Origin of the sequence: Endozoicomonas sp., from assembly GCF_965196975.1 — a bacterium.
Classification (GTDB): Bacteria; Pseudomonadota; Gammaproteobacteria; order Pseudomonadales; family Endozoicomonadaceae; genus Endozoicomonas.
The window spans coordinates 865,068-1,095,753 of record NZ_OZ239981.1 but is presented as its reverse complement, the minus strand read 5'-3'; the positions used below and the strand labels follow the sequence as shown (position 1 = coordinate 1,095,753).

General features: G+C 48.0%; 214 protein-coding genes, 2 tRNA genes and 2 pseudogenes (2 of these 218 only partly in view). 79 read left to right on the top strand and 139 right to left on the bottom strand.

Features of this window, described 5'->3' with window-relative positions; translation table 11 throughout:
• Positions 1-452: the 3' portion of an outer membrane protein gene (locus tag ACOCLE_RS04935; protein WP_419535757.1), read on the top strand. The gene continues 292 nt to the left of window position 1, outside the view; 452 of the gene's 744 nt are visible here — the last part of the coding sequence; its start codon lies beyond the left edge, outside the window; the stop codon is at positions 450-452.
• Positions 453-855: 403 nt separating this feature from the next.
• Positions 856-3,744: an RNA polymerase-associated protein RapA gene (gene rapA, locus ACOCLE_RS04930; RefSeq protein ID WP_419535756.1), complete on the top strand. Its 2,889-nt coding sequence runs from the start codon at positions 856-858 to the stop codon at positions 3,742-3,744.
• 422 nt (positions 3,745-4,166) lie between these two features.
• Here rapA and ACOCLE_RS04925 read toward each other — a convergent pair whose 3' ends face one another.
• Together ACOCLE_RS04925 and lpxL are read right to left on the bottom strand one after the other, a co-directional pair.
• The gene (locus ACOCLE_RS04925; RefSeq protein WP_419535755.1) at positions 4,167-6,116 is read right to left on the bottom strand and encodes a BCCT family transporter; all 1,950 of its coding nucleotides are present in this window, start codon (positions 6,114-6,116) and stop codon (positions 4,167-4,169) included.
• A 353-nt stretch (positions 6,117-6,469) separates the two neighbouring features.
• On the bottom strand, positions 6,470-7,408 hold the full coding sequence (gene lpxL, locus ACOCLE_RS04920) for an LpxL/LpxP family Kdo(2)-lipid IV(A) lauroyl/palmitoleoyl acyltransferase (RefSeq protein WP_419535754.1): 939 nt from the start codon (positions 7,406-7,408) through the stop codon (positions 6,470-6,472).
• A 104-nt stretch (positions 7,409-7,512) separates the two neighbouring features.
• On the opposite strand from lpxL, the gene minC reads away from it, so the two are divergent.
• Genes minC through minE form a run of 3 tightly spaced genes read left to right on the top strand, consistent with a single transcriptional unit; the run spans position 7,513 to position 9,419 of the window.
• Positions 7,513-8,304 (top strand): septum site-determining protein MinC, encoded by a 792-nt coding sequence (minC, locus tag ACOCLE_RS04915; RefSeq protein WP_419535753.1) that lies wholly within the window; start codon positions 7,513-7,515, stop codon positions 8,302-8,304.
• Positions 8,305-8,352: 48 nt separating this feature from the next.
• Entirely contained in the window at positions 8,353-9,168 is an 816-nt protein-coding gene (gene minD, locus ACOCLE_RS04910) for a septum site-determining protein MinD (RefSeq protein WP_419535752.1), read from the top strand.
• Positions 9,165-9,419, top strand: coding sequence for a cell division topological specificity factor MinE (minE, locus tag ACOCLE_RS04905; protein WP_066015437.1), 255 nt, complete (start codon positions 9,165-9,167; stop codon positions 9,417-9,419). The genes minD and minE overlap by 4 nt, the downstream gene beginning before the upstream one ends.
• A 16-nt stretch (positions 9,420-9,435) precedes the next feature.
• Here minE and ACOCLE_RS04900 read toward each other — a convergent pair whose 3' ends face one another.
• A complete protein-coding gene (locus ACOCLE_RS04900; RefSeq protein WP_419535751.1) occupies positions 9,436-10,533 on the bottom strand; it encodes a tRNA-queuosine alpha-mannosyltransferase domain-containing protein in 1,098 nt (365 codons plus the stop codon).
• Between the two features lie 100 nt (positions 10,534-10,633).
• Here ACOCLE_RS04900 and ACOCLE_RS04895 point away from each other — a divergent pair, with 100 nt between their 5' ends.
• Positions 10,634-11,932: a M18 family aminopeptidase gene (locus ACOCLE_RS04895; protein WP_419535750.1), complete on the top strand. Its 1,299-nt coding sequence runs from the start codon at positions 10,634-10,636 to the stop codon at positions 11,930-11,932.
• A 186-nt stretch (positions 11,933-12,118) separates the two neighbouring features.
• Here ACOCLE_RS04895 and ACOCLE_RS04890 read toward each other — a convergent pair whose 3' ends face one another.
• On the bottom strand, positions 12,119-14,512 hold the full coding sequence (locus ACOCLE_RS04890) for a hypothetical protein (RefSeq protein WP_419535749.1): 2,394 nt from the start codon (positions 14,510-14,512) through the stop codon (positions 12,119-12,121).
• A 570-nt stretch (positions 14,513-15,082) separates the two neighbouring features.
• Here ACOCLE_RS04890 and ACOCLE_RS04885 point away from each other — a divergent pair.
• Positions 15,083-15,373 (top strand): hypothetical protein, encoded by a 291-nt coding sequence (locus ACOCLE_RS04885; protein ID WP_419535748.1) that lies wholly within the window; start codon positions 15,083-15,085, stop codon positions 15,371-15,373.
• 393 nt (positions 15,374-15,766) lie between these two features.
• The gene (locus tag ACOCLE_RS04880; protein ID WP_419535747.1) at positions 15,767-17,890 is read left to right on the top strand and encodes a carboxy terminal-processing peptidase; all 2,124 of its coding nucleotides are present in this window, start codon (positions 15,767-15,769) and stop codon (positions 17,888-17,890) included.
• Between the two features lie 392 nt (positions 17,891-18,282).
• Here the strand turns inward: ACOCLE_RS04880 and ACOCLE_RS04875 are convergent.
• Positions 18,283-19,626, bottom strand: a pseudogene (locus ACOCLE_RS04875) (IS1182 family transposase); the annotation flags it as partial.
• Here ACOCLE_RS04875 and ACOCLE_RS04870 point away from each other — a divergent pair.
• Together ACOCLE_RS04870 and ACOCLE_RS04865 are read left to right on the top strand one after the other, a co-directional pair.
• Positions 19,568-19,885, top strand: coding sequence for a DUF2789 family protein (locus ACOCLE_RS04870; RefSeq protein WP_419537151.1), 318 nt, complete (start codon positions 19,568-19,570; stop codon positions 19,883-19,885). The pseudogene ACOCLE_RS04875 and the gene ACOCLE_RS04870 sit on opposite strands and share 59 nt — an antisense overlap.
• Positions 19,886-19,984: 99 nt before the next feature.
• Positions 19,985-20,875 carry an IS982 family transposase gene (locus ACOCLE_RS04865; protein ID WP_419533099.1) on the top strand — a complete coding sequence of 297 codons (891 nt, stop codon included), beginning with the start codon at positions 19,985-19,987 and terminating at the stop codon, positions 20,873-20,875.
• Positions 20,876-21,297: 422 nt separating this feature from the next.
• Here ACOCLE_RS04865 and ACOCLE_RS04860 read toward each other — a convergent pair whose 3' ends face one another.
• The 4 genes from ACOCLE_RS04860 to ACOCLE_RS04845 all read right to left on the bottom strand — a co-directional run bounded on the left by ACOCLE_RS04860 (position 21,298) and on the right by ACOCLE_RS04845 (position 25,298).
• On the bottom strand, positions 21,298-22,506 hold the full coding sequence (locus ACOCLE_RS04860; protein ID WP_419537150.1) for a quaternary amine ABC transporter ATP-binding protein: 1,209 nt from the start codon (positions 22,504-22,506) through the stop codon (positions 21,298-21,300).
• On the bottom strand, positions 22,499-23,398 hold the full coding sequence (locus ACOCLE_RS04855; RefSeq protein ID WP_419535746.1) for an ABC transporter permease: 900 nt from the start codon (positions 23,396-23,398) through the stop codon (positions 22,499-22,501). The genes ACOCLE_RS04860 and ACOCLE_RS04855 overlap by 8 nt, the downstream gene beginning before the upstream one ends.
• 125 nt (positions 23,399-23,523) lie before the next feature.
• Positions 23,524-24,534, bottom strand: a complete 1,011-nt coding sequence (locus ACOCLE_RS04850; RefSeq protein ID WP_419535745.1) for an ABC transporter substrate-binding protein — start codon at positions 24,532-24,534, stop codon at positions 23,524-23,526.
• Between the two features lie 284 nt (positions 24,535-24,818).
• Positions 24,819-25,298, bottom strand: a complete 480-nt coding sequence (locus ACOCLE_RS04845; RefSeq protein WP_066014247.1) for a MarR family winged helix-turn-helix transcriptional regulator — start codon at positions 25,296-25,298, stop codon at positions 24,819-24,821.
• A 265-nt stretch (positions 25,299-25,563) separates the two neighbouring features.
• On the opposite strand from ACOCLE_RS04845, the gene ACOCLE_RS04840 reads away from it, so the two are divergent.
• Positions 25,564-27,519 carry a BCCT family transporter gene (locus ACOCLE_RS04840; protein WP_419535744.1) on the top strand — a complete coding sequence of 652 codons (1,956 nt, stop codon included), beginning with the start codon at positions 25,564-25,566 and terminating at the stop codon, positions 27,517-27,519.
• Positions 27,520-27,606: 87 nt separating this feature from the next.
• Positions 27,607-27,984 carry a DUF2237 family protein gene (locus ACOCLE_RS04835; RefSeq protein WP_419535743.1) on the top strand — a complete coding sequence of 126 codons (378 nt, stop codon included), beginning with the start codon at positions 27,607-27,609 and terminating at the stop codon, positions 27,982-27,984.
• 76 nt (positions 27,985-28,060) lie between these two features.
• On the opposite strand, the gene ACOCLE_RS04830 is transcribed toward ACOCLE_RS04835, so the two are convergent.
• The 3 genes from ACOCLE_RS04830 to ACOCLE_RS04820 form a co-directional block, all read right to left on the bottom strand.
• Positions 28,061-28,666: a hypothetical protein gene (locus ACOCLE_RS04830; protein WP_419535742.1), complete on the bottom strand. Its 606-nt coding sequence runs from the start codon at positions 28,664-28,666 to the stop codon at positions 28,061-28,063.
• A gap of 256 nt (positions 28,667-28,922) precedes the next feature.
• Entirely contained in the window at positions 28,923-29,795 is an 873-nt protein-coding gene (gene yghU / locus ACOCLE_RS04825; protein ID WP_419535741.1) for a glutathione-dependent disulfide-bond oxidoreductase, read from the bottom strand.
• Between the two features lie 92 nt (positions 29,796-29,887).
• Positions 29,888-30,340, bottom strand: a complete 453-nt coding sequence (locus ACOCLE_RS04820) for a DUF2269 family protein (RefSeq protein ID WP_419535740.1) — start codon at positions 30,338-30,340, stop codon at positions 29,888-29,890.
• Between ACOCLE_RS04820 and ACOCLE_RS04815 the strand changes: the two genes are divergently transcribed.
• Entirely contained in the window at positions 30,339-31,619 is a 1,281-nt protein-coding gene (locus tag ACOCLE_RS04815) for an ISKra4 family transposase (protein WP_419532972.1), read from the top strand. The two genes, ACOCLE_RS04820 and ACOCLE_RS04815, sit on opposite strands and share 2 nt — an antisense overlap.
• A 296-nt stretch (positions 31,620-31,915) precedes the next feature.
• Here ACOCLE_RS04815 and ACOCLE_RS04810 read toward each other — a convergent pair whose 3' ends face one another.
• From ACOCLE_RS04810 to ACOCLE_RS04770, 9 genes are all read right to left on the bottom strand, one after another.
• Complete coding sequence (locus ACOCLE_RS04810; RefSeq protein ID WP_419535739.1) at positions 31,916-32,038, bottom strand: hypothetical protein; 123 nt, start codon at positions 32,036-32,038, stop codon at positions 31,916-31,918.
• 116 nt (positions 32,039-32,154) lie between these two features.
• Positions 32,155-32,364: a cold-shock protein gene (locus tag ACOCLE_RS04805; protein WP_066017351.1), complete on the bottom strand. Its 210-nt coding sequence runs from the start codon at positions 32,362-32,364 to the stop codon at positions 32,155-32,157.
• Positions 32,365-32,599: 235 nt separating this feature from the next.
• Positions 32,600-34,456 (bottom strand): hypothetical protein, encoded by a 1,857-nt coding sequence (locus ACOCLE_RS04800; protein WP_419535738.1) that lies wholly within the window; start codon positions 34,454-34,456, stop codon positions 32,600-32,602.
• 5 nt (positions 34,457-34,461) lie between these two features.
• Entirely contained in the window at positions 34,462-35,397 is a 936-nt protein-coding gene (locus ACOCLE_RS04795; RefSeq protein ID WP_419535737.1) for a hypothetical protein, read from the bottom strand.
• Between the two features lie 143 nt (positions 35,398-35,540).
• A complete protein-coding gene (locus ACOCLE_RS04790) occupies positions 35,541-36,584 on the bottom strand; it encodes a transposase (protein WP_419533005.1) in 1,044 nt (347 codons plus the stop codon).
• A 63-nt stretch (positions 36,585-36,647) separates the two neighbouring features.
• Positions 36,648-36,821 carry a hypothetical protein gene (locus ACOCLE_RS04785; RefSeq protein ID WP_419534728.1) on the bottom strand — a complete coding sequence of 58 codons (174 nt, stop codon included), beginning with the start codon at positions 36,819-36,821 and terminating at the stop codon, positions 36,648-36,650.
• Entirely contained in the window at positions 36,821-40,207 is a 3,387-nt protein-coding gene (locus ACOCLE_RS04780) for a hypothetical protein (protein WP_419535736.1), read from the bottom strand. The genes ACOCLE_RS04785 and ACOCLE_RS04780 overlap by 1 nt, the downstream gene beginning before the upstream one ends.
• Positions 40,191-41,471 (bottom strand): ISKra4 family transposase, encoded by a 1,281-nt coding sequence (locus tag ACOCLE_RS04775; RefSeq protein ID WP_419532972.1) that lies wholly within the window; start codon positions 41,469-41,471, stop codon positions 40,191-40,193. Before ACOCLE_RS04775 ends, ACOCLE_RS04780 begins: the two co-directional genes overlap by 17 nt.
• A gap of 60 nt (positions 41,472-41,531) precedes the next feature.
• Positions 41,532-41,744, bottom strand: coding sequence for a hypothetical protein (locus tag ACOCLE_RS04770; RefSeq protein WP_419535735.1), 213 nt, complete (start codon positions 41,742-41,744; stop codon positions 41,532-41,534).
• A gap of 121 nt (positions 41,745-41,865) precedes the next feature.
• Here ACOCLE_RS04770 and ACOCLE_RS04765 point away from each other — a divergent pair, with 121 nt between their 5' ends.
• A complete protein-coding gene (locus ACOCLE_RS04765; RefSeq protein WP_419535734.1) occupies positions 41,866-42,483 on the top strand; it encodes a C2H2-type zinc finger protein in 618 nt (205 codons plus the stop codon).
• A 6-nt stretch (positions 42,484-42,489) separates the two neighbouring features.
• On the opposite strand, the gene ACOCLE_RS04760 is transcribed toward ACOCLE_RS04765, so the two are convergent.
• From ACOCLE_RS04760 to ACOCLE_RS04715, 10 genes are all read right to left on the bottom strand, one after another.
• On the bottom strand, positions 42,490-42,879 hold the full coding sequence (locus ACOCLE_RS04760; RefSeq protein WP_066016823.1) for a hypothetical protein: 390 nt from the start codon (positions 42,877-42,879) through the stop codon (positions 42,490-42,492).
• Positions 42,879-45,848, bottom strand: coding sequence for a tape measure protein (locus ACOCLE_RS04755; RefSeq protein WP_419535733.1), 2,970 nt, complete (start codon positions 45,846-45,848; stop codon positions 42,879-42,881). Before ACOCLE_RS04755 ends, ACOCLE_RS04760 begins: the two co-directional genes overlap by 1 nt.
• 15 nt (positions 45,849-45,863) lie before the next feature.
• Complete coding sequence (locus ACOCLE_RS04750) at positions 45,864-46,607, bottom strand: hypothetical protein (RefSeq protein ID WP_419535732.1); 744 nt, start codon at positions 46,605-46,607, stop codon at positions 45,864-45,866.
• A gap of 167 nt (positions 46,608-46,774) precedes the next feature.
• On the bottom strand, positions 46,775-47,185 hold the full coding sequence (locus ACOCLE_RS04745) for a hypothetical protein (RefSeq protein WP_419535731.1): 411 nt from the start codon (positions 47,183-47,185) through the stop codon (positions 46,775-46,777).
• Positions 47,163-47,759 (bottom strand): hypothetical protein, encoded by a 597-nt coding sequence (locus ACOCLE_RS04740; RefSeq protein WP_419535730.1) that lies wholly within the window; start codon positions 47,757-47,759, stop codon positions 47,163-47,165. The genes ACOCLE_RS04745 and ACOCLE_RS04740 overlap by 23 nt, the downstream gene beginning before the upstream one ends.
• A complete protein-coding gene (locus ACOCLE_RS04735) occupies positions 47,749-48,042 on the bottom strand; it encodes a hypothetical protein (protein WP_419535729.1) in 294 nt (97 codons plus the stop codon). The genes ACOCLE_RS04740 and ACOCLE_RS04735 overlap by 11 nt, the downstream gene beginning before the upstream one ends.
• The gene (locus ACOCLE_RS04730; protein WP_419535728.1) at positions 48,027-49,022 is read right to left on the bottom strand and encodes a major capsid protein; all 996 of its coding nucleotides are present in this window, start codon (positions 49,020-49,022) and stop codon (positions 48,027-48,029) included. The genes ACOCLE_RS04735 and ACOCLE_RS04730 overlap by 16 nt, the downstream gene beginning before the upstream one ends.
• Complete coding sequence (locus ACOCLE_RS04725) at positions 49,019-49,399, bottom strand: head decoration protein (RefSeq protein WP_419535727.1); 381 nt, start codon at positions 49,397-49,399, stop codon at positions 49,019-49,021. The genes ACOCLE_RS04730 and ACOCLE_RS04725 overlap by 4 nt, the downstream gene beginning before the upstream one ends.
• Before the next feature lie 446 nt (positions 49,400-49,845).
• Complete coding sequence (locus ACOCLE_RS04720; RefSeq protein WP_419535726.1) at positions 49,846-50,826, bottom strand: head maturation protease, ClpP-related; 981 nt, start codon at positions 50,824-50,826, stop codon at positions 49,846-49,848.
• A gap of 13 nt (positions 50,827-50,839) precedes the next feature.
• Complete coding sequence (locus ACOCLE_RS04715; protein ID WP_419535725.1) at positions 50,840-52,333, bottom strand: phage portal protein; 1,494 nt, start codon at positions 52,331-52,333, stop codon at positions 50,840-50,842.
• 59 nt (positions 52,334-52,392) lie between these two features.
• On the opposite strand from ACOCLE_RS04715, the gene ACOCLE_RS04710 reads away from it, so the two are divergent.
• A complete protein-coding gene (locus ACOCLE_RS04710; RefSeq protein WP_419535724.1) occupies positions 52,393-52,596 on the top strand; it encodes a BrnT family toxin in 204 nt (67 codons plus the stop codon).
• Between the two features lies 1 nt (position 52,597).
• On the opposite strand, the gene ACOCLE_RS04705 is transcribed toward ACOCLE_RS04710, so the two are convergent.
• Entirely contained in the window at positions 52,598-53,878 is a 1,281-nt protein-coding gene (locus ACOCLE_RS04705; RefSeq protein ID WP_419532972.1) for an ISKra4 family transposase, read from the bottom strand.
• Positions 53,879-54,048: 170 nt separating this feature from the next.
• On the opposite strand from ACOCLE_RS04705, the gene ACOCLE_RS04700 reads away from it, so the two are divergent.
• Positions 54,049-54,300 (top strand): BrnA antitoxin family protein, encoded by a 252-nt coding sequence (locus tag ACOCLE_RS04700; protein ID WP_066018747.1) that lies wholly within the window; start codon positions 54,049-54,051, stop codon positions 54,298-54,300.
• Here ACOCLE_RS04700 and ACOCLE_RS04695 read toward each other — a convergent pair.
• The 3 genes from ACOCLE_RS04695 to ACOCLE_RS04685 form a co-directional block, all read right to left on the bottom strand.
• Positions 54,297-54,509, bottom strand: coding sequence for a phage head-tail joining protein (locus tag ACOCLE_RS04695; protein ID WP_419535723.1), 213 nt, complete (start codon positions 54,507-54,509; stop codon positions 54,297-54,299). The genes ACOCLE_RS04700 and ACOCLE_RS04695 overlap by 4 nt on opposite strands.
• Positions 54,502-56,349 carry a phage terminase large subunit family protein gene (locus ACOCLE_RS04690; protein ID WP_419535722.1) on the bottom strand — a complete coding sequence of 616 codons (1,848 nt, stop codon included), beginning with the start codon at positions 56,347-56,349 and terminating at the stop codon, positions 54,502-54,504. The genes ACOCLE_RS04695 and ACOCLE_RS04690 overlap by 8 nt, the downstream gene beginning before the upstream one ends.
• Positions 56,350-56,614: 265 nt before the next feature.
• Positions 56,615-57,109 (bottom strand): hypothetical protein, encoded by a 495-nt coding sequence (locus ACOCLE_RS04685; RefSeq protein WP_066018782.1) that lies wholly within the window; start codon positions 57,107-57,109, stop codon positions 56,615-56,617.
• 142 nt (positions 57,110-57,251) lie between these two features.
• Here ACOCLE_RS04685 and ACOCLE_RS04680 point away from each other — a divergent pair, with 142 nt between their 5' ends.
• From ACOCLE_RS04680 to ACOCLE_RS04665, 4 genes are all read left to right on the top strand, one after another.
• Entirely contained in the window at positions 57,252-57,449 is a 198-nt protein-coding gene (locus ACOCLE_RS04680; protein ID WP_066018696.1) for a DUF6900 domain-containing protein, read from the top strand.
• Positions 57,446-57,910, top strand: coding sequence for a DUF3489 domain-containing protein (locus ACOCLE_RS04675; RefSeq protein ID WP_419535721.1), 465 nt, complete (start codon positions 57,446-57,448; stop codon positions 57,908-57,910). Before ACOCLE_RS04680 ends, ACOCLE_RS04675 begins: the two co-directional genes overlap by 4 nt.
• Positions 57,907-58,245: a hypothetical protein gene (locus ACOCLE_RS04670; protein WP_419535720.1), complete on the top strand. Its 339-nt coding sequence runs from the start codon at positions 57,907-57,909 to the stop codon at positions 58,243-58,245. The genes ACOCLE_RS04675 and ACOCLE_RS04670 overlap by 4 nt, the downstream gene beginning before the upstream one ends.
• Before the next feature lie 159 nt (positions 58,246-58,404).
• Positions 58,405-58,695, top strand: a complete 291-nt coding sequence (locus tag ACOCLE_RS04665) for a putative quinol monooxygenase (RefSeq protein ID WP_419535719.1) — start codon at positions 58,405-58,407, stop codon at positions 58,693-58,695.
• 1,112 nt (positions 58,696-59,807) lie between these two features.
• Here the strand turns inward: ACOCLE_RS04665 and ACOCLE_RS04660 are convergent.
• The 5 genes from ACOCLE_RS04660 to ACOCLE_RS04640 form a co-directional block, all read right to left on the bottom strand.
• A complete protein-coding gene (locus tag ACOCLE_RS04660; protein ID WP_419535718.1) occupies positions 59,808-60,182 on the bottom strand; it encodes a 3TM-type holin in 375 nt (124 codons plus the stop codon).
• Positions 60,179-60,622: an N-acetylmuramoyl-L-alanine amidase gene (locus tag ACOCLE_RS04655; protein ID WP_419535717.1), complete on the bottom strand. Its 444-nt coding sequence runs from the start codon at positions 60,620-60,622 to the stop codon at positions 60,179-60,181. The genes ACOCLE_RS04660 and ACOCLE_RS04655 overlap by 4 nt, the downstream gene beginning before the upstream one ends.
• 2 nt (positions 60,623-60,624) lie before the next feature.
• Positions 60,625-60,900 (bottom strand): hypothetical protein, encoded by a 276-nt coding sequence (locus ACOCLE_RS04650; protein ID WP_419535716.1) that lies wholly within the window; start codon positions 60,898-60,900, stop codon positions 60,625-60,627.
• Complete coding sequence (locus tag ACOCLE_RS04645; RefSeq protein ID WP_419535715.1) at positions 60,866-62,194, bottom strand: site-specific DNA-methyltransferase; 1,329 nt, start codon at positions 62,192-62,194, stop codon at positions 60,866-60,868. The genes ACOCLE_RS04650 and ACOCLE_RS04645 overlap by 35 nt, the downstream gene beginning before the upstream one ends.
• Before the next feature lie 191 nt (positions 62,195-62,385).
• Entirely contained in the window at positions 62,386-62,769 is a 384-nt protein-coding gene (locus tag ACOCLE_RS04640) for a response regulator transcription factor (RefSeq protein ID WP_066017908.1), read from the bottom strand.
• A 171-nt stretch (positions 62,770-62,940) separates the two neighbouring features.
• On the opposite strand from ACOCLE_RS04640, the gene ACOCLE_RS04635 reads away from it, so the two are divergent.
• The gene (locus ACOCLE_RS04635; protein WP_419533099.1) at positions 62,941-63,831 is read left to right on the top strand and encodes an IS982 family transposase; all 891 of its coding nucleotides are present in this window, start codon (positions 62,941-62,943) and stop codon (positions 63,829-63,831) included.
• Positions 63,832-64,318: 487 nt separating this feature from the next.
• On the opposite strand, the gene ACOCLE_RS04630 is transcribed toward ACOCLE_RS04635, so the two are convergent.
• The 7 genes from ACOCLE_RS04630 to ACOCLE_RS04600 all read right to left on the bottom strand — a co-directional run bounded on the left by ACOCLE_RS04630 (position 64,319) and on the right by ACOCLE_RS04600 (position 71,018).
• Positions 64,319-66,436: an AAA family ATPase gene (locus tag ACOCLE_RS04630; RefSeq protein ID WP_419535714.1), complete on the bottom strand. Its 2,118-nt coding sequence runs from the start codon at positions 66,434-66,436 to the stop codon at positions 64,319-64,321.
• Between the two features lie 63 nt (positions 66,437-66,499).
• Positions 66,500-67,129, bottom strand: coding sequence for a hypothetical protein (locus tag ACOCLE_RS04625; protein ID WP_419535713.1), 630 nt, complete (start codon positions 67,127-67,129; stop codon positions 66,500-66,502).
• A 2-nt stretch (positions 67,130-67,131) separates the two neighbouring features.
• The gene (locus ACOCLE_RS04620) at positions 67,132-67,974 is read right to left on the bottom strand and encodes an ATP-binding protein (RefSeq protein ID WP_419535712.1); all 843 of its coding nucleotides are present in this window, start codon (positions 67,972-67,974) and stop codon (positions 67,132-67,134) included.
• Positions 67,971-68,444: a hypothetical protein gene (locus ACOCLE_RS04615; RefSeq protein ID WP_419535711.1), complete on the bottom strand. Its 474-nt coding sequence runs from the start codon at positions 68,442-68,444 to the stop codon at positions 67,971-67,973. The genes ACOCLE_RS04620 and ACOCLE_RS04615 overlap by 4 nt, the downstream gene beginning before the upstream one ends.
• Positions 68,441-68,662 carry a DNA-binding protein gene (locus tag ACOCLE_RS04610; RefSeq protein WP_419535710.1) on the bottom strand — a complete coding sequence of 74 codons (222 nt, stop codon included), beginning with the start codon at positions 68,660-68,662 and terminating at the stop codon, positions 68,441-68,443. Before ACOCLE_RS04610 ends, ACOCLE_RS04615 begins: the two co-directional genes overlap by 4 nt.
• 171 nt (positions 68,663-68,833) lie before the next feature.
• On the bottom strand, positions 68,834-69,829 hold the full coding sequence (locus tag ACOCLE_RS04605) for a hypothetical protein (protein WP_419535709.1): 996 nt from the start codon (positions 69,827-69,829) through the stop codon (positions 68,834-68,836).
• Positions 69,798-71,018 carry a hypothetical protein gene (locus tag ACOCLE_RS04600; RefSeq protein ID WP_419535708.1) on the bottom strand — a complete coding sequence of 407 codons (1,221 nt, stop codon included), beginning with the start codon at positions 71,016-71,018 and terminating at the stop codon, positions 69,798-69,800. The genes ACOCLE_RS04605 and ACOCLE_RS04600 overlap by 32 nt, the downstream gene beginning before the upstream one ends.
• A 112-nt stretch (positions 71,019-71,130) precedes the next feature.
• Here ACOCLE_RS04600 and ACOCLE_RS04595 point away from each other — a divergent pair, with 112 nt between their 5' ends.
• From ACOCLE_RS04595 to ACOCLE_RS04580, 4 genes are read left to right on the top strand one after another with little or no spacing between them, the layout of a single operon-like run.
• On the top strand, positions 71,131-71,376 hold the full coding sequence (locus tag ACOCLE_RS04595; protein ID WP_419535707.1) for a hypothetical protein: 246 nt from the start codon (positions 71,131-71,133) through the stop codon (positions 71,374-71,376).
• Positions 71,377-71,384: 8 nt separating this feature from the next.
• Positions 71,385-71,846: a DUF2924 domain-containing protein gene (locus ACOCLE_RS04590; protein WP_419535706.1), complete on the top strand. Its 462-nt coding sequence runs from the start codon at positions 71,385-71,387 to the stop codon at positions 71,844-71,846.
• Positions 71,833-73,161 carry a recombinase family protein gene (locus ACOCLE_RS04585; RefSeq protein ID WP_419535705.1) on the top strand — a complete coding sequence of 443 codons (1,329 nt, stop codon included), beginning with the start codon at positions 71,833-71,835 and terminating at the stop codon, positions 73,159-73,161. Before ACOCLE_RS04590 ends, ACOCLE_RS04585 begins: the two co-directional genes overlap by 14 nt.
• A 16-nt stretch (positions 73,162-73,177) precedes the next feature.
• The gene (locus ACOCLE_RS04580) at positions 73,178-73,615 is read left to right on the top strand and encodes a hypothetical protein (protein WP_419535704.1); all 438 of its coding nucleotides are present in this window, start codon (positions 73,178-73,180) and stop codon (positions 73,613-73,615) included.
• Between the two features lie 105 nt (positions 73,616-73,720).
• On the opposite strand, the gene tnpC (ACOCLE_RS04575) is transcribed toward ACOCLE_RS04580, so the two are convergent.
• From tnpC (ACOCLE_RS04575) to ACOCLE_RS04560, 4 genes are all read right to left on the bottom strand, one after another.
• A complete protein-coding gene (tnpC, locus tag ACOCLE_RS04575) occupies positions 73,721-75,226 on the bottom strand; it encodes an IS66 family transposase (RefSeq protein ID WP_419535703.1) in 1,506 nt (501 codons plus the stop codon).
• An 85-nt stretch (positions 75,227-75,311) separates the two neighbouring features.
• Complete coding sequence (locus tag ACOCLE_RS04570; RefSeq protein ID WP_419535702.1) at positions 75,312-76,208, bottom strand: hypothetical protein; 897 nt, start codon at positions 76,206-76,208, stop codon at positions 75,312-75,314.
• Between the two features lie 468 nt (positions 76,209-76,676).
• Entirely contained in the window at positions 76,677-76,967 is a 291-nt protein-coding gene (nadS, locus tag ACOCLE_RS04565; protein ID WP_419535701.1) for a NadS family protein, read from the bottom strand.
• Positions 76,960-77,232, bottom strand: a complete 273-nt coding sequence (locus ACOCLE_RS04560) for a type II toxin-antitoxin system RelE/ParE family toxin (protein WP_419535700.1) — start codon at positions 77,230-77,232, stop codon at positions 76,960-76,962. The genes nadS and ACOCLE_RS04560 overlap by 8 nt, the downstream gene beginning before the upstream one ends.
• A gap of 198 nt (positions 77,233-77,430) precedes the next feature.
• On the opposite strand from ACOCLE_RS04560, the gene ACOCLE_RS04555 reads away from it, so the two are divergent.
• The gene (locus ACOCLE_RS04555) at positions 77,431-77,970 is read left to right on the top strand and encodes a DUF6155 family protein (RefSeq protein ID WP_419535699.1); all 540 of its coding nucleotides are present in this window, start codon (positions 77,431-77,433) and stop codon (positions 77,968-77,970) included.
• On the opposite strand, the gene ACOCLE_RS04550 is transcribed toward ACOCLE_RS04555, so the two are convergent.
• A complete protein-coding gene (locus tag ACOCLE_RS04550; protein ID WP_419535698.1) occupies positions 77,949-80,186 on the bottom strand; it encodes an ATP-dependent RecD-like DNA helicase in 2,238 nt (745 codons plus the stop codon). The genes ACOCLE_RS04555 and ACOCLE_RS04550 overlap by 22 nt on opposite strands.
• A 399-nt stretch (positions 80,187-80,585) precedes the next feature.
• Here ACOCLE_RS04550 and ACOCLE_RS04545 point away from each other — a divergent pair, with 399 nt between their 5' ends.
• The 6 genes from ACOCLE_RS04545 (at position 80,586) to ACOCLE_RS04520 (ending at position 88,932) form a co-directional block, all read left to right on the top strand.
• Complete coding sequence (locus ACOCLE_RS04545; RefSeq protein WP_419535697.1) at positions 80,586-82,394, top strand: type I restriction-modification system subunit M; 1,809 nt, start codon at positions 80,586-80,588, stop codon at positions 82,392-82,394.
• Complete coding sequence (locus ACOCLE_RS04540) at positions 82,381-82,932, top strand: hypothetical protein (RefSeq protein WP_419535696.1); 552 nt, start codon at positions 82,381-82,383, stop codon at positions 82,930-82,932. The genes ACOCLE_RS04545 and ACOCLE_RS04540 overlap by 14 nt, the downstream gene beginning before the upstream one ends.
• A complete protein-coding gene (locus ACOCLE_RS04535; RefSeq protein WP_419535695.1) occupies positions 82,929-84,281 on the top strand; it encodes a restriction endonuclease subunit S in 1,353 nt (450 codons plus the stop codon). The genes ACOCLE_RS04540 and ACOCLE_RS04535 overlap by 4 nt, the downstream gene beginning before the upstream one ends.
• Positions 84,282-84,294: 13 nt before the next feature.
• Positions 84,295-87,327: a type I restriction endonuclease subunit R gene (locus ACOCLE_RS04530; RefSeq protein ID WP_419535694.1), complete on the top strand. Its 3,033-nt coding sequence runs from the start codon at positions 84,295-84,297 to the stop codon at positions 87,325-87,327.
• A gap of 95 nt (positions 87,328-87,422) precedes the next feature.
• A complete protein-coding gene (locus ACOCLE_RS04525; RefSeq protein ID WP_419535693.1) occupies positions 87,423-87,707 on the top strand; it encodes a type II toxin-antitoxin system HigB family toxin in 285 nt (94 codons plus the stop codon).
• 10 nt (positions 87,708-87,717) lie between these two features.
• On the top strand, positions 87,718-88,932 hold the full coding sequence (locus tag ACOCLE_RS04520; RefSeq protein WP_419535692.1) for an ImmA/IrrE family metallo-endopeptidase: 1,215 nt from the start codon (positions 87,718-87,720) through the stop codon (positions 88,930-88,932).
• Between the two features lie 3 nt (positions 88,933-88,935).
• Here ACOCLE_RS04520 and ACOCLE_RS04515 read toward each other — a convergent pair whose 3' ends face one another.
• From ACOCLE_RS04515 to ACOCLE_RS04485, 7 genes are all read right to left on the bottom strand, one after another.
• A complete protein-coding gene (locus ACOCLE_RS04515; protein WP_419535691.1) occupies positions 88,936-89,169 on the bottom strand; it encodes a hypothetical protein in 234 nt (77 codons plus the stop codon).
• Positions 89,170-89,255: 86 nt separating this feature from the next.
• Positions 89,256-90,578, bottom strand: coding sequence for a hypothetical protein (locus ACOCLE_RS04510; RefSeq protein WP_419535690.1), 1,323 nt, complete (start codon positions 90,576-90,578; stop codon positions 89,256-89,258).
• A 5-nt stretch (positions 90,579-90,583) separates the two neighbouring features.
• Positions 90,584-92,089 (bottom strand): IS66 family transposase, encoded by a 1,506-nt coding sequence (gene tnpC / locus ACOCLE_RS04505; RefSeq protein ID WP_419532963.1) that lies wholly within the window; start codon positions 92,087-92,089, stop codon positions 90,584-90,586.
• A 113-nt stretch (positions 92,090-92,202) separates the two neighbouring features.
• Positions 92,203-92,721, bottom strand: a complete 519-nt coding sequence (locus ACOCLE_RS04500; protein ID WP_419535689.1) for a hypothetical protein — start codon at positions 92,719-92,721, stop codon at positions 92,203-92,205.
• Positions 92,722-92,726: 5 nt separating this feature from the next.
• A complete protein-coding gene (locus ACOCLE_RS04495; RefSeq protein ID WP_419535688.1) occupies positions 92,727-93,965 on the bottom strand; it encodes a hypothetical protein in 1,239 nt (412 codons plus the stop codon).
• A complete protein-coding gene (locus ACOCLE_RS04490) occupies positions 93,965-95,344 on the bottom strand; it encodes a hypothetical protein (RefSeq protein ID WP_419535687.1) in 1,380 nt (459 codons plus the stop codon). Before ACOCLE_RS04490 ends, ACOCLE_RS04495 begins: the two co-directional genes overlap by 1 nt.
• Positions 95,345-95,536: 192 nt before the next feature.
• Entirely contained in the window at positions 95,537-97,489 is a 1,953-nt protein-coding gene (locus ACOCLE_RS04485) for a hypothetical protein (RefSeq protein ID WP_419535686.1), read from the bottom strand.
• Positions 97,490-97,736: 247 nt separating this feature from the next.
• On the opposite strand from ACOCLE_RS04485, the gene ACOCLE_RS04480 reads away from it, so the two are divergent.
• Positions 97,737-99,095, top strand: coding sequence for a hypothetical protein (locus ACOCLE_RS04480; protein ID WP_419535685.1), 1,359 nt, complete (start codon positions 97,737-97,739; stop codon positions 99,093-99,095).
• Here the strand turns inward: ACOCLE_RS04480 and ACOCLE_RS04475 are convergent.
• Positions 99,083-99,472 carry a hypothetical protein gene (locus ACOCLE_RS04475; protein WP_419535679.1) on the bottom strand — a complete coding sequence of 130 codons (390 nt, stop codon included), beginning with the start codon at positions 99,470-99,472 and terminating at the stop codon, positions 99,083-99,085. The genes ACOCLE_RS04480 and ACOCLE_RS04475 overlap by 13 nt on opposite strands.
• Entirely contained in the window at positions 99,472-101,493 is a 2,022-nt protein-coding gene (locus tag ACOCLE_RS04470) for a hypothetical protein (protein WP_419535684.1), read from the bottom strand. Before ACOCLE_RS04470 ends, ACOCLE_RS04475 begins: the two co-directional genes overlap by 1 nt.
• A 210-nt stretch (positions 101,494-101,703) precedes the next feature.
• Here ACOCLE_RS04470 and tnpC (ACOCLE_RS04465) point away from each other — a divergent pair, with 210 nt between their 5' ends.
• Positions 101,704-103,209 carry an IS66 family transposase gene (gene tnpC / locus ACOCLE_RS04465; protein WP_419532963.1) on the top strand — a complete coding sequence of 502 codons (1,506 nt, stop codon included), beginning with the start codon at positions 101,704-101,706 and terminating at the stop codon, positions 103,207-103,209.
• Here tnpC (ACOCLE_RS04465) and ACOCLE_RS04460 read toward each other — a convergent pair.
• Positions 103,176-103,817 carry a hypothetical protein gene (locus ACOCLE_RS04460; RefSeq protein WP_419535683.1) on the bottom strand — a complete coding sequence of 214 codons (642 nt, stop codon included), beginning with the start codon at positions 103,815-103,817 and terminating at the stop codon, positions 103,176-103,178. The genes tnpC (ACOCLE_RS04465) and ACOCLE_RS04460 overlap by 34 nt on opposite strands.
• A gap of 163 nt (positions 103,818-103,980) precedes the next feature.
• Between ACOCLE_RS04460 and ACOCLE_RS04455 the strand changes: the two genes are divergently transcribed.
• Positions 103,981-105,282: a hypothetical protein gene (locus tag ACOCLE_RS04455; RefSeq protein ID WP_419535682.1), complete on the top strand. Its 1,302-nt coding sequence runs from the start codon at positions 103,981-103,983 to the stop codon at positions 105,280-105,282.
• A gap of 34 nt (positions 105,283-105,316) precedes the next feature.
• Here ACOCLE_RS04455 and ACOCLE_RS04450 read toward each other — a convergent pair whose 3' ends face one another.
• The gene (locus ACOCLE_RS04450; RefSeq protein WP_419535679.1) at positions 105,317-105,706 is read right to left on the bottom strand and encodes a hypothetical protein; all 390 of its coding nucleotides are present in this window, start codon (positions 105,704-105,706) and stop codon (positions 105,317-105,319) included.
• Positions 105,706-108,444 carry a hypothetical protein gene (locus tag ACOCLE_RS04445; RefSeq protein ID WP_419535681.1) on the bottom strand — a complete coding sequence of 913 codons (2,739 nt, stop codon included), beginning with the start codon at positions 108,442-108,444 and terminating at the stop codon, positions 105,706-105,708. Before ACOCLE_RS04445 ends, ACOCLE_RS04450 begins: the two co-directional genes overlap by 1 nt.
• Before the next feature lie 231 nt (positions 108,445-108,675).
• Between ACOCLE_RS04445 and ACOCLE_RS04440 the strand changes: the two genes are divergently transcribed.
• Positions 108,676-109,920 (top strand): hypothetical protein, encoded by a 1,245-nt coding sequence (locus ACOCLE_RS04440; protein ID WP_419535680.1) that lies wholly within the window; start codon positions 108,676-108,678, stop codon positions 109,918-109,920.
• Positions 109,921-109,954: 34 nt separating this feature from the next.
• On the opposite strand, the gene ACOCLE_RS04435 is transcribed toward ACOCLE_RS04440, so the two are convergent.
• The 10 genes from ACOCLE_RS04435 to ACOCLE_RS04390 are packed head-to-tail and all read right to left on the bottom strand — an operon-like array spanning position 109,955 to position 119,225.
• Positions 109,955-110,344 carry a hypothetical protein gene (locus tag ACOCLE_RS04435; protein WP_419535679.1) on the bottom strand — a complete coding sequence of 130 codons (390 nt, stop codon included), beginning with the start codon at positions 110,342-110,344 and terminating at the stop codon, positions 109,955-109,957.
• Positions 110,344-113,313, bottom strand: a complete 2,970-nt coding sequence (locus ACOCLE_RS04430; RefSeq protein WP_419535678.1) for a tape measure protein — start codon at positions 113,311-113,313, stop codon at positions 110,344-110,346. Before ACOCLE_RS04430 ends, ACOCLE_RS04435 begins: the two co-directional genes overlap by 1 nt.
• Positions 113,314-113,328: 15 nt before the next feature.
• Positions 113,329-114,087: a hypothetical protein gene (locus ACOCLE_RS04425; protein ID WP_419535677.1), complete on the bottom strand. Its 759-nt coding sequence runs from the start codon at positions 114,085-114,087 to the stop codon at positions 113,329-113,331.
• Between the two features lie 23 nt (positions 114,088-114,110).
• Entirely contained in the window at positions 114,111-114,521 is a 411-nt protein-coding gene (locus tag ACOCLE_RS04420) for a hypothetical protein (RefSeq protein ID WP_419535676.1), read from the bottom strand.
• Positions 114,499-115,095, bottom strand: coding sequence for a hypothetical protein (locus ACOCLE_RS04415; protein WP_419535675.1), 597 nt, complete (start codon positions 115,093-115,095; stop codon positions 114,499-114,501). Before ACOCLE_RS04415 ends, ACOCLE_RS04420 begins: the two co-directional genes overlap by 23 nt.
• Positions 115,085-115,378, bottom strand: a complete 294-nt coding sequence (locus ACOCLE_RS04410) for a hypothetical protein (RefSeq protein WP_419535674.1) — start codon at positions 115,376-115,378, stop codon at positions 115,085-115,087. Before ACOCLE_RS04410 ends, ACOCLE_RS04415 begins: the two co-directional genes overlap by 11 nt.
• A complete protein-coding gene (locus tag ACOCLE_RS04405) occupies positions 115,363-116,358 on the bottom strand; it encodes a major capsid protein (RefSeq protein WP_419535673.1) in 996 nt (331 codons plus the stop codon). Before ACOCLE_RS04405 ends, ACOCLE_RS04410 begins: the two co-directional genes overlap by 16 nt.
• Positions 116,355-116,735 carry a head decoration protein gene (locus ACOCLE_RS04400; RefSeq protein WP_419535672.1) on the bottom strand — a complete coding sequence of 127 codons (381 nt, stop codon included), beginning with the start codon at positions 116,733-116,735 and terminating at the stop codon, positions 116,355-116,357. The genes ACOCLE_RS04405 and ACOCLE_RS04400 overlap by 4 nt, the downstream gene beginning before the upstream one ends.
• A gap of 35 nt (positions 116,736-116,770) precedes the next feature.
• Positions 116,771-117,775: a head maturation protease, ClpP-related gene (locus tag ACOCLE_RS04395; protein ID WP_419535671.1), complete on the bottom strand. Its 1,005-nt coding sequence runs from the start codon at positions 117,773-117,775 to the stop codon at positions 116,771-116,773.
• The gene (locus tag ACOCLE_RS04390) at positions 117,750-119,225 is read right to left on the bottom strand and encodes a phage portal protein (protein ID WP_419535670.1); all 1,476 of its coding nucleotides are present in this window, start codon (positions 119,223-119,225) and stop codon (positions 117,750-117,752) included. Before ACOCLE_RS04390 ends, ACOCLE_RS04395 begins: the two co-directional genes overlap by 26 nt.
• A gap of 60 nt (positions 119,226-119,285) precedes the next feature.
• Here ACOCLE_RS04390 and ACOCLE_RS04385 point away from each other — a divergent pair, with 60 nt between their 5' ends.
• Positions 119,286-119,492 carry a hypothetical protein gene (locus tag ACOCLE_RS04385; RefSeq protein ID WP_419535669.1) on the top strand — a complete coding sequence of 69 codons (207 nt, stop codon included), beginning with the start codon at positions 119,286-119,288 and terminating at the stop codon, positions 119,490-119,492.
• A gap of 2 nt (positions 119,493-119,494) precedes the next feature.
• Here ACOCLE_RS04385 and ACOCLE_RS04380 read toward each other — a convergent pair whose 3' ends face one another.
• From ACOCLE_RS04380 to ACOCLE_RS04370, 3 genes are all read right to left on the bottom strand, one after another.
• On the bottom strand, positions 119,495-119,695 hold the full coding sequence (locus ACOCLE_RS04380; RefSeq protein ID WP_139117722.1) for a phage head-tail joining protein: 201 nt from the start codon (positions 119,693-119,695) through the stop codon (positions 119,495-119,497).
• Positions 119,696-119,699: 4 nt separating this feature from the next.
• Entirely contained in the window at positions 119,700-122,552 is a 2,853-nt protein-coding gene (locus tag ACOCLE_RS04375; protein WP_419535668.1) for a terminase gpA endonuclease subunit, read from the bottom strand.
• A 170-nt stretch (positions 122,553-122,722) separates the two neighbouring features.
• On the bottom strand, positions 122,723-123,214 hold the full coding sequence (locus ACOCLE_RS04370) for a hypothetical protein (protein WP_419535667.1): 492 nt from the start codon (positions 123,212-123,214) through the stop codon (positions 122,723-122,725).
• A 142-nt stretch (positions 123,215-123,356) separates the two neighbouring features.
• Between ACOCLE_RS04370 and ACOCLE_RS04365 the strand changes: the two genes are divergently transcribed.
• From ACOCLE_RS04365 to ACOCLE_RS04340, 6 genes are all read left to right on the top strand, one after another.
• The gene (locus ACOCLE_RS04365) at positions 123,357-123,530 is read left to right on the top strand and encodes a DUF6900 domain-containing protein (RefSeq protein WP_419535666.1); all 174 of its coding nucleotides are present in this window, start codon (positions 123,357-123,359) and stop codon (positions 123,528-123,530) included.
• Between the two features lie 19 nt (positions 123,531-123,549).
• On the top strand, positions 123,550-124,014 hold the full coding sequence (locus tag ACOCLE_RS04360) for a DUF3489 domain-containing protein (protein ID WP_419535665.1): 465 nt from the start codon (positions 123,550-123,552) through the stop codon (positions 124,012-124,014).
• The gene (locus ACOCLE_RS04355) at positions 124,011-124,163 is read left to right on the top strand and encodes a hypothetical protein (RefSeq protein ID WP_419535664.1); all 153 of its coding nucleotides are present in this window, start codon (positions 124,011-124,013) and stop codon (positions 124,161-124,163) included. Before ACOCLE_RS04360 ends, ACOCLE_RS04355 begins: the two co-directional genes overlap by 4 nt.
• An 85-nt stretch (positions 124,164-124,248) precedes the next feature.
• On the top strand, positions 124,249-125,754 hold the full coding sequence (gene tnpC / locus ACOCLE_RS04350; protein WP_419532963.1) for an IS66 family transposase: 1,506 nt from the start codon (positions 124,249-124,251) through the stop codon (positions 125,752-125,754).
• A complete protein-coding gene (locus ACOCLE_RS04345; RefSeq protein ID WP_419535663.1) occupies positions 125,744-125,956 on the top strand; it encodes a hypothetical protein in 213 nt (70 codons plus the stop codon). The genes tnpC (ACOCLE_RS04350) and ACOCLE_RS04345 overlap by 11 nt, the downstream gene beginning before the upstream one ends.
• The gene (locus tag ACOCLE_RS04340; protein ID WP_419535662.1) at positions 125,956-126,285 is read left to right on the top strand and encodes a hypothetical protein; all 330 of its coding nucleotides are present in this window, start codon (positions 125,956-125,958) and stop codon (positions 126,283-126,285) included. Before ACOCLE_RS04345 ends, ACOCLE_RS04340 begins: the two co-directional genes overlap by 1 nt.
• A 259-nt stretch (positions 126,286-126,544) precedes the next feature.
• Here the strand turns inward: ACOCLE_RS04340 and ACOCLE_RS04335 are convergent, their stop codons facing one another.
• Both ACOCLE_RS04335 and ACOCLE_RS04330 read right to left on the bottom strand, forming a co-directional pair.
• Complete coding sequence (locus tag ACOCLE_RS04335; RefSeq protein WP_419535661.1) at positions 126,545-126,919, bottom strand: 3TM-type holin; 375 nt, start codon at positions 126,917-126,919, stop codon at positions 126,545-126,547.
• Positions 126,916-127,359: an N-acetylmuramoyl-L-alanine amidase gene (locus ACOCLE_RS04330; RefSeq protein ID WP_419535660.1), complete on the bottom strand. Its 444-nt coding sequence runs from the start codon at positions 127,357-127,359 to the stop codon at positions 126,916-126,918. Before ACOCLE_RS04330 ends, ACOCLE_RS04335 begins: the two co-directional genes overlap by 4 nt.
• Before the next feature lie 84 nt (positions 127,360-127,443).
• Between ACOCLE_RS04330 and ACOCLE_RS04325 the strand changes: the two genes are divergently transcribed.
• A complete protein-coding gene (locus ACOCLE_RS04325) occupies positions 127,444-127,836 on the top strand; it encodes a hypothetical protein (RefSeq protein WP_419535659.1) in 393 nt (130 codons plus the stop codon).
• A 1-nt stretch (position 127,837) separates the two neighbouring features.
• Here ACOCLE_RS04325 and ACOCLE_RS04320 read toward each other — a convergent pair whose 3' ends face one another.
• The 11 genes from ACOCLE_RS04320 to ACOCLE_RS04270 form a co-directional block, all read right to left on the bottom strand.
• The gene (locus ACOCLE_RS04320; protein ID WP_419535658.1) at positions 127,838-128,113 is read right to left on the bottom strand and encodes a hypothetical protein; all 276 of its coding nucleotides are present in this window, start codon (positions 128,111-128,113) and stop codon (positions 127,838-127,840) included.
• Position 128,114: 1 nt separating this feature from the next.
• Complete coding sequence (locus ACOCLE_RS04315; RefSeq protein WP_419535657.1) at positions 128,115-129,407, bottom strand: site-specific DNA-methyltransferase; 1,293 nt, start codon at positions 129,405-129,407, stop codon at positions 128,115-128,117.
• 191 nt (positions 129,408-129,598) lie between these two features.
• Positions 129,599-129,979: a DUF6362 family protein gene (locus ACOCLE_RS04310; RefSeq protein ID WP_419535656.1), complete on the bottom strand. Its 381-nt coding sequence runs from the start codon at positions 129,977-129,979 to the stop codon at positions 129,599-129,601.
• Between the two features lie 387 nt (positions 129,980-130,366).
• Positions 130,367-130,873 (bottom strand): hypothetical protein, encoded by a 507-nt coding sequence (locus ACOCLE_RS04305; RefSeq protein WP_419535655.1) that lies wholly within the window; start codon positions 130,871-130,873, stop codon positions 130,367-130,369.
• A 71-nt stretch (positions 130,874-130,944) separates the two neighbouring features.
• Entirely contained in the window at positions 130,945-132,468 is a 1,524-nt protein-coding gene (locus tag ACOCLE_RS04300) for an AAA family ATPase (protein ID WP_419535654.1), read from the bottom strand.
• Positions 132,469-132,531: 63 nt separating this feature from the next.
• A complete protein-coding gene (locus ACOCLE_RS04295) occupies positions 132,532-133,161 on the bottom strand; it encodes a hypothetical protein (protein WP_419535653.1) in 630 nt (209 codons plus the stop codon).
• Between the two features lie 2 nt (positions 133,162-133,163).
• Complete coding sequence (locus ACOCLE_RS04290) at positions 133,164-134,027, bottom strand: ATP-binding protein (RefSeq protein ID WP_419535652.1); 864 nt, start codon at positions 134,025-134,027, stop codon at positions 133,164-133,166.
• The gene (locus tag ACOCLE_RS04285; RefSeq protein WP_419535651.1) at positions 134,024-134,503 is read right to left on the bottom strand and encodes a hypothetical protein; all 480 of its coding nucleotides are present in this window, start codon (positions 134,501-134,503) and stop codon (positions 134,024-134,026) included. The genes ACOCLE_RS04290 and ACOCLE_RS04285 overlap by 4 nt, the downstream gene beginning before the upstream one ends.
• On the bottom strand, positions 134,500-134,715 hold the full coding sequence (locus ACOCLE_RS04280) for a helix-turn-helix transcriptional regulator (protein WP_419535650.1): 216 nt from the start codon (positions 134,713-134,715) through the stop codon (positions 134,500-134,502). The genes ACOCLE_RS04285 and ACOCLE_RS04280 overlap by 4 nt, the downstream gene beginning before the upstream one ends.
• 166 nt (positions 134,716-134,881) lie before the next feature.
• The gene (locus tag ACOCLE_RS04275; RefSeq protein WP_419535649.1) at positions 134,882-135,856 is read right to left on the bottom strand and encodes a hypothetical protein; all 975 of its coding nucleotides are present in this window, start codon (positions 135,854-135,856) and stop codon (positions 134,882-134,884) included.
• Positions 135,849-137,003: a hypothetical protein gene (locus tag ACOCLE_RS04270; RefSeq protein WP_419535648.1), complete on the bottom strand. Its 1,155-nt coding sequence runs from the start codon at positions 137,001-137,003 to the stop codon at positions 135,849-135,851. Before ACOCLE_RS04270 ends, ACOCLE_RS04275 begins: the two co-directional genes overlap by 8 nt.
• A 212-nt stretch (positions 137,004-137,215) precedes the next feature.
• Here ACOCLE_RS04270 and ACOCLE_RS04265 point away from each other — a divergent pair, with 212 nt between their 5' ends.
• The 7 genes and pseudogenes from ACOCLE_RS04265 to ACOCLE_RS04235 form a co-directional block, all read left to right on the top strand.
• Positions 137,216-137,407 (top strand): hypothetical protein, encoded by a 192-nt coding sequence (locus ACOCLE_RS04265; RefSeq protein ID WP_419535647.1) that lies wholly within the window; start codon positions 137,216-137,218, stop codon positions 137,405-137,407.
• Positions 137,400-137,861, top strand: a complete 462-nt coding sequence (locus ACOCLE_RS04260; RefSeq protein ID WP_419535646.1) for a DUF2924 domain-containing protein — start codon at positions 137,400-137,402, stop codon at positions 137,859-137,861. Before ACOCLE_RS04265 ends, ACOCLE_RS04260 begins: the two co-directional genes overlap by 8 nt.
• A complete protein-coding gene (locus tag ACOCLE_RS04255) occupies positions 137,848-139,176 on the top strand; it encodes a recombinase family protein (protein ID WP_419535645.1) in 1,329 nt (442 codons plus the stop codon). The genes ACOCLE_RS04260 and ACOCLE_RS04255 overlap by 14 nt, the downstream gene beginning before the upstream one ends.
• Before the next feature lie 17 nt (positions 139,177-139,193).
• Positions 139,194-139,646 carry a hypothetical protein gene (locus ACOCLE_RS04250; protein ID WP_419535644.1) on the top strand — a complete coding sequence of 151 codons (453 nt, stop codon included), beginning with the start codon at positions 139,194-139,196 and terminating at the stop codon, positions 139,644-139,646.
• A 146-nt stretch (positions 139,647-139,792) separates the two neighbouring features.
• Positions 139,793-140,308 (top strand): DUF6398 domain-containing protein, encoded by a 516-nt coding sequence (locus ACOCLE_RS04245; RefSeq protein ID WP_419535643.1) that lies wholly within the window; start codon positions 139,793-139,795, stop codon positions 140,306-140,308.
• Between the two features lie 149 nt (positions 140,309-140,457).
• Positions 140,458-141,027, top strand: a complete 570-nt coding sequence (locus ACOCLE_RS04240) for a hypothetical protein (RefSeq protein WP_066017869.1) — start codon at positions 140,458-140,460, stop codon at positions 141,025-141,027.
• Between the two features lie 104 nt (positions 141,028-141,131).
• Positions 141,132-142,475, top strand: a pseudogene (locus ACOCLE_RS04235) (IS1182 family transposase); the annotation flags it as partial.
• 499 nt (positions 142,476-142,974) lie between these two features.
• Here the strand turns inward: ACOCLE_RS04235 and ACOCLE_RS04230 are convergent.
• From ACOCLE_RS04230 to gspE, 11 genes are all read right to left on the bottom strand, one after another.
• Positions 142,975-143,051, bottom strand: a tRNA-Asp gene (locus tag ACOCLE_RS04230).
• 36 nt (positions 143,052-143,087) lie between these two features.
• Positions 143,088-143,163, bottom strand: a tRNA-Val gene (locus ACOCLE_RS04225).
• A gap of 118 nt (positions 143,164-143,281) precedes the next feature.
• A complete protein-coding gene (gene gspM, locus ACOCLE_RS04220) occupies positions 143,282-143,728 on the bottom strand; it encodes a type II secretion system protein GspM (protein ID WP_419535642.1) in 447 nt (148 codons plus the stop codon).
• 77 nt (positions 143,729-143,805) lie between these two features.
• Positions 143,806-145,197: a type II secretion system protein GspL gene (gene gspL / locus ACOCLE_RS04215; protein WP_419535641.1), complete on the bottom strand. Its 1,392-nt coding sequence runs from the start codon at positions 145,195-145,197 to the stop codon at positions 143,806-143,808.
• Positions 145,198-145,199: 2 nt separating this feature from the next.
• The gene (gene gspK, locus ACOCLE_RS04210; protein WP_419535640.1) at positions 145,200-146,291 is read right to left on the bottom strand and encodes a type II secretion system minor pseudopilin GspK; all 1,092 of its coding nucleotides are present in this window, start codon (positions 146,289-146,291) and stop codon (positions 145,200-145,202) included.
• Positions 146,281-147,015 carry a type II secretion system minor pseudopilin GspJ gene (gene gspJ / locus ACOCLE_RS04205; RefSeq protein ID WP_419535639.1) on the bottom strand — a complete coding sequence of 245 codons (735 nt, stop codon included), beginning with the start codon at positions 147,013-147,015 and terminating at the stop codon, positions 146,281-146,283. Before gspJ ends, gspK begins: the two co-directional genes overlap by 11 nt.
• Entirely contained in the window at positions 147,015-147,446 is a 432-nt protein-coding gene (gene gspI, locus ACOCLE_RS04200; protein ID WP_419535638.1) for a type II secretion system minor pseudopilin GspI, read from the bottom strand. The genes gspJ and gspI overlap by 1 nt, the downstream gene beginning before the upstream one ends.
• The gene (locus ACOCLE_RS04195) at positions 147,443-147,946 is read right to left on the bottom strand and encodes a prepilin-type N-terminal cleavage/methylation domain-containing protein (protein WP_419535637.1); all 504 of its coding nucleotides are present in this window, start codon (positions 147,944-147,946) and stop codon (positions 147,443-147,445) included. The genes gspI and ACOCLE_RS04195 overlap by 4 nt, the downstream gene beginning before the upstream one ends.
• A gap of 41 nt (positions 147,947-147,987) precedes the next feature.
• A complete protein-coding gene (gene gspG / locus ACOCLE_RS04190) occupies positions 147,988-148,449 on the bottom strand; it encodes a type II secretion system major pseudopilin GspG (RefSeq protein WP_419537149.1) in 462 nt (153 codons plus the stop codon).
• 103 nt (positions 148,450-148,552) lie between these two features.
• Complete coding sequence (gene gspF / locus ACOCLE_RS04185) at positions 148,553-149,773, bottom strand: type II secretion system inner membrane protein GspF (protein ID WP_419535636.1); 1,221 nt, start codon at positions 149,771-149,773, stop codon at positions 148,553-148,555.
• 29 nt (positions 149,774-149,802) lie between these two features.
• Positions 149,803-151,284 (bottom strand): type II secretion system ATPase GspE, encoded by a 1,482-nt coding sequence (gene gspE, locus ACOCLE_RS04180; protein WP_419537148.1) that lies wholly within the window; start codon positions 151,282-151,284, stop codon positions 149,803-149,805.
• A gap of 330 nt (positions 151,285-151,614) precedes the next feature.
• Between gspE and ACOCLE_RS04175 the strand changes: the two genes are divergently transcribed.
• Positions 151,615-152,265 (top strand): type II secretion system protein N, encoded by a 651-nt coding sequence (locus tag ACOCLE_RS04175; protein WP_419535635.1) that lies wholly within the window; start codon positions 151,615-151,617, stop codon positions 152,263-152,265.
• 173 nt (positions 152,266-152,438) lie between these two features.
• Positions 152,439-154,382: a type II secretion system secretin GspD gene (gene gspD, locus ACOCLE_RS04170; RefSeq protein ID WP_419535634.1), complete on the top strand. Its 1,944-nt coding sequence runs from the start codon at positions 152,439-152,441 to the stop codon at positions 154,380-154,382.
• A 75-nt stretch (positions 154,383-154,457) separates the two neighbouring features.
• Here gspD and ACOCLE_RS04165 read toward each other — a convergent pair whose 3' ends face one another.
• Positions 154,458-155,333, bottom strand: coding sequence for a prenyltransferase (locus ACOCLE_RS04165; RefSeq protein WP_419535633.1), 876 nt, complete (start codon positions 155,331-155,333; stop codon positions 154,458-154,460).
• 401 nt (positions 155,334-155,734) lie between these two features.
• Here ACOCLE_RS04165 and ACOCLE_RS04160 point away from each other — a divergent pair, with 401 nt between their 5' ends.
• Positions 155,735-157,489 (top strand): PPC domain-containing protein, encoded by a 1,755-nt coding sequence (locus ACOCLE_RS04160; protein WP_419535632.1) that lies wholly within the window; start codon positions 155,735-155,737, stop codon positions 157,487-157,489.
• 86 nt (positions 157,490-157,575) lie between these two features.
• Here the strand turns inward: ACOCLE_RS04160 and sucD are convergent, their stop codons facing one another.
• The 9 genes from sucD to sdhC form a co-directional block, all read right to left on the bottom strand.
• A complete protein-coding gene (gene sucD / locus ACOCLE_RS04155; protein ID WP_419535631.1) occupies positions 157,576-158,448 on the bottom strand; it encodes a succinate--CoA ligase subunit alpha in 873 nt (290 codons plus the stop codon).
• Positions 158,448-159,614: an ADP-forming succinate--CoA ligase subunit beta gene (sucC, locus tag ACOCLE_RS04150; protein WP_419535630.1), complete on the bottom strand. Its 1,167-nt coding sequence runs from the start codon at positions 159,612-159,614 to the stop codon at positions 158,448-158,450. The genes sucD and sucC overlap by 1 nt, the downstream gene beginning before the upstream one ends.
• Before the next feature lie 121 nt (positions 159,615-159,735).
• Positions 159,736-161,175, bottom strand: coding sequence for a dihydrolipoyl dehydrogenase (gene lpdA, locus ACOCLE_RS04145; protein ID WP_419535629.1), 1,440 nt, complete (start codon positions 161,173-161,175; stop codon positions 159,736-159,738).
• 113 nt (positions 161,176-161,288) lie between these two features.
• A complete protein-coding gene (gene odhB, locus ACOCLE_RS04140; protein WP_419535628.1) occupies positions 161,289-162,524 on the bottom strand; it encodes a 2-oxoglutarate dehydrogenase complex dihydrolipoyllysine-residue succinyltransferase in 1,236 nt (411 codons plus the stop codon).
• 138 nt (positions 162,525-162,662) lie between these two features.
• A complete protein-coding gene (locus ACOCLE_RS04135) occupies positions 162,663-165,497 on the bottom strand; it encodes a 2-oxoglutarate dehydrogenase E1 component (RefSeq protein ID WP_419535627.1) in 2,835 nt (944 codons plus the stop codon).
• A 382-nt stretch (positions 165,498-165,879) separates the two neighbouring features.
• Entirely contained in the window at positions 165,880-166,584 is a 705-nt protein-coding gene (locus ACOCLE_RS04130; protein WP_419535626.1) for a succinate dehydrogenase iron-sulfur subunit, read from the bottom strand.
• A 13-nt stretch (positions 166,585-166,597) separates the two neighbouring features.
• Complete coding sequence (gene sdhA, locus ACOCLE_RS04125; RefSeq protein WP_419535625.1) at positions 166,598-168,370, bottom strand: succinate dehydrogenase flavoprotein subunit; 1,773 nt, start codon at positions 168,368-168,370, stop codon at positions 166,598-166,600.
• Between the two features lie 3 nt (positions 168,371-168,373).
• Complete coding sequence (sdhD, locus tag ACOCLE_RS04120; protein ID WP_419535624.1) at positions 168,374-168,742, bottom strand: succinate dehydrogenase, hydrophobic membrane anchor protein; 369 nt, start codon at positions 168,740-168,742, stop codon at positions 168,374-168,376.
• The gene (sdhC, locus tag ACOCLE_RS04115; RefSeq protein ID WP_419537147.1) at positions 168,736-169,110 is read right to left on the bottom strand and encodes a succinate dehydrogenase, cytochrome b556 subunit; all 375 of its coding nucleotides are present in this window, start codon (positions 169,108-169,110) and stop codon (positions 168,736-168,738) included. Before sdhC ends, sdhD begins: the two co-directional genes overlap by 7 nt.
• 463 nt (positions 169,111-169,573) lie before the next feature.
• Between sdhC and gltA the strand changes: the two genes are divergently transcribed.
• From gltA to ACOCLE_RS04075, 8 genes are all read left to right on the top strand, one after another.
• Positions 169,574-170,866, top strand: a complete 1,293-nt coding sequence (gene gltA, locus ACOCLE_RS04110) for a citrate synthase (protein WP_419535623.1) — start codon at positions 169,574-169,576, stop codon at positions 170,864-170,866.
• Positions 170,867-171,007: 141 nt separating this feature from the next.
• Positions 171,008-171,733: a TerC family protein gene (locus ACOCLE_RS04105; RefSeq protein ID WP_419535622.1), complete on the top strand. Its 726-nt coding sequence runs from the start codon at positions 171,008-171,010 to the stop codon at positions 171,731-171,733.
• Positions 171,730-172,350 (top strand): HAD family hydrolase, encoded by a 621-nt coding sequence (locus ACOCLE_RS04100; protein ID WP_419535621.1) that lies wholly within the window; start codon positions 171,730-171,732, stop codon positions 172,348-172,350. The genes ACOCLE_RS04105 and ACOCLE_RS04100 overlap by 4 nt, the downstream gene beginning before the upstream one ends.
• A 57-nt stretch (positions 172,351-172,407) precedes the next feature.
• Positions 172,408-172,968, top strand: a complete 561-nt coding sequence (gene ddpX, locus ACOCLE_RS04095; protein ID WP_419535620.1) for a D-alanyl-D-alanine dipeptidase — start codon at positions 172,408-172,410, stop codon at positions 172,966-172,968.
• Positions 172,969-173,538: 570 nt separating this feature from the next.
• Positions 173,539-174,819: an ISKra4 family transposase gene (locus ACOCLE_RS04090; protein WP_419532972.1), complete on the top strand. Its 1,281-nt coding sequence runs from the start codon at positions 173,539-173,541 to the stop codon at positions 174,817-174,819.
• Positions 174,820-175,088: 269 nt separating this feature from the next.
• On the top strand, positions 175,089-175,841 hold the full coding sequence (locus ACOCLE_RS04085) for a serine/threonine-protein kinase (RefSeq protein WP_419535619.1): 753 nt from the start codon (positions 175,089-175,091) through the stop codon (positions 175,839-175,841).
• A gap of 150 nt (positions 175,842-175,991) precedes the next feature.
• The gene (gene ddpX, locus ACOCLE_RS04080; RefSeq protein WP_419535618.1) at positions 175,992-176,564 is read left to right on the top strand and encodes a D-alanyl-D-alanine dipeptidase; all 573 of its coding nucleotides are present in this window, start codon (positions 175,992-175,994) and stop codon (positions 176,562-176,564) included.
• Positions 176,565-176,728: 164 nt separating this feature from the next.
• Positions 176,729-177,619 (top strand): IS982 family transposase, encoded by an 891-nt coding sequence (locus ACOCLE_RS04075; RefSeq protein WP_419533099.1) that lies wholly within the window; start codon positions 176,729-176,731, stop codon positions 177,617-177,619.
• Between the two features lie 585 nt (positions 177,620-178,204).
• Here the strand turns inward: ACOCLE_RS04075 and ACOCLE_RS04070 are convergent.
• Positions 178,205-179,485 (bottom strand): ISKra4 family transposase, encoded by a 1,281-nt coding sequence (locus ACOCLE_RS04070; protein ID WP_419532972.1) that lies wholly within the window; start codon positions 179,483-179,485, stop codon positions 178,205-178,207.
• Positions 179,486-179,828: 343 nt separating this feature from the next.
• Between ACOCLE_RS04070 and ACOCLE_RS04065 the strand changes: the two genes are divergently transcribed.
• The 3 genes from ACOCLE_RS04065 to speE all read left to right on the top strand — a co-directional run bounded on the left by ACOCLE_RS04065 (position 179,829) and on the right by speE (position 182,149).
• Positions 179,829-180,731: a cation transporter gene (locus ACOCLE_RS04065; protein ID WP_419535617.1), complete on the top strand. Its 903-nt coding sequence runs from the start codon at positions 179,829-179,831 to the stop codon at positions 180,729-180,731.
• Between the two features lie 115 nt (positions 180,732-180,846).
• A complete protein-coding gene (gene speD, locus ACOCLE_RS04060) occupies positions 180,847-181,314 on the top strand; it encodes an adenosylmethionine decarboxylase (RefSeq protein ID WP_419535616.1) in 468 nt (155 codons plus the stop codon).
• Entirely contained in the window at positions 181,301-182,149 is an 849-nt protein-coding gene (gene speE / locus ACOCLE_RS04055; protein WP_419535615.1) for a polyamine aminopropyltransferase, read from the top strand. Before speD ends, speE begins: the two co-directional genes overlap by 14 nt.
• A 75-nt stretch (positions 182,150-182,224) precedes the next feature.
• On the opposite strand, the gene ACOCLE_RS04050 is transcribed toward speE, so the two are convergent.
• The 5 genes from ACOCLE_RS04050 to nirB form a co-directional block, all read right to left on the bottom strand.
• Complete coding sequence (locus tag ACOCLE_RS04050; protein ID WP_419535614.1) at positions 182,225-182,947, bottom strand: hypothetical protein; 723 nt, start codon at positions 182,945-182,947, stop codon at positions 182,225-182,227.
• 366 nt (positions 182,948-183,313) lie between these two features.
• Positions 183,314-186,028, bottom strand: coding sequence for a molybdopterin-dependent oxidoreductase (locus ACOCLE_RS04045; protein WP_419535613.1), 2,715 nt, complete (start codon positions 186,026-186,028; stop codon positions 183,314-183,316).
• Between the two features lie 29 nt (positions 186,029-186,057).
• A complete protein-coding gene (locus ACOCLE_RS04040; RefSeq protein WP_419535612.1) occupies positions 186,058-187,353 on the bottom strand; it encodes an NAD(P)/FAD-dependent oxidoreductase in 1,296 nt (431 codons plus the stop codon).
• Positions 187,353-187,709: a nitrite reductase small subunit NirD gene (gene nirD / locus ACOCLE_RS04035; protein ID WP_419535611.1), complete on the bottom strand. Its 357-nt coding sequence runs from the start codon at positions 187,707-187,709 to the stop codon at positions 187,353-187,355. The genes ACOCLE_RS04040 and nirD overlap by 1 nt, the downstream gene beginning before the upstream one ends.
• On the bottom strand, positions 187,709-190,246 hold the full coding sequence (gene nirB / locus ACOCLE_RS04030; RefSeq protein ID WP_419535610.1) for a nitrite reductase large subunit NirB: 2,538 nt from the start codon (positions 190,244-190,246) through the stop codon (positions 187,709-187,711). The genes nirD and nirB overlap by 1 nt, the downstream gene beginning before the upstream one ends.
• A gap of 648 nt (positions 190,247-190,894) precedes the next feature.
• Between nirB and ACOCLE_RS04025 the strand changes: the two genes are divergently transcribed.
• Positions 190,895-191,260 (top strand): YacL family protein, encoded by a 366-nt coding sequence (locus ACOCLE_RS04025; protein WP_419535609.1) that lies wholly within the window; start codon positions 190,895-190,897, stop codon positions 191,258-191,260.
• A 176-nt stretch (positions 191,261-191,436) separates the two neighbouring features.
• Here the strand turns inward: ACOCLE_RS04025 and ACOCLE_RS04020 are convergent, their stop codons facing one another.
• The gene (locus tag ACOCLE_RS04020; protein WP_419535608.1) at positions 191,437-192,771 is read right to left on the bottom strand and encodes a hypothetical protein; all 1,335 of its coding nucleotides are present in this window, start codon (positions 192,769-192,771) and stop codon (positions 191,437-191,439) included.
• Here ACOCLE_RS04020 and ACOCLE_RS04015 point away from each other — a divergent pair.
• Entirely contained in the window at positions 192,770-194,050 is a 1,281-nt protein-coding gene (locus tag ACOCLE_RS04015) for an ISKra4 family transposase (protein WP_419532972.1), read from the top strand. The genes ACOCLE_RS04020 and ACOCLE_RS04015 overlap by 2 nt on opposite strands.
• On the opposite strand, the gene ACOCLE_RS04010 is transcribed toward ACOCLE_RS04015, so the two are convergent.
• From ACOCLE_RS04010 to ACOCLE_RS03990, 5 genes are all read right to left on the bottom strand, one after another.
• Positions 194,045-194,233 carry a hypothetical protein gene (locus ACOCLE_RS04010; protein ID WP_419535607.1) on the bottom strand — a complete coding sequence of 63 codons (189 nt, stop codon included), beginning with the start codon at positions 194,231-194,233 and terminating at the stop codon, positions 194,045-194,047. The two genes, ACOCLE_RS04015 and ACOCLE_RS04010, sit on opposite strands and share 6 nt — an antisense overlap.
• Before the next feature lie 136 nt (positions 194,234-194,369).
• Positions 194,370-195,536 carry a 4-phosphoerythronate dehydrogenase PdxB gene (gene pdxB / locus ACOCLE_RS04005; protein WP_419535606.1) on the bottom strand — a complete coding sequence of 389 codons (1,167 nt, stop codon included), beginning with the start codon at positions 195,534-195,536 and terminating at the stop codon, positions 194,370-194,372.
• Between the two features lie 473 nt (positions 195,537-196,009).
• Complete coding sequence (locus tag ACOCLE_RS04000; RefSeq protein WP_419535605.1) at positions 196,010-196,435, bottom strand: hypothetical protein; 426 nt, start codon at positions 196,433-196,435, stop codon at positions 196,010-196,012.
• Positions 196,436-196,541: 106 nt separating this feature from the next.
• Positions 196,542-197,219 (bottom strand): SAM-dependent methyltransferase, encoded by a 678-nt coding sequence (locus tag ACOCLE_RS03995; protein WP_419535604.1) that lies wholly within the window; start codon positions 197,217-197,219, stop codon positions 196,542-196,544.
• A gap of 109 nt (positions 197,220-197,328) precedes the next feature.
• Positions 197,329-198,036 (bottom strand): DUF5677 domain-containing protein, encoded by a 708-nt coding sequence (locus ACOCLE_RS03990; RefSeq protein ID WP_419535603.1) that lies wholly within the window; start codon positions 198,034-198,036, stop codon positions 197,329-197,331.
• A gap of 93 nt (positions 198,037-198,129) precedes the next feature.
• Between ACOCLE_RS03990 and ACOCLE_RS03985 the strand changes: the two genes are divergently transcribed.
• The gene (locus ACOCLE_RS03985) at positions 198,130-199,410 is read left to right on the top strand and encodes an ISKra4 family transposase (protein WP_419532972.1); all 1,281 of its coding nucleotides are present in this window, start codon (positions 198,130-198,132) and stop codon (positions 199,408-199,410) included.
• 134 nt (positions 199,411-199,544) lie between these two features.
• On the opposite strand, the gene ACOCLE_RS03980 is transcribed toward ACOCLE_RS03985, so the two are convergent.
• Positions 199,545-200,132 carry a hypothetical protein gene (locus ACOCLE_RS03980; RefSeq protein ID WP_419535602.1) on the bottom strand — a complete coding sequence of 196 codons (588 nt, stop codon included), beginning with the start codon at positions 200,130-200,132 and terminating at the stop codon, positions 199,545-199,547.
• Between the two features lie 90 nt (positions 200,133-200,222).
• Entirely contained in the window at positions 200,223-200,927 is a 705-nt protein-coding gene (locus tag ACOCLE_RS03975; protein WP_419535601.1) for a hypothetical protein, read from the bottom strand.
• Positions 200,928-200,994: 67 nt separating this feature from the next.
• Between ACOCLE_RS03975 and ACOCLE_RS03970 the strand changes: the two genes are divergently transcribed.
• On the top strand, positions 200,995-202,038 hold the full coding sequence (locus tag ACOCLE_RS03970; protein WP_419533005.1) for a transposase: 1,044 nt from the start codon (positions 200,995-200,997) through the stop codon (positions 202,036-202,038).
• Here ACOCLE_RS03970 and ACOCLE_RS03965 read toward each other — a convergent pair.
• From ACOCLE_RS03965 to tnpC (ACOCLE_RS03940), 6 genes are all read right to left on the bottom strand, one after another.
• On the bottom strand, positions 202,028-202,633 hold the full coding sequence (locus ACOCLE_RS03965) for a hypothetical protein (protein WP_419535600.1): 606 nt from the start codon (positions 202,631-202,633) through the stop codon (positions 202,028-202,030). The two genes, ACOCLE_RS03970 and ACOCLE_RS03965, sit on opposite strands and share 11 nt — an antisense overlap.
• A gap of 601 nt (positions 202,634-203,234) precedes the next feature.
• Positions 203,235-203,519 carry a hypothetical protein gene (locus tag ACOCLE_RS03960; RefSeq protein WP_419535599.1) on the bottom strand — a complete coding sequence of 95 codons (285 nt, stop codon included), beginning with the start codon at positions 203,517-203,519 and terminating at the stop codon, positions 203,235-203,237.
• Positions 203,520-203,693: 174 nt separating this feature from the next.
• Entirely contained in the window at positions 203,694-204,554 is an 861-nt protein-coding gene (locus tag ACOCLE_RS03955) for an IS3 family transposase (protein WP_419533453.1), read from the bottom strand.
• The gene (locus ACOCLE_RS03950; RefSeq protein WP_419533454.1) at positions 204,551-204,859 is read right to left on the bottom strand and encodes a transposase; all 309 of its coding nucleotides are present in this window, start codon (positions 204,857-204,859) and stop codon (positions 204,551-204,553) included. The genes ACOCLE_RS03955 and ACOCLE_RS03950 overlap by 4 nt, the downstream gene beginning before the upstream one ends.
• A 147-nt stretch (positions 204,860-205,006) precedes the next feature.
• A complete protein-coding gene (locus tag ACOCLE_RS03945; RefSeq protein WP_419535598.1) occupies positions 205,007-205,483 on the bottom strand; it encodes a hypothetical protein in 477 nt (158 codons plus the stop codon).
• A gap of 73 nt (positions 205,484-205,556) precedes the next feature.
• Positions 205,557-207,062 carry an IS66 family transposase gene (gene tnpC / locus ACOCLE_RS03940; protein ID WP_419532963.1) on the bottom strand — a complete coding sequence of 502 codons (1,506 nt, stop codon included), beginning with the start codon at positions 207,060-207,062 and terminating at the stop codon, positions 205,557-205,559.
• Between the two features lie 804 nt (positions 207,063-207,866).
• On the opposite strand from tnpC (ACOCLE_RS03940), the gene ACOCLE_RS03935 reads away from it, so the two are divergent.
• Complete coding sequence (locus tag ACOCLE_RS03935) at positions 207,867-209,012, top strand: DUF3080 family protein (RefSeq protein WP_419535597.1); 1,146 nt, start codon at positions 207,867-207,869, stop codon at positions 209,010-209,012.
• 94 nt (positions 209,013-209,106) lie between these two features.
• Positions 209,107-210,231: a hypothetical protein gene (locus ACOCLE_RS03930; protein ID WP_419535596.1), complete on the top strand. Its 1,125-nt coding sequence runs from the start codon at positions 209,107-209,109 to the stop codon at positions 210,229-210,231.
• Positions 210,232-210,660: 429 nt separating this feature from the next.
• Here ACOCLE_RS03930 and ACOCLE_RS03925 read toward each other — a convergent pair whose 3' ends face one another.
• Complete coding sequence (locus tag ACOCLE_RS03925; protein ID WP_419532972.1) at positions 210,661-211,941, bottom strand: ISKra4 family transposase; 1,281 nt, start codon at positions 211,939-211,941, stop codon at positions 210,661-210,663.
• A 130-nt stretch (positions 211,942-212,071) separates the two neighbouring features.
• Between ACOCLE_RS03925 and ACOCLE_RS03920 the strand changes: the two genes are divergently transcribed.
• Positions 212,072-213,664 carry a hypothetical protein gene (locus ACOCLE_RS03920; protein ID WP_419535595.1) on the top strand — a complete coding sequence of 531 codons (1,593 nt, stop codon included), beginning with the start codon at positions 212,072-212,074 and terminating at the stop codon, positions 213,662-213,664.
• 25 nt (positions 213,665-213,689) lie between these two features.
• Here ACOCLE_RS03920 and ACOCLE_RS03915 read toward each other — a convergent pair whose 3' ends face one another.
• Complete coding sequence (locus ACOCLE_RS03915; protein ID WP_419535594.1) at positions 213,690-215,171, bottom strand: cryptochrome/photolyase family protein; 1,482 nt, start codon at positions 215,169-215,171, stop codon at positions 213,690-213,692.
• A gap of 1 nt (position 215,172) precedes the next feature.
• Positions 215,173-216,372 carry a multidrug effflux MFS transporter gene (locus ACOCLE_RS03910; protein WP_419535593.1) on the bottom strand — a complete coding sequence of 400 codons (1,200 nt, stop codon included), beginning with the start codon at positions 216,370-216,372 and terminating at the stop codon, positions 215,173-215,175.
• A gap of 108 nt (positions 216,373-216,480) precedes the next feature.
• Between ACOCLE_RS03910 and ACOCLE_RS03905 the strand changes: the two genes are divergently transcribed.
• Positions 216,481-217,251 carry an AraC family transcriptional regulator gene (locus tag ACOCLE_RS03905; protein WP_419535592.1) on the top strand — a complete coding sequence of 257 codons (771 nt, stop codon included), beginning with the start codon at positions 216,481-216,483 and terminating at the stop codon, positions 217,249-217,251.
• A gap of 3 nt (positions 217,252-217,254) precedes the next feature.
• On the opposite strand, the gene ACOCLE_RS03900 is transcribed toward ACOCLE_RS03905, so the two are convergent.
• Together ACOCLE_RS03900 and ACOCLE_RS03895 are read right to left on the bottom strand one after the other, a co-directional pair.
• Positions 217,255-218,007: an SDR family NAD(P)-dependent oxidoreductase gene (locus ACOCLE_RS03900; protein ID WP_419535591.1), complete on the bottom strand. Its 753-nt coding sequence runs from the start codon at positions 218,005-218,007 to the stop codon at positions 217,255-217,257.
• Between the two features lie 321 nt (positions 218,008-218,328).
• Complete coding sequence (locus ACOCLE_RS03895) at positions 218,329-219,351, bottom strand: hypothetical protein (protein WP_419535590.1); 1,023 nt, start codon at positions 219,349-219,351, stop codon at positions 218,329-218,331.
• A gap of 546 nt (positions 219,352-219,897) precedes the next feature.
• Between ACOCLE_RS03895 and ACOCLE_RS03890 the strand changes: the two genes are divergently transcribed.
• Positions 219,898-220,941 (top strand): transposase, encoded by a 1,044-nt coding sequence (locus ACOCLE_RS03890; protein ID WP_419533005.1) that lies wholly within the window; start codon positions 219,898-219,900, stop codon positions 220,939-220,941.
• A gap of 20 nt (positions 220,942-220,961) precedes the next feature.
• On the opposite strand, the gene ACOCLE_RS03885 is transcribed toward ACOCLE_RS03890, so the two are convergent.
• Together ACOCLE_RS03885 and ACOCLE_RS03880 are read right to left on the bottom strand one after the other, a co-directional pair.
• Positions 220,962-221,753 (bottom strand): hypothetical protein, encoded by a 792-nt coding sequence (locus ACOCLE_RS03885; protein WP_419535589.1) that lies wholly within the window; start codon positions 221,751-221,753, stop codon positions 220,962-220,964.
• A gap of 452 nt (positions 221,754-222,205) precedes the next feature.
• Complete coding sequence (locus tag ACOCLE_RS03880) at positions 222,206-223,096, bottom strand: IS982 family transposase (RefSeq protein ID WP_419533099.1); 891 nt, start codon at positions 223,094-223,096, stop codon at positions 222,206-222,208.
• A gap of 322 nt (positions 223,097-223,418) precedes the next feature.
• On the opposite strand from ACOCLE_RS03880, the gene ACOCLE_RS03875 reads away from it, so the two are divergent.
• The 5 genes from ACOCLE_RS03875 to ACOCLE_RS03855 all read left to right on the top strand — a co-directional run bounded on the left by ACOCLE_RS03875 (position 223,419) and on the right by ACOCLE_RS03855 (position 230,253).
• Entirely contained in the window at positions 223,419-224,540 is a 1,122-nt protein-coding gene (locus tag ACOCLE_RS03875) for a CdaR family transcriptional regulator (RefSeq protein ID WP_419535588.1), read from the top strand.
• 123 nt (positions 224,541-224,663) lie between these two features.
• Positions 224,664-225,926 (top strand): GntP family permease, encoded by a 1,263-nt coding sequence (locus ACOCLE_RS03870; RefSeq protein ID WP_419535587.1) that lies wholly within the window; start codon positions 224,664-224,666, stop codon positions 225,924-225,926.
• A gap of 11 nt (positions 225,927-225,937) precedes the next feature.
• Positions 225,938-227,071 (top strand): glycerate kinase, encoded by a 1,134-nt coding sequence (locus ACOCLE_RS03865; protein ID WP_419535586.1) that lies wholly within the window; start codon positions 225,938-225,940, stop codon positions 227,069-227,071.
• A gap of 212 nt (positions 227,072-227,283) precedes the next feature.
• Positions 227,284-227,994, top strand: coding sequence for a hypothetical protein (locus ACOCLE_RS03860; protein ID WP_419535585.1), 711 nt, complete (start codon positions 227,284-227,286; stop codon positions 227,992-227,994).
• Positions 227,995-228,627: 633 nt separating this feature from the next.
• Positions 228,628-230,253, top strand: a complete 1,626-nt coding sequence (locus ACOCLE_RS03855) for a hypothetical protein (protein ID WP_419535584.1) — start codon at positions 228,628-228,630, stop codon at positions 230,251-230,253.
• Between the two features lie 57 nt (positions 230,254-230,310).
• Here the strand turns inward: ACOCLE_RS03855 and ACOCLE_RS03850 are convergent, their stop codons facing one another.
• On the bottom strand, positions 230,311-230,686 hold the end of the coding sequence (locus tag ACOCLE_RS03850; RefSeq protein WP_419535583.1) for a MetQ/NlpA family ABC transporter substrate-binding protein. 449 nt of this gene lie beyond the right edge of the window; only the last 376 of its 825 coding nucleotides appear in the window; its start codon lies off the right edge, out of view — the gene reads right to left on this strand; the stop codon is at positions 230,311-230,313.

The following is a 230,686-nucleotide window of genomic DNA, read 5'->3' as shown; positions in this document are numbered from 1 at the left end:
AGCGAAAAAACGATTTTCAGATTGATCTAACCATTGGCACCAACACCTTTACAGGTGATGTTGTTGCTGGTACGGGCTTTAACAACATTTCCATACAATCAGAAGCCTATCTACTTAAAGCCTATTATGATATGCCGATCAACAAAGCTGTTTCCCCTTATTTCATGGCAGGCCTTGGTTACACCCGTAACAAAGCATCCGGCGTCCAGACCTTCTCAGCAAACCCTAACTGGAATGAGAAGTGGGATGACAACACGAATAACGAAATGGCATGGACTGTCGGTATAGGCCTCTCTTATAGTTTCAGCAAACATCTTGCCTTGGATCTTGGTGTAGAGCATAGAAACCTTGGGAACTGGGAGTTGAAGAACCTTCCAGCTACCGGTGATGAGTCCTTCAAAGGTAAACTTGAGTCCTCCAATGTATTGATGGGACTTCGCTACCATTTCTGAAGCTCATTCAGTATGGTTTCTGCAAGGGCTATATGCAGTACCCGGGCAGAACTTCAACCAGAAAGCCTTATTATCCAAAAGCTAAGCAAATACAAGGCAAACTCCCGTCTATAATCATCGTGGCACTCTGCATTTCGGTCATCCCCGTAGTGCAATTTAAGAAGATTCCGCTAATATAGCGCGCTTTTTGGCACATCGGTCATAATCTTCAGGCAAAACACTGCAGGGAAGCGTATGATTGAGATGGCCCGAGTAGCCTGAGAACCTTCTGTTTGATAACAGAGGTGTCCTCACCGTAAACCATTTTCAAAATACAGCCTGCCGGTCCATCTCCGACCTACGCACCGCTCTGACGGTATCGTATAATAGCAGGCTGTCAGTCAGGCAAGGTTAGTAGTCAAATATGACGAGTTTCGTTTCTGGACAACGCTGGATTAGTGATACTGAGACCGAGCAGGGACTGGGCACAGTGCTCACCTTTGACAGTCGCATGGTCACCCTGCTGTTTCCTGCAACCGGGGAAACCCGGCTTTACTCCATAAACAACTGCCCTCTGACCCGTGTTGAGTTCAACCCCGGAGATCGTGTCGAAAGCCACGAGGGCTGGACCATACTGGTCACCGAGGTGGTTGAGAAAAATGGCCTGCTGACCTACTGCGGAACCCTGCCTGACGGGGAGACACGTCAGCTGCCGGAAGCGGAGCTGGGCAACCATATTCGCTTTAATAAGCCACAGGATCGTTTACTGGCGGGCCAGATTGACCAGAACAGCAACTTTACCCTGCGCTACAAAACGCTCCAGTATAACTACGGCCTGCGCAAGTCACCCATGCGCGGCCTGATTGGCCCTCGCACCAGCCTGATTCCTCATCAGCTGCATATTGCCCGAGAGGTTTCCCAGCGCCATGCACCGCGAGTCATGCTGGCTGATGAAGTTGGCATGGGTAAGACCATTGAAGCAGGTCTGATCCTGCATCAACAGTTGATTACCGGCCGCGCCAGCCGGGTACTTATTCTGTTGCCGGAAAGCCTGGTCCATCAATGGCTGGTCGAGATGCTGCGCCGTTTCAACTTGCGTTTCAGTGTCTTTGACGAAGAGCGCTGCCGTCAGTCTCCGGATGAAAATCCGTTTAATACCGAGCAGCTGATTATCTGCAGCATCGGCTTTCTCTGCCAGGACGAAGGGCGTCGTAAACAGGCTCTGGAAGCGGACTTTGACTTGCTGATTGTGGATGAAGCCCACCACCTGATCTGGTCTGAAGAAGAAACCAATACTGAATACCAGTGTGTTGAAGCGCTGTCCCAACAGATTCCGGGACTACTGCTGCTGACCGCAACACCTGAACAGATGGGTGCCAAGAGCCACTTTGCCCATTTACGCCTGCTGGACCCAGACCGCTTTCATGATCTTGCCGCCTTTGAAGCGGAAGAGAGCCGTTATGAGCCAGTCGCCGAAGCCGTGCAGGAACTGCTTGGCAATGAAAATCAGGCGCTTCCGGCCCAGGCAAGGGATCACCTGATCAGCTTCCTGGGAGAAGACAGCAAGCCCCTGATTGATGCCCTGGATAAAGAGCCTGATCAGGACGACGAAGAGGCACGAAGCACAGCCCGTACACAGCTGCTGCGCCGCCTGCTGGATCGTCATGGCACCGGCCGCGTCATGTTTCGAAATACCCGGGCTGCTGTTGGTGGATTCTCAGGTCGTGCTGTTCAGGGCTACCCTCAGGTGCTTCCTGAACTCTACGAAATCGCCCTGGAAGAAGAATCCAACTACCGACATAACCTCTATCCGGAACTGGCCTATCAGGCACAGATCCGTGTGGACGATATGGATCCATGGTGGAAAGTCGACCCCCGGGTAGACTGGTTGATGAACCTGCTCAAGCTACTTAAGAAAGAGAAAGTACTGGTTATCTGTGCCAATGCAAATACTGCACTGGATCTGGAAAATGCCCTGCGCATACTTTCCGGCATCCCGGCAGCCGTTTTCCACGAAAACATGAGCATTATTGAGCGGGATCGTGCTGCTGCCTATTTCGCCGAAGAGGAGCATGGCGCTCAGGTTCTGGTTTGTTCTGAAATTGGCAGTGAAGGTCGTAACTTCCAGTTTGCTCATCATCTTGTGCTTTTCGACCTGCCTGAACATCCCGACCTGCTGGAACAACGTATTGGACGACTGGATCGTATCGGCCAGACTGAAGCCATCAAGATTCACGTCCCCTATCTGCTTGGCACAGGCCAGGAGGCTCTGTTCCACTGGTATGATCAGGGACTGAACGCCTTTGCCGATACCTGCCCTGCTGGCAGTATGGTTCAAATGCAACTGGGTGAAGAGCTGGTGCCTTATCTGCAACCCGGCTGTCAAACCTCCACAGAAGCCATGGACACCTTGTTGAACCAGGCTTCTCAGCTGAACCAGCAACAGATGGAACATCTGCATAAAGGCAGGGACCGACTGCTGGAGCTGAACTCCCGTGGCCTGATCTCCAATGAAGATATGATCAACGACATTGAAGAGCAGGAACAGCCAAGACAGCTCAAGCGGTTTATGGAGAAGCTGTTCGAAGGCTTTGGTGTTGAAGCGGAAGACTATTCCAAACATTGCCTGGTTATTCGCCCAGGCAGCCATATGATCACGACCTTTCCTGGCCTTCCTGATGATGGCATGACCGTCACGTTTGACCGGGACATGGCGCTATCCAGAGAAGATATGCACTTCCTGACCTGGGAGCATCCGATTGTCTCCGAAGGTATGGATATGGTGCTGACCAGCGAACTGGGTAATACTTCCGTTGCTTTGTTGAAAAACAAAGCTCTGAAGCCTGGCACTATGTTACTGGAAGCGATTTATGTGGTGGAAACCAGTGCAGACCGCACCCTGCAGCTGGATCGTTACCTGCCAGCCACACCGATTCGATGTCTGATTGACCCGGGATTCAACGATCTGTCTGAAAAAGTTGCGTTTGATACTCTGAATGCCCAGCTTCAGCCGTTGAAACGTGGTGTTGCCAAAAAACTGGTTAACGCCCAGCGTGCACCATTCCTGACAATGCTGGATAAAGCGGAAGGCTACGCAAAAGATCGGGTACAGCCCATCGTTAATCAGGCCTGTCAGAATCTGCTGACGGATGTCACGGAAGAAATCAAACGACTGGCGGCTCTTAAGGTCGTTAACCCGAACGTCCGCGGTGAAGAGATTGAATACCTGAAGAACCGCGCTGCACTGGGTCATCAGGCACTGCAAAAAGCAGTGCTTCGACTGGATGCTCTGCGGATTATGATTGCCGGTTAAAACTTTCCTTCTCAAAAAAGACCGTTTCCAGAAACTGGCAACGGTCTTTTTTTTATCCCCTAAATGGGAACAATCGCTCTTTCGAAACCTCTTTCGAACAGGCTATCTGATACTTAATACCAATTCCGCCTTCTAAATATGATGTCGAGCAAGCCATTTTGGACGGCGGGGCAAGGCGGAATGACGAGTAATAGCGGGGCTATTGCGAGGAGTTCCAACGAAGAGCCGGCTGTGCAAAATGGCTGCGCAGTTTATGTTTAGAAGGTGGACTTGGTATAAGCTCACAATAAAACTCCTGCCAGTTCTAATAGGCTGATAACGATTGACAGGTCTTACACCTCTGCAACAGATAAAAAAAACGCCCTCAATAACAACGTAATGAGGGCGTCTTGAAATCAGCAGGTTACTCTATTTTGTCTTAATCAGGCTTTACCCATACGCATCAGAATTTCTTCCTTCGCCTGAAGGCGTTCCAGCTCACGCTGCCCCTCCTCTTTCTGACGCATCAGCTCATTGAACTCCATACGGGCCTGCTGAGCCAACTCAGAAGCGGCCTGTCTCTTCTCATTGGCCTCGATAGCAACCTGGGTCAGTCGCTCAACTTCCTCTAGCATATGCGCAGGTGCATCTCCCAGGTCAGAACCCGTTGCACCACGCGCCATGGCTTCCATACGAATCTGCTTCTTCAGTGCTGCCAGCTCTTCATGCGCCTGACGCTCTGCACTTACCGCTTCTGTCGCCTGATCCTTCAGCTGTTCAAAGCGCGCCAGTGCAGAACCTTCCAGACTCCATGGGTCCACTTCCGGCAGCTCTTCAATATTGATGGTCGGCTCTTCATAGCCTTCCTGGCGGGAGATATCCAGCATGGTGGCCTTCACAGCAGAAATCATCAGCATTACTGCAATCACCAGCAGCGGTAGACCACCGACAATAGCCGCAGTCTGCAATGTGGCCAGACCACCCATAAACATCAGCACAGACGGCATCAGTGACAATGTGAACGCCCAGAAAAGGCGATTCCAGCGCATAGGATCTTCAGTCACATTGTTCTGCACAACTGACGCCAGAATAAAGGAGATGGAGTCAAACGTGGTTGCAGTAAAAATAATACAGAGCACGGTAAACAGCGAGATAATCAGATAACTGAATGGCAGTTGTTCCAGAACACTGAAGATCGCCGTTGTAGCGCCTTGCTCATTCAAAATACTGACAACATCCAGCTGGCCAGAAAGCTGCAGTGATAAGCCAAAGTTACCCAGAACCATGAAATAAACGGCACAGCCAAAGGATCCGCAGAATATAGCTCCAGCTACCATCTGCTTAATGGTACGACCTTTGGAGATACGAGCAACAAAAAGCCCCATACTGGGCGCAAACACCAGCCACCAAGCCCAGTAGAAAATAGTCCAGTCCTGAGGGAAATGAGTATCTTCAAATGTGCCATAGCCGCCAAAAGGCTCTGCCCAGGTTGCCATGACAAAGAAGTTGGACATCATCCGGCCAATGGAATCCAGTCCAGTTTCCACCATAAACAGGGTTGGGCCACAGACAAAGATAAAGGCCAGCAGACCAATAGCTCCCCAGAAGTTGATATTACTTAACAGCTTGATGCCACCATCCATTCCCTTATATGACGAATAAGCGAACAGAGCCGTACACACCATCAGCACACCAATCTGTGTTGCATTAGTGGATGGAATACCGGTCAGATAGGTTAATCCTTCGTTAATCAGAGGTGCAGCAAGCCCCAGGGTTGTTGCCGCTCCGCCCAGCAGACCGAAGATAAACAATACATCAATCACTTTACCAATCGGGCCATTGCTGCGTGCTTCGCCAAGCACCGGCATCAGTGCTGCTGATACTTTCAGTACCGGGTTCTTACGTACATGAAAGAAATAAGCAATAGGCAACGCTGGTATCATGTAGATACACCAAGCGATGGGTCCCCAGTGGAAGATACCGTAGGTTGCCGCCCAACGAACAGCTTCTTCACTGCCTGGTTCCAGCTGGAAGGGTGGCGCCTGATAGTAGTATGCCCACTCAATACTTCCCCAGTAAAGAATACTGGCACCAATACCACCGCAGAACAGCATGGCTGCCCAGGACGCCGTAGAGAATTCAGGCTTCTCATCCGCATCCCCCAGTTTAATCTGACCTATATCAGAAAAAACTACATAGGTCATAAAAAGTACAGCGGCCAGACCGAGTGCCAGATACAGAACCCCCATCGTATCGGTCATGAATGTTTTTGCTATAGCGATCCAGTGAGCTCCCTCCTCTGGAAACAGTGCTAATGGTATAACTACCGAGATCAACAAAATAACCGCACCAAAAAAGGTCGGCTTATCAATAAGCTTAAAATGCTCTTCCATCGTCTTTGGTCTTCAAGAATAAACAGCCGTTGCAGCTGCTAAAACAATAATTTTCAGGTGTGCGCAATAAGGATGTTAAATTCTCCGGCTTCATGTTCATGGTGAACATCATGCCTGATATGCCACTCCAACCCGCCATTTATATATCGGAATTACCGAAAAGATAATAAGTAGAAAAACCTACAAAACTATTAGTAATATCAATCAACACGCGCTCTGAATAAGGGAATAGGTAAACAACGGGATAGGTATAATCCGCCTGATTATTTTACAATCTACTGACAACATAAGGCGGGAAACTTGCTTTTCAGCGGGGCATTGGACACTCAATAGCTAAGTGCCCAATGATTAAATCAGCCCCTGTAAAAGTCAGCCTCACCCTCAGGACGATTTTTAAAACGACGGTGCAGCCACATATACTGCTCAGGATGCTCGCGAATTTGCTGTTCGACAAACTGGTTAACCTGAAGCGCATCCTGATAATCATCACCGGAAGGAATGCCTTCCAGCGCAGAATGCAGGCGAACCTCGTAGCCTTTGGCGTCAGGCAATCGAGTCACCGTCATGGGTACCACTTTAGCCTTTCCTGCTTTGGCAAGGCGGGAGGTACTGGTAATCGTTGCTGCTGGAATACCAAAGAAAGGCACAAAGAGTCCATTTTTGGACCCATAGTCTTGATCAGGCGAGTACCAGACAGTCCTGCCCGACTTTAATGAGCGAAGCATTCCACGAACGTCTCGCCTTCTCAACAACTGACTGCCAGGATCAAAACGGTGCCTTAAACGGCGCTGAACGTATTCAAAGACCGGATTCCCATGCTCGCGATAGGTGGCATCCACACTGTGGCGCTGGGTAATCAAACAGCCTGCCAGCTCTATGGTGGTGAAATGCATGACCATCAGGATGGTTCCGTCGTTAGACGCCAAGTTTTCAAGCCCTTTATAAGATACAATTTTCTCCAGTCTGTCTGAAGGCCACCACCAGGCGATGGTAACCTCCATAATACCAATACCTACTGACTCAAAGTTTTTCTTCAGCAGTATTTCTCTTTCGTCCTGGCTAAGCTCAGGAAAACATTTCTCAAGGTTGACCCGGGCAACATGAACACGGTCACCAGCCACCCGATAAGCGATACACCCCAGCCATCGTCCCAGCTGGAGAATCCAGCGATAAGGCAGCAGGGAAGGAATATACGTTAACCCGATACCCAGCCAGGTAAGCCAGTACTTCGGGTGCAGATATGCCCGGCGAAAGACATCATCTTCACGGGCATCAGCCATGTTTTGCGACATATAGATTAATTCAATACTTGTATCTGATCGTTGAGTTCTCTACGCTACAATCTGTTGTATAAAAAGCTGACCATTTAATCTGCTGCTTATCAGAGTTGTACGTTATGACCCTTCAACTGCAAACCGGTACTGCCGCTGCAGCTTTCAAGATGACAGGTGGTATTTATACACTGACTACTCTTGAATTGCATTCTACGAATCCAGCGGATATTACCAATCAGCTGGAGAACATGACACGCAAGGCTCCGAATTTTTTTCAACAGACGCCCGTCATCATTGCTTTTGACCAACTCAGTCCTGAACAACCATCGATTGACCTTTATCAGCTGCGTCACAGTCTTCAGCAGTTTGGACTGATCCTTATTGCTGTTCGTGGCGGTCAGAAGAGCCATAAACAGGATGCCATGATGGCCGGTATACCCTGGCTTCCGTCGCCAAGGCAGCGTAGTCGTGAGGAAGAATCGACTGAAGATGCTGAAACCAATGTCGTCATCATGCAAAAAACCCGGTCTGGCAGCAGTCCAGCCGCAGAAGCACAAAGTCAGGCTGAAACAGCTCCGGCTCTACAGAAAACTACGCTTATTGAGCACCCGGTTCGCTCTGGCCAGCAGGTCTATGCCGAAGGCGACTTGGTAATTACTGCACCAGTCAGCTCAGGTGCAGAGCTTCTTGCAGGTGGCAATATACACGTCTATGGGCCATTACGTGGCCGGGCATTGGCAGGGGTCAATGGTAATGGTGATGCACGTATTTTCTGTCTGCAGTTTGAAGCTGAGCTTATTTCCATAAACGGTCAATATAAAATGCCCTCAGCTTCCAGTAGCAGTGATCCACTCTGGGGTAGCAGCGTAATTGTATCCCTTGAGGAGCAAAGCTTGCACATAAAGAAACTTTAAGAAATACTGGACAACAGTTCAGTTCTTGATTTATGACAGGATTTCACCTTGGCTCGTATTATTGTTGTGACTTCTGGAAAAGGTGGCGTCGGAAAAACCACCACCAGTGCTTCCATTGCAACAGGATTGGCTCTTAAAGGTCACAGGACAGTTGTTATTGACTTTGATGTAGGCCTTAGAAACCTGGACCTCCTGATGGGCTGTGAGCGACGTGTCGTATACGACTTTGTCAATGTAATTAACGGTGAGGCCGAATTGCATCAGGCCCTGATCAGAGACAAGCGCACAGAAAACCTATCCATTTTGCCGGCCTCTCAAACCCGGGACAAAGAGGCTCTCACTCACGAAGGTGTTGAAAAAGTCCTGAACCAGCTGGCTAAAGACTTTGAGTACATCATCTGTGACTCTCCGGCAGGTATCGAACACGGCGCCCTGATGGCACTCTACTTTGCCGATGAGGCTATTATTACTACGAATCCTGAGGTTTCGTCCGTTCGTGACTCTGACCGTATCCTGGGCATTTTGCAGAGTAAGTCCCGTCGTGCGGTAGAAAATCTTGAGCCTGTTAAGGAGCACTTGCTAGTAACCCGCTACAATCCTGATCGGGTGACACGCGGAGAAATGCTTAATATTCAGGATGTCGAAGAAATTCTGGCGATACCACTGATTGGTGTCATTCCTGAATCTACCTCTGTATTGAAAGCCTCCAACCAGGGGGTACCGGTAGTATGCAATACCGAAAGTGATGCCGGTCAGGCATACAACGATGTGGTTGCCCGCTTCCTTGGTGAAGACATACCACACCGTTTCCTTGAACCCGCCAAGAAAGGGTTCTTACAGCGCATGTTTGGAGGAATAGGATGAATCTTATGCAGCTATTCCGCTCATCACGCAAAGAAGACAACAGCGCCGCGATTGCCAAGGAAAGGCTGCAGATCATAGTAGCCCATGAACGGAACAGTCGAAGTGGGCGTGATTTTTTGCCAGCCATGGAGCGGGATATTCTTCAGGTTATTCAAAAGTACATAGAGATCCAGCAGGAATGTATTGACATCAAGCTGGACTCTCAGGATGGCTGCTCCATTCTGGAGGTGAATGTTCAGCTGCCAAACTGACGGCAGCTGAACACCTTCAGCCATTTGCCACCTTGATAATCCACTGCTGATAGAAAGGTCTCAATGCGCTCCATCCCAGACCGCTGACATCTGGAGCGATAAGTATCTCCCCCTGTTCTTTTCTTCTGGCTATTTTTTCAAGATGGTCGGCCAAGGCCTTCGCTTCTTCCGGCTCACTTTCAGAAGATGGATAGCGAAAGCACTTGGCAAATAACTCTGGGTATGCAAGGCGATCGGGAACCACAGGAACACAACCCGCTGCCACCGCCTCCAGCACAGCAACCCCCTGAAAGTCATGAATAGCGGTAGACAGCACCACATCACTGGTCTGGAGCAATAACCGATACTCCTCAGCACTGTTGATGAACCCCCAGTAACCAATGTTTTTAGAAAGCACTTCGCGCATTTCTGTATACACCGGTGGAACCTGACGAAAGGCCTGTCCGACGACATGTATCTTGAAAGGCACTCCACGGCTATCAAGAGCCTTCAGTGCGTTGAACATACGTTCAGGAGCCTTGTCATATTCCCAGCGGTGATTGAATACAACCTGCAATACATCACGACAGTTATGTTTCTCTTTAAGAAAAACATCATCAGGTAGCGGAACAGGCAGAACAGATGATTTCTCCTGCAACAGGTCGAGAATATTACCAGGCACAAAATCCGGCAGTTTCTTCAATAACTGCCGCACACCTTCAAGAAAGGTTTGTCGATTATAGGCTGAATTGAAAAGCACTTGATCAGCTGCCAGGGCCGTATATAAGTTCAGCATCAATGGCTCGACGGTGGCATTTTGCTGACCGGAAGCTGGGTAGGCAAACTGGTTCTCATGGAAATAGCAAAGTACAGGCACATTGGCCAAGGCTGGTACCATCCCTTTCAGCGCCGACAGGTCCGTCATTGAGGTACATACCAATAAATCATAGCCAGCACTGAGCACTTCTCTCTTCGAATACGCCCAGGTAAGGCTGTTTCCACGCAGGCGCCAGCTAAAATAGCGGGGAGGTAAGGTCAGTACTGTCCAGTCATATTCCGGAAAGGCCCCCACCAGCCCTTTACGCCAGTACTGGTGACTCAGGGCATCATAAGCCGAAAGCAGAAGAATTTTCATTCATCGTCCTAATGTAAACTTGCGCAAACTCATCCCATCACGAAATGAAATAAAACATATCTTTGTAGTAAGATCACAACTTCAATTGCAAGGTAGCCCCATGAGCAAAGAACACTTTAATCAGGAGCTTATCCAGTTCCTAAACGCTTCTCCAACCCCTTACCATGCGGTAGCCACTATGGTGGCTAAACTTCAGGAAGCGGGCTTCCAGCCATTGAATGAGTCAGACTCCTGGTCTCTCAAAGAAGGCGGAAAATATTACGTAACCCGTAATGGATCTTCCATTGTTGCGTTTACCATGGGCAAAACCGAGTTGGGCGCCAGAATGGTGGGAGCACACACTGATTCTCCCTGCCTGAAAGTAAAACCACAGCCAGAATTGAACAAGCACAGCTATTTTCAGCTAGGCGTAGAGGTTTATGGCGGTGTCCTGTTAAACCCATGGTTCGACCGTGACCTTTCACTCGCCGGCCGTGTCCAATACCTCAACGATCAGAATCAACTTTGCCATCAACTGATCAATTTTGAGCGCCCTATCGCCATTATCCCCAGTTTGGCCATTCATTTAGACCGCGAAGTGAATAGCGGCCGTGCAGTCAATCCACAAAACGACATTCCCCCGATCCTTTTCCAGCTCGCCGATGATGACAAAGCCGATTTCCGGGAGCTACTGAAAGAAGAACTGACACGCCAAGGTCACAACGACTGCCAGAAAGTGATGGAATATGACCTCTCTTTCTATGATACCCAAAGTGCTGCCGTTATTGGCCTGAAAAACAATTTTATCGCCAGTGCTCGACTGGACAATCTGCTCAGCTGCTATGTTGGTCTGGAGTCTCTGATTAATCACAAAGCATCTGACGCGACTGCTCTTCTGGTGTGTAATGATCATGAAGAAGTTGGCAGTGTCTCAACCACCGGTGCTCAGGGACCATTCCTGAAGAGTGTACTGGAAAGAATGTATGGCACAGGAGAGTCTCTGACCCGGGCCATGAACCGCTCCATGTTGATTTCAACGGATAATGCCCACGGCATCCACCCCAACTATGCCAGTAAGCATGACGAGCATCACGCACCAAAACTGAATCAAGGAGCTGTCATCAAAGTTAACGCCAACCAGCGCTATGCGACTAATGATGAAACCTCTGCACTTTATCGTACGCTTTGCCAGGCTAGCGACAGCAAAGTCCAGCACTTTGTTACCCGTACCGATATGGCCTGCGGTAGTACTATTGGACCACTGACCGCCGGTGTACTGGGTGTACGCACACTGGATCTTGGGTTGCCAACATTTGGCATGCACTCAATCAGAGAGCTGGCTGGGAGTGATGACGCCTTCGAACTCAGTAAAACGCTTTCCCTTTTTATGACTTTGGCTGAACTGCCATTCACCGAATAATTTGCATTCTGCTGGCTCTCAAGTGAGGGCCAGTAAATTTCTAGAGATAACGTGACGTGATCCCGCACACTAACGAACTCTCCACCCTGATAGGGTCCTGGCTGCATGATTACTTGGAAAACTCAAAACGACAAAAGTTCAGAATCACCCAATATTACTCAATAGCTGGCTTGTGAATTCCCACACTTAACAATACCTACGCACCCGACGTTCAGACGGACTACCAGCTTTGCCTGAGAAAACTTTTTCTTTTTTCAGGTCAGCCAGTTCATCATGAAGCCTTTTATGGTTATGAACCAACACTTCAAGTCTTTGACCGTTAGATCTCAGCCTTTCCTGATGTTTGCTCGCACTTAGCGATAAGGACTGAGCCTCTTCACCATCAGCGCCCTCTAACATTCCCATTTTCCTGGGAATACCTGAAAGCCAGCTCTCCCTATCATCAAAGGCCTGATCCAATCGATAGGTAGACGATACTAACAAAGGTAAAATACCTCCCATTTTCTCATGTAATTGTTCAACTTCTTTGAGATACCATTCCAGCCTATCCAAATCATCCCCAGACAAACCCTCTGATAAAGAAGCCAAACTGGCTTTCAATCCATCAATCGAAAAGTGCTGCTGCTCAATTGGCAAGCTCCACTTATCGTAAAACAATTCTGTTACTTTATTTGCCTCATCAGATATTTGTTCCAATTCACAAGCTTTGGTCTCTAATTGATGATCTCTAAAAGAGCATGCACTTCTAAAGTCATTAAATATTCTATGGCTCTTACGGATAATTTCTCTAAAACTCAAATAATCCCGGTCAAAGCTTAATTGTTTGAACTCAACTTCAATCAAGGCCAGCCTGCAGGAAAAAGTGATAAGTGGCTTCCCTCCCCTAGCCAAAACTCTCTCGTAGAGAGCTTTTGAGCCATTAGTATCTCCGCTCCTAAACAGTTCGCAAGCACGATCGCACATCTTCTCATCGGATAGTATTGTTTCCACCTCGTTCGGATCTGGCACTCTTTCAGGTGTTTTCTTATCGTCACAATGCTCTACCCCCTGTGACTTTTCAGAATGAAGAACGTCCTCTCCATCAATAATTTCATCCTCCAGCTTGGAACGCCGCAATGCCAGCTGCTCTCCTCTCATATCCTTGTATCGAGATAAAAAGTGATGTTGACTGGCCTTTACATCTTGCATCCAAGCCATCCTGTCGACAGGCTCATAACCTTCATTTCTATGAAACACATAATTAGAAAGATTGAAGAAAGCACTATAAAACTGATCAAAGCACTTTTTAATCTGATTTTTTTGCAAGGTTATACAACCATCTTCCGCCAGCCTTCTATTAAAATCCTGGTAAAGATTCATAACCAAAGTATTCTGATCTCTCTCACAAATTTCGAAATAGCGTGATATTTTGTCAGCCAACTCAGAAGATATAGTCAGCGGCACTTTATGTATGAATGGAATCAGCTTACCTAAATCAATATCTTTAAATTGAACCCCCATCATAAAGTCAACTACCAGTACATTCAGAGTACGAAAGAGTACCTCACTAACACTGTCATTGATTCCACCCAGAAATTCTTCAAATGACCTTGCAATAACAGGATCAATTCTGGCAAAGATACTTTCAATTTGAAGAATTGAAAATGCTCGCTCCTCTTGTGAACAGCCTCTCGATATTTGATAAAGCCTGTTCCGAGCATCCACCAAAAGTTGCAATTCAAACTCACTTAAAGGAACCCATACGTGCTGAGACCTATTTTCACCAATGGATTCCACAACTCCCTGAAAAAGATCAACGAAAATATTCGAATCCCCCTTGCTAATAGCATCTATCAATAATCGTAGTTTTTTCCTCATGTCCGGAATTGAAGACAAAGGAATCGAAAACTCTTCCTTTACACGTTGCTCCACTGCTAGTTCAATCCTGGCAGTGCTACGGTGTGTTGAAGAGCCATTCTTTAAGAGAGACAAAGCGGCAACAGATGACGAATTATTCTTGGACCTGGCGTCTTTATTTTTGTTTGATTCAGCCCCCATGCCTGAAGAAGCTAACGAGTCTTGGGAACGGCCATTCCTTCTTCGCCTTCGGCGCCTGCCCATTCGTACCGACTCAGTATCACTTGTTCGTAGTGATGATCCTCCCGCTGCTGACTGCAGCTCTTGAACCAAAATACTGGCACTGTCTTGTTCAGCCCCAGCTGAAAATGACTCAGGAGCGGTTACATTAGATTCACTACCAAACACTAAAGCCTGATTTTGATACGTACTATAAGGATCAGCAGATGCAGGCAGCATACTATTGATTACAGGCATTAGACATCCATTCACATCGTAAAACGGCACTTCACGATGTGAATGGTCAGAAACTGGCTGCATACTAACCCTCATTTCACCAGTGTAATTACTGTAGCCAAAAGGAACCGTGGGTTGATAAAACGATTCACGATGAAAACTCCCCCCTTCGGGCAGGCCCATAAAAATAACAGGCTGATGCTGTATTACCTGCTGCCCATGAAATACGCCACCAACTCCCCCCTGCAGATTATAGTGATAACTTTCAACACACTGAGCACTGTGCATATAAGAGTTCTGATTATGATTAAGCCGTAATGCAGGGGGGGAGCCAAACAAAAGGTCATTCTGCATGGCGAGGGGAGGTATATTGCTATGGACCATTGATGGATGAACCATTGTCACCATGCGAGAAGGAACTATTGCCGAAGTTGAAGTTTGTGGATGCCAGTACGCAGAAGGCCTAAAGCCATAATAAACTGTACCATTATACTCAATACCGGGGTCTGACGGCCCTCTTCCTGATGCCGGTGTAGAAGCTGCTTGAACCTGAGAACAACCATTTAACATACAGACAACCCATGACTAGTAGTGAATTAGTGTCATTTCTGGCTTTTTGGAAAAACAAACCTGGCTGTAACTAAATCAAAGGCCTGCAATTTCATTAGAAACCGCAATCTGCCAGGGAGATATACTCCCTATCGTCTTTTGAAAACAGTATTCCATTTTTTGCAAGCTAGAATCTGAACACATATCGCCAAGGAAGTTCCCCCTATTGATTTACTTTACTAATCACACTTGAAGATAAATATTGGAGAGGTCACCCTGTAAATTACCCCCCTTACAGATTACATTTGTTTGCAAAACGCAACGCAAACCCGCGTCATACGTACAATTTCAGACTCCAACTTTGCTGCCGATATTGCTAATCTTAATGATGTCTATAGACCAGCCACCATCACAGGCAATCCCATGAAAGTCCAACCAAATAACCGACCAGCACTGCGCCCAGCCTCCAACTCCCAGAATGTATTTTCAATTCACCGCAGTACAATTAATCCGGTTAAACCGTTGTTAAAGGCTTCTACGACACTGCCTACTTCAAAATCATTTGATGAAACTGGCGGTTTTATCAAAGGCTACAATTAATTCAAGCGCCAGATTAACAATATCTCATCCATCACGGGCGTGTTAGACAAGTTCAACACGCCCGCTGAATACCATATTCTAAATCTCACGTACCACCTTCCCTCCAAATCAATCATTGCTTTTTCTCAACAGCCTTGTTGGAATAGGACTTATTCCACGGTTAATTGTTTACGAATTAACAATCTGATTTACATGAGGTTGTCAGGGCACAGGGATACAACTGCTGTCATCCGGAAGATGACTGTATTATGCTGTATTCAGTCCCACGGAATACTCAAGAGTTTGACAGCCTGAGCGATGACTTGAGTAATGGAAAGTGTCTTAGCCGTCAGGTTACTACTGCGCCAGGAAGGCACACTTCAACAGACAGAATGACACGGAGCTAAAGCCTCTATGATATCGAAACTGCAGCCAGCCAAAAGAGTTCTGCTGTTCTTTTCGTCGCTGCTTTTCACAGTACTTCTCACAGGCAATCTTGCTCAGGCCGTAGATAAGGATATCAGCCAGCCCGTCCCGGCTCTGACGCCCAATCTTCAGCAGGCCATTGCCAGCGTTCATGTGGTACAGCTGCTTTCTAGAAGCCATTACCGGAAAATCCCTCTTGACCAGGACAGCATGGAGAAGGTATTCGATCGTTACCTGGATCGGCTAGACCCAAACCGCAGTTTTTTCCTGCAATCAGACATTCAAGAGTTTGAACCTTACCGGAAAAAGCTGGGAGACTCTCTGAAAAGTGGCGACCTCAATCCTGCCTTTGCCATCTTTAACCGATACCGGGAACGAGCAGAAGAGCGCGCTCGATTCATGCTTAAGCAGCTGGACATCGGCATTCAAGACCTGAATCTCAAGAAGAATGAAGACTTGGTCATTGAGCGCAAGAATGAACCCTGGCTTACCAACAAGCAAGCCCAGCAACAACTTTGGGCCAAGCAGTTTAAAGACAGTGTATTAAGTCAGAAACTGAACAATAAGACCGACGAAGAAATTATCACTCAGCTGCGCAGAAGGAACACGAACCTGCTCCGCAGGCTGCACCAGAGCAAAAGCGAAGATGCCTTCCAGACCTACATAAATGCCTTCGCCGGTATATATGACCCTCATACTCAGTACTTCTCTCCCCAGACAGCTGAAAACTTTGACATCAACATGAGCCTTTCACTGGAAGGAATTGGTGCCGTGTTATCCGCAGAGGATGAATACACCAAAGTCGTCAGTGTTGTACCCGGAGGTCCTGCAGAGAAAGCCGGCCAACTAAAGCCAGGTGATAAAATCGTCAGTGTTGGACAGGGAAAGAAAGGCGACCTGGAGGATGTAGTTGGCATGCGCCTTGATGATGTCGTCAAATTAATTCGTGGTGCCAAACACACATTAGTACGCCTTGAGATAATCCCAGGCAGCAGCAAAGACAGCAGTACACGGGTTTACGAAATTGTCCGGGATCGGGTCAAACTGGAAGAGCAGGATGCAGCCAGCAGGATCATTGAAGTACCTGTGAATGGGAAAAAAAGCCGCATAGGTGTCATTGAGCTACCGACCTTTTATATTGACTTTAAGGCTGCTCAGGCAGGGGATCCTGACTATAAAAGTACAACCCGCGACGTTCGCAGATTGCTTGAGAAGTTGAAGAAAGAGAAAGTCGATGGACTGATCATTGACCTTCGCGGTAATGGCGGGGGGTCATTGCAGGAAGCCAATGAGCTGACTGGACTGTTTATCGATAAGGGACCCACTGTTGTCGTGCGTAACAACCGCGGCCGCTCCGAAAGACAGGAAGACCCAGACGCGGACCAGCTTTATGATGGCCCAATGGTTGTCATGATCGATCGCCTCAGCGCCTCAGCATCAGAAATTTTTGCTGGTGCTATGCAGGATTATGGCCGGGCATTGATCGTCGGAAGCCAGAGTTACGGCAAGGGCACCGTTCAAAGCATTCAACCACTGAATCATGGACAACTGAAATTGACTCTGGCCAAGTTCTACCGGGTTTCCGGCCAGAGCACGCAGAATCGTGGCGTTATCCCCGACATCATCTTCCCATCACTTTATGATGGACGGGATATCGGTGAAGACACACTTCCCGATGCGTTGCCATGGGACAATATCTCACCGGTATCCTATAGACCTTATGCTGATTTCAGCCCCTACCTTCCTGAACTGCAGAAAAAACATGAGTATCGCACTCGTAAAAATGCCGATTTTGTATACCTTCATGAGATGAAAGACTACTTCGAGCATTATGAGAACCAGAAAAAAGTTTCTCTGAACCAGGAAAAACGGCAACTTGAGTTACAAACCATGCGTAGCCAACGCCTTGCCATTGAGAATCGCTTGCGTAAATCCCGAGGCCAGCCTTTGCTGAACAACCTGGATGAGCTCGAAGAGATTAATAATCAGGAGCTGGAACAGAAGAAAAAAGATAAAGAGCCTGATGCCTTCCTTCAGGAAGCGGGTGTCATCCTGACCGACATGGTGAAGGCTACCAACAATAAGCAACTCTTTACTCGCCGCTCTGGCTAAAATCTTCTTTCACTTAATAGAAAGCCCGCTATTGCGGGCTTTTTAATGAAAAGTACAATAATCAAACTTGGCTGACTGACTGCTGACACTATCGATCTGGTCTATCTTTATTTAAGGAACCTCAAGCTCGAATAAGGCAATACCATGATGGATGCACAGTTCAACGATCTTTCCAGCCTGTTTTCCCAGCTAGGAGTCTGTCGGACTTTGGGGGCTAACTAAGAGAAACAGGGCTTAAATTCTGAAATTTTCCGAATCTGGCTTCAACAGAAACTTTTTTTGATTTTTGCCCTCTTGACCCAATTCCAGATGTGAATCAAAAACACCCTGTTAATGGCTAAAAAAACCATAGAAATAGAGATTTTCTGAGCGTCTTTCAGCATTAGGCTAAACATTTTCTTCAGGTTAAAGGCCATACACAGAAGTGTCCATTCTGCAGACACTGCTTCAAGACCGCGAACTAGAAATTGACGGTAGCCCATCACCTCTTTCTGTATCCCAAAGGTGGGCTCAATTGTACTTTTCCTCAAGGCATATATCGCCCTTCCTTCCCGCGTCTGCAAACGCCAGCGCATTAAATCCAGAGCCGTCACATCATCGCCTTCCGGCATCGGTTCATCAGCCTTGAAACGCTCCAGTAAGGGCTTGTTATGGGCATCCCGCTTTTCAGCAATGTAGGGAATGGCACCGAAGTCATGCACTGCAGTTACTGACGAATTGCTGAAATATCCGGTGTCAGCAAGTAACGCTTCCGGTTTGCCGATCCATTCTGATCGAGCAGCCAGTACTTCAAGAGCAGGCGCTATCTGTTGTTTGTCATTCGTCGCCTGAGTAACATGATTTTCAACAATAAGACCACTCTCTGTATCCACTGCTGCCTGTACGTTATACGCCTGCACATAACCGTTGCTGGTCGGCATGATCCGCGACTCCGAATCAGTCAGGTTAACCTGGTCTTTGTCTCCGGGACCGGGCGTTGGGGCTTTGGGCTCTCTCCCTCGTGGCTTTTTACCCGTTTCCCTGATGGCATCACGACGGTCGACTTTTTCCTTATGTTCTGCAAGTTCCTGCTGATAGCGCTCTTCGGCTCGTCGTTCAATTTCAGCCTTGGCATCGGCAATAACCTTGAGTCGATCTTCCCTGCGTTTCAGTTCTTCAGGAATGGATAATTCATCAGGCAGCTGTTCGGTATTGACCTTATCCGCCATTTTTTGAAGCGCTTCTACTTCTGCCTTTAGTTGTTCTTCAAGCTTGCATGCGTGCTTATAACTGAGTGCCTTATGTTTGCTGGCATTGGCTTTCATTTTGGTGCCATCAAGACTGATAGAACCCATCTTCAACCAGTTGGCTTCGCGGGCAATCAGTAATATCTGAACAAACAGAGAACTGATTTCTTTACGGAACCGTTTACGAAAGGTATTGATGCAATCATGATCCGGATGTTCGTTAGCGCAGATGTACCGAAAGGCGATGGAGTCATAAGTTGCCTTCTCAAGCTTGCGGCTGGAAAAGACGCCTGTCACATACCCATAAAACAACAAGGACAGCATAAGGGATGGGTGCCAGGCTTTCGAACCTACGCCTTTATAAGCCTGAGTAAAAGCTGAGAGATCCAGCTGTTCAACAATCTCAACAACAAAGCGGGCAAGATGCACTTCTGGCAGATAGTCCTGAACACTGGCAGGGAATAAGTCAGGAGTATTTCGGTCAATAGGCCTGAAAATCCAATTTTTCATTGATGGGGTATCTGCCAGAAAAAGTTATGTTGGGATTGTACTCAAAATTTATGCAAAGTCCGACAGACTCCTAGGCCTTGAGACAGAACCAGAAGCCATTACCCACTTTCTCAACCAGCATTCACTGAAAAAAAATGAGAAGCTGGAAGATGCAGATTTCTGGAATACATCACAGAAGGCTTTTCTTGTGGAAGAAAGAGAGTTGGATGCTCAATGGTGTGAAGCCATTGACGAGCTGGATACACTGCTGAGGCATTAAAAGTCTACGCCATGTGCGACTTTTAGGTTTGCATAAGGAGACATGACTGATCCTGCTTTCTGCTATTAAAAGCAGTAGAAAGCAAAGAAGGTTTCAGTCATGCCCGTTGAAGAGTTTATCACTACAGTCTACTGCTTGATCGACGATTTGGTAAAAGAGCTTTTTCCTGTACCACTGCGACTTCGAGGGTTTCCACCAAAGCTCACTGATAGTGAAGCGATCACCATGGAAGTTGTCGGTGAATGGCTTGGGCATCATAAGGACACTGAGATTTGGAAGTATTTTACCCGACACTGGCGACACCTGTTTCCTGACATTCCTTCACGCTCGGCATTTGTCAAACAGGCCGCCAACTTATGGCATGTGAAACAACGACTGCAAATTCGTATAGTCCAGATGATGCATGCAGATAATGCAGATATCCATTTAATCGATGGTTTTCCGATTGATGTTGTCGTCAGAACCCGTGCACCACAGAGCCGTATCTTTAAAGCTGAGGCTGGTTATGGTTACTGCGCTTCCAAGGACAAGAAGTTCTATGGCTTTCAGGGGCATTTGCTGGTTGAAGCACGAGGGATTCCTGTGGGTTTTACTCTGACCGCAGCGAACGTAGATGAGCGTGATGCAGCCTATGACATGCTCGAGACCATTTCTGGCCTCTTGCTTGGCGATAAGGGCTATATAAGGCCTGAGTTTAAAGCTGATTGTCAGGAATTAGGTATTGATCTTCAGACGCCACTGAGAAAAAACATGCAAGATGAACGTCCGAAGTCGTTTGTAAAGCTGGTATTACGGGTACGACGGAGAATAGAAACAGTGATAGGTCAATTGACAGAGCGCTTTGAAATAGAAAAGTGCCATTGTCGAGATAGATGGCATATGACATCACGTATCGCTCGGAAGTTACTGGCACATAATATTGGTTCTTATCTGAATATAATTGCTGGTCGTCCTGCAATACAGTTTGAGAACCTTATTTCCGAAGATTAAAAAACGGAAAGCAAATAATTGCGTGATTTTGAAGATACAACTTGGACTTACCATCATGCTAGCCCGGATATTTCATAAACGTGCTCCCGTTCTCGCTTGTCCTTTGCCGCCCTAAGGGAGTTTTGCTCGGTCGACCGTACTCCCCGGTACGGCACTCCCTCACAAAATCCCTTAGGGCGACAAAGTCCTGCCCGAGATTCGGGGCAGTTTATGAAATATCCGGGCTAGTAATTTGAGATAGTTTCAGACAAAGTCGCACATCGCGTAAGTCTATAAACAACAAAGATCACAATGCGCACAAAGAAAAGCGTTTCACTCCATTTGTATGCATTGTGATCTTTGGTCGGTCCAGAGCCTGATGATCTTTTCGCAACGCTCTCAGTGCCCTGAGAATAAAGCTCAAATACCTCCCTGCAAATCATCTAGTGACTTGTAGAAACGTCCCCCAACACTTCAGCAAGGCTTGAACGGGAAAGCTGCCCCTGTAACTGTCCATCATCATCAACCACCGGCAGGGGAAAGTCTGTGTCCAATGTATCAGGAATCACTGACTCCAGAATCGAGTCCGCCTGAATAGCAGGCACCGTCTCAATCAAGATAGAACTTACTTTCTTATGATTCCCCTTCAGCACTGCCTGTTCAAGGGTCTGCTGAAGAATAATACCCTGATAACCCTCATCATTAACGTAATAGCCAAAGTCCTCAGACGTCTTTTTCATCTGACTCAACGCTTCATCAATGGTTTCCGCAGTAATCCGACAGGCCGGTGGCTTCATCACAGTTTCTACCGTCAATGCCCGGGCACGATTCACGTCTTTAACAAACGCTTCAACATATTCAGTAGCCGGGTTCAACAGAATTTCTTCCGGCGCCCCTTGCTGAACAAGCTCACCATCTTTCAGAATGGCGATACGATCTCCCAACCTCAGCGCTTCATCGAGGTCATGAGTAATGAAAACAATGGTTTTATGGAGCTTGCTTTGCAGCGCTATCAACTGATCCTGCATTTCACTGCGAATCAATGGGTCCAGAGCCGAGAAGGCTTCGTCCATCAGCAGAATTTCCGCATCAGTACAAAGCGCCCTGGCCAAACCAACTCGTTGCTGCTGACCACCCGATAACTGTGACGGGTATTGCTGCTCATATCCTGCAAGCCCAACCGTATCCAGCCACTGGGCTGCTCTCTTCAACCGCTCCGGTTTAGCAACACCTTGAACCGATAGACCATAAGCAACATTGTCAATGACCGTTCGGTGAGGCATCAGACCAAAACGCTGAAAGACCATGGACATCTTCTGCCGCCGGAAACTTTCCAGCTCTTTGGCTGAAAACCGGGTAATATCGGTTCCATCAACCAGAATCTCACCCTCAGTCGGGTCAATCAAACGATTAAAGTGGCGAATCAAGGTAGACTTTCCAGATCCGGAAAGCCCCATGATCACAAAAATCTCACCCGACTTTACCTCCAGGTTGATATCCCTAAGTCCAAGCGTATGCCCTGTATCAGCAAGAATCTGATCTTTGGACTCCCCCTGATGAACACGCGACATCACCTTTTCTGGCTGCTTTCCAAATAACTTATAAAGCCCGCGAATTTCAATCAACGGTTCGTTCTTTTCACGCTCAGGCATGCTCAGCTCCCCCCAGATGTTTCTGGGTTCTGCGGGCATAAGCCTGAGAAACCCGATCGAAGATGATCGCCAACGCAACAATGGCAAGGCCGTTTAACAGCCCCAGTGTGAAATACTGGTTAGTAATCGATTTCAACACTGGCTGCCCAAGGCCTTTGACCCCAATCATGGATGCAATCACCACCATGGCCAGCGCCATCATGATGGTCTGGTTAATCCCGGCCATAATGGTTGGCATTGCCAGAGGCAACTGGACCCCCCATAACCGTTGAAAAGGGCTGGCACCGTAAGCAGTGGCTGCTTCCAGCACCTCTTTATCAACAAGGCGAATCCCAAGATTGGTCAGTCGAATAACTGGAGGAATGGCATAAATAACAACTGCGATTACACCGGGAATCTTACCAATTCCCAGCAGCATTACGACAGGAATCAAATACACAAATGCTGGCATGGTCTGCATGATATCCAGCATTGGAGTAACAACCTTCTGAACCCGGTCTGAGCGGGCCATGGCAATACCAATGGGAATACCCAGCACAAGGGAGAGCAATGTACATACCGTGATAACACTCAGGGTCCTCATGGTATTTTCCCACATACCAAAGTACCCAATTGCCAGAAGTGAACAGACAACCCCTAAACACAGTTTCCAGGAGCGGCTGGCCGCATAGGCCAAACCAGTAATAACCGCCAGTATCAGTATCCAGGGGGAGCTGATTAACAGATTTTCAAACCAGACAAGAAAAGAAAGTAAAGGGTCAAAGAAAGACTCAATCAAATCGCCATATTCACGGGAAAATTCCCGGTAGGCCCCATCCAGAGACTTTCGCAAAGCGATAAGGTCACTGCGATCCATATCCGGAAACTCAGTAACCCATGATTCCTTAGCCATACACTTCAGCCTTTATTATGCTCTTTTATAAGAGAGAAATGGCGGTGGTCACAAAAAGCGAGTTACGCAAAACATTCACGTAAAAGAATAGGCAACCACCCTTGCAAAACAGGCAAGTGATGACCTCAAAGAGCAGAAAGCTCTTGTTTTACTTTTTCAACAACATCTGCAGACAACCACTGAGTCCAGATAGGCTCATAGTTCGTCAAAAAGTGTTCCATTGCTATCTCACCATCAGCCTGATTTTCTTCCATCCAGGCCAGAAGCTCGTTCATTTGCTGATTAGTAAATGATCGTGTTGCCAGGTATTCATACGCAGCAGGCGCCTTAACGGCAAATGCCTCAGTAGTAATGGTATTGACTGGAGAAGGGGGATACATGGTTACTTTTGGTGATTCACAATCTTCTTTGGTAGTACAGGTCAGGTATTCATTCACATCGACACCTGAACCGAAGTCAACCTTAACCATTTCGTACTTACCTAGCACAGCAGAAGGTGCCCAGTAATAGCCAAACCAGGCTTCTTCACGTTCATATGCCTTGGCAATTGCACCAGACATACCTGCACCAGAACCTGGGTCGACCAGGTCAAAACCATACTCTTCAAGTTCAAGAGCCTTGAACAAGTTTCCAGAATTAATCTGGCAGTTCCATCCTGCTGGACAACCATAAAAGGCGGATAAGCTTGAATCTTCAGGGTGCTTGAATATTTTCGCCTTCTTTTTAATACCTTCAATGGTTTTCAAGTCAGCGTCTTTCTCGACCATATATTTCGGCACCCAAAACCCTTCCTCACCACCTTCTGAGAGGGAGTTGCCCGCATAACGAAGGCGTTTTTCCTCTACGCCTTTATCAAAAGCCTGCCGCATGGAGTTACTCCACATTTCCGGAGCAATGTCCGGCTCCCCCTTTTCAACCATAGAGGTTCCTGTAGCCATGGTATCACCAGGCACCAGCTCAACATTGCAGCCAAATACATTCTGAAGGATAAATTGATCAACGTGGGCTATGAGTGTTGCCGAGTTCCAGTTCATATCGGCGATGGTAACGTCGCCACATTCATTGGCAGAGACGGCCGCGGATAACGGTAACGACAGTGTAAGCAGGGCTCCAGCCGCAAATTTATTTTTTAGCATTTCTGTACCTGATTTATTATAAGTCCTTTACTGGTGCCGGGTAGTGCCTTTTTAATTCTATAAATTGACGTGAAAAACTGGGAATAAGAATTTCTGCTGTGGGGACGTTATCCGTAGATAAATAAGCAGAAATTTTTAAGCCCATTTTCCAGCGTCATGGACAAAACCGTACTTTCCCGGACACCGATAGGGGCAATAACTTACACTTCTAATGATTAGATTTCAAATTACTTTCAGCTTCTCACCACCAGCCCCATCCAAGAAATAGAATAAAAATCAAACAATTAAGGCTCTGTACCACCAATATCCAGAAGCGGAGCAGCATCGATAGACTCAGCATCCATCATGGCTGCAACCCTTTGCAGAGAAGACAGCACCTGCGTTTTCTCCCAGGGCTCAAGAGCCTCAAAACGTTCAATAAACTTTTCATGCAGAAGAGCCGGTGCTGTTGCCAGTACAGAACGACCAAGCTCAGTCAATCGCGCGTTCACAATTCGTTTGTCACTGGCACTTCGGACTCTCTCAAGGTACTGTCGCTCTTCCAGCCGGTTCAGAATGGTGGTTACTGTGGCCTGACTTAGCGATACATCCTGGGAGATCCGTTTAACCGTTACGTCACCCAGATCGTTAATGGCCTTTAACACCATGATTTGTGGCGTTGTCAGGCCACAGGCCTTGATCATGCGCTTAGAGTGAAGATCCGTTGCCCGTATGATCCGTCTTAGAGAAATAAGTACGTCAGTCCAATAACATGTTTCAGTCATACAATCTACTCAGCAAAGAGTTTCAGAAAACAAGCGTGCCTATTTGCCATAAAATAAACAGCAAAACAAACACAATTTGATATCAAATAGTTTGAGCTGTAATATATTTCGCCTAGACTCCTAATGAAGCTGTAAACAGGATCCTCTTCATGTTACTCCCCTCAGAGCGTTGATGGGCTTCTTGCACATAGTTCTAAACCCAAACGATCAAATTGATTTTGACCACTCAGCAAGAGCCTAAAACATGTCCCAACCGGAAAACTCGATGCCGTCCCGGCAAACGATCAATCCTCCCGTATTCTTTGGTTCAGCCATTTTAATACTTATATTGGTAGGCTATACGGTTTTTTTTCCTGACGATGCCAATAGCCGTTTTACTCACCTGCAATCCAGCATTATGACCAACGCCAGCTGGTTTTATGTCATGGCAGTCGCCCTGATTCTCCTATGCGTAGCCTTTCTGGGCCTGTCCCGATATGGCGATATAAAGCTCGGCCCGGACCATGCAGAACCTTCATTCAGCTTTGGCTCATGGTTTGCCATGCTCTTTTCTGCCGGCATGGGTATTGGCCTGATGTTTTTTGGTGTAGCCGAACCGGTGATGCACTTCCTTTCACCACCACTGGGTGAACCAGGTACCGTGGAAGCGGCCAAAGAAGCCATGAAACTCACCTTTTTCCACTGGGGCCTTCATGCCTGGGCTATATACGCAATAGTGGCCCTGATCCTTGCCTTCTTTGGTTACCGGCACAATTTGCCACTCACCCTCCGTTCCGCCCTTTACCCCATCATTGGTGATCGTATTCATGGTATCCCCGGCCATACCATTGATGTGTTTGCCATACTGGGCACCATCTTTGGGGTCGCAACGGCCCTGGGCTACGGAGTTTTGCAGGTAAATTCTGGCCTTAACTACCTTTTTGGTATCGAAATCAGCACGCAGGCGCAGGTTATTCTGATTGTTGTCATTACCGCACTGGCCACCATCTCCGTTGCAACTGGCCTGGATAAGGGGATTCGACGTTTGTCGGAAGCCAATTTGCTTCTGGCATTGATGCTGTTAGTGATGGTGGTATTACTCGGACCGACCGTTCTGCTGTTGCAGATGTTCGTTCAAAACACCGGTGGTTACCTGTCAGATATCGTCGGTAAGACATTCAACCTCTACGCCTATGAGCCCACAGAGTGGCTTGGTGGCTGGACGTTATTCTATTGGGCCTGGTGGCTCTCCTGGTCTCCTTTTGTCGGTATGTTTATTGCGCGCATTTCCAGAGGCAGAACCATCCGTGAATTTGTTACCGGAGTTCTTTTCGTACCAACAGGTCTGACACTGATCTGGATGACCGCTTTTGGTAATACCGCTATCGATATGATCATGCATCAGGGGATGGCCGGTTTGGGTCAGGCTGTAGAAACCGATGTACCCGTCGCTCTATTTAAGTTTCTGGAATATTTCCCGTTCTCAAACGTTCTGTCGATGATCGCTATTGTCATGGTGGTCATCTTTTTTGTGACCTCCTCTGACTCCAGCGCTATGGTTGTCGACATGCTTGCCTCGGGAGGTAACAGTAAAACCCCTATCTGGCAGCGGGTTTTCTGGTCCAGCCTGATTGGTGTTGTAGCCATGGTACTGTTACTGGCAGGTGGCCTTCAGGCCTTGCAGACAGTAACCATAGCCTCTGCCCTGCCTTTTTCCATCGTGCTTTTGGTGTCAGCATATGGCTTACTGAAAGCACTTGCTGTTGATGCGGCCAAAAGAGCGAGCCTGGAAAAAACAACACTGACCCCCAAAGTGGGGCATAAACCGATTCCCTGGCAGAATCGACTAGCCACTATGGTCAGTTATCCCCGCCGGTCCCATGTCAATCGCTTTATACAGGATGTTGTACTCCCCGCCATGGAGTCCGTCGCATCAGAGCTCAGTAAACAGGGCGTAGAAAGTACAATACAGCTGGATACTGAAAAGCAGATACCCAGCCTGGTCGTACTCCACGGCGATGAAGTGGACTTTTTCTACAAAGTCACACCACGCTCTTACCTTCAGCCCAGTTTTATGCTGGACGAAGAAGATGAAGAAGAGCGCAAATACTTCCGGGCAGAAGTTTTCCTCAGGGAAGGTGGCCAAGGTTACGACATTATGGGCTGGACCAGCGATCAGGTGATTGGTGATATTATCGATCAGTATGAAAAGCACATGCATTTTCTTCACATGGTTCGATAAGACTGACCAAGCCAAGGGTCATCAACAGCTCTTACCACGTTTTACGAGCTGTTGATGAAGTGTTCTGAAGTTCAACATCTCATTACTATGATCACACCAGAATCCACACAGAAAAATGTCTTTGGCAAGCCATTAAAACCATGTTGCCTGCAAACAGCGACCGGCTTTTTTCGAGATGGGTTTTGTCATACGGTTGAGCAGGATATTGGCATGCATACCGTCTGTGCATTAATGACGGTCGACTTTCTGGAATTTTCACGATCAAAAGGCAATGATCTGACCACTCCAAAGCCCGAATGGGGTTTCCCCGGATTAAAAGAAGGTGATCGGTGGTGCCTTTGCGCCAAGCGTTGGAGCGAGGCTTTTGAAGCTAAAGTGGCACCGCCGGTATTTTTAGCATCCACTCACATCAGCACACTTAAAATCATCCCGATGGAGATTCTCAGTAAATTCTCTGCCGAATAAATAACGCTGTCATTAATACTCTCTGATATGAATACGAGGTTACAAGCCATCCCTGACTGTAAACCATGGCTTTATTTTATTTCATATAAGAGTACACATATTCAAACTTCTGGCTTGAGAGACTGATCGTCGCGGTTGAATTCCATGAAGTATCACGACGCTCCAGTAAACCATCCACTGAAAGATGAACATTACCTCTGCTACCACTACTGGTCATATGACCATAAATATGACCCGATAACGTTTTCCCATAGACGCTGATCTTATCAAATCTGAAATTAAAATTAACACCACTACAAACATTGCTAAGATCAGAATAGTTTCGGTAAGGAATAACCAGATACTGTTCCTCACGGCCTCTTCTTGGCTTCAATTTAAGCCTTAAAGACATTAAACCTGCATCATTAACTGTTAAATAAACAACAATTTTGTCCACACGAATATTTTCAGCAACTACCTGACTGTATGCGTCAAAACGATACGTTCCCGGTGAAATTGAGCAACTTGTAATGGGCGTAAAATCAGATGGTGTATACGCGGGCGGTGGCTCAGCAGGGTATGGAAGCGGCGGGTACATAGGGGGGGCACTGGGGTATGTGGGAGGATTATAGGCTTCAAAACCGATGCCTGCAGCCAAAACAATAGATGGAAATAAAAGAAAAACAATCTTTAGAAACTTCATTATTCTAACCCATTCAGAACGTTAATATCAGTTTTTTTAGACTTTGAAGAATAGGCCATTTTCTAAAGAAAACTAGAAAGCTCTATAATAAGAAAGACAGAATTAATAAATAGCTGATCATAGAAGCGTCTCATTAAGAGCTATTATCAGTTGCAATACTTTAATTTCATATTCTAATTTCTATAAAAGATCGATAAAGGAACGGCGTATGCGCCGTTCCAAAACTAGTTGGCTATAATTTAAAAAGCCAATCTCTTTATGTTAAATCACCCAGTTTATCCTGAGTTCTAAGCTCAAAATCCGAAGCATCATGACGATTTCGCAGCTGTTCAGATGGTTCTCCCCAAGTCCGATTAACCATTTTCCCTCTTTGTACCGCCTTACGACGCCCTATCTCTCTAGACCATCGTGCAACATTATGATAACCGTCCACCTGAAGGAACTCTGCAGCTTCGTACAATTTTCCATCAACCAGGGCCCCATACCATGGCCAGATGGCCATATCTGCAATGGTGTAATCATCTCCACAGACATAAGTATTCGTTTCCAAATGCCGATTCAGTACATCCAGCTGACGCTTAACCTCCATGGCAAAGCGATCAATAGGGTACTGATATTTCTCTGGAGCATAGGCATAGAAATGACCAAAGCCGCCACCCAGAAACGGGCCACTGCCAACCTGCCAGAACAGCCACGAAAGACACTGCGCGCGCTTTGCAGGCTCTTCTGGAATAAAAGCATTAAATTTTTCCGCCAGGTACAAAAGAATGGCTCCTGATTCAAACACAGGAACCTCATGACCATTGCTTCGATCTACCATGACTGGAATCTTAGAATTGGGATTAATATTCACGAAACCTGAACCAAACTGATCTCCCTCCATGATCTCAATCAAGAAAGCATCATACTCTGCCTCTTTGATTCCAAGTTCCAGCAACTCTTCAAACAGTATGGTTACCTTTACACCATTAGGCGTGGCCAGTGAATAAAGCTGGAACGGATGCGTGCCAACAGGAAGCGGCTTCTCAAAACGGGCACCTGCAGTTGGCCGGTTAATTCCACCAAACTGGCCACCATTCTCATTTTCCCAAACCCACACCCTGGGAGGAACGTACGATACATGTGCCATGGACAGCTCCTGGACCTTTGTTAGCCGGAAAGAGTCCACCATAAGACAATTCCAAAAGAAAGGTAAGTGCGTTTCATCATCAAATGCAGAAATTAGAACAGGGAAAATGGTTTAAACACCATGAAGTAGAAAACAGCTATCGTAGCAATGAATGCCAGAGCCCCTAAACCATACCACCAATTCATTAAGCGTCGGTGTCTATATGACCACTCTGTCATTAATAAGCGGCTGCCCAATAATGCTTGCTCGGCCAGAGCAGCTACCTTTAGCTGGATAAAAACGACCGGAATCCAACAGAAGCCAATAAAAATGTACAAAACCAGCGACACTAATAGCCAATGGGCAGAAAAGGGGTAGCCTGACAGATATATCATCAACACCCCCGTTAACGGCTGAATAATTATAGCCGGAGTGGTAAAAAGCCAGTCAGCAAATACTACATTTTTAGCCACCATCGCAAGGGTGCTCTCTCTGAATGATTGAAACAATAGTGCTCTATTTTCACAGCTACTATGGGAACACCACTCATAATAGTTAACTGTCATGCCCGCTTCTGTTATTTCCAGCTCTACCAAAAGCATCGTTTTGCAAATTGAAGTTTCTATAGATTCAGGCAACATGCTGAATCTTGAAGATAGTTTACAGCGTGCACTCAATGAAGCCGGGCAGCTTGGAACAAAAGAGTTATTGGGGCTATTTGAATCACCCAATAAAGAACCTATCGTCGTTAATCAGCAGAAGTGGAACTACAAAGGAAAGGTTCTTAAGCACTATGAAACCTTATACGGTCGTATACCTTTGGAGCGCTCCGTATATCAGGGTGTCAGAGGTGGCAGTACTCTGGCAGCACTTGATCTTCGTGCCGGTATTATTGGTTCAGCTACCCCCAAATTTGCCAAGTCTATCGCCTGGAAATACAGCCAGATGCCAGCGCCTGCGGTAAAAGAAGATTTTGAGACCAACCATCAAAGGACGCTTTCAAATTCTTATATCAAGCATTTATCGGACAGAGTAGGTGCATTAATTGAAGACCAGCAAGACACTCACTACCACCTTCCTCCACTAAAAGAGCCTGTTGAAACAATAGCCATTGGTCTGGATGGAACCTGCATGCTGCTTTGTGAAGAAGGCTGGAGGGAAGCCATGTGTGGGACATTGAGCCTATATTCTGCAGATGGAGACAGGCTCCACACGATATATACAGCCAGTTCGCCAGAGTATGGTAAACAAAGCTTTATGAGCAAGCTCGACGAGGAGATTGCAGATCTAAAACGACTCTACCCAAATGCCACATACATCGGGGTAGCTGACGGGGCTAGAGAAAACTGGAGTTATTTGAAACAACATACCTCTGGGCAGATACTCGATTTTTATCATGCATCTGAATATTTAGCTGGAGCAGCGGAAGCACTGTTTCCAACCAGTAAGGCGAAGCGACACCAGTGGCTTGAAGACAGGCTACATAGTTTGAAAAACAAGCGTGGAGCAGCCAAAAAAATCCTTCAGGAAATTGAATCAGCCGAGCTCCCGAAAAAGACAATCGCACTGACAGAGAAGCGCTACAAAGCTGTGAGCTATTTTACAAACAATCACCAGTTAATGAATTATCATCAGGCGCTTAAACGCCATTGGCCAATAGGTTCAGGAGTTACTGAAGCGGCTTGTAAGACTCTGGTAAAGCAACGATTATGTGGTTCTGGAATGAGGTGGAAAGCAACAGGAGCGGAAGTGCTTTTGACAACAAGAGCACTGATCCAGAGTAAGGGGCGCTGGGAACAACTTTGGTCTGAGTTCATGACTGGAAAGGTTGAAGCTAACCTATGAGTCAGTTATCAAATTGAGAGAGCACCCCACTAAACGTTAAAGAATTTTGAGAGTAAGTAGGCTATGCCTTTCTCTAGCCACCATACAACTTCTCAATAGTTATTAAGCGAATGGAAGAAGGAACTCATGCGGGCTACTTTCTGTGACTACTATCATTTTGTCTAATGTTGGGGGAGTTAAGACCTGATTAGACTTCTACCTCATACCCCGCCGAGCTCGGGGCAGTACCTTTTATCTCCCCATCCTGAACAAATGCTTTTAGCCCAACTCCTACTGACTCCCCTTCACCCTGACTACTAACTATCCCTTAACTCTGCTTGACTGATGCCATTACCGTTGTTGGCTTTGATAAAGGCGACTACTCGGGAGCCTTTAGGTAAGAGCGCTTTGAACTGTTGCCCGATATTGGTAGTTGCCATCGTTCCTTATCCCTTTGCTTTTCAGAAAAGCAAAAAAAAGGCAATACTCGAAAGCATTGCCCTTCTGAACCTCATTTTATGCGAGGTTGGAAACTACAGTATTGTAGTCTCGACCATTACAGTGGTCGAATATCTTCAGCTTGTGGGCCTTTCTGACCCTGAGTTACTTTGAACTCAACACGCTGACCTTCTGTCAGTGTTTTGAAGCCATCACCTATGATTTGACGGAAGTGAGCAAACACGTCTGGTCCGCCGTTTTCCTGAGCGATGAAACCAAAACCTTTCTCTTCATTGAACCACTTAACTGTACCGGTAGTAGTAGACATAGTCATATCCTGTAATTTAATAATCAATGTGCCTTGTGATAAGGCGGTGGAGCTAGAAGCTTGTTATCACTTATGAAGGATATGGCGAGCTATTACGCCCGGAACATCAAATCTTTGCATAAAAAATAAATCACACTTTTAACGTTCCGCCATTATACAGAGTAGTATCCTAATCGCTATGGGCACTTCTATTCAATCGTCAACGCAAGATACTCAGCCATTGGTGTGCAGGTGCCTAATAGTGCCTTTCCAGCTGGACTCTTTGGATGACTCTGCTTCGTTCAGCCGTGATATTTGTAGCCAGACAGAGGGCTTGCCAGTTTCCGTTCTCTCCTAATAGCGTATCCTGAACTTCCACCAGCATCCCCGGCTCAATTAACCCGGGTGCCGTGTTGGTATCGGTCAATGGCAGTTCAATGGTGGTAATGCTCTGGTGGCCACCCTTGGCCAGCTCATTTCGGCCTCGCTCGGTATTGACCTGCGTTTCCGTGAGCCAGTCTTCCAGAATATCGGGAGCCGGGTTATCGCCATTGCTTCCGGTTCGTTTGACGTTGACCGCCACGCCTGCATTCGTCCCGGAAACATAGACCGCATTGTAAGCCTGCTCTGGCCGCCAGTTGGCACTTAAACTAATGACCATGCTCGCCGGAACGATCTTGTCCAGCGTCGCTGTGTTCCAGTGCCAAGGGCTGGCAGGATAACGTGGCTGTATGCTCACCTGGTCGTTATCACGACTTGGGATGATCACCGATCCAGCTGTTGTGGCTATCTTGGCCACAACCTGTATTGCGGTCTGGTTCTGATAGCTGAACGAGCCTCCGGGCATGATCCAATCCGGTGTGCTGTAGTCGTTCAGGTCGGGATAGGTAGCTGTGAAGCCGGTATTCGCCAGTTCTTCAGTAATGGCCTGTTTAGCGTTGAGGTTGGCGCTGTTGCTCTTACTTCTCTGTGGCGCATAAGGCGATGCCAAAAGCTGCGTTCGGCTGCTGCCATAGAGTGTGTAACGCTCATCCCCGAACCGTCTGTTTGTGCTGTAACGCTCAATAATGAAGATCCACTTCCAGCCGTTGATATCGACCTCGATCTGCTTCGGACCGTTCTCGTCCGGTTCCACCAGTGCGATATTGGAAGCGCCCCAAAGCTCTCCGGTAAAGCTCCATGAGAAGCTATCAATATCCAGACTGATTTCCATTGAGGGCAGTTCGAGCGGTGTCAGGGCAGGCAATACGACGGTGGTGATAACGTTCATAAGCAGATAACTCTCCCTGATCTCTGGCTGCTCTGGCTCCGGCTTTTCCACAATGTCCGGGTCTGTCTCGCCGCCATAGTTGCCGGTTACGCTCTCATCCTTGGCTTTCTGGCCGAAGCCCCACGGCAGGATAACTGGCTGATCCTCGGCTCGGTTGCTTTGGAAGATAGAGGAACGTTTACTATCCCTCGGCTGAATAACCTTGGCCTCAATCCTGCGTCCCATTCGGAAGTAAACCGCAGGAGTCGCTTCGGGCGAATAAGGCTGACCGGAAAAACGGAAGTTAAGCATGCTTGCTCCCGGTATCAGATAGCCGAACTTGTCTACCTGGTGCGGAGGGCTAAATTCATCAACACGGCGAATACTGTTTTGCTTTTTCCGATCTTCAGGCCTGCCTGTTTGCCAACGATCAACTGCACTCTCATCAGTAGCCTTTATTGAGTGATCCCAACGTTGCGAGTGTTTAACATCCTGCAGGTTGGTATGTTTCCAAAGGCTACTTTTTGAACTGTGTTTGGCAACCGACACGCCATGACTAAAACTGACAACGGCACTCTTTTTAGTCACCTCCCCCCAAAATAGCCCCATTGGCAAGGCTTTCAAAGGCGTTGCCTGCTGGCTAGTTTGTGTCCGGCTACGACTAACGGGCAAACTTACGCCATAGGCCACCAGACTGCTCTGCTGGCTACTGAGGCCGGTATCCCACCGCCCTTGGTAAACACTGACGACCGAAGGCGGTGTGACAAAGGCGTATTTCTTTTCTGGATAGAAAGCGAAATCAGTAACCGGCACATAAGGATCGAGGCCGAAAATGAAATCAGCTTTGTTTGGTAGGTAAGCCATCGTTATCAGCTGGCAGGAATGATGGTTGGGATTATTGGACCGTGTACCAGTGGACGGCTAAACGGTTTTGCTTTGAATTGAGCAGTACCTATCGTCTGGCTCGTATCAGTCTCGTACCACCAGACCGGTTCTGTATTGCCAGTGGTGCCAGCGAGTGTGCATTGGTAGACATAGCCTTGAAAGTTTGCAGGCCTGATAACATCACCGACAACATAGGCTGTATCCGGTTGCCAGACAGAGCCGTATTCGTCCGTTGCCATTACTATTACTGCGCCCTCGTAAGGGCTGGTATCCAAGGTATAGGTTCCATCAACATCGCTGCTGACAGTGCTATCGAGAACAGCATGCTTGGTCAATTCGCTATCGGTCACTGCCAACTGCGCCTCGGTAATAGCCATAACTCTTCGGGCAACAAAAAGATCATTCTCTGTAATGACACCCTGAACCTGTGTGGTGTTGCCATTGCCGGGAATGATAATCCCCCCGGCTCCGGCATCACCACCGCCACCACCAGCTGAAGGGATAGCATTACCATCAGTCCAGATGACCTTTGTATCATCGGTATTAGCCCATGTTAGACTGCTGTCTATGTTATTGCGCCGGGTAGCGACTTTTAGAGGTTCAGCCACATTCTCAAAATCAGAGTTCCATATCGTCTGATAGGTACTAATTGCGGACGCATTTTTTACTGGCGATGAGTTATAAATATTGGATAAGTGAAAGTCCGTGATTAACAGACCTGCTGCAAAGGTATTCGTCTTAGACGCGTAGCCCAGTGAAACTTCCTGATAACTATACCAGGGAAAGGTATAGTTTTTACTTGATTGTAAATTAACAACGGTATCTCGTGTGCCATTGATGTGCATGACCAACTTATCAGGCGTATAACTCCGGCTCGCATTCATAGTGATTACGATTTCAACAGGCACACCTGTCGGCAATAGGGCAGTTGATTCTCCCTTTGTTCCTACACGACCATCACTAGACCTTTCCGTTCGATAATGTAAAACCCCATTTTCAACCCAAATGTCTGTCCGATAAACAGAATTACCATTTGACGTTGCGAAGCCATCTACATTAGAACTTACGCATTGACAGCTCTGATAAAAGATGGTCTCAGCCAGTCTTTACCATCAGAGAAGCTCTTAATGAAGTCCCAAATAGCATCCTTGAGCGCATCATTCTTAACGCGATAGATGCTACTGAGAGATTCAGATACTTTCTTGGCCTGAAGGCAGGCATACCCAAAGATAGAGGCAAAAATATGGTTCCTGACCTGCTGCTTTCCTCTCACCTGAAAGCGCTCAATACTGCAGAGTTGTTTCAGCGCCCGGTGATACTCTTCGATCGCCCAATGGTGCAGGTGAAGTTCATTAAAGCCTACCTGTGGTGATACCTCTGATCCAGCATGGGGTGTGTAGACGACGTAATGGCGCAGCTCGTTTTTTAGCCGCGTCCGGTACAAACGCACAGAACCAAAATTACGTAGCCAAACGGTTATTCCCTCTTCAGGAATCTCCAGGCTCTGCACTTGTTGGTAGTCACCCTTTTGGATAGAAACAGTACGGTTGCTTTTAACGGCAAACATAAAACCCAGACCGTTGTTTTTCACAGTCTTCAGGTTTGCGGCACTGCTATACCAGGAATCCCCCGTAACAAATGCAGGTCGTAAGCCCCATACAAGTACTTCTTTCAGCATCTCGAGAAAATAATCATTTTTGGACTTTCCGTCCGCAGAGTCATAGATACGGAAATTGACAGGAAGGCTATAGCCTTTGATATCGGTGTAATAGAGCGTTATGAGATTAATGCCCTTGACGGCTTTATGATGCTTGCCCGAGTAATGATAGCCGATGAATGCCGTGTAGTTACTGTACGGCTTATCCAGCACCGTATCATCAACCGATAGCGTGCCCCCATCAAGAATCAGCCTTGCGGCTACTTCCATGAAAAGGTCATTGGGAGCAAAGTCTTCACGTTGTAGAAAACGGTTAACGCTGTGGTGTGACATATCTCCGATCTCACTAAGGCGAGTACAGGTTGCTGATTTCGGCTCACACAATAGAAACCCTGTATATTTCGGCAAATCACACCCAGCTGTTGTAGGTCTTGTTATCTTTCTACGCACGACGACATCCGCTATTTTTTGCTGATCTAGCAATTTTTACAGCTGCCTGTCAATGCGAAAGTCCTATACATTTAAAAGCGGAACACTTTTTGTCGCCGTTGACTCATGCAAAATCAACGTCATTACAAAATGAAGTTCTGAAACAGACGAATTAAACGCCTCATTATCTGCAGCATAAATTCGAGGCGTAGATAGCTTTCCTGCAACGTTATCTTCGGGAAACCATATTCCAGCCATTAGTCAGCATCCCCCCTGATCTGTAGCGTGAAATCGTCGTTGGTTTCTGTCCCCTGACCAGCGAGAACCGTCCGACAAATCCAGATAGGTGCAAGGCAACCATCGGTATTAAATCGAATAGCGTTACCGGCTGCCCAGCCAGTTCCCCAACCATCAGCCCGGATAGTGAAGAAAGGCACACCCGTTTCCGGGTTAAGTGGCGCTGCATCAGCAATGGTGTTGCCGGTTGCGATGATCCCGAGCTTTTCTTCAACAATCTGAAAGGCTGAACCACTGGTGAAGATGATCGCCCACTTGCCATAGATGGCTCCCTTGTTGGTCACTTCCACGGGATAGTTAATGGTGTTGTATTGGGCGGTGGTCTGATCCCCTTCCCGATGATCCGTCCAGTTCGGGTCGCCGTTATCCCATACCTTCTGGCTGAAAAAGTTTTTTACTCTCGCCTGAAGGTCCCCATACACGACTGCACTGCTCACCGTAGTTTCGGAGGCGGGTAAATCCCAAGGCACCGGGGAGATAATAGAAAGATCACCATTGATCTGAACGTCACTTAAAACGCTCATATGCTCAACCCGATCCTTAATGGTAAATGGAGCTGTCAGAGGGCTGCTGCCAGCATCAATCAGGCTCAACGGATCGGCAAAGGTAACGGTTCCAGCCTCTCTATCGACAGTGTATTGATCGCTGGCCAGTTGAGCCCCGCTGCTGTCTTCCACGACAATTTCTGCCTGATGGTCACGAGCCAGGTTAATCACCTGACCGGCGGTTGGTGTACCTGCATCGGTGCTTGCCGTGTGGCTGATGACTACAATATCCCCGGCACGATAGATAGGGACCCGTCCATCAGGAGGGAGACGAACCGGATCGAGCCCGATCAATTCCGCATCGAGCGGCAGGCTGGTTTCTACCACGCAGTTATAACGAACACTCTGCGGGATAACATAAATAGGATCAGTGCCATCGGTAAACTGAAGCTCACACCAGCCTGTGGTTACGTCGATTTTTCCGACCACTTCTGCGGTATTGAACTCGCCATTAAAATCCGCCGTTGCCGTGATAATGTCCCCGTTATCCACCCGAACCGCCGTTAGCTGCAAGCTGCCCTGACGGATCGGAGCACCGGGCGTTCGGAAGGCGACCGCATCAATCTTAAAGCCAACGCCAACGGTGGCCGCTGCCTGAATGGTTGCAGTACTGACCGACCCTTCTGGATAGCTCGCCAATGTCGCCATGCCACCGCTGTAGTCAACCCTGCCTACCTGAACCCCGGCATTGGTTTCGGTGCTCAGGTTTTTATAGAGCGAACCGTCCCGATCAAAATAGGTTTCACCGTTCCATTCAAAGATCACGCTGCCGGGGAGTAGGACGGTATTGTCCATCAAGGGCAACAGATCAATGGTCAGTTCTGGTGAGGTAATGTTCTCGTTATACGGTGCATGGGCGAGGTTGCTCGCCTGTGCAATGGCGGTAATGGTGCTGCCGTTGAAGGTTTGGGTTTTGGAGGTGTTGGTCACGTCCAGCTTTCGAACGTAACCATTAAACGTCTGCTTGATGACGTATTCAGGATAGGTGTACTGCTCCAATGCCAGAATGGTGAATGCCCCGGTCTGGTAATCAATGCTGCCAGTGACTCCCCGCCAACCACCCGTTGTATCGTCGCTAATCTGCTTGGCCACGTTCCGGGTGGTTTCATAGGTAGTCCAGTCATCCTCGTTCCTGGTTTCGCTCGGTACGTTGGACAACTGCTCGACCAGAAATTGCAGCTGAATAGAACCTGGGAGCAAGGGAGCACCGGGAATGGTGCCACTCATTACGCCCTGACCATCCACCGAAACAATCACCTCGCCACCGGCACTGGTGCCTTCTTCATAGGTCAGTTGAATCTCGGTGCCGCTGTCGGGCAGAAAATCCAGCTTAAAGCTCAACTCGCCGGGAGCGTAATGAATGGCACCGTTGCCGTCTCCAATCAGCAGGCCGTTACCCTGATCAGTCAGGGTTTTATTCTCACCGAAGGAAACATACGTCACCGTCATCGAGCCGGGTTTGATGCCGGGTTTCTCGACGGTATGCCGGAAGGTCATATCATCCACAGGCACAGAGCCGGTTCTGATTGTCACCTCATCATCATTCTGCGCCACGTAGCTGAAAACGATAGCACTGTCAGGATCGGGCAAAGCATCCAGAGTGATTGCAGCAGAACCCGTTGCAAAGATAATGGTTCCAGAACCAGAGCCTTCCATCTGGCCAGCGCCGGTATCTCGAATGTCCTGCCATTTACCGAGAGCGATATAGCTGACCACCAATGTTCCCGGCCTTGGTTTGGCCTCGGCCATATTCAGGGTGTAGTTAAAGCCCCGGTTCTGGTTGGTGATTGGAATAGCCCCACTGATCGCAGTCCCGGTAATGGCAACGGCTGGCTGATAAGTCGCATTGGCGGTGGCCATGGTATAGCTGCTCGCTCGCCAGACATTAATCTCCCCGAGGTCATAATCCACGGTTAGCTTGCTGTAATTATTGGTCCCACTTTTATGGAGCAGATGACCCGCACCGTCATCTTCAAAAGTGCCGCCATCGAGCGACAGAGAAAGCGTTTTAGGCAGAACGCCACGCTGGACATAAGTTCGGCTCTGGTTGCCGGTAATATGCACAAAACGACAGCTGACCGAACGGGTAGTGCCAGCGGTGGCCACCATCGTTTTCCCGGTATAGCCACCGTATTGATCGAGCAACGGGCTTTCGACCTTGGCACTCGGCACCAGTGGCGCATAAACCGTTTTAGACTTAACCGTTAAGTCGCCAGCGGTCACATTGGCACTCAATGGCTGAATGCCGTAATAACGGGAGGTATCGGCTATCTGTGTGCCATAAATGGAACTGGTTTCTTCCTCGGGTTCTCCGGGGACCGGCTGCGCTCCGACAAAGGTTGTTACTAACGGAGCACTGATCTCCATTTCTACCTTACGCCGGTTAAAATCGACGTACTCTGAACCGTTGTGATAGGTAAACGTGACCACCGAATGGTCAACAGCAGTAATACGAACAAACTGGCTCGTTAGCCCATCGGGAGTGGTGAGCTTATAGACCTCGCCAATTTCAGGAACCGCCCATTCCTCCCGCTGATAACCAACAATGGTACGCTGACCTTCCAGCTGATCGCCTACCAGTTCCCAAGATGCCTTAATGCCGGGGACAACATAGCTTTCTATTCTGTCTCTGGCATCCAAACGCTCATCGGTCTGACTGTCGGTATTGAATAGCAAAACACTGACATGCTTATCCTTAGGAGGCTCGGTCAGGATCAAATGACTGCCGAGATAAATGTCATTGTTATCGGTGCTGATAGGGTGCTCTCTCAATTTGATAACTGACTCATAGGTTAGCTTCAACCTTTCCAGTCATGAACTCAGACCAAAGTTGTTCCCAGCGCCCCTTACTCTGGATCAGTGCTCTTGTTGTCAAAAGCACTTCCGCTCCTGTTGCTTTCCACCTCATTCCAGAACCACATAATCGTTGCTTTACCAGAGTCTTACAAGCCGCTTCAGTAACTCCTGAACCTATTGGCCAATGGCGTTTAAGCGCCTGATGATAATTCATTAACTGGTGATTGTTTGTAAAATAGCTCACAGCTTTGTAGCGCTTCTCTGTCAGTGCGATTGTCTTTTTCGGGAGCTCGGCTGATTCAATTTCCTGAAGGATTTTTTTGGCTGCTCCACGCTTGTTTTTCAAACTATGTAGCCTGTCTTCAAGCCACTGGTGTCGCTTCGCCTTACTGGTTGGAAACAGTGCTTCCGCTGCTCCAGCTAAATATTCAGATGCATGATAAAAATCGAGTATCTGCCCAGAGGTATGTTGTTTCAAATAACTCCAGTTTTCTCTAGCCCCGTCAGCTACCCCGATGTATGTGGCATTTGGGTAGAGTCGTTTTAGATCTGCAATCTCCTCGTCGAGCTTGCTCATAAAGCTTTGTTTACCATACTCTGGCGAACTGGCTGTATATATCGTGTGGAGCCTGTCTCCATCTGCAGAATATAGGCTCAATGTCCCACACATGGCTTCCCTCCAGCCTTCTTCACAAAGCAGCATGCAGGTTCCATCCAGACCAATGGCTATTGTTTCAACAGGCTCTTTTAGTGGAGGAAGGTGGTAGTGAGTGTCTTGCTGGTCTTCAATTAATGCACCTACTCTGTCCGATAAATGCTTGATATAAGAATTTGAAAGCGTCCTTTGATGGTTGGTCTCAAAATCTTCTTTTACCGCAGGCGCTGGCATCTGGCTGTATTTCCAGGCGATAGACTTGGCAAATTTGGGGGTAGCTGAACCAATAATACCGGCACGAAGATCAAGTGCTGCCAGAGTACTGCCACCTCTGACACCCTGATATACGGAGCGCTCCAAAGGTATACGACCGTATAAGGTTTCATAGTGCTTAAGAACCTTTCCTTTGTAGTTCCACTTCTGCTGATTAACGACGATAGGTTCTTTATTGGGTGATTCAAATAGCCCCAATAACTCTTTTGTTCCAAGCTGCCCGGCTTCATTGAGTGCACGCTGTAAACTATCTTCAAGATTCAGCATGTTGCCTGAATCTATAGAAACTTCAATTTGCAAAACGATGCTTTTGGTAGAGCTGGAAATAACAGAAGCGGGCATGACAGTTAACTATTATGAGTGGTGTTCCCATAGTAGCTGTGAAAATAGAGCACTATTGTTTCAATCATTCAGAGAGAGCACCCTGCTGATACCGATAAATGCTTTACGCAGAGCGACATCACCAATGGTTCGGTCGATCCGGGAAATATCCTGAAAGAGGTTATTGACGTTGCCATCAATGACCTCGCTGCCAGTAACCCGACCGCCACCGTCTTCCTCATCGGTGAGGCGCTGGCTTTCGAAGAGTTTTACGTCGCTATTGGTAATAGCCATAGCAAATCCTTATGCTTGGTTGACATACTTGGAGAATGAGTTGTGAAAGGGAGGAACTTTTTTTAAAAAGAGGTACTCTTATTCAGCTATTCGACAATTCAATAATTAATTAACTTAAAAAATGTTTAAATCAAATACTTCTACTGGATCAACAAAATTAGATTTATATGTTCTGGACCCAGAAAGATGTCGAGCTACTTCTAAAAATTCTCAATCTTTATTATTAAACAATGGTCGTTCCGTAGAAATAAATGATCCATTTCCATCAGGCCTTCTTTCATCAACATTCCCTCAACAAAACTCAGACTTGATTGATGCCATCTTTTTTTCTAGCGACTGTGTTTTTGACAATGTCAAAGTTGAAACCAACGATTTAAGATCCGTTAAATGGAATCAACTGTATTCATCCAAACCTATTTCATCTACATCTGACAGCTTTGCTTTATCACAATCAAGTGATAGACCTTTCAGATGTGATTTTGATGGGTGCGAAAAGGCTTTCAAAAAAAGATCAGGTTTAAAAACACACTTATTTATCCATAAACCAATATCAAAATACAGATGTAGCTATCCTGAATGCAGCGAGAAAAGTTATTTTCGAGATAAACACCAGCTTGATAGACACACCAGATCAAGACATACAAAAGAAAAACCTTATGAATGTGAATTATGTCATAAAAGCTTTACACGTTTAGATCATGTTAAAAAACATATGCAGACTAAAGCACATCAAAGCTAGTTCTTCTCACTCAAGCTTGATAGTTATTAATCTAACTTTAAGATGGTAATGGTCGCAGTCCTCTGGGTAGGCAAATGGTAAAACCTGCTGTGCCTCAACAGGAGCACCATTCGACCGATCAAAGATAACGGAGAATTGTCGGTTATCTGGGAGCGTCAACGTCATGGTTTTATTGGCTGCTTTGGAGAGAGCAAACAGGCTCTTGACCGTCAACCGGGATACCCAACCGGCCTCGCCATTGCCAGAGAGAACGATTGGCCTGCCATATAGTAGTTGCCCTTCCTGAACCAGCAAAGCCCCGGTCAGGCTTCGCTCGGTGGTTTGCTCGACGGGGTTCCATTCAAACTCATTGATCCAGAGCAGATCGTCCGGGAGGGTAATGGTATCCAGTATCATCAGACCGTCCTCATGCCTGCATTTTTCAGGGCTTCCAGCAGTTTAATTTCATCCGTTGAATCAATGCCGACATTGACCGCACCGCCGGGGTATTCGAGCCGGATAATTTTTTGTGGAGCCGGTTGTGTGGTTCGGGTGGTTGGTGCCGACGTACTCACCTGGCTCTCTTGGAGGATTTGGGCTTTTTCATTGTTGGCCTGCCGGATACGTTCGTTGTAAATCTGCTCACTGATCCGCAGGGCAGAAGTGATATTCTTGATCGCCTCCTGATCCCCTTTGGCGATAGCCTCGGCCTGCTGTGCCTTCAGATCGTCACGCTGCGTTTGATAACGCCGTTGCTCAATATCCGACTGCCTGCCCTGTAATTCATCCAGTTCATCTTGCAGGCTGTTGAGGGTATTACGGGAACTCTCCCCAAGGCTGGCCATGTTTTGCTCTGCCGAGCGAATAGCATTGTTGAGGCGGTCTAAATCCTGATTGTTCAGGAGGTTCATCGTATCAGCGGCTCGCTCACCCTGACGGATAAAGCTTCTCGCTGTAGAGCCGCCGAGCTCATAACTCTCTAACAGTTCTTCGAGGGCGATCTTCTGCTCTAAATACTGACTTTTGACATAGGCAGCATTTTTCGCAGTTTCATTCATCCAACTACTTATGCCGGTTACATCGAAGGTATAGGAGTGCTTTAGCTTGTTGAGCTCTTCTCTGGTTTCTTCGAGCTGACTTTTCAGTTCAGCAATACTGCTGATCGCCTGCTCAGTGTTGACGTTGCCCACGCCATTCACCGCCACAAAGGCATCGTGCGCCGCACCACTCATGCCCTGTAATTCTGCGGTGAGTGTATTGTAATGACCGGCCATGATTCCGGCAATGGAAGCGGTATCTTCAAGAGCTCTGTTTTGTTGCTCACCAGCCTCGGTGACTCTATCAATACTCTGGCTTGTGCCTTCCGCCTCTTTTTTCAGTTGCGCCAGCTTCTGGCGACTGGCCTCCAGTGCCTGGGTATATTCTTCCTGTGAGAGTGTTCCGGCAGAAAAGGCTTCGGCTAGTGCCACACCAAGGCTGGCTAATTCGATGCGGGTTTCAGCCGCGTTGATCTGGTTGATGGCATTCGCAGCATCGGTAAACGCCGCTTTGGTGGTCTCTGCTGCTTGCTCTGCGGTTTTGCCAGTCTGCTCAACGTCTGCCCGGTAACGCTCCTGTTCTTCTCGTACCTGATCCCAGGTCACCTTGCTTTCACGACGAATGTCTTTTTGTGCCTGTTCATGCTTTTTCGAAAGGGCTTCGTAAATACCCACCAATGCGTCTTTGGCGGCATTGGCATCTTCACCGGTTTGTTTGGCAAACTCTTTACCAAGAGAACGCAGGTACTCCGTCGTTGCCTGCATCTCTTTGGCAATGGAGTCAGCTCCCACAACCTCCGCCAGCTTTCCCCATCCGAAGATGATTTCTCCGATGGTATAGAGAAATGCGGTCGCAAAACCTTTCACCGCCAGCGTAAAACTGTTGAAAAAGAAAGTGACGGTATTGCCAGTTACCGTAAAGGTGGTTTTCAGCTTATCCATCACCGTGGTGAGGGTGGCAAAGCTGGTTTCTACCTTTGAAACAAACCCGTCAAAAGAAAGGCCAGACAGCGCCGATTGAATGGCCTCGCCCATGGCAATAAAAGCATCGCTGATCTTTTTCGCGAGAGCCTGCAAGCGACCGTCCTGATTCATCGCCTCTATTTTCAGGGTGATCGACCCGAGCAAATTCTTGGTGTACTCCAGAGCACCACTGTCCGCAATTTCAGCCAGGAACTGCTGCCAGCTGTCTTTCAGGTTGCTGACATAACCGGACAGCAAGCTCATATTGTTGGCCGCTGCGCCTTCAGCACTTTTACCAATTTCGGCAATCAGCAAAGCGATAGTATCCCGCCCCAACTTCCCGGCAGACGACAGCTTCTGCAACTCCTGCACATTTTTGCCGGTAGCCTTTTCCAGCAATTCCCACACCGGAACGCCACGCTCTACCAGCTGTAAAATTTCCTCTCCCTGAAGTTTCTGTTTCGCCCAGGCCTGACCCACGGCCAGTGTGATGCCATTCAGCCGCTCCATCCCGCCGCCCAGTTTGGAAGCCTGATCGACAATGGCCTGCATGGTGCCATCCATGGGGTCGAGGCCAAAGGCTTTTAGCCGGACAAACGCTTCAGAGACTTCTTCCAACTGGAATGGCGTGCTGCGGGTAAAGTCCTTAATCCAGGCCAGCGCCCGTTCACCTTCAGCCATTGAGCCCATAATGGCTTCCAGCTGAACGCTCAAGCGCTCAAACTTATCGCCCGTAGTCAGGATGGACTCTATGCCACGTTTGATGGTGTACAGGCCTGCACCTGCCGCGATCAAGCCAGCGAATCTTCTGGTTAGACGACCAATACCCGACGATGCCTGCTCGGCATCCTTCCTGATGCTCTTTAACCCAGAGCGTCTGAAACTCTTGGAGGCCTCCTTAGCCCGATTGCTGGCTTTTTGAAATGCCGCTGACGTTTCCCGAAGTTCCTGGGCAACCCGCTCCTGCTGTTGGGCCAGCTGGCGATTGGAAAGTCCCGTCTGCCCCAGACTTTTGCGCAACTCAGCCAGCTTCTGTCGCTGCGTATGGTAAGACTGGTTAGCTGACACCACCGCTTTACGGGCAGATTCCAGCCTGCGCTGTAGAGTCTTTGTGGGTTTCTCTGCCTGCTGATATTCCCAGGCCAACCGTTCAACCTTCGTCTCAGCTTCGCGAAAAGCCCGGCCAGCCTCACGAACAGCAGATGTCTGCTTTTGGAAAGACGACAGCAACCGTTGTTGTTTTTCCAGTTCAGTGAGTTGACTCTTGAGGGATTGGGCTTCCCCTCGCAGGGATTCCAGGGAGGCGGCTGACTGCTTAACCGGACGTGACAGGGTATCCCGCGCTTTCAGCACCAACCGAAGCGCGGATTCTTTGATGGAGGGCATAGGACACTCGGAGGGTTATTGGGCCAAATCCAGCTGCATAAACGGACTCAAGCCCTGGCCGGTAATGGTAGGATCCGACAGCACATCCAGCTGCAGAGGAATATTGGCAAAGTCATCGGAGATAAAGCCGAGGTTTTGAACCGGTGAGAACTTGACCCGATGCAACCGGATATTAAACGGCAGCCCTTCCTGGGCATCGTTCAGGCCTTCCATAAAGAGCACAAACTCTCGACCAGACTCCACCAATGCCTGAACCATATTGGCGGGTAGTGGTGTATAGCTGACCTTGATCCCCAGGTTATCAATACCACCACCGTCAATAACCTTGATGCCAGACTGAGTCAGTTCATAATCATCACCAGCAACGAGCGTAGTATCCAGGCTGTCTTTGACCGTGATGGACTGATTAAGGTCCGGTAGCCGTTTAAACGGAATCAGTTCATCCGCTACGCCATGGCTAACCAATGGCTCATCGGTAATCGCAGTAGTGCTTGCCTGGTTGACCGTCCCCCGCAATGCCAGAGAAATATTACTCGCCGTAAAGTCATGAGCCACCACACTGGCGGTAATGCCCGACACCCGACTGATCACATTACGGTTACCTCCGCCACCCAGGTAGTTTTTCAGCTCCTTGCGATCCTCTTCAAAACTGAAGGTAAACTCGCTGACATTGCCAATCGGCAACAAGGGTGCCGACAGGTCATAGGGCTGGATATGAATACTGCCTGCGCCAATAAAGCTACGATCCATCGTAGACATGAGTTTATCTCCTTATTGTTGTGCAATTGTGATTTCAGAGAAAGGTGGTATTGTTGTCGCAGAACTGTCCTGCCTTAAGTCTGCGGGGACGGCCTGCAGGCGACTTGCGCTCTATGGGGCTTTCTGCCGGATCTAGCGGCGCTGCGATCCCAGGACAGTTCGCTTCATCACACCACAATCTCAATCTGTAGTTTCAGATCAGCAAATGACAGATGAGCACTGCTTGGCGCAATATCAAACTGGGCCTCGCTGAGCTGAGTACTTCGGGCTTCTGGTACCCATCGTTCTCCCATCGAAAATAACTCTCGAATTGAGCGGGTAAGATCCATCAGGGCATAGGTGCTTTCTTCGTTCGTTTTGATGACAACGCTGATATTCAAACTCATCTGCATCTTGACCCGACTCCCCTGACGCCCCTGCTCCTGAAGTGATTCCAACTGAACCAGAATGGCAGGCTTGGGTAGTTCCTCATCCACCCCCAGTGCGGTGAAACCCAATAAAACAGTAGGAGTGACTTCCGTCAGGCGATAAACCAGCGCTTCAACAATTCTGGCTTCAGGACTCGATGTTGAAGGCATAGTTGAGCTCCTGCTCCATCAAGGTAGTGAACCGGTCGAGTAAAACTGGTTCCAGCTTTTGTAATACTGTACTGGCCGAGCTCCAGATTGAGACCGCTTTCTTTTCCAACGGCAATCCCATCCACATCATACGACCCGATTTTTTGGAACGCTGGAATTTATGCTGCCAGGTGTCTTTCCGCTCAAACACCATGGAGTGAGTGGCGTTGACGGGGCGCATCAAAAAGGCACCCTCCCAAAAACGACGGCCGGTTCGGACACCGCTTCTGGTCTGGATGGGATTGCCCAGATAATGCGCCGGTATATCCAAAGCCCCTATCCAGATGATCAGGCTGTAATTCTGCCCTGCCCGATCGCCAGGCTGATACAGAGATACTCTCACCCGCCCCAGGGATTTCAGCACTTTTTGAGAGATACTCTGCTGTCTGGCCAACTCCCGCAATATTCGCCGTTCGGCAAACCGGGAGAGCTTGCGTAGTGATCGAGCAATCGCTTTGCTGACTTTCTCAGGCGCATGATCGAACTGTTCAATGAGTTCATCAACGGTGCTGTCCAGCTCCAGATCAAGCTTCATGGAGCCCCCACCAGGTCAGCTGACCATCGTCTTTCAGTTTCCGATCAACTATCCATTGCTGATCTGCTGACTGGACTTCATCGCCACGCTGCAATTTGAGGCTCGCTGGCAACGTAATGGACGTGACCGTTTGCAAAACCGCTTCATACTGACCGGCAGGCACCAACGCTTTGGAGATGATGCCCCGGGTTTCTGAGAAAAGAGAGGCTCCCCGAAAGACCATCACCGGCTGACCAAAGGTAGCCAGTAACTGCCGGTTCAGTTCACTCAGTTCATCTTGCATTGGATCACCGCCCGGGGCTTCAGGCAGATCGGCAGCGGGTTGGACTGAGTGTGCAGCTGGACACCTTTGTCGAAGTCGAGGATTTTCTGTTTGGCGTACCTCGGCAAGCCAATGGTGTTCACCGTTTCGATAAAGTCTGCCGGTGCAAACCAGGTGCGGAAGATACCGGTGCCCTCCGGAATCACATACGCCTCATCAGCCTTGATGAAGGGAATATTGCCCACCTGGCCCCGATACTCTTCCCAATCAATGTCACCGAAGCGGAACCCGGATTTGGGGTCATTGCGCAGCAAGGCACTGTCCTGATAACGGTGGTAGGCATCTTTGACATAGTCGTGGCCAACCAGGGCATCATAAAAGTCCGCACCGCAGAACGCCCTCAGCCCTGAATAGGGTTGGGCACCCAGGGCCTGATCCACTTTCCGGCGCAGCTTCACACATTGAATGCGCACGTCAGTGGTTGCATCGCTGAACTTGAAGGTATGCGTCTGTTGGCTGACACCAAACTCCTGGAACAGGTCATAAATGACTGAGCTACCATCGGCATCGAGAATCTGACCTTTGATGGCGCCCAGCCGCAAATGCTCCAGAGTCACCTCATGGTTGGCATTCATCTCTGATAGCCGCTGATTCACCACCGTCCTTACCCCTTCCAGAGAACTCTCGGAGCCAAAAGCCCGAACATTCCGTACTTCATCCGCCACAATGGTGGAGTCGTAAGGGATATGAGGGATGACAAAACTGCGCACCTTCCGCTTACCACCCTTGGCTTGAGGCGCTGGCGCTCCGCGCTCCGAGGTAGGCAACAGAATCAATTCCCCGTTACGGGACTCCACCATGGCGGTGGTGGTATTGATGCCACTTTCGGTAAACAGTCCAAGCTCACCAATACGTCCTGGCTTATAGGGCAGATCGTTCAGCGTGGCCGTCAGGCTGGTCAGACTGAAGGCATCGTCATTGAAAATATCCAGCAGGCTCATGGGCGCTCTCCCTGTCGTAAAATAATATCCAGTGAAGCCAGCTCTTCGGTGGCCGTGACCTGTTGCTCTGCAGTGATGCCATCCGGCCAGACCAACAGGTCCTGATGCACCTCTGCCAGTCGGGCGATGATGACCGCTTCCCCACCGGTTGCATCGGTGCTGACATGATCCCAGACCACACCGGCGGCCATCTGCAGTCCAGTATCTGCCGCTGGGTCCAATGGTCCATAAACTGCGGTGGCCGTGTTTTTACCCAACACGGTGCCGGGCAGCAGCGTCAGATTCGCCGCCAGTTCAGCCTTCTCCCGGCTGATGCTGTTGTTTCCTTCGGACACGATAAATTCGCCAGCGTGCACCGGCTCTGTCATGACAGGCATGGTTTCAGTTCCTTTGAGGGTTGTTTATCAGGTAAAGCAACAAGCTATCTAATGAGGCATGTGTTTGTGATATATTCCTGTTCAAACACAACTGGGTTGTATCCATGATCATGAATGATCACTACCTGTTATCCCATTTGCTACGTGGGTGGTCTCTTGAAGGAGAGGCTACCCGAAGAGAGCAATCTTATCGGGATAACGATTTTGAAAAACTACCAGCGTTCCATACGCAGGCATCACCGTAACCGTTTAAAGAAAAACAGAAAGCACTATTGGCAGGGAAATCTGGATAACTCAGCTCTGGGGCATGTCGTTGATACGCCTTGCACCTGTTCCTGCTGGATGTGTGGTCATCAACGAAAGCATCTGGGACCCTCGTTAAAAGAGAGGTCATCTGAATTTCAGTTTCAGTTGGACCTACTCGATTTCTTTCAAAGCCCATAACGTCAAGCTGACACTGGAAACATTGCGCTGTTTCTTTTCCGGTAAACAGCATGGGTATCAACAAGGGGCTTAATCGTTTGACTCTGCTGATTTGGAGTTAACGTGTTATCCAATACGCAATCCTCCTTTGTCAGCAGATCAAATAACGCCGTTCTAACCTGCTCTGCCGATTTGCCTGACTGGATGAAGCCAGCGGCACGCTCAGTAGTCTGGGCAGCAGCACACAGAGATTTAATGGTTTCACACTCAGCAAGACGACGTTGAACGTCTTCGATCCCCTGATGAGTGCGGATAAAGTCTTCCGCCATTTCCGGATAACCGGCTTTATTACACAATGACATCACCACCAATGCATGAGCCGACGTATTTTCATCTTCCGGCTCAGAAGGTGGAATGAACGGAGGAAGTAATGGCTTAGGCACATGGTTAAAGACACTGAGATCAAAGTGCGCTGCCAGCTGCACCGCTTCTTCCACCACATCCACCAGACCATGCCCTTCCGCTTCACTGGCCGTAAACCAGGTTTCCTCATTCATCAGGTTGATGATTTCACTGACCTGCAGCCCACAGTTGGCCGCATAAGTCTGGGCAATCACCTCCGTGGTTTTGTCCAGCATATCCGCCACTTTGCGCAGCTCTTCGGCATCACCGCCGACCCAACCAAACGGGTTATGAATCATCATCAGGGCATTGGCCGCCATATGGATGGTGTCGCCCGCCATGGCAATGACGCTGGCAATACTGGCGGCCAGCCCTTCAATCCTTACATGGATATGTGCCTTGTGATGACGCAGGGCGTTGTAGATGGCAATGCCATCAAACACGGAACCACCGGGGCTGTTGATGCGAACCGTAATCTCACTGACATCCAGATCCTTCAGGTCATGAACCAGTTGTCGTGCGGAAAGTCCTGCCCAATCACCAATCACATCATAAATCAGCAACTCTGCTGGCTGATTTTGGTTAGCCTGATTCTTTAACATGTACCACGGCTTATTATTCAGGGGTTTCTTGCTCATCCTTGTTTTCGTCCTTGTCAGTAGTTGAAGGATCCTTCGAAGACTGCCTGCCATCGCTGTCGTACTGAAGGGTCAGCTCATCGGCCCGCCGATTGTCAGCAGCGATTTCGTCATCAATTTGTTCGCTGTCATAACCCTGTTCAGACACCACTTCTGAACGAGATTTGAAGCCACTGCGCACTGCCAAATTCTGGGCCTGCATATCCTGAACCGGATGCATATAGGGCCAGCCCTGAGCAATCCATTTCACCCGACGATAATCGGCTTTGTTTTTGTGAAATCGGGGCGCATGGATTGCCCCGCTGAGTACGGCCATCTCCAACCAGCGATTCCAGATCGGTCGACAGAACTGGAACACCAATTGATTGTGCTGAATTTGCTGAATACGTCGGCGGAACTCATTCAGAACTACCCGTAATGCCCGGTCACTGACGCCTTTCATATCGCCGGAGAGGATTTCGTATGGCAGCCCAATACCAGCTGCAACGGCCATTAATTGCTGACGGATAAAATCGGGATAATTGCTGGCGGCTCCCGGAGGTGTATTGAAGGTGATCTCCTCCCCCGGCGAGAGTTCCTGCATCGTGCCAGGCTCCATTGCCACCATGGGCACACCTTGCAGATCATAAACAATAGGCCGACCGGTTAATGGATCCACCTTTTCACCATCCGGAGCGGGCTTGGTGATAAAGCCGGTGAACAGGTTGGCGATTTCCTGCCTCAATAGCGTGGCATCATCAAACTTGTCGAGATGAAACATCCGTAGCAAAACCTGAGTCAGCAATGGCTGCCCTCTTAACTGACCGGGTCGCAATGGTTCATAAAGATGCAGTACCTGCTCCGCTGGAATACGACGCAGGTCAGCGGTATCAAGCGTTGTGTAATCAGAGGGATGCTGTCGATGCATCCAGTAGGCGAGCCGCTTACCAACGGCATTAAACTCAATCCCTGCCCGGATCTTATGACCTCTTTTCAGATCGTCGTTGTAATCCCAGGGAACAAACTCCGCTTCCAGTAGCTGCACTTGCAGAGGCACGCTGAGTCCATCGTATGGTTTCCGAGGCCTCAGTCGGGCAAAGCATTCACCGGCTTCCAGCATGGAACGCACTGCCAGTGATTGCTGGCCATAAAAGTCCAGCTGACCATCCGCATCAGATTCATCGGACCAATCCAGAAACAGTGCCTGCAGGTTTTGACGGAACCGATCATTGCTCGCTTCAGACTTGGGTTTGATCCCCGTACCGACAATATTGGCTACCAGCTTTTCCAGCCCGGATGCCGCCCAGGGATCATTGCGAATCGCCGCTCGTGAACGATTGATTAACGTCCCGAGATTACCGGTCAGCGTGTTATTCGGGCCGGAAGATGGTGCCGACCAACTCTGGCTTCTCCGACCATGCCCTGCGGAGGTATAGGCCAGATTTTTGATTTCAGGCAGCAGCCAGCCTGCAATACGATGTTTCAGACTCATTCAGTATTTCCTGAAATCTGTGCTATTATGTATGTACAAATGTAAATACTGGCATAACCATGCAATTTGAGTGGGATGAAGAAAAGAATCAGGCGAATATTCGCAAGCACGGAATTGCCTTTGATGATGCAGTCGATATCTTCAATCACCCTTTGCTCTGCCGGATTGATGACCGCATCAACTATGACGAAGAGCGCTGGGTTGCTATTGGCCGCATTCATCACCTTACCGGAGTAGGGGTGCTCTCTCAATTTGATAACTGACTCATAGGTTAGCTTCAACCTTTCCAGTCATGAACTCAGACCAAAGTTGTTCCCAGCGCCCCTTACTCTGGATCAGTGCTCTTGTTGTCAAAAGCACTTCCGCTCCTGTTGCTTTCCACCTCATTCCAGAACCACATAATCGTTGCTTTACCAGAGTCTTACAAGCCGCTTCAGTAACTCCTGAACCTATTGGCCAATGGCGTTTAAGCGCCTGATGATAATTCATTAACTGGTGATTGTTTGTAAAATAGCTCACAGCTTTGTAGCGCTTCTCTGTCAGTGCGATTGTCTTTTTCGGGAGCTCGGCTGATTCAATTTCCTGAAGGATTTTTTTGGCTGCTCCACGCTTGTTTTTCAAACTATGTAGCCTGTCTTCAAGCCACTGGTGTCGCTTCGCCTTACTGGTTGGAAACAGTGCTTCCGCTGCTCCAGCTAAATATTCAGATGCATGATAAAAATCGAGTATCTGCCCAGAGGTATGTTGTTTCAAATAACTCCAGTTTTCTCTAGCCCCGTCAGCTACCCCGATGTATGTGGCATTTGGGTAGAGTCGTTTTAGATCTGCAATCTCCTCGTCGAGCTTGCTCATAAAGCTTTGTTTACCATACTCTGGCGAACTGGCTGTATATATCGTGTGGAGCCTGTCTCCATCTGCAGAATATAGGCTCAATGTCCCACACATGGCTTCCCTCCAGCCTTCTTCACAAAGCAGCATGCAGGTTCCATCCAGACCAATGGCTATTGTTTCAACAGGCTCTTTTAGTGGAGGAAGGTGGTAGTGAGTGTCTTGCTGGTCTTCAATTAATGCACCTACTCTGTCCGATAAATGCTTGATATAAGAATTTGAAAGCGTCCTTTGATGGTTGGTCTCAAAATCTTCTTTTACCGCAGGCGCTGGCATCTGGCTGTATTTCCAGGCGATAGACTTGGCAAATTTGGGGGTAGCTGAACCAATAATACCGGCACGAAGATCAAGTGCTGCCAGAGTACTGCCACCTCTGACACCCTGATATACGGAGCGCTCCAAAGGTATACGACCGTATAAGGTTTCATAGTGCTTAAGAACCTTTCCTTTGTAGTTCCACTTCTGCTGATTAACGACGATAGGTTCTTTATTGGGTGATTCAAATAGCCCCAATAACTCTTTTGTTCCAAGCTGCCCGGCTTCATTGAGTGCACGCTGTAAACTATCTTCAAGATTCAGCATGTTGCCTGAATCTATAGAAACTTCAATTTGCAAAACGATGCTTTTGGTAGAGCTGGAAATAACAGAAGCGGGCATGACAGTTAACTATTATGAGTGGTGTTCCCATAGTAGCTGTGAAAATAGAGCACTATTGTTTCAATCATTCAGAGAGAGCACCCCCGGAGTAGTTGTCTATACAGAACGAGTCGGTGATATTGTGCGAATCATTTCAGCCCGAAAAGCCACCAAAAAAGAGACTCAATATTATGAAGAAAACATCCGGTACTGATTGGCAACGGCTCGACACCATGAATGATGATGAAATAGATACTTCCGATATTCCTGAATTGGATGAGGAGTTTTTTAATCAGGCTGAATTGCGTTTGCCTGTCAAAAAGCCAGTGACCATCCGGTTAGACTCTGATGTTCTGGAATGGTTTAAAGAGCAAGGACAAGGTTATCAAACCCGCATTAATAACTTGCTCAGAAAGTATATGGAAACGCATCAATCCCGTTAAATGCCACGACGGGAATAAACACCATACTGTCGTGGGCGTTTTTGCTGTTTAACCAGCTCTCGCTCAATGGCTTGAAGCCGCCGCTCCATTTCACCGAAGCTGGCGTATTCCACTTTTCGACCTTCAAATTCTACGGTGCGGGTTTCCCGCAGCAGCACGGCTCGCTTCAGGGCCTGGTATTCAGCATCGGTAATCATGGATTTATCCATTGAGGTAGGTACTGCGGGAGATTCGACGATTGCGATTCACGGCGATATCCGCTGGTTCTTCTTGTTCTATCTGCACTTCCGGCTCTGGCCGTTGTGCTGCCAGCTGTTCCAGATCCAGCCCTCGATGTTGCTGAAGGATCCTGACAGCCGTCAGGGCATAGACCCGGCAATCGAGTGCCTCGTTGCGCTTCTTTTTGGCATCCCATTCAAAGTAGGCAACGCCGTGCTTGTATTTACGTACCTTCTCTTCTGCCGTGGCCTGCTTGAAGTAATCCTCATCAAAGCAGTCTGCAATCGGCCAGTGGCAGTAACCTGCGCCTGGCTCCAGTATGCGGTAACGCTGGTAAATCAGTTCTTTCGCAGTATCCGTTCCTACGAGAGTCAGATAGATGCCTTTCTTGTTCTTTGTCTTTGGGAAGGTCGCAATGGGTTTACGCGATTGAGATGCTCCTTTGATCGGTATTAACCAGTCAGGTCCCTGCTTGCGGGAAAACGCATAAACCTCATCGGTGAAGTGGCCACCGGAATCCATACAAACCTGAGCCAAATTCATTAACACGCCATCATGGCGTCTATATGATTGCCGTAACTTTCCGGCCAGAATATTCCAGATATCCGGACGGGAGAGGTCGCCATAAAGGCGCACGTAATCAATAGACCAGCTCTCTTCACCGGCTCCCCAGCCCACCACTTCGTACTCTACCCGATCATCCTGCACATCAATGCCACAGGTCAGTACCTCAACTGGCCAGGGCACTTCTGCCGGATAGTGCTCACGACGCTGGTAGAGCAGTTCATGATCCACCGTTTCACCGGCTTCCTGCCAGGTCTGGCCAAGTACCGTATTGGTCCAGTCTTTGAGAAGAATGGGATTGTCTTTCGCTGCCAGAAAATCGGCAACGGCATCTTGCCAGCTGTACCAACCGTTAGGGCTGTAGAGTGAACTCAGGTGGTAACCACGAATTTTTCCGTTAGCTTCCGGGTTCATGGCAACCCATTGACCGTTGGCCAGTAACTTTGGTTTGTCATGCTCCCGCATCCGGTGCTGGCAGCTCACACACTCAAAACAAGCAGTTTCAGGATCCTGATTCTCAAATTTAATCTGCGGCCACTCAATGGCCTGCATATGTTGGCACTTCACACAGGGCACCTGGTATTGCCGCTGATCACTGGCCAGGTAAGCCAACTCAACCTTGCTGGCTCCGGCAATATTGGGGGTAGACACCATCAGGATCTTTCGGTTGCGGGAAAACGTCGCTGTCCGTTTAATCGCCAGATTGATCGGGCTGCCCTCACCGTCCACATCGTCCTCATAGGCATCCACCTCATCCAGAAATAGGAATCGGGCAGGCATGGAACGAAGCCCGGTAGCCGAGTTGGCACCGGTGATGATCAATACGCCGTTGGGAAACTCCTTAACCATTTGGGTGTTGCCGGAATCCCGGGAACGGGGATCTTTTACCAAGTCCCTCAGCACCGGCATAGCCTCAATCATGGGCGCGATCCGCTGCTTGGAGGTTCGCTTGGCCATATCCAGAGTGGGCAGCACATACATCATCGGTCCGGGCGTGTGATGTACCACATACCCCAACCAGTTATTGCCGCACTCCGTACCGCCCACCTGAGCCCCTTTCATAAACGCCACCTGCTCCACAGAAGAGGAAGGCGAAAGGCAATCCATGATCTCTTTCAGGTAGGGGGTTCTTGCCGTTCTCCAACGACCGGCTTCCTTGGCGGACTTCATGGGCAAGATGCGATGCTCATCCGCCCACTCGGAAACCGTCAGGCGGGTATCCGGTTTCAGCCCCGCAAAAAATCCTGAGAAATAGGGATTATTCATACGATTGTTTGTTTATAAAGGTGACAAACAGGCGTTACACCTACCCATATCTAAAGATTGTGTAAACCGACCGATAATCTCTAAGCCCCTGGCGCATGGGCAAACCGAAAAGTTGGCACGTTTAATGTTAATAATTCGTTGTAAAGGAAATAACTCAGCATGTGTTCCAGGACGGAGCCAATGGCCAGGATGGCCACCAGGGAAATAACAATAACAACTTGGAAATGCTGAGATTATCGCCCCGTTGACCGGGGCGTTGTTTTATCTACGGGTTGCTGCTCAGTTCATTCAGAATGGTTTCCAGTTCATCAATCAATAGTTTTCTTACCTGAACCGGATCCTGTTCCGCTGCCAACACATCCGACAGCCGGTCGGGTATGCCAAGCAACGAATCCCGGACAATCCTGCCAGCTCGAAAAGCGTCTGCTTTGACTTTGGATGCATCGGTCAGCTTGCCAGCCTTCTCTTCATACTCCATCTTGGCCATTTTGGCCTTGAAAGCTTCCCGCATGGTGCGGGCTGTGACGAAGTCAACGGCCTGTCGTGAATCCGTGGGCGATGTGGGTAAAACAGCTTCGCTTTTGGTCTGTGTTCTCAGTTCGTTGGAAGGCTCCGATTGGGCCTTAATGGCGGCCATCGCCTGCTCTGGATCAATCTTCCCATTGACCAGCTGGATCTTGCCAGACCCGACCAGTTTTCCCACATATTGTCGGCTCCAGCCTTGACGTTTGGCGAATTCTGACTGCGACAGTAGCTTCATAACCCCGCTCGCCCCCTCTCTTCGCCGCCAGAGCCCGACCTATCCTCCAAGCAATTGATAATTATCTGCTTTTTCTTGATAACCAGCGGTTATAGAGCCTAACTGTACATAACAACAACAAATCAACCGAAAGGACAACCCCATGAACAAACGCATCGAAAAAGCCCTGGAAGCCATCGCCAGAAAGCATCGACTGTTCGATACCCTGAGCGAACAGAATACCTCCGAAGATTTCAATGAAGTCGCTGTCTGGTGCGTTAGAAGCGCCCTGGAAGAGGCTTACCAGCAAGGCATCAACGATGGACAACAAAAATCCAAAAAAGAAGGAGAGACACTATGAAACACGACAAACTCACCCAAGCCCAAGAAAACGTGCTGCAACAAGCCGCCAAAACCGGAACACTGAACACCTCCGATCTCACCATCAAAGGGGGAGCCCGAAAGAAAGTACTGGAAAGCCTGACCAGCCGTGGTTTGCTGATTGCTTTAAAGGAACCCGATACCTACGACATTAGCCCACAGGGTAAAGCAGCCATTGGCCTTAAAGATGATTCTCCATCTAAAGAAAAAGGAAAAATCCGACCCGGTACCAAACTTCATGCCGTGATTGAACTTCTGGCCCGCCCGGAAGGTGCCGCCATTGAAGAAATCATGGACAAGACCGGCTGGCAGAAGCACACAGTCCGAGGCACTTTCGCCGGTGCCCTTAAAAAACGACTGGGGCTGACCATCGAATCGGAGAAACCGGAAGGTCAGGACCGAATCTACCGGATCACCGCCGGACTGGAGGCCGTCTTATGAGCACCCGGTCAAGAATAGCGAGGCTGCTGGATGACTGCAGCTATCGCTCCATCTACTGCCACTTCGATGGGGATCGGGTTGGCCAGATCCTCAGGCAGTATTTCTCCAGTGAGAATGATGCCAGGGCAATTATCAATCTTGGTGATATTTCAGGCATTGATAAAGACGGTGCCAGGGCTTACAAGGATATGGGCGATCCGTGGAGTCGAGTCCGTCCCAAACACAGTGCAGACTTAACAGCGCTGTTGAATCTGGCGTACGACACCGATGCCGAGTTCCTGCACTACTGGCAGGAAGGCCAATGGCATACCCTCCAGATGAGTGGTCCACGATGATGAGACCACCTTTTCTTCTGGCCGTTGAACTCTCCAACGGCCATTTATCAATTTATATCTGATAATTAATCAATCATTACGCTATTTATCATTTAGTGATTCGCGACTAATCTTGTTCTCATCAACACGATACATCACTATCAATCGAGTATTTCCATCATGGCTAAATTGACTATCGTCGCTAACATCATCGCCAAAGCAGACCAAGTAGAATTGGTAAAAGCCGAGCTACTGAAGCTGATTGATGTCACTCGTGCCGAAGAAGGTTGCATCAACTACGACCTTCACCAAGACAACGAAAACCCAGCGCATTTTACTTTCTACGAAAACTGGGAATCACGCGAACTATGGCGCAAGCACATGGACAACGCGCACCTAGCACAATACATGAAAGCAACAGAAGGCGCGGTAGAAACTTTCACTCTAAACGAGATGTCGCAGATCGCTTAACGCCTCGAACAATACAGCACGATCGAGTAGGAGGTGAGATTGCTCTCACCCCATTCAGCGAGCACGAACCATGGCCATGCATCGAGACTGGGGAGAGCTCTGGAACGATCATCAACCCAGATTCTCACACTCATGGAATGGCCGAAAGTGCTGAAACGCTTATGGTCCACAAAGCCTGTGAATGGCTTGAACACCGACCATTTGACCGATAACTTTAATCATCCACTAATTCCGTGGATAACCCGGTGCATAACCGGTGAGATAGACTATAAAACAGGGAAATAAAGCGATCAAAATCAAATGGTCATTATTTGATCAGCGGTGTATAAACCACCAAAAGAAATCCCCGCACAGGGCGAGGTTCGTAGAGAACAACCGGAGTCGTTATAAATTCCCGGGCATCCTGCTTGATTTTTCAGGGCTTCCCTCGGCTCACATCATTGTGACACCGTATTACTTCATCCCTGAGGTCATGTTTCACTCAACTCTAGGTCTCAGCCTGTTTGTTGAACCCAACATTGTACAGACTGAACCGTCCTCTCCTATTCGTTCAGATACCAATTTTGGGGGCCTATTCCCCGTACCCGACAAAACAAAACCTCGCTCGAAGCAAGGCGACAAGTGCTGATTATCAGCGGTGAGCGGTTCTTATTGTTATTTGGGTGGTATTTATTCTTATCCAGAGCATTGGCATTTGGTGTTCTTATTGCCAGGTCCCGAAACCATCCCCCTCAGCTTCGGCAATCCCCCAATGGACAGCTATAGATTACGTATTTACCGAAACAAAAGAGTTGATTCAGGTCAACAAACTTCGGTTGACAATCGGGTTGACAACCGAGAGTAAGGTGGTTGACAAAAAAACAGATTGGTTGACACGGAAACCCTGATAAACACTGGCCTCCTTCGGTTTTTGTCAACCACTGCCAACCCCGATTTTCACTCTGTCACTGGCGAAAGCCTGCGGCTTTGTACCCCCGCATTAGCTAAAGGTTCGCAGGGTCCCTCCGCCTTGGCTAAAGCCAGTAATAACGTGGCTTTCAGAGCATCAAACAGACGATATCGAACTTTTCTGAACCGGTGCAAAACCACAGCTACACGACACATAACCTTTATCACCCGCCTTGCTTCCATGTTCTCGCCACCTTCTCCACACCACGACTGGCAATGTAACCACCAATGCCCAGCTGGATAATACCGAACAACTTGAGCTCAACCTCTTCACTGAGATCAGGGGCCGCCCAGCCCATCCAGCGACACACAACCAGTGCCGTGAACACCAGCATCACCAGGGGACGCCAGCAGCGTTGCAGCCAACTCTCTCCCCTGGCTTCGGCGGTGATGATGCCTGCCTGTTCTGCCAGTTCCTTGATCTCCCCGTTGATCATCATCTCAGCTAGCTGTGCTTTAGCTTCACTTGCTTTGTTGGCATCAGGGAACAGCTTATCAATGACCTTCCCCACCAAAGGGACAGCAGCCGCCCAGCTCACAGATCAACTCCCTGCAGCCCTTCCTGGTAGAGCCATACTTCAACGGGAAAGCTTGGGCAGGCTTTGTGTTCACTGAAGTGGTTATGACCCCGTACTTCCACATCAGGGTACAGAGCCTGGTGACCAGCAATCAGCAGCTTCAGCATGCGCTTCTGCAGTGGGGTAAAGTTATCTTCCGACTGGTTGTTGTTATCCAACCCACCGACCAGGCAAATGCCCACGCTCTCATGGTTGTGACCTTTGGTATGAGCTCCCCAGTCATCAACAGGACGTCCCTGTTTTACAGAGCCATCACGCTCAATCACCCAGTGATAGCCGATGTCGATAAAGGCCCGTTCAGTCGTGTGCCAGCGTTTGATATCGTCAAGGGTGATGTTCTGGTTGGCCCGGGTGGCCGAGCAGTGAATGATCAGGTAATTGGTTTCCGTACGCTTGCCCATGCTCATCCCCTTAGAAAATATGAAAGCAGTCCGATCGCTGCGGTCAGAACCAGCCAACCAAACCGCTCGACATAATTGAGCATCACGCCCCGTCGACTGGACAGAAACTCCAGCTGCCGAAGGCGTTTATCCTGCTCATCCAGACGTTCATCCTGACGGGTCAGACTGGTAGTCTGATGCGTGATTCGTTCCTCGATCATGGCCAGCCTGGACACCGCATCGCTGAGCTTGTCGAGCTTGGAATCAATCTGATCCAGTCGCCGCGAGAGATCGTCCATGTCTCTGAGCCTCCTTTTCTTCCTTAGCAAGGAGGCACTTCCGCCGTCCATGGCGGTCGTCCCTGTTTTGCTCAAAGGTCAGTTGATTTGATTCCAGATAGGCTTCCTTGCCCGAGTACTCCTCCCAACGGCGCACAATCACATCGACGTATTTCGGGTCCAATTCCATGAGCCGGGCACTGCGGTGGGACTTCTCACAGGCGATCAGGGTAGAGCCTGAGCCACCGAACAGATCCAGTACGATGTCCCGGGTTTTAGAGGAGTTGCGAATGGCCCGTTCCACCAGTTCCACTGGTTTCATGGTGGGATGCAGATCGTTCCTGGCAGGCTTGTTGAAATACCAGACATCGCCCTGGTCACGAGCTCCACACCAGAAGTGTTCTGAGCCTTCCTTCCAGCCGTAGAGAATCGGCTCGTATTGACGCTGATAATCGGAACGTCCCAGGGTGAATGTGTTCTTGGCCCAGATGATAAACGTGGACCACTTGCCACCGGCCTCCCGAAAAGACTTCTGCAAGGTGTCCAGTTCAGATGACGACATGCAGATGTAAATCGCGCCCTTGCAGACACCGAGCAGGTTGCTCATAGCCGCCAGAAGGAAGGTGTAAAACTCCGTGCCCAGGTTGTCGTTTTTGATCCGGCGATCTTTTTTCGCTTTGCCGTTTTTCTCAGGATTGGCGTAATCCACGTTGTAAGGCGGATCGGTGAACACCATGTCGGCCAGCTGGCCCCCCATCAGGGTTTCCACATCGGTCTGCTCAGTAGCACTGCCACACAAAACCCGATGATCACCCAACACCCACAAATCACCGGCCTGGCTCACCGGATGCTCTTCCGGCTCAGGAATCTCATCGTCATCGGTCTGCCCTTCTGGTTCGTCCAGCAGCAGCAAACCTTCGAGTTCTTCATCGGAAAACCCCATCAGATCCAGGTCAAAATCCAGCGCATCCAGTTCGGCCAGCTCCTGTTTCAGCAAGTCTTCATCCCAGCCGGAATTGGCCGTAATCTGGTTATCCGCAATCACCAGCGCCCGTCGCTGCGTCTCGCTCAGATGCCCCAGCACGATCACCGGCACTGTTTCCATCCCCAGCTGCCTTGCCGCCATCAGACGACCGTGACCTGCTACGATCACATCATCGCTACCCACCAGTACCGGATTCACAAACCCAAACTCCTCGATGGACCGGGCAATCTGGGTCACCTGCTCATCGGAGTGAGTACGAGCGTTGTTGGCGTAAGGCACCAGACTGGCAACAGAGCGATGTTCGATGGATTCGACGAGGATTCTGGCCATGGTTCTTCCGTGAACGTGGGTGAATTTCAGGTAACAAAAAACCCCGGACCGGGAGTGGTGCGGGGCTTGGATGTACTTTGCTTCGAGCTTAGTGTTTATTTTGGTCAAAACCTGGAAAAGTGTCCAACCTCTGAAACGACCGGTATTTTGGATCGTTTTGGAAAGAGCCAGATAAGCTAAGCCTTTATCAGTTACTCCGGTATACGCCCTCTCGCCAGATGAATACCGATTTTGCTCATAGCCCTGGACCAACGAGCAAACGGCGTCTTGCGATTCAGACCCATTTCCTCCGCAATGGATCGCCAGGACATGCCCGACGCCCGCAACCAAAGCAACTCCCGTTCTTCTTCGCTGAGCCAACGCAGCCAGCGCATGCACTCCACCATCCGGTCCACGGCATCCGCTGACGGCGGAGCTGGTTTTATCCTCGCATCTTCCGAGTGATACACCTCCCAGCGGTTGGGATTGAACTCCGGCCAATACGACGCGTGTCCGAGGTTAATTCCGGAGGGTACTCGACGAGCCACCAGCCAGGCCTCTCGATATCGATCCCTGAGTTCGTCAATGGTCAACATGGCATCGCCTCCTGCGATTTCTAATACGGACGAGGCCGACCTCAAGGAGGCTCGTCCGTATATATATTTATATATAAAACGCCATGTGCGACTTTTAGGTTTGCATAAGGAGACATGACTGATCCTGCTTTCTGCTATTAAAAGCAGTAGAAAGCAAAGAAGGTTTCAGTCATGCCCGTTGAAGAGTTTATCACTACAGTCTACTGCTTGATCGACGATTTGGTAAAAGAGCTTTTTCCTGTACCACTGCGACTTCGAGGGTTTCCACCAAAGCTCACTGATAGTGAAGCGATCACCATGGAAGTTGTCGGTGAATGGCTTGGGCATCATAAGGACACTGAGATTTGGAAGTATTTTACCCGACACTGGCGACACCTGTTTCCTGACATTCCTTCACGCTCGGCATTTGTCAAACAGGCCGCCAACTTATGGCATGTGAAACAACGACTGCAAATTCGTATAGTCCAGATGATGCATGCAGATAATGCAGATATCCATTTAATCGATGGTTTTCCGATTGATGTTGTCGTCAGAACCCGTGCACCACAGAGCCGTATCTTTAAAGCTGAGGCTGGTTATGGTTACTGCGCTTCCAAGGACAAGAAGTTCTATGGCTTTCAGGGGCATTTGCTGGTTGAAGCACGAGGGATTCCTGTGGGTTTTACTCTGACCGCAGCGAACGTAGATGAGCGTGATGCAGCCTATGACATGCTCGAGACCATTTCTGGCCTCTTGCTTGGCGATAAGGGCTATATAAGGCCTGAGTTTAAAGCTGATTGTCAGGAATTAGGTATTGATCTTCAGACGCCACTGAGAAAAAACATGCAAGATGAACGTCCGAAGTCGTTTGTAAAGCTGGTATTACGGGTACGACGGAGAATAGAAACAGTGATAGGTCAATTGACAGAGCGCTTTGAAATAGAAAAGTGCCATTGTCGAGATAGATGGCATATGACATCACGTATCGCTCGGAAGTTACTGGCACATAATATTGGTTCTTATCTGAATATAATTGCTGGTCGTCCTGCAATACAGTTTGAGAACCTTATTTCCGAAGATTAAAAAACGGAAAGCAAATAATTGCGTGATTTTGAAGATACAACTTGGACTTACCATCATGCTAGCCCGGATATTTCATAAACGTGCTCCCGTTCTCGCTTGTCCTTTGCCGCCCTAAGGGAGTTTTGCTCGGTCGACCGTACTCCCCGGTACGGCACTCCCTCACAAAATCCCTTAGGGCGACAAAGTCCTGCCCGAGATTCGGGGCAGTTTATGAAATATCCGGGCTAGTAATTTGAGATAGTTTCAGACAAAGTCGCACATCGCGTATATAAAAGAATCCAGCAACTCAGCAACTCACCAAACATTAAGAATTTCAAACACTTATGAGTTGCTGGACTGAGTTGCTAACTTTTCTAAATCCAGCAACTCGTGATTCACTTAACCACATGATTTATTTCTATTTTTTGAGTTGCTGGAAAAATCTAGCAACTCAGCAACTCCCCATTTTCAGCAACTCGCTGGCAACTCCTCAGCAACTCAAAACGGTCTAATGTTGGTCGTAATAGATCCACTGATCCGGGTCTTCCACCGGTAAGCTTGCCGACGTTTGAGCACACTTATAATGGGTTGGCGGCACTCTGCAGAGTGGATGACCATCGTTGCCTAATTCCATATTTTCCACACAGAGATACCCCTGGGTGCTTCGCAATGGTGGCGGCAGGTTGTACTCTTCGTGATCATTAAAAAACTTAATATAGCCCTTGGTGCTGAGCACATTGATTCGATCCCGTATGGTTGAGCTGGCACCGAGCCCTGCCTGATTTTCAAACGCCTGGGCAAACTGATTAGAGGTATACACCCTGCCCTGCATCGCCTCCTGGTAGATCAGGTTAACGATGACCTCACGCTTTCGGATCCGTTCAGCATCATGCTTGCGCCCCATCTCTTCCCCGGCAATTCGTACACCGTTTGGAGGGGCTTCACACCACTGTTCCTTCTCTTTGATCACTCGCTTTGCTTTCGGTGATGGGCCATTCCTGAGTTCGTAATACAGCATCCTTTCAGGCTCAAGTTCCTCTGGCCTGAACAACAGCATTCCCGAGGTGTAATACCCCCTCAAGCTCCCCGCGCCTGACAATGCCTGAAACGGGTCTTCTTCCAACTGTCGCTTACTCATCTTCCGGGTGTGATGGACTAATATCAGCCCTGCATCCGGGTTCACAATATCCCGTAATTGCTCTACTCGTTCTTTCAGGAAAAACAGCATCGCATTGTTGTCATTTTCACTGCTGCCATCCGGTCCCGGGTCAAAGACATTACGAATCGGGTCGATCACGATCACATCCGGCCCTTCAGGGAAGGCATCCCGAATTGCCCTCAGGATTAAGGGCATGCCTTTCTCATTCAGAATCAGGTTCAGCCTTGCTGTCACCACCAGATTTTCGCGGACACGAGTCATCTGATACTGTTCAAGCGGGAGCCTCTTCACCCGTTCCCGCAGGTAGTGATATTGCACCTCAGCTTGCAGATAAAAAATCTTCAGCGGTCGGCTTGGACGCATATCCAAAAATGTTAATCCTGCTGACATATGAGCCAGAAGGTTCAAAAGGAAATCACTTTTACCGACCTTGGGAGCACCACCAACCACCAGCATACCGCCGGGTGTCAGCACTCTTGGACTGAGCAAGTCTTCAGGCATGGGTGAGTCATCGTCCAATAGTTCACCCAGTCTATAAAATGGCACCGACTCTTTAATGGTTTTGCGAGGTGTAGTTACCAACCACTGTTGGATATCAAACCCTTCAGCAATGGCATCAGCAGCATCCCATTTCTCAGGACTGCTTTCAGGTGGTTTGAGAATCACAACACTGACTGCGCCAATATCAACAATGGCCCTGGCTGCACTGTGAGCATAAGCAAAACCGGCTTCATCATGATCCGGCCAGATCATCACCCGTTTATCTTTGAGTGGCGACCAATCAGTCTTCTCAACCGGTGCTTTCGCTCCATTCATGGCCGTGGTGGCACAATAGCCGTTATCAATCAGTGCCTGCGCTGCTTTTTCTCCTTCCACCAACCAGACGTCCGTAGACTGTTTGATCCCCGGCTGGTTATACAACGGCCTTGGATTGGGAGCCTTGGTCTTGCGCGCTTTAACATCCCACGGTCTGAACTCTTTACCGTCCGGAGTATCGTAACGATAGACACAGGCGATCAAACTGCCTTCAGCATCGTAGTAGTCCCACTTGCCAGTGTGTGCACCAAGATCTTCGTAGTCGTCCTGGTAACTGGCTAATGCTGGTGGGCTGGTTGATGGTAGCCCTAACCAATCAGCCATTGCGCGTATAACCTCAGGAAAGTCATTTTTAGGATCAAGCCCCTGAACGGCCGCAGTCAGACTGACAATGTCACCGCCCTCACCATTTTCAAAATCATGCCATAGCCCGGGTTCACTGCCGTCCAACGAGACTTCCAGGCTTTTACCCTTATCACCCTTAACATTGCCCATCACATATTTGTTCCCCCGTCGCTTACCGTTAGGAAACATCGCCGTCAGGTAATCCACCAGCCGGTCCTGAATACGTCGCTTAATATCCTCAGCCGGTAAAAGCTCCGGGGCTTGTTGCTCTGCAGCCGTATTAAAATTGAGCCATCCGTTCTTCATTGCTCAGCGTCCCTGTAAAAAGAAGCCCACCAGCGGGTGGGCGATACTCCTTTCAGTTAGAAATCAGTCCCACTGGCTGCCATAACCTTCAGCCGGATGAGGCGCTTGATCCGGCCCCCGATACAACTCGGACTGCAATTCATGATGAGACGGTCTCTGTCCGGATTGTGTTACAGGTGCCATACCGTGCATCAACTGGGCATACTGTTTATGTTCCGGGGTAATGGCCTGCTTGATGACATTCTTCGGCTCGTCATACTGATCTTTTTCAAGACTCACCTTGGCCACAAACTCAATGCCATCGAGCTCCGACAGGGACATCAACTGACGGGCCTTGTACGCCGGTGGGCTGTTATCATCCGGTTTGATATTACGGGCTGACTGCAAAATACTGCGAACAAACGAGCGGCCCATGTTTTCCCACTCCGGTCCTTTCGGGCTGTACATTCCGATCAATGACCAGACCTTGCGTTTGGCATACTCGCCTGCCAGCACAGTGAACTCAGCGTTGAGGTAGATGGCCCCGGTATCACCACGGGTGGCATAACCTCCCGTCCAACCCATATCCGGGTTATCAAACCCACCCGGCTTGATGGTCATACGAACCTTAACCAGGGTGCCTGAAGGGATAATGTCATGCTGGTTCTGTTCAGCGGCATCATTGAAATCGTTCCATGATTTTTTCTGTGACATGGTTATGCGTCCTTTTGGGTGGTTGGATTATCAAAAGTGACCGGCTGACGCTCAGCGGTACGGATTTTGTGAAACAGCCTGCCCAGGTGGGGCGGTTCAAACAGGTCGAGACGACCACTGCGGTCCTTGGCTGGGTAGCCATAAGGATTCAGTGTCTGGCAGACAAAGGTTCGTCGAAGGTTACCTTCTTCATCCGGCAGACTCGCGAGGGTAATGACCTCATCAACGATCCCAGGCATCTCCAGACCAGTTTTAGAGCCATCAATCTGAGGCTGATAAATTTTCCGGTTAAAGTCGTCTACCCGCTCCTCCAGGATGGCCACGAACACTACATTTTTGCCCCGAGCATGCTGGAGATGAGTCAGTGCGGCAATCATCTCCTGGCCATGCAAACCATAGGCTCCCCGGGTATCCGGCTTGCCGGTTTTCTCGGAGAAAGCCTGAGGCTGGCTTTTGCACCACTGAAAGCAGAGCCGCCCCAGCACCGTGATGGAGTCGATAAAGTAGGTGTCGTATTTATCCAACGCCGAGGGATCACCGTACTTCTCGCACACCGCCTGGTAGTGCCCTTTCGAGTAAACCTGATCATCCCTGAGTGCGGGATTAGGACCTCCAAGATAAACGGCAAAGTTTCGGAACTCCGTCCAGGTAGAGGGTCGAATAGTGTCCCCCTCCCAATCCTGAACCGCCAAGTCACCTGCTTCGAGATCCATGAACATCGTGCTATGCGTATCGAGGGTTTTCAGCAGCGTGGTCTTACCTTCCCCACTTCGCCCTAACAGAACACACTTGATACCCTTACGTTCCCGGCTTCGCTGTTCAGCTGTTAATATTGGCAAGCTCATGACTTTATCCCCCGATAGTTGGGAGACAGACGATACTTAGGCGTTCCCTGTTCAATCGTCAGTGCAGGTCGAAACGCGTTCTGCATGACCTCAGGCCATTCATCAAAACGTGCATCCAGAACGGTGTACTGCACCTCCATAAACGCTTCAGGATGTTCTCCCTGGTTACGGAGGGTTTCCGCTATGGCTGCCAGCTTTTTCTGGTCCCAGGTGATGGCTTTGGGAATTTCAGATGTCACTTTCACGACACCGTCTTCAAAGTGAATGAAACCGAACTCCTGCTGTAACTCCGAACGAATGCTGGTGGCTTTGTAGACATATTTGTAAGCGATGGCAGACTCCAGCCAACCTCTTACTCTCTGAGCTTCCTCTAACTGAGCTTCAATGTTGTCCACCAGCACTAGCAACTCTTCACCAGACCTGGCCGACAGATCACTGACCGGTAACTTGAGTAAGTCTTTCAGATTCATGACTGACCTCCTGCTACCATGGACTGGCAGGGCTCAGAAGTGGAGCGCATGGCGGTCTGCGCCTCGTAAGCTTCAACATCCTTGATCATGTAGATCACTCGCCCACCCATTTTGTGAAAGGTGGGTCCCCACCCCACCGAGCGCCAGCGTTCAAGAGTACGCTGCGAAACACTCCAGCGTTGTGCCAGTTCAATCTGGCTGAGACTGTTCTTTCTCACGTTCATCGCCTCCTCGCGTTTATTGTCAGAACGTGAGTAAATTGTCGAAAGCAAAATGTGAGACCGTCAGCCCCCGAAATGTGAGAAATAATGTGAGACCTGCGGTGTTGGCAGAAAGTTGAGGCAGAAAAAAGCCACCCTGAGGTGGCGATCATCCGGAAGTAACGAATTTCAGGTCAGGTTAAACCCGTAATACCCACGCCGGATACTGGTCAGATAGTCCGTCCACTCATTGCCTTTAAACAACTCCGGCAGTCGTTTAACCGACCAGGTATCCGGCTTATGTGTATTGATTTTGACCGCCAGCAAAATATCACTGACCTTGACCTCCCAGACTCCGGCCTGTGAGCGCTGATACACATAATCAATTGCGGCCGCCTGGTTGTCACCCTGAATACACCAGGGTTCTTTGCCTGCAATGATCAGTGTCTGACGTTGTCGGTCATAGTGCACCGGACTGTCAGCCTGATGATGTCCCGGTTGCACAATCGCCTGATACAATCGGTCACGATTAATGACCGTTTTGGAGCCATGGGTAAACAATGCCCTGGCAATCGGCAAACTGTAGAACCCCGGGGGCAGGCGATAGTGGCTGGGAAACATCTGATGTGCCGTAAGAATCAGGCCACGATCCCGGTTCGACAGTTGTCTCAGCGTGCCATCCAATGTGGTCAGTTGGCTTTGAGCTCCACGACAAAACCAGACCGGATAGTAAAAGCCGTCGGCCAGACGGACATTTCCAATCCGCCAGAGATGCCCACCCGCCAGCGGTGCACTGAGCCCAACCCGCTCGCGATCCGGCACATCCAGAAGGTCTGCCAGGTTGGCAAGCAACCGTTGGCAGTCGGGAGACCAGATGGAAACATCACTGACATCAACGGCAATTTTCAATAACGTTTCCGGACAGGTATAAAAATACCGCTGCTTGACCGGATCGTAATCCAGATCTTCTTCCGTGAAATCATCCCCACAAGGAACAGAAAGGGATGTGGTTTCTCCCAACCGGCAAAACCAGCCGGATTGATGGAGCAGTGGCTTCAGCGAATCGGCAAGGGTCAACGATAAAACTCCCTGTACCTGCTGGCCAGCCTGGGTAATCCACTCTTCAGTACTCTCTTCAAAACACCGGAACAGATCAATCGTCGTTTGCGGCAGGAGATAATTCATTCTCAATCCTTCGCACCAGTCCATTAAGCTCCAGGAATCGTTGGCAGACCCGTTTATCTTTTTCCCGGCTGTAGCGAAAACTGCACCGCGATTCACCGGAAAGGTTAATAACGGCGGTTCGCTCATTTTCTGTTGGGTCATTGGGTCGCAGTTTTATGGTGATAGAGGCCCGGCTTAATCGACGCTCGGCAAAACGAAACCCGTCAGATTGGGTAAGGTCCCTGGCAGCAGAGTGAATGTCGCCCTGATCACTTACTGGCGACGACACCACCAGCGAACTCTTGTTTCCTCTCACGCCCAGCAGGGTAACCTTGGCCCCAAACACGCCCTCAAGTCCACCGATATTGAGTTGAAAAGTCCGGTCTCCCAGTTTCTGGTAATCGTAGGTAATCACATCCAGAGGCCTCGCTGTAAATGCGACATTGAGCAGGCATTCTGCCACAGCCTTTCCTGCGGGATGCCAGAGACGGGTATCTTCTGACATCACGAACAATGCACCATTGTCTGGCTCATACGTCATGAAGGCGCTGGTGGCCAGCAGGATATCGCAGGGAATCAGCTGATTCTGTTCAACCCGCCCAGCACTTTCCGGTGGCAAGTTGTAATGTAACCGAACTTCATAGTGATCCAGCCGCTCACACGCCTCATCCTCAAACCGGGAAATGACTTCTGCAGCGACCGCATCAATCGGACACATTAATACTTCAGCCATGGCAGCCCGGAAGGATATCACCTGCCCCTTATCGGCAATGCTCAGTCCTCTGGGCAACTCAAAACCAGCGCAACTCCGGCTGCTGCGACGCAGTACCCGCAACTGGCGTTTATCCAGCGCTTCGGCAAACAGGCGCTGGTCATAATCATAAAGCCACAAACTGCGATGGTATTGATTGGGCAGGGTACGAAAGGTTTCTTTCAGATCTTCAGGTAGGGACTCTGTCCTGATTGCTTCCAGGGCGTCCTGCCCACTGCTGTCGCACAATAACAGGATCTTTTCAAACACCGGATTCAGCTCAGGCAACCGGTCGTCGTAATAATGGATCAACGCATTCAACAGGCTTTTTCTCTGTTTTCGTACCCCCGTAGCCGAAGGCACACGGAGGTCAATCGAAAAGGCACTGGACATCATGGCCTGGAAAAAGTCGGGATTCACCCGGCGAAGCACTGCTTCAAGGCTTTCAATGTGTGGCATCAACCATCCCTCATAATGATGGGCCATCACTGCATAAGAGGTCCTGACTCCAATAGAACTGTAATTTTATACAGTAAGTACGCCAGAGCACGCAAGCCCCCGCAAATACGCCATGGCAAAAATCCATAAGGATTCGCAGAATAAAAGTAAGCCTTTGCAGGAAAGCAACACCATGGACGAACTGCTATCAACAATGGAGCAAGACCTCAGCCCACGGGATGAAATTGCAGCACTGATCGCTTCAGCCATCCTCCGCAAGCGTCAGAGAACACAAAATAAAGACCCTGACCGACTGGATAACTCCGCTACCTCATGCATGACTGTGAACACTCTTAACAAAAACAGAGAAAACGACTGAGGTAGCTTATGAATGATGATAAAACCCTTGCCGCCAGGGTGGTGGCAATTCAATCAATGAAGACGGAAGAGCTCCGTAAATTGTGGAAAGAGCTCTACGGCAAAGAGGCTCCTGAATTGGATTTGAGGATTCTGCGACAACGACTGTCCAATCGAATTCAGGAGCTGGCATTGGGTGGACTGAGTGAGAAGAGCTCTGACCGGCTGAAGCTGGCCAGCAAGAAAAGTGAGCACAAACCCAAGTCGGCAAATAGCCGCTTAGTGAAGCCTCCATTGGGGACCGTTATCACCAAGGAGTACAACGGGGAAACCCACGAAGTCATCGTGACCCCGCAGGGTTTTGAGTACCGGGGAGAGATCTACAAGAGCCTCACCCGTATCGCTAATATGATCACCGGCACCAGCTGGTCGGGACCGATGTTCTTTGGGTTGAAATCCAAGTCAAAAGGAGGTGTACATGGCCAAGCGTAAGGAAACGTTGGTGAAGAAGCGATGTGCAATCTATACCCGAAAATCGACCGAGGAAGGACTGGAGCAGGAGTTTAATTCGCTCCATGCCCAACGGGATGCATCCGAAGCGTACATTCACTCCCAGAAGCATGAAGGCTGGGTACTGATACCTGATGACTACGATGACGGTGGGTTCTCTGGTGGGAATGTGGAGCGACCTGCCCTGCAGCGATTATTGAGGGACGTTCAGTCTGGCCTGATTGATATTGTGGTGGTTTACAAGGTGGATCGCCTCAGCCGCTCATTAGCTGACTTTGCTCAACTGGTCGATCTGTTCGACAAGCATAATGTGTCGTTTGTTTCAGTTACCCAGCAATTCAATACCACCAGCAGTATGGGAAGACTCACTCTTAATATCCTGCTCTCTTTTGCCCAGTTCGAACGGGAGGTCACCAGCGAGAGAATAAGAGACAAATTTCTGCTCTCCAAAAAGAAAGGCATGTGGATGGGCGGTAACCCTCCACTGGGCTATGACGTCATTGAGCGCAAACTCACCGTAAACCCGGTGGAAGCAGGCCTGGTTAACCTGATTTTCAAAACCTTTGTGAAAACCCGCTCCATTATCCAGACCTGTGAAGTCATCAACAAGAAAGGCTATCGAACCAAGGCGATCCCGTTACACGACGGGACGGTGAGAGGCGACAGCTTGTTTGCCAAAAATACGGTTCACCGCATTCTGCGCAACCGGATCTATATCGGGGAGATTGGCAACAAGGGCGAATGGTACCCCGGTGAGCATGAACCGATTATCCCAATGGACTTATGGGCAAAGGCTCATGGTACTTTCGATGTCCACGCCCAGCTGCGCTCCAAGTCTTCCAGGCACCGGAACAATCCTTCATTTCTCAAGGGCATGTTGGTAGGACCGGATGGTTTAGCCATGACCACCAGCAGTACCCGCAAAAACGGCCAGCTGTTCCGTTATTACGTGACCGGCACCAGTCAGAAACAGGGAGCCAAAAATAGCCCACTGCCGCCGCTGTCGGCCCGCACGTTGGAACTTATGGTGCTGGAGGAGATACGGAAACGGCTGGCCAGCCCTGAATTGCTGTTCAAAGTGTGGCAGCAGGCCAGTGAACAGGATGGCAATCTCGATGAACACACCATCCGGGCCGCTCTGGGTGATCTGGCTTCAGTATGGGACGAGCTGTTCGCTCCGGAAAAACGACGACTTACGGAGTTGTTAATCAAACGCATCGAACTGGCCGCAGAGCAAGTCACCGTTTACTTCCGGCCTGACGGCATGAATGCCGTTGCCATTGAACTACAACCATAATTGCAAGGAGAGCCCCATGGCCATTGTCAAAAAAGTTGGCGAAGAGACCGTTGAATTTCTGGAAGAAGAAAACCTGATCAAAGTAACCATTCCCATCAAGATTATACGACGGGGTGGCAAGAGTACTATCAAGACACCGGATGGCATGGTTAGCCATGACGAAATGGAAGCCCTACAGAAAGCGCTTATTCAAGGACACCGCTGGATCAAATTGCTGGAAGACGGGAAGTTCAAAAGCGTCCGGGAACTAGCAGACAAGGAGAAAACTGACAAAGCCAAAATCTCCAAGTTTATTCGCCTGACTTGCCTGGCTCCCGATATTCAGGAAGCGATTCTCTGCCATACCGGAACATGGGTACTGACGCTTAAGGACTGCTTGAAACCATTCCCGATGCTATGGACTGAGCAACGTGACCACTTTGCAAAATTAGCAATCATCGCTCCGCCCTCATAGCTTGGGAGCTTTTTGTTATTTTTTTAAACCAAAAGAACTGAACGTAATCATTCAGACTCCATATTTTGCAACACATTCAACCGACAATCTAAACACCATTCGTAACTATTCAGCACCCAGCAAAGGCGTATTGTTGTAATTTCGAACCGCTTTAAGAAGCGCCTGAAATATGTTCAACCCCTGCTTTTTAGCAGATGATAAATAGCTTCGGATTCGGGTAAACATGGTACCTCCGTCTTCGCTTCTGAAGCAGCCTGAGATCTTCTGCTTAAGTTTGGCCATCCTGGCATCACGTTCACTGCCATTGTTATCGAAGGGAATTGAAAAGTCCGACATGAAGCGCAACGTTTCAACCTTAAACTCAATAAGCCTTTTGAACAGGTTGTAGGCCTTGGTATTCCTGACCTTCTTACGTCCAAGCACCTGTCGTTGTTTTTCCATATAAGCGGTTTCCTTCGTGAGAGCCCTTTGAAGGATTTGGTCGTATATCGTCTCAATGCGAAGCTGTATTGCACCAGGCATTTGAGTCAGACCGGCTGCTTTGTATTTCTTGCAGAAGTGCCAGGAGAGCGTAAGCAATTTCATCAGCCGCAGAGCCAGCTTATTCGCATCCCTATCGACAACTCCCTGAAGCTCTCTCAGATGATGGGCATTACAAAGCACATGCACTGCCGCATAGGCAAAGTAGGACTTCCAATGATCGTGAACCAGAATGCCTGCAAAAGTCAGCAGGATGCCCATTGCATCCATTGCTTCACAACCTCGCCTTTCTGAGAGGTAGTAAAGCGTCCATTGGTCATCTCGCATAATGTGTAACCACCACAGTGAACCGTCAACCCGCATGCCAGTTTCATCCGCTCCTGCAACCGGACTTTCTTGTAAAGCATCGCGGATACTCTGCTCAGTAGAGGCCAGGTTCTCATGGGTATAGGCAACAAAATTGGCAACAGAGCCTGCGCTGACACTCATGCAATAAATAGTATTGAAATACTCAGACACCCGGTGATATGGGATGAAGTGATACTGGTTTAAATGAACAGCCATTGCCTGAGTCACTTCTCCGTATTGAGCAGCGGCTTTCACTCCTTGGGGAAACTCAGCGGTGTTCCGTTTACCACAAGGACATACTTTAACGTCTGCCCAGTACGCGGTAACTTCAAATTCTCCGGGTCTACCTGGATCAAAAACCTGTCGCTCAATGTATTTGGTGGGTTTAATATCGATAAGCGAAGACTGGCAACAGCAACATTTTTCAACCTTCAGATGCCTGACATAATCGGGTAAGGCGACACGTCTCAAACAAGAGCTTTGATGACCTTTCTGGCCACCTGGTTTATTGCCTGAAGATGGTCTAAGGCTTTTGGGGTTCGGTGTTTCCTGTGAGGAGCAGGGGGCTTCTTTGGAAGATGTATCACCTTTATCACTCCCTTTTTTACTGGGCTTTTGATAACCATCTGACGATGGTGGCTTACTACTGTTTTGACTGTTTTTATTAACCCTTTCTTCCAGTTCGCTGCAACGTTCCCGTAAAAGCGCATTCTCGGTCCGAAGCTCTTCATTCTCTTTAAGGAGAGCTTCGGTAAACGGAGTAGCTGGGAAGTCTGGTTCCATACTGGAGATTTGTTAGAAAAATTGAGTATAAGATGATGGTCGAAAAATCAGAAAATTCCAGATTTATATGAAGGGTGCTGAATAGTTACCACCATTCAAAGTTTTTCTGATGTGGTTTTTGATGAATCTTAATTACTGTAATTTCATCATATTGAATCTTGTCATCAACTGAATTAGGCTTTAGAACAATTACTGGGTAATCCGCTGCTCTTGTTGAGCTATATACAATACCATCAATACTACTGCTCTCCATTAGAACCCTTCCGATAGAGGAAGTAACATCGTACAGTTTTTTGCTTTCAGGCTCTGCAATGATGGATGCCATAAAATCATCAACATTCTGACTGGCTTTGCGTAAATTGTCACACAGCTTCGAATCCAAGTAGTTATAATGCATTTTAAGGTAGTCAAAAACATTATCTTGCATCCATCCCGGCTTTTTTCCTTCACGAACCCAACTCCCATATCCAATGATACGAAGGTTCAAGTCCACGCCATCAACTTGGCTAGAACGAAGTACTGATATTTCATCTTCATCCTTAGCTCGAATCTCTTGAAGTGTTGTCTGAAGTGCATCATCAGTACCAGATGGTGAGTTGATAACGGTCGCATAAAAAAGCCCATCGCCAGCTTTGTTAAACCTCCCTATCCCTGGCTGGCATGGATCAGAAGTACTGAAATACGAGAGTCGCTCCACAACCAACTCATCTCTTGGGACGTTACATTGAGCTCTTAAAAATTCTCTCTTCTCATAAGGAAAATCAAAAGTTATATACACATCACCAATGAGATGACTTACTCTCTGATCAATTTCGTGAGCTGATAACTTGCCGCCCTGACCACAAGAAATATATTGTTTCAGATCTTGAATATAAGTGTTGCTTACTAAGCACTCAGCAGCACAATCTCTATGGCACCCATGACTGGAACAACCCTTAGAGCGCCTACTAACCAGGCTAACGAATCTTTGATCCAGTTTCATTTTAACTCCTTGTACTACCACACAGCTTTAAAAAATAAAGCAATTCCATCGCTGTTCTTGAATACATCTCTATCCACTCATCCACCGCATTTGGAGCATGAGTGAAGCTACATAGAAGATTACGCGCTCAGTCCCGAGCGCCTACCAGACTTTCAACCTAAAACCTCCAACAAGCCCTAGAGGCTAACACATTGATCCTAAAAACAAAAAACGCTGGAGGTCTCGAAGGGCAAAGTCCTCCAATTTTTCAGAGAGAAGAGAGAAAATGACAAAAAACGGTGGGAAAAAGCTTGTTTGTGGGGAGAGCGAATCCTCCAGCGAAATGCGTTCAACCCTTTGTTATAAGGGTTTATAAACGACAAAACCCTCACGACAGATATCGTAAGGGTTAAGGTGTATGGCGGTGGGAAGGGAACCTGTGGCGGAATTTTTGATAACCAACGTTAATAGCACCATTGTACCCTGAAACTATCCATGCAATGCCTTCAAAGTTCCTTTCGGATCTACCGCAAAAATTCTCAGCAGTGCTTTGGCTGGACCTGTGGGCTGCCTACGCCCTTGCTCCCAGTTTTCCAAAGTCCTTTTGCTGACACCTATCAGCAAGGCAAACTTCCCCTGACTCAACCCTACCTTCTCACGAATGGCTTTAACTTCCACATCAGGAAATTCAGTTACTCTCGCGGCTGTTTTTTTACCTTCTCGAATATCATCCATCTCGTGGACGCTGGCCAACAGCTCATCAAACATTGATTTATCCATCAGACCACCTCTCTACCATTTTCTTTAGCAGCTTTTTCTGCTCCGCAGTCAGCTCCTCTTGCTCATTTTTAGGGTATGCGTAAAGCATATAAATCTGGTCATCGGCTGACACCCAGTAATAAATGATGCGTACACCACCACTTTTGCCCCTTCCTTCCAGCTTCCATCTCAGTTTTCTCAGTCCACCAGTGGATTGAATGATGGCACCAGTATCGGGGCGATTAACCAGTGACTCCTGCAGGAGCTTATACTCATCATCACTCATTAATTCTTTGATTTTCCGACTAAAGATCGTAGTTTCAATAATGACCATACGCTTAATTATACGCCAATGGCGTATTTTGTCAAAATATCAGATTAACAACCAATCCTAACAGATCAGAAGTAGTTGAAATTGACCATCCATAAGGCTACAAATCGTCACCATAACATTGGCCCTGCCTCTTAATGAGCGATTATACAAATGTCCAAGAAACCAACACTGACTGAACTGAAGAAACAGTTAAGAAAAAAGACCCAGAATGAATTGGTCGAAGAAATAGCTCATCTCTATAAAAAATTTGCCAACGTAAAAGAGTTCTACCAGGCCTCATTCTTTAATGACGATTCTGCAGTGCTGGACAAATACAAAAAGATAGTCAGAGATGAATACATTCCTTCCGGGCGGAAACAGTTCCCTAAAATGAGAGCATCCGTTGCCAGAAAAGCGATCTCCGATTACAAGAAAATATCCTGCTCTAATGCTGGCCTTGCCGACATCATGCTTACCTTTGTCGAATCTGGCGTCTGGTGTACCCGAGAGTATGGCGACATTGATGAACCCTTTTATTGCAGTATGGAAAGTATGTATGAAAGCACCATCAAGTACATTGTCAAAGAAGATCTCTTTCATGAGTTCAATGATAGGTTGCGAAAAATCTTAAGAGATACCCATGATATGGGCTGGGGCTTTCATGACACCCTGTCAGAAACTTACGACAGCTATGCCATTAGAGCTGATTGACGAGCCATCAGTGCTTTCTGGTCTCCCCCCAACCTCGCCTGCAGGTTAGTCAACCGGCGGTTCGACTTTCGATTTCGAGCCGCCATACCCACCGCCTTGGGTTGCCCCACCAGCACCACCATCTTTTTGCCCCGGGTCACACCGGTGTAGAGCAGGTTACGTTCCAGCAGGGTGAAGTGCTGCATGGCCATGGGGATCACCACACAGGGGTATTCGGAGCCCTGGCTTTTATGAATAGTGGTGGCATAAGCCAACGACACTTCGTCCAGTTCATTGACCGGGTAAAGTACCTCCCGACCGTCGAACTCAATCATCAACTCGCCCTCTTCAATATCAATCGCTTTTACCCGGCCAATATCGCCGTTGAACACCTCCTTATCGTAGTTATTGACCGTCTGAATCACCTTATCCCCCGGCGCATAGGTCCAGCCATACCGGGTAACCCGGGGGTGGGCATCCGGATTCAGGGCTTCCTGCAAGGCCACATTCAGACTGCGGGCACCCAGTCCGCCCCGGTTCATTGGGGCCAGCACCTGGATGTCGTTGACCGGATCAAAGCCAAACGTCTCAGGCAGCCGCCGTGTAACCACCGACATCAACTTGGCAAACAACTCTTCAGGCTCTTCGCCGGTCAGGTAGAAGAAGTCCGTCTCCTCCCCTTTCTTCGTCACCCTGGGCGCCTGACCTCGGTTGATGGCATGAGAGCCGGTAATGATCTGTGAGGTGGCCGCCTGCCGGAAGATTTCCGTCAATCGCGCCACCGGCACCTTGCTGGACTCAATCAAATCTCTCAGTACTGATCCCGGCCCTACTGAAGGCAACTGATCCACATCGCCCACCAGCAATACCGCAGCCGAGTCGGGCACGGCGCGCAACAACTGATTCATCAGCACCACATCCACCATGGAGCACTCATCCACCACCAGCAGATCCGTTTCCAGGGGATTCTCGGCATTGCGTTTGAAGTCGAAGGCAGACGGATCAAAATCCAGCAGCCGGTGAATGGTGGTGGCTTCCTGCCCTGTCGATTCAGACAATCGCTTGGCGGCACGCCCCGTTGGCGCACAAAGCGTCACCTCAACCCGCTTGGCCTGGATGATCTTCAGGATGCTATTCACCACCGTCGTCTTACCCACGCCTGGCCCCCCGGTAATGATGCAGAACTTATTCTGCACCGCCAGTTCAATCGCCCCTTTCTGGGAGTCGGACAGTTGAATGTTGTTTTTCTCCTCCACCCAGGGAATGGCTTTGTCCATGGCAATACCAGACCAGCCGGAACATCCCTGAAGCAAGCGATTCACATGGTTGGCAACCCCCTGCTCGGCACGGTAGAGCGGTGTCAGAAACAGGCAGGGTACTTCATCAATGGTCTCCGGTGTCAGCCGATCCTCATTGATCTCGCACTGAACTGCTTCCTTAATGGTGTCTTCCGGTATTTCCAGCAGCGTGACCGCATCGTTCACCAACGCCTCAAACGGTCGGGCACAATGCCCTTCTCCGGAACACTCCTGCAACACATGGCGCACCCCGGCCTGGGCCCGTATTAACGACACCCGGTCGATCCCCAGCTGCATGGCCAGGTTGTCCGCCGTTTTAAAGCCGATGCCGTGAATATCCAGCGCCAGCCGGTACGGGTTCTCCTGCACTTTCGCCACGGACTCATCGCCATAGGTTTTATAAATACGCACCGCCCGGGCTGTGCCAACACCGTGGGATTGCAGAAACACCATAATCTCCCGGATCACCTTCTGCTCTGACCAGGCCGAGGTGATCTTCTCACGTCGCTTCTTACCGATGCCCTCCAGCTCCATCAGCCGTTCCGGGTTCTCCTCAATAATATCGAACACCTGTTCACCAAAGGCTTTGACCAACCGTTTGGCAAAATGGGGGCCGATGCCCTTCACCATGCCAGACCCCAGGTATTTCTCGATCCCTTCCAGGGTATTGGGTGTCACGGTTTTGATCTGCTTAACCTTGAACTGCACCCCGTGCTTATGGTCGTTAAACCAGATGCCGGTGGCATCCACAAACTCGCCGGGTGTCACCGAGGGTGTGTTACCGGTCATGGTCACCAGCTCACGCTGCCCCTTGCACTTGACCCGAATCACAAAGAACCCGCTGGCTTCACTGTGGAAGGTGACCCGCTCTACCGATCCCTGAAGGTGAACCAGTGGCTGATGGTCGGTGTAGTGCTGGTGATGGGAAGCAGTTTCCATTAATAAATTGTCGTTTTATCGGTCGGCATGAGTATAAGCAGTGATCAGGATATTACCAAAGCAGAGCTAGTCACAGTAACAAAGATCCGATTTTCAACCGGCATAGTCTTTAGATGATTTACTCTTATCTGTTGTAAAAGCCGCCTTTTCAATCAACTTACGACTCTTAGCCATTGGTGTTGACTCTTATGGGGGGAGTAAGTGGGGTGAGAACTTTCTATCGTTGGTAGTACGATCAACCATCACATCAAGCAATGTGAATGAGGAGAGGAATAACCAGTCACTTAATGCTAATACACCATTTATTAAGGGTTTATCTCTGGCCACAGAACCTCTGAAAACGGTACACTCCAATCATTTTTTAGATTCGATCAAGCAAGCCCAAACCTCAGGTTTCCCATGGATCACTCTGTTCACAACAAAATCGTAAACTTTATCTGGTCTATTGCTGATGACTGCCTTCGGGATGTCTATGTTCGGGGCAAATACCGGGATGTGATCCTGCCGATGTTCGTTCTTCGTCGTCTGGATTGCCTGTTGGAAGCAACCAAAGCGCAGGTCAAAGAAGAGGTGGAATTCCAGAAAGAAGAATTTGGTATTCCCGATAAAGACCCTGACGCCCTGCAAGAGGCCTCCGGTTATGTGTTTTACAACACAGCTGACCTTTCATTGAAAGACCTCACCGGTAACCCCTCCCAGATGGTTAACAACTTCCGCCATTATCTGGACAGCTTTTCCGACAACGTCAAAGAGATCATCCGGCATTTTGATCTCTACAACCAGATCAACAAGCTGGCAGCCGCCGACAAGCTCCACGACGTTATTGAAAAATTTGTGTCGCCCGACATTAACCTCAGCTCACGCGAAGCCAAAGACCCTGAGGGCCGAACACTCCCAGCGCTGACCAACCTGGGCATGGGTTATGTATTTGAAGAGCTGATTCGCAAGTTTAACGAAGACAACAACGAGGAGGCAGGGGAGCATTTCACCCCACGGGAAGTGATCAAACTGATGACTCACATCCTGTTTCTGGAAGTGAAAGATCAATTACCTCCAATTGTACGCATTTATGATCCGGCCTGCGGTTCCGGAGGCATGCTTACCGAAGCACAGAATTTTATTACTGACCCGGCTGGGGATATCCGCTCAAAGTCAGGTGTTCATCTGTATGGCAAGGAGATCAACGGCGAAACCTACGCCATTTGCAAATCGGATATGATGATCAAGGGCAATGAGCCCAAAAATATACGCTTTGGTTCTTCCATTGCCAGTAATGAATTTGAAGGTGCACACTTTGACTTCATGCTCTCCAACCCACCCTATGGGAAAAGCTGGAAGACCGAGCAAAAGTACGTAGTGGAAGGCAAGGAAGTGATGCAGCCTCGTTTTGAGGTCAACCTGCCGGATCATAAGGGCACTTACCGCTACCAACCTGCCATCCCCCGCTCATCCGATGGCCAGCTCCTGTTCCTGATGGAAATGGTGGATAAAATGGAGTCTGCCACCAACAACAGCATGGGCTCACGCATTGCGTCGGTTCACAATGGCTCTTCCCTGTTTACCGGCGATGCGGGCAGTGGTGAAAGTAACATCCGTCGTTTTATCGTCGAAAACGATTACCTGGAAGCCATTATCCAGCTGCCCAATAATCTGTTTTATAACACCGGCATTACCACCTACATCTGGATTCTGAACAACAACAAACCGGCTCATCGTCAGGGCAAGGTGCAGCTGATTAATGCCCAGACCATGTACCGGAAGCTGCGCAAAAACTTTGGTGAGAAAAACTGCGAACTGACCGACGAGCATGTCAACGAACTCACCCGTCTTTATCACGAACTGGCGGATGAAACCAAAAGCAACGGCACCGCCAAAGTCTTTAACAATGAGGATTTCGGGTATGCAAAAATCACCGTAGAGCGGCCATTGCGAAAATCCGCGCAATGCTCTGACGAACGGATCGCTGAGTTACGGTTTGTGCCCGCGCTGCGGGATGAAATGGTCTGGATATACCAGCAACTGGGTGACGACGTCTATACCGCCAGCGCCCTTAAAAAACAACGTCAGACCATTGAGCAGCACTTTGAAGAACAAGGGTTGAATCTGACCCGGAAAAATCGCGACACCCTGCTGTCGGTACCCATTTGGGAAAAACAGAGACAACTGATGTCAGTGGCAAAAAAAAATTCAGTCAGTGATGGGCGATGAAATCTACAACGATTTTAATCAGTTCAAGACCGATGTCGACAAGGCACTGAAGCAACTGGCGATCAAACTGGCGGCCAGCACGAAAACCCAGATACTCAATGCCATCAGCTGGCGGGATGAGAACGCCTGCCCCGTGGTCAAGAAAGTACATACGTTGGAACAGGTGGCCACCCTATTATCTGATACGCTGAACCACCTGGAGGATGATAATGGCCATCTTGAGGATTATGGTTTCTGGCGTCTGAAAGGGTCCCAATTTACGGAATACGAACCGGACTCTGAGCTTCGGGATACCGAAAATGTACCGCTGAGTGAAGATATCCATCAGTACTTTATTGATGAAGTTCGCCCCCATGTGGCCGACGCCTGGATCGCGCTGGACAAAACCCAGCTCGGTTGTGAAATCAGCTTTAACAAATACTTCTATCAGCACAAGCCGCTGCGGTCTCTGGAAGCAGTTACTGAAGATATTCTTCGGTTGGAAAAGGAAACCGAAGGGCTGTTGAAAAAGTTGGTGAGCTTTGGGGAGCAGCCATGAGCGATACAACAGCCTTGAGCACACAGGAAACCGAGATGGAATCTGTGCAGTTTCCTAAATACGATCGGTATAAGGATTCAGGAGCTGAGTGGTTGGGTGAAGTGCCTGAACATTGGGCTGTGACTCGCAACCTTGGGCTTTTTAATGAGCGTAAGGAAGTAAATCAACCTAGGATGGAGCTCCTTGCGGTCACCATCAAGCAAGGGGTTATCAAGCAATCTGAGATCACCCGCAAAAAAGACTCTTCAAATGACGATAAGTCCAAGTACAAAGTAGTCCGTAAAGGCGACTTGGCTTACAACAAAATGCGGATGTGGCAGGGGGCTATTGGTGAGTCCAAATATGACGGAATTGTCAGCCCTGCCTACATCATTCTAAACACAAAGAACAAGCTTTACTCTCGTTACTTTCATTACCTATACCGTACCGAGCTGTTCATCAAAGAAGCAAACCGTAACTCCTACGGGCTATGTGATGATATGAACAGCCTCCGTTATGAAGACTTCAAAACAATTTACTCGCCTACACCTCCAGAACAAGATGTGGTTCGCATCGTTGCTTTCCTTGATGAGAAAACCGCCGAGATTGATGCAGCTATTGCCAAGAAGCAGGCACTGATACAACTGCTGAACGAACAGAAAGCCATTCTGATCAACCGGGCCGTCACCAAAGGGCTGAACTCCAATGTCAAAATGAAAGACAGTGGTATGGCATGGATTGGGAAGATTCCTGAGCATTGGAAGGTGGTAAGGCTAAAACATTTCAGCAATGTGCAAACAGGTATAACCCTCGGGAAAACATACTCAGGAAAAGGGATAAAAGAATACCCTTACTTACGTGTTGCCAATGTACAAGATGGCTATTTCAAACTGGATGAGTTGACAACAATTCGGTTACCAGCTCATGAGGCAAAAAAATACCTCATTCAATCTGGTGATATTATGGTCACTGAAGGCGGAGATATTGACAAGCTGGGTCGTGGAACAGTCTGGAGGGCTGAACGAGAGGAATGTCTGCATCAAAACCACGTTTTTTGCGTTAGAGTCGATAAAACACGTGCATCAGAAAGCTTTATTGCTTTGGTCTCTGGCTGTGATTATGGCAGGCGGTACTTCACCAATACCGCAAACAAGACGACAAACCTTGCTTCAACGAATCGTACCAAACTTGGTAACTTACCTGTTGCTCTTCCTCCCAAGCAAGAGCAATTAAAGATCACTTCATATGCAGCTGAAATCAGTAAAGAGTATTCAGTGATATTGGAAACTATAAATCGAGAGCTTGAGTCTCTCATAGAATTCAAGCAAACCCTCATCACCTACGCCACCACCGGAAAAATCAAAGTTTAGGGAAAGACGCCGTATGGTCAGTAATATCAGTGAAGCCGCCCTGGAACAAGCCATTGAACAGGCACTCACGGGGGATTGCCGTGAGACGCGTGGAGCGCCCTCCCAACCCCCGATGTCCTATGGCAACGTGAAGCATCGTGGCAAAGGCTATATTGCAGGCGATCCGGCCGATTTCGACAGACGCTTTGCCCTGGATTCCCGGCTATTCTGGCAGTTTCTGGAAACCAGCCAGCCCACTGAACTGGCCAAGCTGAAACACCTGCCCAACTGGCAACAGTTGGTGCTGGAACGACTCAGCCATAAAATCCGCAAGGATGGTGTGGTCACGGTACTGAAAAAAGGGCTCGCCATTAATGATGCGCACCTGACGCTGCTCTACAAAGGTGTATACCACCAGTTGAATCCGCACCAGTCCGGACAGTTTGATCAGAACCTCTTTTCCATCACCCGACAGGTGTATTATGAGGATTCGGGCAAAACCGTGGACATGGTGCTGTTTGTCAATGGTCTTGCCCTGTGTACCTTCGAGCTGAAAAAGCCCCAGACCCGCCAGACGGTTCACAATGCCATGAAGCAGTACCGGGAAACCCGTGACCCGAAGAGTACGCTGTTTCGTTTTGGCCAGTGCCTGGTGCATTTTGCTGTCGACACCGACGATGTCATGATGACCACTCATGTAAATGGTGCTGGCACATTCTTCCTTCCTTTCAATAAAGGCGCATATCACGGCCAGGGCAATCCCATCAACCCGGACGGTTATAAAACCGCCTACCTCTGGAATGAGGTGCTGGAGCCCCACTCGCTGGTGCAGATTATTGAGCATCTCGCCAAGGTCGTTGACGAAAAAGATAAGAAAGGAAAGATCAAAAAAACGCTGTTCTTTCCCCGGTACCACCAGCTGGAAGTGGTTCGCAATCTGCTGAACAACGCCCGGGACGAAGGCCCGGGCCACTCGTACCTGATTCAGCACTCTGCAGGTTCTGGTAAATCCAACTCCATTACCTGGCTGGCCTTCCAGTTGATTGAACTGTACGACAGCGCTGGTAAAGCCAATGTATTTGATTCGGTCATTGTGGTCACGGATCGGCGTATTCTCGACCGACAGCTCCGCAATAATATCAGCCAGTTTTGCGAAGTGAAGAACATCGTCGCCGCCGCTGAAAAATCTGCGGACCTGAAATCCTATCTGGAACAGGGAAAACGGCTGATTATCACCACGGTGCAGAAGTTCCCTTATATTGTCGATGGCATTGGCAACCTGGAGAATAAACGCTTTGCGGTGATTATTGATGAGGCACACTCCTCTCAGTCCGGGGATAGCGCGGACAAACTGAACATGTCGCTCGGCATGGAGGATGACAAAACTGAAGACGCCCTTCAGGATAAAATCCTCAAAGCCATGAAAGGCCGCAAGATGAGTAAAAATGCGTCCTTCTTTGCCTTTACGGCGACTCCCAAACAAGCCACTCTGGAGAAATTTGGCCGGGAAGCTGACGACGGAAAATATTACCCCTTTCATCTTTACTCCATGAAACAGGCAATTGAAGAAGGCTTTATTCTCGACGTTCTGCAAAACTACACCACTTACAAAAGCTTCTACGAAGTGCAGAAGTCAGTGGAAGAAAACCCTCACTTCAGCAACAAAAAAGCCCAGGCCAAACTGAAAGCGTTTGTGGAAGGACATAAGGAAACCATCGAGAAAAAAGCATCGGTGATGGTTAACCACTTTATTGAGAACGTAGTGAAAGCCCGCAAGCTCAAGGGTAAGGCGAAAGGCATGGTGGTGTGTTCCAGCATTGAACGGGCCTATGAGTATTTTGTGGTGATTCAACGGCTGCTGAAAGAACACAATATGCCGTTTGGTGCGCTGGTGGCTTTTTCCAACAAGGATGGTTTTGAGCACACCGAAGAGTCAGTTAATGGCTTTGCGGGTAAGGACATCCCCGATCGTTTCAAAACCGATGATTATCGACTGCTGATAGTCGCCAACAAATACACCACCGGTTTTGACGAGCCATTGCTGCACACCATGTACGTGGATAAAAAGCTCCAGGGCGTTCAGGCCGTACAAACCCTCTCCCGCCTGAACCGGTGTAATCAAAAGATGGAGAAAACCGACACGTTTGTACTGGATTTCTACAACACCACCACTGAGATCAAAGCAGCCTTTGATGATTTCTACACCAGCACGATTCTGGAAGAAGGCACTGATATAAACGCACTCCACGACTGGAAAGACGAACTGGATAAAGTCGGGATTTATGAGCACTCTGAGGTTGAGGCGTTTAATGAACTTTACTGGAATGACGCTCCTGATGAACAGCTACACCCCATAGCCGACACGGCAGCCGAACGGTTCAGAGTCCTTGGCAATGATCTGGGAGACGACGACGAAGCCGAAAAGCAGAAGATTGATTTCAAAATCAAAGCAAAACAGTTTGTGAAAGTGTATGCCCAGTTAGCCTGCATTATGCCCTTCAATAATGTGCAATGGGAGATGTTGCACTGGTATCTGCGTTTTTTGATCCCAAAGCTCAAAGTCAATGCCCCAGAACAACAGGACCTCAGAAAGCTTCTGGAAAGCGTGGACATGAGTACCTACGGTATGGCCCGAGTCAAGCTTAACGAACGCATTGAACTGGATGCCAATGAAACTCTTCTGGCACCACAAAATCCGAACCAGCGGGGTTATCATGGTGAAGATGACAGGGATCCACTGGACAAGATTGTTGAAAGCTTTAACGAGCGGCATTTTTCCGGTTGGGACGGTACTCCCGAGGAGTTGAAAGTCAAACTCCAGAAAGTGGCCGAACACATGGAAAACAACCCGGACTTTCTGGCTCAGGTAGTCAACAACCCAAACCAGCAGACCCGCCGCCTGGCCGAAGAGCAAATGATTGGGGCCGCCATGCGAGCCCAAAGAAAGACGGATCTGGATTTTTACAAGCTGTTTATCAAGGATGAGGATTTCCGCCTGACTCTGACTGGCCATATTAGCCAGTATATGGCCATGAAAGGATTGACGGGGCCATCGGCTGATGCATAAGTCATTCTAAAAAATAGTTTGGCTCTTTTTTCGATCATCCATTCCCATTTAGGGATAAATATATATAATTCCCAATCTGGGAACTTTGGGCTAGTATGAAAGTCATAGGTAAAGACAAACTGGATAAGTTCTCGAAAAAACATGCCGATGCAAAACCAGCCTTGGATGCTTGGTGTCATGAGGTCTATGACAAAGACTGGAAGACAACCCATGATATAAAGGAGCACTATAACAGTGCCGATTTTATTCCGAATAATCGGGTTATTTTCAACATCAAGGGCAATCACTATCGGCTGGTCGTGAAAGTGCACTATCGAAATGGAATTGCTGCTGTTGAATGGGTCGGTACCCATGCGGAGTACAGCAAAATGAAATTTTAGGAGGGGGAATATGATGTCTGTAATCAAGGTCATCAAGACTGAACAGGATCATGCTGAGGCAATGGCGCGCCTTATGGCCCTCATGGATCAGGATCCTGCTGAAGGTTCAGATGAGGACAACGAGCTCGAAGTGCTTTCTGTTCTTATCGAACAGTATGAGAATATCCACTTCCCCATCGATAAGCCTCACCCTGTCGAAGCTATTAAGTTCAGGATGGAACAGCAGGGACTGACCCGTAAGGATATGGTCACTTATTTTGGCTCCCAGTCGAGGGTTTCAGAAGTACTGAATGGCAAACGCGCCTTGAGCTTGGGGATGATTCGTAAGCTGCATCATGGGCTTGGTATTCCCGCTGATGTTCTTATTCAAGATACTGAGCTTGCGAGAGACATCGTAACCAGTGAAGATGCTTCGATTGACTGGCATGCTTTCCCCCTCAAAAATATGCTGGAGAATGGCTACTTTAGCAACAGTACTGAGCCTCTCAGAGAGCTCAAGCTTTATGCTGAAGATCGAGTAAGGGACTTTTTAGACACTCTGAAAGGCAGCTTTCAGCTCAGCCCAGCAATGATGCGCACTTCTGCTCATTTGAATAATAATGACAAACAGGTAAACCCACTCGCCCTGTGGGCATGGCAGGTTAAAGTCCTCAAAGAAGTAGAAGGACAAAATCTAACCGTTAATTATCAAAGGGGCACTGTTGATACCGAGTTTATGACGCGTCTAGCAAAAGAATCTTGGTCTAATAAGGGTCCTTTAATTGCCAAGGAGTTTCTTGCCAACCATGGCATCCATTTAATTATAGAGCCACATCTAGAGAAGACCTATCTGGATGGTGCAGTCTGTATGAGTCCTAATGGCAATCCAGTTATCGCCTTAACATTACGTCATGACCGGCTGGATAATTTCTGGTTTACACTCATGCATGAGCTGGCGCATATTGCTCTTCATTTTGACGGCAGTTGTGAATGGTTTTTGGATGATCTTGATATTGTGTCAAATGATCATAAAGAAGACGAAGCCAATGCGATGGCTCGTGATTGCTTAATCCCTGGAACTGCTTGGAATCTCGATATCACAGCCTCAATGCCTGAAATGCTGGCCCTGGCAAAATCTCTCAGCATCGCCCCTGCTATTGTCTTCGGACGTTTTGCCAAAGAGCATAACCAATGGAAGAAGGTGCGAAAGCAATTGACTAAGGTTTCTCCTCTGTTCCTTTCATAATACCTAAACGTCTACCTCATACTGCGCCAGACTCGGCGCAGTACCTTTTATCTCTCCATCCTGAATAAATGCTTTTTGTCCGGTAGCTACTGACTCGCCGTTGACGGTAATAACCGAACCATCCCTTAGCTCTGCCTGGCTGGTGCCATTGCCGTTGTTGGCTTTGATAATTGCGACTATTCGGGAGCCTTCAGGTAAGAGTGCCTTGAACTGTTGCCAGATATTGGTCGTTGCCATAATTCCCTCCATAGACTATGTTTAACCTGTCGTTTTAATGACAAACCAATGCGCTTAAGTCCCAGTATTACCATACTGGGCACTTTTTAATAATGCCGCTCGAGCTCTACTGACTGAACAACATTCCCCACGCCACTTGCACTGATGCTGGTCGCCAGACAAAGGGCTTGCCAGCTCCCACTCTCTCCTAAAAGCGTATCCTGAACTTCCACCAGCATACCCGGCTCAATTAAGCCAGGTACCGTGTTGGTGTCGGTCAATGGCAGTTCAATGGTGGTAATGCTCTGGTTGCCGCCCTTGGCCAGCTCATTTCGGCCTCGCTCAGTATTGACCTGTGTTTCTGTCAACCAGTCTTCCAGAATATCCGGTGCTGGGTTATCACCGGCACTGCCTGTGCGCTTAACATTTACCGCTACTCCAGCATTGGTGCCAGAGACATAAACGGCATTGTAAGCCTGCTCCGGTCGCCAGTTAGCGCTTAAACTAATGACCATACTTGCCGGAACGATCTTATCCATTGTGGCAGTATTCCAGTGCCAAGGGCTGGCAGGATAACGGGGCTGTATGCTCACCTGGTCGTTATCACGGCTTGGAATGATCACCGATCCAGCTGTAGTTGCGATCTTGGCCACTACCTGCATAGCGGTCTGGTTCTGATAGCTGAACGAACCTCCGGGCATGATCCAATCGGGTGTGCTGTAGTCGCTCAGGTCAGGGTAGGTTGCCGTAAAGCCAGTGTTAGCCAGTTCTTCGGTAATGGCCTGTTTGGCGTTGAGGTTGGCGCTGTTGCTCTTGCTTCGTTGTGGCGCATAGGGGGCTGCGAGCAGTTGGGTTCGGCTGCTGCCATAGAGGGTATAACGCTCATCCCCGAACCGTCTGTTTGTGCTGTAACGCTCAATAATGAAGATCCACTTCCAGCCGTTGATATCCACCTCGATCTGCTTCGGACCGTTCTCGTCCGGTTCTACCAGTGCGATATTGGAAGCGCCCCAAAGCTCTCCGGTAAAGCTCCATGAGAAGCTATCAATATCCAGACTGATTTCCATTGAGGGAAGTTCGAGCGGTGTCCGGGCAGGCAATACGACAGTGGTGATAATGTTCATTAGCAGATAACTCTCCCTGATCTCTGGCTGCTCTGGCTCCGGCTTAACAATAATGTTTGGGGCGGTCTCACCGCCATAGTTGCCGGTAACGCTCTCATCCTTGGCTTTCTGTCCGATACCCCACGGCAAAATGACCGGCTGATCTTCCCGGCGGTTGCTCTGGAAGTTTGAGAGAAGCTTGCTGTCTCTCGGCTGTATTACCTTTCGCTCTAATCGCCAATCTATTTTGAAATAGACTTCCGGGGTGATATCAGGCGAATAAGGCCGACCTTTAAAAAGAAAGCTGACTGCATTTCCACCTGGCATCGTAACTATTCAGCACCCAGCAAAGGCGTATTGTTGTAATTTCGAACCGCTTTAAGAAGCGCCTGAAATATGTTCAACCCCTGCTTTTTAGCAGATGATAAATAGCTTCGGATTCGGGTAAACATGGTACCTCCGTCTTCGCTTCTGAAGCAGCCTGAGATCTTCTGCTTAAGTTTGGCCATCCTGGCATCACGTTCACTGCCATTGTTATCGAAGGGAATTGAAAAGTCCGACATGAAGCGCAACGTTTCAACCTTAAACTCAATAAGCCTTTTGAACAGGTTGTAGGCCTTGGTATTCCTGACCTTCTTACGTCCAAGCACCTGTCGTTGTTTTTCCATATAAGCGGTTTCCTTCGTGAGAGCCCTTTGAAGGATTTGGTCGTATATCGTCTCAATGCGAAGCTGTATTGCACCAGGCATTTGAGTCAGACCGGCTGCTTTGTATTTCTTGCAGAAGTGCCAGGAGAGCGTAAGCAATTTCATCAGCCGCAGAGCCAGCTTATTCGCATCCCTATCGACAACTCCCTGAAGCTCTCTCAGATGATGGGCATTACAAAGCACATGCACTGCCGCATAGGCAAAGTAGGACTTCCAATGATCGTGAACCAGAATGCCTGCAAAAGTCAGCAGGATGCCCATTGCATCCATTGCTTCACAACCTCGCCTTTCTGAGAGGTAGTAAAGCGTCCATTGGTCATCTCGCATAATGTGTAACCACCACAGTGAACCGTCAACCCGCATGCCAGTTTCATCCGCTCCTGCAACCGGACTTTCTTGTAAAGCATCGCGGATACTCTGCTCAGTAGAGGCCAGGTTCTCATGGGTATAGGCAACAAAATTGGCAACAGAGCCTGCGCTGACACTCATGCAATAAATAGTATTGAAATACTCAGACACCCGGTGATATGGGATGAAGTGATACTGGTTTAAATGAACAGCCATTGCCTGAGTCACTTCTCCGTATTGAGCAGCGGCTTTCACTCCTTGGGGAAACTCAGCGGTGTTCCGTTTACCACAAGGACATACTTTAACGTCTGCCCAGTACGCGGTAACTTCAAATTCTCCGGGTCTACCTGGATCAAAAACCTGTCGCTCAATGTATTTGGTGGGTTTAATATCGATAAGCGAAGACTGGCAACAGCAACATTTTTCAACCTTCAGATGCCTGACATAATCGGGTAAGGCGACACGTCTCAAACAAGAGCCTTGATGACCTTTCTGGCCACCTGGTTTATTGCCTGAAGATGGTCTAAGGCTTTTGGGGTTCGGTGTTTCCTGTGAGGAGCAGGGGGCTTCTTTGGAAGATGTATCACCTTTATCACTCCCTTTTTTACTGGGCTTTTGATAACCATCTGACGATGGTGGCTTACTACTGTTTTGACTGTTTTTATTAACCCTTTCTTCCAGTTCGCTGCAACGTTCCCGTAAAAGCGCATTCTCGGTCCGAAGCTCTTCATTCTCTTTAAGGAGAGCTTCGGTAAACGGAGTAGCTGGGAAGTCTGGTTCCATACTGGAGATTTGTTAGAAAAATTGAGTATAAGATGATGGTCGAAAAATCAGAAAATTCCAGATTTATATGAAGGGTGCTGAATAGTTACCTGGCATCAAGTAGCCGAGCATGTCTAATTCATGTGGTGGCTAAATTCATCAACACGACGAATACTGTTTTGCTTTTTCCGATCTTCAGGCCTTCCTGTTTGCCAACGATCAACGGTGCTCTCATCAGTAGCCCTTATTGAGTGATCCCAACGTTGCGAGTGTTTAACATCCTGCAGGTTGGTATGTTTCCAAAGGCTATTTTTTGAACTGCGTTTGGCTACCGACTCACCATGACTAAAACTGACAACGGCACTATTTTTAGTCACCTCCCCCCAAAATAGCCCCATTGGCAAGGCTTTCAGAGGTGTTGCCTGCTGGCTAGTTTGTGGCCGGCTACGACTAACGGGCAAACTTACGCCATAAGCCACCAGGCTGCTTTGCTGGCTACTGAGGCCGGTATCCCAACGCCCTTGGTAAACACTGACGACCGAAGGCGGTGTGACAAAGGCGTATTTCTTTTCTGGATAGAAAGCGAAGTCAGTAACCGGCACATAAGGATCAAGGCCGAAAGCAAAATCAGCTTTGTTTGGTAGGTAAGCCATCGTTATCAGCTGGTAGGAATGATGGTTGGGATTATTGGACCGTGTACCAGTGGACGGCTAAACGGTTTTGCTTTGAATTGAGCAGTACCTATCGTCTGGCTCGTATCAGTCTCATACCACCAGACCGGTTCTGTATTGCCAGTGGTGCCAGCGAGAGTGCATTGGTAGACATAGCCTTGAAAGTTTGCAGGCCTGATAACATCACCGACAACATAGGCTGTATCTGGTTGCCAGACAGAGCCATATTCATCCGTTGCCATTACCATTACTGCGCCCTCGTAAGGGCTGGTATCCAAGGTATAGGTTCCATCAACATCACTGCTGACAGTGCTATCGAGAACAGCATGTTTGGTCAATTCGCTATCGGTCACTGCCAGCTGCGCCTCGGTAATAGCAATGACTCTCCGGGCAACAAAAAGATCATTCTCTGTAATGACACCCTGAACCTGTGTGGTGTTGCCATTACCGGGAATGATAATCCCCCCGGCTCCGGCATCACCACCGCCACCACCAGCTGAAGGGATAGCATTACCATCAGTCCAGATGACCTTTGTATCATCGGTATTAGCCCAAGTTAGACTGCTGTCTATGTTATTCCGCCGGGTAGTGATTTTTAGAGGTTCAGCCACATTCTCAAAATCAGAGTTCCATATCGTCTGGTAGGTACTACTTGCGGACGTATTTTTTACTGGTGATGAGTTATAAATATTGGATAGGTGAAAGTCTGTAATTAATAGACCTGCTGCAAAGGTATTCGTCTTCGATGCATAGCCCAGAGAGACTTCCTGATAACTATACCAGGGAAAGGTATAGTTTTTACTTGATTGCAAATTAACAACAGTATCTCGTGTGCCATTGATGTGCATGACCAACTTATCAGGTGTATAACTCCGGCTCGCATTCATAGTGATTACGATTTCAATAGGCACACCTGTCGGCAATAGGGTAGTTGATTCTCCCTTTGTTCCTACACGGCCATCACTAGACCTTTCCGTTCGATAATTTAAAACCCCATTTTCAACCCAAATATCTGTCCGATAAACAGAATTACCAGTTGTAGTTGCAAAGCCATCGATATTTAAAAGCGGAACACTTTTTGTCGCCGTTGACTCATGCAAAATCAACGTCATTACAAAATGAAGCTCGGAAACTGACGAATTAAACGCCTCATTATCTGCAGCATAAATTCGAGGCGTAGATAGCGTTCCTGCAACGTTATCTTCGGGAAACCATATTCCAGCCATCAGTCAGCATCCCCCCTGATCTGAAGCGTAAAATCATCATTGGTCTCTGTTCCCTGACCGGCGAGAACCGTCCGACAAATCCAGATTGGTGCAAGGCAACCATCGGTATTAAATCGGATAGCGTTCCCCGCTGCCCAGCCAGATCCCCAACCATCAGCCCGGATAGTGAAGAAAGGCACACCTGTTTCCGGGTTAAGTGGCGCTGCATCAGCAATGGTGTTGCCGGTTGCGATGATCCCGAGCTTTTCTTCAACAATCTGAAAGGCTGAACCACTGGTGAAAATGATCGCCCACTTACCATAGATGGCTCCCTTGTTGGTCACTTCCACCGGATAGTTGATAGTGTTGTATTGCGCCGTGGTCTGATCCCCAACCCGGTGATCAGTCCAGTTCGGGTCGCCGTTGTCCCATACCTTCTGGCTGAAGAAATTCTTCACTCTCGCCTGAAGATCGCCATAGACGACTGCACTGCTGACCGTAGTTTCGGAGGCGGGTAAATCCCAAGGCACCGGGGAGATAATGGAGAGGTCGCCGTTGATCTGAACGTCACTTAATACGCTCATGTGCTCGACCCGATCCTTAATGGTGAAAGGTGCAGTCAGGGGATTACTGCCAGCATCAATCAGGCTCAACGGATCGGCAAAGGTCACGGTTCCAGTCTCTCTATCGACGGTGTATTGATCGCTGGCCAGCAGAGCCCCGCTGCTGTCTTCCACGACAATTTCTGCCTGATGGTCACGTACCAGGTTGATCACCTGACCGGCGGTTGGTGTACCTGCATCGGTGCTTGCCGTGTGGCTGATGACTACAATATCCCCGGCTCGATAGATAGGGACCCGTCCATCAGGAGGGAGACGCACCGGATCAAGGCCAATTAATTCCGCATCGAGCGGCAGGCTGGTTTCCACCACGCAGTTATAACGGACGCTTTGCGGGATAACGTAAATCGGGTCTGAACCATCAGTGAATTGAAGCTCACACCAGCCTGTGGTTACGTCTATTTTTCCGACCACTTCTGCGGTATTGAACTCGCCATTAAAATCCGCCGTTGCCGTGATAATGTCCCCGTTATCTACCCGAACGGCCGTGAGCTGCAAACTGCCATGACGGATCGGAGCACCGGGCGTTCGGAAGGCGACCGCATCAATCTTAAAGCCAACGCCGATAGTCGCCGCTGCCTGAATGGTGGCCGTATTGACCGTTCCTTCGGGATAGCTCGCCAGTGTCGCTATACCACCGCTGTAATCAACCCTGCCGACCTGAACCCCGGCATTGGTTTCGGTACTCAGGTTTTTATAGAGAGAACCGTCCCGGTCAAAGTAGGTTTCACCGTTCCATTCAAAGATCACGCTGCCGGGGAGCAGAACGGTATTGTCCATCAAGGGCAGCAGATCAATGGTCAGTTCTGGCGAGGTGATATTCTCGTTGTACGGTGCGTGAGCGAGGTTGCTCGCCTGTGCAATGGCGGTAATGGTGCTGCCGTTGAAGGTTTGGGTTTTGGCGGTGTTGGTTACGTCCAGCTTTCGGACATAACCATTAAACGTCTGCTTGATGACGTATTCAGGATAGGTTTACTGCTCCAACGCCAGAATGGTAAACGCCCCGGTCTGGTAATCAATGCTGCCAGTAACACCCCGCCAGCCACCCGTTGTATCGTCGCTGATCTGCTTGGCCACGTTCCGGGTGGTTTCATAGGTAGTCCAGTCATCCTCGTTTCTGGTTTCGCTCGGTACGTTGGACAGCTGCTCGACCAGAAATTGCAGCTGGATAGAACCTGGGAGCAAGGGAGCACCGGGAATGGTGCCACTCATTACGCCCTGACCATCCACCGAGACAATCACCTCGCCACCGGCACTGGTGCCTTCCTCATAGATCAGTTGAATCTCGGTGCCACTGTCCGGCAGGAAATCCAGCTTAAAGCTCAACTCGCCGGGTGCGTAATGAATGGCACCGTTACCATCGCCAGTCAGCAGGCCGTTGCCCTGATCGGTCAGGGTTTTATTCTCGCCGGAGGAAACATACGTCACCGTCATCGAGCCGGGTTTAATACCGGGTTTCTCGACGGTATGGCGAAAGGTCATATCATCCACAGGCACCGAGCCGGTTCTGATCGTCACCTCATCATCATTCTGCGCCACATAGCTAAAGACGATGGCACTGTCAGGATCAGGCAGCGCATCGAGGGTGATCGCAGCCGATCCTGTTGAAAAGATAATGGTTCCGGTTCCCGACCCGGTCATCTGGCCTGCGCCAGTATCTCGAATATCCTGCCATTTACCCAAGGCGATATAGCTGACCACCAGTGTTCCCGGCCTTGGTTTGGCCTCGGCCATATTCAGGGTGTAGTTAAAGCCCCGGTTCTGGTTGGTGATCGGGATAGCCCCGCTGATCGCAGCCCCGGTAATCGCCACGGCAGGCTGATAGGTCGCATTGGCGGTGGCCGTGGTATAGCTGCTCGCTCGCCAGACGTTAACCTCCCCAAGGTCATAATCCACGGTCAATTTGCTGAAATTATTGGTCCCGCTTTTATGGAGCAGATGACCCGCACCGTCATCTTCAAAGGTGCCGCCATCGAGGGACAGTGAAAGCGTTTTAGGTAATACGCCGCGCTGGACATAGGTTCGGCTCTGGTTGCCGGTAATATGCACAAAACGGCAGCTGACCGAACGGGTAGTATCAGCAGTGGCCACCATCGTTTTGCCGGTATAGCCACCGTATTGATCCAATAGTGGGCTTTCCACCCTGGCACTCGGCACCAGTGGCGCATAAACGCTCTCGGCCTTAACCGTTAAGTCGCCAGCGGTCACATTGGCACTCAATGGCTGAATACCATAATAACGGGAGGTGTCGGCGATCTGTGTGCCATAAATGGTGCTGGTTTCTCCCTCCGGTTCTCCGGGAACTGGCTGCGCTCCGACAAAGGTGGTTATTAGCGGCGCACTGATCTCCATTTCTACCTTGCGCCGGTTAAAGTCCACATACTCTGTACCGTTGTGATAGGTAAACGTAACCACCGAATGATCAACGGCAGTAATACGGATAAACTGGCTGGTTAAGCCATCGGGAGTGGTGAGCTTATAGACCTCGCCAATTTCAGGCACCGCCCATTCCTCACGCTGATAGCCGACAATGGCACGCTGGCCTTCCAGCTGATCGCCGACCAATTCCCATGATGCTTTGATACCGGGAACCACATAACTTTCTATTCTGTCTCTGGCATCCAAACGCTCATCGGTCTGACTGTCGGTATTGAACAGCAACACCGAGACATTCTTATCCTTGGGAGGCTCGGTCAGGATCAAATGACTGCCGAGATAAATGTCATTGTTATCGGTGCTGATCCCGATAAACGCCTTACGCAGGGCAACATCACCAATGGTTCGGTCGATCCGGGAAATATCCTGAAAGAGATTATTGACGTTGCCATCAATGACCTCGTTACCAGTTACCCGACCGCCACCGTCTTCCTCATCGGTGAGGCGCTGGCTTTCGAAGAGTTTTACATCGCTATTAGTAATAGCCATAGCAAATCCTTATGCTTGGTTGACATAAATAGTGAATGAGTTGTGAAGGGAGGAACTTTTATAAGAAAGCGTGGTCTTAAGCTGTAATTCAATAATTCAATAATTCAATAATTCAATAATTCAATAATTCAATAATTCAATGGACAGGTTTAACTTAGATTCAAATTTCGTTCCTGATTTTTCCTATCTTCAGGAGTTAGAAGAAGCATCTTTTGACCCATCTGTGGCTTTTGGTTCACAGCCGTGTATGTCTGGTTTTTCTGTGCAGACTCTTGAACCTCCTTCACCCGCTTATGTTAGTCAACCTGATGCAGTCCAAAATAATGCTTACTCTGTTAATCCATTGAATCAATATGTTGTTGGACCTTCTACATTAGATAGTAATTTTATTTCAGGTGATAATTTAGCTGATATTCCACTTGATGGGCTAGATAGGTATTCAGGTCCAAATGAAACATCATCAGATGAGTTAAGATATACGGAACTGAATGCACCTACCGATATATCCTCCCCTCCTCAAGATGAGTCCTGTGGAAAAACATCTGTTAATTTTTCTCAGTCATCATCGCGGCCAGTTGCTATAATTAGTCCGTTAAATACAGGCATTCAGCAGCAAGTTACAAATGCAACTGCTGAAATTGAAAGACATGAATCAATTGTCATTAGTGAACCCCTGACCATCACGCCCGGAGAGGCTTCCCAGAAGGCTTACGCACAGTCCGAGAAACGGAAGGCTTACCAGAAGGCTTACGCACAGTCCGAGAAAGGGAAGGCTTACCAGAAGGCTTACGCACAGTCCGAGAAACGGAAGGCTTACCAGAAGGCTTACGCACAGTCCGAGAAACGGAAGGCTTCCAAACAAGCTTACGCACAGTCCGAGAAAGGGAAGGCTTACGCACAGTCCGAGAAACGGAAGGCTTACCAGAAGGCTTACGCACAGTCCGAGAAAGGGAAGGCTTCCAAACAAGCTTGGGCACAGTCCGAGAAAGGGAAGGCTTACCAGAAGGCTTACGCACAGTCCGAGAAACGGAAGGCTTACCAGAAGGCTTACGCACAGTCCGAGAAAGGGAAGGCTTACGCACAGTCCGAGAAACGGAAGGCTTACGCACAGTCCGAGAAACGGAAGGCTTCCAAACAAGCTTGGGCACAGTCCGAGAAAGGGAAGGCTTACGCACAGTCCGAGAAACGGAAGGCTTACCAGAAGGCTTACGCACAGTCCGAGAAACGGAAGGCTTACCAGAAGGCTTACGCACAGTCCGAGAAACGGAAGGCTTCCAAACAAGCTTGGGCACAGTCCGAGAAAGGGAAGGCTTCCAAACAAGCTTGGGCACAGTCCGAGAAAGGGAAGGCTTCCAAACAAGCTTGGGCACAGTCCGAGAAACGGAAGGCTTACCAGAAGGCTTACTATGAAGTTTTGAAGAATACCGGTGATAGAGAACAAGCACGAATCGCTGGTAAGCAAGCTACTGCCCTTATAAAAGAATCAAATATAGCTAAGAATAATGAGGTTGGATCAACATCCATTTCTCCCCCCCCCCCCCCCCGCTTTTCAGTCTTAAAACTGAAGGAATATTTACAGTCCCGATCGAACCCTCACCCTGAGTGAACGGTCAACAAGCGAAGGGTCAGAAGGTATTGATCGCTGTCATCTGGATAGGCGAACGGCATAACCTGCTGCGCCTCTACAGGAGCACCGTTAGACCGATCAAAGATAACGGAGAACTGGCGACTATCCGGGAGCGTTAGAGTCATGGTTTTATTGGCCGCTTTGGAGAGTGCAAACAGGTTCTTAACGGTCAGCCGGGATACCCAACCGGCCTCGCCGCTTCCAGATAGCTCGATTGGCCTTCCATAATTGAATTGCCCTTCCTGCACCAGCAAAGCACCGGTCAGGCTCCGCTCTGTATTCTGCTCGACGGGGTTCCATTCAAACTCATTGATCCAGAGAAGATCGTCCGGGAGGGTAATGGTGTCCAGTTGCATCAGACCGTCCTCATGCCTGCATTTTTCAGGGCTTCCAGCAGTTTGGTTTCATCCGTTGAATCAATGCCGATATTGACTGCACCGCCGGGATATTCGAGCCGGATAATTTTTTGTGGAGCCGGTTGTGTAGTTCGGATGGTTGGTGCCGATTTACTCACCTGGCTCTCTTGGAGGGTTTGGGCTTTTTCATTGTTGGCCTGCCGGATACGTTCGTTGTAAATCTGCTCACTGATCCGCAGGGCAGAGGTGATATTCTTGATCGCCTCCTGATCCCCTTTGGCAATAGCCTCGGCCTGCTGTGCCTTCAGATCGTCACGCTGCGTTTGATAACGGCGTTGCTCAATATCCGACTGCCTGCCCTGTAATTCATCCAGTTCATCTTGCAGACTGTTGAGGGTATTTCGGGAGCTCACCCCAAGGCTGGCCATGTTTTGCTCTGCCGAGCGAATGGCACTGTTTAGGCGGTCTAAATCCTGATTGTTCAGGAGGTTCATCGTATCAGCGGCTCGCTCGCCCTGACGGAGAAAGCGTCTAGCGATATAGTCACCCTGCTCATAACTCTCTAACAGTTCTTCGAGGGCGATCTTCTGCTCTAAATACTGACTTTTGACATAGGCAGCATTTTTCGCAGTCTCATTCATCCAGCTACTTATGCCGGTTACATCGAAGGTATAAGAGTGCTGTAGCTTGTTGAGTTCTTCTCGGGTTTCTTCCAGCTGACTTTTCAGTTCGGCAATGCTGCTGATCGCCTGCTCGGTGTTGACGTTACCCACGCCATTCATCGCCACAAAGGTATCGTGCGCAGCACCACTCATGCCCTGTAGTTCTTCGGCCAGAGTGTTGTAATGACCAGCCATGACTCCGGCAATGGAAGCGGTGTCTTCAAGAGCTGCGGTTTGTTGCTCGCCAGCCTCGGTGACTTTATCAATACTCTGGCTTGCGTCTTCCGCCTCTTTTTTCAGTTGCGCCAGCTTCTGGCGACTGGCCTCCAGTGCCTGGGTATATTCTTCCTGAGAGAGTGTTCCGGCAGAAAAGGCTTCGGCCAGTGCTACGCCAAGGCTGGCTAATTCGGTGCGGGTTTCAGCCCCGTTGATTTGGTTGATAGCATCGGCTGCATCGGTAAACGCCGCTTTGGTGGTTGCTGCTGCCTGCTCTGCGGTTTTGCCAGTCTGCTCAACGTCTGCCCGGTAACGCTCCTGTTCTTCTCGTACCTGATCCCAGGTCACCTTGCTTTCACGACGAATGTCTTTTTGTGCCTGTTCATGCTTTTTCGAAAGGGCTTCGTAAATACCCACCAATGCGTCTTTGGCGGCATTGGCATCTTCACCGGTTTGTTTGGCAAACTCTTTACCAAGAGAACGCAGGTACTCCGTCGTTGCCTGCATCTCTTTGGCAATGGAGTCAGCTCCCACAACCTCCGCCAGCTTTCCCCATCCGAAGATGATTTCTCCGATGGTATAGAGAAATGCGGTCGCAAAACCTTTCACCGCCAGCGTAAAACTGTTGAAAAAGAAAGTGACGGTATTGCCAGTTACCGTAAAGGTGGTTTTCAGCTTATCCATCACCGTGGTGAGGGTGGCAAAGCTGGTTTCTACCTTTGAAACAAACCCGTCAAAAGAAAGGCCAGACAGCGCCGATTGAATGGCCTCGCCCATGGCAATAAAAGCATCGCTGATCTTTTTCGCGAGAGCCTGCAAGCGACCGTCCTGATTCATCGCCTCTATTTTCAGGGTGATCGACCCGAGCAAATTCTTGGTGTACTCCAGAGCACCACTGTCCGCAATATCGAGGGACAGTGAAAGCGTTTTAGGTAATACGCCGCGCTGGACATAGGTTCGGCTCTGGTTGCCGGTAATATGCACAAAACGGCAGCTGACCGAACGGGTAGTATCAGCAGTGGCCACCATCGTTTTGCCGGTATAGCCACCGTATTGATCCAATAGTGGGCTTTCCACCTTGGCACTCGGCACCAGTGGCGCATAAACGCTCTCGGCCTTAACCGTTAAGTCGCCAGCGGTCACATTGGCACTCAATGGCTGAATACCATAATAACGGGAGGTGTCGGCGATCTGTGTGCCATAAATGGTGCTGGTTTCTCCCTCCGGTTCTCCGGGAACTGGCTGCGCTCCGACAAAGGTGGTTGTAACTATTCAGCACCCTTCATATAAATCTGGAATTTTCTGATTTTTCGACCATCATCTTATACTCAATTTTTCTAACAAATCTCCAGTATGGAACCAGACTTCCCAGCTACTCCGTTTACCGAAGCTCTCCTTAAAGAGAATGAAGAGCTTCGGACCGAGAATGCGCTTTTACGGGAACGTTGCAGCGAACTGGAAGAAAGGGTTAATAAAAACAGTCAAAACAGTAGTAAGCCACCATCGTCAGATGGTTATCAAAAGCCCAGTAAAAAAGGGAGTGATAAAGGTGATACATCTTCCAAAGAAGCCCCCTGCTCCTCACAGGAAACACCGAACCCCAAAAGCCTTAGACCATCTTCAGGCAATAAACCAGGTGGCCAGAAAGGTCATCAAGGCTCTTGTTTGAGACGTGTCGCCTTACCCGATTATGTCAGGCATCTGAAGGTTGAAAAATGTTGCTGTTGCCAGTCTTCGCTTATCGATATTAAACCCACCAAATACATTGAGCGACAGGTTTTTGATCCAGGTAGACCCGGAGAATTTGAAGTTACCGCGTACTGGGCAGACGTTAAAGTATGTCCTTGTGGTAAACGGAACACCGCTGAGTTTCCCCAAGGAGTGAAAGCCGCTGCTCAATACGGAGAAGTGACTCAGGCAATGGCTGTTCATTTAAACCAGTATCACTTCATCCCATATCACCGGGTGTCTGAGTATTTCAATACTATTTATTGCATGAGTGTCAGCGCAGGCTCTGTTGCCAATTTTGTTGCCTATACCCATGAGAACCTGGCCTCTACTGAGCAGAGTATCCGCGATGCTTTACAAGAAAGTCCGGTTGCAGGAGCGGATGAAACTGGCATGCGGGTTGACGGTTCACTGTGGTGGTTACACATTATGCGAGATGACCAATGGACGCTTTACTACCTCTCAGAAAGGCGAGGTTGTGAAGCAATGGATGCAATGGGCATCCTGCTGACTTTTGCAGGCATTCTGGTTCACGATCATTGGAAGTCCTACTTTGCCTATGCGGCAGTGCATGTGCTTTGTAATGCCCATCATCTGAGAGAGCTTCAGGGAGTTGTCGATAGGGATGCGAATAAGCTGGCTCTGCGGCTGATGAAATTGCTTACGCTCTCCTGGCACTTCTGCAAGAAATACAAAGCAGCCGGTCTGACTCAAATGCCTGGTGCAATACAGCTTCGCATTGAGACGATATACGACCAAATCCTTCAAAGGGCTCTCACGAAGGAAACCGCTTATATGGAAAAACAACGACAGGTGCTTGGACGTAAGAAGGTCAGGAATACCAAGGCCTACAACCTGTTCAAAAGGCTTATTGAGTTTAAGGTTGAAACGTTGCGCTTCATGTCGGACTTTTCAATTCCCTTCGATAACAATGGCAGTGAACGTGATGCCAGGATGGCCAAACTTAAGCAGAAGATCTCAGGCTGCTTCAGAAGCGAAGACGGAGGTACCATGTTTACCCGAATCCGAAGCTATTTATCATCTGCTAAAAAGCAGGGGTTGAACATATTTCAGGCGCTTCTTAAAGCGGTTCGAAATTACAACAATACGCCTTTGCTGGGTGCTGAATAGTTACAGGTGGTTATTAGCGGCGCACTGATCTCCATTTCTACCTTGCGCCGGTTAAAGTCCACATACTCTGTACCGTTGTGATAGGTAAACGTAACCACCGAATGATCAACGGCAGTAATACGGATAAACTGGCTGGTTAAGCCATCGGGAGTGGTGAGCTTATAGACCTCGCCAATTTCAGGCACCGCCCATTCCTCACGCTGATAGCCGACAATGGCACGCTGGCCTTCCAGCTGATCGCCGACCAATTCCCATGATGCTTTGATACCGGGAACCACATAACTTTCTATTCTGTCTCTGGCATCCAAACGCTCATCGGTCTGACTGTCGGTATTGAACAGCAACACCGAGACATTCTTATCCTTGGGAGGCTCGGTCAGGATCAAATGACTGCCGAGATAAATGTCATTGTTATCGGTGCTGATCCCGATAAACGCCTTACGCAGGGCAACATCACCAATGGTTCGGTCGATCCGGGAAATATCCTGAAAGAGATTATTGACGTTGCCATCAATGACCTCGTTACCAGTTACCCGACCGCCACCGTCTTCCTCATCGGTGAGGCGCTGGCTTTCGAAGAGTTTTACATCGCTATTAGTAATAGCCATAGCAAATCCTTATGCTTGGTTGACATAAATAGTGAATGAGTTGTGAAGGGAGGAACTTTTATAAGAAAGCGTGGTCTTAAGCTGTAATTCAATAATTCAATAATTCAATAATTCAATAATTCAATAATTCAATAATTCAATAATTCAATAATTCAATAATTCAATGGACAGGTTTAACTTAGATTCAAATTTCGTTCCTGATTTTTCCTATCTTCAGGAGTTAGAAGAAGCATCTTTTGACCCATCTGTGGCTTTTGGTTCACAGCCGTGTATGTCTGGTTTTTCTGTGCAGACTCTTGAACCTCCTTCACCCGCTTATGTTAGTCAACCTGATGCAGTCCAAAATAATGCTTACTCTGTTAATCCATTGAATCAATATGTTGTTGGACCTTCTACATTAGATAGTAATTTTATTTCAGGTGATAATTTAGCTGATATTCCACTTGATGGGCTAGATAGGTATTCAGGTCCAAATGAAACATCATCAGATGAGTTAAGATATACGGAACTGAATGCACCTACCGATATATCCTCCCCTCCTCAAGATGAGTCCTGTGGAAAAACATCTGTTAATTTTTCTCAGTCATCATCGCGGCCAGTTGCTATAATTAGTCCGTTAAATACAGGCATTCAGCAGCAAGTTACAAATGCAACTGCTGAAATTGAAAGACATGAATCAATTGTCATTAGTGAACCCCTGACCATCACGCCCGGAGAGGCTTCCCAGAAGGCTTACGCACAGTCCGAGAAACGGAAGGCTTCCAAACAAGCTTGGGCACAGTCCGAGAAAGGGAAGGCTTATCAGAAGGCTTACGCACAGTCCGAGAAACGGAAGGCTTACCAGAAGGCTTACGCACAGTCCGAGAAACGGAAGGCTTCCAAACAAGCTTGGGCACAGTCCGAGAAAGGGAAGGCTTCCAAACAAGCTTGGGCACAGTCCGAGAAAGGGAAGGCTTCCAAACAAGCTTGGGCACAGTCCGAGAAAGGGAAGGCTTACGCACAGTCCGAGAAACGGAAGGCTTCCAAACAAGCTTGGGCACAGTCCGAGAAAGGGAAGGCTTACGCACAGTCCGAGAAACGGAAGGCTTACGCACAGTCCGAGAAACGGAAGGCTTCCAAACAAGCTTGGGCACAGTCCGAGAAAGGGAAGGCTTACGCACAGTCCGAGAAACGGAAGGCTTACCAGAAGGCTTACGCACAGTCCGAGAAACGGAAGGCTTCCAAACAAGCTTGGGCACAGTCCGAGAAAGGGAAGGCTTCCAAACAAGCTTGGGCACAGTCCGAGAAACGGAAGGCTTACCAGAAGGCTTACTATGAAGTTTTGAAGAATACCGGTGATAGAGAACAAGCACGAATCGCTGGTAAGCAAGCTACTGCCCTTATAAAAGAATCAAATATAGCTAAGAATAATGAGGTTGGATCAACATCCATTTCTCCCCCCCCCCCCCCCGCTTTTCAGTCTTAAAACTGAAGGAATATTTACAGTCCCGATCGAACCCTCACCCTGAGTGAACGGTCAACAAGCGAAGGGTCAGAAGGTATTGATCGCTGTCATCTGGATAGGCGAACGGCATAACCTGCTGCGCCTCTACAGGAGCACCGTTAGACCGATCAAAGATAACGGAGAACTGGCGACTATCCGGGAGCGTTAGAGTCATGGTTTTATTGGCCGCTTTGGAGAGTGCAAACAGGTTCTTAACGGTCAGCCGGGATACCCAACCGGCCTCGCCGCTTCCAGATAGCTCGATTGGCCTTCCATAATTGAATTGCCCTTCCTGCACCAGCAAAGCACCGGTCAGGCTCCGCTCTGTATTCTGCTCGACGGGGTTCCATTCAAACTCATTGATCCAGAGAAGATCGTCCGGGAGGGTAATGGTGTCCAGTTGCATCAGACCGTCCTCATGCCTGCATTTTTCAGGGCTTCCAGCAGTTTGGTTTCATCCGTTGAATCAATGCCGATATTGACTGCACCGCCGGGATATTCGAGCCGGATAATTTTTTGTGGAGCCGGTTGTGTAGTTCGGATGGTTGGTGCCGATTTACTCACCTGGCTCTCTTGGAGGGTTTGGGCTTTTTCATTGTTGGCCTGCCGGATACGTTCGTTGTAAATCTGCTCACTGATCCGCAGGGCAGAGGTGATATTCTTGATCGCCTCCTGATCCCCTTTGGCAATAGCCTCGGCCTGCTGTGCCTTCAGATCGTCACGCTGCGTTTGATAACGGCGTTGCTCAATATCCGACTGCCTGCCCTGTAATTCATCCAGTTCATCTTGCAGACTGTTGAGGGTATTTCGGGAGCTCACCCCAAGGCTGGCCATGTTTTGCTCTGCCGAGCGAATGGCACTGTTTAGGCGGTCTAAATCCTGATTGTTCAGGAGGTTCATCGTATCAGCGGCTCGCTCGCCCTGACGGAGAAAGCGTCTAGCGATATAGTCACCCTGCTCATAACTCTCTAACAGTTCTTCGAGGGCGATCTTCTGCTCTAAATACTGACTTTTGACATAGGCAGCATTTTTCGCAGTCTCATTCATCCAGCTACTTATGCCGGTTACATCGAAGGTATAAGAGTGCTGTAGCTTGTTGAGTTCTTCTCGGGTTTCTTCCAGCTGACTTTTCAGTTCGGCAATGCTGCTGATCGCCTGCTCGGTGTTGACGTTACCCACGCCATTCATCGCCACAAAGGTATCGTGCGCAGCACCACTCATGCCCTGTAGTTCTTCGGCCAGAGTGTTGTAATGACCAGCCATGACTCCGGCAATGGAAGCGGTGTCTTCAAGAGCTGCGGTTTGTTGCTCGCCAGCCTCGGTGACTTTATCAATACTCTGGCTTGCGTCTTCCGCCTCTTTTTTCAGTTGCGCCAGCTTCTGGCGACTGGCCTCCAGTGCCTGGGTATATTCTTCCTGAGAGAGTGTTCCGGCAGAAAAGGCTTCGGCCAGTGCTACGCCAAGGCTGGCTAATTCGGTGCGGGTTTCAGCCCCGTTGATTTGGTTGATAGCATCGGCTGCATCGGTAAACGCCGCTTTGGTGGTTGCTGCTGCCTGCTCTGCGGTTTTGCCAGTCTGCTCAACGTCTGCCCGGTAACGCTCCTGTTCTTCTCGTACCTGATCCCAGGTCACCTTGCTTTCACGACGAATGTCTTTTTGTGCCTGTTCATGCTTTTTCGAAAGGGCTTCGTAAATACCCACCAATGCGTCTTTGGCGGCATTGGCATCTTCACCGGTTTGTTTGGCAAACTCTTTACCAAGAGAACGCAGGTACTCCGTCGTTGCCTGCATCTCTTTGGCAATGGAGTCAGCTCCCACAACCTCCGCCAGCTTTCCCCATCCGAAGATGATTTCTCCGATGGTATAGAGAAATGCGGTCGCAAAACCTTTCACCGCCAGCGTAAAACTGTTGAAAAAGAAAGTGACGGTATTGCCAGTTACCGTAAAGGTGGTTTTCAGCTTATCCATCACCGTGGTGAGGGTGGCAAAGCTGGTTTCTACCTTTGAAACAAACCCGTCAAAAGAAAGGCCAGACAGCGCCGATTGAATGGCCTCGCCCATGGCAATAAAAGCATCGCTGATCTTTTTCGCGAGAGCCTGCAAGCGACCGTCCTGATTCATCGCCTCTATTTTCAGGGTGATCGACCCGAGCAAATTCTTGGTGTACTCCAGAGCACCACTGTCCGCAATATCGAGGGACAGTGAAAGCGTTTTAGGTAATACGCCGCGCTGGACATAGGTTCGGCTCTGGTTGCCGGTAATATGCACAAAACGGCAGCTGACCGAACGGGTAGTATCAGCAGTGGCCACCATCGTTTTGCCGGTATAGCCACCGTATTGATCCAATAGTGGGCTTTCCACCCTGGCACTCGGCACCAGTGGCGCATAAACGCTCTCGGCCTTAACCGTTAAGTCGCCAGCGGTCACATTGGCACTCAATGGCTGAATACCATAATAACGGGAGGTGTCGGCGATCTGTGTGCCATAAATGGTGCTGGTTTCTCCCTCCGGTTCTCCGGGAACTGGCTGCGCTCCGACAAAGGTGGTTATTAGCGGCGCACTGATCTCCATTTCTACCTTGCGCCGGTTAAAGTCCACATACTCTGTACCGTTGTGATAGGTAAACGTAACCACCGAATGATCAACGGCAGTAATACGGATAAACTGGCTGGTTAAGCCATCGGGAGTGGTGAGCTTATAGACCTCGCCAATTTCAGGCACCGCCCATTCCTCACGCTGATAGCCGACAATGGCACGCTGGCCTTCCAGCTGATCGCCGACCAATTCCCATGATGCTTTGATACCGGGAACCACATAACTTTCTATTCTGTCTCTGGCATCCAAACGCTCATCGGTCTGACTGTCGGTATTGAACAGCAACACCGAGACATTCTTATCCTTGGGAGGCTCGGTCAGGATCAAATGACTGCCGAGATAAATGTCATTGTTATCGGTGCTGATCCCGATAAACGCCTTACGCAGGGCAACATCACCAATGGTTCGGTCGATCCGGGAAATATCCTGAAAGAGATTATTGACGTTGCCATCAATGACCTCGTTACCAGTTACCCGACCGCCACCGTCTTCCTCATCGGTGAGGCGCTGGCTTTCGAAGAGTTTTACATCGCTATTAGTAATAGCCATAGCAAATCCTTATGCTTGGTTGACATAAATAGTGAATGAGTTGTGAAGGGAGGAACTTTTATAAGAAAGCGTGGTCTTAAGCTGTAATTCAATAATTCAATAATTCAATAATTCAATAATTCAATGGACAGGTTTAACTTAGATTCAAATTTCGTTCCTGATTTTTCCTATCTTCAGGAGTTAGAAGAAGCATCTTTTGACCCATCTGTGGCTTTTGGTTCACAGCCGTGTATGTCTGGTTTTTCTGTGCAGACTCTTGAACCTCCTTCACCCGCTTATGTTAGTCAACCTGATGCAGTCCAAAATAATGCTTACTCTGTTAATCCATTGAATCAATATGTTGTTGGACCTTCTACATTAGATAGTAATTTTATTTCAGGTGATAATTTAGCTGATATTCCACTTGATGGGCTAGATAGGTATTCAGGTCCAAATGAAACATCATCAGATGAGTTAAGATATACGGAACTGAATGCACCTACCGATATATCCTCCCCTCCTCAAGATGAGTCCTGTGGAAAAACATCTGTTAATTTTTCTCAGTCATCATCGCGGCCAGTTGCTATAATTAGTCCGTTAAATACAGGCATTCAGCAGCAAGTTACAAATGCAACTGCTGAAATTGAAAGACATGAATCAATTGTCATTAGTGAACCCCTGACCATCACGCCCGGAGAGGCTTCCCAGAAGGCTTACGCACAGTCCGAGAAACGGAAGGCTTCCAAACAAGCTTGGGCACAGTCCGAGAAAGGGAAGGCTTACCAGAAGGCTTACGCACAGTCCGAGAAACGGAAGGCTTACCAGAAGGCTTACGCACAGTCCGAGAAACGGAAGGCTTCCAAACAAGCTTGGGCACAGTCCGAGAAAGGGAAGGCTTACGCACAGTCCGAGAAACGGAAGGCTTACCAGAAGGCTTACGCACAGTCCGAGAAACGGAAGGCTTACCATAAGGCTTACGCACAGTCCGAGAAACGGAAGGCTTACCAGAAGGCTTACGCACAGTCCGAGAAACGGAAGGCTTACCAGAAGGCTTACGCACAGTCCGAGAAACGGAAGGCTTCCAAACAAGCTTGGGCACAGTCCGAGAAACGGAAGGCTTCCAAACAAGCTTGGGCACAGTCCGAGAAAGGGAAGGCTTACGCACAGTCCGAGAAACGGAAGGCTTCCAAACAAGCTTGGGCACAGTCCGAGAAAGGGAAGGCTTACGCACAGTCCGAGAAACGGAAGGCTTACCATAAGGCTTACGCACAGTCCGAGAAAGGGAAGGCTTCCAAACAAGCTTGGGCACAGTCCGAGAAACGGAAGGCTTACCAGAAGGCTTACTATGAAGTTTTGAAGAATACCGGTGATAGAGAACAAGCACGAATCGCTGGTAAGCAAGCTACTGCCCTTATAAAAGAATCAAATATAGCTAAGAATAATGAGGTTGGATCAACATCCATTTCTCCCCCCCCCCCCCCCGCTTTTCAGTCTTAAAACTGAAGGAATATTTACAGTCCCGATCGAACCCTCACCCTGAGTGAACGGTCAACAAGCGAAGGGTCAGAAGGTATTGATCGCTGTCATCTGGATAGGCGAACGGCATAACCTGCTGCGCCTCTACAGGAGCACCGTTAGACCGATCAAAGATAACGGAGAACTGGCGACTATCCGGGAGCGTTAGAGTCATGGTTTTATTGGCCGCTTTGGAGAGTGCAAACAGGTTCTTAACGGTCAGCCGGGATACCCAACCGGCCTCGCCGCTTCCAGATAGCTCGATTGGCCTTCCATAATTGAATTGCCCTTCCTGCACCAGCAAAGCACCGGTCAGGCTCCGCTCTGTATTCTGCTCGACGGGGTTCCATTCAAACTCATTGATCCAGAGAAGATCGTCCGGGAGGGTAATGGTGTCCAGTTGCATCAGACCGTCCTCATGCCTGCATTTTTCAGGGCTTCCAGCAGTTTGGTTTCATCCGTTGAATCAATGCCGATATTGACTGCACCGCCGGGATATTCGAGCCGGATAATTTTTTGTGGAGCCGGTTGTGTAGTTCGGATGGTTGGTGCCGATTTACTCACCTGGCTCTCTTGGAGGGTTTGGGCTTTTTCATTGTTGGCCTGCCGGATACGTTCGTTGTAAATCTGCTCACTGATCCGCAGGGCAGAGGTGATATTCTTGATCGCCTCCTGATCCCCTTTGGCAATAGCCTCGGCCTGCTGTGCCTTCAGATCGTCACGCTGCGTTTGATAACGGCGTTGCTCAATATCCGACTGCCTGCCCTGTAATTCATCCAGTTCATCTTGCAGACTGTTGAGGGTATTTCGGGAGCTCACCCCAAGGCTGGCCATGTTTTGCTCTGCCGAGCGAATGGCACTGTTTAGGCGGTCTAAATCCTGATTGTTCAGGAGGTTCATCGTATCAGCGGCTCGCTCGCCCTGACGGAGAAAGCGTCTAGCGATATAGTCACCCTGCTCATAACTCTCTAACAGTTCTTCGAGGGCGATCTTCTGCTCTAAATACTGACTTTTGACATAGGCAGCATTTTTCGCAGTCTCATTCATCCAGCTACTTATGCCGGTTACATCGAAGGTATAAGAGTGCTGTAGCTTGTTGAGTTCTTCTCGGGTTTCTTCCAGCTGACTTTTCAGTTCGGCAATGCTGCTGATCGCCTGCTCGGTGTTGACGTTACCCACGCCATTCATCGCCACAAAGGTATCGTGCGCAGCACCACTCATGCCCTGTAGTTCTTCGGCCAGAGTGTTGTAATGACCAGCCATGACTCCGGCAATGGAAGCGGTGTCTTCAAGAGCTGCGGTTTGTTGCTCGCCAGCCTCGGTGACTTTATCAATACTCTGGCTTGCGTCTTCCGCCTCTTTTTTCAGTTGCGCCAGCTTCTGGCGACTGGCCTCCAGTGCCTGGGTATATTCTTCCTGAGAGAGTGTTCCGGCAGAAAAGGCTTCGGCCAGTGCTACGCCAAGGCTGGCTAATTCGGTGCGGGTTTCAGCCCCGTTGATTTGGTTGATAGCATCGGCTGCATCGGTAAACGCCGCTTTGGTGGTTGCTGCTGCCTGCTCTGCGGTTTTGCCAGTCTGCTCAACGTCTGCCCGGTAACGCTCCTGTTCTTCTCGTACCTGATCCCAGGTCACCTTGCTTTCACGACGAATGTCTTTTTGTGCCTGTTCATGCTTTTTCGAAAGGGCTTCGTAAATACCCACCAATGCGTCTTTGGCGGCATTGGCATCTTCACCGGTTTGTTTGGCAAACTCTTTACCAAGAGAACGCAGGTACTCCGTCGTTGCCTGCATCTCTTTGGCAATGGAGTCAGCTCCCACAACCTCCGCCAGCTTTCCCCATCCGAAGATGATTTCTCCGATGGTATAGAGAAATGCGGTCGCAAAACCTTTCACCGCCAGCGTAAAACTGTTGAAAAAGAAAGTGACGGTATTGCCAGTTACCGTAAAGGTGGTTTTCAGCTTATCCATCACCGTGGTGAGGGTGGCAAAGCTGGTTTCTACCTTTGAAACAAACCCGTCAAAGGAAAGGCCTGACAGCGCCGATTGTATGGCCTCACCCATGGCAATAAAGGCATCGCTGATCTTTTTCGCTAAAGTCTGAAGGCGACCGTCCTGATTCATCGCCTCTATTTTCAGGGCGATCGACCCGAGCAAGTTCTTGGTGTATTCCAGAGCACCACTGTCGGCAATTTCAGCCAGGAACTGCTGCCAGCTGTCTTTCAGGTTGCTGACATAACCGGACAGCAAGCTCATATTCTTGGTCGCTGCGCCTTCAGCACTTTTGCCTATTTCGGCAATCAGCAAGGCGATGGTATCTCGCCCCAACTTCCCGGCAGACGACAGCTTCTGCAACTCCTGCACGTTTTTGCCGGTGGCCTTTTCCAGTAATTCCCACACCGGAACGCCACGCTCGACCAGCTGTAAAATTTCCTCTCCCTGAAGTTTCTGTTTTGCCCAAGCCTGACCGACGGCCAGTGTGATGCCATTCAGCCGCTCCATCCCGCCGCCCAGCTTGGAAGCCTGATCGACAATGGCCTGCATAGACCCATCCATGGGATCGAGACCAAAAGCTTTCAGCCGGACAAATGCTTCAGAGACCTCCTCCAGCTGGAATGGCGTGTTGCGGGTAAAGTCCTTAATCCAGGCCAGCGCCCGTTCACCTTCCGCCATGGAGCCCATAATGGCTTCCAGCTGAACACGCAGGCGCTCAAACTTATCGCCGGTGGTCAGGATGGACTCAATGCCACGTTTGATGGTGTACAGGCCTGCCCCTGCTGCGACCAAGCCAGTAAATCGTCTGGATAAACGACCAAGACTGCCAGAGGCTCGCTCCGCATCCCTGGAGATATTTTTCAATCCGGAATTTCTGAAACTCTTTGATGCTTCTTTGACCCGAGTGTTGGCTTTCTGGAAAGCCGCTGACGTTTCCCGAAGTTCCTGTGCAACTCGTTCCTGCTGTTGGGCAAGCTGGCGATTGGAAAGTCCCGTCTGGCTCAGACTTTTTCGCAACTCAGCCAGCTTCTGTCGCTGTGCATGGTAAGACTGGTTAGCTGACACCACCGCTTTACGGGCAGACTCCAGCCTGCGCTGTAGAGTCTTTGTGGGTTTCTCTGCCTGCTGATATTCCCGGGCCAACCGTTCAACCTTCGTCTCGGCTTCGCGAAAAGCCCGACCAGCCTGACGAACAGTAGACGTCTGCTTTTGGAAAGACGACAGCAACCGTTGTTGTTCTTCCAGTTCAGTGAGTTGACTCTTGAGGGATTGGGCTTCCCCTCGCAGGGATTCCAGAGAGGCGGCAGACTGCTTAACCGGACGTGACAGGGTATCCCGCGCTTTCAGCACCAACCGAAGCGCGGTTTCTTTGATGGAGGGCATAGGAAACTCGGCGGGTTATTGGGCCAGATCCAGCTGCATAAACGGACTCAGGCCCTGGCCGGTGATGGTAGGATCCGACAGCACATCCAGCTGCAAGGGAATGTTGGCAAAGTCATCGGAGATAAAGCCGAGATTCTGCACCGGTGAGAACTTGACCCGATGCACCCGGATATTAAACGGCAGCCCTTCCTGGGCATCGTTCAGGCCTTCCATAAAGAGCACAAACTCCCGACCGGACTCCACCAGTGCCTGAACCATATTGGCGGGTAGTGGTGTATAGCTAACCTTGATCCCCAGGTTATCAATACCACCACCGTCAATAACCTTGATGCCTGACTGAGTCAGTTCATAATCATCACCAGCAACGAGCGTAGTATCCAGGCTGTCTTTGACCGTGATGGACTGATTAAGGTCCGGTAGCCGTTTAAACGGAATCAGTTCATCCGCTACGCCATGGCTAACCAATGGTTCGTCAGTAATTGCAGTCGTGCTTGCCTGGTTGACCGTCCCCCGCAGCGCCAGGGAAATATTGCTGGCCGTAAAGTCATGAGCCACCACACTGGCGGTAATGCCCGACACCCGACTGATCACATTACGGTTACCACCGCCACCCAGGTAGTTTTTCAGCTCCTTGCGATCCTCTTCAAAACTGAAGGTAAACTCGCTGACATTGCCAATGGGCAGTAGTGGCGCTGATTGATCATGGGGTTGGATATGAATACTGCCAGCACCGATAAAGCTACGATCCACCGTGGACATAGGATGCTCCTGCATTTGATTGATTGTTGAATGGGAGGTCAGAGAATGACGTCAATGATCAGCTGAATGTCTGCAAAAGAGAGTTGACCGGGATTGGGGGCAATATCAAACTGGGTCTCACTGAGCTGAGTACTTCGGGCCTCAGGAACCCATCGCTCACCGGTAGTAAATAACGCCCTGATTGAGCGGGTCAGATCCATCAGGGCATAGGTACTCTCTTCATTGGTTTTGATGACAACGCTGATATTCAGATTCATCTGCATCTTGACCCGACGCCCCTGCCGCTCCTGCTCCTGGAGTGATTCCAACTGAACCAGAATGGCAGGCTTGGGTAGTTCCTCATCCAGACCCAGGGCGGTGTAACCCAATAAAACGGTAGGAGTGACTTCAGTCAGACGATAAACCAGTGCCTCAACAATTCTGGTTTCAGGACTCGATGTTGAAGGCATAGTTCAGTTCCTGCTCCATCAGTGTTGCGAATCGCTCCAGAAGCACCGACTCCAGCTTTTGTAATACGGCACTGGCCGAATCCCAGATACCTACTTCTTTCTTTTCCAGTGGCAGACCCATCCACATGATTCGACCCGATTTTTTGGAACGCTGGAATTTATGCTGCCAGGTGTCTTTCCGCTCAAACACCATGGAGTGAGTGGCGTTGACGGGGCGCATCAAAAAGGCACCTTCCCAAAAACGACGACCGGTTCGGACACCGTTTCTGGTCTGGATGGGTTTACCCAGATAATGCGCCGGAATATCGAGAGCGCCAATCCAGATAACCAGACTGTAATTCTGCCCTGCCCGATCTCCTGGTTTATACAGTGAAACCCGCACACGACCCAAAGACTTCAGCACCTTTTGGGTTATATTCTGTCTTCTGGCCAACTCCCGTAATAGTCGCCGTTCGGCAAATCGGGAGAGCTTGCGTAGTGAGCGAGCGATGGCTTTACTGACTTTTTCCGGCGCATGGTGAAATTGGTCAATCAACTCATCAACGGTGCTGTCCAGTTCAAGATCAAGCTTCATGGAGTCGCCACCAGACCATTTGGCCATCGTCTTTCAGTTTGCGATCAATGATCCATTGCTGGTCGGCTGTCTGGATGTCGTCACCCCGTTGAAGTTTCAGATCCGCAGGCAGACTAATCACGGTGACCGTTTGCAAAACCGAATCAAACTGCCCGACAGGCACCAGCTCTCTGGAAATGATACCTCGGGTTTCTGTCAGCAAAGACTCTCCCCGAAATACCATCACCGGCTGACCAAAGGTAGCCAGCACCTGCCGGTTCAGTTCACTCAGTTCATCTTGCATTGAATCACCGCCCGGGGCTTCAGGCAGATCGGCAGCGGGTTGGACTGAGTGTGCAGCTGGACACCTTTGTCGAAGTCGAGGATTTTCTGTTTGGCGTACCTCGGCAAGCCAATGGTGTTCACCGTTTCGATAAAGTCTGCCGGTGCAAACCAGGTGCGGAAGATACCGGTGCCCTCCGGAATCACATACGCTTCATCAGCCTTGATAAAGGGAATATTGCCCACCTGCCCCCGGTACTCTTCCCAATCAATGTCGCCGAAGCGGAACCCGGATTTGGGGTCATTGCGCAGCAAGGCACTGTCCTGGTAACGGTGGTAGGCATCTTTGACATAGTCGTGGCCAACCAGGGCATCATAAAAGTCCGCACCGCAGAACGCCCGGAGCCCTGAATAAGGTTGAGCACCCAGGGCCTGATCCACTTTCCGGCGGAGTTTGACACACTGAATGCGAACGTCAGTGGCAGCATCGCTGAACTTGAAGGTATGCGTCTGTTGGCTGACACCAAACTCCTGGAACAGGTCATAGATGACTGAGCTGCCATCGGCATCGAGAATCTGACCTTTGATGGCTCCCAGCCGCAAATGCTCCAGGGTCACCTCATGGTTAGCATTCATTTCTGATAGCCGCTGATTGACTACCGTTCTCACCCCTTCCAGAGAACTCTCAGAGCCAAAGGCCCGAACATTACGCACCTCATCCGCCACAATGGTGGAGTCGTAAGGGATATGAGGGATGACAAAACTGCGCACCTTCCGCTTACCACCCTTCGCTTGAGGTGCTGGCGCTCCCCGCTCCGAGGTAGGCAACAGGATCAACTCTCCGTTACGGGACTCCACCATGGCGGTGGTGGTATTGATCCCACTTTCGGTAAAGAGCCCAAGCTCACCAATGCGCCCCGGTTTGTAGGGCAGATCGTTTAACGTGGCCGTCAGGCTGGTCAGACTGAAGGCATCGTCATTAAAAATATCCAGCAGGCTCATGCGCGCTCTCCCTGTCGTAAAATAATATCCAGTGAAGCCAGCTCTTCGGTGGCCGTGACTTGTTGCTCTGCAGTGATGCCATCCGGCCAGACCAACAGGTCCTGGTGCACCTCTGCCAGTCGGGCGATGATGACCGCTTCTCCACCGGTTGCATCGGTAGTGATATGATCCCAGAGCACACCGGCAGCCATCTGCAATCCAGTGTCTGCCGCCGGGTCCAATGGTCCATAAACTGCGGTGGCCGTGTTTTTGCCCAACACAGTGCCGGGCAGCAGTGTCAGATTCGCCGCCAGTTTAACCTTCTCCCGGCTGATGCTGTTGTTTCCTTCGGACACGATAAATTCGCCAGTGTGCACCGGCTCTGTCATGACAGGCATGGTTTCAGTTCCTTTGAGGTTAGAGGGATAGAGGCTTAAGCTGTAGTTTGGTTACGCTTCTGGTATACCGCCCGGGTATCAACAAGAGGCTTAATCGTTTGATTCTGCTGATTTGGAGTTAACGTGTTATCCACTACGCCATCCTCCTTTGTCAGCAAATCAAACAATTCGGTTCTGACCTGCTCTGCCGATTTGCCTGACTGGATGAAGCCAGCGGCACGATCCGTGTTCTGGGCAGCAGCACACAGAGATTTAATGGTTTCACACTCGGTAAGACGGCGTTGAACGTCTTCGATCCCCTGATGATTGCGGATAAAACCTTCCGCCATTTCCGGATAACCGGCTTTATTACACAATGACATCACCGCCAATGCATGAACCGACGTATTTTCATCTTCCGGCTCAGAAGGTGGAATGAACGGAGGAAGTAATGGCTTAGGCACATGGTTAAAGGCACTGAGATCAAAGTGCGCTGCCAGCTGCACCGCTTCTTCCACTACATCCACCAGACCATGCCCTTCCGCTTCACTGGCCGTAAACCAGGTTTCCTCATTCATCAGGTTGATGATTTCACTGACCTGCAGCCCACAGTTGGCCGCATAGGTCTGGGCAATCACCTCCGTGGTTTTGTCCAGCATATCCGCCACTTTGCGCAGCTCTTCGGCATCACCGCCGACCCAGCCAAACGGGTTATGAATCATCATCAGGGCATTGGCCGCCATATGGATGGTGTCACCTGCCATGGCAATGACGCTGGCAATACTGGCGGCCAGCCCTTCAATCCTTACATGGATATGTGCCTTGTGGTGACGCAGTGCGTTGTAAATGGCAATCCCATCAAACACGGAACCACCGGGGCTGTTGATGCGAACCGTGATTTCACTGGTATCCAGCTCCTTCAGGTCATGCACCAACTGCCTGGCAGAAAGACCAGCCCAATCGCCAATCACATCGTAAATCAATAATTCTGCGGGCTGATTTTGGTCAGCCTGATTCTTCAGCGTATACCACGGCTTATTGTTCAGGGGTTTCTTGCTCATCCTTGTTTTCGTCCTTGTCAGTAGTGGAAGGATCCTTCGAAGACTGCCTGCCATCGCTGTCGTACTGAAGGGTCAGCTCATCGGCACGACGATTGTCAGCGGCGATTTCGTCATCAATCTGTTCGCTGTCATACCCCTGTTCAGACACCACTTCTGAACGAGATTTGAAGCCACTGCGCACTGCCAAATTCTGGGCCTGCATATCCTGAACCGGATGCATGTAGGGCCAGCCCTGGGGTATCCATTTCACCCGACGATAATCGGCTTTGTTTTTGTGAAATCGGGGCGCATGGATTGCCCCGCTGAGTACGGCCATCTCCAACCAGCGATTCCAGACGGGTCTGCAAAACTGAAACACCAACTGGTTATGCTGGATCTGCTGAATGCGTCTGCGGAACTCATTCAGAACTACCCGTAATGCCCGATCACTGACGCCTTTCATATCTCCAGACAAAATCTCATAAGGCAACCCAATACCGGCAGCAACGGCCATTAATTGCTGACGGATAAAATCGGGATAGTTGCTGGCTGCACCCGGTGGTGTATTGAAGGTGATCTCCTCCCCCGGCGAGAGTTCCTGCATCGTGCCAGGCTCCATTGCCACCATGGGCACACCTTGCAGGTCGTAGACAATCGGTCTGCCCGTGAGTGGATCCACTTTCTCGCCATCCGGCGCTGGCTTGGTGATAAAGCCGGTGAACAGGTTGGCAATTTCCTGCCTTAATAGCGTGGCATCATCAAACTTGTCGAGATGAAACATCCGCAGCAGCACTTGCGTCAATAACGGCTGTCCTCTTAACTGACCGGGTCGCAAAGGTTCATATAGGTGTAGAACTTGCTCTGCAGGAATACGACGCAGGTCTGCCGTATCCAGAGTGGTGTAATCGGAAGGGTGCTGTCGATGCATCCAATAGGCCACCCGTTTGCCAACTGCGTTGAACTCAATGCCAGCACGAATCTTATGGCCACGCTTCAAATCATCGTTGTAATCCCAGGGAACAAACTCCGCTTCCAGCAGCTGCACTTGCAGAGGCACGCTGAGTCCATCGGATGGTTTCCGAGGCCTCAGTCGGGCAAAGCATTCACCGGCTTCCAGCATGGAACGCACTGCCAGTGATTGCTGGCCATAAAAGTCCAGCTGACCATCCGCATCGGATTCATCGGACCAGTCCAGAAACAGTGCCTGCAGGTTTTGACGGAACCGATCATTGCTCGCTTCAGACTTGGGTTTGATCCCCGTACCGACAATATTGGCTACCAGCTTTTCCAGCCCGGATGCCGCCCAGGGATCATTGCGAATCGCCGCTCGAGAACGGTTGATTAACGTCCCCAGATTACCGGTCAATGTGTTATTCGGGCCGGAGGATGGTGCCGACCAACTCTGGCTTCTCCGCCCTCGCCCAGCGGAGGTGTAGGCCAGATTTCGGATCGTTTTCGATGATGTCTGCAACCATTTCTGTCGTATCCAGTCAAACAAGGGTGTCCGTCCTCGCAGTAAGAAATGGAGTGGTTGATTTTGAAAGCGGTGGTTATTTCAGCCCTGATCCTGGGCTGTTTTCTGATGATGGCTAACCTGGCACCCTGCCTGTTGAGTAACCCACAAGGCAACGATAAAGACGACCCAAGAAAGCTGACCGCTGATCAGATCCGGCAATCCATCACAACGCTGATTGTGTTGCTCATAGTGCTGGTGATGGTCCTGCATTTCTGGCGGTAAGATCAGATGCCGCGTCGGGAATAGATGCCATACTGGCGTGGCCGCTTCTGCTGTTTCGCCAGTTCACGCTCAATGGCCTGCAGTCGCCTTTCCATCTCGCCGAAGCTGGCGTATTCCACCTTTCGGCCTTCAAATTCCACGGTGCGGGTTTCCCGCAGCAACACGGCTCGTTTCAGGGCCTGGTATTCAGCATCGGTAATCATGGGTTTACCCATTGAGGTAGGTACTGCGAGAGATTCGACGATTGCGATTCACGGCGATATCCGCTGGTTCTTCTTGTTCTATCTGCACTTCCGGCTCTGGCCGTTGTGCTGCCAGCTGTTCCAGATCCAGTCCTCGATGTTGCTGAAGGATTCTCACAGCCGTCAGCGCATAGACCCGACAATCCAGTGCTTCGTTGCGCTTCTTTTTGGCATCCCATTCAAAGTAGGCAACACCGTGTTTGTATTTACGCACCTTCTCTTCTGCCGTGGCCTGCTTGAAGTAATCCTCATCAAAGCAATCACTGATCGGCCAGTGGCAGTAGCCTGCGCCAGGCTCAAGAATACGGTAACGCTGATAGATCAACTCTTTCGCGGTATCCGTTCCTACGAGAGTGAGATAAACGCCTTTCTTGTTCTTTGTCTTGGGGAAGGTCGCAATGGGTTTACCCGATTGAGATGCTCCTTTGATCGGTATTAACCAGTCAGGTCCCTGCTTGCGGGAAAACGCATAAACTTCATCGGTAAAGTGACCACCTGAGTCCATGCAGATCTGGGCCAGGTTCATCAGTACGCCATCTTGCCTGCGGTAAGGTTTCCTCAACCGGTCCGCAAGAATGGACCAGATTTCCGGACGAGACAGATCGCCATAAAGGCGCACATAATCAATAGACCAGCTCTCTTCTCCTGCTCCCCAGCCCACCACTTCAAACTCGACCCGGTCATCCTGCACATCAATACCACAGGTCAACACTTCTACTGCCCAAGGCACGTCAGCCGGGTAATGCTCACGACGCTGATAGAGCAACTCATGATCCACCGTTTCACCGGCTTCCTGCCAGGTCTGGCCAAGTACCGTATTGGTCCAGTCTTTGAGAAGAATGGGATTGTATTTCGCTGCCAGAAAATCGGCAACGGCATCTTGCCAGCTGTACCAACCGTTAGGGCTGTAGAGCGAACTCAGGTGGTAACCACGAATTTTACTATTGGCTTCGGGATTCATTGGGACCCACTGTCCCTTGCCCAGTAGGTTTGGTTTATCATGCTCTCCCATTTGATGCTGACAGCTAACGCATTCAAAGCACGCTGTCTCAGGGTCGTGGTTTTCAAATTTGATCTGTGGCCATTCGATGGGCTGCATGTGATTGCACTTAACACAAGGCACATGATATTGCCGCTGATCACTGGCCTGATAAGCCGCTTCAATTTTGCTGGCTCCGGCAATATTGGGTGTGGAAACCATTAGAATCTTGCGATTACGGGAAAACGTCGCCGTTCGTTTAATAGCCAGATTGATCGGGCTGCCTTCCCCGTCCACATCATCTTCATAGGCATCCACTTCATCCAGAAAGAGGAAACGGGCAGGCATGGAACGTAACCCCGTCGCCGAGTTGGCACCGGTGATGATCAATACGCCGTTGGGAAACTCCTTCACCATCTGGGTGTTGCCGGAATCCCTGGAACGGGGATCTTTTACCAAATCCCTCAGCACCGGCATGACCTCAATCATGGGCGCGATCCGCTGCTTGGAGGTTCGCTTGGCCATATCCAGAGTGGGCAGCACATACATCATCGGTCCGGGCGTGTGATGTACCACATACCCCAACCAGTTATTGCCGCACTCTGTGTTGTGAGTAGGAATCCACCCTTTTCCGCATAAATACAATTGATTGGGTGAGCTGACTTCAATACAACGAACCGGCACTGATTGCGTGGTTTCTATCGCCTCTATACGACGACGCTTTGACTTGGTGGGCCGACCTTTACTGCTGGGCCGCATCCGCGCAAATTTGCGGGACAGTCGAAACATAGGGTCTTCACTGTAAGCGGTCCATGATACTCGCCAGCATGGAAGGCTGGTACAGACCCCGCCGCCCGGATAAGCTTTGGTTTTAGGAGAACGATAATAGACACTGGCCTTGTAGCCCAGGCTGGCCAGCAGTTCACACACCCCATCCACCAGTTTGCGATTGGTATTGGCAAACTCACAACGCTTGCCATCGGGAGTGATACTGCCATCGCTGTCCATTAACCCCTGAATCAACGCTAACCGCTGACTCCTGGAGGATCTCAGGTACTCCTCAGGAATATGTTTGTTACCCAATACGTCCAGATAACTTAACGCCTGGGTAAAATTAGAGCCATAGCAGGAAACGGCTTCAGCTCCCTCCCGTTCAAAATAGGATTGAAGCCTGATTGTCGGATCAATCACGATATTCGCACAGCGCCCTTTCCGCCAGGTGGGCAGGCGAAATACCGCATGTACCCCGCACGCTTGTAACTGCTCGCAAAGTTCTGTATCCGATTCATCAACACTGATGTGGTTCATGATGCTATTGCCATCACCCAGCCACACACCCAGCACATAGGGATGGACAACCAGATCCCTTTCCGGTAGTTCGACCGGCGCACAGGTATCAATGGCATAACGCCGACGTTTACTTTTACCAATCAGTGTTCGACCCAGCATCTGCTGCGTGGTCAGCGTCTTCTGCACTGGCTGGTCATTGGTAAAATCCCAAACCGGCCAGCGATGATCGCCATCACAGGTTACTGTTTTGCCATCATCAAAGTGCAGGGTAAAACACTCTCTACCAATAAATACTGGCGATACACCCTGAACCCGACAGGGTTTACCCTGCTCATCAAACAGCCAGTCACCGACTTGAATCTTTCCCATTGTGGTCCAACCATCCACCGTAGGAATAGGCGTATCTAATGCCAGAGGACCACCCACCTGAGCGCCTTTCATAAAGGCAACCTGATCCACATCCGATGAGGGTGACAGACAGTCCATAATCTCTTTCAGATAGGGCGTCCGGGAAGTTCTCCATCGTCCGGCTTCCTTGGCAGACTTCATGGGAAGGATTCTGTGCTCATCAGCCCATTCAGAGACAGTGAGTCGCGTATCCGGTTTTAAACCCGCAAAAAATCCAGAGAAATAGGGGCTGTCCATGCCTATCCTCACACGTCCACTGTCACATTAAATGGCAATGGGTAAGGACTACCCATCGATAAAACGGTTGGAGCTTATTGCTGACTCAGTGCCTGAAGAATGTTCTCGAACTCGTCCATCAACAACTGCCGTACCTGCGCCGGATCATTCTCAGCCGCCAGTACATCCGACAATCGATCCGGGATCCCCAGTAATGAATCCCGAACAATCCTGCCTGCTCTGAATGCATCTTCTCTGACTTTTGAAGCATCGGTCAGCTTGCCAGCCTTCTCTTCATACTCCATCTTGGCCATTTTGGCCTTGAAAGCTTCCCGCATGGTGCGGGCTGTGACGAAGTCAACGGCCTGTCGTGAATCCGTGGGCGATGTGGGTAAAACAGCTTCGCTTTTGGTCTGTGTTCTCAGTTCGTTGGAAGGCTCCGATTGGGCCTTAATGGCGGCCATCGCCTGCTCTGGATCAATCTTCCCATTGACCAGCTGGATCTTGCCAGACCCGACCAGTTTTCCCACATATTGTCGGCTCCAGCCTTGACGTTTGGCGAATTCTGACTGCGACAGTAGCTTCATAACCCCGCTCGCCCCCTCTCTTCCCCGCCAGAGCCCGACCTATCCTCCAAGCAATTGATAATTATCCGCTTTTTCTTGATAACCAGCGGTTATAGAGCCTAACTGTACATAACAACAACAAATCAACCGAAAGGACAAGCCAATGAACAAACGCATCGAAAAAGTCCTGGAAGCCATCGCCAAAAACAATCGACTGTTCGACACCCTGAGTGAACGAAAAACGTCCGAAGATTTCAATGAAGTTGCTGTCTGGTGTGTCCGGAAAGCTCTGGAAGAGGCCTACCAGCAAGGATTCGAAGATGGACAAAAGCAATAACCCAAAAAGGAGAAGCACCATGAAAAACGACAAACTCACTTCAGCTCAGGAAAGCGTGTTAAAGCAAGCAGCAAAAACCGGCACCCTCAAAAGCTCAGAACTCACCATCAAAGGGGGAGCCCGAAAGAAAGTGTTAGAGAGCCTGACCAGTCGGGGCTTCCTGATTTCCCTGAAAGAACCCAATACCTACGACATCAGTCCGCAGGGCAAAGCGGCTATTGGTTTCGAGGATAAACCAGCCTCTAAAGACAAGGGCAAGATTCGCACTGGCACCAAGCTGCATACCGTGATTGAACTTCTGGCCCGCCCGGAGGGTGCTGCCATTGAAGAAATCATGGACAAGACCGGCTGGCAGAAGCACACGGTCCGAGGCACTTTCGCCGGTGCCCTGAAAAAACGACTGGGGCTGACCATCGAATCGGAGAAACCGGAAGGTCAGGACCGAATCTATCGAATCACCGCCGGACTGGAGACTGTCTTATGAGCACCCGGTCAAGAATCGCGAGGCTGCTGGATGACGGCAGCTATCGCTCGATCTACTGCCACTTCGATGGGGATCGGGTTGGCCAGATCCTGAGACAATATTTCTCCAGTGAGAATGATGCCAGGGCAATTATCAATCTTGGAGAGTAACTATTCAGCACCCTTCATATAAATCTGGAATTTTCTGATTTTTCGACCATCATCTTATACTCAATTTTTCTAACAAATCTCCAGTATGGAACCAGACTTCCCAGCTACTCCGTTTACCGAAGCTCTCCTTAAAGAGAATGAAGAGCTTCGGACCGAGAATGCGCTTTTACGGGAACGTTGCAGCGAACTGGAAGAAAGGGTTAATAAAAACAGTCAAAACAGTAGTAAGCCACCATCGTCAGATGGTTATCAAAAGCCCAGTAAAAAAGGGAGTGATAAAGGTGATACATCTTCCAAAGAAGCCCCCTGCTCCTCACAGGAAACACCGAACCCCAAAAGCCTTAGACCATCTTCAGGCAATAAACCAGGTGGCCAGAAAGGTCATCAAGGCTCTTGTTTGAGACGTGTCGCCTTACCCGATTATGTCAGGCATCTGAAGGTTGAAAAATGTTGCTGTTGCCAGTCTTCGCTTATCGATATTAAACCCACCAAATACATTGAGCGACAGGTTTTTGATCCAGGTAGACCCGGAGAATTTGAAGTTACCGCGTACTGGGCAGACGTTAAAGTATGTCCTTGTGGTAAACGGAACACCGCTGAGTTTCCCCAAGGAGTGAAAGCCGCTGCTCAATACGGAGAAGTGACTCAGGCAATGGCTGTTCATTTAAACCAGTATCACTTCATCCCATATCACCGGGTGTCTGAGTATTTCAATACTATTTATTGCATGAGTGTCAGCGCAGGCTCTGTTGCCAATTTTGTTGCCTATACCCATGAGAACCTGGCCTCTACTGAGCAGAGTATCCGCGATGCTTTACAAGAAAGTCCGGTTGCAGGAGCGGATGAAACTGGCATGCGGGTTGACGGTTCACTGTGGTGGTTACACATTATGCGAGATGACCAATGGACGCTTTACTACCTCTCAGAAAGGCGAGGTTGTGAAGCAATGGATGCAATGGGCATCCTGCTGACTTTTGCAGGCATTCTGGTTCACGATCATTGGAAGTCCTACTTTGCCTATGCGGCAGTGCATGTGCTTTGTAATGCCCATCATCTGAGAGAGCTTCAGGGAGTTGTCGATAGGGATGCGAATAAGCTGGCTCTGCGGCTGATGAAATTGCTTACGCTCTCCTGGCACTTCTGCAAGAAATACAAAGCAGCCGGTCTGACTCAAATGCCTGGTGCAATACAGCTTCGCATTGAGACGATATACGACCAAATCCTTCAAAGGGCTCTCACGAAGGAAACCGCTTATATGGAAAAACAACGACAGGTGCTTGGACGTAAGAAGGTCAGGAATACCAAGGCCTACAACCTGTTCAAAAGGCTTATTGAGTTTAAGGTTGAAACGTTGCGCTTCATGTCGGACTTTTCAATTCCCTTCGATAACAATGGCAGTGAACGTGATGCCAGGATGGCCAAACTTAAGCAGAAGATCTCAGGCTGCTTCAGAAGCGAAGACGGAGGTACCATGTTTACCCGAATCCGAAGCTATTTATCATCTGCTAAAAAGCAGGGGTTGAACATATTTCAGGCGCTTCTTAAAGCGGTTCGAAATTACAACAATACGCCTTTGCTGGGTGCTGAATAGTTACCTTGGAGATATTTCAGGCATTGATAAAGACGGCGCCAAAGCATACAAAGACATGGGCGATCCGTGGAGTCGAGTGCGTCCCAAACACAGTGCAAACTTAACAGCGCTATTGAATCTGGCGTACGACACCGATGCCGAGTTCCTGCACTACTGGCAGGAAGGCCAATGGCATACTCTCCAGATGAGTGGTCCACGATGATGAGACCACCTGTTCTTCTGGCCGTTGAACTCTCCAACGGCCATTTTATGTCCTGTCGCCTACTTCACCCTGACAGCAATACACTCGACTATCTCAATCGCTGGTACCAGGAAATGTATGAAGCTATTTTCCTGATTGAGCTCGGCAACCTCCACTCCATCCAGCGGACAAGAACCATGGCCATGCATCGTGATTGGGGAGAGTTCTGGAGCGATCATCAACCGCGATTCTCCCCTTCCTGGAAGCATTTAAGAGCACTGGCCCGCAGCCTGAAAGTGACAACCGTTTTAATCAATGCCAACGGGCGATGGGAGCCTCATAAGAGTTGACAAGAGGATAACCTGATTGACACTGAAAACCAGATAAATGCTGGCTTGAGCCGTTTTTTGTCAACCACTGTCAACCCCGTTTTTTTCTCTGTCGCTGGCGAAACCTCGCGCTGTTGCATACCCGCATTAGCTAAAGGTTCGCAGGGTCCCTCCGCCTTACCCGAAGCCAGTAATGACAGGGCTTTCAGAGCATCAAACGGACGATACCGAACTTTTCTGAATCGGTGCAAAACCACAGCTACACGACACATAACCTTTATCACCTGCTTTGCGTCCATGTTCTCGCCACCTTCTCCACACCACGACTGGCAATGTAACCACCAATGCCCAGCTGGATAATGCTGAACAACTTCAGCTCAACCTCTGCACTGAGATCAGGGGCCGCCCAGCCCATCCAGCGACACACAACCAGTGCCGTGAACACCAGCATCACAACCGGACGCCAGCAGCGTTGCAACCAGCTCTCGCCCTTGGCTTCTGTATTGATGACACCCGCCTGATGCTCCAACTCTTCAAGCTCACCGTTGATCATCATCTCAGCTAGCTGTGCTTTAGCTTCACTTGCTTTGTTGGCATCAGGGAACAGCTTATCAATGACCTTCCCCACCAAAGGGACAGCAGCCGCCCAGCTCACAGATCAACTCCCTGCAGCCCTTCCTGGTAGAGCCATACTTCAACGGGAAAGCTTGGGCAGGCTTTGTGTTCGCTGAAGTGGTTATGACCCCGTACTTCCACATCAGGGTACAGAGCCTGGTGACCAGCAATCAGCAGCTTCAGCATGCGCTTCTGCAGTGGGGTAAAGTTATCTTCCGGCTGGTTGTTGTTATCCAATCCACCGACCAGACAAATGCCCACGCTCTCATGGTTATGGCCCTTGGCATGAGCACCCCAATCATCAACAGGACGGCCCTGCTTCACCGTACCATCCCGTTCAATCACCCAGTGGTAACCGATATCGATAAAGGCCCGTTCAGTCGTGTGCCAGCGTTTGATATCGTCAAGGGTGATGTTCTGATTGCCCCGGGTGGCCGAGCAGTGAATGATCAGGTAGTTGGTTTCCGTGCGCTTGCCCATGCTCATCCTCTGAAGATTGAATGGAACTTTTTCAATAATTAAAACTCACATTCGGTAGGTCCTTAAACGTAATGGTCGAAAAGAATGCAAGTAACCAGTCAACATGTGGTTCCACAAGCAAAGTTCTCACAGGAATCAAGTCCTGAGAACATCAGTGCTCAAACAAAAGGTTATAAAGTTAGTAAAGCTAGCGGTGACAAATTATGTCAGCCTATTGAAAATAACAGCTCTGCTTCAAACGCTACGGTTAAAAGTTCAAGTTGCAATGAAACAAAAACTCTCTTGAGTGAAAGAAAAGCTTCTAACTCTAAAAAAGGGGACATTAGATCTCAGGAACACAATAGCCAGCAAAGAATGAAAGACACTATGGGTTCCCAAGGTGCTGGAAAATGGCATAAATACAATGGTCCTAACAGCGGTTCACCATGCGCGGGCTGCAGGCCTTTTCAGTTTCATGCGTACAAAGGAGTTAGATAATTCATCCTTTCAAATAATACGTAAAAAGCCCGATAACTGTGGTCAACACAATCCAACCAAAGCGCTCGACATAATTGAGCATCACACCCCGTCGACTGGACAGAAACTCCAGCTGCCGAAGGCGTTTATCCTGCTCATCCAGACGTTCATCCTGACGGGTCAGGCTGGTAGTCTGATGGGTGATTCGTTCCTCGATCATGGCCAGCCTGGACACCGCATCGCTGAGCTTGTCGAGCTTAGAATCAATCTGATCCAGTCGCCGCGAGAGATCGTCCATGTCACTCGGTCTCCTTTTCTTCCCTAACAAGGAGACACTTCCGCCCTCCCTGGCGGTCGTCCCTGTTTTGCTCAAAGGTCAGTTGATTTGATTCCAGATAGGCTTCCTTACCAGCGTACTCCTCCCAACGGCGCACAATCACATCGACGTATTTAGGATCCAATTCCATGAGTCGGGCACTGCGGTGGGACTTCTCACAGGCGATCAGGGTAGAACCTGAGCCACCAAACAGATCCAGCACGATGTCCCAGGTTTTGGAGGAGTTGCGAATGGCCCGTTCCACCAGTTCCACCGGCTTCATGGTAGGGTGCAGATCATTTTTCACCGGTTTGTTGAAGTACCAGACATCGCCCTGGTCGCGGGCTCCGCACCAGAAGTGTTCTGAGCCTTCCTTCCAGCCGTAGAGAATCGGTTCGTATTGACGCTGATAATCGGAGCGCCCCAGGGTGAAGGTGTTCTTGGCCCAGATGATAAACGTGGACCACTTGCCACCGGCCTCCCGAAAAGACTTCTGCAAGGTGTCCAGTTCAGACGACGACATGCAGATGTAAATCGCGCCCTTGCAGACACCGAGCAGGTTGCTCATGGCCGCCAGCAGGAAGGTGTAAAACTCCGTGCCCAGGTTGTCGTTTTTGATCCGGCGATCTTTTTTCGCTTTGCCGTTTTTCTCAGGATTTGCATAATCGACGTTGTAGGGCGGATCCGTGAACACCATGTCCGCCAGCTGGCCCCCCATCAGGGTTTCAACGTCAGCCTGTTCAGTTGCACTCCCGCACAATACCCGGTGATCCCCCAACACCCACAGGTCACCAGCCTGACTGACCGGATGATCTTCCGGCTCAGGAATCTCATCGTCGTCGGTTTGCCCTTCTGGTTCGTCCAGCAGCAGCAAACCTTCGAGTTCTTCATCGGAAAACCCCATCAGGTCCAGATCAAAATCCAGCGCATCCAGTTCGGCCAGTTCCTGTTTCAGGAGACCTTCATCCCAGCCGGAATTGGCCGTAATCTGGTTATCCGCAATCACCAGCGCCCGTCGTTGCGTCTCGGTCAGATGCCCCAGCACGATCACCGGCACCGTTTCCATCCCCAGCTGCCTTGCCGCCATCAAACGTCCATGGCCTGCTACGATCACATCATCGCTGCCCACCAGCACCGGATTCACAAACCCGAACTCCTCGATCGACCGGGCGATCTGGGTCACCTGCTCATCGGAGTGAGTACGAGCGTTATTGGCGTAGGGCACCAGGCTGGCAACGGATCGATGTTCGATGGATTCGACGAGGATTCTTGCCATGGTTCTTCCGTGAACGTGGGAGAATTTCAGGTAACAAAAAACCCCAGACCGGGAGTGGTGCGGGGCTTGGATGTACTTTGCTTCGAGCTTAGTGTTTATTTTGGTCAAAACCTGGAAAAGTGTCCAACGCCTGAAACGACCCGTATTTTGGATCGTTTTGGAAAGAGCCAGATAAGCTAAGCCTTTATCAGTTACTCCGGTATACGCCCTCTCGCCAGATGAATACCGATTTTGCTCATAGCCCTGGACCAACGAGCAAACGGCGACTTGCGATTCAGACCCATTTCCTCCGCAATGGATCGCCAGGACATGCCCGACGCCCGCAACCAAAGCAACTCCCGTTCTTCTTCGCTGAGCCAACGCAGCCAGCGCATGCACTCCACCATCCGGTCCACGGCATCCGCAGAAGGCGGTGCTGGTTTTATCCTCGCATCTTCCGAGTGATACACCTCCCAGCGGTTGGGATTGAACTCCGGCCAATACGACGCGTGTCCGAGGTTCATTCCGGAGGGTACTCGGCGAGCCACCAGCCAGGCTTCCCGGTAACGTTTTGCCAAATCATTCACGTCCATGTTGTTCCCCTCCTGGTTGAACCGGCTGCCACCTCCCGAACCTTGTCAGTAAGATTGGATACTTTTTAGATCCAATCTTACTTACTATAAGTAAGGGATTTCTGGAAATTGGAAACGGGTTATTTTTCAATCAGTTAACCGTTTCCAGAGCGTTTCCAAAATTCCTCTCTGGAAATACGACAGATGACACATAAAAATCGTTTAAATATCTATTAATCAATCCATTACCGAATTTACTTACATTATCTTTACGTTTCCAATTTCCAGCTTTCCTCTGGAAACGGTCATTTTTGGAAACGTTCTGGAAACGGTTTAGCAACGGTACTTTCTGGGTTCGTTGCTGGTTAAAAAACAGTCTGGAAACGCTCTGGAAATGCTTTTTACGCTTCACTGGAGGTCTGCTCCCGGAGCAATAACCCCCTTTCCATTAGCAAAATCTCCCCATGGCGAGTCCAGCCATTTAAGCTCTTTTGAATCTTTCAAAGTACCTTTGACGATTCTGGGAGGCTTTTCATTCAGCAGTTCCTGCACCAGGTTTTCGAGCCGATGTCGGGGCATTGGATGGAAGATGTCCGGCAGACGATGACGCTGTTTGAAGACACCGTTGACGCCGGTATGCGTCATGGGATGTCCACGCTCAGCAGCCGTTCTCAAGGCTTCAGATAATTGCACCAACATATCGTAGTTGCTGGGTGTGCCACCCTTCAGCCTACGGGTCAAATCCTCCAACAACCCAACACTGTTACGCTTAAAGGTACGCAGGGTACGATCGGCCGGGCCATTGGATTTAACCACTGCCCCTTGATAAAAACTCCGGGCCTCCGGTATTAAATTCAGGGTGGTGCAGACCTGTTGCACATGGGTATCCTCAGCGGGCCACAAGGCATAGGCCATACGCACTCCGTCGACCAATGCACTGCTGCCTCTGATAGCGTCCCTTGCCTGCTCAGCACTGTCGATAGGTCTCATACTCGGGGCTTGCGCATATGGTGAACCACCATCACCGCTGCACCGGTTTCTGACGCCAGATTAGCCAGCAAACCAGTGAGATAACTCCCCACTGCCGGATCCGCATTGACATCCGCATGAACAAAGGAAGACAGAGGGTCAAACACCACCAGCTTCAAATCCTCAATCTGTTGCAGCTGCCTCACTATCTGAGTGAATTCACGGGTTGTTGCGGGTCCATCAGGAGTGTCCTTCACCATGGGAAACGGTCCGCCAGCATTCGGCAAAGGAATGACCAAAAGTTTATCCGGATTATTCAAGCGCAAGTTACCCGGATCCAGTTTCTCCAGACGACGATGCACTTCCGCCTGATCATCCTCTGCGGTAAAAACCACCACCGTACCGTGCTGTTGAATACGACCACCCAGAACCTCCGCAAGGAACCCTTCACCACAAGCCACTTCAAGTGCCAGCTTCAGGGTCAGCATGCCTTTTCCCGTATCCCCCATGGCCGCCAATATGGAAACCACCCCCATCGGAAAAGAACCTTCCACCAAAAAGTGCTGCTCGGGTGCTTTGCCCTGATAACGCAGAGCATTCCAATCCTTGAGACATAACCCGGCAGACTTGATGGTTTTTCGATCCGTTGTGATTTTCCACTCGTCAATACTGAAGCCTTCTTCAAGCGCATCAGCAGCATCCCACTTCTCTGGCTTAGCGGCTGGTGGCTTGAGGATAACAACGGACATGGCTCCAATGTCGTCAATAGCCCTGGCTGCACTGTGAGCATAAGCCAGTCCAGCCTCATCATGATCAGGCCAGATCATCACCCGCTTATCTTTGAGTGGAGACCAGTCGGTTTTCTCAACCGGTGCCTTCGCTCCATTCATGGCCGTGGTGGCACAATAGCCGTTATCAATCAGTGCCTGCGCTGCTTTTTCTCCTTCCACCAGCCAGACGTCTGTGGAATTTTTGATGCCCGGCTGGTTATACAATGGTCTTGGGTTGGGAGCTTTGGTTTTTCGCACTTTAACGTCCCACGGTCTGAACTCTTTACCGTCCGGAGTATCATAACGATAGACACAAGCGATCAAACTGCCTTCAGCATCGTAGTAGTCCCACTTGCCAGTGTGTTGTCCAAGATCCTCATAATCATCCTGATAGCTTGTTACGGCTGGTGGACTGACGACAGGCATCCCCAGCCAGTCGGCCATAAACCGGACAAGCTCCGGAAAATCCCGCTGGGCATCAAGCCCCTGAACGGCCGCAGTCAGACTGACAATGTCACCACCTTCACCATTTTCAAAATCATGCCATAGCCCAGGCTCACTACCATCCAGCGAGACTTCCAGACTTTTACCCTTATCCCCCTGAATGTTCCCCATGACATACTTGTTACCCCGTCGCTTACCGTTCGGAAACATCGCCGTCAGGTAATCCACCAGCCGGTCCTGAATACGTCGCTTAATATCCTCAGCCGGTAAAAGCTCCGGGGCTTGTTGCTCTGCAGCCGTATTAAAATTGAGCCATCCGTTCTTCATTGCTCAGCGTCCCTGTAAAAAGAAGCCCACCAGCGGGTGGGCGATACTCCTTTCAGTTAGTAATCAGTCCCACTGGCTGCCATAACCTTCAGCCGGATGAGGCGCTTGATCCGGCCCCCGATACAACTCAGACTGCAATTCATGATGAGACGGTCTCTGTCCGGATTGTGTTACAGGTGCCATGCAGTGCATTAACTGGGCATACTGTTTATGTTCCGGCGTAATGGCCTGCTTGATGACATTCTTCGGCTCGTCATACTGATCTTTTTCAAGACTCACCTTGGCCACAAACTCAATGCCATCAAGCTCCGACAGGGACATCAACTGACGGGCTTTGTACGCCGGTGGGCTGTTATCATCCGGTTTGATATTGCGGGCTGACTGCAAAATACTGCGAACAAACGAGCGGCCCATGTTTTCCCACTCCGGTCCTTTCGGGCTGTACATCCCGATCAATGACCAGACCTTACGTTTAGCATACTCGCCTGCCAGCACAGTGAACTCAGCGTTGAGGTAGATGGCCCCGGTATCACCACGAGTGGCGTAACCTCCCGTCCATCCCATGTCCGGGTTATCAAACCCACCCGGCTTGATGGTCATACGAACCTTAACCAGAGTGCCTGAAGGGATGATGTCATGCTGGTTCTGTTCAGCGGCATCGTTGAAATCGTTCCATGATTTTTTCTGTGACATGGTTATGCGTCCTTTTGGGTTTCAGCAGTTGGCGTTTTAAGAGTTGGATCGTCAAAGGTGACCGGCTGACGTTCAGCGGTTCGGATTTTATGAAACAGCCTGCCCAGGTGGGGAGGTTCGTACATCGCCAGACGACCACTGCGGTCCTTGGCTGGGTAGCCATAAGGATTAATTGTCTGGCAGACAAAGGTTCGTCGAAGGTTACCTTCCTCATCCGGCAAGCTGGCCAGAGTGATGACCTCATCAACAATCCCCGGCATCTCCAGCCCGGTTTTGGAGCCTTCAATCTGAGGCTGATAAATCTTCCGGTTAAAGTCGTCTACCCGCTCTTCCAGAATGGCAACGAATACAACATTTTTGCCTCTTGCATGTTGGAGATGCGTTAACGCGGCAATCATCTCCTGACCATGTAAACCATAGGCTCCCCGGGTATCCGGCTTGCCGGTTTTCTCAGAGAAGGCCTGGGGTTGGCTTTTGCACCACTGAAAGCAGAGCCGACCCAGTACAGTGATCGAATCAATGAAGTAGGTGTCATACTTCTCTAGCGATGAAGGGTCGCCGTACTTTTCACACACCGCCTGGTAGTGCCCTTTCGAGTAGACCTGATCATTCCTGAGCGCAGGATTGGGGCCACCGAGATAGACGGTAAAGTTTCGGAACTCCGTCCAGGTAGAAGGACGAATGGTATCGCCCTCCCAGTCCTGAACCGCCAAGTCACCCGCTTCTAAATCCACAAACAAAGTACTCGATGAACCCAACGTTTTGAGCAACGTGGTTTTACCCACGCCACTTTCGCCCAACAGTACGCATTTGATCCCCTTACGCTCCTGACTTCGCTGTTCAGCGGTAAGAATCGGTAAACTCATGGCTTCACCTCCCGGCGATTAGGAGCCAACCGGTACCTTGGCGTTCCATGGCGAATGGTCAGGGCTGGACGAAAGGCGTTCTGAATCACTTCTGGCCACTGATCAAAACGGGCATCCAGAACCGAGTACTCCACCTCCATAAACGACTGCGGATCCTCACCCTGCTCCCGAATGGTCTGAGCTATGGCATTGAGTTTGGTTTGATCCCAGGTGATGGCTTTGGGGATTTCGGAAGTGACTTTAACCTCCCCATCCTCGAACTGCACAAAGCCGAATTCCTGCTGCAACTCAGCGCGAAGGCTGGATGCCTTGTAGACGTATTTGCAGGCAATGGCTGACTCCAGCCACTCTCTCAGCACCCGCGACTGTTCCATTAAAGCTTCCACTTCATCCACCAGCTTCAGCAACTCGCCACCCGACTTGGCTGACAGATCGCTCATGGGCATGTTCGTGATGGCCTTCAGTTCAGGGCTCATGCTTCACCTCCCTGCCTTGGCAGTGGTTGTGAGGTACCGATGTGCGTATGTGACCGCTCGTAGGCTTCCACTTCACTGATTCGATAAACCACCCGGTTACCCAGTTTGATATAGCGGGGCCCCAGCCCCCTGGTACGCCATTTCTCCAAAGTGTAGTGACTGATCCGCCATCGGTCGGCCAGTTCTTTCTGGCTCAGATGTTGTATCTCCATTTCAGCTCCTTCCTATTTCTTCCAAAGGCAGGAGCTATATTCGGACAGAGCAAGTAGACAGGAAGTAGATGGGCAGTAGACAGAGAGTAGACAGCGTAAAATGTTCAAAAAAAGTGCAAAAAAAACCGGCCTGAGCCGGTGGAAATGATTTCATGTGTCTTACTGGTCAGGTAACAGTGTGACGTCTGGAACGAGGTGTTGCTTTTAATGACCAGACTTTGCTGTCGTACTTGATGTAATCCTCCCAGCGGTTGCTGTCATTAAAACAATTGCGTGGATGGGTATAGCTGATGCCTTCTTCTCTGATTTCTTCGGTGGACACGCCCCGGTTTCCCACTAACCAGGCATCATAAATCATACTGGCAACCTTACAGCGTTGACCGCCTCGAACCTCCCAGGGATCAAGTCCTTCGGATTCAAATTGACCATTGCTACCATGAGACTCCCATCGAACTTCCAATGTTCCACTACTCGGTTTATAACTCGCCTTCAACAATTCTTTCAGTTTCTTGGCATCCAAATTACAGGGCTCTTGCGATGACAATAGTGACATGATGGACATGACCGGATACCCATCTGGTAATGGCAAAAGGTGATTAAGCCTTTCAGAGATGGTGAGTACCACACCAGCGGTTTTGCCATGCCAGTTCTCCAAGAACTGATAGATCGTTTTAAAGCTATCCATGCTGGTCAGATACTTAGCCAGAAGGATTTGATAGGGCCGTCCATCAACTTGTAAATTCCCCAGCCACTCCAACGTACCCGGGATGAGGGATACTTGCTCTCCGGTTAAGTTGAGGTGTGACTTTAGCACCTTGATCAACCAGTCTTGATCGTAAATGTACTGCCGCTGTTGTTCTTCACTGACTTCCACAAACCCTTCGGATGCACAGTAGCAAGTGAATACTCCAGATTCACGCTCAACTACGTCCAACCACTGTGGACCATCGTCGGTATCTATGGGAATTTCATACGTCAAACCACCTGGGGTCAAAGCTCCCGAGGTAATAATATCTGCAGCTTCATTGGGCCAGTCGATGGTTAAACAGGCTCTCAGTACCCGGTTGTCATTGGATTCATACAGCCTGGCCAGGTAATAAAAGGAGCGCCTATTTTCAGGAAGTTTCAGCGGTTCAGTCATTGGTCAGGCCCCACTCCCTGAGCTTGTTCCAACTAAGATAACGCTCCTGCTCTGTAAGCTCCTGGAGATTGGAAGAGTACGGTGATTTCAAGTTGATAGTGATACACCTGCCGCGACGCTGTCCGTTTTTTGGTAGGAACTTCACAGCAATGGAAGCTTCAGTTATGGAGTATTGTTCTCCAACAAGAAAACAATCCACCCCATCTTCCCTCATAACTTGATAGGCATCTTTCTCGTGGGCCTTTCGGGGTGGAGACTGGACCACATAGGTCGCATTGGTGGTATTGGATTTAAACCGCAACAGAGCCACCGATACCTTCTCAATTCCTTCCTGACGATTGAAGGCTAATGGAGTTTCTGAAAACAAGGCGCTCAAATTTAACGATCTAGGTTGCAATTTCTCTGGCGCTTGTTCAACGCCAAGCCCCTTACTGGCAAACAAGGCAGCAAGAGCTTCCCGCTCCTGCTTTCTGCGGGTCACTACTTCCAACTCTCCCTTTTCCGGGTTCCAGAGAAAAGCATACTCTCGCGCAGGCTTCACCATAGTTTCCCGCAGAGCTCTCTTTTCTTTGGATACTTCTTTAAGCAGGCTGGGTACACCCTCTCGGTAAACCATGACCTGTTGCAGGGTTTCCGTGGTGCCGTCGATGCAAGGGCGCTCTCGTTCAAACAGTTCCACCAGCACGATGTCTTCACCACCAAAGTGCTGAACAAGGTATTCTCTCAACCCATCAAGGTCTGGTACCTGATCGACACTGGCCAGCAGTCTGAAGTGATCCCACTTGGCGCTTAGTCGTGCTTCATCAGCAAAACGTTCACTCTCTGCCTGCTCAAACGTTGCCTGTTCGTGCAGAAGTACCCATGCGGCCTGATTATAGGGATTATTATGCGCCCGATAGGTGGCTTGGTTTCTGACCAACCGAGACAGTAACTCCTGGCCAACCTCATCAGACATTCGATCAATGCGTTTCAGCTGCTCGTGATAAGGCTGCTGCTCTCGTTTATCCATACCATCGAGAACGATCCGTGTGCTAATGGTTGGTTCCCGGGCAATGATCTGAGTAGCTTCAGTGATTCCGGTCCGTTTGAGTAACTCACGACAATAATCGTCCTTAACGTATTTCAAAACTCGTTTTACGTGGGGCATCCAATCCTCCAATACGTAACGTGTTATATCCCTACATCCTAACCTCTTACTGATACTGTTTTTTTATACAGCATAATCTTGTACCCGATTGTCAGGACTGTCAATCCTTTGGAAATAGCCAGACAGAGCGGGTTACTCCGGTATGGCTTTAAGGGTTATCAAACGCAACACTTTAGAGAACACTCCGACGAATAATCATCAGGCAAACAGCCATGGACGAACCATTATCACTCAAGGATTGGGGCCTCAGCCCACGGGATGAAATTGCAGCACTGATCGCTTCAGCCATCCTCCGTAAACGGCAGAGAACACAAAATAAAGACCCTGACCGACTGGATAACTCCGCTACCTCATGCATGACTGTGAACACCCCTGAGAAGAAGACTGAGGTAGCTTATGAATGACGATAAAACCCTTGCCGCCAGAGTGGTGGCACTGCAATCCATGAAGACGGAGGAGCTCCGTAAATTGTGGAAAGAGCTCTACGGCAAAGAGGCTCCTGAATTGGATTTAAGGATTCTGCGACAACGATTGTCCAATCGGATTCAGGAGCTGGCATTGGGAGGCCTGAGTGAGAAGAGCTCTGACCGGCTGAAACTGGCCAGCAAGAAAAGTGAGCACAAACCCAAGTCGGCAAATAGCCGCTTAGTGAAGCCTCCATTGGGGACCGTTATCACCAAGGAGTACAACGGGGAAACCCACGAAGTCATCGTGACACCGCAGGGTTTTGAGTACCGGGGGGAGATCTATAAAAGCCTGACCCGCATTGCCAATATGATCACCGGCACTAGCTGGTCGGGACCGATGTTCTTTGGGCTGAAATCCAAGTCAAAAGGAGGTGTACATGGCCAAGCGTAAGGAAACGTTGGTGAAGAAGCGATGTGCAATCTATACCCGAAAATCGACGGAGGAAGGACTGGAGCAGGAGTTTAATTCGCTCCATGCCCAACGGGATGCATCGGAAGCGTACATTCACTCCCAGAAGCATGAAGGCTGGGTACTGATACCTGATGACTACGATGATGGTGGTTTCTCTGGTGGGAATGTGGAACGCCCTGCCCTGCAGCGATTATTGAGGGATGTTCAGTCTGGCCTGATTGACATTGTGGTGGTTTACAAGGTGGATCGCCTCAGCCGCTCTCTGGCTGACTTCGCTCAGCTGGTGGACCTGTTCGACAAGCATAATGTGTCGTTTGTTTCAGTTACCCAGCAATTCAACACCACCAGCAGTATGGGAAGACTTACTCTTAATATCCTGCTCTCTTTTGCCCAGTTCGAACGGGAGGTCACCAGCGAGAGAATAAGAGACAAATTTCTTCTCTCGAAAAAGAAAGGCATGTGGATGGGTGGTAATCCACCACTGGGCTATGACGTCGTTGAGCGCAAACTTACTGTAAACCCGGTGGAAGCAGGCCTGGTTAACCTGATTTTCAAAACCTTTGTGAAAACCCGCTCCATTATCCAGACCTGTGAAGCCATCAACAAGAAAGGCTATCGAACCAAGGCAATCCCATTACACGACGGGACGGTGAGAGGCGACAGCCTGTTTGCCAAGAATACCGTGCACCGCATTCTGCGCAACCGGATCTACATCGGGGAGATTGGCAACAAGGGAGAATGGTACCCCGGTGAGCATGAACCGATTATCCCCATGGACTTATGGGCAAAGGCTCATGGTACTTTTGATGTTCATGCCCAGCTGCGCTCCAAGTCTTCCAGGCACCGGAACAATCCTTCATTTCTCAAGAGCATGTTGGTAGGACCGGATGGTTTAGCCATGACCACCAGCAGTACCCGCAAAAACGGCCAGCTGTTCCGTTATTACGTGACCGGCACCAGTCAGAAACAGGGAGCCAGAAACAGTCCACTACCGCCCTTGTCGGCCCGCACGTTGGAACTTATGGTGCTGGAGGAAATACGGAAACGCCTGGCCAGCCCTGAGTTGCTGTTCAAGGTGTGGCAACAGGCCAGTGAACAGGATGGCAATCTCGATGAACACACCATTCGGGCCGCACTGGGTGATCTGGCTTCGGTATGGGATGAGCTGTTCGCTCCGGAAAAACGACGCCTGACAGAACTGTTAATCAAACGCATTGAACTGGCTGCAGAGCAAGTCACCGTTTACTTCCGGCCTGACGGCATGAATGCCGTCGCCATTGAACTACAACCATAAACTGCAAGGAGAGCCCCATGGCTATTGTCAAAAAAGTCGGAGAAGAGACCGTTGAATTTCTGGAAGAGGAAAACCTGATTAAGGTAACCATCCCCATCAAGATTATACGCCGGGGTGGTAAGAGTACGATCAAGACACCGGATGGTATGGTTGGCCATGATGAGATGGAGGCTCTGCAGCGAGCTTTAATCCAAGGACACCGCTGGATCAAGTGGCTGGAAGATGGGAAGTATAAAACCCTTGAGGCCGTAGCCAGGAAAGAAAAGACGGACAAAAGTCGGGTAGCCAAGTTGATCCGCCTGACCTGTCTGGCACCGGATATTCAGGAAGCGATTCTCTGCAATACTGGAACATGGGTGCTTACGCTGAAGGATTGTATGAAGCCTTTCCCCATGCTCTGGACAGAACAGCGAGACCATTTCAGAAAACTGGCAGTGGTAGCACCAGAGAGGTCATCAAATGACGAATGAATTAGCAGCTGAAACGTGTGTAAAGCAAAAAAAACAGAACTGCGTTTCAGTCTAACTTTTGTGACATCAATACTTTTGAGGGTCGGGTTTGCCTGTATACTCTTTTTAACCCAGACTTCCTCTTTTGTATGCCAACAGGGTGCATCATGGCTAAGAGCGAAAAAGTCCCAAGCGATATGAGAGAGAAGTTTGATGAAATCACACAGATAACAGATGATTTTTCTGAAAAGTTTCTCAACGATGAATATGCGGAGGTCATAAGGAAAGCAACCGCTGCATTATGTCTCAAAAAGAACTCACCGCTTAAAAAAGGCAAGCCCCTAGCTTGGGCATGTGGCATTACACATGCTATTGGTTTTGTAAACTTCCTCGCTGATAAAAGCGAGGATCCATATATAAGCGCTGCGGACTTATACAAAAACTTTGGCGTTGGTCAAAGTACTGGCCAAGGGAAATCCAAAATAGTTCGTGACCTCTTGGATATGTTTCAAATGGCACCAGAGTGGACCATTCCAAGTAAAGTAGCAACGAACCCGATGACCTGGATGCTTGAGGTTAATGGCATGATCGTAGATGCAAGACGCGCTCCGAGAGATTTGCAAGTTGTGGCTTATGAAAAAGGCCTTATTCCTTTTATCCCAGCAGACAAGGAAACCGCTTAAATAAACCTCCCTGTGGATACAACATGATACTGAGTATCATCTATCGATAAATCAATCATCGTCGTATCCATTATAAAAATGGTTATTAGACAGTTTCTCAGTGTCAAAGTAGATTCAGCACATTCCCTTCTTTATGGATGGAGTACCCCATGAAGTCCTTTACCATTCTGATAGCAATACTCACTCTCACTGCCTGTGCTACAGGCTCTACCCCCGACGCAAAGAAAGCCAATGCCCGTAAAGCCACCTCGGAGGCATTGACAGAAATATATACCGACCATCCTGCTGCCAGATCTGCCGTAGCCAGAGGAAAAGGCTATCTGGTATGTACCGGTAGTGACAGCTATCTGTTTGCTGCTTCTACCGGCGGTGGAATCTGTACCTTTCATACAGGTAGCAAGGTCGATTATTACCGTTTCGCGTCCCTTGGAGCAGGCGTAGGAATTGGCTTTAAAAAGGTTGCCTTTCTCTATGTCTTCCAGACCAATGCTGCTATGAAGCGCTTCGTAGATGATGGCTGGGATGCTGGTGCCAGGGCAGAGGCCAGTGCCCGCCACAAAGATGAAGGTGGGCAGGCAGCAGCCAATGCCTCATATGATGTGGATGGGGTGCGTATTTATCAATCAGCTATATGGGGAGCTGCTGCCCAGGCAACTGTCCAGGGCTATAAGTTCTGGCGCACTGATTTTACTGATGATGTTATTGAGCATAACGAGTAACCCTCACGCCATTCGACAAGGAATGTCCCCCTAGGAGTCTGTCGGACTTTGCATAAATTTTGAGTACAATCCCAACATAACTTTTTCTGGCAGATACCCCATCAATGAAAAATTGGATTTTCAGGCCTATTGACCGAAATACTCCTGACTTATTCCCTGCCAGTGTTCAGGACTATCTGCCAGAAGTGCATCTTGCCCGCTTTGTTGTTGAGATTGTCGAACAGCTGGATCTCTCAGCTTTTACTCAGGCTTATAAAGGCGTAGGTTCGAAAGCCTGGCACCCATCCCTTATGCTGTCCTTGTTGTTTTATGGGTATGTGACAGGCGTCTTTTCCAGCCGCAAGCTTGAGAAGGCAACTTATGACTCCATCGCCTTTCGGTACATCTGCGCTAACGAACATCCGGATCATGATTGCATCAATACCTTTCGTAAACGGTTCCGTAAAGAAATCAGTTCTCTGTTTGTTCAGATATTACTGATTGCCCGCGAAGCCAACTGGTTGAAGATGGGTTCTATCAGTCTTGATGGCACCAAAATGAAAGCCAATGCCAGCAAACATAAGGCACTCAGTTATAAGCACGCATGCAAGCTTGAAGAACAACTAAAGGCAGAAGTAGAAGCGCTTCAAAAAATGGCGGATAAGGTCAATACCGAACAGCTGCCTGATGAATTATCCATTCCTGAAGAACTGAAACGCAGGGAAGATCGACTCAAGGTTATTGCCGATGCCAAGGCTGAAATTGAACGACGAGCCGAAGAGCGCTATCAGCAGGAACTTGCAGAACATAAGGAAAAAGTCGACCGTCGTGATGCCATCAGGGAAACGGGTAAAAAGCCACGAGGGAGAGAGCCCAAAGCCCCAACGCCCGGTCCCGGAGACAAAGACCAGGTTAACCTGACTGATTCGGAGTCGCGGATCATGCCGACCAGCAACGGTTATGTGCAGGCGTATAACGTACAGGCAGCAGTGGATACAGAGAGTGGTCTTATTGTTGAAAATCATGTTACTCAGGCGACGAATGACAAACAACAGATAGCGCCTGCTCTTGAAGTACTGGCTGCTCGATCAGAATGGATCGGCAAACCGGAAGCGTTACTTGCTGACACCGGATATTTCAGCAATTCGTCAGTAACTGCAGTGCATGACTTCGGTGCCATTCCCTACATTGCTGAAAAGCGGGATGCCCATAACAAGCCCTTACTGGAGCGTTTCAAGGCTGATGAACCGATGCCGGAAGGCGATGATGTGACGGCTCTGGATTTAATGCGCTGGCGTTTGCAGACGCGGGAAGGAAGGGCGATATATGCCTTGAGGAAAAGTACAATTGAGCCCACCTTTGGGATACAGAAAGAGGTGATGGGCTACCGTCAATTTCTAGTTCGCGGTCTTGAAGCAGTGTCTGCAGAATGGACACTTCTGTGTATGGCCTTTAACCTGAAGAAAATGTTTAGCCTAATGCTGAAAGACGCTCAGAAAATCTCTATTTCTATGGTTTTTTTAGCCATTAACAGGGTGTTTTTGATTCACATCTGGAATTGGGTCAAGAGGGCAAAAATCAAAAAAAGTTTCTGTTGAAGCCAGATTCGGAAAATTTCAGAATTTAAGCCCTGTTTCTCTTAGTTAGCCCCCAAAGTCCGACAGACTCCTAGAGAATAATTCGAATCCAGTCCCGAGCCCCTACCGCCGGAATGGCTGCGAACTCAAAAAATTGCAACACCCCAAACCACAGCGAAAACACAATATAATCAAACAGTTAAACGCTGTGGTTCTCGCAAGGGTAAAAACCACAGCTTTTCAGAGAGGAGAGAGAAAAGTCAGAAAAACGGGGAAAATTAGCTTTAAAAACGGAAGGCCACAAACCACAGCATCATACGTTTAACCCTTTGTTTACAGGGCCTATAAACGACAAAACCCTTACGACAGCTATCGTAAGGGTTAAGGTGTATGGCGGACCGGACGGGACTCGAACCCGCGACCTCCGGCGTGACAGGCCGGCATTCTAACCAACTGAACTACCGGTCCGCTGTTTTTCACCAACCTCAGAGGCTAATGACAACTTGGTGGGTGATGACGGGATCGAACCGCCGACCCTCTGCTTGTAAGGCAGATGCTCTCCCAGCTGAGCTAATCACCCTGAGTTCGTGGCCGGTATAATAACGAATAGAGAAATACTGTCAATCCTTTTCTATCACATTTGCGAAGAAAAATACTCAAACCAAAAACATCAAAGCATGGCTGACTATGCGAAGTATTTAGCCCCCCAGGTGAATATAACTCTTAACCCTCCCTTCATCTTTCAACTGATCAATGCGAATCTGCTGGACTGAGACACCATGCTTATTTTGAAGAAGAAAAAGCCACTTCAGCAACTTCTGGTATGCCGCATCTTCAATCCAGACCGATAGCCCTTTTCGATCAGGCTGAACCCTACCCAGCGTAATATCTGCCTGCTGTGCAACACTGGCAGCAATAGATGAGAGTTCCCGACGATCTGAAGTCACCTTTTGAGACTTCTGAAGAGTACGGGCCTTTGATAAATTGCTATGAAGCCAGGTATTTATTTCCTCCTGATAGAGAAATTCCTCTCTCTGAGCATCTGACCATTGGGTTACCGGCTCCCAGATAGAAAAATAAGTCAGTCCTACCAAGAGTGCGACCGAGAGAAGCTGGAGTGCTTTACGGTCCCTCGGTGGACGCATTTCATACCATGATTGACATTGCTGCCAAAGAGGATTGTTCATCAGAAGATTCTTCAATTTTTGCATGCTTCCCCCAATCATCTCCTGATAGTGATTCTTGCTATCACACCCGACTTACCTTGGTTGGCATTATCCAATTTACCTTGAAAACCAGATGCATTAAGCTGCTCCAGGAATTGGTTAACCGTTTCCAGTTCACCTGCCTCAAACTCGTAAACCAGTTGGCCGGTGCTGTCGTTAAAGTCCAAGCTTTTAGGTTCAAGCTTCGCTTTCTCCCCCATTAAGCCTGACACACTTGAAAGCGCCTGGAGCATAGGCAGAAATGGAGTTTCTGAAGATTGAGTTTCCAAACTCCGAAAGCGGTTCTCCATAACCTGCTTAACATTAAAAGACAACTGCTGCCTGGACTGGGCCTGTCTGGCCTGCCGGTCACTGGGAAAAACAGACAGATAACTTTTTATGGAATCCTCCCAGAGGGACTCTGACTGCTGCTGATATATGACCCCCTCAGTGATTGACATCCCCAGCTCCAGAATAAACCAGCACCCAGCAGCAGCCGCCAAAGGCCACCACCGACGAATGAAGCGCCCCATCCGCCTAGGGCACTGATAAGCGCCTTGCCGGAAATCAAGTAATTGGTTACTTAACCTGAAAGAAAAATAGTGCTCTGCGAAAAATTCGAACACTGCTCCCTTCAGGGGAGCCTTATCAACCAACCAGCCGCGCTCCGATAGCAAGCCTGAAACCTCATCAATACTGGAAGTCGCTACAGCAAAGGCATTGTCAGAATACATTAACCGGACCTTTGCCGGATGGTCGTCTTTAGTTTCTGAAACCATTTCTTCCAAAGTATCTGGCAAATCATGCTTGCTCTGATCTGACTGATCAGTAAATACGATCGGGAGAGCTTCATAATTCAAGGTAATCCCTTCACGCCCCGGTGACGCCATCATTACAGCATCATTATCCATTAACAACGAAGGGAACTCCGCAGCGGTTGTCAGGAACTGCATTTCAGCCATTATCCGCGAGAGGGTTAGTTGATGCTCCTCAAATAGCGATAAAATTGTCTGTAAGGTTGAGTGCGGAATAGCGGCAACCGAAACCAGCGAATCTTTATCAGGATAGCCATTCACTATATGCATGGTTTCGATATCTTGAGCAAGATGCTCTTCAACCAGATAAGGTAATGCTGTTCCCAAGTGCTTTTTCTGGCCAGAATTAATGGTCAGGCGTTTATAAAAGCATAACGCTCCGCCAAGAAGGAGAACAATGTCATCCGGCATTCGCTCTTCTTCCAAACCATCAGGCTCATCTGCCAACCAGGCCTCTCTCAGCTGCTCTACCGCCGTCAGGTGGAGCTCTCCAATTAATGAGCCCGCTGAACTGTACTTAGCCCATTGAACAATCGTATCTGGCGCAACAGAACTTACCAGAGGAGGAATTCGAATCAATAACACTTTTTTCATTATTAAACCTCAGGACTCCCTGTTGAATACGCTTCAATAGCAGGCGTCCAATATTGACTCGGCCCAATTTCTCTCCCAACAACCTGCACATGACCCTCACTGCTCCGATATAAGAGTGTTCTCAAATAAAAACTGGTATCCCGATATGTTGCCTTGATCTGCACACTGAAATACTGGCTACCAAACGCTACAAGTTCATTTTGAAACACCCCCGCCTTTCCAGATACCGCAACGAGCTGGTTCAATTCTTCAATAGTTGATAACCCGGTATCACCTCGACCATTAATAATCATCAATGCATCCCCTTCGGTTATATTATTGTTCAACGTACTAATAACCTCTGGCAGGGCTGTATTCATGTTCATTTTTGATGACCTAGGAAGAACCGTAATATATGGCAACAGTTTTTCAATTTCATCGTGATTAAATCCATCAATCAGCATCAATTCTGAAACGGATGCCATTTCAGTTTGTCCCGTTCTTCTTGGTGGGCTCAATGACAGGTATACCTGATCCTCTTCTCCTTGAGAGGCACTACCTTGCACTTTACTCACCCAGCGCTTTAATTTATAGGCCAATTGAGGATCCAGTGATTGGGCCGACAAAAAATTCTTGAACATTTGAACACTGGAAGAGTCACTATTTCCAGATGATTGCTTGCCAGGCTGCGTATTTTCATTAACAAGCCAGTTTAAATTAAAACGCCCCTGCTCATCCTCAACACGTATTTCTATATCCCCTTGTTCAACATCATAATCAGTGGTTTTAACGTGCCATATCTCATTTTCATGATCCACCATCCGGTTATTCTTTTGATCCTGCTCAAAATCTTTTTCCAGAAGCAGTGTGATGTATTGCTCTGCCCCCAGGGCATAATGTTTTGCCTGAACCCTTTCCAGATACCTCGAATTCTTCTCCGTATGCAACCAAAGGTTCATCACTATTTGAGAAGCTACCGTCGTAATCAATAAAAAAATCACCAACACATAAATTAAAGCAACACCGGACTGATGGCACTGATTACCGAGTATTTTACTCGCAGGTAGCCTAAGCATAGAGCGGGCAAGTGATCGATTTGAAGGTCTAGTAGCCATTGCTATCCTCTACAGATCGATGTCCAGTACTACCCATGTGATTATTATCATGCGCTGACTTTTCACTATTCTTATCGGGCTGGCCTGGCTTGTATGTGATCAATGGTACTATTGTTATCATCGGCCCCATTTTTTCATGAACGATCGTCATTTCTACAGCACCCGGCAGTAACGACAGATTATCTTCTGGTGTATTTGGTTGAAATTTCTGCAGGGGAGGCCACATGCTCACCCATCTTTTATTTTCATCGAGAAATCTGAACTTTAAACTTTTCACATTGGACATAACTGTTTGCCGAATACGGGTAACACCAGGAGCTCTATCCAGTATTAGCCAGTAATAACGCACTAGTTCATCTCCCTCCACTGAGTAAGATACTCGTTGAAGGGTACTCCGCGGAGTTTGCAGAGGGTTATGCCAACCTGAGCGGGTAAACTCAATTGAGCTTCCTCCACTACCAGGTAATTTGAGTGCTGCAACAGGCCGACCTGACTCATCCCTTATTGGCCTTCGAACCATTTGAAAAATATCCTTTTCTAAAATAACCTCAGCCCTCTGCAATTTATCAAGCTCATCCAGAACTGATTGAGTCACTTCCTGCGCACGTGTGACCGACATGAATAGTTTATAGGCTGCAGCGCTGATCATGCTAAAAAGAACAATAGCAACCATTAACTCAAGTAGTGTGAAGCCCTTAAGACAAGAAATGCTCTTAGCTCGCATTACTGTTTAGGCCTCCTCAACCATGTAGTCAACCTGGCGAGGGGGGCAGCTCCCTTCTCCGGTTCGGATTCCCCAATAAATACCTCAACCTGCACCCTACGAAAGTCAGGAGTAACCGACAGGAAAGTTTCACGAACGAACCACTGGTAGCCAGCATAACTCTCAATTCGAGGACGAACCGCTGCTCCACTCCAGCCCCCTTCAGCATGGAGAACATTGAGGTAATGATCAGCTACCTGAGAAGCCAGTATCTTTTCCTGTTGATACCGGGTTTGCCGGATACTGTTACCATCAGAGAGGATTAGCATGGAGGCAGCCAGTGCAAATACGGCCAACGCAACCATAACTTCTAACAAAGTAAAGCCTTTCTGCAGAGCTGAATCTCCATAGATTGAAAGAAACGTATTTTTCATTAGCTCCCGACGCATCATTCCCGGACTCTTTCAATATCTGACAGCCCGTCCGTTATCAGATAGAGTGATTGTTTTCTATTTTCTACTGGGATAATGTGAAGTCTGAACGGTGTTACCTGATAGTCCGAATGAAAAACCACTGATGGAGACTCTTCATCAAACTCAAAAGGCCTTGAAGTTTCCAGAGAGTTCAAACTCAAACTGAGTGATTCAGGCATCAAATAAGGCTGATAAGGAGATTCATCCAGAATTACCCATTCCCGACTATTGGCGGGTAAAACCCACCAGCGATAATAGCCTTCATGATCAATTGAAAACCCATAGTAAACATTTTCTATTGCCGCTTTGTCACGAACCTGATTAAAAAGCACTTGAAGCCGGGACGCCTCCCCCTGTACCACCTTATGAAGGCTCCCAGTAATTGGGCTAAGCAGGGTAATACCTAACAAAACGCCAATGATGACCACCACCACCAGCATTTCGATCAGGGTAAATCCTCGCTGTTGGAGTGATACCATTATAATTCCCTGCTTAACTTTCTATAAAGAGCCACCCAAGGCTATTTATCCCAGTTGCCAATATCGGCATCCAACCCTTCTCCTCCCTCGCGGCCGTCTGCTCCAAGCGAGTAAAGGTCGTATTTACCATGGTTGCCGGGCTGCAAGTACATGTAAGGGTTTCCCCATGGATCCACTGGAATTTTCTTCAAATACCCTTCTGGATTCCAATTTCTGGGTTCAGGTGGAGAAGATGGCTTCTGAGTCAGTGCTTCAAGCCCTTGGTCAAGGCTCGGGTAAAAGCCATTATCAAGCCTGAATAACTCAAGCGCCTGCGAAATGGTTTCAATATCCGAACGAGCCACCGTAACCTTTGCCTGATCAGGTCTAGATAGTATCTTCGGTACAACCATGGCGGCCAGTATCCCTAAAATAACGACCACAACCATAATCTCAATCAATGTGAAGCCTGCCTGCTTCCTACAGGGGCAATTGTCTTTTTTCAAAAGCCGTTTTTTTATCATGCTGTAAGCCTCAGTTTTTAATCTAAAGTGCAAAATTTGATACTATTTAAATCATTCAGTTTTATTCAGCAGGGTCTGCATCCCACTGATAAACAGTAACAAATCAAGCCAATAACTGGTTCATATTGAGAATTGGCAGCAATATTGCCAGAACAATCATCATCACAACCCCACCCATCAATACCAGCATCAATGGCTCAAAGAGCCCAAGCATTACCGTTATACGCCCTTCTAACTCCATCTGCTGATTCTGTGCGGTTCTTTCCAACATCTGATCTAATTCGCCAGTAGCTTCACCACTGGCGATCATATGAAGCATCAATGGTGGAAAATAGCCGGTTTCTGTTAGCGCCTTGTTTAAGCTGGTTCCTTCACTCACTCTTCTGGCCACATCCTGAACAGCCATCTTGATAGCATCGTTATTAACTACCTGCGCAGCAATCATAAGTGCTTCAACTAGAGAAACCCCACTACGTGTAAGGATACTCAGTGTACTGGCAAAACGGGCTGCATTAGCTGTACGAACAAATCTTCCAACAAAAGGGAGTTTAAGCATTGTTTTATGCCAGGAAAGACGTACAGATTCTTTTTGTAGAAGCTGCCTCACAATGAAGATGGAGATAGCAATTCCACCAAATATAAAAGGCCACCATTCTTGAAACCCATCACTGGCCGTTATCAGCAATGCGGTTATTAATGGCAACTCCTGACCAGAGTCTAGAAACACCTTCACCACATCTGGAACCACAAAACCGAGGAGAAAACTGACAATTCCCAATGACGCCACCATTAATATGATGGGGTAAACAAGAGCCTGCTGTATTTTCTGCCCTGAGCGCATTCTTGCTTCAGTGTAGTCAGCCAGACGGTTTAGAACACGATCAAGATAGCCCGCATGCTCCCCTGCAGCGACAGTTGCGCGATACATTTGTGGAAACACTTCCGGAAAAGCTTCCAGGCTTTTAGCAAGAGTGTAACCTTCGAGAACTCTAGAGCGCACAGCCAGCAGTATGTTTTTTATCCTCCGCTTTTCCTGCTGAGCAGCCACCCCATTGAGAGCTTCTTCTATTGGCATAGCCGCTTGAATTAATGTGGCTAGCTGTCGGGTTACCGTAGCCAGCTCAATAGCTGAAATACCTCTACGAAGAAAAGAACTCCCGCTTACAAGTCCCTGCTGTTTCCGATCAGCAAGGGTATTAACGGATAAGGGTGTCCACTGTTTATCCCGCAACATCTGACGAACCTGACGCCCACTATCAGCTTCCAGTGTCCCTTTGTGTTGCCTACCCTGATGATCAAGGGCTATATATTCAAATGCTGCCATAGCTGCTGGTTATAGGCCTCCGGCGCCATTCAGTCTTTCTGGGTAACCCTAAGTACTTCTTCAAGAGTGGTTACCCCCTCTAGTACTTTTCGATTTCCATCTGTGCGAATACCGGGACTGTATTCTCGAACGTAATCCGTAATATCCTGCTCTCCTTTGAGAGCATGGATCATACGCCTGACCTCCTCATCAACAACAATAACCTCATAAATGCCAGTACGCCCACGATAACCACTGAAATTACAGGCCTTACACCCCTCCGCATGATAAAGCGTTACGCCTTCTGGCGAGCTTATACCTAACTCCTGACACTCTGCATCATCAGGTGCATAAGGTGTTTTACATTGGGTACACAGTACTCGAACCAGACGCTGTGCTATCACTCCAAGCAAACTGGAAGACATCAGAAAAGGCTCAATGCCCATATCCTGTAGACGGGTTAGAGCTCCAACTGCTGTGTTAGTGTGAAGTGTTGAAAGCACCAGGTGTCCGGTCAAGCTCGCCTGCACAGCTATTTCAGCTGTCTCACGATCACGGATCTCACCAACCATAACCACATCAGGATCCTGACGAAGGATTGCCCGCAGCCCTCGGGCAAACGTCATGTCCACTTTGGTGTTTACCTGGGTCTGCCCAATTCCTTCCAAGTGGTATTCGATCGGATCCTCTACCGTAAGAATATTGCGTGTCTTATCATTTAACAGGGTCAGGCTGGCATAAAGGGAAGTTGTTTTACCGGAACCCGTTGGTCCAGTTACCAGAATAATGCCATATGGCTTCTTAAGCAGGCCTTCGATAAGTGATCGATTCTGATCAGTCATCCCCAGATGTTTAAGCTCAAGGCGGCCTGCTGCCTTATCCAGAATCCTCAAAACAACCCGTTCACCATTACTGGAAGGTAATGTAGAAACCCGGACATCAACCTCTTTGCCGGCAACTCGCAGAGAAATACGCCCATCTTGGGGGATTCGTTTCTCTGCAATATCCAGTCGAGCCATGACTTTAATACGAGATACTAATAAAGAAGCAATAGTCCTCTGCAACGACAGTATTTCTCTTAAAACACCGTCTATTCTTATCCGGACGACCAGCGTTGATTCAAATGTTTCAATATGAACGTCTGAAGCACCCTCTTTAATTGCCTCTGTCAACAAGGCATTAATAAGGCGGATTACTGGGGCATCATCACTTTGTTCTAACAAATCCTCTGTAACCGGAACTGCATCTGCCAGGCTGGTCAGATCAAGATGGTCACTGATTCCGGCTGCATCCTGCAACGCCTCAGAACTATCATTGTGATAACATTGGGCAAGAACTTCTGACAGTTTTTCGACACTGACTTTGCAATAAGCAGGAAACTCACCTGAAAAACGGTTTATTTCAGCCAATAAGTCTGCGGATGGCGTATGATGAAAATAAAGAGTAGCAGCACCATTATTATCAATAAGAACGACACCATGCCTTTTGGCAAAGGAAAATGGCAGTCTTGGTAATGAGCTGGCATCATCCATTGCACTATTGTCAGCGGTTATCAATGTAGCCAATACTAACTCCTTAAATAGAAAGAGAATTACTTGTCATTTCTAGTTATTTATTCCCTGACATACCAACAAATACTAAAATCATTTTATTGGCTGCTCATCTGATAGACCAGAGACAGTCTGGAGCATTATTCCTATTTTACAAACAGAAAAAACCACTATTTTTAAAATTAATTTCATAAAATATGTAAAGTTTTTTATAAAAAAACTATTTTCTTTAAAAAACAAGACTCTTATGCTTTTATTTAGACTAAAGAATAGCCTATTTATCAAGATTGTTAATCACAGACAGAGATCACTATGACATCAGTGGTTGCTACCACATTTATGCAATGGGGGCATAAAAACAATCGATCGCTCATCGTTCTGATTGTTTTACTTACCATGCTGCTAAGTATTGGATTCCAGGCATTCAACTTCTATCAAGTAATTAACAGAAGCGATGGATCATCGTCTAATGATTTTGATGAAACTATGGTTTCAAAAAAAGCATCAACGATCCACCAAGACAGTTTCAAACTTCTTTTTGGTTTTAATGACCGGAAGGAAATAACTCAAAACAATAAAGATATTCCTATTACTAAAATGAATCTAATACTACGGGGTGCTCTTTCCGGAATTGAAAGTAAAGAGTACGCAAGTGCAATAATTCAAACATCCAATCAGGACAAGCTCTATGAAGTTGGTGACACACTTCCTGGAGGCGCTATCCTGAATCAGGTTTTTTCAGATCACATCGTTATCAAACGTGGTAGCCAGCTTGAAAAACTATACTTCCCGGAAACGGCCAAAGATTCCAGAGCTTTTCAGGGATTCAAGCCCATCGCCGAAGAACAGCCTGAGCCAATGGAACAGCGTCCCGGGAATCATGACTACCCGGATGATATGTCCCTTGAGCAACGAATGCAGGAATTAAGGGAAAAATTGCAGGAAGCCAGTCAGGAACTGTAATTACAAAAAAGACAAACCGCTGAATTAATGGTCACAAAATGAACTCCACAGCACAAACTCCTTCTTGGAGATTAATGAGAATAGTCCCTCTTCTGCTATTACTGCTAACCGGGCAGTCGTTCGCCAATGGCGCCAGAACAGGCATACAACCTGCTAACCCTCAGCCCGTTCAGTTGCCCAGCGACAAGCTCTGGACCCTGAACCAACAAAATGCAGATATTCGAGAGTTCATATTTCAGGTTGCCAAAATTACTGGGGAAACATTTGTAATTGACCCCCGTATCAAAGGCGGTAACACAGTCACCGTTATTTCAAGCAAACCCCTGACTCGTGACGAAGTTTACGACGTATTCTTAGAAGTTCTGTCCGCTAATGGCTATACGGTGATCCCCAAGGCCGATGGACGCATTATCAATGTTGTCCCGACCACCACTGCCAAAACCAGCAGCCCAGGAAAAACCCTAAAGCCGATCGACGGTGTTATGACAACAAAGGTCATTGAACTGCACAGTGTTTCCGCAGTTGAAGTTATTCCCATCATTCGACCATTAATTGCTCAATATGGCCATGCAGCGGCCTCAGCATCCAGTAACGCAGTGATTGTCAGTGATCTCGCAGATAACGTTGAGCGTATTACCAAGCTGGTAAAAGAGCTGGATGATACCGGAAATAATGATTATGAAGTCATTCAGTTGAAACACGCCTGGGTCGGTGACGTATCAAAAATTATTTCCGACACATTGGTTACGGGTAAAGGACAACTCCCCAGCGGGTTGCAGGTGATCGCTGATGAGAGAAGCAATCGGTTGGTCGTTAAGGGAAATGCGAGCAAGCGTGCTCGAGTCAGAAAGCTGGCGGATACTTTAGACAAGGAAGGCATCAGAAAATCGACAACCAAAGTCATGTTCCTGAGCTTTGCTGATGCCAAAAATATCGCTGAAATTCTCTCGGAAGCATCTGGAATCATTCAGGACAGCCAAGGAAAGAAAGCATCCTCAACATCACCTGCTGCCTCAGGGTCAACTCCTTCCGCACCGTCATCGAACCAATCATCTCAGAACAAGTCATCCTCATCCACCACAAAATCCGGTGCAAAAAGCAGGTCAGCAACAACTTCTGCTTTCGTTAAGGCTGATGAAACCCAAAATGCCCTGGTTATGATTGCCGATCCCGAAACCCTTCAGGAGATGGAGAAAATCGTCAGGCAGCTTGATGTGCCAAGAGCACAGGTTCTATTGGAAGCCGTTATTGTTGAAGTATCTGGTGGTATTAATGATGCGCTGGGTATTCAGTGGGGAATTGATGGAACCAAAACCATTCGTAGTACAGCGGCCAGCTCTGATAGTGGTAGCAGCGTAAAGAGCAGTATAACTGGTCATATTCTTGATAATGCTGGCATAGCCCTGGGTTCACTAGCCCTTCGTGCGGATAATTTCGGTGTTTTAGTAAGCGCTTTGAGTTCTAAATCTAATAACAATATTTTGTCCACACCCAGTATGTTGACCCTGGACAATGAGGAAGCGGAGCTAATTATTGGCAAAAACATTCCTATAAAAACAGGTTCCTACCAGACTTCATCCAGTGGCAACAGTAACAACCCCTTCACTACCACCGAGCGTAAAGATGTTGGGTTAAAACTCAAAATCACACCTCATATCAATGAAGGAAACAGTTTGAGGCTAACACTGGAGCAGGAAGTTTCATCATTGGATGTTGGTACTACCAAGCAGCTACTTGGCTCGGATAGCGATGACCTGCTTTTTAATACTCGCAGCCTTAAAACTGCAGTTCTGGTTGATGATGGGCAAACGGTAGTGATTGGTGGATTAATTGAGGACATAAAGTCTAAAAGCAGAAAAAAAGTGCCTCTACTGGGCGATATTCCTCTGCTGGGTAACCTTTTCCGCTACAAGCAAGATGGAGACGAGAAGAAAAATCTTATGCTGTTTATAAGACCAACCATTATGCGCAACTCGGAAACACTGGTAAAAGCAACCCAGGACCGCTTCACAAAACTTAAGCTTATTGGCAATGGCAGCCGAGGAAAATCGATCCATATTCCAGATAAACCTGAGGAACTCTTCGAGACCGAGACTTATGATTTAAGAAATAAGTGAGTTTTAAAGCCCCTATGTGAGATTTGGGGCTATTTTTCTTATACCACGTCAGAGAATACGCTTTCTCTAAGATTGTCAAAGAACAGAGAATATAAAGCATAGCCCAAAGACCATGAAGAAACGGCCTGTAAGATGCGGAAGTCGAACCATTTCTGCATCATCCGCACGATTTCCTAATAGCTTTAGAGGCTGGATAGTTAAAGGCAAGGCAATCAGTATATAAAAAGGGTTACTGAGTTCACCAAGCCAATACAACAAAAAGCTTAGTGGAAAAACACTTAATAGTAATAAGGCATAAAGCGATTTCGCTTTAATAAGCCCAATACGAACAGTCAAGGTACGAATATTATGGCTAGTATCATCGAGGTAGTCTCGAATTTCATTTGAAAGTATAAGTGCTGATGCAAGTAGGCTTACAGGTACAGAGATCCAGGCGATTATGCTATCCCAAACACCTCCAACCGCATAATAGGCTACGCTGACCATTAACACCCCTGTGAACAAAAATACCGCAGGAACCCCCCACCCTCTCTGCTTGTAATTCACAGGTTCGCCTGTATAGAAGTACCCTCCAGCCACACCAATGATTCCAAGCATTAGTAATGGCCAGCCAACCTCTTTAACAAGCCATACCCCCATCAAACAAGCTGAAAAAGTAAAAATCCCGGCTAGCATAAAGTTCAATTTAATTTGCTGGATAACCTGTTTTGCAAGCTCTCCCGGCTGTTGTTTCCAAAGCGCGATATCCGCATGATCATTGGCTAAGTTAGAAGCAGCTTGAAGCAACACCCCTGCAAGAATCACCAATAATGCCCTAAGCTCATTGCCATTGCCTTGTTGGTAGGCCAGAACCACACCTAAACCACAGGTCACCAGAGCAACCGAGTAAGAGAAGGGTCTGAGGGCTCTGACAAGTCGATACTTGTCTGGATTCAAATCAAGTGTATCCACTGGCAGGTTCCTAAACATAAATGGGGGGAAGAATATTTAAAATTGATGTGGATGGCTATAGCAAAAAACCGTTTCTACAGACATAAATGCCATCCATGTATACGCTTGTCCAGATGCTAACAAATAAAAAGGGAAATATAACATATCCAACAAGCACCGCATAAATTAATGCACATCGATACACCTTTAAACCAGCCAAAAAATTGACTAGACGGCGTCTTTATAAGTAGAAATTTATCTATCTAGACAAAATTAAATTCATTAAACAAATCTCCAACTGAAATAGAAATAAAACTCAACACAAAATAAAATCAACAAAAAAATAATATAAAATTAAAAAAAACCACCCAACAGATAAAACATAAAAATAAGGCATAAATTAAAATAAAAAGGAATCATGAATGAAAAATCTTCCTGCTCTGATTAGATTTCTATGCCTTTTATTAATAGGTATTGGTATTGAATCAACACATGCAGACAACCTTCCTGATATCTGCTCTCAAGAACCCTCATACTCAGGCAATGACCTAACTAACGGAGACTCCATCTGTTTACCTGGACAAGACCCTCATTACCTGAGCATCTATAACTCTAATGCCAAGAACATAGCGATCACCACCAATAATGGTAACGGAAATCTAAGAATTTACGCTAGACAAGAATCATGGCCCTTACTTGATGGCTCGGATTATATTTCTGCTCGAGGTGGTAACTCTCAATGCATCATCATCAATAATCCTAAAAGTGGCTGGGTTTATATTACTGTAAAAGGAAGCTATGCAAACGCCTCACTTGTTGTTGACTTCGATCGGCAAACGTGCCGTGAAATATTTAATCAAGACAATCCGGGAGTATCGGGTTTATATGCAGTTCTAAAATTGCTCAGTTCTATTTTCTTTGCAATTGCTGAAGCTCTTTATGAAATAGCTCACCCAATAGCACAATTTTTTGAACGCATTGCTCTCAACTTAGACCACATAGCAGAAACCATAAATCGTCCAGATCTACCCGATGGTAATAATACCGGCAGTGGGAATAATGATGGTGGGAATAACGGCGGTGGGAATAACGGCGGTGGGAATAACGGCGGCGAAAATACAGATCATCGCACTAATGGCTATCCTTTCGAGTCGGCTCATATACTTGTCTACCCAGTGCATTTTTCGAATTCCCAGCTGGACTGGCCCAACTTGGAGGACGATCTCAGGCAAGTGAAAGAGTATTACCATCGCCAGTCCTATGGTCGATTCAATGTCACTTGGGAAATGAAGCAAGAAACCTACCTTTATGAAGACAGCCGAAATCTTGGGTTTCATGAATGGGTTGAGCATAACAAAGATATCGTTAAAAACTCTGGTGAAAGCTGGCCTCCCGGAGGAAACAAACTCGTACTATTCGTGAGACCATTTCTAGGCCCTGGCTTAGGATGGAACTCTACCGGCGGTAATAAAGTCATGAGAATTTTTGATGGACATAAAGGACCTGGAGTAATAGCTCATGAGATGGGGCATGCCATGGGTCTTCGTCATGCAAATGGTATTGAAACCAACTCCTATACAGCTATAGATTCTCGCAACCCTGGCCATATGAGTAGAGAAGAACGCCGAAATTTCTTAATCGAGTATGGTAGCCGTAGCTCTATGATGGGCGGTGGAGCGCATAGTCTTGAAGAATACAATTTGATATACAAAAGTTTTTATAAGAACTGGCTGGATAAAGATCGAGATGTCCCGTTAATAACCCACTCTGGCACCTATAGAATCTACTCGTTTGATCATAGCGTTAAAGGGCAGGGAAACATTGGTCTACGTCTAAAATCTGGAAATGACAAATATACTTACTGGCTTGAATATAGAACCAGAGGGCGTAACTTTGAAGATGATTCTAAGAATGGGATCCTTGTCAATATTGAAGGGTATCATGAAACAGAAACAGACCCTGAGTTTTGGAAGACAACAACATATCTTCTTGATATGACGCCAGGGTCTAAATCATATAACCCGGGTTCTACGAACGATTTGGATGACGGGGCTCTTTTACTTAATCAATCATACACTGATCATTGGGGGAAATTTAGGATTACACCTGTCAGGAAAGGGGGAAATCAGCATTCAGCCTATGCCTGGATCGAAGTAAGGGTAGAAATTCTGAAGTAATGGAGTTATTACATTATTTTCAAAATAAAAAAACGGAAGATAAATGAAGCATCTTCCGTTTTTTTTAGTAGGACAACGACACCTAATTACCAGCCGGTAATTTCTTTCAATGCTTCGCCAATATCAGCAAGGCTTCGAACTGTTTTAACTCCTGCTGATTCAAGAGCCGCAAATTTCTCATCTGCAGTCCCCTTACCACCGGCAATAATCGCACCGGCATGGCCCATACGCTTACCTGGAGGCGCTGTTACACCAGCAATGTAGGAAACGACGGGTTTAGTTACATGCTCCTTGATATAAGCAGCCGCTTCTTCTTCAGCAGAACCACCGATTTCACCAATCATAACGATGGCTTCGGTCTTATCATCATTCTGGAAGAGTTCCAGAATATCGATAAAGTTGGAACCGGGAATTGGGTCACCACCAATACCTACACAGGTAGACTGACCAAAACCATAATCGGTCGTCTGTTTGACCGCTTCATAGGTCAATGTACCGGAACGGGAAACAATTCCCACTTTGCCAGGAAGATGGATGTGACCAGGCATAATACCGATCTTGCACTCACCTGGCGTGATAACACCCGGGCAGTTTGGACCGATAAGACGAACACCCAGATCATCACACTTAACCTTGCATTCCAGCATATCCAGTGTAGGAATACCTTCAGTGATGCAGACGATCAATTTGATGCCAGCATAAGCCGCTTCAAGAATGGAATCTTTACAGAAAGGGGCTGGAACGTAGATAACTGAAGCTTCTGCACCCGTCTGATCAACCGCTTCTGCAACCGTATTGAATACCGGCAGCCCTAGGTGAGTCTGGCCACCTTTACCAGGTGTTACGCCACCCACCATCTGGGTACCATAAGCAATAGCCTGTTCAGAGTGAAAAGTACCCTGAGCGCCAGTGAATCCCTGGCAGATAACTTTAGTGTCTTTATTAATTAAAACGCTCATTACTGGTTCCCCGCTGCCTTCACTACCTGTTGAGCAGCCTCGGTCAAACTGTTGGCCGCGATGATATCAAGTCCACTATTGGCAAGGGTCTGTGCACCCAGTTCAGCGTTGTTGCCTTCCAGACGAACCACTACAGGTACTTCAACGCCAACTTCCTTAACAGCACCGATAATACCTTCAGCGATCAGGTCACAGCGGACAATACCACCGAAAATATTTACCAGAACGGCCTTTACACTGTCATCGGAAAGAATGATCTTGAATGCTTCGGTAACACGCTCTTTGGTTGCACCACCACCCACGTCAAGGAAGTTGGCAGGAGCACCACCATGTAGCTTGACGATATCCATGGTACCCATGGCAAGGCCTGCACCATTGACCATACAGCCAATGTTGCCATCCAATGCGACGTAGTTCAGCTCCCACTCTGCAGCATGGGCTTCACGGGCATCTTCCTGAGAAGGGTCATGCATGGCTTTCAACTGTGGCTGACGGTACAGGGCATTGCTATCGATGTTGATTTTCGCATCCAGGCAGTGCAGGTCACCCTCTTTAGTGATAACCAGTGGGTTGATTTCAAGCAGAGCAAGGTCGCACTCCTGGAAGAGTTTCGCCAAACCAAGGAAGATCTGGGTAAATTGCTTGACCTGCTTTCCTTCCAGACCCAATTTGAATGCCAGTTCGCGCGCCTGATAAGGCTGGGCACCGGTCAAAGGATCAACAGTCGCTTTAAGAATTTTCTCGGGAGTTTCTTCCGCCACCTTCTCAATTTCAACACCACCCTCAGTGGAGGCCATGAAAACAATGCGACGGGTTGCCCGATCAACAACGGCTCCAAGGTAAAGCTCTTGATCAATATCAGTGCAGCTTTCAACCAGTATCTTGCTAACCGGCTGGCCATTTTCATCAGTCTGATAAGTTACCAGATTTTTACCCAGCCACTGCTCTGCAAACGCGCGGATTTCGTCCTTGCTGGTGACCAATTTAACACCACCAGCTTTACCACGACCACCGGCGTGAACCTGAGCCTTAACAACCCACTGATGTCCACCGATTTCATCGGCAGCGGCAACTGCCTGCTCTGGAGTATCCGCAGCGATGCCCTGAGACACGGGCAGCCCATATTTGGCAAAGAGTTGTTTGCCCTGATATTCGTGAAGATTCATTCTGACGCGGCCCTCTTTTTTATTTGAGCGTTGTTTTTAAGTTTCTCGTCAATCCATATCCCTGGATATTTTCTATGGAGAAGGGAGCAGGTCGACCCTGACTGCTCCCCTTAAGATAAGTTTAGCGGCGCTTGCGATTGGCAATATGGATAGCGTGGCCATCAACAGCCAGAACCGCTTCGTGCAACGCTTCACTCAAGGTTGGGTGTGAGAAAATGGTCAGAGCAAGATCTTCACTGCTGGCAGCGAACTCCATTGCAATAACACCCTGTTGTACCAGCTCAGCAGCACTTGGACCCACAACATGAACACCAAGAATACGGTCAGTTGCCTTGTCAGCGATTACTTTGACCATGCCATGATTTTCATTGGCAGCAAGTGCACGACCACTGGCTGCAAACGGGAAGGTACCCACTTTGTACTCTTCGCCACTGGCCTTGACTTCTTCTTCAGTTTTACCAACCCATGCCACTTCAGGGTGAGTATAAATAACGGAAGGAATCAGATCATAGTTCATCTGTGCCTTCTGACCAGCAATGATTTCGGCCACCATAATGCCTTCTTCGCTGCCTTTATGAGCGAGCATCGGGCCTCGAACCACATCCCCTATGGCATAAACGCCAGGAACGTCAGTTGCACAGTGATCATCAACGAAAATGAAACCACGCTCATCCAGGTTTACACCTGAGTCAGTAGCCAGCAGGTTTTCGGTATAGGGGCGACGACCAACAGCAACAATCAACTTATCAAAGGTCAGCTTCTGCTCATCACCATTGGCATCCTGATAGGTAACTTCAACTTCGCTACCTTTGACCTCAGAGCCGGTTACACGGGCCCCCAAACGAATATCAAGTCCCTGCTTCTTGAAGATCTTCTGGGATTCTTTAGCGATTTGCTGGTCAGCCAGCGCCAGGAATTTATCCTGAGCTTCCAGGACAACCACTTCAGAGCCCAGTCTTCCCCACACAGAACCCAGTTCCAGACCAATAACACCGGCACCAATAACCCCCAGACGCTTGGGAACTTCCTGAAACTCAAGGGCACCGGTAGAGTCAACTATCAGGCCTTCAGTTAATGGTGTTGGTGGAATTTCGATAGGTCGAGAGCCGGTTGCAATAACTACATTCGCAGCATCAACAACTTCAACAGAGCCGTCAGCCTTGGTAAGTTCAATCCGTTTTCCAGACAGCAACTTACCGGCACCTTCCAGCAAGGTAACACCGTTTGCCTTGAACAGGCCGGTAACACCAGTCGTCAGCTGGTTTACAATGTTGTCTTTACGGGCAATCATTGCAGGTACATCGATGTCTACGCCACTGTGCATAATGCCGTGCGTGGCAAAATCTTCCTTGGCTTCGATATATTTGTGGGAGCTATCCAGAAGCGCCTTTGAAGGGATACAGCCAACGTTCAGGCAGGTTCCGCCCAGTTTGGCCTTGCCCTTATCATCGGACCACTTCTCGATACAGGCAGTTTTCAGCCCCAGCTGGGCTGCGCGAATAGCGCAGACGTAACCAGCGGGGCCTGCGCCAATAACTACCACGTCGAACTGATTTGCCATAAGTTATTTCCAAAACGAACGGTTTAAAAACAAGGTATAACAGGTCAAGGAGTAATGGGCAGCACTGCTTGATAGAAACAAAAAATAAGGCTGCCCCATAATACAGTCTGGAATCAAACGTCCAGAATCATTCTGGCCGGATCTTCCAGAAGCTCCTTGATAGTCACCAGAAAGGTGACTGCATCCTTACCATCCAGCAGTCGGTGGTCATATGACAGGGCAAGGTACATCATCGGTAAAATTTCAACCTTGCCATTAACCGCCATTGGGCGTTCCTGAATTTTATGCATACCCAGGATCGCTGACTGAGGTGGGTTCAGGATGGGAGTTGACAGGAGTGAGCCAAATACACCGCCATTGGAAATGGTGAAAGTTCCACCTGTCATCTCATCGATGCCAAGCTTACCATCCATTGCCTTTTTACCAAACTCCCGAATTTTTGCCTCAATATCGGCAAGACTCATATCTTCGGTATTACGAAGCACTGGAACCACCAGTCCTCGATCACTGGACACTGCTACACCAACATCCTGATAACCATGGTAGACAATATCATTACCATCAATAGAGGCATTGACCACCGGATGGCGGCGAAGCGCCTCAACACAGGCCTTGACAAAGAAAGACATGAAACCGAGCCGTACCCCATGACGTTTCTCAAACGCATCTTTGTACTGGGCACGAAGCTCCATGACCGGTTTCATGTTGATCTCGTTGAACGTAGTCAACATGGCCGCATTTTGCTGAGCCTGAACCAGACGCTCAGCAACTTTGGCACGCAGACGGGTCATTGGTACGCGTTTTTCCACGCGATCCCCGGCAAATACAGGTGCTGTCGCCTCGACCTGAGGTGCTGTCGCAGCAGGGACAGAAGCAGGAGCGGCTATTGGCGCAGCTGCAGCCTGAGAGCCTTGTTCTACATGACGAACCACATCTTCCTTGGTTACACGACCACCTTTTCCGGTACCGGCAATCGCCGCAGGATCAAGACCTTTCTCATCAGCCATACGACGCGCAGCAGGGCTGAGAATAGGCTCCTCCTGAGCAGAACCTGAAGGTCCAGTTTGAGTAGAGACCGCTTCAGATGAAGCTGGAGCAGCGCCAGCAGAAGCCCCTTCTTCAAAAATCCCAACGACTTCACTGCTGAGAACAACCTCACCTTCGGGCTTGATAATTTCACTCAAAACACCATCTGCTGGAGCAACAACTTCAAGAACCACTTTATCGGTTTCGATATCAACCAGCAGTTCATCCCGCTGGCATTGCTCACCAGGCTTCTTGTGCCAGGTTGCGACTGTGCCATCAGCAACGGATTCAGGAAAAGTAGGTGCTTTAATTTCAGTGGCCATTATTGATCCTTTGCGTCTTCGCCCCTTTGAGCGTTTAACACAGTGACTGCATTAAACGCTCTGGCCAGATCGATAGGTAATACCTGCTGGCCGTTTAACCAATATCACCGCTCAGTCTTGAGCAATAATTTTCATTTTTCAAATGCTGAAAGCATCGTTTACCAACTGTTGCTGTTCCTGTGCATGTGTTGACATATAACCACATGCGGGAGCTGCTGATGCTTCGCGCCCTGCGTACTTGAGACTCATCGTTTTATTCGGATGTACGGCAACTGAGCGACGCATGTGATGCTGACTACAGTACCATGCCCCCTGGTTCATTGGCTCTTCCTGACACCAGACCACATCTTTCAGGTTTGGATAGCTGATAATCAGCTCATCCAGATCGTCCTGAGGGAATGGGTAGAGCTGTTCAATACGGATAATGACCGTATCATTCAACCCTTCCGTTCTCTTCTTTTCAAGCAGGTCATAGTAAACCTTACCTGAGCACATAATCATCCGGGTGATGGCTGATGGTTCATGACCATCAATCTCAGGGATAATAGTCTGGAAACTGCCATCTGCCAGCTCTTCCAGCGAGGAGGTGGCCAGTTTGTGACGGAGCAGACTCTTGGGGGTAAATGCCACCAATGGTTTACGCAACGGACGAAGCACCTGACGTCGCAACATGTGGAATACCTGAGCGGGCGTTGTCGGCACGCAAACCTGAATATTGTGTTCCGCACATAGCTGTAGAAATCGTTCAAGCCTGGCGGATGAGTGCTCAGGCCCCTGACCTTCATAACCATGGGGTAGCAACATGGTAAGACCTGACAAGCGCCCCCACTTGTGCTCTCCACTGGAAATAAACTGGTCAATAACCACCTGCGCACCGTTGGCAAAATCACCAAACTGAGCTTCCCAGATAACCAGGGCGTTCGGTTTAGTCGCCGAGTAACCATACTCAAAGGCCAGAACCGCTTCCTCAGACAGGAAAGAATCCCAGATCTGGAATCGTGGCTGATCTTCAGAAAGCTTTGTCAGGTTAACCAGGGTTGAGCCATCTTTCTGATTATGGAAAACAGCATGGCGGTGAGAGAACGTTCCCCGACCAACATCCTGCCCGGTAATTCGAACTTCGCTGCCTTCCATCAACAATGACGCGTAGGCCAGCAGTTCAGCACACCCCCAGTTAATTGGCAGGGCACCTGCGGCCATTTTGCGCCGGTCCTCAACGATTTTGCTGACCTGACGCTGCAGCACAAAACCTTCAGGAATTTCACAGAGCTTCTGCCCCAGTGACTGCAGTGTTCCTACAGCAACACGGGTATCATGACGGGCGGTCCATTCGTGGCCGAGATAGGGCGTCCAGTCGACAAAGAGTTCTTTATTAGGTTCTTTCACCAGCGCCTTGACCACATGCTCGCCATTGTCGAGCGCATTACGGAAACTCTCTACCAGATCTTTATCGCCCTCCTCACTGATCACACCTTCACCCAGCAGAGCTTTGGCATAAAGATCGCGGGTAGTCATATGCGATTTAATCTTGCTGTACATCATCGGCTGAGTTGAGGACGGCTCATCCGCTTCATTATGTCCGCGGCGACGGTAACAGACGAGATCAACAACAATGTCTTTATGGAACTCCATCCGGTAGTCAAGTGCCAGTTTGGTGGCAAACTGAACCGCTTCAGGGTCATCTCCATTAACATGAAGGATCGGCGCTCCGACAATCTTGGCAACATCGGTACAGTATTCCGTTGAGCGGGCATCCTCACGGAAACTGGTGGTAAAACCAACCTGATTATTAATGATGATATGAATGGTTCCACCGGTTTTATAGGCCCGGGTCTGGGACATCTGCAGGGTTTCCATCACAACCCCCTGCCCCGCAAAAGCAGCATCGCCGTGAATGGCAATAGGGACTACCTTGTTGCCAACCGAGTCCTTACGGCGGTCCTGACGGGCTCTGACAGACCCTTCAACAACCGGGGTCACAATCTCCAGGTGTGATGGGTTAAACATCAGGGCAAGATGCACCTCACCACCCGGCGTCATCACATTGGAAGAAAAGCCCTGATGGTATTTCACATCACCGGAGCCCCGCTCAACCAGTTTCTTACCTTCAAATTCGTCAAACAGGTCACCAGGCTTCTTACCCAGTATATTGACAAGAACGTTCAAACGGCCACGGTGAGCCATTCCGATAACAAGTTCCTTCGAACCGTAGGATCCGGAACGCTGAATAATCTCATCCAGCATAGGGATCAGAGACTCACCGCCTTCCAGACCAAATCGCTTGGTTCCGGGAAACTTGGTACCCAGATATTTTTCCAGACCTTCAGCTGCCGTTAACCGCTCCAGCAAATGAAGCTTGGCTTCAACGCCTACTTCCGGCCGGCTGCGAACGCTTTCCATACGACTCTGGAACCAGCGGCGTTCTTCGGTCTGGGGAATGTGCATATACTCAACACCGATTGACTCGCAATAGGTGGCTTTCAAAGCATCGTATATTTCCCGAAGAGAAGCGTGTTCTTTACCAATGAACAGAGTTGAAGTTTGAAACTCGGTATCCAGATCAGCTTCACTGAGACCGTGATATGCAAGGGACAGATCTGGAAATTCTTCCCGTTTCATTACACCAAGAGGGTCGATAACAGCCTGCTGATGACCACGAATCCGAAAAGCGCTGATCAAACGCAGAACCTGAACCTGCTTACGTTCATGATCACTGGAAACAGATGATGTCTGAATCGGGCGGGTAGTCTGACGCTGACGCGCCATAAGGATGAAATTTTCCTGGATGGTGGAATGTGGAACGTCTGCTCCTCCACCACTCACCGGGGGCAACTTTTCAAAATAGTCACGCCACTGTACCTCTACGCTATTGGGATCGCGCAGATAGCGTTCGTACATATCCTCGACGTATGCAGCATTTCCCCCTGCAATGTGGGATGAACTCCACATCCGCTGCATTACACCTTCTTGCATGATCATTACCCCGTGTGTCTGGGGCTTATCCCGGGAAACCTTTCTACTTTTAACAACCCTGACTGGCTGAAAAGCAGAAATCACTGATGGTGTTGATAGTCAGTCAGTGAACAATCCCCCTCAGATAGGATCGGATGTTTTCCGACCGCCCCTGCTGGTTCAAGCTATTGCGGCCCCATAATTCCGGATGGCAGCAGCACAATTCGTTTCAAAACACATGTAATAACAGGCTTAATACTGCCAGAAGCCGCCTGTACACTCCTGACACAGCTTAGCTAACTTTGCGGCTCTTTGGTTCGGAAGTACCCCCAGAAAAAGGCTTCACAGGGGTACTTTTTTATCACCAACAACCACCAACAGGGTGGAATGATCCACAACTATACTATGTTGCACTCTTAAACAACATCTGCCGGATATGACCGATAGCCCGTGTTGGGTTCAAGCCTTTGGGGCAGACATTGACACAGTTCATGATACCTCTGCAACGGAAAACACTGAACGGATCATCAAGCTCCGCCAGGCGCTCCTCTGTCGCTGTATCCCTGCTATCGGCAAGGAAACGGTAAGCTTGCAACAAACCGGAAGGCCCAACAAATTTATCAGGATTCCACCAGAATGAAGGACAAGCTGTTGAGCAACAAGCACAGAGAATACACTCATAAAGCCCATCCAGTTTCTCTCTGTCTTCAGGAGACTGTAGACGCTCAATGGCTGGAGCCGGCTCATCGTTAATCAGGTATGGTTTGATCTTTTCATACTGTTTGTAGAAAAGACTCATATCGACAACCAGATCCCTGATGACGGGTAAACCAGGGAGTGGGCGGATGACCAGCTTATTCCCCTTGGCTGCTTCCGACAACGGGGTGATACAAGCCAGACCATTTGTACCGCCAATACTCAAGCCGTCGGAGCCACAAACGCCCTCTCGACAGGAACGCCGGTAAACCAGCGTTGGGTCCTGCTCTTTAATCAGATTCAGAACGTCCAGAACCATCAGGTCCTTGCCTTCCGGGATAGCGATATCAAAGTCCATCATATAGGGCTTTTTGTCGGTTTCCGGATTATAGCGATAGACACTTACCTTCATAACCTTCTCTCCCCTAGTAGCTTCTTGCCTTGGGAGGAAACGCCTCCATTGTTGCCGGTGCAAAGTTAACAGCACGCTTACTCACAGATTTATCAACCGGCGAATAAAGTGAGTGCACCAACCAGTTTTCATCATCCCGCTCCTGATAATCATTACGGGCATGAGCTCCACGTGATTCTTTTCTAACCTCTGCAGAAACCGCAGTTGCATAGGCAACCTGATACAGATTTTCCAGCTCAAGAGCCTCCACCCTGGCCGTATTGAATGCCTGACTCTTATCCTCCAGATGGAGGTTCGCCAGCCGTTCACCCAGCTCATCCAGCAACTGGAGACCTTTCTGCATGCTCTCACCTTCGCGGAACACACCAAAATAGAGCTGCATGGTGTTCTGCAGATCAGCACGCACCTTGGCAACACTTTCGCCACTGTTTGACTGATTAAGGCGATCAAGTCGGGACAGAGCTGCTTCAACATCGCTGTCAGAAGCATCAACAGTGTCAAACCCCTCTTTCAGGTTTTTCTCAATCTGCAAGCCTGCAGCGCGGCCAAAGACCACCAGATCCAGCAGAGAGTTACCACCCAGACGGTTTGCACCATGAACCGATACACAGGCTGCCTCGCCACAGGCGTACAGGCCTTCAATCACTTCATCATTACCCGCCCCATCCTGGCGAAGTGCCTGACCACCAACATTGGTTGGAATTCCGCCCATCATGTAGTGACAGGTTGGCACCACAGGCACCGGCACTTTTACAGGATCGGCATGAGCAAAGGTTTTAGACAGCTCACAGATACCGGGCAGACGCAGGTTCAGTGTCTCCTCACCCAGATGATCCAGTTTCAGGAGTACGTGATCCTTGTTGGGGCCACAACCGCGACCTTCGAGGATCTCAATAACCATAGAACGGGCAACAACGTCCCGGCCAGCAAGGTCTTTGGCATTTGGAGCATAACGCTCCATGAAGCGCTCACCTTCGCTGTTAATCAGGTAACCTCCTTCCCCCCGGCAACCCTCGGTTACCAGTACACCCGCACCATGAATACCGGTCGGGTGGAACTGCCACATCTCCATATCCTGCATAGGATATCCGGCACGCAGCGCCATACCGATACCGTCACCAGTATTAATCAGGGCATTGGTGGTAGAAGCGTATATACGACCTGCACCACCGGTAGCCATTACCGTTGCTTTTGCCTTGATATAAACGGTTTCGCCACTTTCAATATCAATCGCAATAACACCGGCAACCTGCCCTTTCTGATTCTTCACCAGATCAACGGCATACCACTCATTAAGGAAGGTTGTTCCACCCTTCAAGTTGGCTTGATACAGAGTATGAAGCAGAGCGTGACCAGTACGATCTGCAGCCGCACAGGTTCTGGCGGCCTGGCCACCTTTACCAAAGTCTTTGGACTGACCACCGAAGGGACGCTGATAAATTCGCCCCTCTTCAGTCCGGGAGAATGGCAAGCCCATGTGCTCCAGCTCGAAAACCGCCTGCGGACCTACTGAGCACATATACTCAATGGCATCCTGGTCACCGATATAATCAGAACCTTTTACGGTATCAAACATGTGCCAGCGCCAGTCATCTTTTGGATCTGCGCTGGCAATTGCACAGGTAATGCCGCCCTGGGCAGATACCGTGTGAGAACGGGTAGGAAATACTTTGCTGACACAGGCCGTTTTAATGCCCGCCTGAGTAAGCTGGAGCGCAGCACGCATGCCTGCGCCCCCACCACCTATAACGATGGCATCATAGGTAAGGGTACGAAGTGCTGACATCGATCAAAGCCCCCAAAGAATTTGCACGCCCCAGATCACATAGCTGAACAAGGCAATAAAGCACACAACCTGTATAGGAAAACGAATTAGAACGGACTTACCGCCAAAAGCGCGGTCATTAAAGTAGTCAGTGGTAATTGTCCACATACCAACCCAGGCATGAGCCAAAATAGAAATCAGCGCCAGCAGGGTAAAAACCCGCATCCATGTTTCGTCAAAAAGCTCAGCCCACTGGCCGAACTGAAGATCAGGATTCATGACCAGATAGCCAAGCAGGAAAACCGAATAGGCACCAAGAATGATTGCCGTCAGTCTTTGCAGCATCCAGTCATAAAGTCCACTGCGGGACAAATTGGTGATATTGGTTACCATACCCACACCCCCGCAAGGATAATCAGCGCTATTGACAGAACCAGAGTAATGATGGCCCCCAACCTTCCAGACTCCTTGCCATCACCCACATCCACATCCATCAGAAGATGCTTCACTCCGGCAATAAAATGATAAATCAAGGCAGACAGAATGCCCCAAATTATGAATTTTGCCAGAGGAGCTGACAGCAAGCCTTTGAGGGAGCCAAAAGACTCCTCGGAAGCAAGCGACAGTTCTAGTCCATATAGAAGAAAACCCAGACCAATAAACAGGATGACACCCGATATGCGATGCAATATCGAAGTGTATGCAGGCAGGGGTAATTTGATTGTTGTAATATCGAGATTGACAGGTCTTTTGCTATTCACTCTTTTGCCCCAACGCTCGGTGGCGTACACAGCAGAATCAGCAAGAACATCCAGGTTCTCTGGACCCTACGACAAGCAGGCGGGAAACGCTAAATGCGAAATAAACGATTCCCCCTCAATTTAAAGCCGGGGGTCAGAAAAACCAGCCCTTACGGCTTCGGGGTCTGAGTATATACACTCTAACATGTAATTACAATTGCTCACTTTATTAAGCACTTACCCCTAAAACACGAAGCCAAAAATCACACACCTATTACGGATTACATTCATCATCAGTTCGTTTGACAAAAAAATATATCTCTCTATAGTGGTCGAACCGTAAAAGGGGGCTAAAAACACTTAACTCGAATATTTTTTAAACAGACCCCCGGCTTTATTTGTGATTTTTTGTGGCTTCATTTTTGTAAAAGCATCCATCTAAAGTAACTATAACGAGACCAAACGGCATGACAGGAGGCCATAAATGGCTGACAAGAAAGCTCTACTCTCCATTGACGGCACGGACCAGGCTCTGGAGTTACCGATTTACTCAGGCTCTCTTGGGCCTGATGTTGTTGATGTCAGGGGGCTGACTTCCAGCGGTCTGTTCACCTATGATCCAGGGTTTGTTTCCACTGCATCCTGTGAGTCCAAAATCACTTACATCGATGGTGACAACGGCATTCTTCTGCATCGTGGGTACCCCATAGAACAGCTGGCTGAGCAGTCTGATTATCTGGAAACCTGTTACCTGCTGCTTTACGGAGACCTCCCCAGCCGTCAGGAAAAGGAAAAGTTTGAAAACACCATCATGCGTCACACCATGATCCATGAACAGATGAGCGACCTGTTCTCCGGATTCCGCCGTGATGCACACCCCATGGCGGTCATGTGTGGTGTTGTTGGGGCCCTGTCTGCGTTCTATCACGACTCATTGGACATCACCAATGAAGTGCATCGTGAAATCTGCGCTTATCGCTTGATTTCTAAAATGCCAACGCTTGCTGCAATGGCCTATAAATACTCCATTGGTCAGCCGTTTGTTTACCCGCGAAATGACCTGAGCTACGGCGGTAACTTCCTTCACATGATGTTTGCCACCCCCTGTGAAGAGTACGAAGTCAAGCCCGTTCTGGCGAAAGCAATGGACCGTATTTTCCTGTTGCATGCTGACCACGAACAGAATGCGTCCACATCGACCGTTCGTCTTGCAGGCTCTTCCGGCGCCAACCCATTTGCCTGTATTGCTGCCGGTATCGCTGCACTCTGGGGGCCTGCTCATGGCGGTGCCAATGAAGCCGTACTGGTGATGCTGAACGAGATTGGCGATGAAGCCAATATCGATGAATACATTGCCAAAGCAAAAGATAAAGACGACCCATTCCGCCTGATGGGCTTTGGACACCGTGTTTACAAAAACTTTGACCCTCGCGCCAAAGTAATGAAACAAACCTGTGACGAAGTCCTGACTGAATTGGGTCTGGAAGATGACCCTCTGTTCAAGATTGCCAAGCGCCTGGAGAAGATCGCCCTGGAAGATGAGTACTTCATCAAGAAGAAACTCTACCCCAATGTGGACTTCTATTCCGGTATTATCCTCAAGGCGCTGGGCATTCCAACCGAGATGTTTACCGTAATCTTTGCAACCGGTCGCACGCCTGGCTGGATTGCCCACTGGCATGAGATGATCAGCGGTGATTACCGTATCGGACGTCCTCGTCAGCTTTATACCGGTGAGACCAAGCGCGACTACGTACCTGTAACCAAGCGCAGCTAATCCTCTCCTTTTATCTCCAGATATCACCTCCACCGGTGATATCTGGCTTTACTCATCCTCACTCACCTGCCCGCCATTCGTAGCCTTTATTCCCATTGTCTAAGCTAAGATAAATACCCTTCAGACCAATGGAAACAGGCAATGGATCTGCTATTCACTCCTGAGTCACTGATTGCACTGCTCACCCTGACCTCTCTGGAAATTGTCCTCGGCATCGATAATATTATTTTTCTTACTATTCTTGTTGATCGGCTTCCTTCCCACCAGCGTGCTTATGCCAGAAATATTGGCCTGGGGCTGGCCATGATTACCCGGCTTGGTCTGTTATTCTCTCTGAGCTGGATCATGAGCCTGACAGAAACCCTGTTTTCCATTATGGACCAGGAAATTTCCGGCAGAGATATCATTCTTTTGGCAGGAGGACTATTTCTCATCTGGAAATCAACTCATGAGATACACCAGTCCATTGAAGGACACTCCGAAGGAGAGCCTGAAACCTCCTCAGTCAAACAGTCCACAAAATATTTTTTCTTTATTCTTGGCCAGATAGCCATCATTGACGTGGTTTTCTCTCTGGATAGCGTCATTACCGCTGTCGGACTGGTGGATCAATTATGGGTCATGGTATCAGCCGTAGTGCTGGCGGTGATTGTTATGATGTTTGCTGCCCACCCTATTGGTGAGTTCGTCAGCAATCACCCAACACTCAAAGTTCTGGCACTCAGCTTTTTAATTCTCATTGGTGTATCGCTCGTCGCTGATGGTCTGGACTTCCACATTCCTAAAGGCTACATATATTTTGCCATGGCGTTCTCCCTCATTGTGGAAATGCTTAATTCTCGACTCAGGAAGCGCCCTGCATCATGAAAACAGTATTGATCTTCGACATGGATGGCGTCCTTGCCGACTCCTGGGAGAATTGCTATCCATGCTGCCGTCGTTTTATGGAAGCTTTAAATCAGCCCGAGCTGAGCAGTAAAGAAGCGATACTCAGGCTATTTGAAGACAACTTTATGACTAGTCTGACACGCATTGTCCCCCCATCAAGCATACAATCCGATCTTTTTCTGCAGCTAGCCAGTGAAATGAATAAAGCATTAGCCAAAGCCACCTGCTTTACCGGCATTAAGCCAGCCATCGAAACACTCAGCAAAAGCCATTATCTCTATCTGGTCACAGCCAACTTTACTTCAGCAGCTCACACATTTCTGAATAATCAGCAACTAAACTGTTTTCAGGGCATCTTTGGGGCCGATCAATCCTTTAACAAAACTGAGAAAATTCGCAACATCGCCAATAGCCACCCTGATGACCCGGTCTACTATATTGGAGACACTCTGGGCGATATCCTTGAAGGAAAGGCTGCTGGGGTTAAAACGGTTGCTGCTGGATGGGGCTGGCATGATGCAGCAACCCTGAGAAGAGGACATCCTGACTATTTTCTGAAGCATCCCGAAGACTTGCTGAGTTTTATCAATTCTTAAACAGGTCCGACAACGATCTTGAAATAAAAATGCGAGATACCCTTAATGAAAACAACCATGCCCACACAACTGACACTGATTACTGCAGAACAGTTTGGCATTGAAATCGAAATGGCGTATGCAACCAGCAATAATTTTACCGGTGCTCCAGTTTATAAAAGCCACGACTGCTATCTACATCCACAAGCTGCACAAGGGCTCAAACGGGCTTCAGAATTATTGCGTCCTCTGAATCTGAAGCTGAAAGTGTGGGATGCTTTCAGGCCAAAGGCCGCGCAGGCAGAACTCTTCAGGTTTATGCCTGATCCTGATTACGTTTCTGACCCAGAAACCGGCTTGTGCACCCACTGCCGCGGCATAGCGGTTGACCTCACCATTATTGACCACTTTGGCCGTGAGCTTGAGATGGGTACCGCATTCGATGATTTTCGCTCTCTGGCACACCATGGTAACGAGCAGGTTTCTGAAGAGGCGCAACGCAACCGTCTACTTCTGGCGGGTGTAATGAATATTGCCGGCTTTGATCCTATTGATACGGAATGGTGGCACTATCAACTGCCTGAAGCCAGAAATTACCCAGTACTTACGACTGAGCAAGCCCCACTCGGGCTGCTTTAAGAATCATGTAAATACGTCAGCCACCCTGCACCTCAACAGGATTAACCTGCAATTCAATCTGCCTGCTATCAGCACATTAATACTTCATTTAGTCCTATAATTTAGTGTGTAAATATATACCAACCTCTTCTCTATGTAGCACCGCACTCAAGGATGACTTGTGCCAGATGAACAATTTCGAATAGCCAATCCCGTCATTTTTCTGACGAATAATCAGGCTGACCAACACCCTGACAAACTAGATGGCCAGACAGTACAGTGGGGAACACACACAATATCCCTTAGCCAGTGGCAAGAACAAACCAGCTGTCGACAATCGGTGGATTTCCTTTTTGAAGACCACCAGCCCGTGTCATTACACGTGAGAAATACAGAACCAACCAGTAAACCCATCCGAAATATCGAGCCTATTATCCCCAGGCAATCAAAAGAAGCCTCAACGCAGCAGGCACACCCAACTAATTTACCCAAAGTAAGTCATTTCACTGGGTGCTCTCTCTGAATGATTGAAACAATAGTGCTCTATTTTCACAGCTACTATGGGAACACCACTCATAATAGTTAACTGTCATGCCCGCTTCTGTTATTTCCAGCTCTACCAAAAGCATCGTTTTGCAAATTGAAGTTTCTATAGATTCAGGCAACATGCTGAATCTTGAAGATAGTTTACAGCGTGCACTCAATGAAGCCGGGCAGCTTGGAACAAAAGAGTTATTGGGGCTATTTGAATCACCCAATAAAGAACCTATCGTCGTTAATCAGCAGAAGTGGAACTACAAAGGAAAGGTTCTTAAGCACTATGAAACCTTATACGGTCGTATACCTTTGGAGCGCTCCGTATATCAGGGTGTCAGAGGTGGCAGTACTCTGGCAGCACTTGATCTTCGTGCCGGTATTATTGGTTCAGCTACCCCCAAATTTGCCAAGTCTATCGCCTGGAAATACAGCCAGATGCCAGCGCCTGCGGTAAAAGAAGATTTTGAGACCAACCATCAAAGGACGCTTTCAAATTCTTATATCAAGCATTTATCGGACAGAGTAGGTGCATTAATTGAAGACCAGCAAGACACTCACTACCACCTTCCTCCACTAAAAGAGCCTGTTGAAACAATAGCCATTGGTCTGGATGGAACCTGCATGCTGCTTTGTGAAGAAGGCTGGAGGGAAGCCATGTGTGGGACATTGAGCCTATATTCTGCAGATGGAGACAGGCTCCACACGATATATACAGCCAGTTCGCCAGAGTATGGTAAACAAAGCTTTATGAGCAAGCTCGACGAGGAGATTGCAGATCTAAAACGACTCTACCCAAATGCCACATACATCGGGGTAGCTGACGGGGCTAGAGAAAACTGGAGTTATTTGAAACAACATACCTCTGGGCAGATACTCGATTTTTATCATGCATCTGAATATTTAGCTGGAGCAGCGGAAGCACTGTTTCCAACCAGTAAGGCGAAGCGACACCAGTGGCTTGAAGACAGGCTACATAGTTTGAAAAACAAGCGTGGAGCAGCCAAAAAAATCCTTCAGGAAATTGAATCAGCCGAGCTCCCGAAAAAGACAATCGCACTGACAGAGAAGCGCTACAAAGCTGTGAGCTATTTTACAAACAATCACCAGTTAATGAATTATCATCAGGCGCTTAAACGCCATTGGCCAATAGGTTCAGGAGTTACTGAAGCGGCTTGTAAGACTCTGGTAAAGCAACGATTATGTGGTTCTGGAATGAGGTGGAAAGCAACAGGAGCGGAAGTGCTTTTGACAACAAGAGCACTGATCCAGAGTAAGGGGCGCTGGGAACAACTTTGGTCTGAGTTCATGACTGGAAAGGTTGAAGCTAACCTATGAGTCAGTTATCAAATTGAGAGAGCACCCATTTCACTATTAATGAAGAACAAGGTATAAAAATATCCAGTAATTCAAAGCCGTGGAAAAGCCATACTATCTCAGCTGCAAACTGGCAGCGTTTAAGCTCAGTCGCCGAGTCAGAAGATCTGATTTTCTCAACACTGCCCAGAGCCCTTTCAACCAGAAAAACGAGGCCCTCATTTTCAGCGGATACCTTCTCGTCACAGTTACCATTGCTAAAACCACGACAGTTCACCAAAACCCAGCTTTTGGGCTCCGGCAATTTTGGCAATGTTTATAAAGTTAAGGATGAGGCAACCGGTCAAACCTATGCTCAAAAAAGAATCCGCAAAGATGACCCTGCCATCAGAGCAGAAGTTAGTGTCATGGAAACTCTCAAGAAGACAGGCCCCCATGCAAACCTGATCAACCTTGAATGCATTTTCCGTGATGCGTCGGGAGAGCACATGGTCATGGAGCTTGGAGGCAAGACTCTTGACTCCAGACTTAAAGCTGGAAAACAGTTTCGCGGCGAGGAACTTCGTAACTTGATGCGCCAGATTGCCAATGGCGCAAAAACTATGGCAAATAACGGTTATCAGCACAATGATATAAAGCCAGACAACATTCTGGTTGATGGAAATAATCGACTGAAACTCTGTGACTTCGGGGTCGCAACCGAGAAAGGCAGATGGCCTTTAAAATCGCCAAGACAATATATGCCTCCGGAAGTGATGTCGTGCAGCTCTAACAATCTTTCAAAAATTGACAGCTGGTCAATTGGCTGTGTTTTTGCCGAAATGATGACAGGCCAGCCATTATTCCCTTCTTATTTATGGCAGCTACCAAAGCACGACCGTTTTTTAATGATGAAGCAGTGCATTAATGAAAAGCTTGAATTCATCAATAAAACAGAGGACCCCAGCGCTGGCCGACTCTTTAAGAGTTTAATGGAAGTCAACCCGAAGCATCGAATTCACCCTGAACAGATATTAAACAAATCCTACTTCTCCAAACGTTAACCCATATAAAGCCATCTCTGTCATGAATACCCTATAAACCGGTGCAACACACATCCAGATGACTTCAATAAAAACCAATCGACTAATTTCAGGAAACCTATGAAATAGTGACTATGCTTGCCATTTGCCCTCTGTATGGAGACTCCAACTATGACAATAAATACTGTTGGCAACTTGGTTCAGCTCAACGAAAAATATCACTCGATTGCACTTGATATTGCCTACGCTGGCAGCAATAACTTTACAGGAAAGCCCATTTATAAAAGTGACGTGAGTTACATTCACAGCGAAGCCTTAGAGTGCCTGCTGAAAGCAATCGAGCTGCTAAAACCACTGAATCTTCGGCTCAAAGTCTGGGATGCTTTTCGCCCGATGGCGGCTCAGGAGATACTCTTCAATCACATGCCTGACCCCAACTATGTAGGCAACCCCAGGACTGGCCTTTGTCCTCACTGCCGGGGAGTCGCTGTAGACCTCACCATTACAGATCGTTATGGCAGAGAGCTGGAAATGGGAACTCTGTTCGATGACTTCCGCCCACTGGCACACCATGGTAATGATCTGGTCTCAGAAGAAGCTCAGCGCAACCGGCTGTTACTGGCAGGTGTAATGAATGTTGCCGGGTTTAAGCCCATGGACACTGAGTGGTGGCACTACCAATTACCTGATCTGGTTAAGTACCCCATTATTTCAAAAGATGACACGCCTGAAGGCATTATCTAAATAAGCACGGGTAAGCAGGTATCAATTATAAGACAAAGGCACTCTATTGTGCCTGACCTATTCTTAGGGTCACGCCATGTGCGACTTTTAGGTTTGCATAAGGAGACATGACTGATCCTGCTTTCTGCTATTAAAAGCAGTAGAAAGCAAAGAAGGTTTCAGTCATGCCCGTTGAAGAGTTTATCACTACAGTCTACTGCTTGATCGACGATTTGGTAAAAGAGCTTTTTCCTGTACCACTGCGACTTCGAGGGTTTCCACCAAAGCTCACTGATAGTGAAGCGATCACCATGGAAGTTGTCGGTGAATGGCTTGGGCATCATAAGGACACTGAGATTTGGAAGTATTTTACCCGACACTGGCGACACCTGTTTCCTGACATTCCTTCACGCTCGGCATTTGTCAAACAGGCCGCCAACTTATGGCATGTGAAACAACGACTGCAAATTCGTATAGTCCAGATGATGCATGCAGATAATGCAGATATCCATTTAATCGATGGTTTTCCGATTGATGTTGTCGTCAGAACCCGTGCACCACAGAGCCGTATCTTTAAAGCTGAGGCTGGTTATGGTTACTGCGCTTCCAAGGACAAGAAGTTCTATGGCTTTCAGGGGCATTTGCTGGTTGAAGCACGAGGGATTCCTGTGGGTTTTACTCTGACCGCAGCGAACGTAGATGAGCGTGATGCAGCCTATGACATGCTCGAGACCATTTCTGGCCTCTTGCTTGGCGATAAGGGCTATATAAGGCCTGAGTTTAAAGCTGATTGTCAGGAATTAGGTATTGATCTTCAGACGCCACTGAGAAAAAACATGCAAGATGAACGTCCGAAGTCGTTTGTAAAGCTGGTATTACGGGTACGACGGAGAATAGAAACAGTGATAGGTCAATTGACAGAGCGCTTTGAAATAGAAAAGTGCCATTGTCGAGATAGATGGCATATGACATCACGTATCGCTCGGAAGTTACTGGCACATAATATTGGTTCTTATCTGAATATAATTGCTGGTCGTCCTGCAATACAGTTTGAGAACCTTATTTCCGAAGATTAAAAAACGGAAAGCAAATAATTGCGTGATTTTGAAGATACAACTTGGACTTACCATCATGCTAGCCCGGATATTTCATAAACGTGCTCCCGTTCTCGCTTGTCCTTTGCCGCCCTAAGGGAGTTTTGCTCGGTCGACCGTACTCCCCGGTACGGCACTCCCTCACAAAATCCCTTAGGGCGACAAAGTCCTGCCCGAGATTCGGGGCAGTTTATGAAATATCCGGGCTAGTAATTTGAGATAGTTTCAGACAAAGTCGCACATCGCGTTAGGGTCATAAAGCTGCTCTGGATACAGGAAGCTATCAGTCTAAAACCTTTTACATTGATCCCTTTTACTATCAATCTTTTTAAACCCAATAGTACAAGCTCAAAATGGCACATTCTTAAACTGGACGAACAATCACATACAGCTTATCGAAACACACAGTAACCCATGATGCATCTTACGATTCATTTATCCAATTTTTGAACATTATTCGTTGAATTTAAATTAAAAAATACAAGCATGATCAAACTCATTGAGACTATCTCTTGATATCAACTTAAATCAAGATCAACGGGGTGCTCTCTCAATTTGATAACTGACTCATAGGTTAGCTTCAACCTTTCCAGTCATGAACTCAGACCAAAGTTGTTCCCAGCGCCCCTTACTCTGGATCAGTGCTCTTGTTGTCAAAAGCACTTCCGCTCCTGTTGCTTTCCACCTCATTCCAGAACCACATAATCGTTGCTTTACCAGAGTCTTACAAGCCGCTTCAGTAACTCCTGAACCTATTGGCCAATGGCGTTTAAGCGCCTGATGATAATTCATTAACTGGTGATTGTTTGTAAAATAGCTCACAGCTTTGTAGCGCTTCTCTGTCAGTGCGATTGTCTTTTTCGGGAGCTCGGCTGATTCAATTTCCTGAAGGATTTTTTTGGCTGCTCCACGCTTGTTTTTCAAACTATGTAGCCTGTCTTCAAGCCACTGGTGTCGCTTCGCCTTACTGGTTGGAAACAGTGCTTCCGCTGCTCCAGCTAAATATTCAGATGCATGATAAAAATCGAGTATCTGCCCAGAGGTATGTTGTTTCAAATAACTCCAGTTTTCTCTAGCCCCGTCAGCTACCCCGATGTATGTGGCATTTGGGTAGAGTCGTTTTAGATCTGCAATCTCCTCGTCGAGCTTGCTCATAAAGCTTTGTTTACCATACTCTGGCGAACTGGCTGTATATATCGTGTGGAGCCTGTCTCCATCTGCAGAATATAGGCTCAATGTCCCACACATGGCTTCCCTCCAGCCTTCTTCACAAAGCAGCATGCAGGTTCCATCCAGACCAATGGCTATTGTTTCAACAGGCTCTTTTAGTGGAGGAAGGTGGTAGTGAGTGTCTTGCTGGTCTTCAATTAATGCACCTACTCTGTCCGATAAATGCTTGATATAAGAATTTGAAAGCGTCCTTTGATGGTTGGTCTCAAAATCTTCTTTTACCGCAGGCGCTGGCATCTGGCTGTATTTCCAGGCGATAGACTTGGCAAATTTGGGGGTAGCTGAACCAATAATACCGGCACGAAGATCAAGTGCTGCCAGAGTACTGCCACCTCTGACACCCTGATATACGGAGCGCTCCAAAGGTATACGACCGTATAAGGTTTCATAGTGCTTAAGAACCTTTCCTTTGTAGTTCCACTTCTGCTGATTAACGACGATAGGTTCTTTATTGGGTGATTCAAATAGCCCCAATAACTCTTTTGTTCCAAGCTGCCCGGCTTCATTGAGTGCACGCTGTAAACTATCTTCAAGATTCAGCATGTTGCCTGAATCTATAGAAACTTCAATTTGCAAAACGATGCTTTTGGTAGAGCTGGAAATAACAGAAGCGGGCATGACAGTTAACTATTATGAGTGGTGTTCCCATAGTAGCTGTGAAAATAGAGCACTATTGTTTCAATCATTCAGAGAGAGCACCCGATCAACGTTTTATCTTTTAAGTATGCCAGCCTACTTTAGAAATCAGAATTATTTTTAACTTTTTATATTTACTGCCTATCTTTTATCTCAGTTTTCTAAAACACCTTATATCAGATCCTTTTAGACAGGCAATGAACATGTGACCACACTTCTTATAAGACTGATCAACGACTCAAAAATCCCGAACGGAGTCACCACGCCACTATTTTATGAGTAAGACTCTTATATTCCTGAACCCCCTTCTCTGGTAAGACAATATATGCATCAGTGGCGTCAGCTGAATGAGCTCAACATCCTGCGTTTCTCTGTGGTACTCGAACTTTTTTTTGGTGTAACTGGCATCCTTGTGGCCTTGCTCAGCGGATCCAATGCAGTACTTCTCGATGGCAGCTACTCCCTTCTGTGCATGTTAACCATGATGGCAAATGTACGAATATCCCGGCTGGTCAAGCTCCCCGCAGCAGCAAATACCCCCTATGGTTATCCCACACTTGAGCCACTGATGCTGTTTTTGGAAGGCATTATTTTGCTGGGACTGTGCCTTACCCTGCTGGGATTTTCCGTTTATAAGTTGTACATGGGTGGGTATACGCCGGAATTCGACCTTGCCCTGGCTTATGAAATTTTTTCAAGCATCATTGGAGGCGCAACCGCCACTGTTTTTTTTCTACTTCATCGCTCAAAACCATCCCCGCTGATCTACTTCGAGTACCAGGAATGGCTGGTAGACGCATCAGTTAGCGCTGCTGCTGCAGTTGCGTTTTCACTGGCCTACCTGCTCGGCAATAGCAACCCCATCACCCCATATATTGACTCTATTCTGACGCTGTCACTCTTACTTTTTCTAATACGCCTTCCTCTGAAAACATTACAAAAGAATTTTAAGCAACTGCTTCTACTGGATATAGCTGTACCTGAACTCCATAAGCAGGCTAGAGAGGCCATAGCAGAGAAAAGGATCTCCATTCCGGATAAAAACCTGAATATAAACATGATCTGGATTGGCAGATGGCTATGGGTAAATATCAGCATACAGGTTCACAGTAATACCCCGCCCAGCAGCGCTGACCTCAAGGCCATCAGGACCATAACCGAAAGCATCGTAAGCTCAGCATCCAGGTATTACCGCATCATGCTGACCCTTAACTTTCCTGAGCAATAAAAACTGCCACAAAAAACGTCGTTACTCTGTAAAGAGACTACCTTATATAAATACTGAAAAACTGAAGTACGATCAGTAAGAGTGAGAACCCATAATGTCCTCGCATCAAAATCCATTGAAGCATAAAGAGGAAGTCTGCTGCCTGCAGGAAACTCAAGCTACAGATGATCACTTTATCCAGAGAGATGGTAAAACGTTTGCAGGCTATCACCTGCTGGTTGATCTGTGGCAGGCTCACTCTCTGAATGATCTGACATTGATGAGAACAACGCTTAAGGAATGCGTTGAAATCTGTAATGCAACATTACTTCACATCCACCTTCATCATTTTGAGCCTAACGGGGGTATCTCTGGTGTTGCCGTTCTTGCGGAATCGCACATCAGCGTCCACACATGGCCTGAACGCTCATTTGCCGCATTTGATCTTTTCATGTGTGGTAAAGCCATACCTCAGAATGCCATTGCTATTTTGAAGCGTACCTTTGCCCCACAGAACGTAGACATACGGCAGGAGTTACGTGGCGTGATAGAACAACAAATCCCCACCCTTCAGGAGCATGGTTTGTCATATGAACATGTATAGCGAAAGTCTGGTTAAGGGATATGGACAGACCTTTTCAATCGATAACATTTTATTCGAGCATAAAACGCCTCATCAGCATCTTGTGATCTTCGAGAATGAATGGTTTGGCAGAGTCATGGCACTGGACGGCATTATCCAGACCACGGAAAAAGATGAGTTTATATACCATGAGATGCTGACCCACGTACCGGTTTTGGCTCATGGTCATGTTAAAAGTGCATTGATTATTGGAGGAGGAGACGGTGGAACGCTCAGAGAGCTGACCAAGCATCAATCCATTGAGACAATAACCCTGGTAGAAATAGACCGCTCGGTCATAGATACCTGTCAAAAACTTCTGCCAAAACACAGTGATGGCGCATTTGATGATCACCGGCTTACACTGGTGATTGATGATGGTATGAATTTCGTCAGCAACACTGAGCAGAGCTTCGATCTGATTATCTCTGATTGCACAGACCCAACAGGCCCTGGGGAAGTGTTATTCAGTACAGCCTTTTACCAGGCCTGTAAAGAGTGCCTTGAGGCAAGTGGCGTATTTGTCGCACAGAATGGCGTTCCCTTCTTCCAGCCAGAAGAGCTGACCACATCCTCAAGGAGATTACGAGCACTCTATGCCGACCGTTGCTTTTATGGCGTAGCCGTGCCGACTTATGTTGGTGGTTTGATGACCCTCGCCTGGGCCACGGAAAACCCTGCTCTCAGGGAGGTTCCCATGGAAGAACTGACAAAAAGGTATCAGTCCTCCACTATCGAGACCCACTACTATTCACCCGAAGTACATCACTCAGCATTTAGCCTCCCGGGTTACATTAACAGCCTCATCGAATGCTGAATTGAAAAGTCGTCTGTCTTGCTACGATCCTCACTACGGGGTTATCTGAACGGACACTACTTTCCAAACAACCTGTTAAGCGGCGTATTTGTGAGCAATTGGGTCAGTAATCACCACCGTATCACCACGAAGCATAAAGTTTCCGCCGTGAAGATCCATTGAGCCCACCGTTGATAACTGGGTCAATACATCAAAGAGTGTTTCCAGAAACTCTTCATGGGATTCAATGATACTGTCATCAACCACATCTGAGATCTCATTGTCCGTTCTTTTCACCAGATGAGAACTTGATACTTTTATTTTCTCGACAAATACTTCCAATGTTTTGATTTCTTCAGGAAACTCGCTGTTATCCATTCCGAACGACTGCATAACCGCCTTGAAAGAACCCCATAAAAGGCCAAAGTCATAATCATGAAAATGCTGGGGCTGGGTGGCCCGTGAACCATCATCCGTAAAGTCGGAAAGACGCTCAACCACGTAAACGCGGACCACCATGCCACAGGGCAAGGTAATAATATCTTCACGATGAATATTCGGAAGGTGTGGGTTGTTCTGATTTTCCGGTGTCATGCACCATCTTGCAAAAATGTAATACCCGTCTTTCTTGTCAGGGCACACCTTAACCACCTTATCCGGTTCATCGGGAAGGTTATAAACCGTGGCATAAACCCCCTCTGCGACAGGGTCAAGCTCCGAGCAGCGGTCTAGAAATTGTTCAATATCCTGCTTGTCTTTGATTTCATTCTGTTCGACAAGCGCTTTTATTTCCTGGATGGTTTCCGAGTAAATCTTCATTTTAATACTATCCCTATGCCCATTCAGGCGCAGGAACGTCCGTTTTTTAATCTGTATTTATAATGTGCTCATTAATGAGCGTAGCCTTTTATTTGACAATAAATCAGCAAGGCCATATCAACCAGATCGAAAAGTGTGCATTTAATGGTTATTACGTATTCAATTCGTTTTCTTAAATACCGGACTGAAAGTCACAATTAACATTATCCGAGTTAATTGTATTTCTTTAATAAATACAATTAATAATCAACAGTCAGACAACGTCAATTCTGGTATTTACAGATAAACTATCAGGCATTTTATCGTTATCAACAAATCATTAATGCCTGATTCGGGTAACACTCTAACATCGATAAATGGTCTTTGTCAGCCCCGCTTGATTAACCCTCTGATTTCAGGAATACAGGACCCACAGTTTGTTCCAGCCTTCAAATGGCTGCCCACCTGAACAGGATCGGTAAACCCATGCTCGGCAATGGCCCGGCAGATCGTCTTCTCTCCAACCCCAAAGCACGCACACACCTGCCTGCCAGCATCTTCACCCTGGGGAGGATTGCCTGCCAGAATCCACCAGGCTTCCTCAATAGAAGCACTCTGACAAAACCAGGACTGTAACCACTGCCGGTCACAGGTCGATACCGTCGGACCTGTTATCCAAAGCGCCTGAAGCTCTGCATCGCTGAACCAGGCCACACGCCACTCACCAACTGCATTATCCGTATACTCCACCTTCTGGCATGGCTTGAGCCGTTCAAACAGTGCCAGCTGACCCAGGTTTCTACCGGCCATTTCATAGCGATAGCCATTTTCAATACGGACCTCGGTCATATAATCAATATCCCGAACAGCCAGTCTCTCCCTGGTTAACAGGACGCCATGCTGCTCAGCGTGATGCGGCTCAACTGCCACTGGGGTAAACTTCAAATCCGGTTGTTTGGACACAGGATCAAGCACCGGATTCACCAGTACCCCGGAAAAACCCGACTCACTGTGCTGACGTGTCCAGTGCATGGGCATAAACACTTCACCACTGCGTTGGGCATCAGAAACCTGAACCCGCACCACCGCCTTGCCGAACTCTGATGAAATCTGACACAGCGCCTGATCACTCAGCCGGTAACGTTCAGCATCGTCCGGATGTATGGCCAGAAACGGCTCATCGGTATGTTGATTCAAACGGGCTGAAAGCCCTGTCCGCGTCATCGTATGCCAGTGATCACGCACACGGCCGGTATTCAACAATAATGGATAAGACTTACCAGGCGTATTTACCGGGCGGTGAACAGGAGTGGCGATAAAATTCGCTCGGCCATTCTGGGTGAAGACCCCCCCCTCCTTAAAAAAGCGGGCCTTGCTTTCCGTGTTTGGCATGACCGGCTTTGTGATAGAGGACAACCTGGAACCATCAAAATCACCCTGAACCTTATCCTCTGATAATGGCCATTGAAACGGTTCCAAAGCGTCATATTCTGAATCAGTGGCTCGAGCCAGAGGGGCTATATTGAAATCTCGAATTTTTCCCTCAGGGTTATTTTCATAACCGGAAAGCGCCGCATGCTCACGGAAGATATCGGCACTGCCGGAGTAGTCAAACGCCTCAGCAAACCCCAGCCGACCTGCCACTTCACTGATAATCCACCAGTCCGGTCTGGCTTCTCCTGCCAGGGGAAACAGTGCCCGCTGCCTGGAAATTCGGCGTTCAGAGTTGGTGACCGTGCCATCCTTTTCACTCCAGGGAGCAGCAGGCAATAAAATATCCGCAAATTCAGCGGTATCGGTGTGTTCAATGCAGTCCGAAACGACCACTGTCTGACACTTTTTCAGCGCCTTTATTACGCGGTTACTGTCAGGCAGACTGACCACCGGGTTTGTCCCCATGATCCAGACAAAACGTATCTCCCCCCGGTCAATCGACTTGAACAGATCAACCGCCGTCTTTCCGGAAGACTTTGCCATATTCGGTGCACGCCAGAAACGCCCGACTCTGGCGACATCTTCAGGCGTAAACTCCATGTGCGCAGCCAGCTGATTTGCCAGCCCACCCACTTCCCTGCCACCCATGGCATTGGGCTGCCCGGTCAGTGACAACGGACCACTACCAGACGTTCCGATACGGCCGGTCGCCAGATGGCAGTTGATCATGGCATTTACTTTATCAGTGCCCGCTGCTGACTGGTTTACTCCCTGTGACCAGGCCGTCACCGTTTTTTCTGTCTCACAGAACCAGTGATAAAACTGAACAAGTGCTTTTTCCTCTACGCCACAGGCATCCGCCAGTTGTTGCATATCACTAAAGCTGGTTCTGGCAGCCTCCAGTGCCTGATCAAAGCCCTGGCAGTATGTGTCTATATAGGTCTGATCCAGAGCATCCTGATCAGCAAGCCACGAAAGCAGACCATTAAACAGTAGCACATCAGAGCCCGGTTTTATGGCCAGATGCAGATCAGCAATATCACAGGTTTCCGTGCGCCTTGGGTCAACCACCACCACTTTCATGTCCGGCCGCTGTTCTTTCATCGCCCGGATACGCTGGAACAACACCGGGTGGCACCAGGCGGTATTGGAGCCCACCAGCACCAGCAGGTTAGCCAGCTCCAGATCCTGATACGTATTCGGAACGGTGTCGGAGCCGAACGCTCGTTTCTGACCAGCCACCGTGGAAGCCATGCAGAGCCGGGAGTTGGTATCCATATTGGCACTGCCAATAAACCCTTTCATCAGTTTATTGGCCACATAGTAGTCTTCAGTCAGCAGCTGACCTGACCCATAAACAGCCACAGAGTCCGGCCCATAGTGCTCTATGGTTTCCTGCAGCCGTGAGACCAGTTCATCCAGCGCTTCAGACCAGACGACCTGACGACCATGAACCTTTGGATAAAGAAGACGCCCATCCAGTGATACCGTTTCTCCCAGGGCGCTTCCCTTGGAACAGAGGCGACCATAATTGGCAGGATGATCTTCCCGGCCCTTGATCTCAATCAGGTGCAACTCAGGATCAACGACCCTTGCGGAAATACCGCAACCCACACCACAGTAGGCACATGTCGTATTGATATCCTTTGTCAGTTGATTTACTGCCATGATACTTCCCTGAACCTTTTACAGAACCGTCATGCAGCCAGAAAACGCTGCCCGAAAATAAGTTGTTGCCGGATGGCTGAAATGTCAGTGCCCGACTCCATCAACGTCTGGTACCACAAACCATCGGATACATCGCCGTACAGGAGTACACCTTTGATCCGATTATTCTGAAGTACCAGCTTGCGATAGATGCCCGCATCTGAAGCATCAAGCGTAATCACTTCCTCCCTGCTTATTTCGTCGCTCTGTTCATCACTCTTTTCTACAAAACAGGAAGGGTTGAATTCACCACTGGAAAACAGGTTGATGCCATCCACTTTCAAATTGGTAGGAATGGGGACTGGGGTAAACGTCTGGCTCTGATCACCCAGCAGGGACGCTGCAACGATTTCCGCATGCCGATAAACCGGAGCGACCAGACCAAACAGCAATGACTGCGTTTCCTGCCCGGAAGTCAGCTGCATCTGCGCACATTCACCGACGGTAAAGATATCCGGGTCAGAGGTCTGCAGCCGGTCATTGACCAACACCCCACGGTCGCATTTCAAGCCAGCTTCCTGCATCAGCTGAATGTTCGGCCTGACACCGGCAGTCACCACCACCAGAGAGGCAGGTAGATATTCACCGTCAATCTGCACACCACAAACCCGACCATCAACGCCCTCATAGGATTTCAGCGTTGCACTGCTGCGAAAGGCGATGCCTCTTCGTTCGAGTTCCTTGCGCAATAAATGCCCGGCATGTTGGTCCAGCTGACGAGCCATGGGAATGGGCATGTTATCCACGATGGTCACCGACATGCCACGCTTTGCCAGACCACTGCCACACTCCAGCCCCAGCAAACCGCCGCCTATCACCACAGCCTGCCCCTGACCCGCTTCAAGCATCAAGTCGACATCGGCAAGACTGCGAAACGCGAGAACCCCCTGAAGATCAGCACCCGGTACAGGTATCTGATTGGGCAGTGACCCGGTGGCAAGAACAAGACGGTCATAGTCGAATGTCTCATCACCTTGAGTGACCACCCGCTTTAATGAGCGATCAATCTGAATAGCCCGGTAGTCCTCCCCCATCAGCAGTTTTATACCCTGCTGCTGATACCAGGTGGCACTTTTCAGATGAATCCCTTCCAAATCGACACTGCCTGCCAGCAGCTTGGACAGTTGAATCCGGTTATAACCTGGACAATCTTCTTCAGAGAGCACAGTCACTTGAAAAGGACACTGACCACCGGCAAACAGCTGCTCAAGAAACCGGACCGAGCCCATGCCATTGCCAATGACCACCAGTTTTTGCCGGCCGTCCGGCTTTTGATAATGGCTCATCAGGCAACCCGTTCAGCAACGTGTCCGACCAGCGGGGTGGGCATCACCTGTACGACACCCTCATGTAAACGAACCGGGAACACCTTCAAACTGACCGTATCATCTTCCAGACATTGTCCACTGGCTAAATCAAAGTGCTGTTTATAGATGGGCGATGCCACGACCAGGTGGCCCTTAAGGTCACCCACAAGTCCCCGGGACATCACATTGGCATTACTGAATGGGTCAAAATTTTCCAGGGCAAACACCTGATCCTTCACCCGGAATACCGCAACCTGATGGCTGCCCACCAGGGCGCAGATGCCAAGGTTTGAAGAAAGCTGTTCATCCTGACAGATCGTCGTCCACTGGCTCATTACATCACCTCCTTCAGCTGAATCTTTTCCTGTTCCGTTGCGGGTCGTATCTGGTTCCGTTCATCCACAAAGACAACATTGCTGTCCAGCTGGTCACTGTTGATAAAATGACTGAAACGCTTGAGTTTCTCAGGACTCTCCAGCGTCGTTTTCCATTCACACTGATAGGTACCCACCAGATGGGTCATTTCATCTTCCAGCTCCTGATTAATGCCAAGACTGTCGTCCATGATGACGGACTTGAGATAATCCAGGCCACCTTCAAGGTTATCCAGCCAGACCGACGTTCTCTGCAGCCGCTCAGCCGTTCGAATATAAAACATCAGGAAACGATCGATGTATTTCACCAGCGTTTCATCATCAAGCTCGGTGGCAAACAGGTCAGCATGCCGGGGTTTCATCCCTCCGTTACCACCCACATAGAGGTTCCAGCCCTTCTCGGTAGCAATTACGCCAACATCCTTACTCTGGGCTTCGGCGCACTCCCGGGTACATCCCGAAACGGCCATTTTGACTTTATGAGGTGAACGCACTCCTCGATAACGGTGCTCAATGGCAATGGCCATGCTGGTGCTGTCCAGAACACCGTAGCGGCACCAGGTACTGCCCACACAGGATTTAACCGTTCTCAGGGACTTCCCGTAGGCATGCCCGGTTTCAAACCCAGCATCCACCAACCGCTTCCAGATAGCCGGCAACTCATTAACCTGGGCACCAAACAGATCGATCCGCTGGCCGCCAGTGATTTTGGTGTAGAGATTAAAGTCTTTAGCCACCTCACCAATCACAATCAGCTTCTCCGGGGTAATTTCACCGCCGGGAACCCGTGGCACAATGGAGTAGGTACCGTCCTTCTGCATATTCCCCAGGAAATAATCATTGGTGTCCTGAAGCGGAGCATGATCACTCTTCAGAATGTAATCGTTCCAGCAGGAAGCCAGTATGGAACCAATGGTAGGCTTACAGATATCACAACCCATGCCGCGACCATGCTTTTCAATCACCTGGGAGAACGTTTTCAGCTCGCCGACCCTGACCAGGTGATACAGCTCCTGCCTTGAATGTGGAAAGTGCTCACAAATATCTTTTTTGACTTCAACACCCAGTTGAGTCAGCTCGTGGTCGAGCACCTGCTTTACCAGCTGGGCACAACCACCGCAGCCAGTTCCGGCATTGGTTTCAGCTTTGAGAGCTGCAATATCCTGACAACCTCCAGCCACCGCACCGACCAGTTCCCCCTTACTTACATTGAAGCAGGAACAGATCTGGGCCGTTTCCGGCAGTGCAGCCACCCCCATTCCAGCACTGGCAGAGCCATCACTCTGAGGCAAAATCAACTCAGCAGGGTTAGCCGGAGGCACAATGCCATTCAACATCATTTGCAGTAACGTTCCATAGTCGTCTGCATCCCCGACCAGAACGGCACCCAGAACTCTCTTTTTGGTTTTGGATACGACCAGCTTTTTATAAACCTGTTTTTCCTGGTCAATGAACTGATAACTCAGTGAGCCTTTTGTATTGCCATGAGCATCACCAATACTGGCCACATCAACGCCCATCAGTTTTAGCTTGGTACTCATATCTGCGCCGGTAAACTGGCTATTACCGTTACCGGTTAAATGATCAACCGCTACCTGGGCCATTTGATAGCCGGGAACCACCAGTCCAAAAATCCGGTTTTCCCACAGCGCACACTCACCAATGGCATATATAGATTCATCAGAGGTCAGACAGTCATTATTGATAACAATGCCACCTCGCTCCCCCATGGCCAGCTCGGCCTGTTTTGCCAGTTCATCCCGTGGACGAATACCCGCAGAAAACAGCACAATATCGGTATTCAGCACCTCACCATCGGCGAACTGCATTTGATGGACTGCGCCCTCACCATCAGTGATCAGCTGGGTGTTCTTGCCGGTATGGATTTGCACGCCAAGCGCTTCAATCTTCTGTCGAAGCATGGCACCACCGCCATCATCCACCTGAACAGCCATCAAACGGGGTGCAAATTCAACCACATGGGTTTCAAGGCCAAGATCTTTTAACGCTTTGGCGGCTTCCAGCCCCAATAGCCCGCCACCCACAACGGCACCAACCCTGCTGTTGCCAGCCGCTCTGGCAATGGCTTCCAGATCCTCAATGGTACGGTACACAAAGCAGTTGTCCCGCTCATGCCCTGGCACTGGTGGCACAAAAGGATAGGACCCGGTAGCCAGCACCAGCTTGTCGTACTGAATACTTCTCTCTTTGTTGGTGGTTAATTCCCGGGCATCACGGTCAATGGCAATCACCGCTTCATCGAGAATCAGATCAATACCGTTCTCCTGATAAAAACCTTCCGGCACCATGGACAGGTCTTCGGCACTTCGACCACTGAAAAATTCGGAAAGGTGAACACGATCGTATGCAGGGCGGGACTCTTCACCAAAAACAACCACCTGGTAGTGCTCTAATCCACCAGCAGCCACCAGCTTTTCCATAAAGCTGTGACCGACCATGCCATTACCGACGACTACCAGGGTTTGTTTCCCGCTCATTTCGGCTAATTCCCCATTGTTGAACACACTTTGTCTGCCAGCATGCAGGGGGTATGCCAAAACACTCAAAGCTATGCCTGAAAGTTAAAAGTAAAGATTTACTGGAACCACAAAGAGCACGAAGAACACCAAGTCTTTAAAAGATACCTTTGTGAACTTTGTACCCTTTGTGGTTAGAAGGCTTGTGATGCCTTTGATGTGGAAGATAAATCCTGGGTATTTTTTTGAACCACAAAGCGCACGAAGAACACTAAGTCTTTGAAAAGATACCTTTGTGAACTTTGTGAACTTTGTGGTTAGAAGGCTTGCAATGCCTTTGATGTGGAAGATAAATCCTGGGTATTTTTGAACCACAAAGGACACGAAGAGCACAAAGCCGATAAAAAGATAACTTAGTGAACTCTGTGATCTTTGTGGTTAAAGAGCTTGTAATACTCTCGCCACACTCCCAAAACCAGAGTATATGCAACACTGCCAGACTGTATCCGTCGCCGAAAATCATGCACCAAAATAAAAACAACAGCCCACACCCGCGTCATTATTTGGTGCATATTGTGCAATTTTTGATTGAACTACTTATTGGCAAACTGGCTCAGCCCCCTAAAATAGCCCACCCATTTTTACTGGTTTCCCTGATATCACAAAACTATGGACTATCATTTCCAGCGCAACTATTCCGGTCGACCCGAAGCTCATTTCTCCATGGACCATGAAGCCATGGGCATCTGGCTGACAGAAGAACTGGGCAGCAACAGGCAGCAGCTGGAGCACCTGTTACAGGTAGTGGATAGTCTGGAGAAAGGTCAGCGCTGGGAGTATTTTGACGATGGCAATGACTATCGCCTGCATCTGACGCGCGATCACGCCGAAGTGCGGGCAGCCCTTCTGGATACCGAAATGGGCTGTGATGAAATGGAAGAGCTGGACTATTACGACAATGAGTCCATCAGCCACTGTGGGCTGGATGATTTTAAAACGCTGCTGGTCTGCTGGCAGGACTTTCTGAATATATAAGTTTTAAAGTGTTTTACTATTATCACTTTAAGGATAAGTTCAAATAGTCAATCAACTCGGCTTGCGCCCTCTTAAGTATTTCGGAAGAACTATTGTTTCTGAGGGCACCCAATAATTTTCGTATATCAAAGAATTAATACTCTATAAAAAAATTTATATTAAAGCCTATTAATCGACTATTTGAAAATATGTTTTTCCACAATTGATTCTTTCTTTTTTTGATCAATACCCCCATTTCCATCATCCAACTGGCTAAATGCTTTACAGATTAAACTATACCCTTTCTCCTGAAGATACCTATTGACATCCCAGGTTTTATCGTATTTTTTATGATGCGAGCCGGTATTATCTTCATACTTATGATCTATGGATGCTTGTAGAGAGTGGGTATACCTTTGATAATGCTCACTTAACGACTTTTTTTCGTGGGATTTTTTTGATTTATCAGGGCGAATATCCATTTCCATTTCTTCTGGACTAAAATCTTTCATCTTTTTGGCATTCTGAATGGTTCTACTCATGAAGGGAGGTAATGATGCATGCCTGACGAAACCTGCCATTGACATCTTGCTCTCCTTTTCAAAACGAGTCATGAAATCCTCAAACTTTAGAGCATTTTTAACAACCAGCATCGCATCGTTGCGGCATGAATGATAGTCTGCCTGGCGCTTCTTTGTATGATCTACAAATGTAACCTGACAGTTTTCTATCGCCATTGACAACACGTATAAGGCACCCTGCATTTGATGAGCAGCGCTATCAAGAACAACAATATCAACCTTCCCAGCTCTCCGGCTGATCACTAAAGGAATAAAATGGGAGTCCGCATCATTCCCGGGATCAACATTAACCAACACGCCTGATTGAAAATCTCCATCATATGAAGCCATCATTTTCTCAACAAGCGGCTTAATGTTGAAAAAGCCTGATACTGTTATATCAATATCATACTTATCATTGTAATATGATGCAGCTGCAGCGAGAGCCAACTCAGATGGAAAGACAATTTGGGAACCATTTTTAAACGTCGTTATTCTTGTGTTTCCAGGTTCATCCACTTTTCGAACATCTTCTTTGAGAACACCCAGTTCAGGGTGCGTTGTTAGTAAATCCGTAGCACTTTTGATACCACTCATTAATGGTAAATTCTGTACAAGCTCAGAGTTTACTTCATCGTGAACAGTGTCACTCGTTTCATCAAAACCTTGCTTTTTGACTGCAAGATTTTCAAGATTTTCTGCCGCTATGGCCAAATCAAGCAATTCCTGAGTTTTTAAAATTCTATCAGAAGATTCATACTTTATTAGTCTATTATTAAGAGCAACAAAGGCATCGTGCAAATCACTATCAACTGTAACATTACATGACATGAAGCTTCTCGATAATAAACTTCTGAGATTACCGGGGGTTAAAATATGTTTAAAAGGGGTACTCTCTCTGAATGATTGAAACAATAGTGCTCTATTTTCACAGCTACTATGGGAACACCACTCATAATAGTTAACTGTCATGCCCGCTTCTGTTATTTCCAGCTCTACCAAAAGCATCGTTTTGCAAATTGAAGTTTCTATAGATTCAGGCAACATGCTGAATCTTGAAGATAGTTTACAGCGTGCACTCAATGAAGCCGGGCAGCTTGGAACAAAAGAGTTATTGGGGCTATTTGAATCACCCAATAAAGAACCTATCGTCGTTAATCAGCAGAAGTGGAACTACAAAGGAAAGGTTCTTAAGCACTATGAAACCTTATACGGTCGTATACCTTTGGAGCGCTCCGTATATCAGGGTGTCAGAGGTGGCAGTACTCTGGCAGCACTTGATCTTCGTGCCGGTATTATTGGTTCAGCTACCCCCAAATTTGCCAAGTCTATCGCCTGGAAATACAGCCAGATGCCAGCGCCTGCGGTAAAAGAAGATTTTGAGACCAACCATCAAAGGACGCTTTCAAATTCTTATATCAAGCATTTATCGGACAGAGTAGGTGCATTAATTGAAGACCAGCAAGACACTCACTACCACCTTCCTCCACTAAAAGAGCCTGTTGAAACAATAGCCATTGGTCTGGATGGAACCTGCATGCTGCTTTGTGAAGAAGGCTGGAGGGAAGCCATGTGTGGGACATTGAGCCTATATTCTGCAGATGGAGACAGGCTCCACACGATATATACAGCCAGTTCGCCAGAGTATGGTAAACAAAGCTTTATGAGCAAGCTCGACGAGGAGATTGCAGATCTAAAACGACTCTACCCAAATGCCACATACATCGGGGTAGCTGACGGGGCTAGAGAAAACTGGAGTTATTTGAAACAACATACCTCTGGGCAGATACTCGATTTTTATCATGCATCTGAATATTTAGCTGGAGCAGCGGAAGCACTGTTTCCAACCAGTAAGGCGAAGCGACACCAGTGGCTTGAAGACAGGCTACATAGTTTGAAAAACAAGCGTGGAGCAGCCAAAAAAATCCTTCAGGAAATTGAATCAGCCGAGCTCCCGAAAAAGACAATCGCACTGACAGAGAAGCGCTACAAAGCTGTGAGCTATTTTACAAACAATCACCAGTTAATGAATTATCATCAGGCGCTTAAACGCCATTGGCCAATAGGTTCAGGAGTTACTGAAGCGGCTTGTAAGACTCTGGTAAAGCAACGATTATGTGGTTCTGGAATGAGGTGGAAAGCAACAGGAGCGGAAGTGCTTTTGACAACAAGAGCACTGATCCAGAGTAAGGGGCGCTGGGAACAACTTTGGTCTGAGTTCATGACTGGAAAGGTTGAAGCTAACCTATGAGTCAGTTATCAAATTGAGAGAGCACCCTTTAAAAGAGCCATCTAATTTATCAACTTTTCTGAGCCCTCGAAATTTCTTACCCCCAACATCTCCTGCATCAAGAGGTTTTTGATCATCTAAAGCATTAAATAATCTATCGTGTAAAACCTGTATAGATTCTCTGAAATCCGTTATTGTTTTCATAATCGTCCATGATTCTTACATCCATCAAAAAATTATAGCAAACAGGCACTATCTCCAGACAAGAATCATCTAACTCTTTGAGTACATTATTTTTTATGATCGTGGACTATTCGCGGTAATCCCCAGAAACCCCATCTCACATTTCATCGCCAATCTTAAACTGCAAAGCCTGAAACACATCGGCCAGTTCGGCTGCACAGTTTTTCAACTCCACACGCAGGGTACTGAACTCACGGCGTTCCGGATAATCCTTACGGAGCCGATCAAACGTCAATCGACGCTGAGGCTCCTCAGCCCCCATCAGCCCTTTTCGCATCACCGCATCATCACGACGGATGTCGTAAACCGAACGGATCGCTTTTGAACAGGTGGTTGAAAACGTCATACCTTCACTGAACTTCATCTGTTTCAGCACAGGCAGTGGCGTAATGGCCGGCAGTCGAACCCTGGCCGGAAGACCAAAGTGCTGGCACAGTGCCTTGTAGATCATCTCCGTACCGCGAATCTTTCCATCCAGGCTATAGCCGGCAATATGGGGGGTCGCAATATCGACCTGAGCCATCAATTCCGGGTCAGCATCGGGTTCGTGCTCCCAGACATCCAGCACCACGGTCAGATCATCACGCTCACTCAGACACTGCTTCAGCGCGGCATTATCAATCACCGGGCCACGCCCGGCATTAATCAACACCGTTCCGGGTTTCATCGCCCGGAGCTGCAGCTCACCGATCAGATAATGGGTTGGATAAGGGCCATCCATCGTCAGCGGGGTATGCAGGCATATAATGTCCGAGCACTCAATCAGCTGATCAACACTGACATAGCGGGCATCATCACGGCTGTCTTCGTTTGATGCCAGCAAAGGGTCACAGGCACAGACATCAACCCCAAGACGTTCCATCATGCGGTACAGACGACCGCCCACCTGCCCCTTGCCAATGATGCCAACCCGTCGGTCACGCAGCTCAAAACCATCACGCTCTGCCAGAATATCCAGGGCGGCCAGCACATACTCCACCACGGCGGTGGCATTGCACCCCGGCGCATGACTGAAGGCAATACCCTGGCTGGCCAGATAGTCCCGATCGATATGATCAAACCCTGCGGTGGCCGTCCCCACAAACTTCAGCGAACTGTTTTCCACCAACTGCCGGCTGACCTTCGTTACCGAGCGTACCAGCAAAGCATCCGCATCCTGTACATCCTCCGGTGAAATGCTACGACCAGGCAGTGCCACCACTTCCCCCATCGCCCCAAAGCACTCCATCAACAAAGGAATATTTTCATCGGCCACTATTTTCATAAAAGAGGGTTCATCACCTTGTTTTCATTAACGCGCTGAGTCATTCAACAGCTAAAAAATATTGGTTATGTTATACCAATATGAAAGGATCCATAACAGTATGACTGCCCAGGGTTCTGTCCGAATAGTACAGGGTAACACAGGGACGAAGACACGCCTTTAGCGTCTAATAAGCCGCACAGAGATTAATAAATGATCATTGTGCTTATTTTGGCCTTTAATGATTGTCAGCAGTTACAGGCATTTTTTCGACACCTGAGGACTTATTCTATGGCCAATGACTGTCCATCCTGATGAACAGTGAATCAATGAATTTGAGTATCGAAAGGAGTATACAGGGAGGGAGAAACTGGAAGGGAAGATCATCATTTCGGCTATGTTAATCCCCCCGTTTAAGTGGAGCTTTGGTATCCACTTAAACGGGGGGAAGTACGCCGCCTCTGGCAGGCCTTGTTGGCTTTCTCTTCATCCGTTTACATTGAAAGCTCTTTTAAATATGTGTAACCATCATTATCCAGTGTGTAATGCACACCGAACACCTTACCGCTACCGTACATCACCTTTGTTTCCATAACCTGTATATTCTTTGACTGTAAGAATTGCTCTATCGATTTGGTACCTTTTGACAAAGCCTGCTCATCAGGCATGAATTTAGGCAGAGACATAACAAATACAATTTTACCTGAGTCCCCACCGGAAATTCGCAGCTTCGTACCTTCAATCTCTATTTCCCTGGTAGAGCCGGACATTTGAGAACAGTCGTTATCAAGCATAAGGGTTCCACACCCAGCAGCTGCACTGTAAGTACCGGCAGACTTACCGTTAAAATCAACGACCTCTGGTGTGCTTGCGCAACCTGAAAGCAGTAATACTGCAGAAATGATTACAGCCTTTTTCATTATTTGAGTTTCCTTATCAGCTGGTGACACTTGTTTAGAAAGTTAATGCCTAGCAGCAATGGCAGTTAGCGTGTCCAGCCCGCTAGGGCGATACTGCCTTTGCTTGTTACACGGATTTTACTACCAGCATTTGGGTAGCTCCCTTTTGAAATTGATAACCTACATTGGCCAATGATGTAGATAAACCAAGGTCACCCAGCGCAGACATTGCGGCTTGCAAGTGTGTTGAGATTTTGCCGTCGAGTGATAACAGTGGGTATACCCTCACCTCTTTTGCGACTCGACTTAGCTCTATAAGTGATTGAATATGCTCATTTAGACTAATGTGCTCGCTATATAGAAACAGATAATGGGAGCAAAGTGCTAAGTCAAATTGTTTATCAGAAAAACTGACTGTAGGTAGAGACGCCTCAATATAGCGCTCTTCTTCTTTTCCTTTTTCATAGTCCGCTATGAATTTCTCCATGGCAGACATTCTAATGTTTCCCAGCGCCTCTACTGACGGAATGCTCTCCCACAGGTATTTGTCTTTATTAGCCTGCATTTGCGGCATGATTTCGTCGTAGACTTCGGCAATACGGCTTTGAAGTTCTTGAGCAGTAAACTTATAAGCTGGATCAATAGATACTACGCTGCCACCTTGAGAAGAGTGTTCTGCATTGAATGATGCTGGGCCATCGCCACAACCTAAAATAAACTTTTTAAGATCATCTTCCGATAGAGAGAACATTTCCCGGTACTCTTCGAAAGATCTCCCCCAAGGGACTACATTCTCCAGTTTCACTTGATACGTCCTTAATAAGTGTAACGCCAAGCTAACGTGCCCGAAACCGTGGCATACACTTTTGCGGAGCAACATTGCCACGCGTTTTGGGTCACTGTTGAGCACCTTGTTAAGTGTTGATTGCTAAATGCTGCTCATCGAAGTTCTGTTTCAAGCTTTCAAACTCAGGTTTGAGCTTGGGGTCTAATGAGGACACAATTCTGATGCCTGCATCAATTAGTTGCACCGCCAATATACTTACATAAATAGAATGTTTCTCCGCAACATCCTGATTATAAATTGAAACGCCAATCTGTTTTTTAGCTTCGTTGTACTCGAAATGTCGAGTGAACAATGAACCTAAGTTACAATGAGCCTCTGAACAAAGTTCAGCATAAACTGCTTCGTACTCACGAAGCATGTTAGCCATTGAGAACTTATCTTTAATTCGATAACTATTTTTAATCCCCAACTCACGCTTAATATCTTTGATGAGAACTTCTTTTTTAGGTATCTCAGTGCCCACTATTTCAACTAGAGACTTTAAATATACATTTCCATTTTTAGCAGATTTCAAAGTGCGTAGCTTATGTTCATGAAACTCTAACTCTATATGCTTCAGATAGTTATCATCATCAATCAAGTTAATCAATTCAACATAGTTCTCTAAAAATGTTCTATAAACGGACAATGAACCAGTGTAATCCTCGTTGCTAATCAGCGTATGAAATGATTTTGCCAGCTCAATTAGACTGCAATAAATCGAGATACTATAACTATGCGATTTTATTTTCGTAACAAAGTTGATTTTGGTGATTTTTTCGTGAGAAAAATCCAACACTTCTTGCGGGTGCTCTCTCTGAATGATTGAAACAATAGTGCTCTATTTTCACAGCTACTATGGGAACACCACTCATAATAGTTAACTGTCATGCCCGCTTCTGTTATTTCCAGCTCTACCAAAAGCATCGTTTTGCAAATTGAAGTTTCTATAGATTCAGGCAACATGCTGAATCTTGAAGATAGTTTACAGCGTGCACTCAATGAAGCCGGGCAGCTTGGAACAAAAGAGTTATTGGGGCTATTTGAATCACCCAATAAAGAACCTATCGTCGTTAATCAGCAGAAGTGGAACTACAAAGGAAAGGTTCTTAAGCACTATGAAACCTTATACGGTCGTATACCTTTGGAGCGCTCCGTATATCAGGGTGTCAGAGGTGGCAGTACTCTGGCAGCACTTGATCTTCGTGCCGGTATTATTGGTTCAGCTACCCCCAAATTTGCCAAGTCTATCGCCTGGAAATACAGCCAGATGCCAGCGCCTGCGGTAAAAGAAGATTTTGAGACCAACCATCAAAGGACGCTTTCAAATTCTTATATCAAGCATTTATCGGACAGAGTAGGTGCATTAATTGAAGACCAGCAAGACACTCACTACCACCTTCCTCCACTAAAAGAGCCTGTTGAAACAATAGCCATTGGTCTGGATGGAACCTGCATGCTGCTTTGTGAAGAAGGCTGGAGGGAAGCCATGTGTGGGACATTGAGCCTATATTCTGCAGATGGAGACAGGCTCCACACGATATATACAGCCAGTTCGCCAGAGTATGGTAAACAAAGCTTTATGAGCAAGCTCGACGAGGAGATTGCAGATCTAAAACGACTCTACCCAAATGCCACATACATCGGGGTAGCTGACGGGGCTAGAGAAAACTGGAGTTATTTGAAACAACATACCTCTGGGCAGATACTCGATTTTTATCATGCATCTGAATATTTAGCTGGAGCAGCGGAAGCACTGTTTCCAACCAGTAAGGCGAAGCGACACCAGTGGCTTGAAGACAGGCTACATAGTTTGAAAAACAAGCGTGGAGCAGCCAAAAAAATCCTTCAGGAAATTGAATCAGCCGAGCTCCCGAAAAAGACAATCGCACTGACAGAGAAGCGCTACAAAGCTGTGAGCTATTTTACAAACAATCACCAGTTAATGAATTATCATCAGGCGCTTAAACGCCATTGGCCAATAGGTTCAGGAGTTACTGAAGCGGCTTGTAAGACTCTGGTAAAGCAACGATTATGTGGTTCTGGAATGAGGTGGAAAGCAACAGGAGCGGAAGTGCTTTTGACAACAAGAGCACTGATCCAGAGTAAGGGGCGCTGGGAACAACTTTGGTCTGAGTTCATGACTGGAAAGGTTGAAGCTAACCTATGAGTCAGTTATCAAATTGAGAGAGCACCCCTTCTTGCAATAACTTAAGCTCCATCCCTACCTCTAGATTTGCATGCTCATGATTACACTTAACGCCTGCTTTCGGGGCGTAGCAGGCTTCCCGCACGAAGTACTTGTTAGCTGAATTTTAACGGACTCTGGAAGGTTAGAGCTAACTCTATTGCTAATTGTAGATATCTACGAGTTTGTTTATTGGTAGGCATAAATTCTGGTACATGAGCTGCGTCATTTCTCAGTTTTCTCAGGTCTTCAAATAAAGGAAGAATAGTTTTTACGTACTGGCCAGTGTTTATTAGCTCGATGATCAGTTTTCTAGGTGAGGGAGCTCTTTGGAATTTTATACCATTGTTCTCTGCCGCTATTAGTAGCTCTTTTTCTACTTCAACCCATGCCTCTAATAAAGCTGCTCTTGGAGACTCTTCTGCAATTCTCAGTAGTTGCTCATACTTTTCTGCATACGGATCCGGATAAATAGGTTCCTCGTCGTAAATATGCTTCTTATTTTCAGATGTATCCGGAGCTACTTTCTTTGCTTCTTTTTCTGCTGATTCGAGATTCTTCTCAAATTTTGCTTCAAGATCTTTATATTTTACTTGGCTCATTCTGCCCAAGAGTTTTTGTAACTCTCCTCGAAATATATAACCTAGCCATATAGCAGCTATTGGCCAGGCTAGAGAATCTATGAGTTTTACAATATGTTCCATTTACACCAATACTCGATGGTTGTGAATTCAGCTAACGTCTAAAGCACTGGCAGCTTGCTGTCCGGTGCCTTTATTTGTTATGAGAAATTTTCAATGTAACGTCAAACCGGTTACTTGAATAATTTCACTCACAAACTCTACTATTTCTTTACCCCATATTTCGTTATGTCCGGGGATGAGTTTGTCCACTACAAAAATGCTCATATAGGGGTTATTTGCTAATGTCTTGTTGTAGGACTTAAGCTCAACATTACTTGTTAATGGTATGATTCCTTCACCACTCTTTTGATAATTAAACCAAGATGCCTGACTAGATAAAGTTTGTATTTCCTCTATGGGTGTAGTTCTATTTTGTAATTGATGAGAGCTATATGCCGCATGGTGTCCGATAGCGATCATATCTGCCCTCCATTGGTTAACAGGATACTCATCTTCTTTATCGTAAGGCTCTCTACAGCGTTTGGCCATTTTATCCTCATGGTTTTCCAAAAGCGTGTAAGGCGCTCTACCAATCTGGAATGTAATACCTACAGCCTTATCTTGCTTCGATGCAAGCACCATGAACTTCGGCAATTGGGTTTCTGGGTATGGCAAGCAGTTATATTGTGATAGTTCAAATAGGCTTTGATACTGCAATGATTCAAAAGCTGGATTCATCAGTAAAACCAAATCTCCAAAACCATCAACCTCATTTGTTGTTCCGAACGGCCGGCTTTGAATGAAGCGACCTGCCAAAACCCCCTTTATGGCTGAATATAAAGCAGCGCCCCCAAAACTGTGGCCGATTGTAATCAATTAGGACTTTCGCATTGACAGGCAGCTGTAAAAATTGCTAGATCAGCAAAAAATAGCGGATGTCGTCGTGCGTAGAAAGATAACAAGACCTACAACAGCTGGGTGTGATTTGCCGAAATATACAGGGTTTCTATTGTGTGAGCCGAAATCAGCAACCTGTACTCGCCTTAGTGAGATCGGAGATATGTCACACCACAGCGTTAACCGTTTTCTACAACGTGAAGACTTTGCTCCCAATGACCTTTTCATGGAAGTAGCCGCAAGGCTGATTCTTGATGGGGGCACGCTATCGGTTGATGATACGGTGCTGGATAAGCCGTACAGTAACTACACGGCATTCATCGGCTATCATTACTCGGGCAAGCATCATAAAGCCGTCAAGGGCATTAATCTCATAACGCTCTATTACACCGATATCAAAGGCTATAGCCTTCCTGTCAATTTCCGTATCTATGACTCTGCGGACGGAAAGTCCAAAAATGATTATTTTCTCGAGATGCTGAAAGAAGTACTTGTATGGGGCTTACGACCTGCATTTGTTACGGGGGATTCCTGGTATAGCAGTGCCGCAAACCTGAAGACTGTGAAAAACAACGGTCTGGGTTTTATGTTTGCCGTTAAAAGCAACCGTACTGTTTCTATCCAAAAGGGTGACTACCAACAAGTGCAGAGCCTGGAGATTCCTGAAGAGGGAATAACCGTTTGGCTACGTAATTTTGGTTCTGTGCGTTTGTACCGGACGCGGCTAAAAAACGAGCTGCGCCATTACGTCGTCTACACACCCCATGCTGGATCAGAGGTATCACCACAGGTAGGCTTTAATGAACTTCACCTGCACCATTGGGCGATCGAAGAGTATCACCGGGCGCTGAAACAACTCTGCAGTATTGAGCGCTTTCAGGTGAGAGGAAAGCAGCAGGTCAGGAACCATATTTTTGCCTCTATCTTTGGGTATGCCTGCCTTCAGGCCAAGAAAGTATCTGAATCTCTCAGTAGCATCTATCGCGTTAAGAATGATGCGCTCAAGGATGCTATTTGGGACTTCATTAAGAGCTTCTCTGATGGTAAAGACTGGCTGAGACCATCTTTTATCAGAGCTGTCAATGCGTAAGTTCTATCAATTTGTTCTGTGATTCACGAACAGGGTATCCTTTCACAGCATCTTCAATTTCTAAAAGGACGGCTGTCATACCATTCTGACCCACTTCATGAGCGGTACGCTTTCGGTTCCAAAAAGTGGCGAAATCCAACGGTCCTCTGACAACTCTACCTCGCCAACCTAGATAAATACCTATTACTTCGTGATCTGCATAAGCGTCTGCTGCTTTTGCTAGCAATTCTTCTCGAAACCGATATATATCCCTATCTTCTGGATTTCCTTCTGCATTATGGTGCCACCCGTGAATAAAAGTTAACAACAACACCGGCTTGTCACTTTGGCTCGCCAATTTCACTCTTTCACGTACTTGTGACATGACTATATCTTTTTTATCTCGCCCTTGAATAAAGCCCTGATCATCAAATTCAATAAATCCAAGATGATATTCTGAGTTTTCAGTTTTTTGTCTTGTAAATCCAGAAGCCGGACAATCGTTCCTTTTTTCATATTCACAGATGGTTCCAAAATCTGTACGGTGCCCCTTGTTGGTTACGCACCCTGAAATAAATACGGTTACGACAAACGATAATGCAATCTTTTTTATCATTAGTGATACTCCTTATCTTTATTCAATGATTTTTATCTCATAACGCCTGCTTCAGCTGCGTCTCTGCAGGAGGCGTCGGGTCGCGAAGCCACGAACTGGAAGCATTTGTTATGTTTACTAATTGCACAGTAACAAAATTCGATTGACATACCGAACCCTGCCTATACTATCCCTCTATTGAAGAATTCTGGTTGAGTGTACTTAACCACAAAGAGTTGGGCCAAACGACTTCAGTTGACGCATTGATGAGCGGTATCTTGTCTCTGAGTGTATACGCAGGTGCTTTTTTAGGCTTAGCATGTACTATGATGGGAGTGCCAGTTATGGACTTGAATACAATGATTGAATGGTGCGGAGGGGTACTGCGGGTTACCAAAGATTCAGTTATTGCTCAGATATAAATCACTGTTGTTGCCAATAGTCCCTGAAGGTTCAAATCCTTCACCCGCACCAGATTTTAGCCAGCAAATGATACTATTTGCTGGCTTTTTACTTTAAATAGCAATAACGATATCCAGTGTTATTCTTAACCTGTTGTATAATATTTTGAGTAGTATTCTTGGTTACCATTTTCAAATAATGCGCTTTTAGATTGCAGCATCTATACGCTATAACAAACAGATATTTTTTGTAGAACCCTATAACCATTTAGAATGATTTTCTTTTCGGATTTACAGCCTTCTTTTTTCATAATAAATGCTACTCTCTGAACTAGCATATCAAGCTCTTTTAATTCGTTAGGATTCATATTCCCGCATTCAGCAATATTAGTTAAAAAGGCAGTTTTTCTAAGCCTACTATTAGCTTTTTCGTTTACAGGTTTTGTTTTAGTACTTTTTAAGTATTCTTTGTATAACTTTTCTTCAGGTGTTTTTTTCTTTGGCAATTCATTGAAACGTTCTTAATCTTTCTTGCTTCTTGTTTTCGGAAAATTAGTAAAAGCTCTTTCATAGCCATGAGTTTCTACAATTTTATCTTTATTTACCTTATCCCAATCAAGATTTTTTGACACTATTCGTACCCTCTTGAGAAACTGGTGTTACCCACGAAAAGTGGACACCTATTGTTGGTTTCTACGCTCAAACTCAACAGGACTTAAATATCCCAGTGATGAATGCCGTCTGATTCGGTTATAAAATATTTCGATGTATTCAAAGATTCCAGATCTGGCTTCTTCAATACTCTGAAATCGTTCGGCATAAACTAATTCAACTTTTAACCGGCTAAAGAATGACTCCATAGCTGCATTATCCCAGCAGTTACCAGGTCTGCTCATACTGGGCTCTCCACCATATCGCCGAATCAAACTCTGGTAACGAGTAGCCCGATATTGAACACCACGATCTGAATGGATAAGCAGCCCAGGCTCTGTTGATCGCTGGGCAAAAGCCATCTCAAGTGCCCGGGTGACCAACGACTCAACCATGGTGGTATCTAAAGCCCAGCCGATGATCCGGCGAGAATAAAGATCCATCACAGTTGCGAGATACAACCATCGGCTTTTTACCCGGATATAGGTGATATCAGTTGTCCACTTCTGGTTTGGCTTATCGGCCTGAAAGCAGCGGCGCAAGCGATTTTCAGCAACACCGTACAGCGCTTCAGCACTGGGCGAATATTTAAATGCGCGTCCATTACGCGCCTTGAGCCCAACCTGTTTCATCAGCCGGGCAACCATATTCAAGCAACATTGTGTTCCTGAGGCTTTCAGCTCCTGTGTGATCCTGGGTGCACCGTAGCGAGCTTTGAAAACCTTAAACGTATTAACAATGGCTGTTTTGATCTTATCCGAGCGCTGCTTTCGTACGCTTTCACCGGACATCTGCCAATAATAGAACCCAGAACGAGAGACGCTCAGAACGCGACACATCAACACCAGAGAGTAGCAACCGCGATATCTGGCAATCAGGGCGTACTTCACTCTTGGTGTTTCGCGAAGTACGCAGACACCTTTTTTAGAAACTCATTCTCCTGCTTGAGGCGGTGGTTCTCACGTTTGAGGTTTTTTACCTCATCGGATTCTTTGCGAGAATAGTCGACACCTTCAAGTGAATTGAACTGTTTTTCTGAAAGACGGGAAAACTGTCGTTTCCAGTTATAGATCTGCTGAACACTGATCCCAAGCTGTTCAGCAACCTCTGAAGCTTTTCTATCAGGTAATCCCGCCATGCGAACGGCTTCTTTGCGGAATTCTTCAGTATAAGCAGGATGTCTGTGTTTACTCATGACTCACCTCATCGTTAGAAGATAATCTAACTTAATGAAGTGTCCAGTATTCGTGGGTAACTCGAAAACATAACGCCAAGTTAAGCGGCGCGCCGACAGGCGCGTCCGGTGGAATGGCGAAACCCTGGAACGAACTTGAACTTTTTGTTAGGTGCGATTGTTGTATATAGTTCTGATGAGAGGATAAGCAGATTTTTTTATTGCTGTCATCTTAGTACCAAGAAGATCTATTTTTGGGGATTCAGGTCTCTTCATAAGAAGCTCTTGATAAATACTCTCGAGTATTTCTGTACACTTTTCTAATTCGTCTACAAGTTCATCGCTACCAACTAAATTTGTCATTGCTCTTACAGAATGAGCTTCACTTGCAGCTTGTGAAATAAAAACCTTTGCACTTTTAATATCATTATTATGAAAATTCATTGCACATTCATTAAAAAGTGTTTCAACTTTTTCAAAACCAATGGCAATTTCTTTTGCTAACTGCTGATGCTTTTCTAAAGCCTCTTTTTCAAGCGAACTGGTATGATTTGTTATTGATAATAGATAGGTCGACAATCCTGTAATGGCAGCTCCTAGCCCGATTTTAACTGCTGTATCAATGATATCTAGTGTAGTTGTCATTATTGAGTCTCAAATCCTTATCCTGTTCTATATATGGGCGTAAGCACCTAACATTGTATTAAAACTCAAGTAACTATTCAGCACCCAGCAAAGGCGTATTGTTGTAATTTCGAACCGCTTTAAGAAGCGCCTGAAATATGTTCAACCCCTGCTTTTTAGCAGATGATAAATAGCTTCGGATTCGGGTAAACATGGTACCTCCGTCTTCGCTTCTGAAGCAGCCTGAGATCTTCTGCTTAAGTTTGGCCATCCTGGCATCACGTTCACTGCCATTGTTATCGAAGGGAATTGAAAAGTCCGACATGAAGCGCAACGTTTCAACCTTAAACTCAATAAGCCTTTTGAACAGGTTGTAGGCCTTGGTATTCCTGACCTTCTTACGTCCAAGCACCTGTCGTTGTTTTTCCATATAAGCGGTTTCCTTCGTGAGAGCCCTTTGAAGGATTTGGTCGTATATCGTCTCAATGCGAAGCTGTATTGCACCAGGCATTTGAGTCAGACCGGCTGCTTTGTATTTCTTGCAGAAGTGCCAGGAGAGCGTAAGCAATTTCATCAGCCGCAGAGCCAGCTTATTCGCATCCCTATCGACAACTCCCTGAAGCTCTCTCAGATGATGGGCATTACAAAGCACATGCACTGCCGCATAGGCAAAGTAGGACTTCCAATGATCGTGAACCAGAATGCCTGCAAAAGTCAGCAGGATGCCCATTGCATCCATTGCTTCACAACCTCGCCTTTCTGAGAGGTAGTAAAGCGTCCATTGGTCATCTCGCATAATGTGTAACCACCACAGTGAACCGTCAACCCGCATGCCAGTTTCATCCGCTCCTGCAACCGGACTTTCTTGTAAAGCATCGCGGATACTCTGCTCAGTAGAGGCCAGGTTCTCATGGGTATAGGCAACAAAATTGGCAACAGAGCCTGCGCTGACACTCATGCAATAAATAGTATTGAAATACTCAGACACCCGGTGATATGGGATGAAGTGATACTGGTTTAAATGAACAGCCATTGCCTGAGTCACTTCTCCGTATTGAGCAGCGGCTTTCACTCCTTGGGGAAACTCAGCGGTGTTCCGTTTACCACAAGGACATACTTTAACGTCTGCCCAGTACGCGGTAACTTCAAATTCTCCGGGTCTACCTGGATCAAAAACCTGTCGCTCAATGTATTTGGTGGGTTTAATATCGATAAGCGAAGACTGGCAACAGCAACATTTTTCAACCTTCAGATGCCTGACATAATCGGGTAAGGCGACACGTCTCAAACAAGAGCCTTGATGACCTTTCTGGCCACCTGGTTTATTGCCTGAAGATGGTCTAAGGCTTTTGGGGTTCGGTGTTTCCTGTGAGGAGCAGGGGGCTTCTTTGGAAGATGTATCACCTTTATCACTCCCTTTTTTACTGGGCTTTTGATAACCATCTGACGATGGTGGCTTACTACTGTTTTGACTGTTTTTATTAACCCTTTCTTCCAGTTCGCTGCAACGTTCCCGTAAAAGCGCATTCTCGGTCCGAAGCTCTTCATTCTCTTTAAGGAGAGCTTCGGTAAACGGAGTAGCTGGGAAGTCTGGTTCCATACTGGAGATTTGTTAGAAAAATTGAGTATAAGATGATGGTCGAAAAATCAGAAAATTCCAGATTTATATGAAGGGTGCTGAATAGTTACAAACTCAAATGAGTAATATTGGATATTGCACTCACTTGAGATATAGCACCCCATATAAAGCAATAACATCTCACGTGAGATATATCACCCTTTTGAAAAACAATGTAACCAACTGAAATATATTAATTTAATGCACACACCTTCAATAAATCTCAGCTGAGTTATTTGTTATATTCCCAATAACAACAATAACGCTGTACAAAAAAACAGCATTGAATACTGAGCAGCTGTTCATCAGGCACGCTACCGCCAGTCCACTTGTACTTCTGCCTTTTACTGACATCCGGGAGCCCATATATGAAACAGCTCAACAACAACTTTTGTAATATGAGAAGTACGTGATGTGTGCACCATAGCTGGCTAAAACTGAACTAAAGTATCAGATAAAAACGGTCAATTGAAGAATATCCTTTATTATTAATCCATCGCCTTATAATTATCTCAAATTGCCCTGATGATGGACGTTTCGGACTGCTATTCAATGCGGTATGACACCGTCTACTTGGCCTATCCATTTAGGTTCGAGTCTATCGGCTGCTTCATGATCAACTGGGGGAATTTCATCGTACTTCAGAATATACTGGAACAGATGGGTATAAAATTAACGATAACGTACACAGCGATTGCCCCTGAGCATGCTAAAGATGCCATAAGTCTGAACCCGTTTTCCCTGCGTGAACGACAGTGATTGCATAAGAAAAGAGCCAAATACTTTATGAATAGACTTCCGTTCTCGCTGCGCCTTCGCTCCCTTAAGAGAGTTCATGCCATCTCCGAACGGATGAGCAAGATTACGGTACAACGGCCTTCAGCCCTGTTATTACTCGCGGTTTTCCTGCTCTCCGGCTGCTCAGACCAATCCTCACCGGACTATTTTCTTGAGGAATACACCAAACGCCTCAGCCGGGTTACCGATGTCGATCTTCCTGGCCCCGATATCGCCCTGCCAGCCTTGCCGCCATTAAGGCAGCGCGCTTACCCGGCACCCGATATTCGCATAAAAGCACTGGAGGCGCTGGATCTGCTTAAATGCCCTGCACTCAGCCAGGCCGTGGCGTATCGAAACAGCAGCCTGGGCAAGCAGATGCTGCCCTCTCAGCACTATTTTTATGAGAAAACCCTGTTATCGCTGATCCCCCAGTGCATCCGTTTTTTAGAGCAGACGGATGAGGACCCGGAGGTCATTGCCAAACTTCAAGGGGTGTTCACCGAAAAGCAGGCATCGTTTCCCGCCATTGAGTGGAATCTGATCTTTGCCAACACTGAGTTCAGCCGGCAGTTGGAGAGCCAGGGCCGACTGCTGCCTGCTGATGGTCAGACGGGTTTTCAGGGCACCCGGGAAGCACTGAACTACCTGACCCAGCTACTGCCCGATCAAACGCTGGAAGCCCCCTATACCCTGGCCAACCTGGAGAACCATCTCCAACAGGTTTCCGCCTCCCGGTACCTGGGAGCGTTAATTTACACCGCCGCGGTATTAAGCCAGACGCTGAATCACGCGGCCACTATACTGGAGCGTCGTCTGCAGAAAGGGCCTGTCTGCCCAGCGGCCGACCCGGCAGAAGAAGAGAGGTTGCACAATGTCTTCCGGCTGTTTTACCGGGAGAAGGTTCAGCCTTATCTTGCCAGGGTTCATCAGGAAGGCGGCATTATCCGGAATGACGTCAGGCGCCTGCTCTCCTTCCTACCAGCGGCACCCGACGAGGAAGCTCAACGCTATCTCCGTGTGATCACTCAGGCGTCCAACCTGAACAGTCCCTGGTACCGGCTGGAACAGAGCATCAAACACCATACCTCCGTCTGGGGACGATTTCTGGAGCAGTGTGGCAAAACGCCAGCGGTTTCAGATCAACGACCGTGAACCAATCACACGGCGGTTTATGAACACAGAAAAACGGCATCGCTGCTCATTTAATGGGCTTTCTTAATAGTGAGTTTTCTTAAGAGACATGTTTATGCTGCGCCTTTACTCATATTCCAACCCATTACCGACGATACCGGAAGAACCAGAAGCGGCGCAGCTTCAGTTGACTGAAAACCCGGTAACACAGAGTCCTTCTCAACAGACAGTTTCAAAAGCTGACCATCCACCACACCATGAAGGCAAATCACTGATGAATGCCGCTATCTCTGTTATGCCGGATTCAGACGTTACCCCTCACTTAACACCAACGGTCAATGACAGGGAACCCTCTCCCTTTCCCTCCTCTGAGGCCGTAGCCGTTACCCTTAAGCAGGGAAAGAGTTTGTTACAGGAAATTGTCGATCGTGAGCAACGTCGTATCCAAGCCTCAATTGAGAAACATCGTGCCGGTAATCACTCAGAACCCAATAGCGGATTTATAACCAGCCCTCTAAACAAGTTACTTTCAAAGGCCAGCCCTGAACGAAGCCTTGTTCTTAACACCCTTTTGATCGATAGCCAGCACGTTGATAGCACTTATATCATTCCAGATGGCATTAATGCTTTAGAAGAACTGGATCGTATTCAATATTCTGTTCTCACCCCCAATGAGCAGGAACAATCTCAAAGTCCCCCGCATCAACCAACCCGCACTTTTTCTATCAGCCAGTTCCTTATAAACACAACCCACCGCGAAGTCAGGGCAACCGTAAAGCGGAAAACCATGGAGCTGGTAGCGCTTGCCCAGAAGCAGCCTGCTGGTCACTGGCCAGAACCCAACGAACAAGGAGCAGCCAGACCCGAAAGCGCCCTTTCGTTTCCAGCCATTATTCACCAGATGACCGGAACGATGATCGATTCAATGACCGATACCACTATTACCTTTATGATTATTCCTACAAGCAAAAGCCATATTCTTATAGCAAACCTTATAGACCAATTAGAAGAATACAGTGAATCTTTATGGCCTCCTCCCCTATCCACTCGGCAAAAGAAAATCAATAAAGTCTACAATGAGCTAAAACCACACCTTCGAAAACTACATGCCGGTTTCTACGCAGTCCACTTTAATAAGCTGGATCAATTATTCTCCAGCTTTTCATTACAGAAACAATTTAACGAATTACAGGAAAATTCGATCACTGAGCACCGGTGCAAGCTTGTTTATATTGAATAAGGCAATCCCAGCTGATGAGTAGCACAAGCATACATATAACTTCCGCTTCCCGTCACCTGAGAGAGTTGATCTATTCAGCAATAGGGTTAAGCCAAACTCTGAATCATGTCATCGCCTGCAGAAAGGCTCCTGTTGCCTCTTGAAGCGAGAATAATGGATCGCCTGAATTCAATCGTGAATGATGACGACACCACTCAGCATTTGGAATGCGTTAAATCAAGGAGTTAAGCATCACACACAGGTATGGCAACGATCACTGAAACAGTGCAAAAGCTCGATCTCTTCTATAAGCAGTCATTCACTCTCAGTTAGTGTCATGGAATAAATTACATTCAACACCTTCTAAAAAACCGTTCAAAATCAAACAAATAAGAATTGTACTAAAATTTATCTATTAAAGAGGGGTGCTCTCTCAATTTGATAACTGACTCATAGGTTAGCTTCAACCTTTCCAGTCATGAACTCAGACCAAAGTTGTTCCCAGCGCCCCTTACTCTGGATCAGTGCTCTTGTTGTCAAAAGCACTTCCGCTCCTGTTGCTTTCCACCTCATTCCAGAACCACATAATCGTTGCTTTACCAGAGTCTTACAAGCCGCTTCAGTAACTCCTGAACCTATTGGCCAATGGCGTTTAAGCGCCTGATGATAATTCATTAACTGGTGATTGTTTGTAAAATAGCTCACAGCTTTGTAGCGCTTCTCTGTCAGTGCGATTGTCTTTTTCGGGAGCTCGGCTGATTCAATTTCCTGAAGGATTTTTTTGGCTGCTCCACGCTTGTTTTTCAAACTATGTAGCCTGTCTTCAAGCCACTGGTGTCGCTTCGCCTTACTGGTTGGAAACAGTGCTTCCGCTGCTCCAGCTAAATATTCAGATGCATGATAAAAATCGAGTATCTGCCCAGAGGTATGTTGTTTCAAATAACTCCAGTTTTCTCTAGCCCCGTCAGCTACCCCGATGTATGTGGCATTTGGGTAGAGTCGTTTTAGATCTGCAATCTCCTCGTCGAGCTTGCTCATAAAGCTTTGTTTACCATACTCTGGCGAACTGGCTGTATATATCGTGTGGAGCCTGTCTCCATCTGCAGAATATAGGCTCAATGTCCCACACATGGCTTCCCTCCAGCCTTCTTCACAAAGCAGCATGCAGGTTCCATCCAGACCAATGGCTATTGTTTCAACAGGCTCTTTTAGTGGAGGAAGGTGGTAGTGAGTGTCTTGCTGGTCTTCAATTAATGCACCTACTCTGTCCGATAAATGCTTGATATAAGAATTTGAAAGCGTCCTTTGATGGTTGGTCTCAAAATCTTCTTTTACCGCAGGCGCTGGCATCTGGCTGTATTTCCAGGCGATAGACTTGGCAAATTTGGGGGTAGCTGAACCAATAATACCGGCACGAAGATCAAGTGCTGCCAGAGTACTGCCACCTCTGACACCCTGATATACGGAGCGCTCCAAAGGTATACGACCGTATAAGGTTTCATAGTGCTTAAGAACCTTTCCTTTGTAGTTCCACTTCTGCTGATTAACGACGATAGGTTCTTTATTGGGTGATTCAAATAGCCCCAATAACTCTTTTGTTCCAAGCTGCCCGGCTTCATTGAGTGCACGCTGTAAACTATCTTCAAGATTCAGCATGTTGCCTGAATCTATAGAAACTTCAATTTGCAAAACGATGCTTTTGGTAGAGCTGGAAATAACAGAAGCGGGCATGACAGTTAACTATTATGAGTGGTGTTCCCATAGTAGCTGTGAAAATAGAGCACTATTGTTTCAATCATTCAGAGAGAGCACCCTTAAAGAGGTTTATTTAATCTCCTACCATTAAACACGGATGTAAATAATGAAAGTTGGAAATATCATCTCCCAGGGAATTGAAGCCCTGAAATCTTCCTGGAAGAACGAAGCAACCAATCCGGGAAAGCTGAACAGAACCTCAATTCACGGGCTTCCTCCAACAGACGTTAAAAAAAACCTGTTTTCAGCCTTAAAGGGTAATCCGCTAAAAGCGCTTGGCGACTGGGTGATCACCAAGCCTCCACACAGCGAAGTAAAAGCAATCATGCAGGCTCAGCCTGAAAACCCAGAAGCAACGTTAAACAGTCTTCAAGAAAGAATCACCCGGGAAGAGAGCACTCCGCTCCCCCCACCACAGAAGAATCTGCGACAGCTGACAAACCGGGTTAATGACGCTAAAGATGCGGTCAAGCTGGCTGAAAGCTTACAAAAAGGAACCGAACAATTAGCGAAAAATGAACAGCTTAACCAGAATCCTGCCGACTATTCGCTGGAAAACCGTCAGACCAGTGAGTTTGGTCAGCAGGCATTACAGGTTCATCATCAGGCAACATCGCTTGTTAATAAAAAAAGAGCTGAGCTCAAGAAAGCCAGGGGAGATCTAGAAAAGTATGAAAATGCTCAGAACTCAAAGAAAAATATCACCAAAGAAGCCAATGGGTTAATCGATAAAGTCAATAAACTCAATGATCAAAAATCGGTTCCCAAAGATGGGACATCGAAAAGCCATGAGACTCATCTGAACAAACTGGTTGCACAAAAAAGAAAACTAAAAGCAGCGGTTGTTGCTGAAAAAAAGATTTTGAAAAGCATTCCTCATAAAGAGCAGAAGCATGACTATAAACTTTCTGACCTGAAGGGAAAACTTGAGACCTCCATTGAGTCAACCAAAGGTCCTCTAAAACAGCTGGAAAAAGAGATAGACAGAGCGAAGCTGTCACTTAAGTCCGCTAAACTTTCGGAAGAGCGACAGAAACTCCAGGCTAAACAAGATAAAGTGGATAACAAGCTTGGAAAACTGCAGGTAGAACCAGCAAACACTGCGCCTTCCACACCAACACCCAGAGTCAAACAACCCGCTCCTGAGCCACCAAAATCTTCTTCACCAACGCAGGTACAAAAATCAACCACTAAAGGGCCCGCTCCAAAGCCACCGATTACTGCGCCTGCTGTAAATACACAACCACAAAAAGTTAAATACCCTGCCCCAAAGCCACCGGTTATTGATAGTAAACCCATTGAAAACCAACCGGTGGCAAACCCACCAACCACGTCCAGAGCAGACATGGAGTATATCATTGATGTTAAACTCGATTTCTGCTCCATAGATGACACTGATAATCCATACATCTCTGAAGACCAACTGGATGGCATAAAAGGTCTTGTTGATAATGCTATGGAGGACCCGTCAATTAATCTAGAGGATCTGCATGACCTTCTTATGGATTTTCTCGATACCATGAATATAAAGTACACTGCAGACGGTGAAGTTGTAACCGATGACGATAATCAAGAAGGCTCCTTTATTTTTCACGCTGGTAGCAATCTCACCAATGGTTTTGAAAGAGGGTTGGGTCTACTGCAACAAGGACAGTCTTACGAAGACGCGCGGCGCGCCTTCTATCAAGCATTGAGTTAAGGTCAGCCGTCACTGATAAAACACATCAAACTCTAACCGATTGCCATGCATCCAACGCTCTTATCCGAGATTCTTTGATATCGACCAGAGGATGGGGATAACTCTCCCCCAAGTACACCTCTGCCTGACTGCGCACATGTTCAGGAGCCTCCCAGGGAGCAAACAGGTACTTATTCGATAACCCGGAAAGTTCAGGCACATATCGCCGTATATATTCCCCATCGGGATCAAACTTTTGCCCCTGGGTAACGGGATTAAAAATTCGGAAATAGGGTGCCGCATCAGCCCCCGAACCGGCCACCCACTGCCAGCTTGCCGAGTTGCTGGCCAAGTCGGCATCCACCAGACAGTCCCAGAACCAGGCTTCCCCTTGCCGCCATTGTTGCAGCAGGTTTTTGACCAGAAAGGAACCGACGATCATTCTCACCCGATTGTGCATGAATCCGGTCTGCCAGAGTTCGCGCATACCGGCATCCACAATGGGAATACCGGTCAGCCCTTTCTGCCAACGCTTGAGTATTTTGGGGTCGTCCTGCCAGGGAAAGCCGTCAAACTTAGGCTGAAAATTCTGCTCCGGCAGTGTTGGAAAGTGATAGAGCAGATAGTAAGAAAACTCACGCCAGCCCAGCTCCGAGTGAAAGCAGTCCAGGTCTGTCTCCACATTGTTTTCTGTTGCCGCCGCAGCCGATGCGTACCAGACCTGATTAGGGGATACCTCCCCAAAATGAAGATGGGCAGAGAGCTGGGAAATACTGTGTCTGGCAGGAAAATCACGCCCTTCTTTATAGCCACTCAACCCTTTGTTGATAAAATCCCGGAGTTTGTTTTTTGCCGCCGCCTCACCAACACCTCTGCCCTGCTCACACCAGTGGTTATAAAGATTATGATCCCATCGTACCTGTTTTGACGGATCGGCAGACTCATGATTCTGCTCCGGCACAAGACCTTTTGAAGGCAGTAAATCGAGTGTATTGATGTCGTTTTTTGCTGTCTTAGCTACACATTGGATCTTTTTGGGTACTGGCAACGGCTCTCTGGGTGGTTCAGATATCAGGCACCCTTTTCGGTAATAGGGCGTAAATACCTTGTAGGGCGTGCCATCCTTTTTCAACACGGTCCATGGCTCCCAGAGCAGGGAGCCGTTAAAACTTTTGACTTCCAGACCGTCATCACGAAGTGATTGCTTGATGCGCTGGTCCCGCTGGATCCGCCAGGGTTCATAACAGCGGTTCCAATAGACGGCATCCACCTTATATTCTTTTATCAGGTCACGGAGCACTTTTTCCGCATCTCCCTGAAGCACCAACAGCCGATCATTAAGCGATTCGTTCAGTGCATCCAGTGAGTGGTGCAGCCACCAGCGGCTGGCTCTGCCAGAAGCCCATTGGCCCGCAGAGTGATCATCCAGAATAAAGAGAGGAAGCACCTGGCCATTTCCAGCAGCCTCGAACAGAGAGGGGTTATCAGACAATCTGAGATCCTGACGAAACCAGTGAATAATAACCATCTCATCTCCTTAGAATGTGTTGATGGTAGTAAGACCATATCATTAACATCAGCAGAAAGATCACCAGAAATACTGCAGGCATATAAACTGCAGCTGATACATAGTGATGACTGACTAAGGCCAGGCCTGCAGCAATCAGCAGATAGTAGCTGAGTCCAAACAAAGCCCCCGCAGTCCCAAGCTCATCCTTATATTCCGACAGTGCAGAACTGAGCAAATTGGGAACAATAAGACCAAAAGCAATGACCATCAGAACCATGGTAGCAATAACCAGCAACAGGGCCATAAACGGCACGGATGGCAGAAAAAGCGTTACCATCAGCTGAAGAATTGCCCCCAATACCCCAAGACAACTTCCCCAATGAATCAACTGCTCACCAGAGTACCGGGTCAGCAGCTTGCGGTTAAACATGGCACCCAGGGCGCTGCCCATAGCGATCAACACACCGGTTACACCAAATACCGAAACAGAAAAGCCAATCTGCTTAATCAGAAAAGGCCCGAGGGTAAAGTAGCCAAACAGCACCACATTGGCTCCGGCCACCATAACACTGTATACCCGAATTTTCCGATCTCGGATCATTCTCACCAGCAAAGAGCCTTTATTACCCTTTACTGGCTCCTGCCCCGGATGGGTCTCAGGTAAACTTAACCCCGTCCAGAAGCTCATTAATAACGCGGTCCCCCCCAGCATGATAAACACTGCCTGGTAGCCCCCTGCCATGGCGCCTATACTTCCGAGCACAGGCCCGATAGCAAGAGAGAGGAAAATAACGGCCCCCACGGTTGAAAACAGCTTTCCCAACGCCTTGCCGCTGAAGCAATCCCGGATGACGGTCTGGGTGACTACCGAACCGGCACTGATACCGAAGGCCAGTAGAAAGCGGGCTCCCAGTAAGAGCATAAATTCTGAGCTGATGATGGCGCCAGCCGCACCCATGCCATAGCACAGCAGTCCAGCCAGCATGGTGCTTCGTCGCCCCCAATGGTCAGCCAGCCATCCCCAGGTCAGTACACCCAGCGCAAACCCGACAAAATAGATACTCATCGTGAGCTGGGCCATGGATTCAGAAACGTCAAACCCCTGCGCAATCGCCGGCAAAACCGGGGTATAAATCGTTTCACTGAGTTGAGGCAGCGCCAGCAGTATGGCCAGAAGCCCGATACCGGGTCTCGATCGATTCAATACACTGTCCATCATGAATTACTCCATTCATATCATGGATGGCAGTTTGCCAAACCCTCCAATGTCGGGTTATAAACATTAAGACAGAAAACTGTTTCAAAAGGACAAACTGCAGAGCCAGCCATGCCCCAATATGACACTGATCAGGTAGAAGACCCGGATCAACTGGACTGCCCGTTGATGGGGATTGCTGTTGATTCGGGGCCGCATCAGTCAGGAGAGCACAGCCACCAGAAATCCCAGCTGCTCTATGCCGTTCAGGGGGTAATGACCATTACCGCGGGCAACCAGTTGCATATCCTCACGCCAAACCGGGCAATCTGGTTACCTGCTGGACTCAAACACAGTGCAACAACGTCAGGATTTCATTACCGCAGTCTGTACTTCTGCCCACGTTCTTTTAATGACCTGCCGGAAGAAACCTTTCAGCTGAACGTCACAGCGCTTTTACGAGAGCTTATTTTAAGAGTCTGTCACTGGCCTGCTCATTACCCGGAGACAGGGGCTGAGACAAGACTGGCAGATGTTCTTGTTGATGAAATTCTGAATGCAGAGCAAAGTTCATTGCAGCTGCCATTACCTGCAGACCGGCGGTTGCAGGTCGTTGTGCAATTATTAATGGAAACACCTTCTGGCCAGTGGACCATGGAGGAGCTGGCAAAACAGGCTGGTGCCAGTGCCCGCACATTATCGCGACGATTCAGGGAAGAGACCGGGATGAGTTTCAGTCACTGGCGACAACAGTTAGTACTGCTTAAAGCACTGGAATTGTTGTCTGAAGGACGTTCTGTGACCGAGGTGAGTTCGAGGCTGGGTTTTGCCAGTGACAGCGCCTTTATATCCATGTTTCGACGTTTGATGGGTATCTCGCCAGGGCGCTATCTGAAACAATAAATCTCAGAAAGGCAGCTTTTCCCCATCCCAGGCAAACAGGTGTCCGCTGTCCTCTGGTGTCAGCTGATCAATCACATTCAGAAGCTGTTCTGCGGAATACTCCGCCGTAAAGAGTTTGCCTTCAGGTACACCGGACTGAAACGGCATGGATAAATGACTATCAACCGTTCCCGGGTGAAGTGCTGCAATAATTGATGATTTGTTTTTTCTGCCAGTTTCAATGGCCAGGTTTTTCACAATCATATTCAATGCAGCTTTTGATGCTCGGTAGGCATACCAGCCTCCCAGTCGATTGTCAGAGATACTGCCAACTCTGGCAGATAAGACGGCAAATACGTTCTTACGATTTCTGGCCATCCTGGGAAGGAAGTGTTTTGCCACCATAGCAGGACCAGTTGCGTTGATGGCAAAGATACTGGCAAAGTGATCAGACTGAAAGTCTTTGATGGATTTTTCGGGTCTCAGACCGTCACCGTCATGGAGAATGCCTGTTGTGACGATCACCAGATCCAATGGATCTGTAATGTCCTCCACTGCTTTTAAGATGCTGCTTTCGTCCAGTATATCGATGGTAGACAAAAACACCTTGTCAGAATGGTCTTGGTCACGGGGGACTGAGCGACGGTAAGCATAGATTTTGCTGCATTTTGGAGAGCGCTCAAAATACCTGAGAAAAGCCCCACCCAAGGCACCTGAGGAGCCTATGATGGCAATTGTGAGCCTTTCATCAAAACTTCCCAATAAATGATTATTCATCAAATCAACCCAGCGTATGAACTAAATCTTTCTTACGGGAAAAACATACAGATGGGTTATATTTTTGTTGAAATGAGGAGTTATTGAAAAACTGTAGGTCTCACTAGCACACTAAATGCTTAAATTTTATAGTTATTATTGATACTCAAAAGATTAGCCGCAGCCCCGTGGTAAATGCAGATGATCAAATCGAGTCATTAATTGACAATTCATCAACTTGATCATCAAAACAATGAGCAATCTCATAAGAAACATTATCGTGATTATGTCATCTATATTTCATTCAATCACTCAATTCAGGACTATGAATTTATAGGAGCATTAATAAACCACCATAAAATCTTCAGACTCAGGTTCAAAAACAAGCTCTGGATTAATCTCCTCTTTCGCGAAATGATCACCTTCAAATTCAGGTTTTAATTCAGGGTCATGCTCAATACCGAACTCATCTGCACCTGCACCGCTTGATGTATTCTCAAACTCTTTCACTGCAACAGGATACGATTCACCGGAATCAGCGTCTAATTCAATATCACCAGAAATTTCCCTTTCAATTCGCACCTTCACTTTCTCCTCAAGCTCTCTTGCTTGCCGATTCAAATGCTGCCTTGCCTGATCTAAACGAAATTCCAAATCAAACAACCGGTCTTTTCGATCTTCCAATGAAGAAATTATATTGTAATATTGAATATAAAGATGAACAGGAAGCATTAGTATGCTGTGATAATTTTTGAAGGTTTTGTTATCTGAATCAACCACGTGTTTAAAAAACTGTTGAGTTGAAACGCTTCCAGCCAACCATAGGCCTGTTGAAACGACCGCACTTCTTAAAGACAACCACAAAGATTGCCCAAAAGGAATACTGGGCTGAGTATTCTTATAGGCTGTATATCCACTCAATACAGTACCAGGGACAATCATTGCCACTAAATTCAGAACCAAGCTTTTACCCATATCCGATTCATTACTAATCGCAGTAATCGCTCCAGTTGCAACTGCATAAGCGACTGTGGATAAGACTCCATTCACGGTCATTGCCACTGAAGAACTCATACGGCCAACCTGAGTCAACTCTTCAACTTCTTTCTTTAGTGTTTCTATCTCTTCAAGCAGTTGATGTTTTGACATAAGCTGTAAGGCATCCATGTACTCCTGACTATTCATATCATTTCGGTCAACTGACAATTTCTGGGACAGATCGTGCTCTAGCCGCTCCTTCTCATCCAGCCCCTTCATTTCCTCGGATTGAAAAACCAGATCCGTTTGCTGATCAATATTCTCGTTAGCGTATAAATTGCTGCAAAGTAGTACCGATAATATCGGTAGTAGTAATATTTTTTTCACAACTTACTCCTTATGAATTAGATTAAAAATATTTTCAAAAATCATTATATGAAGAAACAAAAAATGCCATTAGCCATCAACCCCCAGTTTCAGGTTACGGAAACCTCAGATTTGTAGGGTAGTAAATAAAATCCATTAAGCAAGAACATAATTGTTCACTTATCACGGCAATGATTAATCTCTTGGTGAAACCTGAAGTCAGAGCAGACTCCAGCAACAAAAACAACTATCGGCGTATAATCACTCCTGTTTACTAGAACTGAACAAAAGAGAGATCAAAGTAAAGACAGTATATAGATGATCTAAGAAAACTGTTGATTTATAATACATGTAGAAAAAGCTAACTGATAATATCTAACATACAGACCAATTGTTACGGTCGGCTATAAGAGATTCTGGCCTATAATGAAGGCCAGATAAACTTTCTTATTTCAATTTTTCCTAAGCAATCCAGCTATAGTAGTCGAAAAAATACTATCTTAGGACTTTCGCATTGACAGGCAGCTGTAAAAATTGCTAGATCAGCAAAAAATAGCGGATGTCGTCGTGCGTAGAAAGATAACAAGACCTACAACAGCTGGGTGTGATTTGCCGAAATATACAGGGTTTCTATTGTGTGAGCCGAAATCAGCAACCTGTACTCGCCTTAGTGAGATCGGAGATATGTCACACCACAGCGTTAACCGTTTTCTACAACGTGAAGACTTTGCTCCCAATGACCTTTTCATGGAAGTAGCCGCAAGGCTGATTCTTGATGGGGGCACGCTATCGGTTGATGATACGGTGCTGGATAAGCCGTACAGTAACTACACGGCATTCATCGGCTATCATTACTCGGGCAAGCATCATAAAGCCGTCAAGGGCATTAATCTCATAACGCTCTATTACACCGATATCAAAGGCTATAGCCTTCCTGTCAATTTCCGTATCTATGACTCTGCGGACGGAAAGTCCAAAAATGATTATTTTCTCGAGATGCTGAAAGAAGTACTTGTATGGGGCTTACGACCTGCATTTGTTACGGGGGATTCCTGGTATAGCAGTGCCGCAAACCTGAAGACTGTGAAAAACAACGGTCTGGGTTTTATGTTTGCCGTTAAAAGCAACCGTACTGTTTCTATCCAAAAGGGTGACTACCAACAAGTGCAGAGCCTGGAGATTCCTGAAGAGGGAATAACCGTTTGGCTACGTAATTTTGGTTCTGTGCGTTTGTACCGGACGCGGCTAAAAAACGAGCTGCGCCATTACGTCGTCTACACACCCCATGCTGGATCAGAGGTATCACCACAGGTAGGCTTTAATGAACTTCACCTGCACCATTGGGCGATCGAAGAGTATCACCGGGCGCTGAAACAACTCTGCAGTATTGAGCGCTTTCAGGTGAGAGGAAAGCAGCAGGTCAGGAACCATATTTTTGCCTCTATCTTTGGGTATGCCTGCCTTCAGGCCAAGAAAGTATCTGAATCTCTCAGTAGCATCTATCGCGTTAAGAATGATGCGCTCAAGGATGCTATTTGGGACTTCATTAAGAGCTTCTCTGATGGTAAAGACTGGCTGAGACCATCTTTTATCAGAGCTGTCAATGCGTAAGTTCTATATCTTTAATCAAATCATCCCCTAAAGGTTTTAGATCTTTCTTTACTCATTATCTCTCTGGCTTCTTTCGCTGCCTTTTTCTTTTGTAACTCGATCATTGCTTCGTCTAACTGATCCTTCAGCGTAAACACATCATGCTCCAGCTCGTGCCTTCTTGTAATAATGTCTGTATACAGTTTCCATGTGTTATAGGGAATCAATGCTATACCCAAAAGGTGCATCCCATCAGCACCAAATGTATCCGTTCCATCTTTTGACGTGTTTTTGCGAACATTACCAAAGAAATCTTTGAAAGGATTATACTCACCAGCATAATTAAGATAAAACATTGAAGTACCTGATCCTACAGCCCACAACGTTGCAGCCTTGATTGAAGACTTTAACGATGTGAATAAAGTTGATCCGAAAGAAAGGTTAGGCGCACTGTTAAGTGGCATAAGAAGAGCAACAGGAATATTTGGTACTAAAGAGGCGAGTATTCCAACCAATATCTCGTTTTGAGCAAGTTTATTGTCAGTAAATAGCACTGGAAGCCCAGTATAGGCAAGACCATAAACGATTGAAGACAGAACTGCTGATGCAGCTGAGGCTGTTACCGCACTGATAGACCCAACACTTTCAAGCTCATCAATCCTTTCTTGCAACTCACGAATCTGTTCATACAATTCTTCTTCAGTCTTTAGACTCAACGAGTCACGATAAGCTAAGAATTCCTTATTGGACGAAACGGCTGTACTCTCTGGAGCGGAAGCATACAAGTTCAAACAGACAAATAATGATAAGAAAGGCAATAACAGCTTTTTCACAACATATTCCTTATTAATATGTAGATGATTTTATAAATCCAAGTTCGGTATATGATTCACATGCCAAGTTGAGATCAATGTACTGAAACTGGAATATACTTGATGGTAAGAACACAGAAATGTAGTAAAGCACATATTAGCGTCAATAAAGATTTTGTAACCAGATCAATTAATTTAATTTAAGATACGCGATGTGCGACTTTGTCTGAAACTATCTCAAATTACTAGCCCGGATATTTCATAAACTGCCCCGAATCTCGGGCAGGACTTTGTCGCCCTAAGGGATTTTGTGAGGGAGTGCCGTACCGGGGAGTACGGTCGACCGAGCAAAACTCCCTTAGGGCGGCAAAGGACAAGCGAGAACGGGAGCACGTTTATGAAATATCCGGGCTAGCATGATGGTAAGTCCAAGTTGTATCTTCAAAATCACGCAATTATTTGCTTTCCGTTTTTTAATCTTCGGAAATAAGGTTCTCAAACTGTATTGCAGGACGACCAGCAATTATATTCAGATAAGAACCAATATTATGTGCCAGTAACTTCCGAGCGATACGTGATGTCATATGCCATCTATCTCGACAATGGCACTTTTCTATTTCAAAGCGCTCTGTCAATTGACCTATCACTGTTTCTATTCTCCGTCGTACCCGTAATACCAGCTTTACAAACGACTTCGGACGTTCATCTTGCATGTTTTTTCTCAGTGGCGTCTGAAGATCAATACCTAATTCCTGACAATCAGCTTTAAACTCAGGCCTTATATAGCCCTTATCGCCAAGCAAGAGGCCAGAAATGGTCTCGAGCATGTCATAGGCTGCATCACGCTCATCTACGTTCGCTGCGGTCAGAGTAAAACCCACAGGAATCCCTCGTGCTTCAACCAGCAAATGCCCCTGAAAGCCATAGAACTTCTTGTCCTTGGAAGCGCAGTAACCATAACCAGCCTCAGCTTTAAAGATACGGCTCTGTGGTGCACGGGTTCTGACGACAACATCAATCGGAAAACCATCGATTAAATGGATATCTGCATTATCTGCATGCATCATCTGGACTATACGAATTTGCAGTCGTTGTTTCACATGCCATAAGTTGGCGGCCTGTTTGACAAATGCCGAGCGTGAAGGAATGTCAGGAAACAGGTGTCGCCAGTGTCGGGTAAAATACTTCCAAATCTCAGTGTCCTTATGATGCCCAAGCCATTCACCGACAACTTCCATGGTGATCGCTTCACTATCAGTGAGCTTTGGTGGAAACCCTCGAAGTCGCAGTGGTACAGGAAAAAGCTCTTTTACCAAATCGTCGATCAAGCAGTAGACTGTAGTGATAAACTCTTCAACGGGCATGACTGAAACCTTCTTTGCTTTCTACTGCTTTTAATAGCAGAAAGCAGGATCAGTCATGTCTCCTTATGCAAACCTAAAAGTCGCACATGGCGTTTAAGATAATTATTTTTTTACAAATCTCGAAAAGTTCTAAATAATTTATCACATGAAATTCTATTAAAAATAATTACTATGAATATAGATATATAAAAGTACATTCTTCAGAAAACACTTATTTCTTACTCTCTTTCATCTGGTTAAAATTTACTGTTATTTTTGTTCTGCTACGCCAATGACCGTTTTTCTAACCGAACCTGTTGCTCAGCAAATTGTTCATCGAGCGATGAATATTATTCCCCACAATGTGAATGTCATGGATCGAGCAGGTATTATCATTGGCACGAGTTATCAAGATCGAAAGCATCAGGTTCATGCTGGCGCATTGAAAGTGCTTGAGTCAGGCCATGCTTTTGATATTAACGCCTCTCAAGCCACTCTATTAAAAGGGGTTCAGGCCGGTATTAACCGCCCTATTCGCTTTCGTCGTGAAATTATCGGCGTGGTTGGTGTCACCGGTGCGCCTGAGAAGGTCTCTCAATTTGCTGACCTGGTGGTGATGACCGCGGAGCTGATGGTGGAAAACGCTTCAGTTATGTCGGAAATTCACTGGAACCAGCGGCAACGGGAAAATGTGGTGTCAGAAATGATCCACGGAGAAGCAGAGGTTGATGACCTGTTCGAGATCCGTACCCGCAAACTGGGTATTGACCCTCACCTCCCCAGGGTTGCGATGGTCATCAGCGCCAGAACCCATGATGGCCGTGATCTTAAAGTACACGACATTGAACATATACAGCAGCTACTCTGTTATCACCGTCCCGAAAACCTGGTGGCGCTGGTATGCCCGACACAGGCCGTAGTGCTTCATAAAATTGACACTGCACATCAATGGCACCCTGACCAGGTAGATGACTATGTTCAGAAAATCATGGGCAAAATCGAAGCCTATGGGGATATTGATTTCAGAATTGCCGTGGGAAGGTATGTGCCGGGCCTTAATGGGCTTGCCATATCTTATCAAACCGCTCAGGAAGCCCTTCAACTTGGCCTGGAGCTACATCCGGAAAAGTGTCTTTATCGCTATTACGACTATCAAATGGACAGCCTTCTGCTGGAGCTGAACACCAGCTGGAAAGGCCGGGAATTTCAGCACATCATCAAACCCCTGATTGCCAAAGATAACCGCGATACCCTGCAGAAAACGCTTCGCCGCTATATCGACTGCCATGGCGACCCTGGCGTTACCGTAAACAGTCTGCACATTCACCGCAATACGCTGAACTATCGCCTGGAACGCATTGAGCAGCTGACTGGACGTAACCCGCGCCACTTTCACGATCTGCTGTTTCTGCACTTCTCACTTCGCCTTCATGAACTGAAAAACTGCAGGAAAGGTACAGAATGATTGTGCACATGCACAAAAACCTATGAACATTTCCCGCAAAATTCAGTCAATCCCACGATAACAGATGAAACGATTGTTCCGATAATAGCTGGCACTGAAAACTTCTTCATTCCGGTTTATTCAATGATTCAAATCACCACTCTGGGTGCCCTGAGCGGGCTGCTGATCTCCATAGGTCTTATTCTACGACGAGTGCCGCCTGCCTATGGCATGATGATTGGTGCATTTCTCGGTGCCCTGATTGGTCTGGCCAGTCTGGGCGACAGTGTTACGCTCATGATCAATGGCGTAAAAGGCATCACCCCTTCTGTACTGCGCATTCTTGCGGCTGGTGTACTGGCTGGTGTTTTGATTGAATCCGGCGGTGCAGGTGTTATTGCCGAAAAAATTGTTGATGCGGTTGGCGAAGCCAGAGCCGTTATCGCTCTGATTCTGGCCACCATGCTGTTGACTGCTGCCGGCGTCTTTGTCGATGTGGCGGTTATTACGGTTGCACCCATTGCCCTGGCCATTGCCAAACGCGCCAATATTTCCATTCTATCGGCATTGGTCGCCATGGTCGGTGGCGGCAAGGCGGGAAATATTATCTCACCAAACCCCAACACCATTGCCGCCTCTGACGCATTTAACCTGCCACTGACTGATGTCATGATGGCCAATATCATTCCTGCTCTGGTGGGACTGGTAGTCACCTACATTGTGGCCAAAATGCTGGTAAACCGTGGAACCAAAATCTCTGAAGAGATGGCAATCGAAGAAACCAGCCACCATAACCGGCCTTCCCTGCTGGCTGCACTGACAGCACCTCTGGTCGCCATTGGTCTGCTGGCTCTGCGCCCTGTTGCCGGTATTGCCATTGACCCATTGATCGCCCTGCCGGTGGGTGGTGTTGCCGGTGCGCTGGCCATGGGACGTATCCGTGATATCAACACTTTTGCGGTGGGTGGTCTTCAGCGCATGAGTGGTGTTGCCATCATGCTGATTGGTACCGGAACATTGGCCGGTATTATTGCCAGCTCCGGGGTCAGCAACTCCCTGGTTGAATTCCTTAAAGCCTCCGGTCTGCCTGCCTACCTGCTGGCGCCACTGAGTGGCATGATGATGTCGGCGGCAACCGCTTCGACGACAGCTGGCACAGCCGTTGCTTCCAACGTATTTGGCCCTATTATTATTGCCTTGGGCATTCCATCCCTGGGCGCTGCTGCCATGATGCATGCTGGTGCCACAGTACTGGATCACATGCCCCACGGCAGCTTCTTCCATGCGACGGGTGGCAGTGTCGGCATGGGCATCAGTGAGCGCCTGAAAGCACTGCCATGGGAGACCCTGATCGGCTTCTCCATGGCCGCTACCTCAACGCTGATTTATGGCATTCTTCAACTCTGAGGGAACAGACCATGAAAATTGTTATTGCACCAGACTCGTTTAAAGAATGCCTTACTGCAGCCCAGGTAGCACAGGCTATTGAAACCGGTTTAAAGCAGGTTCTACCGGATGCAGAGTACGTTAAAGTTCCGGTTGCCGACGGCGGAGAAGGCACGCTTCAGTCTCTGGTTGATGCCACCGGTGGCAGACTGATTGAAGTACCAGTCACCGGCCCAATGGGAGAGACCGTTCAAGCCAGCTACGGCTTGCTCGGTGATGGTGAAACCGCAGTGATTGAGATGGCCAGAGCTTCAGGTATTGAACTGGTGGCTGCGGATCAACGCAACCCAATGATCAGTACAACTCGTGGCACCGGAGAGTTGATTCTCAATGCGCTGAACCATGGCATCAAGCGCATGATCGTCGGCATTGGTGGCAGTGCGACCAACGATGGTGGCGCAGGTATGATGCAGGCACTGGGCGTAAAGCTTTTGGGTGCTGATGGAGAAGAGCTGCCCTGTGGTGGTGCAGCACTGTCACGTCTAGGCAGCATTGACACCGGCCAGATGGATGAGCGTCTGAAGCATGTTGAATTCATTGCCGCCTGCGATGTGGACAATCCACTGACCGGGGCCAATGGCGCTTCTGCCGTGTTTGGCCCTCAGAAAGGGGCCAGCCCTGAGATGGTTGAACAACTGGATCAGGCACTGAAACACTATGCCAGCCTTCTGGAACGCGACCTGGGTAAAAAGGTTGCGCAACAACCCGGAGCAGGCGCTGCGGGAGGCATGGGTGCCGCCCTGCTCGCCTTCCTGGGCGCTGAACTGAAGCCAGGGATTGATATCGTGATGGACGCCGTCGACCTGGCAGGGAAAGTCATCGGTGCTGACTTGGTGATTACCGGAGAAGGCCGCATTGATGGACAGACAGCACAGGGGAAAACACCTGTGGGGGTTGCACGGATTGCCAAGCAGTTCGACCTTCCTGTGATTGCACTGGCAGGCTCTGTCGGTTCTGGTGTTGAAGCGGTGTATGACCGTGGAATTGATGCTCTGTTCCCGATTGTTCATGGTGCGGTTCCACTGTGTGAGGCTCTGAAAAATGGTGAGGAAAATCTGATCCGGGCCGCGAGAAACCTGGCCAGCACCCTAATACTCCTGCGGTAATTTTTGGCATTAACCACAAAGACACAGAGTCACTGAGCAAAGCCTTCCGCTTTTCAGTGTGGCTCTGTGTCTTTGTGGTATTTCTCTTAGCAGCTCAAATATAAACCCCTTCCCCGCCCAACCATCCAAATAGTGCAGGATGATCCACCCATGCCGATATGGGCTATGAGCCCCTTCATTTTTAAAAGACTCAGCTTTACCCGGGATTGTTCATGGCCAAAGAACCTGAAGATAAAAATCAGCCCGATGACAACAGTGCCAATGTCATCGATATGTTCACCCGCAAACCGCTGGATGAGGCCAACCTTCATCAGATCGTCCGGATAGCCCCGGAACTGGATGGTATGGAAATGCTCTACAGCAATGATGCCAATCCGGGAAAACTCTTCAGCATGAAAATTCTCTGCTGGGCACTGATGAAAGACGGAACTGTCGATGCCCTGATCCCCTGGCTGAATAAGGTAGCACCTGCCCGTGAGCTTAATGACCCTTTAAATGGCCACTGGGAAGGTTATTTTGATCAAGCCCACGACCATGCATTTTTTGATGTACCAGAACACAAAGTTGCGGAGCTCGAGAATGCGGCCAATTATTACCCTCCCATAGAGTCTGATGAAGAAGTGATTGTTCAGGAAATCCCTGACACCATTGGCACCCATGCAATTCTGACCGAGGACCAGTTTAAAACAATTGTTCTGGTTCATGTAACGAGCTGGCGTCTATACAATGATGGCCGGGTGATGGCCATGGTTGCCGATGACAAAAAAGTGGAAAACACCCCGGTATTACCTGGGGATGAGTGCCTCTTTGCCGCTCAGGACCATGAAGACTTCCATTACTTCTTCCATTATGTGATCGCGAATAAAATCAAGCATGGTGATCCGGAGGCTTTAGCGGCATTCACCCATCTTGTGGAAGGATAAATTCTCGCCGGACCAGCCTGCTGTATGAAAAAACAGATTTAAAACCAGGAAGTCTGTGAATAAGCACACAATTGCAATCTGAAATAATCGATGACGTTTAGAAAAAAGGCTTATTCTCCACTTTACTGGTTTTTCTTATAAATATTCATTAATGGCGTACACTGCTACAATTTTACCGTTTCATAGAACAATATCTTGATGGAAAACCTGTCGAAAAACCAAGCTTGCCACCTGGACACTAACATCACAAAAATTTCACTTGATTTATACCAATCGATAAGCAAAATCACTGGAAAAGTCTTTAAGAACCCATGACAACACTTGCATCCCTTTAAACACAGACTAACTTGTTAGTTATCTAAATGAGTCCCTCCATTTTTGATAACGCAAGTCAGATAATATGTTTCATGTTAATCAACAAAAATACAACGTCTCCAGAACCCCATTAAATAGTACCGGTATCTAAAGATATGTATCCGCCCTCCCTGCCGACAACTGGGCCTGATAATCAGGGTACTTCAACAATACCAGCACAAAAAACGTCTCAGGACTTCATTGACCATAAAACAGTAACTGTTGAGCAGGTATTGGAAAAGGGTATCGCCTTTGGATTCAGAGAAGCACACATTCACTATGGACTTGAAAAAAAAAAAGCCGGACTCCAGCGACGATTATACCTACTGTAACCCTAACCCTGAACAAGAATCAGACTTACAGCAGTTTTCATTTAAAACACAAACGGATAAACAGAAAAAAATAACATTTCAGGAAATAAGAAAACAATATTTCAAGCATTTCAAGACAACAACTAATAAAGCCTTACATGAGGTGAGGGTACTCTCTGACATGGGTATCAGTCGAATTCATAATCGCGCACTGGCACTCGATGATTTTTTTCAAAGGACAATTCAAAACTGGAAGACTGAAACTGAATCATTCGTAGAGTTTGTGAGGAGAGAAGACAACTCCTTCCACGAAGAGCATATGAACTTCTTACAGATAATTGCAAACACTCTTAAGGAAAGACCAGGCATTACTAGCAATGAGGGCTGCTACCTGGTAGCACTCTGGGCTGAATTCTCTGTAGCCCAGGCAATTCATGAGTCAGGAATCCCCCTCCCCTCTGATATAACTGAGACCTTCTCCCTGAAGGACTTTCAAAATCTGCAAGAAACGTTTCAGGTCGATGAAAGACGGCATCTAACCAGTAATTCTGATCAATACACTTTTAGAAAAAGAAAAAGAAATAACAGAACACCTCCAGACCAATCCCATCAGCCTACTGAGTCAAAACACCCAAGAATATCTGAAACAATAGAGCCTCCCAACCGATCAGAATACCAGGTTAAAATAGAACCCGTTAATAAGACTTCAACAAGTATTCAACATTCCGTTTTCACACAAAAAGACATGGTTGTCTCAGACCCAAAAACAACCGTAGACAGTGACAAACCCGACCCAACCGAAAATCATTCTGCAGAACAACAAGCTGATAATCAGGTTGATAGTAATGATGCAAGAGATGAAGATAGCATTGACCTATCCTGCCGAGAGAGCCCACTTTCCGACTCTGACTGTTTATTGAGTAAAGCACTGTCTACCAGCAGGAGCGAACACCAGCAGCACGGAGCATCTTCAAGCTTCAGGAGATTACGTGAATCAATGATGCCAACTGCTGATGCTTTAAACTGTGCTAATAGTCTAATCGAGCTCCATGGTAGACTACCAGTGACCAGTATACTCAAGCAGAAAAACGACCACGGGCTAGAATCAGAACAATTACCACAAGATTACCATGCTGGCATGGGAGCCTCTGTATCTGAAGCAGTTCAAGAAATTGAAATGTGTCAACCAGCTGCTGGTCAAAAGATGGAGTCAACCGAAAAATTGCAACCGACTATGGGAGTTGAACACGAGGTTTCAGCGACAGTTGAAGTACTAGATCCTGCAATAGCAACGACAAGCCAGACATCAGCAGCTCCTGTAATAGTACCTGGTCAACAAATGAGTTCAGTGCAAGGATCAGAATACAATCCAGAGTACCCATTTACAATTCAATATCAACAAAGAGAAAAAGAAAAGGATCAATCCATAAAAGAAATATCTAATCTAGCCAGTCAACTACAAGAAGAAATATCATTACTGAATCAGAATTTAGGAAAAAATCATGGAATCAAAGAAACTGACAAAAAGGGCATACTAAATAAGTTACTATCTGCGACCATTGTGCTTAATTCCATAGAAGTACAAAATGAGTAGCTGCTTTTCATAAAACCTGGCCCGGAAGTGTGATCTCACCGGGCCAACGTCGGTGAATTATTTCCAGCCTGCCACAGAACTGCCCTTAAACAGCTCAGCAGCTTTAGCCTCGACGGTATCCGTCTGATAGGACTTAACCAGAGCCACTACTCGAGGATCTTTCTTATTATCTTCACGGGTAACAATAATGTTCACATATGGTGAGTCCTTATCTTCCACCAGCAGGGCATCACGGGTTGGGGTATAACCTGCAGGTACTGCGTAGGTGTTATTGATAAAGGCCATATCCACATCATCCAGTGATCGTGGCAGTTGAGCCGCATCCAGTTCAATAAACTCGAAGTTGCGTGGGTTCTCAATGATGTCTGCCGGTGTTGCTTCCAGGTTATTCACGTCGTTCAGCTTAATGAAACCACGCTGATGCAGAAGAATC

What these genes read in the sequence shown, in the direction of transcription:
- gspF (WP_419535636.1), bottom strand. Translation starts at nt 149,773, where the DNA reads ATGGCAGCATTTGAATATATAGCCCTTGATCATCAGGGTAGGCAACAC.
- ACOCLE_RS04745 (WP_419535731.1), bottom strand. Translation starts at nt 47,185, where the DNA reads ATGCCTTCAACATCGAGTCCTGAAGCCAGAATTGTTGAAGCGCTGGTT.
- ACOCLE_RS04815 (WP_419532972.1), top strand. Translation starts at nt 30,339, where the DNA reads ATGCCCGCTTCTGTTATTTCCAGCTCTACCAAAAGCATCGTTTTGCAA.
- ACOCLE_RS04375 (WP_419535668.1), bottom strand. Translation starts at nt 122,552, where the DNA reads ATGAAGTCTGCCAAGGAAGCCGGACGATGGAGAACTTCCCGGACGCCC.
- gspE (WP_419537148.1), bottom strand. Translation starts at nt 151,284, where the DNA reads ATGGATGATGCCAGCTCATTACCAAGACTGCCATTTTCCTTTGCCAAA.
- ACOCLE_RS03935 (WP_419535597.1), top strand. Translation starts at nt 207,867, where the DNA reads ATGAATAGACTTCCGTTCTCGCTGCGCCTTCGCTCCCTTAAGAGAGTT.
- sdhA (WP_419535625.1), bottom strand. Translation starts at nt 168,370, where the DNA reads ATGTCAGCACTTCGTACCCTTACCTATGATGCCATCGTTATAGGTGGT.
- ACOCLE_RS04845 (WP_066014247.1), bottom strand. Translation starts at nt 25,298, where the DNA reads ATGACTGAAACATGTTATTGGACTGACGTACTTATTTCTCTAAGACGG.
- lpdA (WP_419535629.1), bottom strand. Translation starts at nt 161,175, where the DNA reads ATGGCAAATCAGTTCGACGTGGTAGTTATTGGCGCAGGCCCCGCTGGT.
- ACOCLE_RS04280 (WP_419535650.1), bottom strand. Translation starts at nt 134,715, where the DNA reads ATGGAGATACAACATCTGAGCCAGAAAGAACTGGCCGACCGATGGCGG.
- sucD (WP_419535631.1), bottom strand. Translation starts at nt 158,448, where the DNA reads ATGAGCGTTTTAATTAATAAAGACACTAAAGTTATCTGCCAGGGATTC.
- ACOCLE_RS03900 (WP_419535591.1), bottom strand. Translation starts at nt 218,007, where the DNA reads ATGAATAATCATTTATTGGGAAGTTTTGATGAAAGGCTCACAATTGCC.
- ACOCLE_RS04710 (WP_419535724.1), top strand. Translation starts at nt 52,393, where the DNA reads ATGCAATTTGAGTGGGATGAAGAAAAGAATCAGGCGAATATTCGCAAG.
- ACOCLE_RS04275 (WP_419535649.1), bottom strand. Translation starts at nt 135,856, where the DNA reads ATGACTGAACCGCTGAAACTTCCTGAAAATAGGCGCTCCTTTTATTAC.
- ACOCLE_RS04305 (WP_419535655.1), bottom strand. Translation starts at nt 130,873, where the DNA reads ATGGCCTATGCCTTGTGGCCCGCTGAGGATACCCATGTGCAACAGGTC.
- ACOCLE_RS04655 (WP_419535717.1), bottom strand. Translation starts at nt 60,622, where the DNA reads ATGGGCAAGCGTACGGAAACCAATTACCTGATCATTCACTGCTCGGCC.
- ACOCLE_RS04420 (WP_419535676.1), bottom strand. Translation starts at nt 114,521, where the DNA reads ATGCCTTCAACATCGAGTCCTGAAACCAGAATTGTTGAGGCACTGGTT.
- ACOCLE_RS04065 (WP_419535617.1), top strand. Translation starts at nt 179,829, where the DNA reads ATGCATCAGTGGCGTCAGCTGAATGAGCTCAACATCCTGCGTTTCTCT.
- ACOCLE_RS04290 (WP_419535652.1), bottom strand. Translation starts at nt 134,027, where the DNA reads ATGAGTTTACCGATTCTTACCGCTGAACAGCGAAGTCAGGAGCGTAAG.
- ACOCLE_RS03870 (WP_419535587.1), top strand. Translation starts at nt 224,664, where the DNA reads ATGATTCAAATCACCACTCTGGGTGCCCTGAGCGGGCTGCTGATCTCC.
- ACOCLE_RS04175 (WP_419535635.1), top strand. Translation starts at nt 151,615, where the DNA reads ATGACATCAGTGGTTGCTACCACATTTATGCAATGGGGGCATAAAAAC.
- ACOCLE_RS04765 (WP_419535734.1), top strand. Translation starts at nt 41,866, where the DNA reads ATGTTTAAATCAAATACTTCTACTGGATCAACAAAATTAGATTTATAT.
- ACOCLE_RS04730 (WP_419535728.1), bottom strand. Translation starts at nt 49,022, where the DNA reads ATGAGCCTGCTGGATATTTTCAATGACGATGCCTTCAGTCTGACCAGC.
- ACOCLE_RS04160 (WP_419535632.1), top strand. Translation starts at nt 155,735, where the DNA reads ATGAAAAATCTTCCTGCTCTGATTAGATTTCTATGCCTTTTATTAATA.
- ACOCLE_RS04705 (WP_419532972.1), bottom strand. Translation starts at nt 53,878, where the DNA reads ATGCCCGCTTCTGTTATTTCCAGCTCTACCAAAAGCATCGTTTTGCAA.
- ACOCLE_RS04020 (WP_419535608.1), bottom strand. Translation starts at nt 192,771, where the DNA reads ATGACAGTTAACTATTATGAGTGGTGTTCCCATAGTAGCTGTGAAAAT.
- gspM (WP_419535642.1), bottom strand. Translation starts at nt 143,728, where the DNA reads ATGCGTCCACCGAGGGACCGTAAAGCACTCCAGCTTCTCTCGGTCGCA.
- ACOCLE_RS04455 (WP_419535682.1), top strand. Translation starts at nt 103,981, where the DNA reads ATGGACAGGTTTAACTTAGATTCAAATTTCGTTCCTGATTTTTCCTAT.
- ACOCLE_RS04405 (WP_419535673.1), bottom strand. Translation starts at nt 116,358, where the DNA reads ATGAGCCTGCTGGATATTTTTAATGACGATGCCTTCAGTCTGACCAGC.
- ACOCLE_RS04395 (WP_419535671.1), bottom strand. Translation starts at nt 117,775, where the DNA reads ATGAGCAAGAAACCCCTGAACAATAAGCCGTGGTATACGCTGAAGAAT.
- ACOCLE_RS04445 (WP_419535681.1), bottom strand. Translation starts at nt 108,444, where the DNA reads ATGGCTATTACTAATAGCGATGTAAAACTCTTCGAAAGCCAGCGCCTC.
- ACOCLE_RS04645 (WP_419535715.1), bottom strand. Translation starts at nt 62,194, where the DNA reads ATGGCCAGAATCCTCGTCGAATCCATCGAACATCGCTCTGTTGCCAGT.
- odhB (WP_419535628.1), bottom strand. Translation starts at nt 162,524, where the DNA reads ATGGCCACTGAAATTAAAGCACCTACTTTTCCTGAATCCGTTGCTGAT.
- ACOCLE_RS04665 (WP_419535719.1), top strand. Translation starts at nt 58,405, where the DNA reads ATGGCTAAATTGACTATCGTCGCTAACATCATCGCCAAAGCAGACCAA.
- ACOCLE_RS04770 (WP_419535735.1), bottom strand. Translation starts at nt 41,744, where the DNA reads ATGGCTATTACCAATAGCGACGTAAAACTCTTCGAAAGCCAGCGCCTC.
- nirB (WP_419535610.1), bottom strand. Translation starts at nt 190,246, where the DNA reads ATGAGCGGGAAACAAACCCTGGTAGTCGTCGGTAATGGCATGGTCGGT.
- ACOCLE_RS04590 (WP_419535706.1), top strand. Translation starts at nt 71,385, where the DNA reads ATGAATGATGATAAAACCCTTGCCGCCAGGGTGGTGGCAATTCAATCA.
- ddpX (WP_419535618.1), top strand. Translation starts at nt 175,992, where the DNA reads ATGACAATAAATACTGTTGGCAACTTGGTTCAGCTCAACGAAAAATAT.
- ACOCLE_RS04425 (WP_419535677.1), bottom strand. Translation starts at nt 114,087, where the DNA reads ATGCAGGAGCATCCTATGTCCACGGTGGATCGTAGCTTTATCGGTGCT.
- tnpC (WP_419532963.1), top strand. Translation starts at nt 124,249, where the DNA reads ATGGAACCAGACTTCCCAGCTACTCCGTTTACCGAAGCTCTCCTTAAA.
- ACOCLE_RS04720 (WP_419535726.1), bottom strand. Translation starts at nt 50,826, where the DNA reads ATGTTAAAGAATCAGGCTAACCAAAATCAGCCAGCAGAGTTGCTGATT.
- ACOCLE_RS04760 (WP_066016823.1), bottom strand. Translation starts at nt 42,879, where the DNA reads ATGATACTGGATACCATTACCCTCCCGGACGATCTGCTCTGGATCAAT.
- ACOCLE_RS04900 (WP_419535751.1), bottom strand. Translation starts at nt 10,533, where the DNA reads ATGAAAATTCTTCTGCTTTCGGCTTATGATGCCCTGAGTCACCAGTAC.
- ACOCLE_RS04740 (WP_419535730.1), bottom strand. Translation starts at nt 47,759, where the DNA reads ATGAAGCTTGATCTGGAGCTGGACAGCACCGTTGATGAACTCATTGAA.
- yghU (WP_419535741.1), bottom strand. Translation starts at nt 29,795, where the DNA reads ATGGCACATGTATCGTACGTTCCTCCCAGGGTGTGGGTTTGGGAAAAT.
- ACOCLE_RS04195 (WP_419535637.1), bottom strand. Translation starts at nt 147,946, where the DNA reads ATGGTATCACTCCAACAGCGAGGATTTACCCTGATCGAAATGCTGGTG.
- ACOCLE_RS04715 (WP_419535725.1), bottom strand. Translation starts at nt 52,333, where the DNA reads ATGAGTCTGAAACATCGTATTGCAGGCTGGCTGCTGCCTGAAATCAAA.
- ACOCLE_RS04310 (WP_419535656.1), bottom strand. Translation starts at nt 129,979, where the DNA reads ATGGACGTGAATGATTTGGCAAAACGTTACCGGGAAGCCTGGCTGGTG.
- sdhD (WP_419535624.1), bottom strand. Translation starts at nt 168,742, where the DNA reads ATGGTAACCAATATCACCAATTTGTCCCGCAGTGGACTTTATGACTGG.
- ACOCLE_RS04240 (WP_066017869.1), top strand. Translation starts at nt 140,458, where the DNA reads ATGAAGTCCTTTACCATTCTGATAGCAATACTCACTCTCACTGCCTGT.
- ACOCLE_RS04325 (WP_419535659.1), top strand. Translation starts at nt 127,444, where the DNA reads ATGCAAGTAACCAGTCAACATGTGGTTCCACAAGCAAAGTTCTCACAG.
- ACOCLE_RS04580 (WP_419535704.1), top strand. Translation starts at nt 73,178, where the DNA reads ATGGCCATTGTCAAAAAAGTTGGCGAAGAGACCGTTGAATTTCTGGAA.
- ACOCLE_RS04100 (WP_419535621.1), top strand. Translation starts at nt 171,730, where the DNA reads ATGAAAACAGTATTGATCTTCGACATGGATGGCGTCCTTGCCGACTCC.
- ACOCLE_RS04400 (WP_419535672.1), bottom strand. Translation starts at nt 116,735, where the DNA reads ATGCCTGTCATGACAGAGCCGGTGCACACTGGCGAATTTATCGTGTCC.
- ACOCLE_RS04640 (WP_066017908.1), bottom strand. Translation starts at nt 62,769, where the DNA reads ATGTTGACCATTGACGAACTCAGGGATCGATATCGAGAGGCCTGGCTG.
- ACOCLE_RS03865 (WP_419535586.1), top strand. Translation starts at nt 225,938, where the DNA reads ATGAAAATTGTTATTGCACCAGACTCGTTTAAAGAATGCCTTACTGCA.
- ACOCLE_RS04685 (WP_066018782.1), bottom strand. Translation starts at nt 57,109, where the DNA reads ATGAAGCTACTGTCGCAGTCAGAATTCGCCAAACGTCAAGGCTGGAGC.
- ACOCLE_RS04585 (WP_419535705.1), top strand. Translation starts at nt 71,833, where the DNA reads ATGGCCAAGCGTAAGGAAACGTTGGTGAAGAAGCGATGTGCAATCTAT.
- ACOCLE_RS03985 (WP_419532972.1), top strand. Translation starts at nt 198,130, where the DNA reads ATGCCCGCTTCTGTTATTTCCAGCTCTACCAAAAGCATCGTTTTGCAA.
- ACOCLE_RS03910 (WP_419535593.1), bottom strand. Translation starts at nt 216,372, where the DNA reads ATGATGGACAGTGTATTGAATCGATCGAGACCCGGTATCGGGCTTCTG.
- ACOCLE_RS03965 (WP_419535600.1), bottom strand. Translation starts at nt 202,633, where the DNA reads ATGATAAAAAAGATTGCATTATCGTTTGTCGTAACCGTATTTATTTCA.
- minC (WP_419535753.1), top strand. Translation starts at nt 7,513, where the DNA reads ATGACCCTTCAACTGCAAACCGGTACTGCCGCTGCAGCTTTCAAGATG.
- ACOCLE_RS04630 (WP_419535714.1), bottom strand. Translation starts at nt 66,436, where the DNA reads ATGAAGAACGGATGGCTCAATTTTAATACGGCTGCAGAGCAACAAGCC.
- ACOCLE_RS04010 (WP_419535607.1), bottom strand. Translation starts at nt 194,233, where the DNA reads ATGAAAACAATAACGGATTTCAGAGAATCTATACAGGTTTTACACGAT.
- ACOCLE_RS04620 (WP_419535712.1), bottom strand. Translation starts at nt 67,974, where the DNA reads ATGAGCTTGCCAATATTAACAGCTGAACAGCGAAGCCGGGAACGTAAG.
- ACOCLE_RS04895 (WP_419535750.1), top strand. Translation starts at nt 10,634, where the DNA reads ATGAGCAAAGAACACTTTAATCAGGAGCTTATCCAGTTCCTAAACGCT.
- speE (WP_419535615.1), top strand. Translation starts at nt 181,301, where the DNA reads ATGAACATGTATAGCGAAAGTCTGGTTAAGGGATATGGACAGACCTTT.
- ACOCLE_RS04735 (WP_419535729.1), bottom strand. Translation starts at nt 48,042, where the DNA reads ATGCAAGATGAACTGAGTGAACTGAACCGGCAGTTACTGGCTACCTTT.
- ACOCLE_RS03945 (WP_419535598.1), bottom strand. Translation starts at nt 205,483, where the DNA reads ATGACAACTACACTAGATATCATTGATACAGCAGTTAAAATCGGGCTA.
- ACOCLE_RS04520 (WP_419535692.1), top strand. Translation starts at nt 87,718, where the DNA reads ATGATGTCTGTAATCAAGGTCATCAAGACTGAACAGGATCATGCTGAG.
- ACOCLE_RS04690 (WP_419535722.1), bottom strand. Translation starts at nt 56,349, where the DNA reads ATGAATAATCCCTATTTCTCAGGATTTTTTGCGGGGCTGAAACCGGAT.
- ACOCLE_RS04295 (WP_419535653.1), bottom strand. Translation starts at nt 133,161, where the DNA reads ATGTCACAGAAAAAATCATGGAACGATTTCAACGATGCCGCTGAACAG.
- ACOCLE_RS03930 (WP_419535596.1), top strand. Translation starts at nt 209,107, where the DNA reads ATGCTGCGCCTTTACTCATATTCCAACCCATTACCGACGATACCGGAA.
- ACOCLE_RS04360 (WP_419535665.1), top strand. Translation starts at nt 123,550, where the DNA reads ATGAAAAACGACAAACTCACTTCAGCTCAGGAAAGCGTGTTAAAGCAA.
- tnpC (WP_419532963.1), bottom strand. Translation starts at nt 207,062, where the DNA reads ATGGAACCAGACTTCCCAGCTACTCCGTTTACCGAAGCTCTCCTTAAA.
- lpxL (WP_419535754.1), bottom strand. Translation starts at nt 7,408, where the DNA reads ATGTCGCAAAACATGGCTGATGCCCGTGAAGATGATGTCTTTCGCCGG.
- ACOCLE_RS04365 (WP_419535666.1), top strand. Translation starts at nt 123,357, where the DNA reads ATGAACAAACGCATCGAAAAAGTCCTGGAAGCCATCGCCAAAAACAAT.
- ACOCLE_RS03855 (WP_419535584.1), top strand. Translation starts at nt 228,628, where the DNA reads ATGGACTTGAAAAAAAAAAAGCCGGACTCCAGCGACGATTATACCTAC.
- ACOCLE_RS03915 (WP_419535594.1), bottom strand. Translation starts at nt 215,171, where the DNA reads ATGGTTATTATTCACTGGTTTCGTCAGGATCTCAGATTGTCTGATAAC.
- nirD (WP_419535611.1), bottom strand. Translation starts at nt 187,709, where the DNA reads ATGAGCCAGTGGACGACGATCTGTCAGGATGAACAGCTTTCTTCAAAC.
- ACOCLE_RS04880 (WP_419535747.1), top strand. Translation starts at nt 15,767, where the DNA reads ATGATATCGAAACTGCAGCCAGCCAAAAGAGTTCTGCTGTTCTTTTCG.
- ACOCLE_RS04820 (WP_419535740.1), bottom strand. Translation starts at nt 30,340, where the DNA reads ATGACAGTTAACTATTATGAGTGGTGTTCCCATAGTAGCTGTGAAAAT.
- ACOCLE_RS04105 (WP_419535622.1), top strand. Translation starts at nt 171,008, where the DNA reads ATGGATCTGCTATTCACTCCTGAGTCACTGATTGCACTGCTCACCCTG.
- ACOCLE_RS04340 (WP_419535662.1), top strand. Translation starts at nt 125,956, where the DNA reads ATGAGACCACCTGTTCTTCTGGCCGTTGAACTCTCCAACGGCCATTTT.
- ACOCLE_RS04675 (WP_419535721.1), top strand. Translation starts at nt 57,446, where the DNA reads ATGAAACACGACAAACTCACCCAAGCCCAAGAAAACGTGCTGCAACAA.
- sucC (WP_419535630.1), bottom strand. Translation starts at nt 159,614, where the DNA reads ATGAATCTTCACGAATATCAGGGCAAACAACTCTTTGCCAAATATGGG.
- ACOCLE_RS03950 (WP_419533454.1), bottom strand. Translation starts at nt 204,859, where the DNA reads ATGAGTAAACACAGACATCCTGCTTATACTGAAGAATTCCGCAAAGAA.
- ACOCLE_RS04600 (WP_419535708.1), bottom strand. Translation starts at nt 71,018, where the DNA reads ATGCCACACATTGAAAGCCTTGAAGCAGTGCTTCGCCGGGTGAATCCC.
- ACOCLE_RS04050 (WP_419535614.1), bottom strand. Translation starts at nt 182,947, where the DNA reads ATGAAGATTTACTCGGAAACCATCCAGGAAATAAAAGCGCTTGTCGAA.
- ACOCLE_RS04270 (WP_419535648.1), bottom strand. Translation starts at nt 137,003, where the DNA reads ATGCCCCACGTAAAACGAGTTTTGAAATACGTTAAGGACGATTATTGT.
- ACOCLE_RS04415 (WP_419535675.1), bottom strand. Translation starts at nt 115,095, where the DNA reads ATGAAGCTTGATCTTGAACTGGACAGCACCGTTGATGAGTTGATTGAC.
- gspG (WP_419537149.1), bottom strand. Translation starts at nt 148,449, where the DNA reads ATGATAAAAAAACGGCTTTTGAAAAAAGACAATTGCCCCTGTAGGAAG.
- ACOCLE_RS04090 (WP_419532972.1), top strand. Translation starts at nt 173,539, where the DNA reads ATGCCCGCTTCTGTTATTTCCAGCTCTACCAAAAGCATCGTTTTGCAA.
- ACOCLE_RS04525 (WP_419535693.1), top strand. Translation starts at nt 87,423, where the DNA reads ATGAAAGTCATAGGTAAAGACAAACTGGATAAGTTCTCGAAAAAACAT.
- ACOCLE_RS04475 (WP_419535679.1), bottom strand. Translation starts at nt 99,472, where the DNA reads ATGCAACTGGACACCATTACCCTCCCGGACGATCTTCTCTGGATCAAT.
- ACOCLE_RS04650 (WP_419535716.1), bottom strand. Translation starts at nt 60,900, where the DNA reads ATGGACGATCTCTCGCGGCGACTGGATCAGATTGATTCCAAGCTCGAC.
- ACOCLE_RS04625 (WP_419535713.1), bottom strand. Translation starts at nt 67,129, where the DNA reads ATGTCACAGAAAAAATCATGGAACGATTTCAATGATGCCGCTGAACAG.
- ACOCLE_RS04500 (WP_419535689.1), bottom strand. Translation starts at nt 92,721, where the DNA reads ATGGCTTACCTACCAAACAAAGCTGATTTTGCTTTCGGCCTTGATCCT.
- ACOCLE_RS04695 (WP_419535723.1), bottom strand. Translation starts at nt 54,509, where the DNA reads ATGGATAAATCCATGATTACCGATGCTGAATACCAGGCCCTGAAGCGA.
- ACOCLE_RS04515 (WP_419535691.1), bottom strand. Translation starts at nt 89,169, where the DNA reads ATGGCAACGACCAATATCTGGCAACAGTTCAAGGCACTCTTACCTGAA.
- ACOCLE_RS04450 (WP_419535679.1), bottom strand. Translation starts at nt 105,706, where the DNA reads ATGCAACTGGACACCATTACCCTCCCGGACGATCTTCTCTGGATCAAT.
- ACOCLE_RS04355 (WP_419535664.1), top strand. Translation starts at nt 124,011, where the DNA reads ATGAGCACCCGGTCAAGAATCGCGAGGCTGCTGGATGACGGCAGCTAT.
- ACOCLE_RS04490 (WP_419535687.1), bottom strand. Translation starts at nt 95,344, where the DNA reads ATGGACAATACCGTTCTGCTCCCCGGCAGCGTGATCTTTGAATGGAAC.
- ACOCLE_RS04595 (WP_419535707.1), top strand. Translation starts at nt 71,131, where the DNA reads ATGGCAAAAATCCATAAGGATTCGCAGAATAAAAGTAAGCCTTTGCAG.
- ACOCLE_RS04440 (WP_419535680.1), top strand. Translation starts at nt 108,676, where the DNA reads ATGTCTGGTTTTTCTGTGCAGACTCTTGAACCTCCTTCACCCGCTTAT.
- ACOCLE_RS04300 (WP_419535654.1), bottom strand. Translation starts at nt 132,468, where the DNA reads ATGAAGAACGGATGGCTCAATTTTAATACGGCTGCAGAGCAACAAGCC.
- ACOCLE_RS04725 (WP_419535727.1), bottom strand. Translation starts at nt 49,399, where the DNA reads ATGCCTGTCATGACAGAGCCGGTGCACGCTGGCGAATTTATCGTGTCC.
- ACOCLE_RS03925 (WP_419532972.1), bottom strand. Translation starts at nt 211,941, where the DNA reads ATGCCCGCTTCTGTTATTTCCAGCTCTACCAAAAGCATCGTTTTGCAA.
- ACOCLE_RS04040 (WP_419535612.1), bottom strand. Translation starts at nt 187,353, where the DNA reads ATGAGCCATTATCAAAAGCCGGACGGCCGGCAAAAACTGGTGGTCATT.
- ACOCLE_RS04775 (WP_419532972.1), bottom strand. Translation starts at nt 41,471, where the DNA reads ATGCCCGCTTCTGTTATTTCCAGCTCTACCAAAAGCATCGTTTTGCAA.
- ACOCLE_RS04535 (WP_419535695.1), top strand. Translation starts at nt 82,929, where the DNA reads ATGAGCGATACAACAGCCTTGAGCACACAGGAAACCGAGATGGAATCT.
- ACOCLE_RS03860 (WP_419535585.1), top strand. Translation starts at nt 227,284, where the DNA reads ATGGCCAAAGAACCTGAAGATAAAAATCAGCCCGATGACAACAGTGCC.
- ACOCLE_RS04865 (WP_419533099.1), top strand. Translation starts at nt 19,985, where the DNA reads ATGCCCGTTGAAGAGTTTATCACTACAGTCTACTGCTTGATCGACGAT.
- ACOCLE_RS03980 (WP_419535602.1), bottom strand. Translation starts at nt 200,132, where the DNA reads ATGGAACATATTGTAAAACTCATAGATTCTCTAGCCTGGCCAATAGCT.
- ACOCLE_RS04135 (WP_419535627.1), bottom strand. Translation starts at nt 165,497, where the DNA reads ATGCAAGAAGGTGTAATGCAGCGGATGTGGAGTTCATCCCACATTGCA.
- ACOCLE_RS04785 (WP_419534728.1), bottom strand. Translation starts at nt 36,821, where the DNA reads ATGGCTGGAATATGGTTTCCCGAAGATAACGTTGCAGGAAAGCTATCT.
- ACOCLE_RS04460 (WP_419535683.1), bottom strand. Translation starts at nt 103,817, where the DNA reads ATGGCTATTACTAATAGCGATGTAAAACTCTTCGAAAGCCAGCGCCTC.
- ACOCLE_RS04860 (WP_419537150.1), bottom strand. Translation starts at nt 22,506, where the DNA reads ATGCCTGAGCGTGAAAAGAACGAACCGTTGATTGAAATTCGCGGGCTT.
- ACOCLE_RS04285 (WP_419535651.1), bottom strand. Translation starts at nt 134,503, where the DNA reads ATGAGCCCTGAACTGAAGGCCATCACGAACATGCCCATGAGCGATCTG.
- ACOCLE_RS04320 (WP_419535658.1), bottom strand. Translation starts at nt 128,113, where the DNA reads ATGGACGATCTCTCGCGGCGACTGGATCAGATTGATTCTAAGCTCGAC.
- ACOCLE_RS04530 (WP_419535694.1), top strand. Translation starts at nt 84,295, where the DNA reads ATGGTCAGTAATATCAGTGAAGCCGCCCTGGAACAAGCCATTGAACAG.
- ACOCLE_RS04315 (WP_419535657.1), bottom strand. Translation starts at nt 129,407, where the DNA reads ATGGCAAGAATCCTCGTCGAATCCATCGAACATCGATCCGTTGCCAGC.
- ACOCLE_RS04755 (WP_419535733.1), bottom strand. Translation starts at nt 45,848, where the DNA reads ATGCCCTCCATCAAAGAATCCGCGCTTCGGTTGGTGCTGAAAGCGCGG.
- ACOCLE_RS04435 (WP_419535679.1), bottom strand. Translation starts at nt 110,344, where the DNA reads ATGCAACTGGACACCATTACCCTCCCGGACGATCTTCTCTGGATCAAT.
- ACOCLE_RS04555 (WP_419535699.1), top strand. Translation starts at nt 77,431, where the DNA reads ATGTCCAAGAAACCAACACTGACTGAACTGAAGAAACAGTTAAGAAAA.
- ACOCLE_RS04835 (WP_419535743.1), top strand. Translation starts at nt 27,607, where the DNA reads ATGATCACACCAGAATCCACACAGAAAAATGTCTTTGGCAAGCCATTA.
- ACOCLE_RS04485 (WP_419535686.1), bottom strand. Translation starts at nt 97,489, where the DNA reads ATGGCTATTACTAATAGCGATGTAAAACTCTTCGAAAGCCAGCGCCTC.
- ACOCLE_RS04570 (WP_419535702.1), bottom strand. Translation starts at nt 76,208, where the DNA reads ATGAAACTGGATCAAAGATTCGTTAGCCTGGTTAGTAGGCGCTCTAAG.
- ACOCLE_RS04635 (WP_419533099.1), top strand. Translation starts at nt 62,941, where the DNA reads ATGCCCGTTGAAGAGTTTATCACTACAGTCTACTGCTTGATCGACGAT.
- ACOCLE_RS04680 (WP_066018696.1), top strand. Translation starts at nt 57,252, where the DNA reads ATGAACAAACGCATCGAAAAAGCCCTGGAAGCCATCGCCAGAAAGCAT.
- ACOCLE_RS04265 (WP_419535647.1), top strand. Translation starts at nt 137,216, where the DNA reads ATGGACGAACCATTATCACTCAAGGATTGGGGCCTCAGCCCACGGGAT.
- ACOCLE_RS04025 (WP_419535609.1), top strand. Translation starts at nt 190,895, where the DNA reads ATGGACTATCATTTCCAGCGCAACTATTCCGGTCGACCCGAAGCTCAT.
- ACOCLE_RS04495 (WP_419535688.1), bottom strand. Translation starts at nt 93,965, where the DNA reads ATGGCTGGAATATGGTTTCCCGAAGATAACGTTGCAGGAACGCTATCT.
- ACOCLE_RS04800 (WP_419535738.1), bottom strand. Translation starts at nt 34,456, where the DNA reads ATGGCTTACCTACCAAACAAAGCTGATTTCATTTTCGGCCTCGATCCT.
- ACOCLE_RS04605 (WP_419535709.1), bottom strand. Translation starts at nt 69,829, where the DNA reads ATGAATTATCTCCTGCCGCAAACGACGATTGATCTGTTCCGGTGTTTT.
- ACOCLE_RS04380 (WP_139117722.1), bottom strand. Translation starts at nt 119,695, where the DNA reads ATGATTACCGATGCTGAATACCAGGCCCTGAAACGAGCCGTGTTGCTG.
- minE (WP_066015437.1), top strand. Translation starts at nt 9,165, where the DNA reads ATGAATCTTATGCAGCTATTCCGCTCATCACGCAAAGAAGACAACAGC.
- tnpC (WP_419532963.1), bottom strand. Translation starts at nt 92,089, where the DNA reads ATGGAACCAGACTTCCCAGCTACTCCGTTTACCGAAGCTCTCCTTAAA.
- ACOCLE_RS04370 (WP_419535667.1), bottom strand. Translation starts at nt 123,214, where the DNA reads ATGAAGCTACTGTCGCAGTCAGAATTCGCCAAACGTCAAGGCTGGAGC.
- ACOCLE_RS04045 (WP_419535613.1), bottom strand. Translation starts at nt 186,028, where the DNA reads ATGGCAGTAAATCAACTGACAAAGGATATCAATACGACATGTGCCTAC.
- ACOCLE_RS04810 (WP_419535739.1), bottom strand. Translation starts at nt 32,038, where the DNA reads ATGGCAACTACCAATATCGGGCAACAGTTCAAAGCGCTCTTACCTAAA.
- ACOCLE_RS04850 (WP_419535745.1), bottom strand. Translation starts at nt 24,534, where the DNA reads ATGCTAAAAAATAAATTTGCGGCTGGAGCCCTGCTTACACTGTCGTTA.
- ACOCLE_RS03905 (WP_419535592.1), top strand. Translation starts at nt 216,481, where the DNA reads ATGCCCCAATATGACACTGATCAGGTAGAAGACCCGGATCAACTGGAC.
- ACOCLE_RS04830 (WP_419535742.1), bottom strand. Translation starts at nt 28,666, where the DNA reads ATGAAGTTTCTAAAGATTGTTTTTCTTTTATTTCCATCTATTGTTTTG.
- ACOCLE_RS04330 (WP_419535660.1), bottom strand. Translation starts at nt 127,359, where the DNA reads ATGGGCAAGCGCACGGAAACCAACTACCTGATCATTCACTGCTCGGCC.
- ACOCLE_RS04670 (WP_419535720.1), top strand. Translation starts at nt 57,907, where the DNA reads ATGAGCACCCGGTCAAGAATAGCGAGGCTGCTGGATGACTGCAGCTAT.
- pdxB (WP_419535606.1), bottom strand. Translation starts at nt 195,536, where the DNA reads ATGAAAATAGTGGCCGATGAAAATATTCCTTTGTTGATGGAGTGCTTT.
- tnpC (WP_419535703.1), bottom strand. Translation starts at nt 75,226, where the DNA reads ATGGAACCAGACTTCCCAGCTACTCCGTTTACCGAAGCTCTCCTTAAA.
- ACOCLE_RS04015 (WP_419532972.1), top strand. Translation starts at nt 192,770, where the DNA reads ATGCCCGCTTCTGTTATTTCCAGCTCTACCAAAAGCATCGTTTTGCAA.
- gspJ (WP_419535639.1), bottom strand. Translation starts at nt 147,015, where the DNA reads ATGCGAGCTAAGAGCATTTCTTGTCTTAAGGGCTTCACACTACTTGAG.
- ACOCLE_RS04000 (WP_419535605.1), bottom strand. Translation starts at nt 196,435, where the DNA reads ATGAAAAAGGCTGTAATCATTTCTGCAGTATTACTGCTTTCAGGTTGC.
- gspL (WP_419535641.1), bottom strand. Translation starts at nt 145,197, where the DNA reads ATGAAAAAAGTGTTATTGATTCGAATTCCTCCTCTGGTAAGTTCTGTT.
- rapA (WP_419535756.1), top strand. Translation starts at nt 856, where the DNA reads ATGACGAGTTTCGTTTCTGGACAACGCTGGATTAGTGATACTGAGACC.
- ACOCLE_RS04250 (WP_419535644.1), top strand. Translation starts at nt 139,194, where the DNA reads ATGGCTATTGTCAAAAAAGTCGGAGAAGAGACCGTTGAATTTCTGGAA.
- tnpC (WP_419532963.1), top strand. Translation starts at nt 101,704, where the DNA reads ATGGAACCAGACTTCCCAGCTACTCCGTTTACCGAAGCTCTCCTTAAA.
- ACOCLE_RS04750 (WP_419535732.1), bottom strand. Translation starts at nt 46,607, where the DNA reads ATGTCTACGATGGATCGTAGCTTTATTGGCGCAGGCAGTATTCATATC.
- ACOCLE_RS04430 (WP_419535678.1), bottom strand. Translation starts at nt 113,313, where the DNA reads ATGCCCTCCATCAAAGAAACCGCGCTTCGGTTGGTGCTGAAAGCGCGG.
- ACOCLE_RS04260 (WP_419535646.1), top strand. Translation starts at nt 137,400, where the DNA reads ATGAATGACGATAAAACCCTTGCCGCCAGAGTGGTGGCACTGCAATCC.
- ACOCLE_RS04925 (WP_419535755.1), bottom strand. Translation starts at nt 6,116, where the DNA reads ATGGAAGAGCATTTTAAGCTTATTGATAAGCCGACCTTTTTTGGTGCG.
- gspK (WP_419535640.1), bottom strand. Translation starts at nt 146,291, where the DNA reads ATGGCTACTAGACCTTCAAATCGATCACTTGCCCGCTCTATGCTTAGG.
- ACOCLE_RS03880 (WP_419533099.1), bottom strand. Translation starts at nt 223,096, where the DNA reads ATGCCCGTTGAAGAGTTTATCACTACAGTCTACTGCTTGATCGACGAT.
- ACOCLE_RS04805 (WP_066017351.1), bottom strand. Translation starts at nt 32,364, where the DNA reads ATGTCTACTACTACCGGTACAGTTAAGTGGTTCAATGAAGAGAAAGGT.
- nadS (WP_419535701.1), bottom strand. Translation starts at nt 76,967, where the DNA reads ATGGATAAATCAATGTTTGATGAGCTGTTGGCCAGCGTCCACGAGATG.
- gltA (WP_419535623.1), top strand. Translation starts at nt 169,574, where the DNA reads ATGGCTGACAAGAAAGCTCTACTCTCCATTGACGGCACGGACCAGGCT.
- ACOCLE_RS04130 (WP_419535626.1), bottom strand. Translation starts at nt 166,584, where the DNA reads ATGAAGGTAAGTGTCTATCGCTATAATCCGGAAACCGACAAAAAGCCC.
- ACOCLE_RS04550 (WP_419535698.1), bottom strand. Translation starts at nt 80,186, where the DNA reads ATGGAAACTGCTTCCCATCACCAGCACTACACCGACCATCAGCCACTG.
- ACOCLE_RS04255 (WP_419535645.1), top strand. Translation starts at nt 137,848, where the DNA reads ATGGCCAAGCGTAAGGAAACGTTGGTGAAGAAGCGATGTGCAATCTAT.
- ACOCLE_RS04840 (WP_419535744.1), top strand. Translation starts at nt 25,564, where the DNA reads ATGCCGTCCCGGCAAACGATCAATCCTCCCGTATTCTTTGGTTCAGCC.
- ACOCLE_RS03920 (WP_419535595.1), top strand. Translation starts at nt 212,072, where the DNA reads ATGAAAGTTGGAAATATCATCTCCCAGGGAATTGAAGCCCTGAAATCT.
- ACOCLE_RS04545 (WP_419535697.1), top strand. Translation starts at nt 80,586, where the DNA reads ATGGATCACTCTGTTCACAACAAAATCGTAAACTTTATCTGGTCTATT.
- ACOCLE_RS04855 (WP_419535746.1), bottom strand. Translation starts at nt 23,398, where the DNA reads ATGGCTAAGGAATCATGGGTTACTGAGTTTCCGGATATGGATCGCAGT.
- ACOCLE_RS04410 (WP_419535674.1), bottom strand. Translation starts at nt 115,378, where the DNA reads ATGCAAGATGAACTGAGTGAACTGAACCGGCAGGTGCTGGCTACCTTT.
- ACOCLE_RS04480 (WP_419535685.1), top strand. Translation starts at nt 97,737, where the DNA reads ATGTCTGGTTTTTCTGTGCAGACTCTTGAACCTCCTTCACCCGCTTAT.
- ACOCLE_RS04075 (WP_419533099.1), top strand. Translation starts at nt 176,729, where the DNA reads ATGCCCGTTGAAGAGTTTATCACTACAGTCTACTGCTTGATCGACGAT.
- ACOCLE_RS04510 (WP_419535690.1), bottom strand. Translation starts at nt 90,578, where the DNA reads ATGCCAGGTGGAAATGCAGTCAGCTTTCTTTTTAAAGGTCGGCCTTAT.
- ACOCLE_RS03875 (WP_419535588.1), top strand. Translation starts at nt 223,419, where the DNA reads ATGAATATTATTCCCCACAATGTGAATGTCATGGATCGAGCAGGTATT.
- ACOCLE_RS04615 (WP_419535711.1), bottom strand. Translation starts at nt 68,444, where the DNA reads ATGAATCTGAAAGACTTACTCAAGTTACCGGTCAGTGATCTGTCGGCC.
- gspI (WP_419535638.1), bottom strand. Translation starts at nt 147,446, where the DNA reads ATGATGCGTCGGGAGCTAATGAAAAATACGTTTCTTTCAATCTATGGA.
- ACOCLE_RS04700 (WP_066018747.1), top strand. Translation starts at nt 54,049, where the DNA reads ATGAAGAAAACATCCGGTACTGATTGGCAACGGCTCGACACCATGAAT.
- ddpX (WP_419535620.1), top strand. Translation starts at nt 172,408, where the DNA reads ATGCCCACACAACTGACACTGATTACTGCAGAACAGTTTGGCATTGAA.
- ACOCLE_RS04890 (WP_419535749.1), bottom strand. Translation starts at nt 14,512, where the DNA reads ATGCACAGTGCTCAGTGTGTTGAAAGTTATCACTATAATCTGCAGGGG.
- ACOCLE_RS04070 (WP_419532972.1), bottom strand. Translation starts at nt 179,485, where the DNA reads ATGCCCGCTTCTGTTATTTCCAGCTCTACCAAAAGCATCGTTTTGCAA.
- ACOCLE_RS04560 (WP_419535700.1), bottom strand. Translation starts at nt 77,232, where the DNA reads ATGAGTGATGATGAGTATAAGCTCCTGCAGGAGTCACTGGTTAATCGC.
- ACOCLE_RS04245 (WP_419535643.1), top strand. Translation starts at nt 139,793, where the DNA reads ATGGCTAAGAGCGAAAAAGTCCCAAGCGATATGAGAGAGAAGTTTGAT.